This window comes from Novosphingobium bradum (assembly GCF_042646485.1).
In the GTDB taxonomy this organism is placed as follows: Bacteria; Pseudomonadota; Alphaproteobacteria; order Sphingomonadales; family Sphingomonadaceae; genus Novosphingobium; species Novosphingobium bradum.
Window position 1 is genome coordinate 79,855 of sequence record NZ_JBHRTQ010000010.1, and the last position, 223,040, is coordinate 302,894.

General features: G+C 69.2%; 209 protein-coding genes and 3 tRNA genes (2 of these 212 only partly in view). 112 read left to right on the forward strand and 100 right to left on the reverse strand.

Annotated features, from left to right (window positions below; genetic code table 11):
- Both ACFOD9_RS11745 and ACFOD9_RS11750 read right to left on the reverse strand, forming a co-directional pair.
- On the reverse strand, window positions 1-266 hold the 5' portion of the coding sequence (locus tag ACFOD9_RS11745; protein ID WP_379510304.1) for a hypothetical protein. The gene continues 19 nt to the left of window position 1, outside the view; the window shows 266 of its 285 coding nt (coding positions 1-266); the start codon lies at window positions 264-266; the stop codon falls past the left edge of the window.
- 47 nt (window positions 267-313) lie between these two features.
- A tRNA-Thr gene (locus tag ACFOD9_RS11750) sits at window positions 314-388 on the reverse strand.
- 198 nt (window positions 389-586) lie between these two features.
- Between ACFOD9_RS11750 and ACFOD9_RS11755 the strand changes: the two genes are divergently transcribed.
- From ACFOD9_RS11755 to ACFOD9_RS11800, 10 genes are all read left to right on the forward strand, one after another.
- Window positions 587-778 (forward strand): hypothetical protein, encoded by a 192-nt coding sequence (locus ACFOD9_RS11755; RefSeq protein WP_379510305.1) that lies wholly within the window; start codon window positions 587-589, stop codon window positions 776-778.
- 77 nt (window positions 779-855) lie between these two features.
- Entirely contained in the window at window positions 856-1,542 is a 687-nt protein-coding gene (gene gpmA, locus ACFOD9_RS11760) for a 2,3-diphosphoglycerate-dependent phosphoglycerate mutase (protein ID WP_379510306.1), read from the forward strand.
- Window position 1,543: 1 nt separating this feature from the next.
- Window positions 1,544-2,038 carry a 5-(carboxyamino)imidazole ribonucleotide mutase gene (gene purE, locus ACFOD9_RS11765; RefSeq protein WP_379510307.1) on the forward strand — a complete coding sequence of 165 codons (495 nt, stop codon included), beginning with the start codon at window positions 1,544-1,546 and terminating at the stop codon, window positions 2,036-2,038.
- A 7-nt stretch (window positions 2,039-2,045) separates the two neighbouring features.
- The gene (locus ACFOD9_RS11770; RefSeq protein ID WP_379510308.1) at window positions 2,046-3,122 is read left to right on the forward strand and encodes a 5-(carboxyamino)imidazole ribonucleotide synthase; all 1,077 of its coding nucleotides are present in this window, start codon (window positions 2,046-2,048) and stop codon (window positions 3,120-3,122) included.
- Window positions 3,119-3,634 carry a dihydrofolate reductase gene (locus ACFOD9_RS11775; RefSeq protein ID WP_379510309.1) on the forward strand — a complete coding sequence of 172 codons (516 nt, stop codon included), beginning with the start codon at window positions 3,119-3,121 and terminating at the stop codon, window positions 3,632-3,634. Before ACFOD9_RS11770 ends, ACFOD9_RS11775 begins: the two co-directional genes overlap by 4 nt.
- A gap of 11 nt (window positions 3,635-3,645) precedes the next feature.
- The gene (locus tag ACFOD9_RS11780) at window positions 3,646-4,572 is read left to right on the forward strand and encodes a bifunctional riboflavin kinase/FAD synthetase (protein ID WP_379510310.1); all 927 of its coding nucleotides are present in this window, start codon (window positions 3,646-3,648) and stop codon (window positions 4,570-4,572) included.
- A gap of 132 nt (window positions 4,573-4,704) precedes the next feature.
- A complete protein-coding gene (gene ileS, locus ACFOD9_RS11785; RefSeq protein WP_379510311.1) occupies window positions 4,705-7,743 on the forward strand; it encodes an isoleucine--tRNA ligase in 3,039 nt (1,012 codons plus the stop codon).
- Window positions 7,740-8,276: a signal peptidase II gene (gene lspA, locus ACFOD9_RS11790; protein ID WP_379510312.1), complete on the forward strand. Its 537-nt coding sequence runs from the start codon at window positions 7,740-7,742 to the stop codon at window positions 8,274-8,276. Before ileS ends, lspA begins: the two co-directional genes overlap by 4 nt.
- 4 nt (window positions 8,277-8,280) lie before the next feature.
- Window positions 8,281-8,694: a DUF3035 domain-containing protein gene (locus tag ACFOD9_RS11795; RefSeq protein ID WP_379510313.1), complete on the forward strand. Its 414-nt coding sequence runs from the start codon at window positions 8,281-8,283 to the stop codon at window positions 8,692-8,694.
- Window positions 8,695-8,809: 115 nt separating this feature from the next.
- Window positions 8,810-10,039 (forward strand): NAD(P)/FAD-dependent oxidoreductase, encoded by a 1,230-nt coding sequence (locus tag ACFOD9_RS11800; RefSeq protein ID WP_379510314.1) that lies wholly within the window; start codon window positions 8,810-8,812, stop codon window positions 10,037-10,039.
- Here ACFOD9_RS11800 and queG read toward each other — a convergent pair.
- Window positions 10,017-11,072, reverse strand: coding sequence for a tRNA epoxyqueuosine(34) reductase QueG (queG, locus tag ACFOD9_RS11805; protein WP_379510562.1), 1,056 nt, complete (start codon window positions 11,070-11,072; stop codon window positions 10,017-10,019). The genes ACFOD9_RS11800 and queG overlap by 23 nt on opposite strands.
- Before the next feature lie 92 nt (window positions 11,073-11,164).
- Between queG and ACFOD9_RS11810 the strand changes: the two genes are divergently transcribed.
- From ACFOD9_RS11810 to msrB, 3 genes are all read left to right on the forward strand, one after another.
- Window positions 11,165-12,175, forward strand: a complete 1,011-nt coding sequence (locus ACFOD9_RS11810) for an ABC transporter ATP-binding protein (protein ID WP_379510315.1) — start codon at window positions 11,165-11,167, stop codon at window positions 12,173-12,175.
- The gene (locus ACFOD9_RS11815) at window positions 12,172-13,428 is read left to right on the forward strand and encodes an ABC transporter permease (RefSeq protein WP_379510316.1); all 1,257 of its coding nucleotides are present in this window, start codon (window positions 12,172-12,174) and stop codon (window positions 13,426-13,428) included. Before ACFOD9_RS11810 ends, ACFOD9_RS11815 begins: the two co-directional genes overlap by 4 nt.
- Window positions 13,429-13,491: 63 nt before the next feature.
- Complete coding sequence (msrB, locus tag ACFOD9_RS11820) at window positions 13,492-13,980, forward strand: peptide-methionine (R)-S-oxide reductase MsrB (RefSeq protein ID WP_379510317.1); 489 nt, start codon at window positions 13,492-13,494, stop codon at window positions 13,978-13,980.
- 19 nt (window positions 13,981-13,999) lie between these two features.
- Here msrB and ACFOD9_RS11825 read toward each other — a convergent pair whose 3' ends face one another.
- A complete protein-coding gene (locus tag ACFOD9_RS11825) occupies window positions 14,000-14,647 on the reverse strand; it encodes a PilZ domain-containing protein (protein WP_379510318.1) in 648 nt (215 codons plus the stop codon).
- Window positions 14,648-14,890: 243 nt separating this feature from the next.
- Between ACFOD9_RS11825 and ACFOD9_RS11830 the strand changes: the two genes are divergently transcribed.
- Window positions 14,891-16,177 carry an HD-GYP domain-containing protein gene (locus ACFOD9_RS11830; RefSeq protein ID WP_379510319.1) on the forward strand — a complete coding sequence of 429 codons (1,287 nt, stop codon included), beginning with the start codon at window positions 14,891-14,893 and terminating at the stop codon, window positions 16,175-16,177.
- A gap of 32 nt (window positions 16,178-16,209) precedes the next feature.
- Here ACFOD9_RS11830 and ACFOD9_RS11835 read toward each other — a convergent pair whose 3' ends face one another.
- Window positions 16,210-16,386, reverse strand: coding sequence for a Flp family type IVb pilin (locus tag ACFOD9_RS11835; protein WP_379510320.1), 177 nt, complete (start codon window positions 16,384-16,386; stop codon window positions 16,210-16,212).
- A gap of 194 nt (window positions 16,387-16,580) precedes the next feature.
- Complete coding sequence (gene rpmB, locus ACFOD9_RS11840; protein WP_379510321.1) at window positions 16,581-16,871, reverse strand: 50S ribosomal protein L28; 291 nt, start codon at window positions 16,869-16,871, stop codon at window positions 16,581-16,583.
- A 125-nt stretch (window positions 16,872-16,996) separates the two neighbouring features.
- Between rpmB and ACFOD9_RS11845 the strand changes: the two genes are divergently transcribed.
- On the forward strand, window positions 16,997-17,452 hold the full coding sequence (locus ACFOD9_RS11845; RefSeq protein WP_379510322.1) for a nucleoside deaminase: 456 nt from the start codon (window positions 16,997-16,999) through the stop codon (window positions 17,450-17,452).
- A gap of 12 nt (window positions 17,453-17,464) precedes the next feature.
- Here ACFOD9_RS11845 and ACFOD9_RS11850 read toward each other — a convergent pair whose 3' ends face one another.
- The 11 genes from ACFOD9_RS11850 to ACFOD9_RS11900 form a co-directional block, all read right to left on the reverse strand.
- Window positions 17,465-18,160, reverse strand: coding sequence for a ribonuclease T2 family protein (locus ACFOD9_RS11850; protein WP_379510323.1), 696 nt, complete (start codon window positions 18,158-18,160; stop codon window positions 17,465-17,467).
- The gene (nadC, locus tag ACFOD9_RS11855) at window positions 18,157-19,014 is read right to left on the reverse strand and encodes a carboxylating nicotinate-nucleotide diphosphorylase (protein ID WP_379510324.1); all 858 of its coding nucleotides are present in this window, start codon (window positions 19,012-19,014) and stop codon (window positions 18,157-18,159) included. Before nadC ends, ACFOD9_RS11850 begins: the two co-directional genes overlap by 4 nt.
- Before the next feature lie 205 nt (window positions 19,015-19,219).
- Window positions 19,220-20,029: a LytR/AlgR family response regulator transcription factor gene (locus ACFOD9_RS11860; protein ID WP_379510325.1), complete on the reverse strand. Its 810-nt coding sequence runs from the start codon at window positions 20,027-20,029 to the stop codon at window positions 19,220-19,222.
- 51 nt (window positions 20,030-20,080) lie between these two features.
- Window positions 20,081-21,253, reverse strand: a complete 1,173-nt coding sequence (locus ACFOD9_RS11865; protein WP_379510326.1) for a sensor histidine kinase — start codon at window positions 21,251-21,253, stop codon at window positions 20,081-20,083.
- Between the two features lie 65 nt (window positions 21,254-21,318).
- The gene (locus ACFOD9_RS11870) at window positions 21,319-22,083 is read right to left on the reverse strand and encodes a DsbA family protein (protein WP_379510327.1); all 765 of its coding nucleotides are present in this window, start codon (window positions 22,081-22,083) and stop codon (window positions 21,319-21,321) included.
- A gap of 10 nt (window positions 22,084-22,093) precedes the next feature.
- Complete coding sequence (locus tag ACFOD9_RS11875) at window positions 22,094-23,479, reverse strand: M48 family metalloprotease (RefSeq protein ID WP_379510328.1); 1,386 nt, start codon at window positions 23,477-23,479, stop codon at window positions 22,094-22,096.
- 105 nt (window positions 23,480-23,584) lie between these two features.
- The gene (locus ACFOD9_RS11880) at window positions 23,585-24,904 is read right to left on the reverse strand and encodes a hypothetical protein (RefSeq protein ID WP_379510329.1); all 1,320 of its coding nucleotides are present in this window, start codon (window positions 24,902-24,904) and stop codon (window positions 23,585-23,587) included.
- A 79-nt stretch (window positions 24,905-24,983) separates the two neighbouring features.
- The gene (locus tag ACFOD9_RS11885; RefSeq protein WP_379510330.1) at window positions 24,984-26,261 is read right to left on the reverse strand and encodes an MFS transporter; all 1,278 of its coding nucleotides are present in this window, start codon (window positions 26,259-26,261) and stop codon (window positions 24,984-24,986) included.
- A gap of 56 nt (window positions 26,262-26,317) precedes the next feature.
- Window positions 26,318-26,815, reverse strand: coding sequence for a DUF2141 domain-containing protein (locus ACFOD9_RS11890; RefSeq protein ID WP_379510331.1), 498 nt, complete (start codon window positions 26,813-26,815; stop codon window positions 26,318-26,320).
- Window positions 26,812-27,492 (reverse strand): sterol desaturase family protein, encoded by a 681-nt coding sequence (locus tag ACFOD9_RS11895; RefSeq protein WP_379510563.1) that lies wholly within the window; start codon window positions 27,490-27,492, stop codon window positions 26,812-26,814. The genes ACFOD9_RS11890 and ACFOD9_RS11895 overlap by 4 nt, the downstream gene beginning before the upstream one ends.
- A gap of 134 nt (window positions 27,493-27,626) precedes the next feature.
- Window positions 27,627-29,045 carry a DEAD/DEAH box helicase gene (locus ACFOD9_RS11900; RefSeq protein ID WP_379510332.1) on the reverse strand — a complete coding sequence of 473 codons (1,419 nt, stop codon included), beginning with the start codon at window positions 29,043-29,045 and terminating at the stop codon, window positions 27,627-27,629.
- A gap of 289 nt (window positions 29,046-29,334) precedes the next feature.
- Here ACFOD9_RS11900 and ACFOD9_RS11905 point away from each other — a divergent pair, with 289 nt between their 5' ends.
- Window positions 29,335-29,508: a DUF1289 domain-containing protein gene (locus ACFOD9_RS11905; RefSeq protein ID WP_379510333.1), complete on the forward strand. Its 174-nt coding sequence runs from the start codon at window positions 29,335-29,337 to the stop codon at window positions 29,506-29,508.
- Here ACFOD9_RS11905 and ACFOD9_RS11910 read toward each other — a convergent pair.
- The gene (locus ACFOD9_RS11910; protein WP_379510334.1) at window positions 29,505-30,017 is read right to left on the reverse strand and encodes an MmcB family DNA repair protein; all 513 of its coding nucleotides are present in this window, start codon (window positions 30,015-30,017) and stop codon (window positions 29,505-29,507) included. The genes ACFOD9_RS11905 and ACFOD9_RS11910 overlap by 4 nt on opposite strands.
- 56 nt (window positions 30,018-30,073) lie before the next feature.
- Window positions 30,074-30,451 carry a hypothetical protein gene (locus ACFOD9_RS11915; protein ID WP_379510335.1) on the reverse strand — a complete coding sequence of 126 codons (378 nt, stop codon included), beginning with the start codon at window positions 30,449-30,451 and terminating at the stop codon, window positions 30,074-30,076.
- Between the two features lie 170 nt (window positions 30,452-30,621).
- On the opposite strand from ACFOD9_RS11915, the gene ACFOD9_RS11920 reads away from it, so the two are divergent.
- A tRNA-Arg gene (locus ACFOD9_RS11920) sits at window positions 30,622-30,698 on the forward strand.
- Window positions 30,699-30,835: 137 nt separating this feature from the next.
- Entirely contained in the window at window positions 30,836-31,474 is a 639-nt protein-coding gene (locus tag ACFOD9_RS11925; protein WP_379510336.1) for a hypothetical protein, read from the forward strand.
- A gap of 25 nt (window positions 31,475-31,499) precedes the next feature.
- On the opposite strand, the gene ACFOD9_RS11930 is transcribed toward ACFOD9_RS11925, so the two are convergent.
- The 3 genes from ACFOD9_RS11930 to ACFOD9_RS11940 all read right to left on the reverse strand — a co-directional run bounded on the left by ACFOD9_RS11930 (window position 31,500) and on the right by ACFOD9_RS11940 (window position 35,034).
- Window positions 31,500-32,765, reverse strand: coding sequence for a hypothetical protein (locus ACFOD9_RS11930; RefSeq protein ID WP_379510337.1), 1,266 nt, complete (start codon window positions 32,763-32,765; stop codon window positions 31,500-31,502).
- 9 nt (window positions 32,766-32,774) lie between these two features.
- Entirely contained in the window at window positions 32,775-33,986 is a 1,212-nt protein-coding gene (locus ACFOD9_RS11935) for a sulfotransferase family protein (protein ID WP_379510338.1), read from the reverse strand.
- A gap of 133 nt (window positions 33,987-34,119) precedes the next feature.
- Complete coding sequence (locus ACFOD9_RS11940; protein WP_379510339.1) at window positions 34,120-35,034, reverse strand: ROK family protein; 915 nt, start codon at window positions 35,032-35,034, stop codon at window positions 34,120-34,122.
- A 142-nt stretch (window positions 35,035-35,176) separates the two neighbouring features.
- Between ACFOD9_RS11940 and ACFOD9_RS11945 the strand changes: the two genes are divergently transcribed.
- The 6 genes from ACFOD9_RS11945 (at window position 35,177) to ACFOD9_RS11970 (ending at window position 46,068) form a co-directional block, all read left to right on the forward strand.
- Entirely contained in the window at window positions 35,177-37,666 is a 2,490-nt protein-coding gene (locus ACFOD9_RS11945; RefSeq protein WP_379510340.1) for a TonB-dependent receptor, read from the forward strand.
- A 103-nt stretch (window positions 37,667-37,769) separates the two neighbouring features.
- Entirely contained in the window at window positions 37,770-38,714 is a 945-nt protein-coding gene (locus ACFOD9_RS11950; protein ID WP_379510341.1) for a TauD/TfdA dioxygenase family protein, read from the forward strand.
- Window positions 38,707-40,404 carry an N-acyl-D-amino-acid deacylase family protein gene (locus ACFOD9_RS11955; RefSeq protein ID WP_379510342.1) on the forward strand — a complete coding sequence of 566 codons (1,698 nt, stop codon included), beginning with the start codon at window positions 38,707-38,709 and terminating at the stop codon, window positions 40,402-40,404. Before ACFOD9_RS11950 ends, ACFOD9_RS11955 begins: the two co-directional genes overlap by 8 nt.
- Before the next feature lie 177 nt (window positions 40,405-40,581).
- Window positions 40,582-41,379: a hypothetical protein gene (locus ACFOD9_RS11960; protein ID WP_379510343.1), complete on the forward strand. Its 798-nt coding sequence runs from the start codon at window positions 40,582-40,584 to the stop codon at window positions 41,377-41,379.
- Window positions 41,345-42,868 carry a Y-family DNA polymerase gene (locus ACFOD9_RS11965; RefSeq protein WP_379510564.1) on the forward strand — a complete coding sequence of 508 codons (1,524 nt, stop codon included), beginning with the start codon at window positions 41,345-41,347 and terminating at the stop codon, window positions 42,866-42,868. The genes ACFOD9_RS11960 and ACFOD9_RS11965 overlap by 35 nt, the downstream gene beginning before the upstream one ends.
- Window positions 42,865-46,068 carry an error-prone DNA polymerase gene (locus ACFOD9_RS11970; RefSeq protein WP_379510344.1) on the forward strand — a complete coding sequence of 1,068 codons (3,204 nt, stop codon included), beginning with the start codon at window positions 42,865-42,867 and terminating at the stop codon, window positions 46,066-46,068. The genes ACFOD9_RS11965 and ACFOD9_RS11970 overlap by 4 nt, the downstream gene beginning before the upstream one ends.
- 49 nt (window positions 46,069-46,117) lie before the next feature.
- Here the strand turns inward: ACFOD9_RS11970 and ACFOD9_RS11975 are convergent, their stop codons facing one another.
- On the reverse strand, window positions 46,118-47,335 hold the full coding sequence (locus ACFOD9_RS11975; RefSeq protein WP_379510345.1) for a M20 metallopeptidase family protein: 1,218 nt from the start codon (window positions 47,333-47,335) through the stop codon (window positions 46,118-46,120).
- A gap of 245 nt (window positions 47,336-47,580) precedes the next feature.
- Complete coding sequence (locus ACFOD9_RS11980; protein ID WP_379510346.1) at window positions 47,581-48,456, reverse strand: CDP-alcohol phosphatidyltransferase family protein; 876 nt, start codon at window positions 48,454-48,456, stop codon at window positions 47,581-47,583.
- A 356-nt stretch (window positions 48,457-48,812) separates the two neighbouring features.
- Here ACFOD9_RS11980 and ACFOD9_RS11985 point away from each other — a divergent pair, with 356 nt between their 5' ends.
- Window positions 48,813-49,913: an inositol-3-phosphate synthase gene (locus ACFOD9_RS11985; RefSeq protein WP_379510347.1), complete on the forward strand. Its 1,101-nt coding sequence runs from the start codon at window positions 48,813-48,815 to the stop codon at window positions 49,911-49,913.
- Window positions 49,914-49,937: 24 nt separating this feature from the next.
- A complete protein-coding gene (locus ACFOD9_RS11990) occupies window positions 49,938-50,687 on the forward strand; it encodes a phosphocholine cytidylyltransferase family protein (RefSeq protein WP_379510348.1) in 750 nt (249 codons plus the stop codon).
- Between the two features lie 23 nt (window positions 50,688-50,710).
- On the opposite strand, the gene ACFOD9_RS11995 is transcribed toward ACFOD9_RS11990, so the two are convergent.
- The 7 genes from ACFOD9_RS11995 to ACFOD9_RS12025 all read right to left on the reverse strand — a co-directional run bounded on the left by ACFOD9_RS11995 (window position 50,711) and on the right by ACFOD9_RS12025 (window position 56,914).
- Window positions 50,711-51,211 carry a DUF2141 domain-containing protein gene (locus ACFOD9_RS11995; protein ID WP_379510349.1) on the reverse strand — a complete coding sequence of 167 codons (501 nt, stop codon included), beginning with the start codon at window positions 51,209-51,211 and terminating at the stop codon, window positions 50,711-50,713.
- 67 nt (window positions 51,212-51,278) lie between these two features.
- A complete protein-coding gene (locus tag ACFOD9_RS12000; protein ID WP_379510350.1) occupies window positions 51,279-53,090 on the reverse strand; it encodes an ATP-binding cassette domain-containing protein in 1,812 nt (603 codons plus the stop codon).
- A complete protein-coding gene (locus ACFOD9_RS12005; RefSeq protein WP_379510351.1) occupies window positions 53,071-55,062 on the reverse strand; it encodes an asparagine synthase-related protein in 1,992 nt (663 codons plus the stop codon). The genes ACFOD9_RS12000 and ACFOD9_RS12005 overlap by 20 nt, the downstream gene beginning before the upstream one ends.
- 56 nt (window positions 55,063-55,118) lie before the next feature.
- Window positions 55,119-55,241 (reverse strand): hypothetical protein, encoded by a 123-nt coding sequence (locus tag ACFOD9_RS12010; RefSeq protein ID WP_379510352.1) that lies wholly within the window; start codon window positions 55,239-55,241, stop codon window positions 55,119-55,121.
- Between the two features lie 92 nt (window positions 55,242-55,333).
- Entirely contained in the window at window positions 55,334-55,789 is a 456-nt protein-coding gene (locus tag ACFOD9_RS12015) for a lasso peptide biosynthesis B2 protein (protein WP_379510353.1), read from the reverse strand.
- Window positions 55,776-56,042 carry a PqqD family protein gene (locus tag ACFOD9_RS12020; protein WP_379510354.1) on the reverse strand — a complete coding sequence of 89 codons (267 nt, stop codon included), beginning with the start codon at window positions 56,040-56,042 and terminating at the stop codon, window positions 55,776-55,778. The genes ACFOD9_RS12015 and ACFOD9_RS12020 overlap by 14 nt, the downstream gene beginning before the upstream one ends.
- 5 nt (window positions 56,043-56,047) lie before the next feature.
- On the reverse strand, window positions 56,048-56,914 hold the full coding sequence (locus ACFOD9_RS12025; protein ID WP_379510355.1) for a hypothetical protein: 867 nt from the start codon (window positions 56,912-56,914) through the stop codon (window positions 56,048-56,050).
- A gap of 197 nt (window positions 56,915-57,111) precedes the next feature.
- On the opposite strand from ACFOD9_RS12025, the gene rpe reads away from it, so the two are divergent.
- The gene (gene rpe / locus ACFOD9_RS12030; RefSeq protein ID WP_379510356.1) at window positions 57,112-57,777 is read left to right on the forward strand and encodes a ribulose-phosphate 3-epimerase; all 666 of its coding nucleotides are present in this window, start codon (window positions 57,112-57,114) and stop codon (window positions 57,775-57,777) included.
- A 7-nt stretch (window positions 57,778-57,784) separates the two neighbouring features.
- Window positions 57,785-59,695, forward strand: coding sequence for a heparinase II/III family protein (locus ACFOD9_RS12035; protein WP_379510357.1), 1,911 nt, complete (start codon window positions 57,785-57,787; stop codon window positions 59,693-59,695).
- Window positions 59,696-59,747: 52 nt separating this feature from the next.
- Here the strand turns inward: ACFOD9_RS12035 and ACFOD9_RS12040 are convergent, their stop codons facing one another.
- The gene (locus ACFOD9_RS12040; RefSeq protein ID WP_379510358.1) at window positions 59,748-60,731 is read right to left on the reverse strand and encodes a hypothetical protein; all 984 of its coding nucleotides are present in this window, start codon (window positions 60,729-60,731) and stop codon (window positions 59,748-59,750) included.
- Between the two features lie 51 nt (window positions 60,732-60,782).
- The gene (locus tag ACFOD9_RS12045) at window positions 60,783-61,289 is read right to left on the reverse strand and encodes a hypothetical protein (RefSeq protein WP_379510359.1); all 507 of its coding nucleotides are present in this window, start codon (window positions 61,287-61,289) and stop codon (window positions 60,783-60,785) included.
- A 249-nt stretch (window positions 61,290-61,538) separates the two neighbouring features.
- On the opposite strand from ACFOD9_RS12045, the gene ACFOD9_RS12050 reads away from it, so the two are divergent.
- Window positions 61,539-62,534 (forward strand): adenosine kinase, encoded by a 996-nt coding sequence (locus tag ACFOD9_RS12050; protein ID WP_379510360.1) that lies wholly within the window; start codon window positions 61,539-61,541, stop codon window positions 62,532-62,534.
- 4 nt (window positions 62,535-62,538) lie between these two features.
- Here the strand turns inward: ACFOD9_RS12050 and ACFOD9_RS12055 are convergent, their stop codons facing one another.
- Both ACFOD9_RS12055 and purD read right to left on the reverse strand, forming a co-directional pair.
- The gene (locus ACFOD9_RS12055; RefSeq protein WP_379510361.1) at window positions 62,539-63,294 is read right to left on the reverse strand and encodes an SDR family NAD(P)-dependent oxidoreductase; all 756 of its coding nucleotides are present in this window, start codon (window positions 63,292-63,294) and stop codon (window positions 62,539-62,541) included.
- 25 nt (window positions 63,295-63,319) lie between these two features.
- Window positions 63,320-64,615: a phosphoribosylamine--glycine ligase gene (gene purD / locus ACFOD9_RS12060; RefSeq protein ID WP_379510362.1), complete on the reverse strand. Its 1,296-nt coding sequence runs from the start codon at window positions 64,613-64,615 to the stop codon at window positions 63,320-63,322.
- Between purD and xseA the strand changes: the two genes are divergently transcribed.
- The 6 genes from xseA (at window position 64,614) to ACFOD9_RS12090 (ending at window position 72,690) form a co-directional block, all read left to right on the forward strand.
- Window positions 64,614-66,080 (forward strand): exodeoxyribonuclease VII large subunit, encoded by a 1,467-nt coding sequence (gene xseA / locus ACFOD9_RS12065; protein WP_379510363.1) that lies wholly within the window; start codon window positions 64,614-64,616, stop codon window positions 66,078-66,080. The two genes, purD and xseA, sit on opposite strands and share 2 nt — an antisense overlap.
- A 27-nt stretch (window positions 66,081-66,107) precedes the next feature.
- On the forward strand, window positions 66,108-66,311 hold the full coding sequence (locus ACFOD9_RS12070) for a DUF2093 domain-containing protein (protein ID WP_379510364.1): 204 nt from the start codon (window positions 66,108-66,110) through the stop codon (window positions 66,309-66,311).
- Window positions 66,312-66,318: 7 nt separating this feature from the next.
- Window positions 66,319-67,173, forward strand: coding sequence for a M23 family metallopeptidase (locus ACFOD9_RS12075; protein WP_379510365.1), 855 nt, complete (start codon window positions 66,319-66,321; stop codon window positions 67,171-67,173).
- A gap of 109 nt (window positions 67,174-67,282) precedes the next feature.
- Complete coding sequence (locus tag ACFOD9_RS12080; protein WP_379510366.1) at window positions 67,283-67,618, forward strand: hypothetical protein; 336 nt, start codon at window positions 67,283-67,285, stop codon at window positions 67,616-67,618.
- 106 nt (window positions 67,619-67,724) lie between these two features.
- Window positions 67,725-68,969 carry an exonuclease SbcCD subunit D C-terminal domain-containing protein gene (locus ACFOD9_RS12085; protein WP_379510367.1) on the forward strand — a complete coding sequence of 415 codons (1,245 nt, stop codon included), beginning with the start codon at window positions 67,725-67,727 and terminating at the stop codon, window positions 68,967-68,969.
- Between the two features lies 1 nt (window position 68,970).
- Window positions 68,971-72,690: an AAA family ATPase gene (locus tag ACFOD9_RS12090; protein WP_379510368.1), complete on the forward strand. Its 3,720-nt coding sequence runs from the start codon at window positions 68,971-68,973 to the stop codon at window positions 72,688-72,690.
- Between the two features lie 10 nt (window positions 72,691-72,700).
- On the opposite strand, the gene ACFOD9_RS12095 is transcribed toward ACFOD9_RS12090, so the two are convergent.
- Window positions 72,701-74,179, reverse strand: coding sequence for a DUF2779 domain-containing protein (locus ACFOD9_RS12095; RefSeq protein ID WP_379510369.1), 1,479 nt, complete (start codon window positions 74,177-74,179; stop codon window positions 72,701-72,703).
- Between the two features lie 474 nt (window positions 74,180-74,653).
- On the opposite strand from ACFOD9_RS12095, the gene ACFOD9_RS12100 reads away from it, so the two are divergent.
- The 9 genes from ACFOD9_RS12100 (at window position 74,654) to ACFOD9_RS12140 (ending at window position 96,371) form a co-directional block, all read left to right on the forward strand.
- The gene (locus ACFOD9_RS12100) at window positions 74,654-75,631 is read left to right on the forward strand and encodes a helix-turn-helix transcriptional regulator (RefSeq protein WP_379510370.1); all 978 of its coding nucleotides are present in this window, start codon (window positions 74,654-74,656) and stop codon (window positions 75,629-75,631) included.
- 36 nt (window positions 75,632-75,667) lie between these two features.
- Complete coding sequence (locus ACFOD9_RS12105) at window positions 75,668-76,492, forward strand: EcsC family protein (protein ID WP_379510371.1); 825 nt, start codon at window positions 75,668-75,670, stop codon at window positions 76,490-76,492.
- A 1-nt stretch (window position 76,493) separates the two neighbouring features.
- Window positions 76,494-78,965, forward strand: a complete 2,472-nt coding sequence (locus tag ACFOD9_RS12110; RefSeq protein WP_379510372.1) for a 3'-5' exonuclease — start codon at window positions 76,494-76,496, stop codon at window positions 78,963-78,965.
- Between the two features lie 131 nt (window positions 78,966-79,096).
- Complete coding sequence (locus ACFOD9_RS12115; RefSeq protein ID WP_379510373.1) at window positions 79,097-82,393, forward strand: STY4851/ECs_5259 family protein; 3,297 nt, start codon at window positions 79,097-79,099, stop codon at window positions 82,391-82,393.
- A gap of 50 nt (window positions 82,394-82,443) precedes the next feature.
- Window positions 82,444-88,425, forward strand: a complete 5,982-nt coding sequence (locus ACFOD9_RS12120; protein ID WP_379510565.1) for a DEAD/DEAH box helicase — start codon at window positions 82,444-82,446, stop codon at window positions 88,423-88,425.
- 42 nt (window positions 88,426-88,467) lie between these two features.
- Window positions 88,468-90,666, forward strand: coding sequence for a hypothetical protein (locus ACFOD9_RS12125; RefSeq protein ID WP_379510374.1), 2,199 nt, complete (start codon window positions 88,468-88,470; stop codon window positions 90,664-90,666).
- A gap of 3 nt (window positions 90,667-90,669) precedes the next feature.
- Window positions 90,670-91,401, forward strand: a complete 732-nt coding sequence (locus ACFOD9_RS12130) for an OmpA/MotB family protein (RefSeq protein WP_379510375.1) — start codon at window positions 90,670-90,672, stop codon at window positions 91,399-91,401.
- A 180-nt stretch (window positions 91,402-91,581) separates the two neighbouring features.
- Window positions 91,582-92,793: an EH signature domain-containing protein gene (locus ACFOD9_RS12135; RefSeq protein WP_379510376.1), complete on the forward strand. Its 1,212-nt coding sequence runs from the start codon at window positions 91,582-91,584 to the stop codon at window positions 92,791-92,793.
- Window positions 92,793-96,371, forward strand: a complete 3,579-nt coding sequence (locus ACFOD9_RS12140) for a DEAD/DEAH box helicase (protein WP_379510377.1) — start codon at window positions 92,793-92,795, stop codon at window positions 96,369-96,371. The genes ACFOD9_RS12135 and ACFOD9_RS12140 overlap by 1 nt, the downstream gene beginning before the upstream one ends.
- Here the strand turns inward: ACFOD9_RS12140 and ACFOD9_RS12145 are convergent, their stop codons facing one another.
- The 4 genes from ACFOD9_RS12145 to ACFOD9_RS12160 all read right to left on the reverse strand — a co-directional run bounded on the left by ACFOD9_RS12145 (window position 96,372) and on the right by ACFOD9_RS12160 (window position 98,939).
- Window positions 96,372-96,755, reverse strand: a complete 384-nt coding sequence (locus ACFOD9_RS12145; protein ID WP_379510378.1) for a hypothetical protein — start codon at window positions 96,753-96,755, stop codon at window positions 96,372-96,374.
- A 41-nt stretch (window positions 96,756-96,796) separates the two neighbouring features.
- Window positions 96,797-97,867, reverse strand: coding sequence for a tyrosine-type recombinase/integrase (locus ACFOD9_RS12150; protein ID WP_379510379.1), 1,071 nt, complete (start codon window positions 97,865-97,867; stop codon window positions 96,797-96,799).
- A 165-nt stretch (window positions 97,868-98,032) separates the two neighbouring features.
- On the reverse strand, window positions 98,033-98,179 hold the full coding sequence (locus ACFOD9_RS12155; RefSeq protein ID WP_379510380.1) for a hypothetical protein: 147 nt from the start codon (window positions 98,177-98,179) through the stop codon (window positions 98,033-98,035).
- A gap of 367 nt (window positions 98,180-98,546) precedes the next feature.
- Window positions 98,547-98,939 carry a hypothetical protein gene (locus ACFOD9_RS12160; RefSeq protein WP_379510381.1) on the reverse strand — a complete coding sequence of 131 codons (393 nt, stop codon included), beginning with the start codon at window positions 98,937-98,939 and terminating at the stop codon, window positions 98,547-98,549.
- A 453-nt stretch (window positions 98,940-99,392) separates the two neighbouring features.
- On the opposite strand from ACFOD9_RS12160, the gene ACFOD9_RS12165 reads away from it, so the two are divergent.
- From ACFOD9_RS12165 to ACFOD9_RS12190, 6 genes are all read left to right on the forward strand, one after another.
- Window positions 99,393-102,782 (forward strand): TM0106 family RecB-like putative nuclease, encoded by a 3,390-nt coding sequence (locus ACFOD9_RS12165; protein ID WP_379510382.1) that lies wholly within the window; start codon window positions 99,393-99,395, stop codon window positions 102,780-102,782.
- On the forward strand, window positions 102,779-106,078 hold the full coding sequence (locus ACFOD9_RS12170) for an AAA family ATPase (protein WP_379510383.1): 3,300 nt from the start codon (window positions 102,779-102,781) through the stop codon (window positions 106,076-106,078). Before ACFOD9_RS12165 ends, ACFOD9_RS12170 begins: the two co-directional genes overlap by 4 nt.
- Entirely contained in the window at window positions 106,075-107,418 is a 1,344-nt protein-coding gene (locus ACFOD9_RS12175; RefSeq protein WP_379510384.1) for an McrC family protein, read from the forward strand. Before ACFOD9_RS12170 ends, ACFOD9_RS12175 begins: the two co-directional genes overlap by 4 nt.
- Window positions 107,419-107,506: 88 nt before the next feature.
- Window positions 107,507-108,607, forward strand: coding sequence for a bifunctional DNA primase/polymerase (locus ACFOD9_RS12180; protein WP_379510385.1), 1,101 nt, complete (start codon window positions 107,507-107,509; stop codon window positions 108,605-108,607).
- A 200-nt stretch (window positions 108,608-108,807) separates the two neighbouring features.
- On the forward strand, window positions 108,808-109,014 hold the full coding sequence (locus ACFOD9_RS12185) for a hypothetical protein (RefSeq protein ID WP_379510386.1): 207 nt from the start codon (window positions 108,808-108,810) through the stop codon (window positions 109,012-109,014).
- Between the two features lie 88 nt (window positions 109,015-109,102).
- Window positions 109,103-109,546 (forward strand): YbjN domain-containing protein, encoded by a 444-nt coding sequence (locus ACFOD9_RS12190; protein ID WP_379510387.1) that lies wholly within the window; start codon window positions 109,103-109,105, stop codon window positions 109,544-109,546.
- 261 nt (window positions 109,547-109,807) lie between these two features.
- Here ACFOD9_RS12190 and ACFOD9_RS12195 read toward each other — a convergent pair whose 3' ends face one another.
- Window positions 109,808-110,305: a hypothetical protein gene (locus ACFOD9_RS12195; RefSeq protein ID WP_379510388.1), complete on the reverse strand. Its 498-nt coding sequence runs from the start codon at window positions 110,303-110,305 to the stop codon at window positions 109,808-109,810.
- A gap of 72 nt (window positions 110,306-110,377) precedes the next feature.
- On the opposite strand from ACFOD9_RS12195, the gene ACFOD9_RS12200 reads away from it, so the two are divergent.
- Entirely contained in the window at window positions 110,378-110,689 is a 312-nt protein-coding gene (locus ACFOD9_RS12200; protein WP_379510389.1) for a hypothetical protein, read from the forward strand.
- A gap of 15 nt (window positions 110,690-110,704) precedes the next feature.
- Here ACFOD9_RS12200 and ACFOD9_RS12205 read toward each other — a convergent pair whose 3' ends face one another.
- Genes ACFOD9_RS12205 through ACFOD9_RS12215 form a run of 3 tightly spaced genes read right to left on the reverse strand, consistent with a single transcriptional unit; the run spans window position 110,705 to window position 112,268 of the window.
- The gene (locus ACFOD9_RS12205; protein ID WP_379510390.1) at window positions 110,705-111,133 is read right to left on the reverse strand and encodes a DUF3883 domain-containing protein; all 429 of its coding nucleotides are present in this window, start codon (window positions 111,131-111,133) and stop codon (window positions 110,705-110,707) included.
- Between the two features lie 10 nt (window positions 111,134-111,143).
- Window positions 111,144-111,575: a hypothetical protein gene (locus ACFOD9_RS12210; protein ID WP_379510391.1), complete on the reverse strand. Its 432-nt coding sequence runs from the start codon at window positions 111,573-111,575 to the stop codon at window positions 111,144-111,146.
- Window positions 111,576-111,578: 3 nt separating this feature from the next.
- Window positions 111,579-112,268, reverse strand: coding sequence for a hypothetical protein (locus ACFOD9_RS12215; RefSeq protein WP_379510392.1), 690 nt, complete (start codon window positions 112,266-112,268; stop codon window positions 111,579-111,581).
- A gap of 294 nt (window positions 112,269-112,562) precedes the next feature.
- Here ACFOD9_RS12215 and ACFOD9_RS12220 point away from each other — a divergent pair, with 294 nt between their 5' ends.
- Window positions 112,563-113,216, forward strand: coding sequence for an outer membrane protein (locus tag ACFOD9_RS12220; protein WP_379510393.1), 654 nt, complete (start codon window positions 112,563-112,565; stop codon window positions 113,214-113,216).
- Between the two features lie 74 nt (window positions 113,217-113,290).
- Here the strand turns inward: ACFOD9_RS12220 and ACFOD9_RS12225 are convergent, their stop codons facing one another.
- Window positions 113,291-115,483: an AAA family ATPase gene (locus ACFOD9_RS12225; protein WP_379510394.1), complete on the reverse strand. Its 2,193-nt coding sequence runs from the start codon at window positions 115,481-115,483 to the stop codon at window positions 113,291-113,293.
- A gap of 80 nt (window positions 115,484-115,563) precedes the next feature.
- Here ACFOD9_RS12225 and ACFOD9_RS12230 point away from each other — a divergent pair, with 80 nt between their 5' ends.
- Window positions 115,564-115,731 (forward strand): hypothetical protein, encoded by a 168-nt coding sequence (locus ACFOD9_RS12230; protein WP_379510395.1) that lies wholly within the window; start codon window positions 115,564-115,566, stop codon window positions 115,729-115,731.
- A gap of 21 nt (window positions 115,732-115,752) precedes the next feature.
- Here ACFOD9_RS12230 and ACFOD9_RS12235 read toward each other — a convergent pair whose 3' ends face one another.
- Window positions 115,753-117,234, reverse strand: a complete 1,482-nt coding sequence (locus tag ACFOD9_RS12235) for an ADP-ribosylglycohydrolase family protein (RefSeq protein WP_379510396.1) — start codon at window positions 117,232-117,234, stop codon at window positions 115,753-115,755.
- A gap of 128 nt (window positions 117,235-117,362) precedes the next feature.
- Between ACFOD9_RS12235 and ACFOD9_RS12240 the strand changes: the two genes are divergently transcribed.
- From ACFOD9_RS12240 to ACFOD9_RS12260, 5 genes are all read left to right on the forward strand, one after another.
- Window positions 117,363-117,995: a recombinase family protein gene (locus ACFOD9_RS12240; protein ID WP_379510397.1), complete on the forward strand. Its 633-nt coding sequence runs from the start codon at window positions 117,363-117,365 to the stop codon at window positions 117,993-117,995.
- A 573-nt stretch (window positions 117,996-118,568) separates the two neighbouring features.
- Window positions 118,569-118,853 (forward strand): hypothetical protein, encoded by a 285-nt coding sequence (locus tag ACFOD9_RS12245; RefSeq protein ID WP_379510398.1) that lies wholly within the window; start codon window positions 118,569-118,571, stop codon window positions 118,851-118,853.
- An 11-nt stretch (window positions 118,854-118,864) separates the two neighbouring features.
- A complete protein-coding gene (locus ACFOD9_RS12250; RefSeq protein WP_379510399.1) occupies window positions 118,865-119,044 on the forward strand; it encodes a hypothetical protein in 180 nt (59 codons plus the stop codon).
- Between the two features lie 38 nt (window positions 119,045-119,082).
- Window positions 119,083-119,505: a hypothetical protein gene (locus ACFOD9_RS12255; protein WP_379510400.1), complete on the forward strand. Its 423-nt coding sequence runs from the start codon at window positions 119,083-119,085 to the stop codon at window positions 119,503-119,505.
- Window positions 119,498-120,451, forward strand: a complete 954-nt coding sequence (locus ACFOD9_RS12260) for a tellurite resistance TerB family protein (protein ID WP_379510401.1) — start codon at window positions 119,498-119,500, stop codon at window positions 120,449-120,451. Before ACFOD9_RS12255 ends, ACFOD9_RS12260 begins: the two co-directional genes overlap by 8 nt.
- Window positions 120,452-120,458: 7 nt before the next feature.
- On the opposite strand, the gene ACFOD9_RS12265 is transcribed toward ACFOD9_RS12260, so the two are convergent.
- On the reverse strand, window positions 120,459-122,099 hold the full coding sequence (locus tag ACFOD9_RS12265; RefSeq protein WP_379510402.1) for a hypothetical protein: 1,641 nt from the start codon (window positions 122,097-122,099) through the stop codon (window positions 120,459-120,461).
- A gap of 161 nt (window positions 122,100-122,260) precedes the next feature.
- On the opposite strand from ACFOD9_RS12265, the gene ACFOD9_RS12270 reads away from it, so the two are divergent.
- The 3 genes from ACFOD9_RS12270 to ACFOD9_RS12280 are packed head-to-tail and all read left to right on the forward strand — an operon-like array spanning window position 122,261 to window position 127,749.
- On the forward strand, window positions 122,261-123,520 hold the full coding sequence (locus ACFOD9_RS12270; protein ID WP_379510403.1) for an exonuclease SbcCD subunit D C-terminal domain-containing protein: 1,260 nt from the start codon (window positions 122,261-122,263) through the stop codon (window positions 123,518-123,520).
- A 3-nt stretch (window positions 123,521-123,523) separates the two neighbouring features.
- Entirely contained in the window at window positions 123,524-127,228 is a 3,705-nt protein-coding gene (locus ACFOD9_RS12275; RefSeq protein WP_379510404.1) for an AAA family ATPase, read from the forward strand.
- A complete protein-coding gene (locus ACFOD9_RS12280; protein WP_379510405.1) occupies window positions 127,225-127,749 on the forward strand; it encodes a 3'-5' exonuclease in 525 nt (174 codons plus the stop codon). The genes ACFOD9_RS12275 and ACFOD9_RS12280 overlap by 4 nt, the downstream gene beginning before the upstream one ends.
- Before the next feature lie 180 nt (window positions 127,750-127,929).
- On the opposite strand, the gene ACFOD9_RS12285 is transcribed toward ACFOD9_RS12280, so the two are convergent.
- From ACFOD9_RS12285 to ACFOD9_RS12310, 6 genes are all read right to left on the reverse strand, one after another.
- Window positions 127,930-128,301 carry a helix-turn-helix domain-containing protein gene (locus tag ACFOD9_RS12285; protein WP_379510406.1) on the reverse strand — a complete coding sequence of 124 codons (372 nt, stop codon included), beginning with the start codon at window positions 128,299-128,301 and terminating at the stop codon, window positions 127,930-127,932.
- 11 nt (window positions 128,302-128,312) lie between these two features.
- The gene (locus ACFOD9_RS12290; protein ID WP_379510407.1) at window positions 128,313-128,615 is read right to left on the reverse strand and encodes a type II toxin-antitoxin system HigB family toxin; all 303 of its coding nucleotides are present in this window, start codon (window positions 128,613-128,615) and stop codon (window positions 128,313-128,315) included.
- 61 nt (window positions 128,616-128,676) lie between these two features.
- On the reverse strand, window positions 128,677-129,156 hold the full coding sequence (locus ACFOD9_RS12295) for a DUF1643 domain-containing protein (RefSeq protein ID WP_379510408.1): 480 nt from the start codon (window positions 129,154-129,156) through the stop codon (window positions 128,677-128,679).
- A 261-nt stretch (window positions 129,157-129,417) separates the two neighbouring features.
- Window positions 129,418-130,905, reverse strand: coding sequence for a DUF2779 domain-containing protein (locus ACFOD9_RS12300; RefSeq protein WP_379510409.1), 1,488 nt, complete (start codon window positions 130,903-130,905; stop codon window positions 129,418-129,420).
- A gap of 110 nt (window positions 130,906-131,015) precedes the next feature.
- Window positions 131,016-132,140, reverse strand: a complete 1,125-nt coding sequence (locus tag ACFOD9_RS12305) for a hypothetical protein (RefSeq protein ID WP_379510410.1) — start codon at window positions 132,138-132,140, stop codon at window positions 131,016-131,018.
- A gap of 186 nt (window positions 132,141-132,326) precedes the next feature.
- A complete protein-coding gene (locus ACFOD9_RS12310; RefSeq protein WP_379510411.1) occupies window positions 132,327-132,554 on the reverse strand; it encodes a DNA-binding protein in 228 nt (75 codons plus the stop codon).
- Between the two features lie 106 nt (window positions 132,555-132,660).
- On the opposite strand from ACFOD9_RS12310, the gene ACFOD9_RS12315 reads away from it, so the two are divergent.
- Window positions 132,661-133,440, forward strand: coding sequence for a hypothetical protein (locus tag ACFOD9_RS12315; RefSeq protein WP_379510412.1), 780 nt, complete (start codon window positions 132,661-132,663; stop codon window positions 133,438-133,440).
- Window positions 133,440-134,642, forward strand: a complete 1,203-nt coding sequence (locus ACFOD9_RS12320; protein ID WP_379510413.1) for a tyrosine-type recombinase/integrase — start codon at window positions 133,440-133,442, stop codon at window positions 134,640-134,642. The genes ACFOD9_RS12315 and ACFOD9_RS12320 overlap by 1 nt, the downstream gene beginning before the upstream one ends.
- Window positions 134,643-134,669: 27 nt before the next feature.
- On the opposite strand, the gene ACFOD9_RS12325 is transcribed toward ACFOD9_RS12320, so the two are convergent.
- Window positions 134,670-134,754, reverse strand: a tRNA-Leu gene (locus tag ACFOD9_RS12325).
- Window positions 134,755-134,858: 104 nt separating this feature from the next.
- Window positions 134,859-135,140 (reverse strand): integration host factor subunit beta, encoded by a 282-nt coding sequence (locus tag ACFOD9_RS12330; protein WP_379510414.1) that lies wholly within the window; start codon window positions 135,138-135,140, stop codon window positions 134,859-134,861.
- Between the two features lie 326 nt (window positions 135,141-135,466).
- Here ACFOD9_RS12330 and ACFOD9_RS12335 point away from each other — a divergent pair, with 326 nt between their 5' ends.
- Window positions 135,467-137,065 (forward strand): peptide MFS transporter, encoded by a 1,599-nt coding sequence (locus ACFOD9_RS12335; RefSeq protein ID WP_379510415.1) that lies wholly within the window; start codon window positions 135,467-135,469, stop codon window positions 137,063-137,065.
- Window positions 137,066-137,069: 4 nt separating this feature from the next.
- Here the strand turns inward: ACFOD9_RS12335 and dxs are convergent, their stop codons facing one another.
- From dxs to sufC, 10 genes are all read right to left on the reverse strand, one after another.
- A complete protein-coding gene (gene dxs / locus ACFOD9_RS12340; protein ID WP_379510416.1) occupies window positions 137,070-139,016 on the reverse strand; it encodes a 1-deoxy-D-xylulose-5-phosphate synthase in 1,947 nt (648 codons plus the stop codon).
- Between the two features lie 60 nt (window positions 139,017-139,076).
- Window positions 139,077-139,553, reverse strand: coding sequence for a Fur family transcriptional regulator (locus ACFOD9_RS12345; RefSeq protein ID WP_379510417.1), 477 nt, complete (start codon window positions 139,551-139,553; stop codon window positions 139,077-139,079).
- Window positions 139,554-139,573: 20 nt separating this feature from the next.
- Complete coding sequence (msrA, locus tag ACFOD9_RS12350) at window positions 139,574-140,242, reverse strand: peptide-methionine (S)-S-oxide reductase MsrA (protein WP_379510418.1); 669 nt, start codon at window positions 140,240-140,242, stop codon at window positions 139,574-139,576.
- Window positions 140,243-140,246: 4 nt separating this feature from the next.
- Complete coding sequence (locus tag ACFOD9_RS12355) at window positions 140,247-140,393, reverse strand: hypothetical protein (protein WP_379510419.1); 147 nt, start codon at window positions 140,391-140,393, stop codon at window positions 140,247-140,249.
- Window positions 140,394-140,542: 149 nt separating this feature from the next.
- Window positions 140,543-142,144, reverse strand: coding sequence for a bifunctional phosphoribosylaminoimidazolecarboxamide formyltransferase/IMP cyclohydrolase (purH, locus tag ACFOD9_RS12360; protein WP_379510420.1), 1,602 nt, complete (start codon window positions 142,142-142,144; stop codon window positions 140,543-140,545).
- A gap of 101 nt (window positions 142,145-142,245) precedes the next feature.
- A complete protein-coding gene (locus ACFOD9_RS12365; protein ID WP_379510421.1) occupies window positions 142,246-142,617 on the reverse strand; it encodes a HesB/IscA family protein in 372 nt (123 codons plus the stop codon).
- Window positions 142,618-142,642: 25 nt separating this feature from the next.
- Window positions 142,643-143,140, reverse strand: coding sequence for an SUF system Fe-S cluster assembly protein (locus tag ACFOD9_RS12370; protein ID WP_379510422.1), 498 nt, complete (start codon window positions 143,138-143,140; stop codon window positions 142,643-142,645).
- On the reverse strand, window positions 143,137-144,357 hold the full coding sequence (locus ACFOD9_RS12375; RefSeq protein ID WP_379510566.1) for an aminotransferase class V-fold PLP-dependent enzyme: 1,221 nt from the start codon (window positions 144,355-144,357) through the stop codon (window positions 143,137-143,139). Before ACFOD9_RS12375 ends, ACFOD9_RS12370 begins: the two co-directional genes overlap by 4 nt.
- A 5-nt stretch (window positions 144,358-144,362) precedes the next feature.
- Window positions 144,363-145,100 (reverse strand): SufD family Fe-S cluster assembly protein, encoded by a 738-nt coding sequence (locus ACFOD9_RS12380; protein WP_379510423.1) that lies wholly within the window; start codon window positions 145,098-145,100, stop codon window positions 144,363-144,365.
- Entirely contained in the window at window positions 145,097-145,837 is a 741-nt protein-coding gene (sufC, locus tag ACFOD9_RS12385; RefSeq protein ID WP_379510424.1) for a Fe-S cluster assembly ATPase SufC, read from the reverse strand. The genes ACFOD9_RS12380 and sufC overlap by 4 nt, the downstream gene beginning before the upstream one ends.
- A 190-nt stretch (window positions 145,838-146,027) precedes the next feature.
- Between sufC and ACFOD9_RS12390 the strand changes: the two genes are divergently transcribed.
- Complete coding sequence (locus ACFOD9_RS12390) at window positions 146,028-146,711, forward strand: sulfotransferase family 2 domain-containing protein (RefSeq protein ID WP_379510425.1); 684 nt, start codon at window positions 146,028-146,030, stop codon at window positions 146,709-146,711.
- Window positions 146,712-146,758: 47 nt separating this feature from the next.
- On the opposite strand, the gene ACFOD9_RS12395 is transcribed toward ACFOD9_RS12390, so the two are convergent.
- The 3 genes from ACFOD9_RS12395 to ACFOD9_RS12405 are packed head-to-tail and all read right to left on the reverse strand — an operon-like array spanning window position 146,759 to window position 149,147.
- A complete protein-coding gene (locus ACFOD9_RS12395) occupies window positions 146,759-147,238 on the reverse strand; it encodes a DUF559 domain-containing protein (protein ID WP_379510426.1) in 480 nt (159 codons plus the stop codon).
- Complete coding sequence (sufB, locus tag ACFOD9_RS12400; protein WP_379510427.1) at window positions 147,235-148,725, reverse strand: Fe-S cluster assembly protein SufB; 1,491 nt, start codon at window positions 148,723-148,725, stop codon at window positions 147,235-147,237. Before sufB ends, ACFOD9_RS12395 begins: the two co-directional genes overlap by 4 nt.
- Entirely contained in the window at window positions 148,722-149,147 is a 426-nt protein-coding gene (locus ACFOD9_RS12405) for an SUF system Fe-S cluster assembly regulator (protein WP_379510428.1), read from the reverse strand. Before ACFOD9_RS12405 ends, sufB begins: the two co-directional genes overlap by 4 nt.
- A gap of 370 nt (window positions 149,148-149,517) precedes the next feature.
- On the opposite strand from ACFOD9_RS12405, the gene ACFOD9_RS12410 reads away from it, so the two are divergent.
- The 3 genes from ACFOD9_RS12410 to ACFOD9_RS12420 all read left to right on the forward strand — a co-directional run bounded on the left by ACFOD9_RS12410 (window position 149,518) and on the right by ACFOD9_RS12420 (window position 154,292).
- Window positions 149,518-150,591 (forward strand): quinone-dependent dihydroorotate dehydrogenase, encoded by a 1,074-nt coding sequence (locus ACFOD9_RS12410; protein ID WP_379510429.1) that lies wholly within the window; start codon window positions 149,518-149,520, stop codon window positions 150,589-150,591.
- A gap of 11 nt (window positions 150,592-150,602) precedes the next feature.
- Window positions 150,603-152,351 carry a gamma-glutamyltransferase gene (gene ggt, locus ACFOD9_RS12415; RefSeq protein WP_379510430.1) on the forward strand — a complete coding sequence of 583 codons (1,749 nt, stop codon included), beginning with the start codon at window positions 150,603-150,605 and terminating at the stop codon, window positions 152,349-152,351.
- A gap of 123 nt (window positions 152,352-152,474) precedes the next feature.
- Complete coding sequence (locus ACFOD9_RS12420; RefSeq protein ID WP_379510431.1) at window positions 152,475-154,292, forward strand: AMP-dependent synthetase/ligase; 1,818 nt, start codon at window positions 152,475-152,477, stop codon at window positions 154,290-154,292.
- Window positions 154,293-154,304: 12 nt separating this feature from the next.
- Here the strand turns inward: ACFOD9_RS12420 and ACFOD9_RS12425 are convergent, their stop codons facing one another.
- The 3 genes from ACFOD9_RS12425 to ACFOD9_RS12435 all read right to left on the reverse strand — a co-directional run bounded on the left by ACFOD9_RS12425 (window position 154,305) and on the right by ACFOD9_RS12435 (window position 156,359).
- On the reverse strand, window positions 154,305-154,832 hold the full coding sequence (locus tag ACFOD9_RS12425; RefSeq protein WP_379510432.1) for a hypothetical protein: 528 nt from the start codon (window positions 154,830-154,832) through the stop codon (window positions 154,305-154,307).
- 123 nt (window positions 154,833-154,955) lie between these two features.
- On the reverse strand, window positions 154,956-155,969 hold the full coding sequence (gene thiS / locus ACFOD9_RS12430) for a sulfur carrier protein ThiS (RefSeq protein WP_379510433.1): 1,014 nt from the start codon (window positions 155,967-155,969) through the stop codon (window positions 154,956-154,958).
- An 18-nt stretch (window positions 155,970-155,987) separates the two neighbouring features.
- Window positions 155,988-156,359 (reverse strand): MerC domain-containing protein, encoded by a 372-nt coding sequence (locus tag ACFOD9_RS12435; protein WP_379510434.1) that lies wholly within the window; start codon window positions 156,357-156,359, stop codon window positions 155,988-155,990.
- Between the two features lie 144 nt (window positions 156,360-156,503).
- Between ACFOD9_RS12435 and ACFOD9_RS12440 the strand changes: the two genes are divergently transcribed.
- The 5 genes from ACFOD9_RS12440 (at window position 156,504) to ACFOD9_RS12460 (ending at window position 160,466) form a co-directional block, all read left to right on the forward strand.
- Complete coding sequence (locus ACFOD9_RS12440; RefSeq protein ID WP_379510435.1) at window positions 156,504-157,574, forward strand: COX15/CtaA family protein; 1,071 nt, start codon at window positions 156,504-156,506, stop codon at window positions 157,572-157,574.
- A gap of 217 nt (window positions 157,575-157,791) precedes the next feature.
- Window positions 157,792-158,553, forward strand: coding sequence for a hypothetical protein (locus ACFOD9_RS12445; RefSeq protein ID WP_379510436.1), 762 nt, complete (start codon window positions 157,792-157,794; stop codon window positions 158,551-158,553).
- 145 nt (window positions 158,554-158,698) lie between these two features.
- The gene (gene rplM / locus ACFOD9_RS12450; RefSeq protein WP_379510437.1) at window positions 158,699-159,178 is read left to right on the forward strand and encodes a 50S ribosomal protein L13; all 480 of its coding nucleotides are present in this window, start codon (window positions 158,699-158,701) and stop codon (window positions 159,176-159,178) included.
- The gene (gene rpsI / locus ACFOD9_RS12455; protein ID WP_379510438.1) at window positions 159,178-159,714 is read left to right on the forward strand and encodes a 30S ribosomal protein S9; all 537 of its coding nucleotides are present in this window, start codon (window positions 159,178-159,180) and stop codon (window positions 159,712-159,714) included. The genes rplM and rpsI overlap by 1 nt, the downstream gene beginning before the upstream one ends.
- A gap of 86 nt (window positions 159,715-159,800) precedes the next feature.
- Entirely contained in the window at window positions 159,801-160,466 is a 666-nt protein-coding gene (locus tag ACFOD9_RS12460; RefSeq protein ID WP_379510439.1) for an HPP family protein, read from the forward strand.
- Between the two features lie 3 nt (window positions 160,467-160,469).
- Here ACFOD9_RS12460 and ACFOD9_RS12465 read toward each other — a convergent pair whose 3' ends face one another.
- From ACFOD9_RS12465 to ACFOD9_RS12475, 3 genes are all read right to left on the reverse strand, one after another.
- Window positions 160,470-161,327 carry a metallophosphoesterase family protein gene (locus ACFOD9_RS12465; RefSeq protein ID WP_379510440.1) on the reverse strand — a complete coding sequence of 286 codons (858 nt, stop codon included), beginning with the start codon at window positions 161,325-161,327 and terminating at the stop codon, window positions 160,470-160,472.
- 64 nt (window positions 161,328-161,391) lie between these two features.
- On the reverse strand, window positions 161,392-161,658 hold the full coding sequence (locus tag ACFOD9_RS12470; RefSeq protein WP_379510441.1) for a hypothetical protein: 267 nt from the start codon (window positions 161,656-161,658) through the stop codon (window positions 161,392-161,394).
- 196 nt (window positions 161,659-161,854) lie between these two features.
- On the reverse strand, window positions 161,855-163,375 hold the full coding sequence (locus ACFOD9_RS12475; RefSeq protein ID WP_379510442.1) for a fumarate hydratase: 1,521 nt from the start codon (window positions 163,373-163,375) through the stop codon (window positions 161,855-161,857).
- 336 nt (window positions 163,376-163,711) lie between these two features.
- Here ACFOD9_RS12475 and ACFOD9_RS12480 point away from each other — a divergent pair, with 336 nt between their 5' ends.
- The 4 genes from ACFOD9_RS12480 to ACFOD9_RS12495 all read left to right on the forward strand — a co-directional run bounded on the left by ACFOD9_RS12480 (window position 163,712) and on the right by ACFOD9_RS12495 (window position 166,845).
- Window positions 163,712-164,311 carry a protein-L-isoaspartate O-methyltransferase family protein gene (locus ACFOD9_RS12480; RefSeq protein ID WP_379510443.1) on the forward strand — a complete coding sequence of 200 codons (600 nt, stop codon included), beginning with the start codon at window positions 163,712-163,714 and terminating at the stop codon, window positions 164,309-164,311.
- A 29-nt stretch (window positions 164,312-164,340) separates the two neighbouring features.
- Complete coding sequence (locus tag ACFOD9_RS12485) at window positions 164,341-165,873, forward strand: TolC family outer membrane protein (RefSeq protein ID WP_379510444.1); 1,533 nt, start codon at window positions 164,341-164,343, stop codon at window positions 165,871-165,873.
- A gap of 2 nt (window positions 165,874-165,875) precedes the next feature.
- Window positions 165,876-166,358, forward strand: coding sequence for a DUF2497 domain-containing protein (locus tag ACFOD9_RS12490; protein ID WP_379510445.1), 483 nt, complete (start codon window positions 165,876-165,878; stop codon window positions 166,356-166,358).
- Between the two features lie 127 nt (window positions 166,359-166,485).
- Entirely contained in the window at window positions 166,486-166,845 is a 360-nt protein-coding gene (locus ACFOD9_RS12495) for a (2Fe-2S) ferredoxin domain-containing protein (RefSeq protein ID WP_379510567.1), read from the forward strand.
- On the opposite strand, the gene ACFOD9_RS12500 is transcribed toward ACFOD9_RS12495, so the two are convergent.
- Entirely contained in the window at window positions 166,811-167,110 is a 300-nt protein-coding gene (locus ACFOD9_RS12500) for a hypothetical protein (protein WP_379510446.1), read from the reverse strand. The two genes, ACFOD9_RS12495 and ACFOD9_RS12500, sit on opposite strands and share 35 nt — an antisense overlap.
- 170 nt (window positions 167,111-167,280) lie before the next feature.
- On the opposite strand from ACFOD9_RS12500, the gene ACFOD9_RS12505 reads away from it, so the two are divergent.
- The 3 genes from ACFOD9_RS12505 to xth all read left to right on the forward strand — a co-directional run bounded on the left by ACFOD9_RS12505 (window position 167,281) and on the right by xth (window position 168,988).
- Window positions 167,281-167,712 carry a CBS domain-containing protein gene (locus ACFOD9_RS12505; RefSeq protein WP_379510447.1) on the forward strand — a complete coding sequence of 144 codons (432 nt, stop codon included), beginning with the start codon at window positions 167,281-167,283 and terminating at the stop codon, window positions 167,710-167,712.
- A 146-nt stretch (window positions 167,713-167,858) separates the two neighbouring features.
- On the forward strand, window positions 167,859-168,191 hold the full coding sequence (gene erpA, locus ACFOD9_RS12510; RefSeq protein ID WP_379510448.1) for an iron-sulfur cluster insertion protein ErpA: 333 nt from the start codon (window positions 167,859-167,861) through the stop codon (window positions 168,189-168,191).
- Window positions 168,191-168,988, forward strand: coding sequence for an exodeoxyribonuclease III (gene xth, locus ACFOD9_RS12515; RefSeq protein WP_379510449.1), 798 nt, complete (start codon window positions 168,191-168,193; stop codon window positions 168,986-168,988). Before erpA ends, xth begins: the two co-directional genes overlap by 1 nt.
- Here the strand turns inward: xth and ACFOD9_RS12520 are convergent, their stop codons facing one another.
- A complete protein-coding gene (locus tag ACFOD9_RS12520; protein WP_379510450.1) occupies window positions 168,989-170,320 on the reverse strand; it encodes a DUF4118 domain-containing protein in 1,332 nt (443 codons plus the stop codon).
- A gap of 127 nt (window positions 170,321-170,447) precedes the next feature.
- Between ACFOD9_RS12520 and ACFOD9_RS12525 the strand changes: the two genes are divergently transcribed.
- A complete protein-coding gene (locus ACFOD9_RS12525; protein ID WP_449290024.1) occupies window positions 170,448-172,409 on the forward strand; it encodes a potassium transporter Kup in 1,962 nt (653 codons plus the stop codon).
- Between the two features lie 81 nt (window positions 172,410-172,490).
- Here the strand turns inward: ACFOD9_RS12525 and ACFOD9_RS12530 are convergent, their stop codons facing one another.
- From ACFOD9_RS12530 to ACFOD9_RS12575, 10 genes are all read right to left on the reverse strand, one after another.
- On the reverse strand, window positions 172,491-173,210 hold the full coding sequence (locus tag ACFOD9_RS12530; RefSeq protein WP_379510451.1) for a cell wall hydrolase: 720 nt from the start codon (window positions 173,208-173,210) through the stop codon (window positions 172,491-172,493).
- Between the two features lie 215 nt (window positions 173,211-173,425).
- Complete coding sequence (locus ACFOD9_RS12535) at window positions 173,426-173,758, reverse strand: DUF1491 family protein (protein ID WP_379510452.1); 333 nt, start codon at window positions 173,756-173,758, stop codon at window positions 173,426-173,428.
- Between the two features lie 18 nt (window positions 173,759-173,776).
- Window positions 173,777-174,289 carry a PaaI family thioesterase gene (locus tag ACFOD9_RS12540; protein WP_379510453.1) on the reverse strand — a complete coding sequence of 171 codons (513 nt, stop codon included), beginning with the start codon at window positions 174,287-174,289 and terminating at the stop codon, window positions 173,777-173,779.
- Window positions 174,264-174,725: a PTS sugar transporter subunit IIA gene (locus ACFOD9_RS12545; RefSeq protein WP_379510454.1), complete on the reverse strand. Its 462-nt coding sequence runs from the start codon at window positions 174,723-174,725 to the stop codon at window positions 174,264-174,266. The genes ACFOD9_RS12540 and ACFOD9_RS12545 overlap by 26 nt, the downstream gene beginning before the upstream one ends.
- Before the next feature lie 126 nt (window positions 174,726-174,851).
- Complete coding sequence (gene hpf, locus ACFOD9_RS12550) at window positions 174,852-175,418, reverse strand: ribosome hibernation-promoting factor, HPF/YfiA family (protein ID WP_379510455.1); 567 nt, start codon at window positions 175,416-175,418, stop codon at window positions 174,852-174,854.
- A gap of 15 nt (window positions 175,419-175,433) precedes the next feature.
- Window positions 175,434-176,129, reverse strand: coding sequence for a DNA polymerase III subunit epsilon (gene dnaQ, locus ACFOD9_RS12555; RefSeq protein ID WP_379510456.1), 696 nt, complete (start codon window positions 176,127-176,129; stop codon window positions 175,434-175,436).
- A 49-nt stretch (window positions 176,130-176,178) separates the two neighbouring features.
- Window positions 176,179-176,784 (reverse strand): dephospho-CoA kinase, encoded by a 606-nt coding sequence (coaE, locus tag ACFOD9_RS12560; RefSeq protein WP_379510457.1) that lies wholly within the window; start codon window positions 176,782-176,784, stop codon window positions 176,179-176,181.
- Window positions 176,777-177,640: a shikimate dehydrogenase family protein gene (locus ACFOD9_RS12565; protein WP_379510458.1), complete on the reverse strand. Its 864-nt coding sequence runs from the start codon at window positions 177,638-177,640 to the stop codon at window positions 176,777-176,779. The genes coaE and ACFOD9_RS12565 overlap by 8 nt, the downstream gene beginning before the upstream one ends.
- Window positions 177,637-178,221 carry a Maf family protein gene (locus ACFOD9_RS12570; RefSeq protein ID WP_379510459.1) on the reverse strand — a complete coding sequence of 195 codons (585 nt, stop codon included), beginning with the start codon at window positions 178,219-178,221 and terminating at the stop codon, window positions 177,637-177,639. The genes ACFOD9_RS12565 and ACFOD9_RS12570 overlap by 4 nt, the downstream gene beginning before the upstream one ends.
- A 41-nt stretch (window positions 178,222-178,262) precedes the next feature.
- Window positions 178,263-179,108, reverse strand: coding sequence for a pyruvate, water dikinase regulatory protein (locus ACFOD9_RS12575; RefSeq protein ID WP_379510460.1), 846 nt, complete (start codon window positions 179,106-179,108; stop codon window positions 178,263-178,265).
- Between the two features lie 321 nt (window positions 179,109-179,429).
- Between ACFOD9_RS12575 and hemE the strand changes: the two genes are divergently transcribed.
- The 6 genes from hemE to rho all read left to right on the forward strand — a co-directional run bounded on the left by hemE (window position 179,430) and on the right by rho (window position 184,942).
- Entirely contained in the window at window positions 179,430-180,455 is a 1,026-nt protein-coding gene (gene hemE / locus ACFOD9_RS12580; RefSeq protein WP_379510461.1) for a uroporphyrinogen decarboxylase, read from the forward strand.
- Between the two features lie 37 nt (window positions 180,456-180,492).
- A complete protein-coding gene (locus tag ACFOD9_RS12585; RefSeq protein WP_379510462.1) occupies window positions 180,493-180,660 on the forward strand; it encodes a hypothetical protein in 168 nt (55 codons plus the stop codon).
- A 152-nt stretch (window positions 180,661-180,812) separates the two neighbouring features.
- Complete coding sequence (locus tag ACFOD9_RS12590; RefSeq protein ID WP_379510463.1) at window positions 180,813-181,256, forward strand: CopD family protein; 444 nt, start codon at window positions 180,813-180,815, stop codon at window positions 181,254-181,256.
- Between the two features lie 46 nt (window positions 181,257-181,302).
- Window positions 181,303-181,926: a glutathione S-transferase family protein gene (locus tag ACFOD9_RS12595; RefSeq protein WP_379510464.1), complete on the forward strand. Its 624-nt coding sequence runs from the start codon at window positions 181,303-181,305 to the stop codon at window positions 181,924-181,926.
- 203 nt (window positions 181,927-182,129) lie between these two features.
- Entirely contained in the window at window positions 182,130-183,380 is a 1,251-nt protein-coding gene (locus ACFOD9_RS12600) for an amidohydrolase family protein (RefSeq protein ID WP_379510465.1), read from the forward strand.
- Between the two features lie 305 nt (window positions 183,381-183,685).
- A complete protein-coding gene (rho, locus tag ACFOD9_RS12605) occupies window positions 183,686-184,942 on the forward strand; it encodes a transcription termination factor Rho (protein ID WP_379510569.1) in 1,257 nt (418 codons plus the stop codon).
- Between the two features lie 69 nt (window positions 184,943-185,011).
- Here the strand turns inward: rho and ACFOD9_RS12610 are convergent, their stop codons facing one another.
- Entirely contained in the window at window positions 185,012-185,710 is a 699-nt protein-coding gene (locus ACFOD9_RS12610; protein ID WP_379510466.1) for a dienelactone hydrolase family protein, read from the reverse strand.
- A gap of 122 nt (window positions 185,711-185,832) precedes the next feature.
- Here ACFOD9_RS12610 and ACFOD9_RS12615 point away from each other — a divergent pair, with 122 nt between their 5' ends.
- From ACFOD9_RS12615 to ACFOD9_RS12640, 6 genes are all read left to right on the forward strand, one after another.
- Entirely contained in the window at window positions 185,833-186,075 is a 243-nt protein-coding gene (locus ACFOD9_RS12615) for a DUF6489 family protein (RefSeq protein WP_379510467.1), read from the forward strand.
- 34 nt (window positions 186,076-186,109) lie between these two features.
- Entirely contained in the window at window positions 186,110-187,387 is a 1,278-nt protein-coding gene (gene mnmE, locus ACFOD9_RS12620) for a tRNA uridine-5-carboxymethylaminomethyl(34) synthesis GTPase MnmE (protein ID WP_379510468.1), read from the forward strand.
- Window positions 187,388-187,470: 83 nt separating this feature from the next.
- Complete coding sequence (gene mnmG / locus ACFOD9_RS12625; RefSeq protein WP_379510469.1) at window positions 187,471-189,318, forward strand: tRNA uridine-5-carboxymethylaminomethyl(34) synthesis enzyme MnmG; 1,848 nt, start codon at window positions 187,471-187,473, stop codon at window positions 189,316-189,318.
- Window positions 189,315-189,980, forward strand: coding sequence for a 16S rRNA (guanine(527)-N(7))-methyltransferase RsmG (gene rsmG, locus ACFOD9_RS12630; RefSeq protein ID WP_379510470.1), 666 nt, complete (start codon window positions 189,315-189,317; stop codon window positions 189,978-189,980). Before mnmG ends, rsmG begins: the two co-directional genes overlap by 4 nt.
- Window positions 189,977-190,753 (forward strand): ParA family protein, encoded by a 777-nt coding sequence (locus tag ACFOD9_RS12635; protein WP_379510471.1) that lies wholly within the window; start codon window positions 189,977-189,979, stop codon window positions 190,751-190,753. The genes rsmG and ACFOD9_RS12635 overlap by 4 nt, the downstream gene beginning before the upstream one ends.
- Complete coding sequence (locus tag ACFOD9_RS12640) at window positions 190,750-191,727, forward strand: ParB/RepB/Spo0J family partition protein (RefSeq protein WP_379510472.1); 978 nt, start codon at window positions 190,750-190,752, stop codon at window positions 191,725-191,727. Before ACFOD9_RS12635 ends, ACFOD9_RS12640 begins: the two co-directional genes overlap by 4 nt.
- Before the next feature lie 12 nt (window positions 191,728-191,739).
- Here the strand turns inward: ACFOD9_RS12640 and ACFOD9_RS12645 are convergent, their stop codons facing one another.
- Window positions 191,740-192,408 (reverse strand): glycine zipper 2TM domain-containing protein, encoded by a 669-nt coding sequence (locus ACFOD9_RS12645; protein WP_379510473.1) that lies wholly within the window; start codon window positions 192,406-192,408, stop codon window positions 191,740-191,742.
- A 203-nt stretch (window positions 192,409-192,611) separates the two neighbouring features.
- Between ACFOD9_RS12645 and ACFOD9_RS12650 the strand changes: the two genes are divergently transcribed.
- Window positions 192,612-194,057 carry a PQQ-dependent sugar dehydrogenase gene (locus tag ACFOD9_RS12650; protein WP_379510474.1) on the forward strand — a complete coding sequence of 482 codons (1,446 nt, stop codon included), beginning with the start codon at window positions 192,612-192,614 and terminating at the stop codon, window positions 194,055-194,057.
- A 27-nt stretch (window positions 194,058-194,084) separates the two neighbouring features.
- On the opposite strand, the gene ACFOD9_RS12655 is transcribed toward ACFOD9_RS12650, so the two are convergent.
- Together ACFOD9_RS12655 and ACFOD9_RS12660 are read right to left on the reverse strand one after the other, a co-directional pair.
- Window positions 194,085-194,918, reverse strand: coding sequence for a DUF815 domain-containing protein (locus tag ACFOD9_RS12655; protein ID WP_379510475.1), 834 nt, complete (start codon window positions 194,916-194,918; stop codon window positions 194,085-194,087).
- Window positions 194,915-196,657, reverse strand: a complete 1,743-nt coding sequence (locus ACFOD9_RS12660) for an acyl-CoA dehydrogenase (protein ID WP_379510476.1) — start codon at window positions 196,655-196,657, stop codon at window positions 194,915-194,917. The genes ACFOD9_RS12655 and ACFOD9_RS12660 overlap by 4 nt, the downstream gene beginning before the upstream one ends.
- Window positions 196,658-196,742: 85 nt before the next feature.
- Here ACFOD9_RS12660 and ACFOD9_RS12665 point away from each other — a divergent pair, with 85 nt between their 5' ends.
- The gene (locus ACFOD9_RS12665) at window positions 196,743-197,687 is read left to right on the forward strand and encodes an L-threonylcarbamoyladenylate synthase (protein ID WP_379510477.1); all 945 of its coding nucleotides are present in this window, start codon (window positions 196,743-196,745) and stop codon (window positions 197,685-197,687) included.
- A gap of 78 nt (window positions 197,688-197,765) precedes the next feature.
- Here the strand turns inward: ACFOD9_RS12665 and ACFOD9_RS12670 are convergent, their stop codons facing one another.
- From ACFOD9_RS12670 to ACFOD9_RS12685, 4 genes are all read right to left on the reverse strand, one after another.
- Entirely contained in the window at window positions 197,766-198,299 is a 534-nt protein-coding gene (locus ACFOD9_RS12670; protein ID WP_379510478.1) for a CarD family transcriptional regulator, read from the reverse strand.
- 356 nt (window positions 198,300-198,655) lie between these two features.
- Window positions 198,656-198,994, reverse strand: coding sequence for a ferredoxin FdxA (gene fdxA / locus ACFOD9_RS12675; protein WP_379510479.1), 339 nt, complete (start codon window positions 198,992-198,994; stop codon window positions 198,656-198,658).
- Window positions 198,991-199,335: an RNA-binding S4 domain-containing protein gene (locus ACFOD9_RS12680; RefSeq protein ID WP_379510480.1), complete on the reverse strand. Its 345-nt coding sequence runs from the start codon at window positions 199,333-199,335 to the stop codon at window positions 198,991-198,993. Before ACFOD9_RS12680 ends, fdxA begins: the two co-directional genes overlap by 4 nt.
- Window positions 199,336-199,344: 9 nt before the next feature.
- Window positions 199,345-201,915 carry a helicase-related protein gene (locus tag ACFOD9_RS12685; protein WP_379510481.1) on the reverse strand — a complete coding sequence of 857 codons (2,571 nt, stop codon included), beginning with the start codon at window positions 201,913-201,915 and terminating at the stop codon, window positions 199,345-199,347.
- A gap of 155 nt (window positions 201,916-202,070) precedes the next feature.
- On the opposite strand from ACFOD9_RS12685, the gene ACFOD9_RS12690 reads away from it, so the two are divergent.
- The 4 genes from ACFOD9_RS12690 to ACFOD9_RS12705 are packed head-to-tail and all read left to right on the forward strand — an operon-like array spanning window position 202,071 to window position 205,577.
- On the forward strand, window positions 202,071-203,666 hold the full coding sequence (locus ACFOD9_RS12690; RefSeq protein ID WP_379510482.1) for a M23 family metallopeptidase: 1,596 nt from the start codon (window positions 202,071-202,073) through the stop codon (window positions 203,664-203,666).
- Between the two features lie 52 nt (window positions 203,667-203,718).
- Complete coding sequence (gene hemB / locus ACFOD9_RS12695) at window positions 203,719-204,717, forward strand: porphobilinogen synthase (RefSeq protein WP_379510483.1); 999 nt, start codon at window positions 203,719-203,721, stop codon at window positions 204,715-204,717.
- A gap of 19 nt (window positions 204,718-204,736) precedes the next feature.
- A complete protein-coding gene (locus ACFOD9_RS12700) occupies window positions 204,737-205,318 on the forward strand; it encodes a gamma carbonic anhydrase family protein (protein ID WP_379510484.1) in 582 nt (193 codons plus the stop codon).
- Window positions 205,299-205,577: a DUF167 domain-containing protein gene (locus ACFOD9_RS12705; protein WP_379510485.1), complete on the forward strand. Its 279-nt coding sequence runs from the start codon at window positions 205,299-205,301 to the stop codon at window positions 205,575-205,577. Before ACFOD9_RS12700 ends, ACFOD9_RS12705 begins: the two co-directional genes overlap by 20 nt.
- Here the strand turns inward: ACFOD9_RS12705 and ACFOD9_RS12710 are convergent.
- The 4 genes from ACFOD9_RS12710 to ACFOD9_RS12725 all read right to left on the reverse strand — a co-directional run bounded on the left by ACFOD9_RS12710 (window position 205,574) and on the right by ACFOD9_RS12725 (window position 209,565).
- On the reverse strand, window positions 205,574-206,215 hold the full coding sequence (locus ACFOD9_RS12710; RefSeq protein WP_379510486.1) for a YoaK family protein: 642 nt from the start codon (window positions 206,213-206,215) through the stop codon (window positions 205,574-205,576). The genes ACFOD9_RS12705 and ACFOD9_RS12710 overlap by 4 nt on opposite strands.
- Before the next feature lie 27 nt (window positions 206,216-206,242).
- Window positions 206,243-206,656: a group II truncated hemoglobin gene (locus ACFOD9_RS12715; protein ID WP_379510487.1), complete on the reverse strand. Its 414-nt coding sequence runs from the start codon at window positions 206,654-206,656 to the stop codon at window positions 206,243-206,245.
- A 154-nt stretch (window positions 206,657-206,810) separates the two neighbouring features.
- On the reverse strand, window positions 206,811-209,180 hold the full coding sequence (gene clpA / locus ACFOD9_RS12720) for an ATP-dependent Clp protease ATP-binding subunit ClpA (RefSeq protein WP_379510488.1): 2,370 nt from the start codon (window positions 209,178-209,180) through the stop codon (window positions 206,811-206,813).
- Window positions 209,181-209,355: 175 nt separating this feature from the next.
- Window positions 209,356-209,565, reverse strand: coding sequence for a DUF1192 family protein (locus tag ACFOD9_RS12725; protein ID WP_379510489.1), 210 nt, complete (start codon window positions 209,563-209,565; stop codon window positions 209,356-209,358).
- Window positions 209,566-209,655: 90 nt separating this feature from the next.
- Between ACFOD9_RS12725 and ACFOD9_RS12730 the strand changes: the two genes are divergently transcribed.
- The 3 genes from ACFOD9_RS12730 (at window position 209,656) to ACFOD9_RS12740 (ending at window position 213,259) form a co-directional block, all read left to right on the forward strand.
- Window positions 209,656-210,666 (forward strand): NAD(P)H-quinone oxidoreductase, encoded by a 1,011-nt coding sequence (locus ACFOD9_RS12730; RefSeq protein ID WP_379510490.1) that lies wholly within the window; start codon window positions 209,656-209,658, stop codon window positions 210,664-210,666.
- A gap of 120 nt (window positions 210,667-210,786) precedes the next feature.
- Window positions 210,787-211,485 carry a DUF1013 domain-containing protein gene (locus ACFOD9_RS12735; RefSeq protein ID WP_379510491.1) on the forward strand — a complete coding sequence of 233 codons (699 nt, stop codon included), beginning with the start codon at window positions 210,787-210,789 and terminating at the stop codon, window positions 211,483-211,485.
- Window positions 211,486-211,552: 67 nt separating this feature from the next.
- Window positions 211,553-213,259 carry an AMP-binding protein gene (locus tag ACFOD9_RS12740; RefSeq protein ID WP_379510492.1) on the forward strand — a complete coding sequence of 569 codons (1,707 nt, stop codon included), beginning with the start codon at window positions 211,553-211,555 and terminating at the stop codon, window positions 213,257-213,259.
- Window positions 213,260-213,334: 75 nt separating this feature from the next.
- On the opposite strand, the gene ACFOD9_RS12745 is transcribed toward ACFOD9_RS12740, so the two are convergent.
- Both ACFOD9_RS12745 and ACFOD9_RS12750 read right to left on the reverse strand, forming a co-directional pair.
- A complete protein-coding gene (locus ACFOD9_RS12745) occupies window positions 213,335-213,745 on the reverse strand; it encodes a bactofilin family protein (protein ID WP_379510493.1) in 411 nt (136 codons plus the stop codon).
- Window positions 213,702-214,832 carry a M23 family metallopeptidase gene (locus ACFOD9_RS12750; protein ID WP_379510494.1) on the reverse strand — a complete coding sequence of 377 codons (1,131 nt, stop codon included), beginning with the start codon at window positions 214,830-214,832 and terminating at the stop codon, window positions 213,702-213,704. The genes ACFOD9_RS12745 and ACFOD9_RS12750 overlap by 44 nt, the downstream gene beginning before the upstream one ends.
- Before the next feature lie 268 nt (window positions 214,833-215,100).
- Here ACFOD9_RS12750 and ACFOD9_RS12755 point away from each other — a divergent pair, with 268 nt between their 5' ends.
- The 10 genes from ACFOD9_RS12755 to wecB form a co-directional block, all read left to right on the forward strand.
- Window positions 215,101-216,387: a glutamate-5-semialdehyde dehydrogenase gene (locus tag ACFOD9_RS12755; protein ID WP_379510495.1), complete on the forward strand. Its 1,287-nt coding sequence runs from the start codon at window positions 215,101-215,103 to the stop codon at window positions 216,385-216,387.
- Window positions 216,388-216,407: 20 nt separating this feature from the next.
- Entirely contained in the window at window positions 216,408-217,094 is a 687-nt protein-coding gene (locus tag ACFOD9_RS12760; protein ID WP_379510570.1) for a nicotinate-nucleotide adenylyltransferase, read from the forward strand.
- A gap of 67 nt (window positions 217,095-217,161) precedes the next feature.
- The gene (rsfS, locus tag ACFOD9_RS12765) at window positions 217,162-217,578 is read left to right on the forward strand and encodes a ribosome silencing factor (protein WP_379510496.1); all 417 of its coding nucleotides are present in this window, start codon (window positions 217,162-217,164) and stop codon (window positions 217,576-217,578) included.
- Window positions 217,579-217,771: 193 nt separating this feature from the next.
- Window positions 217,772-218,194 carry a 23S rRNA (pseudouridine(1915)-N(3))-methyltransferase RlmH gene (locus tag ACFOD9_RS12770; protein ID WP_379510497.1) on the forward strand — a complete coding sequence of 141 codons (423 nt, stop codon included), beginning with the start codon at window positions 217,772-217,774 and terminating at the stop codon, window positions 218,192-218,194.
- Between the two features lie 8 nt (window positions 218,195-218,202).
- Window positions 218,203-219,453 carry a murein hydrolase activator EnvC family protein gene (locus ACFOD9_RS12775; RefSeq protein ID WP_379510498.1) on the forward strand — a complete coding sequence of 417 codons (1,251 nt, stop codon included), beginning with the start codon at window positions 218,203-218,205 and terminating at the stop codon, window positions 219,451-219,453.
- Between the two features lie 97 nt (window positions 219,454-219,550).
- Complete coding sequence (locus tag ACFOD9_RS12780) at window positions 219,551-220,891, forward strand: S41 family peptidase (protein WP_379510499.1); 1,341 nt, start codon at window positions 219,551-219,553, stop codon at window positions 220,889-220,891.
- A 16-nt stretch (window positions 220,892-220,907) separates the two neighbouring features.
- Window positions 220,908-221,390: a disulfide bond formation protein B gene (locus ACFOD9_RS12785; protein WP_379510500.1), complete on the forward strand. Its 483-nt coding sequence runs from the start codon at window positions 220,908-220,910 to the stop codon at window positions 221,388-221,390.
- Window positions 221,391-221,393: 3 nt separating this feature from the next.
- Window positions 221,394-221,918 carry a demethoxyubiquinone hydroxylase family protein gene (locus tag ACFOD9_RS12790; RefSeq protein WP_379510501.1) on the forward strand — a complete coding sequence of 175 codons (525 nt, stop codon included), beginning with the start codon at window positions 221,394-221,396 and terminating at the stop codon, window positions 221,916-221,918.
- 130 nt (window positions 221,919-222,048) lie between these two features.
- Window positions 222,049-222,630 carry a hypothetical protein gene (locus ACFOD9_RS12795; RefSeq protein ID WP_379510502.1) on the forward strand — a complete coding sequence of 194 codons (582 nt, stop codon included), beginning with the start codon at window positions 222,049-222,051 and terminating at the stop codon, window positions 222,628-222,630.
- A 35-nt stretch (window positions 222,631-222,665) separates the two neighbouring features.
- Window positions 222,666-223,040, forward strand: the 5' portion of a protein-coding gene (wecB, locus tag ACFOD9_RS12800) for a non-hydrolyzing UDP-N-acetylglucosamine 2-epimerase (RefSeq protein WP_379510503.1). The gene runs 780 nt beyond the window's last position; 375 of the gene's 1,155 nt are visible here — the first part of the coding sequence; the start codon lies at window positions 222,666-222,668; its stop codon lies off the right edge, out of view.

Below are 223,040 nucleotides of genomic sequence, written 5' to 3' on the forward strand. Positions count from 1 at the left end.
CGGCGGTTGGCGGCGACCTTGCCGCGATAGAAAGCGAGGCTGGCACTGGCCACGGCATGGGGGCTGGTGCCGAGCGCGCCGGTGAGCGCGCGCCAGTGCAGGTCGGCCGCGCTCTCGACCTTTTCCTCCACCATCAGCCGGGCCTCGGCGAGGGCCGCCCCGTCGAGCCGCGCCAGGCGGGCCAGGCGCAGGCCGATCACCGCCGCGCCATCACAGGCGAGCAAGGCACTTTCGGCAGCCAGGGAAATCCAGCGCGAGCCGCACATCGATGACACATCCACTGGCAGGGAGGGAACGGGGGAGATGGCGGAAATGGTGCTGCTGGGGAGGATTGAACTCCCGACCTCAGCCTTACCAAGGATGCGCTCTACCACTGAGCTACAGCAGCACACCATTTCCGCGAGCCGGGGGCCAGAAGCCTGCCGGGCAGGGCGGCGCTATTGGCTGGGGAGGTTCCCCTTGTCAACCGCTGTTTGCCCGCAACCGCTGATTGCCATGCGCGCCGAACCGGCGGACTTTCCCCCGCCGGCGCCCGGCCGGACCGCACCTCTTGCCGCGGCGCCGATCCGGCGGCACAGCACCGGCCATGGCAGGACGTGACGAAATGACCCGCGAGGAGCGGCTGGCCGCGAAGCTGCGCGAGAACCTGCGCCGCCGCAAGGCCCAGGCCCGCGCGCTGGGCGGTAGCGATGGGGGCAATGGGAGCGATGGGGACAACGGGGGCGATGGGGGAGCCGAATCGGGCGAAAGCCTTCCCAAACCGCAACCCAGCCGCTAGGGGCTGCCGCGTGATCTGTCTGTCCGCCTGATGGCGGCGGCGGCGCCGCTGGTGCCGCAAACCTTCGGAGCCAGAACGTGCCGCGCCTGATCCTCGTCCGCCACGGGCAGAGCCAGTGGAACCTCGAGAACCGTTTCACCGGCTGGTGGGATGTCGACCTCACCGCCCAGGGCGAGGCCGAGGCCCGCGCCGCCGGCACCCTGCTGCGCGACAAGGGGATGCTTCCCTCGGTTGCCTTCACCTCGGTCCAGACCCGCGCGATCCGCACGCTCCACCTGGCGCTCGAAGCCGCCGGCCGGGTGTGGATCCCCGAAACCAAGGACTGGCGCCTGAACGAACGCCACTATGGCGGCCTCACCGGGCTCGACAAGGCCGAAACGGCGGCCAGGCACGGCGCGGACCAGGTCAAGATCTGGCGCCGCTCCTTCGACACCCCGCCGCCCGTGCTCGAAGCCGGCGGGCCGTTCGATCTCGCCAGCGATCCGCGCTACGCCGGGATCGCCATCCCCTCGACCGAGAGCCTCAAGGACACCATCGCCCGCGTGCTGCCCTATTACGAGGCCGCAATCGCCCCGGCGCTGAAGGCCGGCGAAACGGTGCTGGTCGCCGCCCACGGCAATTCGCTGCGGGCGCTGGTCAAGCACCTGTCGGGCATTTCCGATGCCGAGATCACCGGCCTCGAAATCCCGACCGGGCAGCCCATCGTCTACGAGCTGGACGCCAACCTCGCCGCGACCGAGCGGTACTATCTTTCGGAGCGCTGAGATGAGCCCTGCCACGGTCCTGCCGAAAATCGCCATCGTCATGGGCAGCCAGTCCGACTGGGCGACGATGAAGGGCGCGGCCGAGGTGCTCGAAACCCTCGGCGTCGCCGCCGACGTCCGCATCGTCTCGGCCCACCGCACGCCAGAGCGGCTCTATCACTTCGCCACCACGGCCGCCGAACACGGGTTCAAGGTGATCATCGCCGGAGCCGGCGGCGCGGCCCACCTGCCGGGCATGGTCGCCGCGCTCACCCACCTGCCGGTGCTGGGCGTGCCGGTCCAGTCCAAGGCACTGTCGGGCCAGGACAGCCTGCTCTCGATCGTCCAGATGCCCGCCGGCATCCCGGTCGGCACCCTGGCCATCGGCGAGGCCGGGGCGGTCAACGCCGGCCTGCTCGCCGCCGCGATCCTCGCCACCACCGACGAAGGCCTGTCCGAACGCCTCCAGGCCTACCGCGCGGCGCAGACCGCCAACGTGGCGGAACGGCCGAGCTGAGCGGATCATGATCCCTCCGGGTGAGACCATCGGCATTCTGGGCGGCGGCCAGCTTGGCCGGATGCTGGCCATGGCCGCGGCCCAGCTTGGCTATCGCTGCCATGTCTTCGCGCCCGAGGCCGATTCGATCGCGGCCGATGTCTGCGCCGCCTTCACCCGCGCCGAATGGAGCGATGCCGAAGCCCTCGCCCGCTTCGCCGCCGACTGCGCGGTGATCACCTACGAATTCGAGAACGTCCCCGTCGCCCCGCTCGGCGCGCTCGGCGATGCCCTCCTGCTGCCCGGCGCCAATGCGCTGGAAGTGGCGCAGGACCGGCTGAGCGAGAAGGCCTTCGTCAGCGAGCTCGGCGGCCGGCCCGCGCCGTTCGCCCCGGTCGATTCGCGCGCCGACCTGCTGGCCGCCATGGCCCGGATCGGCACCCCCGGCGTGCTCAAGACCCGGCGCGACGGCTATGACGGCAAGGGCCAGTGGCGGATCATGACCCCCGCCGATGCCGAAGCGCTAGGTGACCAGGTGTTTGCCCGCCCGCTGGTCTATGAAGGCTTCGTCCATTTCGACGCCGAATTCTCGGTGATCCTGTGCCGCGCGGCCAATGGCGACGTGCGCTTCTGGGACAGCCCGGAGAACCGGCACGACGGCGGCATCCTTGCCCGCTCCACCGTGCCCGCCGGGCGCAAGGTGGCCGGCCAGGTCGGCCAGGCCCGCCAGCTCGCGCGGGCCGTGGCCGACCGGCTCGGCTATGTCGGCGTGCTCACCTGCGAATTCTTCGCCACCTCGGCCAGCGACGGTGGCGGCCCGGTGTTCAACGAGATGGCGCCGCGCGTCCACAATTCGGGGCACTGGACCATCGAGGGCGCGATCACCAGCCAGTTCGAGAACCACGTGCGCGCGATCTGCGGCTTGCCGCTGGGCGAAACCCGCCTTGCCGCCAAGGGCGTGGTGATGGACAACCTGATCGGCGATGCCGCCCACGATTGGGCGGCGATCCTCTCGGACCCGACCAACCACCTCCACCTCTATGGCAAGGCGGCGGCGCGGCCCGGGCGCAAGATGGGCCACGTGACCCGGCTGATCCTCGAGTGAACAGTCCGGCCCCGCCGCTTCCTTCTCCGTTCCTGGTCGTTGCCGCCGCGCGCAACGGCACGATCGGGCTGGACGGCAAGCTGCCCTGGCATCTGCCGGCCGACCTCAGGCACTTCAAGGCGATGACCATGGGGCCGGACAACCGGGGCCGGCCGATGATCATGGGCCGCAAGACCTTCGAATCGCTGCCCGGCCTGCTTCCCGGCCGTCGCCACATCGTCCTCACCCGCGATCCGGCCTGGGCCGCGCCGGGCGCGGAAGTGGCCCGCGATCTCGATTCGGCCCTGGCCCTTGCCGGCGAGGAAGCCGCTGTGATCGGCGGGGGCGAGATCTACGCCTTGGCCCTGCCCCGCGCCAACCGGATCGAGCTGACCGAGGTCCACGCCGACGTGCCGGGTGATACCTTCCTGCCGCCGCTGGGCCTTGGCTGGCGCGAAATCGCGCGCGAAACCCATGATCCTTCGGGCGAACGCCCCGGCTTCGCTTTCGTCACCCTCGCCCGGGCACTATAGGCGCCTGCGCGATGACCCGTCTCGACAGCCGCCAGCCCGTTCCCGAAGCCTTCCGCGGCGCGATCGTCGCGCTCGGCAATTTCGACGGCTTCCACCTGGGCCACCAGGCCGTGGTCGGCGAGGCGGTGCGCTGGGCACGCGACGAAGGGCGGCCGGTGCTGGTCGCCACTTTCGATCCCCATCCCCGGCGCTTCTTCGTCCCCGGTTCGCCCTGGTTCCGCCTGACCACGCTCGACCAGCGCGAGGAGCTGTTCGGCGCGGCCGGGGCCGATGCCATGCTGGTGATCCATTTCGACGCGAGCCTTGCCGCGATGACCGGGCCGGAATGGGTCGAGACCATGCTTCACCGCCAGTTCGGCGCCGCCGGGGTGGTAACGGGCGCCAATTTCACCTTCGGCAAGGGCCGCAGCGAACCGGCCTCGGCGCTGGCCCGGCTGGGCGAACCCTTCGGCATCCGCGCGCGCACCGCGCCGGCGGTGCTCGATTCGGGCGAACAGGTGTCCTCCACCCGCATCCGCGCCGCGCTTCAGGCGGGCGATTGCGAAACCGCCACCCGCCTGCTCTCGCGCCCCTTCACCATCCGCGGCCCGGTGCTCCATGGCGACAAGCTGGGCCGCACCATCGGCTTTCCCACGGCCAACCTCGCGCTCGATCATTACCTGCGCCCGCGCTTCGGGATCTACGCGGTCAGGGGCCGGCTGCCCGATGGCCAGCTTCATGCCGGCGCGGCAAACCTGGGCGTGCGGCCCACCTTCGATCCGCCCAAGGAACTGCTGGAGCCTTATTTCTTCGGCTGGTCGGGCGATCTCTATGGGCACGAGATTGACGTCGAACTCCACCATTTCCTGCGCCCCGAGGCGAAGTTCGACAGCCTCGAAGCCCTCACCGCCCAGATCGCCGCCGATTGCGACGAGGCGAAGCGGGTGCTCGGCGCGTAGCGCCCGTCAACGGTTTCACGCGGAGGCGCGGAGAGGCGGAGAATGGGTCGGCGTTACCGCAGACGTTCTCCGCGCCTCCGCGCGAACCAGAAATTTGCGCTTGCCTTTCCCCAAGGCTAAGGCCCGCCGATCATGACCGAGCAGCGCGACTTCCGTAACACCGTCTTCCTCCCGAAGACCGATTTCCCCATGAAGGCCGGCCTTCCCCAGAAGGAACCGGGCATCCTGTCGCGCTGGCTGGGCGAAGGGCTGTACCAGCAGCTTCGCCAGGCCCGGACGGGGCGCGAGAAGTTCATCCTCCACGACGGCCCGCCCTATGCCAACGGCGATATCCACGTGGGCCACGCGCTCAACCACATCCTCAAGGACATGGTGGTCCGCACGCAGAGCCTGATGGGCAAGGACGCGCCCTACGTGCCCGGCTGGGACTGCCACGGCCTGCCGATCGAGTGGAAGGTCGAGGAACAGTACCGCAAGAAGAAGCGCAACAAGGACGAGGTGCCGGCGAAGGAATTCCGCGCCGAATGCCGCGCCTATGCCCAGAACTGGGTCAACACCCAGCGCGAGCAGCTGAAGCGGCTGGGCATCAATGCCGACTGGGACAATCCCTACCTCACGATGGATTTCCAGGCCGAGGCCACCATCGTGCGCGAACTCCTGCGCTTTGCGGAAAGCGGCCAGCTCTATCGCGGCGCCAAGCCGGTGATGTGGTCGCCCGTGGAGAAGACCGCGCTGGCCGAGGCCGAGGTCGAATACGAGGACATCGTTTCCACGCAGGTCGATATTGCCTTCGAGATCACCGAGAGCCCGATTGCCGAGCTGGTCGGCGCTTACGCGGTGATCTGGACGACCACGCCGTGGACCATCCCGACCAACCAGGCGCTCGCCTATGGGCCGGAGGTTGAGTATCACCATTACCGCGCCCATGACGGGCGCCGCTTCCTGATCGCCGTCGAGCTGCTGGAACAGTTCTTCGCCCGCACCGGCCTTGGCCCGGTGGCCGAGGACATCGAGGGCGATGTCGTCCTCTCCGAATATGCGCTCGGCACCTACAAGGGCGCTCAGCTCGCCGGCACCGTGGCCCGCCACCCGATGGCCAAACACCTCCGTCGCCCCGTGCCTGACACGGGGCTGGGCTCTTCTTCCAGCGCCGCGCCGGAAGGGGAAAGCCAAGGCCCGGATCAGGTCCGGGCCGACGATTGGGAGAGGATGGTCGCGTTTTTCGAACGCCCCCGCCCGTTCCTGCCCGGTGATTTCGTCACCACCGAAAGCGGCACCGGCCTCGTCCACATGGCCCCCGATCACGGCGAGGACGACTTCCTCCTGTGCAAGGCCCACGGCATCGAGCCGGTCTTCGCGGTGGAAGGCGACGGCAGGTATCGCGCCGACTGGGCCTGGCTCGGCGGGCAAGGCTCGGTCATCAACCCCAAGTTCAACGCGCCCGATGGCCCGATCTGCACGAGCTTGCGCGAAGCGGGCGGCCTGCTCGCGGCCAGCGCCGACTACAGGCACTCCTACCCCCATTCCTGGCGCTCCAAGGCCAAGGTGATCTTCCGCTGCACCCCGCAGTGGTTCGTGCCGATGGACAAGGACCTTACGGACATCCCGCTGTGCGACCATGAAGTGCAGGCGCGGGCGGAGGTGCAGGCCCTTCGACAGGCTCAGGGCGAGCGGGGTGGGGAAAATCCTCTGAATTCCGCTCAGGCTGAGCTTGTCGAAGCCCCCTCGGGCCAGACCCTGCGCCAGAAGGCGATTCAGGCCATCGCCGATACGAAATTCTATCCCGACAAGGGCCGCAACCGCATCGGCTCGATGGTCGAAGGCCGGCCGGACTGGGTGCTCTCGCGCCAGCGCGCCTGGGGCGTGCCGATCACCCTGTTCGTCGATCGCAAGTCTGGCCAGTACCTCGTCGATCCGGAAGTGAACGCCCGCATCGTCGCCGCCGTCCGCGCCGAGGGCGTCGACGCCTGGTCCGACGAAAGCGCGCAAGCCCTGCTGGGCAGCAAGTACCGCGCCGAGGACTACGAGCGCGTGGCCGACATTCTCGATGTCTGGTTCGATTCCGGCTCCACCCACGCCTTCGTGCTGGAAAGCGGGCGCTGGCCTGACCTCCAGTGGCCCGCCGACCTCTACCTCGAAGGTTCCGACCAGCATCGCGGCTGGTTCCAGTCGAGCCTGCTGGAAAGCTGCGCCACCCGCGGCCGCGCGCCCTACCAGGCCGTGCTGACCCACGGCTTCACCATGGATTCCAAGGGCATGAAGATGTCCAAGTCCTTGGGCAACACGGTCGATCCGCTCAAGGTCATGGAAACCTACGGGGCCGATATCGTCCGCCTCTGGGCGCTCTCGGTGGATTACACCGAAGACCACCGCATCGGTGACGAGATCCTCAAGGGCGTGGCCGACCAGTATCGCAAGCTCCGCAACACCTTCCGCTACCTGCTCGGCGCGCTCGATGGCTATGACGGCGCGGCGGAAAGCCTGGCCCCGGCCGAAATGCCCGAGCTGGAACGCTATGTCCTGGCCCTGCTCGCCCGGCTCGATGCCACCCTGCGCGAAGCCGCGCTGGCCTATGATTTCAACACCTATGTCCGCGCCCTGTCGGATTTCTGCAACGAAGACCTCTCGGCCTTCTTCTTCGATATCCGCAAGGACTGCCTTTACTGCGACGCAGCCACCGATCCCAAGCGCCGCGCCTATCGCACCGTGCTTGATGTGCTGTTCCAGGCGCTCGTGCGCTATGCCGCCCCGGTGCTGGTCTTCACGGCGGAAGAAGTCTGGGCCGCGCGCCATCCCGATGGCGGCAGCGTCCACCTGCTCGAATGGCCGGCGATCCCGGCCACGACCGGCGTGGACATGGCCCGCTGGGAGGACCTGCGCGCCCTTCGCGCCACGGTCAACGAAGCGATCGAGCCGCTGCGGCGCGAGAAGGTGATCGGCTCCAGCCTTGCCGCCGAAGTCATCGTGCCGGCCGGCGCCCCCGATGCGGACCTCGCCGAACTGTTCATCACCGCGACAGTCGCGCGCGGGCAGGGCGAGACGGTGACCGTCGCCCCCACCCAGACCCACAAGTGCGGCCGCTGCTGGCGCCACCTGCCCGACGTGGCCGAGGATGGCGCCTTGTGTGGCCGTTGCAGCAGCGTTGTGGCCGCGATGGACGCCCCCGCATGACCCTTGCCGCCCGCCGCAGGCTCGCCGGCCTCGCCATCGCTGCCCTGGTGCTGGTGGCCGACAAGCTGGTGAAATGGCTGATGATCGGCCCGCTGCGACTGGCCGAGGTCCAGGTGATCGACCTCACCAGCTTCTTCGGCCTGCGCTGGGCGCAGAACTATGGCGTGTCGTTCTCGCTGCTCTCGGCCTCCACCAGCGAGAGCCGCTGGCTGCTGGTCGGCCTCACCGCCGTGATCGCGCTGGGCGTGCTGGTCTGGCTGCTGCGCGAGAAGGCCTGTGCCGAAGTGGCCGCGCTCGGCATGGTGCTGGGCGGCGCGCTGGGCAACATCCATGACCGGGCGACGCTCGGCTACGTGGTGGACTATGCCGACCTTCATTTCGGCCAGTTCCGCCCCTTCCAGATCTTCAACCTGGCCGATGCGGCGATCTCCATCGGCGTGGTGATTATCCTTGCCCGCTCGTTCCTTTCGCGCGAAAAGCGCGGCCCAGACGATGCGGACGCCCAACCGGCGCGCGCGCCTTTCGAGAGTTGAACCCATGCGTAAGACCCTGGCTATCGTGACCCTGCTCGGCACCAGTGCCCTGCTCGCCGGCTGCGGCTCGGGCGGCGGTCTGCTCGGCCGCGCCCGGCCCGATGAAATGGCCGTGCAGCGCCAGGCGCCGCTGGTGGTTCCGCCCGATTTCGCGCTGACCCCGCCCCAGCCCGGCGCCCCGCGCCCCAACGATACCAGCGCCCAGCAGCAGGCGCTCGATGCCCTGTTCGGCGGCCCGGCCCCGCGCAGCCCGGTGGAACAGGCCACGATCGGCCATGCCGGCGCCGCCGCGCCCGGGATCCGCTCGGCCGTGGGCGACCCGCGCACCAACACCGTCGCCAAGGGCGCGATCACCCGCGATATCGTCGCCGCGCCCCAGGGCGATGGCCGCGAAGCCCAGGCGGTGATCCCGGGCTGAGCGTTCCGGTCCGGTCCTTGCGCCGGATCAATGTGCCCCTCCGGGGTATGTTCCAACAGGTTGGCCGGTCTGCGCCCGCGCCAGGGCGCATGACGGAATGGAGGTTGCAGGGCAGATGAGCGGAGCGGATGTCGTTATCGTCGGAGCCGGTCACGCCGGTGCCCAGGCGGGAATCGCCCTCAGGCAGAACGGCTTTGCCGGCACGATCGCGATGATCGGGCGGGAAAGCGAACCGCCCTATGAACGCCCGCCGCTGTCCAAGGAATATTTCGCCCGCGAGAAGACCTTCGAGCGGCTCTATATCCGCCCGCCGCACTTCTGGGGCGAGAAGGACATCGACCTCAAGCTCGGCGTCGAAGTCACCAGGGTCGATCCGGCGGCCAAGGTGCTCACCCTGTCCGATGGCTCCACCTTCACCTATGGCAAGCTGATCTGGGCCACCGGCGGCGATCCGCGCCGGCTCTCCTGCAAGGGCGCCGACCTTGCCGGCGTCCACGCCGTCCGCACCCGCGCCGATTGCGACCAGCTGATGGGCGAGATCGATGGCGGGGTGCGCGATATCGTCGTCATCGGCGGCGGCTATATCGGGCTGGAAGCGGCCGCGGTGCTCACCAAGCTGGGCTGCAAGGTCACCCTGCTCGAAGCCCTGCCGCGCGTGCTGGCGCGTGTCGCCGGGCCGGAACTCTCCGCCTTCTACGAAAAGGAACACCGCGACCACGGGGTGGACCTGCGGACCGATGTCGCGGTCGATTCGATCGAGGGCGAAGGCCGCGTTACCGGCGTGATCCTGGCCGATGGCACGGTGATCCCGGCCGAGGCGGTGATCGTGGGCATCGGCATCGTGCCGGCCATCGGCCCGCTGATCGCGGCCGGCGCCGCCGGGGCCAATGGCATCGACATCGACGAATACTGCCGCACCTCGCTGCCCGATATCTACGCGGTGGGCGATTGCGCGGCCTTTGCCTGCGATTTTGCCGGCGGCACGGTGATGCGGGTCGAATCGGTCCAGAACGCCAACGACCAGGCCACCTGCGTGGCCAAGGCGATCTGCGGCGAGGAAAAGCCCTATCACGCCTTCCCGTGGTTCTGGTCGAACCAGTATGACCTGCGCCTGCAGACCGCCGGCCTCTCGGTCGGCTATGACCAGACCATTACCCGCGGCGATCCGGCCACCCGCTCGTTCTCGGTGATCTACCTCAAGGCCGGCAAGATCATCGCGCTCGATTGCGTGAATGCGACCAAGGACTATGTCCAGGGCCGCAAGCTGGTCGAAGCCGGCCTCTCGCCCGATCCGGCGAAGCTGGCCGATGCCGCGGTGCCGCTCAAGGAACTGCTGCCGGCCTGAGCCGTTCGCCGGCCCAGCGGGCGGCCTCCGCCACCACCGGATCGGGATCGGCCATCAGCGCGCGTATCTGGGCCAGCAGCCCGGCCTCGCCGCTGTTGCCGGCCGCATAAAGGCAATTGCGGACGAAGCGGTTGCGGCCGATCCGCTTGATCGGGCTGCCCGAGAACAGCCGCCGAAAGCCCGCATCGTCCAGCGCCAGCAGTTCGGCCAGGCGCGGCGCGGCCAGTTCGGCGCGCGGCAGGAAGGCGCGGTTGGCGGCGGCGACGACGGCGAACTTGTTCCATGGGCAGACCGCCAGGCAATCGTCGCAGCCATAGATCCGGTTGCCCAGCGCAGCGCGGAATTCCTCCGGCACCGGCCCCGCGTGCTCGATCGTGAGATAGGAAATGCAGCGCCGCGCATCGAGCCGGTAGGGTGCGGGGAAGGCGCCAGTCGGGCAGGCGCGCTGGCAGGCCTGGCACGAGCCGCAGCGATCGGGCGCGGGGCCGTCGGGCGCAAAGGCCAGCGTGGTGTAGATCGCGCCTAGAAACAGCCACGAGCCATGGTCCCGGCTGACAAGGTTGGTGTGCTTGCCCTGCCAGCCCAGCCCGGCGGCCTGGCCCAGCGGCTTTTCCATCACCGGCGCGGTATCGACGAAGACCTTCACGCCAATTCCGTCTGGCGCCTCGCCCAGCCCGGCCCGCGCCGCCTCGGCCACCAGCCAGCGGGCCAGCGCCTTGAGCGCCTTCTTCACCGTGTCGTGATAGTCCTGGCCCTGCGCGTAGACCGAGATCCGCGCGCGGTCGGGCCTGTCGGCCAGGGCCAGCGGATCGGCGGTGGGCGCATAGCTCATCCCCAGCGCGATCACGCTACGCGCCTCAGGCCACAGCCCTTGCGGCGAGCGGCGGTGATGGGCGCGGGCCGCCATCCATTCCATCTGGCCATGCGCGCCCTCGCCCAGCCATTCCTCCAGCCGGCGGGCGGCCAGCGGGTCTTCGGCGGCGGGCGCGATCCCGCAGGCGCCAAAGCCCAGCCGCGCCGCCTCGGCCTTCATGTCCGCCAGGAGCCGATCGATGGCCAGCTCGTTAACCAAGCTCGCGTATCCTCCTCTTCACGAAGCAGGGATTACCGATCACACTCATGAAGATGGAACTAGGCACTTGGGATGCGGCGGGCAATGCCTCGCCGCCACAATCGGGCGAACGCCCGCTCGCCATCGAGGCGCGCGGCCTCGTCAAGCGGTTCGACGGCTTCACCGCGGTCGACGGGGTGGACCTCTCGGTTCCCGAAGGCGCGATCTACGGGGTGCTCGGCCCCAATGGCGCGGGCAAGACGACCACCCTGCGGATGCTGCTGGGGATCATCGATCCCGATGAAGGCTACCGCCGCGTGCTGGGCAGCGAACGCCCCCACGACATGGCCCATGCCATCGGCTACCTGCCCGAGGAGCGCGGCCTCTACCCGGCGATGAAGGCGGTGGAGGCGATCGCCTTCCTCGGCGCCCTGCGCGGCCTGCCGCTGGCCGAGGGCCGCCGCCGGGGCCGGAAGCTGCTGGAAGACCATGGCCTGGGCCATGCCGCCGATCGTCAGATCCGCCAGCTCTCCAAGGGCATGGCCCAGCAGGTCCAGATTCTCGGCTGCCTGGTCCACGATCCGCGCCTGGTCATCTTCGACGAGCCCTTCTCCGGGCTGGACGCGATCAATCAGGGCAAGCTGGAGAAGATGATGCGCGGCCTTGCCGAAAAGGGCACGACCGTGATCTTCTCCACCCACGTCATCGCCCATGCCGAACGCCTGTGCGACGGGATCGCGATCATCGCGGGCGGCAAGGTGCCCTTCGCCGGCCCGGTCGACGTCGCGCGCGATCGCATCCGCGCCCAGGTCCGCCTCGAAACCCGCCTGGCCGATGGCCCGTGGCGCGCCGCCCTGCCGGCCGATGCCCGCCACGACCGCAAGCTCGACGGCTCCTCGTTCTTCTACTTCCCCCTGCCCGCCACGGGCATCGAACCCCTGCTGCGCGCCCTGATCGAGGGCGAGGCCGGCATCCTGTCGCTCTCGATCGAGCGCGCCGGGCTGCACGATGCCTTCGTCGCCATCGCCGGCGAGGCGGCGGCCCGCGCCCTGGAAGAAAACCCCGAAGAGGAGCAGCGCCGATGAGCGCCCCCGATTCCATCCCCTTTTCAACGGGCCGCCCCGCCACGGGCCGCCTCTCCACCCTGGCCGCCGCTCTGGTCGTCGCCCGGCGCGATTTCGCCGCCGTGCTGCTGTCGCGCTCGTTCCTGTTCTTCCTGATCGGCCCGCTGTTCCCGCTCGTGGTCGGCGCCCTGGCCAGCGGGGTGGGTAACAGCGTGGAACGCACCGCCACCCGGCCCGTGCTGGCCGTGGCGCTGAGCGCGAGCGAAACCGCGGCCCTGGGCGCAGCGGCCCACCGGCTCGACTCGCAGCTCGAAGATACGGTCCCCGCCCTCCTCCCGCTCGCCCCCACGGCGAAGGCCACCCCCGAACAGCTCCTGCACGACAATGCCGCCCGGGCCAGCGCCGTGCTGAGCGGAACCCTTGCCCAGCCGGTGCTGACCGGCCCCGCGGGCCTGATCGACGAATGGCGCGGCCCGGTCACCCTGCTCGCCGCCGAGGCGCAGAAGGCCTCGCCCCGCCCCTGGCCCGAGGTCCGCCTCGCCGCGACGGCCCTGCCCAGCGCGCCCACCGACCGGCTTGGCCGGATGCGGACCGCCCAGGCCGGGCAGACCCTGCTGTTCCTGCTCACCATGTTGCTGGCGGGCATGGTCCTGTCCAACCTGGTCGAGGAAAAGGCCAACAAGATCATCGAGGTGCTTGCCGCCGCGATCCCGATGGACGCCCTGTTCCTGGGCAAGCTCTTCGCCATGCTGGCGATCAGCTTCGTCGGCATCGCGGTCTGGGGCGCGGTCGGCACCACGGTCATGGTGGCCGGCGGACGCAGCTTGGCCGAATTGACCACGCCGGCGGTCGGCTGGCCACTGTTCCTGGCCCTGGGCACGATCTATTTCGCCATGGCCTACCTGCTGCTCGGCTCGGTGTTCCTGGCGATCGGCTCGATGGCCTCCACCGTGCGCGAGGTGCAGACCCTGTCGATGCCGGTCACCATGCTGCAATTGCTGGTGTTCTTCTTCGCCTCCTATGCGGTGGCCAGCCCGGGTTCGCTGCTCGAACAGGCCGCCGTGCTGGTGCCGTTTTCCTCGCCCTTCGCCATGCTGGCGCGGGCCGCGCAGGATCCGGGCCTCGGCCAGCACCTGCTGGCGCTCGCCTGGCAGGCTGGCTGGGTGGCGCTGTTCATCCGCCTCGGCGCGCGCCTGTTCCGCACCAGGGTGATGAAATCGGGACCGGCCGTCACCCGGCGGCGCTGGCGCAAGGCCGCGCGCGCCGCGGCCTGAACGGGCACTCCCGCCGGCGCGCCGGCTGGGCTATGCTGGCGGGGACAAATGGAGTCGCCGCCCATGCCCCAGCTTTCGCGCCGCAACGCCCTGCGCCTCCTCGCCGCCGGCGCGGCCGTGCCGGTGCTCGCCGCCTGCGGCCCGGGCCGGGCCAGCGCGGCCGCCTGGCCGGTCCACTTCACCGAGGCCGAATGGCGCCGGCGGCTCACCCCTGAACAGTTCCGCGTGCTGCGCCAGAAGGGCACCGAATATCCCGGCACCTCGCCGCTGCTGGGCGAACACCGCAAGGGCACCTTCGCTTGCGCGGCCGATGGCAATCCGCTGTTCTCGTCGGCCACCAAGTATGAAAGCGGCACCGGCTGGCCCAGCTTCTGGCAGCCGCTGCCCCGGGCGGTTGGCTATGCGACCGACTGGGATCTTGGCGGCCCGCGCACCGAAGTCCACTGCGCTCGCTGCGGCGGCCACCTGGGCCACGTGTTCGACGATGGGCCAAAGCCCACCGGCAAGCGCTATTGCATGAACGGCGCGGCGCTGAAATTCGTGCCCGCGTGAAGCCCCGCGCGTGGGCCGGCTAGGCCCGGCGCGCGAACGGGCTGTCGTCCAGTTCGCCGGGCGGCGCGGGCAGGGGCTGGAGCCTGAAGGCCAGCCGGGCGAAATCCTCCAGCCGGAACGTATCCTCGAACACCAGGCCGGCGGCGGGCGGCCGGCGCCAGCGCACCTTGGCGATGATTGGCGCCAAGCCCGCGATCTCCAGCCGGAACTGCCGGTTGATCGCCAGCTGCTCGGCGCACTCGATCCGCGCGCCCTGCTGCGACAGGTCGTGGACCGTGGCATGGAGCGCATCGCGGCCCGCCACCAGCAGGGCCGGCAGGACCAGCCGCAGACGCACCGGACGGCGCGGGTAAGGCCCGCTCTCCTTGATCAGGTATTCGACCGGAACGGCGCCGCGAAAGCGCAGGCCGGCATGATCGCCCTGCTCCCACACCCGCTCCACCTCGAAGCGATCGCCATTGCCGAGTTCCAGCACCATGGCCTGGGCCGGCAGGGGATGGAAACAGCGCACCTTCACGCCCGAGGCCGAGGCATCGCGCAATACGCACAGGTATTCGCCGCAAGGCGCCACCAGCTTGGCCGGCCGGATCAGCAGGTTGACGCGCGGCGCGGCGCGCTGGTCGGAGCCTTCGCTCCCGTGCTGCCCCGGATGGACCGGATCGTGCATACGCCTTGCCCCCTGGTGCCGGCCCCGCGCCCCATGCACAGTGCCAAACCAGCCGCAGGATAGTTCGCGTCAGGTTGCCCTCCTGTTCCACAACAAGCCTAACCGACCGTTAAGCATGGGCAAAAGTCATCCTTGCCGGCAGCTTGCCCACCAGCTCGGTAATCGCGCGGAGCCGCGGCTTTGCCCACGGGAAAGAGCCTCGGCCCTAGACCGGCGCCCTTAACCAAAGGGAGGCGCGCGCCGATGCTCAAGCGGATCGAAACCGACGACGTCGAACTGGGGATGTTCATCCACCGGCTCGAGGGCAACTGGTTCCGCCATCCGTTCTGGAAGGCGCGGTTCCTGCTGGAGGATGAAACCCTGCTCCAGCGCCTGCGCCACAGCGCGGTGCCGGGTGTGATCATCGATACCGCGCGCAGCGCAGCGCCGGCCGGCGCTCGCCCGTCCGGATCGACCCGCGGCGCGCCCGCCGAATCGCCCATCCTGCGGCGCGGAGCGCGACGCGCCGCCGCCGGGCGCGGCGCCAGCCCCGATGCGGCCGAACGCGAGGCGGAACTGCGAAGCCTTGCCCCGCGCACCATGGCCCGCGAGTTCGGCCTCGCCAATCGCGTCGCCGAAAGGTCGCGCCGGGCGATCAACCGCACCTTCCTGGAAGCGCGGCTGGGCAAGGCCGTGGCGCCAAGCGCGGTCGAACCGGTGGTCGATGATGTCTTCGCCTCGATCCAGCGCAATGCCCATGCCTTCAACGGCCTGATGCGGTGCAAGCGCGATACCGAATTCGTCTATCGCCACGCCCTGTCGGTCTGCGCGCTGATGATCTCGCTGGGGCGGGCGATGAAGCTGGAGCCGCGCGAGATCCGCATGGCGGGCATGGCCGGCCTGCTGCTCGACGTGGGCGTGGGCCACCTGCCGCAGCAGGGCGAACTCTCCGCCGATTTCCGCGATATCGATCCCGAACTGTTCCGGGTCCACGTGAAGCTGGGCCACGACCTGCTCTATACCGGCGGGATGCCCGAGGCGGTCACCACCGCCTGCCTCCAGCACCACGAACGGCTGGATGGCAGCGGCTATCCGCTGGGCCTGGCCGGCGAGGTGATCGGCCGATACGGCCGGATGGCGGCGATCTGCGACACCTATGACTGGCTGGTCGACGATAGCGGTGGCCATCCCGCGCTCGATCCGGCGGCGGCGATCGAACACCTCGCCCGGCCCGGTTCGGGCTTCGATCCCGAACTGGTCATGCGCTTCACCGAGGCGGTCGGCATTCACCCGATCGGGGCCGTGGTCGAACTCGAATCGGGGCGCCTGGCCATGGTCGTCGCCCAGGACGACAGCGATCCCACCCGCCCACGCGTCCGCACCTTCTGGTCCAGGAACGAACAAAGGGCGCTGCCGCCCAGCGACATCGCCCTTGCCCAGTGCTTCGGTGAAGACCGCATCGTCGGCCGAGCCGACCTGGCATCCATGATGCCCGGCGACTTCGCCCCGCTGCGCGAGCGGCTGTTCGCCGGGTCCTGCGCCGGCGGCTGACCCCGTCGCCGGGGCCGCCGCCGGCCGCCAGGTCAGGCGTTCGCGCTCTGCAGCTGCGACGAGGTCTTGCCGAAAGTGGTGTCGAGCTGCGAGCCGAGGCCGGCAACCGTGGTCATCACCGCCACGGCGATCAGCGCGGCGATCAGGCCATATTCGATGGCGGTGGCGCCGTCCTCGTTGCGGACCAGGCTCTTGAGTGTCTTCGTCATGGCAATCATCCTCCGGGTTCGCCCCTTGAACCGCGGCCTTTATCCCGGACGATAGTAAACAATTGGCAAACACTTACGGGGATTCACGCAGACAGGATTCCGCAAACCTTTTAATCTCGCGGGAAAATGCTCCCCAAACGCAAAAACGCGCCGGTTTCCCGGCGCGTTTTTCGTGATCCGCAAGGATGCGGCGATCAGGCTGCGACGGCCGCCTTCTTGGCCAGCTCGCGCTTCACCTTGAGGGCGCGCGGGCTGAGCTTGACGTCGGCGGTCTTGAGCAGCCAGTTGTCGAGGCCGCCGTTGTGCTCCACCGAGCGCAGGCCGTGAGTGGACACGCGGAACTTGAAGCTCCGGTCAAGGCCTTCCGAGAGCAGCGTGACGTTCTGCAGGTTGGGCAGGAACACGCGCTTGGTCTTGTTGTTGGCGTGGCTGACGTTGTGGCCGATTTGACGGCCCTTGCCGGTCAGTTCGCAAATACGGGACATGGCTAAGCTCTCTACAGAATCTGGTGCCCGAAACCGGGGCCGGAGCCGGGGCGAAGCGCGCCCTTACCGATTCACCCCGGCAAGGTCAAGTTGTGCACAGGGCTTTGGCGGGCTAACCGGGCGCCATGACGCGTTGGCCGCTCCCCGATCCGATGAAACAGGCGCTGGACCAGGCGCGCGCCGGCGCCGATCGCGGGGAAGTGCCGATCGGCGCGGTGATCATCCGCGATGGCGCGGTCATCGCCGCCGCGCACAACCAGCCCCGCGCCCTCCACGATCCCACCGCCCATGCCGAGATTCTGGCGATTCGCGCCGCCGCCGCCGCGCTCGGCCAGGAACGGCTGGAGGGCTGCGAACTGTGGGTCACCCTGGAACCCTGCGCCATGTGCGCCGGCGCCATCGCCCATGCCCGCATCGCCCGCCTCTACTATGCCGCGCCCGATCCCAAGGGCGGCGCGGTCGACCATGGGGCGCGGGTTTTCGAACAGCCCCAGTGCCTCCACCGCCCCGATGTCTATTCCGGCATGGGCGAGGCCGAATCGGCGAACCTGCTGCGGGGATTCTTCATGGCGAAGCGGTGATGGGTTGAACCCTCAAATCCCCCGCCAGATCTTCAGCCCCGCGCCATCGGCCGGGCCAAAGGCGCTCCGCCGGCAAGCCTCCGGCCGATACTGCCGGTTGTGGCAGATCCGCAGTTCGCGCAGCCAGCCCGATTCGCTCGTCACCACGCCGATCGCCTCGCGCGGCAGGCCCGGGTTGGCGAGCGCCACCGCCTCGCGCAAGGCGCCAACCGTCAGCCCCGGGCGCAGCGACAGCCGGTCGGCATCGGGCCAGCGAAACCGCGCCCAGAGGTGGCGGGCGATCCCCCAGTAGGCTTCGGGCGATTGCGCCATGCACGATCCGTGCTTGGCCCATTCGTGCTCGATCAGCCAGGGCACCGGCGTGGCGCACAGCCCCTGGCGCACGGTTTCGGGGGCGGGGCGCGGGGTCAGCGCGCACCACTGCGGCACCGGCCCGCCGGCCCCTTCCGGCCACAGCCCGTGGAGCACGAAGCCGAACCGGCCATTGCGGCCCGAACACTGGATCGAGGCCGGATCGCGGTCCCGCCGGCAGAATTCCGGCGACCACGAGACCGCCAGCGTATAGCCGGTAATCGGTGCCCTGCGGGTCGGCCCGTCCGGTACGACCGGGCGCAGCGGCGCAAGGCGCTGGGGCAGGCTGCACTGGTAGGCCTGGGCCAGCGCGGGCGCCGGCAGGAGCGCCAGCAGGCCGGCGGCAAGCGCCCTCACAGGGCGGTGAAGTCCAGCCCGATATCGGCGGCCGGCGCCGACTGGGTCAGGCGGCCCACCGACACATAGGTGACGCCCGATGCGGCGATCGCGGCGATGGTATCAAGGCGGACCCCGCCCGAGGCCTCGGTCGGCACCCGTCCGGCCACGATGCCGACCGCTTGCATCAGCGTTGCAGGGTCCATGTTGTCGAGCAGCAGGTGCGTTGCCCCGGCGGCGAGCGCGGGCTCGATCTGGTCGAGCCGATCCACCTCGCAGATGATGTCTTTGACCCCTGCCGCGCGGGCGCAGCCGATCGCCTGTCCGACGCTGCCAGCCACGGCCACGTGGTTGTCCTTGATCATCGCCGCGTCCCACAGCCCCAGCCGGTGGTTCTTCGCCCCGCCGGTGCGGGTGGCATACTTCTCGAGATGGCGCAGGCCCGGAATGGTCTTGCGGGTATCGAGCAGCGTGCCATGCCCCTGCATGGCCTCGACATAGTCCCGCGTCATGGTTGCGATCCCGGAGAGATGCTGCACCGTGTTGAGCGCCGACCGTTCGGCCGTCAACATGGCCCGCGCCTTGCCCGACAGCCGCATCAGCTCGGTCCCGGCGGGCACCTTGGCGCCTTCCTCGTGCAGGATTTCGATCTCGACCGCGGGATCGAGCGCGCGGAAAAAGGCGGCGGCGATCGGCAGGCCGCAGACCACGATCGCATCGCGGCTGTCCATCACCCCGGCAAACCGCGCCTCGGCCGGAATCACGCTCTCGCTGGTGACATCGCGCCCGCCGCCGGGCCAACCCTCGCCCAGATCCTCGGCAAGGGTAGCGGAAACGAAGGCGGCAAGGTCGAAACCGGGGATGGCAAAGGTCATGGCCCAAGCGTTTCGCGCACAGGGGGGCGCTGTGCAAGAGGTGGTTCACGCGGAGACGCGGAGACGCGGAGACGCGGAGAATGTCGTGCTTGCAGCAAAGCCGCCCTCAGGATCGCCCTTGGGCCGGGCCACACATATCCTTCACCGGCGCTACGCGGGATTTCAGCGCAGGCTCTCCGCGTCTCCGCGCCTCCGCGCGAACCCTTTAATGAACGAAGCGCGCCACCACGTCGCGGTAGGAGCGAGAAACCTTCACCTGCGCGCCCGATTCCAGCACGAGGAAGCATTCCCCGTTGGTATGGGGCTTCACCTGGCGGACCTGGTTGAGGTTGACGATGGTCGAGCGGTGGACCCGCTGGAACACGCGCGGATCGAGCCGGCGTTCGAGATCCTTCATCGTCTCGCGCAGGATCAGGCTGTTGTCGGCGGTGCGGATGCACATATAGTCGCCCGCGGCCTCGATATGCTCGATGGAGTCCACGTCCACCCGGAAGATCTGCCCGCGATCCTTGATGTTGATGAGCTTCTCGTAGCGCCCGGCGCCGAGCGCGGCGCCGTCGGCGTCGTCCTCGGGCATCTGGTCCATCGCATCGGGAGCTACTTCGGCCAGGACGGTCTTGAGCTTCTCGGCCTCCTCCACGCCGCGTTTTTCCGCCAGGCGCGTGCGGACGCGCTCCAGGGTATCGGCCAGCTTGTCCTCGTCCACCGGCTTCATCAGGTAATTTACCGCATTGGCCTCGAAGGCCCGGACCGCGTGCTCCTGGTAGGCGGTGACGAAGACGAACAGCGGCGGCTCGATCTCCATCACGCCCTTGACCACGGAAAATCCGTCGAACCCCGGCATCTGGATGTCGAGGAAGACGAGGTCCGGCTTCTCGGTCTTGATCTTGCGGATGGCCTCGCGGCCGTTCGAGCAGGTGTCGATGATTTCCACGTCGGGGAACTTCTCCAGCCGCAGCTGGAGACCCTGGATCGCGAGCTTCTCATCGTCGACGAGGATCGTGCGAATGGTCATGCCCTACCCTTGTGTTGCGTGCCTCCCATACGGGCGGCGCGCGGATTGGTTTCAACCCGCCGCAAGCGCGGGGCGGGCCGCCGAGGCGGCTGGCGCCGATGCGAGTGCGGCTGCGGGTTCGCGGCGTTCGAACGGTATTTCGATCAGGACGGCAAAGCCCCCCTCCGGCGGGTCGACGATCTCGAAGCGGTGCTGGTCGCCATAGGCCTGGGCCAGCCGGTCGCGGATGTTCGCGAGGCCGACGCCAGTGGAAACGGGTTCGCCGCCATCGAAGGTCACGCCCGAGAGCCTGTTGTCCGCGGCCGAGTTTTGCAATCCCGGCCCGGTGTCGGAGACGGTGATGCGAAGCATCGAGCCGACGAGTTGCGTGACGATGGTGATTTCCGCGCCGCTCTCCTGCGTGCCGACCGCATATTTGATCGCGTTCTCGACCAGCGGCTGGAGCAGCAGCGAGGGCAGCAGGCCGGCGCGCGAGGCCTCGTCGATGTGGAACGTGGTCCGCAGCCGTTCCTCGAACCGCATCCGCTCGATGTCGAGATAGAGCTTCAGGGTCTCCACCTCCTGGGCGACGGTGACGCGCCCGGTCGGCTCGTTGACCAGGGTATAGCGCAGGAAGGCCGAGAGCCGGCTCAGCATGGCATTGGCCGGCTCGGTCTGCTTGAGCAGGACCAGGGTGGAGATCGAGTTCAGGGTGTTGAACAGGAAGTGCGGGTTGAGCTGGTAGCGCAACATGGCGAGCTGGGCCTGGGTGGCCTGGTTCTCCAGCCGGAGCAGCTGGTCGTTCTGCTCCTCGATCTGGAGATAGAAATTGATCGCATAGTAGAGCGCCGACCAGGCCGCCAGCAGGGTCATGTCGAGGTAGAACACGCCGATCAGCAACTGGGCGAAGCTGGCGCCGCCCGGGCGGTAGAGCCCGATCACCCAGGCATCGATGAACGCGTAGAGCGTGACCGCCACCGGCAGGACCATCGCCGTGACCCCCCAGGTGATCAGCGCCCGCTGCGAGATCAGCAGCCGGAAGATCACCGACAGGATCAGCGAGAGCGAAAAGCCCGTTACCGTGGCGATCAGCACCATGACCAGGAACGAGGCCGGCTGGCCATTGGCGATGGACGACATGGCGCGCAGCACCAGGGCGCCGCCCCAGCCGGCGGCCTGGAGCCGCCAGAAGGCCTGGTTCTTGTTGGCGAAGAACGGGGTGGGACGGAACGGCAGGACGGCCATGCAGGGCTTCTAGCGCATCTTTGCGAAATGCGGAAAGCCCCTGCGGGCTTTCCTTGGGGCACCGATCAGCGGCGCGCCTCGGCAATGGCCTTGGCCAGCTGGTCCACACCCACGGCGCCGCTCAGCAGCGAATCGCCAATGGCCCAGCTCGGCGTGCCGGTGAAGCCCAGGTTCTTGGCCAGCGCGAGGTTGCGCGCCAGTTCCGCCTCGGTTTCGGGCCGGGCGATGGTGGCCCTGGCGCGGGCCAGGTCGAGCCCGGCGGCGGCGGCGGCGGCGGCGATGGTTTCGGCGCTGGGCCGGCCGCCGGCGAACATGGCCTTGTGGAAGGCGGCATATTTGCCCTGCTCGGCCGCGGCGAGCGCCATCCTGGCGGCATCGGTGCTTTCCGGGGTGAGGATCGGCAGTTCGCGGACCACCACCTTGAGATCGGGATTGGCCGCGATCAGCGCATCGACATCGGCCACGCTCTTGCGGCAATAGCCGCAGGCATAGTCGGTGAATTCGACCAGGACGACCTTGCCCTGAGGATTGCCCAGCACGGCGCCGGGCACGGCCCGTTCCACCTCGCCGCGCACGCTGGCCAGCTGGTGCGAATTCTCGCGGCGTTCCAGTTCGGCCATGGCCTTGGGCAGCACTTCGGGGTGGGCCATCAGGTAATCATGGACCACCTGCTCGATCGCGGCGCGATCCGCCTGGCCAAGCCGGGCGGCCGGATCGCCGCCGATCCGGTGCGATCCCCAGAGCCAGCCGCCCCCGGCGCCGGCCGCGAGGATGACAACCGCCAGGACGGCATTGCGGACGAGCGAGCGCTGCGGGGAAGGTTCGGCCATGGCGGCGGACTTACTTGCGCTTCTTCTTGCGTTCAATCGCCGCGCGAGCCTGCATCGCGATATCCTGTGCACGCAGGGCATCGGCCGAGCCCGCCGGAAGCCCGCCAAGCGCGGCCTCGGCACTGCCCAGCGCCATGGCCCACTGCTCCTGCATCACCTGCTGTTCGGCGCTGGCAAGGCGCGCGCGCGGCGCATCGCCGGTGGCATTGTAGACCACGCCGAGCTGATACCAGGCATCGGGGTTTTCGCGGTCGCGCGCCACGGCCGCCTTCAGCACGCGCTGGGCCTCGGCCAGGTTCTTCGGATCCTCGGTGGCGACCAGGGCATGGCCGAAGGTGGTGGCGATCAGCGGCTGGTTGGCGGTCAGCTCGGTGGCCCGGCGCAAGGGCGCCAACGCCTCGGCGGGCTTGCCGGCCTCGAGCAGGATCTGGCCCTTGAGTTCCAGGAAATAGGGATCGGCGGGGGCATCCTTGAGCAAGGCGTCAACCTCGCCCATCGCCCGGTCGAGCAGCGCCTGCTTGTGCCAGGCATAGGCCCGGGCATAGCGCGCCGGAACCGACAGATCGGCCAGCGGATAGGCGATCAGCGTCTGCTCAGGCTCGGCCAGATAGCCATAGAGCTTGGCCTTGGCGCGGCGGAAACGGGCCTCGAGCGCCGGATCGCTCGGCCGGGTCCAGGCCGGATCCTTCCTGTAGGTTTCCTCCAGCAGGGCGATGCGATCGCTCTCCAGCGGGTGGGTGGACATGAACGGGTCCTGGTCGGCCTGGCTGTAGCCGCGCCGGTAGCCTTCGGCCTCCAGCTTCTTGAAGAATTCGATCGACCCGCGCCCGCTGATCCCGGACCTGGCCAGGAACGCGGCGCCCGCCGCATCGGCCTGGGCCTCCTGGACGCGGCTGAAGGCCAGGTACTTGCCCATGGCCGCGCTCTGCCCGGCCATCATCGCCGCCATGGCCGCATCGCCGCCGCCCGCCGCCGCCGCGGCCACGCCGATCAGCAGCGAGAGCAGGCTGATGGTCCCGGCCGACCTGGCGCCCTGTTCACCGCTGATTGCATGGCCGCCGGTAACGTGGCCCAGTTCGTGCGCGATCACGCCTTGCACCTGGTTGGCCGAATCGGCGGCATTGATCAGGCCGGCATTGAGATAGACCGTCTGCCCGTTGACCACGAAGGCGTTGATCGTGTTGTCCCCCACCAGGGCGACATCGACGTTGCGCGGATCGAGCCCGGCCGCCTTGACCAGGGGGGTGGCCATGTCGTGCAGCAGGGCTTCGGTTTCGGCATCGCGCAGGATCGACTGCGCGGCGACCGGCTGGCAGGCCAGAACGGCAACCGCCAGGAACGCGGCAAGCTGCCGCGGCAGGCGGGACAGCGAAAGACGGGGAGCAAGCGGGGCCATTGCCGCCGCACCATCACCCCCACGCCTGAACCTCATGTGAAAAGCGGCCATGGGCCGGGGCATAGCCGGTTTGGCGGCGCTGCGCGCGCCTTATCGCCGGGGCCGTCAGTCGAGCAGGCGGCGCGCCGCGCGTTCGAGGAGGCCGGGATCGGTCACCTCGCCCAGCAGGACGACCTCGCCCGCCGGGGTGCGCCGCGCGAGAACCAGGGCGAATTCCTCGCCCTGGGGCGCCAGCGGCCGGGCCGGCAGCAGGCGCAGGCGGGCGGCCAGGCGATCGGGCGCTGGCACGTCGGTCTGGCCGGCCTCGGCGCGGCGCAGGCCCCGTTCGAGCTGGACCACCCCCTTGAGGCCGCCGGCCTGGCCGGCCAGGAACCGAGCCAGTTCGCCCGCCGGCAGGGCAATGCGCCGGGCATGGGCGATGACCGTGGCATATTCGGTCAGGCGGGTCTTGTCGTAGTCGGCCCCGAACACGAGCTTGACCACCGGGATCAGCGGCGCGCGCTCCTGCATGACCAGGCCGGCATCGGCGACCAGCTCCCTGAGGCCATCGGGATCGCTGTCGGCGGCGAGGGCGAATTCGTGGGCGCGCCCGATCGCCTCGTAGAGCGCCTGGCGGCTGCGGTCGTCGGCGGACCGGGCGCTGTGCGCCAGTTCGCGGGCGCTGGCGAGGATATCGGCGAGGCTCGCCGCGCGCCCGATGTTCCAGTCGGCGTCCGGCGCGAACGAGAACACCCCGAGATCGAGCGGCTCGTCGGCCGGGGCCGACAGATCGGCCGGACCATCGGCCCATTCGGTCAGCGGCTCGGCCTCGCGGCGCGGGGGCGTGCGCTTCATCAGGACCCGGTCGATCGCGTCCATCAGCGCATCGGTGGTCTGCTGGTCGGCCAGCTCCTTCCAGTTGATCACGCCGTAGATGCAGTCGATCCCCTCGCTCCCGGCATCGCGCGCGAAGGGCAGGAGAATGCCGCGATAGAGGATCGTGCGGCCGCGCTGGTTGACGAATTCGGCCTCGAAGCCGACCGGCGCCTGGTTGCCGAAGATCTGGAGATAGTGATCGGTGATCCGCGAAAGCAGGGTGCGGGCGGGCACGTCGGCCAGGTGGCGCAGCGGCTCGCCGGCGCAGCCCGATTCGTCGGCCAGCGCCTGGCCGACATATTTGACCACCGGATGGTCCACCCCTTCGGCGAAATCGAGCAGGACCGCATAGGGATCGAAGTCGGGCAGGTGGCCGATCGCCAGATCGTCGATCAGCGGGCAGGGGCGATCGCCCAGCAGGCTGGCCCAGTGGTTGTAGGCACGAACCTGCAGACGGCGCTCGTCCTGGCCGACGGCGGGCGGCGGTGCCTCGTGGCCGATCTCGTCCTCGGACGGATCATAGCCCTCGGTGTCGGAATAGTCCGAGAAATCGCCGCGCAACCTGTCCATCTGCCAACATCCTGTCGAATTTGCCCGACAGGATTTGGCGCAACATGGTTGATTAACCGTTAAGTTGCGCCACGCAGGGTCAGCCGCGATCGAGCACGACCCCCTCGCCCCGCGCGGGCAGGGGCGACAGCGCCCGCAGGACCAGCGTTCCCGCCACCAGCGTGACGGTTGCGACGAAGACCGCGGCGGTGGCGCTGGTGGCATCGGCGAGCAGCCCCCAGGTCCAGGCCCCGACCGCCAGCGAACCGATGGTGACCGCCTGATAGATCGCCATGCACCGTCCGAGGATCTCGGCCGGCACGCGCAACTGCATGGCGACGTTGAACGTGGTGAGGCATCCGGTCCATCCGATCCCGCCGGCAAACTGGCAGGCGAGCAGCATCGGAACCGAAGGTGCAAGGGCAAGACCCAGAAGCCCGATGGTCGAACCGGCGGCGCCCAGCATCATCGCCCATTCCGAACCGAACCGGCGCCGCACCGGCGGCGACAGAACCGCGCCCAGCACCGAACCCACGCCGAACGCGCCAAGCAGGACGCCGAACTGCGTTTCGTTGCCGCCCAGCCGGCCGCGCAGGATCACCGGCAGCAAGCCCTGGATGGCCGTCGCGCTGAAACTGAAGGCAGCGCCGCGGATCAGTACGCGGCGCACCGGCACCGAAGTCCGGCAGAAGGCCAGGCCGGCCCGGATCGACCGCAGCAACGGTTCGCGCCGGGGCGCCGGAAGGTTGGGCCGCCACCGGCTCAGGGCAAGGATCAGGGCGACGTAGCTCAGCGCGTTGAGCGCGAATGCGGTGGCGACTCCCCCGGCCGCCAGCACCAGCCCGCCCAGCGCCGGGCCGACGCTGCGCCCCAGGTTGAACGACACGCTGTTGAGCGCGATCGCCTGGGGCATGACCGGCGGCTCGGCCAGTGCGCGCACCGAGGCCGTCCACGAAGGCAGGCTGAAGGCCATGCCGCACCCCACCATCATGGTAAAGGCCAGCAGCCCGAAAGCACCGATCTTGCCGGCCCAGGTCAGCACGGCGAGAATGGCCGAAACCACCAGCATGGCCGATTGGGCCGCGAGCATGATCTTGCGCCGGTCGAAATTGTCGGCGACCGCGCCGGCCGGGACTGAAAGCAGCAGCACGGCGAAAGCCCCGGACGCGGGCACCGCGGCGACCATGGCGTGCGACGTGGTCAGTTCGGTCATCAGCCAGGCCGCGCCGATGGATTGCATCTGCGATCCCAGCTGCGACGCCGTATTGCCCAGCCAGACCTCGCGGAAGGCGCGATAGCGGAACGGCGCCAGGGCGCCGCGCCGCACCGAGGGGGCGGCTGCCGCGTTTCCGTCTGGTAATTCGCTGCCATCGGCCATCCGCCCGGGATGGGCAGCAATCGCCGCGCGGTCAACCGCTTGCGAGCGATACCGTGTCAGCGTTGCCGCGCGGGCGATCCCATGAGGTAGCGCATCCGGATCGCCAGATGCAGCGGCGCCGCACTCATCGCGAAGGCCGCCGCATCGAATCGCGGCGGGCCGAAATGCACCCGCGCATCGCGCGAAAACCCGAAGCCTTCGCGCGGGATCATCAGCATGGTGTCGAGCTTGCCGTTCGCGTTCTCGTCATGGAATAGCGACACGGCATAGCGGCCGGGCGCAAGCGGCCCGAAATCGAACGAAACGGTGCCGCCCGGGCCAACCGGAATGGCCAGGCGCCGCGCGCCCGGATCCTTGCCGCATTCGGGAAAGTGCGCCGGCGCGGAGGCGATGCAGGCCAGGACCTGGCCGCGCGCGCTGTGCAGGCCGCTCACGGTCACGCTCAGGTGTTCGCCGGGCAGGCGCCCGTCGGCGGGGCCGGCGCCGGCTGGCCCGGAGGCTACCAGGCCGGCAATCGCAACCACGGCCCAGCCAAAGGCGCGAGCCGCGTTCACGGCGCGAGCAGCCCGCGATCGGTGCCGCACAGGCGATCCCACAGGCGGAAATAGAGGCCATAGTTGCATCGGTAATGCTCGTGGTGAAGGTGATGGTGGGAGGCGGTTATCAGCCAGGCGCCGGCCCGGGAATGAACCACGGCGCGCGGGAACATTTCCCAGCCCATGTGATTGGTCACCCCCATCACGGTCATGATCGCCAGGACCAGCCCCAGCACGGCCACGTGGACCGGCAGAACGAACACCAGCGCCGGGATCACCACCGCGCCGCTGATCGCCTCAATCGGATGGAAGCTCATCGCCGCCCAGGCGGTGGGCGGACGGCTGGCATGGTGGACCGCATGGGCGAGGCGAAACCAGCGGGGCCGGTGCATCAGGCGGTGGGCCCAGTAGAACCAGGTATCGTGCGCCAGCAGATAGAGCAGCAGCGACGCCGGCAGATACCACAGCGGATAGGCGCCGGCCTCGGTGTAGATCCGCGTCCAGCCGCGCGCCTGCCAGCCCCAGGCGACCAGCCCGGCAGGCAGGCCATAGATCGCGGCGGACAACAGCGACCAGCCGATCTCGGCGCGGATCTGCCGCTCCCGCCCGCGATAAAGGCCGGGCCGCACCGCCCGCGTCGCCAGGGCGAAACCGCCGCTGACAAGCAGGTAGCGCACCGCGACGATCGCGGTCATCGCCAGGCCCGAGGCCAGGGCGGCAAGGATCACGGGTCCGTCCACGCGCCGGTCATGCCGCAATTGCGCGCGGTTGGACAGGCCCGCGAAGACCGGCGCGCCCGGCGCCGGCCTTTCGCGGGGTCCTGGTCCGGTCAGCCGACCCGGCGGACCTTGCCGGCGTGCTGGCCAAGGCCGGCGGGACCGCGCGGGCGGAACCGGCGCTTGGGCCGCGCCTCGCCCTCGGGCCGGTCACCGTCGGTCCGCGCGCCCTGCTGGCGCTGGCCATCGCGGCCGCCCTGGCCGCGGCCGCCTTGCTGGCCGCGACCGCCATGCTGGCCCCCGCGATGATCGCCGCGCGGCTGGCGGTCGGCGCCGGCTTCGTCGGCCGAGACCTTCTTGGGCGCGGGCAGGCTGGCGGCGAGCTTGAGGAAATCCTCGGGCAGCGGCCGGGCTTCGAGCTTGACCTTGGTCAGGCGTTCGATGTCGCGCAGGAAGGTGCGCTCATCGGGCGCGACATAGCTCAGCGCCACGCCATCGGCCCCGGCGCGCGCGGTGCGGCCGATACGGTGGACATACTGCTCGGGCACGTTGGGAATCTCGAAGTTGAACACGTGGCTCACCCCGGTCACGTCGATGCCGCGCGCGGCGATGTCGGTCGCCACCAGGATCGGCACCGTGCCCTGGCGGAAGCCTTCAAGGGCGCGGGTGCGCTGGGCCTGGCTCTTGTTGCCGTGGATCGCCGCGGCACTGACGCCCGCGCCGGCGAGATGGCGCACCACGCGGTCAGCCCCGTGCTTGGTCCGGGTGAAGACCAGGGCGCGGTCGATCGACTTGTCGGCCAGGCCGGCTCGCAGCGAAATGGTCAGCAACGCCTGCTTTTCCGCCTGATTGACGAAGGTCGCATACTGCTCGACCCGTTCGGCCGTGGTGGCCTGGGGGGCCACCTCGACCCGCACCGGATCGTTGATGAAGCGCCGGCCGAGATCGGCGATCGCCTGGGGCATGGTGGCCGAGAAGAACAGGCTCTGGCGGTCGCTCGGCAGCAGGGCGGCAACGCGGGTCAGCGGCTTGATGAAACCGAGGTCCATCATCTGGTCGGCCTCGTCGAGCACGAAGATCTCGACGTTACGCAGGGTGAGCGCGCGCTGGTCGATCAGGTCGAGCAGGCGACCCGGGGTGGCAACAAGCACGTCGACGCCGGTCGACAGCCGGCGCGCCTGCTTGCCCACGGGCACCCCGCCGAACACGCATTCGATCTGGATCTTCAGGAACTTGGCATAGCCCTTCATGTTCTCGGCGATTTGCGCGGCCAGCTCGCGCGTGGGCGAGAGCACCAGCATCCGGCACGAGGCCGGCTTGACCGGCTTGGGATCGGCGGCCAGCCGGTGAAGCGAGGGAAGCGAGAACGCGGCGGTCTTGCCGGTGCCGGTCTGGGCGATGCCCAGCAGGTCGCGCCCTTCCAGCAGGGCCGGGATCGACTGGCGCTGGATCGGCGTCGGATCGGCATAGCCCTTGGCGCCAAGCGCACGCAGGATCGGTTCGGCAAGGCCGAGTTCGGTAAAATAGGACATGGAATTCAAAACTTTCGTTGCGCGCGAACGAGCTGGTCGCGCGGAGGCATGGGTTCGCGTTTCGCGACCCGTGCGTGAAAGGGAAGCTCGTGTGGCGTGGGCCGTGCATCGCCGCGGATCCGGCGCCGGTTCCCGCAAGAGGACTGGCGCATATCTCACGCTGGCGGTCGATTGCGCGGGGTCTGCCCGCGTCGGCCACGCCGGCCCCCTAGTCAGGATTGCGCGAAAACGCAAGGAAATTGCGCGCGGCGCCATTGCCCCGCCCGGCGCACCGTGGTTGAAGCGCACGATGCGCGAACCGCCCAGCCCCTGCAACCGCGTCTGCCGGATCGATGAACGCACCGGCTGGTGCCTGGGCTGCCGCCGCACCCTCGGCGAAATCGCCGACTGGCCGATGCTGCGCGCCGAGGAAAAACACGCCCTCCTGGCCCAACTGCAATCGCGCGATCAGGCGCCGGCCTAGCCGCCCCAGCCCGCGCAATGCGGATCGGCGCTGACCACCTGCCGGCGCAGCGAGGCCCGCGCCAGCCGCTCCACCTCGGCCTTGCGCCGGGCGGCGGCCAGCGGGAGCAGGGGGGCGGGACGCAGGATTTCCGCATCATAGCCATCGCCCACGATCAGCCCGCAGGCCTCGGGCCGGAACGCTTCGGTTTCCATGCAGGTGCGATCGAGCGCGGGATGCAGCCCCCAGAAGAACCGGTCGCAATGATCGAGATAGTCAGGCCACTTGGCATCGCCCAGCAGATCGGCCCGGCTGACCTTGATCTCGACGATGATCACATGGCCCTTGGCATCGATCCCCATGAGATCGGCCCGCCGCCCGCCGCGCAGCGGCATTTCCGGCAAGCACCAGATCCCGTTGCGCGCGAACAGCCGGCCGATGCCCCGGGCCACGGCGGCCGCATGGCGCAGATCGGCCAGATCCCGGTCGGCGGCGGTTGCGGAATCAGAGGCGGGGAATGGGCTGACCATGCGGCCAGTCTAGAACATATGGGGAACTTCGCAAGCCCCCAAACCCGCAGCCAGGTTCAGCCCAGCAGGCGCCGCTCGGGCGGGGAAAGGGCCAGCAGCGCATCGCGCGCGCTGCGGAATTCCGCCCACAACGCCTCTGCGGCCGCCTGCGGACTGGCCTTGCCGGCATGGACCGCCAGCAGCGCGCGGATGCCGGTTTCGAGGATCAGCGAGAGATCGTCCATGCCCTGGCGGGCCACGGCCAGGCGTTGGCCGCCAGCCTGCATGATCGCCACGGGAAAGGCGCGGACGGCAGGCTCGGCCGGCTCGGCCGCCCGGCCGGCCAGCGCCGCCACCACGGCCGCGGCCTCGTGGATCGCGGCCCAACGGCCGGTCAGCCCCCCATCCTCGCTCCGAGTTGCCGGAGCATCCGGGCGAACCGCGCGGGCAGGCACGGACGGAACTGATTCGGGAGGCATGGCCGTCATGCCAACCGAGTTAGCCCGGCTGCCTTGAAAAATGCCTAAGAGCGCAAACTGCCCCGCGCCGCCGCCATTCCCCAGCCGCAAGATCACGCATTTGGCTCTGGCAAGCCCGCCAAGCCTCTGCTAGGCGCCCTCGGCACGCACCCGTAGCTCAGCTGGATAGAGCGCTGCCCTCCGAAGGCAGAGGCCACAGGTTCGAATCCTGTCGGGTGCACCAGCTTTTCAGCCATCCCGCGCAAGCACGGCCGGTCCGCGAAACCCGCGGGTCGGCACCGATCGCCATTTCGGCTCGCCTTGATCCGCCGACCTGCCATAGTCCCCAAGGCAGTTCGCATCCGGACCGGGAGAGGGCGCTTGTTCAAGTTCACCTATCTGATGAAGCGCAAGCCCGGCTTCACGCCCGACCAATTCAACAGTCGCTGGCGCCAGCATGGCGCGCTCGGGATGTCCACGCCGTTCGCGGATGCGACGCTGGTCTATGTCCAGGCCGAACCCTTGCGGCCGGCCCCCATCGCCGGCGCCTCGCTCGACTATGATGCCGTGGCCTGGCTGGTGGTGGCGGACGAGGCTTTCGCACCCGATCCTTCGCCGCAGGTGCGCGAAGGCCAGGCGCGGATGGCCGAGGACGAGACCCACACCTTCGACGGCGCCTGTTCCAGCGGCCTGTTCTTCGTCCACCCCAAGGTGCTGGTCGCGGGAGACCCGGGCGGCTTCACCGCCTTTCTGTATTATGCCGACGCCGGCAAGGCCGAAGCCGCGGCCGAGGCCTTTGTCGGCCAGCCGGGGCTCTCCAGGCTGGTGGTCAACCTGCGCCGCGACGACATGGCGCTGCCCCAGCCCTGCACCCTGCCCTATCGCGCGGTTGTCGAGGTTGCGGCCAGTTCGGTCAGGGGGCTGAAGCAGGTGATCGAGGGCACGCCGCTGCCGGCGCAACCCGATCTCCTCGTGGCCACCCGCGAGGTCGTGTTCTGGGACAAGCTCTCGCGGGCGTAATCATGCGGCAGGCCCGGGGCGCGTCTCAGGTGCCCACGCGCTTCCAGAACGTTTCAACCCGGTGCGCGATCTGCGCCTGGCGCATCGCGGCGTCGGTCCAGACGGTTCCCGCAGGGAGCAGGTCCTTCAGTTCCGCGATCCGGGCAAGGCGGGTCTGGCGCACGGCCTGGCCGATGGGCGGGGCCGGATCGCCACCCCCCTGCCAGCGGATCGAATAACCCCCTTCGCCGAGGCCAACCGTATCGATCCAGTTCCACACCCCCGGATCGCGCGCCGCGATCACGAAGGTATAGGCGCCGTCGGCATCGGGCCGCGCCTGGCTGCGATTGAGGCCGGCGGTGTGGTGGATATAGTCGGGCGGGGTCATCCAGTCGTCGCTGACCTGGAAGCCGATATAGTCCGCCCGCAGGGTATCGATGGTGACGACGAGCGCTTCGTCCGGGCCAAGGGCAAAGCGGCCCCCGGCCAGATAGCCCCAGCCGCCGGCCCGGGCCTGGGGCGGACGCGTTTCGTTGACCGTGCCGGCGGCGCGATGGGTAAGGAAGGTCAGCCAGTAGGCGATCTGGGTGGCCAGCAGCGCGGCCGCCCGCTCGGCAACGACATCGGCCGAGCGCGGTTCGCCGGCCGGCGGCCCGGCCAGTCGGCGAACCCGCAACTGGTCGGGCAGCTCGACCGCCCAGTCTTCCAGCGAATTGCGGATCTTGAGCACCTTGGCCCCGGGCCGCGTCTGCAAGTGGTTGGTGCCCGGCGCGCCTGCCCCGGGGCCGACGGTGATGCGAAAATCGCCATCGCCGTCGATCATCAGGTCGGCGCCCAGAAGGCTGGCGATGATATTCGCCCCCTCGGTTGATTGGGCGGTGGTGCCGATGAAGGAATCGTAGACCAGGAAGGTCGCCTGGGCCGGCCCCGGCCCGGTGCGGCGGCCGCTGATCTCGTAGGTCGAGACATCGTCGATCATGATGTCGCGCGAGAAATTGTCGGGATTGTGCCCGCCCCACATCGATCCGGGCCAGGCCTGCCCGTGCCACTGGTGCGGCTGGGTGATGATCCACATGATCCGCGGGCGGGCCGGATCATCGAGGATCGTGTTCTCGATCGCGGCCAGGGCATAGCCGCGCACCGCATCATCCAGCCGCGCCGCGCCGTCGGGCGTTTGCGCCTGCCAGCTTTCGCGCATCCGGGCGGCGGCGGCGGCCATGGCCGCCTGCATCGCGGGCGCGGCGAGCACGCGCAGGGCTTCGCGTTCCAGCTGCAACTGCTCGAACAGGTCGACGATGGGTGCCGCTGTCATCGCGCTGCCTCAACCGCGCTCGCGGACAATGCCGTAGCGATCGAGATAGTCACCGAAAACGGCCTCGATATCGACCTCCGACAGGCCGAACTCCTCCAGCGAATAGCTGTGCTTGGGGCCATGGGCATGGCGCGAGGTCTTGACGAAATCGGCCATCCGCTGGCGGGCCGCCGGGCCAAGGTGCAGGCCGAATTCGGCATAGACCCGCTCCGCCTCGCCGATCGGGTCGGCGGTCATCCGCTTGTAGTGGACGTCGACCACCTTGAATTGCGGATGGGCATCGCGCCAGGCGGTAACCTTCTTCATGCTGTCCATCCGCTCGACCATGCCGCGCGCCAAGGCCTTGGGATCGATCGCGCGGGTGGTGTTCTGCCGGTGGAAGGCGGCGAACAGGCTGAGGATCGAGGGAATGGTCCTGGCCGGATCGCGGTGGTTGATGAACACCCGCGCGCCGGGGAAGGCGGTGAGCGTCTGCTCCCAGGTGCCAAGGTGCTGCGGGGTCTTGAGCAGCCAGCGTCGGTCGGACGGGCCGTCCTGCAAGGCCTGCATCACCGCGATCTGCCAGCGCAGCAGGTCCGGCATATCCTGGCTGGCCCGGGCCATGAACGTGGGAATGGCCCAATGCGCCTGGTATTCGGTGCCGATGGCACTGGCCTGGAGAGCAAGGCATTCGGCGGCGTTTTCCGGTGCGAAAGGGTGAACCGCCTCGATCTCGGGCCGGCGCAGGCCGTGGAAGTCCATGATCTGCCCCACCAGCGTGAAGCGGGCGGCATCGAAGGCGGCATCGCCGGGGGGCGGGGCCGGGATCATGCATTCGGCCATCGGCGCCACCCGGTTGTCGGGATCCTGCGCCAGCAACTGGTGGAAGAAGCTGGTGCCGGCCCGCGCCAGCCCGGTCCCGACCAAAGGGGCTGCGATCGGCGCGGGCGCGCGATGGCGCCGATGCCAATCGACCACGCCCAGCCGTCCGCACAGGTTGAGATAGAGCCGCGAATGCGCGCGCGAGCGCCCGAGCGGGCTGAGCGCCGATTCCGTTTCCAGCGAATCGCACAGCAGGTGGAGGCGCTGGCGGAACCCGGCTTCGCCATGCTCCTCCCCGCCCCAGTCAGCCAAGCCCATCCCCGCTTCGGCCTCGGCCATCAGGCTCGCCGGATCGAGGCGACCCTCGAAGCCGATCAGGGCCGGGGCGTAGCGATCCCGCAATTCATCCGCTGTCAGCATGGCATTCTCCCCCGCCCCGTGTGGCAGGCTGCCCGCCGCGCCGACAACAGGAAACTCGGACCACCCGGCCCGCGCGGGGCGGCGCCCGTCCAGAATCCGCACCGGCGATCCCCCGCGCGCCCGCCGCGCCGCCTCATCCCGGCCCGCCGGCCTCCCGCGCGGCCCGGCAGCCCAGTTCGATGGCGCCGGTGATCCCGGCCAGGTCGCCCAGCCCCGGCCCCACGATATAGCGTTCGAGGCCCGGATCGAGGCGGGGGTGGACCAGGTAGCCGCCCAGCCGGCGTTCGGTTTCGCGGCGCAGGGTGGCGATCAGGCCGGGCGCCTTCATCACCCCGCCGCCGAAGATCAGCCGGTCGGGCATATGCAGCAGCACCAGGTTCACGGCCAGGTCCGCCAGATAGCCGCCGACCAGCGCGATCGCCTCGGCCGGATCGGCCAGCCGATCAAGGCCGGTGCCATGGCGGGCCATGATCGCCGCGCCGCTCGCCAGCCCTTCCAGGCAATCGCCATGATAGGGGCAGACCCCGCCGAACGGATCGCGCAGCCGATCGTGCGCCACGCGGATGTGCCCGGCCTCGTAGTGGCCAAACCCGCCGAGCGGCCGGCCCCGGTGGATCACCCCGGTGCCGATGCCGGTGCCCACGGTGGTATAGGCCAGGGTATCCACGCCCTGCCCGGCGCCGGCCAGCCATTCGCCCAGGGCCGCGGCGTTGACATCGGTATCGACCGCCACCGGCAGGCCAAGCGGGGCCAGCCAGTCGCGGTAGTTCGTGCCGGCCCAGCCGGGCTTGGGCGTGTGCAGGATCGTGCCATAGCCGGCCGCGCCCGGATCGGTGCCGATCGGGCCGAAGCTGCCCACGCCGATCCCGCCCAGTGGGCCATGGCGGGCGGCGGCCGCGCGAAAGAAGGCCACCACTTGCGGCATGGTCTGGCCCGGCGCCTCGGTGGGCAGGCGCACACGTTCAAGGATCGCGCCGCCCGGCTGCGCCACCGCCACGACGAATTTCGTGCCGCCCGCCTCGATGGCGCCGACGAGCGCCAAGGTCATCTGCGCCTCAAGTCGTTTGGCCGCGCCAAGTCGCTGAATACCACGAATGTCTCCATCATCACGAATACAATCGAATGCAGTTCATTTTCGTCCCATGGATTGCCTTGATTGTGGCAGGCAAATCCCGTCAGGGCGAGGCATCATGTCCCAGCTCCACCAGAAGAACCGCCCCGTAATGCTCGCCTTGCCGGCAATCCTGCTGGCCTTTCCGGCCATGGCACGCGAAGCGCCCCCGCCCGCCGGCGCGCTCGATGCCATCGTGGTCACCGCATCGGCCGGCGATCGGTCGCGGCTCGACAGCGCGGCCTCGGTCGGCGCCATCGCCGCGGCCGACATTACCCGGTTCAACGCCACCAGCACGGCCGAGCTCTACCGCCTGATCCCCGGCATCCAGGTTTCCGGCACCCAGGGCGATGGCGGCAATTCCAACATCGGCGTGCGCGGCCTGCGAACCCCCACCGGCGGCTCGCCCTTCGTCCAGGTCCAGGAAGACGGCCTGCCGACCGTGCTGTTCGGCGATATCCAGTTCGGCAACAACGATTACTGGACCCGCCCCGATCCGCTGACCGAACGGATCGAGGCAATCCGCGGCGGCACGGCCTCCACCCTGGCCAGCCAGGCGATCGGGGCCGTGATCAATCACATCAGCGCCACCGGCCGCACCCACGGCGGCTTCGTCGCCCTGGAAAAGGGCGTCGATCACGACTGGACCCGGATCAACGCCCGCCTTGGCGGCAGCCTGGGCGAAACGAGCTGGTTCAACCTGGGCGGCTATGCCGATACCGGGCGCGGCGTGCTCGATGCGGCCTACCCGGTCCACGATTCGTGGCTGATCCGGGGCAATGTCACCAGGGAATTCGCCGGCGGCGCCGGCTTCGTCCGCCTGCTGGTCAAGCTGTCGGACACGCGCGAACCCAGCTACAACGGCTGCCTGTCGCAAGGCTCCGTGACCGCGACCGCCGTGACCGCGATCGGCCCCTCCGCCCAGTGCGACGGGCGCCGCCAGACCCCGGGCTATTCGCCCTTCCACCAGACCGGGCTATTCGTGAACCAGGGCGCACAGGAGGACGCGCGGTTCGACGGGATCAGCACCCGCCAGCGCATGGCCCAGCTCCAGGCGCACTACGATTTCGGCGGTGTGATCCTTGACGACAACCTGCGCCTCGCGCGGATGAGCGGCACGTTCAACGTCCAGTTCTACAATGCCAGCCCGGTGGCTGGCGTGCCCGGCGCCGGCCAGTCGCTGATCTACGCCAATGGCCCGAATGCCGGCCAGGTCTTCACCGGCGCCTTCGTCAACACCGCGCCCGCGATCCACACCACGATGGATCACATGGACCACTTCGCCAACGACCTGTCGCTGAGCACCCGGCGCGGGCTTGGCAGGGCTGGAGGCGGGGCGCAGATCGACGTCAAGCTCGGCTGGTTCCACCATGCCCAGCGCATCGCCGAAAACTGGCACGCGAACGATGCGATCCTCGATGCGCGCGGCGGCAATCCGGCCGAGCTCGCGCTGGTCAGCGGGCCGAACGGCACCGGCGATCTCCTCTCGGCCGGCGGCATCACCCGCTACAATGCCGGCTGGAACCAGCACTTCGACACCACCTTCACCCTCGATGCGCCCTATGCCAACCTCGCGCTCGATCTCGGCGCGGTGACCCTCGATGGCAGCCTGCGCCAGGAACTGTTCCGGGGGCGGGGCTGGGCGCAGGGCAGCACCGGGGCCACGCTGGGCACCATCGCGGTGCGGCAGGTCGATCCGCGCACCGGCCAAACGGTCGTCACCAGCCTGCCGGTCCTTGGCTACGATGGGCCGATGGAGCACATCGCCTTTTCCGAAAGCGCCACCAACTGGTCGGCCGGCGCGCTCTACAAGGCCACGCCCGATCTCTCGCTGTTCGCCCGCGCCTCGCACGGCACCCGCTTCAACGCCGACCGGCTGACCCGCAACACGCCCAGCTACTTCGCGCCCGATGGCAGCCTCAGCGCCGCCGGCCTGCCCGCCGCGCGCTACCCGGTCACCCAGTACGAACTGGGCCTGAAGAACCGCGGCCACCTGCTCGGCGGGCGCTACACGGTGGAGCTGACCGGGTTCCGATCGCGCTATGCGATCTCCTCGCAGGAAATCTCGCGGACCAACTGCCGCAATGTGCTGGGCATCGATGCGCCAACCTGCACGATCTCCGGCTCCTACCGCGATTGGGGCGCCGAACTGTTCGCCACCTGGCAGGGCGGCGGGCTGAACCTCGTGCTCAGCGCCACGTATGACCGCTCGCAGGTCTCCGCCGCCCAGGGCCAGCCGTTCCGCCGGTCGCCCAACATTCCCGGCCTGACCTGGTCGGCCCTTGCCAGCCATGCCCTGGCCGACAAGGCCGAGATCGGCGCCAGCCTCACCGGCCAGACCAGCACCCTGGGCGCCGACCAGCGCACCTGGCCGGCCTCGGCCGTGCTGGGCGCCTTCGTCACCGTGCGGCCAACCGCCAACCTGCAACTCGGCCTCCAGGCCTACAACCTGCTCAACAGCTTCGCGCTCCAGGGCACGGCCGGGGTCATCGCCGGCGGCCCGTTCCTTGATGCCAACCCCGCCCAGGGCCGCGCGATCAAGGCCACCCTCCGCTTCGATTTCCGCTGAACGGCGGCGACCATCACGGCAAAAGCGCCCGAAAAACAGGCCTTCCCCGGGCTTCACTCCCGGCTATGATGGCGGCAAAACACAACCGGAGAAAGATGCCGCCATGCCTGGATACCGGATCACTCCCCTGGCCGATGGCCTCGGCTTCGGCGCGACAGTCAGCGGACTCACCCTGGCGCAGTTGCAGGACGAGGGCGTGCGCCGCGCGATCCATGATCTGTGGATCGACAAGGGCGTGGTCCTGTTTCGCGATGGCGAGGATTCGCCCGCGATGCAAAGCGCGGTCAGCGCCTGTTTCGGCCAGAACCAGCAGCACCTGTTCCCGGAAGTGCGGGTGGAAGGCAATCCCGACCTTGTCACCGTGAAGTACTGGCGCGGCAATGGCACCATCGTGGAGATCGACGGCAAGGCCATCGGCGGCTGGCTGCCGTGGCATTCCGATCTTGCCTATTCCGCCAGGATCAACCGGGGCGGCGTGCTGCGGCCGATCGAACTGCCCGCCAGGGGCGGCGGCAAGACCGGGTTCATCGACCAGATCGCCGCCTGGGATCGGCTGCCCGCCGCATTGCAGGCGCGGATCGACGGGCTCCATGCGGTCTACGTGATGGACCTCAATCCCGAACATATGCGCTTCGGCCGGCCCGCTCAGGTGCGGCTGATCGAGGAAGCACCCTCGTTCCACGGCATCCAGCAGCGCGAATGGGAATTCCCCCGCATCCTGCATCCGATGGTCTACGAACAGCGCGAAACCGGGCGCAAGGTGCTCAACGTCTCGCCATGGTTCTGCGCCGGCATCTACGAGCTGGGCGGGCGCGAGGGCGAGGCACTGATGCACGAGGTGGTCGCCCACTGCACCGATCCGGCGCTGGCCTATTATCACGACTGGCAACCGGGCGACATGGTCGCCTGGGACAACTGGCGCACCCTGCACAGCGCCACCGGGGTCGATCCCGACGATCGCCGCCTGATGCACCGCACCACCATTTTCGGCGACTACGCGCTGGGCCGCGTGCTGGAGCATCACCAGTCGGCCACCTTCGATGTCTGATCCGGCCTTCGATCTGGTCATCAGGGGCGGGACCGTGATCGACGGCACCGGCGCCCCGGCGCGCGAGGCCGACGTGGCGATCGCCGGGGGGCGGATCGCCGCCATCGGCCCGGTTGCCGGCGCGGGCCGCGAGGAGATCGACGCGCGCGGGCGGATCGTCACGCCCGGCTTCGTCGATATCCATTCCCACTATGATGGCCACGTTACCTGGGCCGATCACCTCGACCCGTCCTCGCCCCACGGCGTGACCACGGTCGTCACCGGCAATTGCGGCGTGGGCTTCGCGCCCTGCCGGCCCGAAGACCGCGAGCGGCTGATCACCCTGATGGAAGGGGTGGAAGACATTCCCGAGCCGGTGCTGGCCGCCGGCCTGCCGTGGTGCTGGGAAAGCTTCCCGCAATACATGGACTTCATCGCCAGCCGCCGGTTCGACATGGACGTGGCGGTGCAGGTGCCCCACGCCCCCTTGCGGGTCCACGCCATGGGCGAACGCGCCGCCCGGCGCGAGGCGGCGACCGACCACGACATCGCCGCGATGCGCGCCCTGGCCGCCGAGGCGCTGGCGGCTGGCGCGATCGGCTTTTCCACCTCGCGCAGCCTCAACCATCGCGGCAGCGACGGCGAACTGACCCCCAGCTACGATGCCGGCGCGCGCGAACTGGTGGCCATCGCCGGAGCGCTGAAGGATGCCGGGCGCGGGGTCTGGCAGATGATCTGCGATCTCGAGGACGAGGAGGGCGATTTCGCCCTGATCCGCCAGGTGGCCGCAGCCTCGGGCCGGCCGCTGTCGCTCTCGCTCATGCAATATCCCCATGATCCGCAGCGCTGGCGCCGGGTGCTCGACCGGATCGAGCAGGCCAATGCCGATGGCCTGGCCATCCGCGCCCAGGTCTGCGGGCGCCCGGTCGGGCAGTTCTACGGGCTGGACTTCAGCCGCCATCCCTTCGCCTTCTGCGATGCCTACCGCGAAGTGGCCGCCCTGCCGCTGCCCCAGCGGCTGGCGGCCCTGCGCGATCCCGCGCGGCGCGCGCGCATCCTTGGCGAATTTCCCGGCACCCAGCCCCCGCCGGGACGTCAGCACCACACCAATTTCGCCAATATCTTCGAATGCGCCGATCTGCCGGATTACGAGCCGGCGCCCGATGAATCGCTGGGCGCCCGCGCGGCGCTGATGGGCGTGGCGCCGCAGGTGCTGGCCTATGACCTGATCACCCGCGGCCACGGCGAAACCGTGTTCTACAACCCGGTGGTCAACTTCGCCGGCAATTCCATCGCGGCCGTGCGCGCCATGCTGGCCAGTCCCCATGCGGTGCTGGGCCTGGGCGATGGCGGCGCGCATTGCGGCTTCATCTGCGATGCCAGCCTGCCCACCCATATGCTGACCCGCTGGGCGCGCAGCGGCGAATTCCCGCTGGAACGGATCGTCCAGCGGCTGACCTCGCAAACCGCGCAGGCGGTGGGCCTGACGGATCGCGGTGTGCTGCGCGTGGGCGCGCGGGCCGATGCGAACGTGATCGACTATGCCAACCTGAAGCTCCCGCGCCCCTTCATGGTCCCCGACCTGCCGCTGGGCGGCGCGCGCATCGCCCAGGACCCGGCGGGCTATGATGCCACGCTGGTGGCCGGCGTGATCACCCGGCGCGAAGGCCGGGCCACCGGCCAATTGCCCGGCCGCCTGATCCGCCACTGACCGCCCGCCCGGCGCCCCGGCCCCGGCAGTCCCCCACTCCCAGCTCGCAGCCGGGTGCCGGGTGCCGGGTGCCGGGTGAACCAGCGCCCCACGAAACAGTCCAGCACAATCCCCCGCCACCCGGTGGACATCCCCGCCAGATGGAACATAATGGGAACATATTCGGGTGATTCGCAGATGCACGGTCCTTCCTTCGCGGCTCCAGCCACTCGCCTCCTGCCGGAGATCGGCGGGATTCCGGGGCTGGAGCCGGGCCGCCTCCATGAAGTCCACGCCGAAAGCGCCCACCGCGCCGCGGCGCTGGCCTTTGCCCTCGCGCAGGTTGGCGGGCCGCCCGCAAGCGGCCCGCTGTTCCTCATCCATTCCCGGGGCAGGACGCGGTGGGCGCGGGCCATGCTCCACGGCGATGGGCTGGCCCGGCTCGGGCTCGATCCGGCGCGGCTGACCATCGTCGCGGCGGCCGATGGGGGCGGCAAGGGAACCGCCGGGGGAACGGCCAGGGGGAACGGGCTGCTGCGCGCCGGGCTGGATGCCGCGCGCTGCCCCGCGCTGGCCGGGGTGGTGATCGAAAGCGCGGGGCGCCTGCCCGCCTACGATCTCACCGCCAGCCGCCGCCTTGCCCTGGCGGCGGAGCGTTCGGGCGGGCGGGTCGTGGTCCTGCGGATCGATGCCGAACCACGGCCGAGCGCGGCCTTCACCCGCTGGACGATTGCCTCGGCCCCTTCCCTCGCCCTGGCCGGCGAAGCGCCGGGGGAGCCGGCGCTCGTCGCCCGGCTTGACCGCCGCCGCGGCGCCGCCGCCGGACAGGAATGGCGCCTCGAATGGGACAGCGATCATGGTTTCTTCCGCCCCCTTCCCGCAACGCCCGCCGGTCCGGCCAGCCCGGCCCCAGCCGCGCTTCCTGGCGCTGTGGTTCCCCTGGCTGGCCTGCGAACGGGCACTGCAAGCGGGATGCAAGGCCGGTGCGCGGCCTGAGCAAGCCCCCTGCGCCAGCCCCTTTGCCCTTGTTGCCCGCAGCGGCAGCGCCCTGCGCCTGGCGGCGGTCGATCCGGCGGCGCAAAAGGCGGGACTGGCCGCCGGAATGGCCCTGGCCGATGCCCGCGCCCGCTGCCCCGACCTGGTCACCCGGCCCGCCGATCCCGCGGCCGATGCCGCCGCGCTGGAGCGGCTGCTCGGCGCGCTTGGCCGGTTCACCCCGGTGGTCGCCGCCGATCCGCCCGACGGCGCCGTGCTTGACGTGACCGGCTGCGCCCATCTGCTGGGCGGGGAGGCGGGCCTGCTTGGCGCGGTGCTGGAGGAGGCGCGCCGCGCCGGCCATGCCGCGCGCCCCGCCTTTGCCGCCAATCCCGCCGCCGCCCGCGCCCTGGCCCGGCATGGCGCAAGCGATGTCCGCGCGCTACCCGTTGCCGCGCTGGAATTGCCCGACGAAAGCCTGATGGCCCTGCGCCGCGCGGGGCTGGCCACCCTGGGCGATCTTGCCGCCCGCCCGTCCTCGGCGCTGGCCGCCCGCTTCGGCGAGGGGCTGGTGCTGCGCCTGCGCCAGGTGCTGGGCGAGGCGGCCAGCCCGCTGGTCCCGCGCCGCCACGCCGATCCCCTGCGCGCCGAGGAACGCTTCGCCGAGCCGGTCGCGCGGACCGAGGACGTGCTCGACGTGGCCGAAGACCTGCTGCGCCGGCTGGGCGCAGAGATGGAGCGGCGGCGGCTGGGCGGGCGGCGCTTCGTCTTCACCCTGTGCCGCAGCGACGGCGCGCGCCGCCGCCTCGCGGTGGAAACCGGGCTGGCCTCGCGCGATCCGGCCCCGGTCATGCGGCTGCTGCGCGAACGGATCGAGGGGCTGGCCGATCCGCTCGACCCGGGCTTCGGGTTCGACAGCGTGGTGCTGGCCATCCCCCGCAGCGAACCCCTGGCCGCCCGCCAGGCCGGACTGGGGCAGATCGGCGCGCAACCGGGCGGGGACGCGGTGGAGGACAGTGTCGCCGCGCTGGTTGACCGGCTGGTGGTGCGGCTGGGGCCGGAGGCGGTCTATCGCCTTGTGCCCGCCGACCGCCACTTGCCCGAAGTTGCCCAGGAGGTCCGACCCTGGGGGCAAGGCCTGCCCCGCCGGCAGGCCACCTTCGCCGCCCGGCTGGACGACAGCCCGCCGCGCCCGCTGGTCCTGTTCGATCCGCCCCAGCCGATCGAGGTGATCGCCGGGGTTCCCGATGGCCCGCCGCTGCGCTTCCGCTGGCGCGGCGCCCTGTTCGCGGTGCGCCTGGCCGAAGGGCCGGAGCGGATCGCGGCGGAATGGTGGCGCCACGAAGGCGCCCATTCCGGCCAGGCCGCCACCAATGCGGCAACCGGCGCGCTGACCCGCGACTATTACCGGGTGGAGGATGCACAAGGGCGCCGCTGGTGGCTGTTTCGCCACGGGCTTCATGCCGAAAAGCCCCATCCCGCCTGGTATCTCCACGGCCAGTTCCCATGACCGGGCCGCCGATCTTCGCCGAAGCCGTTGCCGCCAGCAATTTCAGCTTCCTGGCCGGGGCCAGCCACCCGCAGGACATGGTCAGCCGCGCCCATGCCCTGGGCATGGCCGGGATCGGCCTGGCCGATCGCAACACCCTGGCCGGCGTGGTCCGCGCCCACCGGGCCTGGCGGGGGCTGGGTGGGGCGCAATCCGGTTTCCGGCTGATCGTGGGCGCGCGGCTGGGCTTTGCCGACGGCACGCCCGACGTGATCGCCTATCCCCGCACCCGCCACGGCTGGGGCCGACTGACCCGCCTGCTGACCCTGGGCAACCGCCGGGTGGAGAAAGGCGCCTGCGACCTCGCCCTGCCCGACCTGCTCGATCACGCGCAGGACCTGGCGCTGATCGCCATGGGCGGCGACGCCGCCCTGCTTGCCGCGCTGAAGGCCACCGGCCAGCCGCTGTGGCGCGCCGCGACCATGCCGCGCGCGGGGCGCGATGCGCGCCGGCTCGTCCAGGCCCGGGCGCTGGCGCAGGCGGCGGGCGTCCCGCTCATCGCCACCAACGACGCGCTCTATGCCATGCCCGAGGACCGGGTGCTCCACGATGTGCTGACCGCCATCCGCCTTGGCCAGACGGTGCCGGAGGCCGGCCGGGCGCTGGCCGCCAATGGCGAGCGCCATCTCAAGCCCCCGGCCGAGATGGCCCGCCTGTTCGCCGCCTGCCCCGAGGCGCTGGCGGCCACGCAGGACCTGCTGGGTGCTATCACCTTCACCTTGCCCGAACTGGCCTACGAATATCCGCACGAGCCGGTTCCCCCTGGCTGGAGCCCGCAGGCCTGGCTGGAGCACCTGGTGCGCGAGGGCGGGCGCGCGTGGTTCCCGCAAGGCCTGCCGCCAGCCTACGAGCGCACCCTGGCCGAGGAATTCACCCTCATCGCCAAGTGCAACTATGCGTTCTACTTCCTCACCGTGCACGACATCGTGCGCCATGCCCGCAGCCTCGATCCGCCGATCCTGTGCCAGGGGCGCGGTTCGGCCGCCAATTCGCTGGTCTGCTACTTCCTTGGCATCACCCCGATCGATCCGGTGAAGGAGAAGCTGCTGTTCTCGCGGTTCCTCTCCGAACAGCGGAACGAGCCGCCCGACATCGACGTGGATTTCGAGCACGAGCGGCGCGAGGAGGTGATCCAGTATATCTACGGCCGCTATGGCCGCGAGCGCGCCGGGATCGCCGCCACGGTGATCCACTACCGCCCGCGCTCGGCGATCCGCGAGGTGGGCAAGGCGCTGGGCCTCACCGAGGACGTGACCGCGCGGATTTCCGGGACGATCTGGGGCCACTGGGGCGGCAGCCGGATGCCGCCGGAACGGCTGGACGAGGCCGGGTTCGATCCCGCCAGCCCCGAGATGGCGCGGCTGGGCGATCTGGTGGGGCGGATTCTCGAATTTCCCCGCCACCTCTCGCAGCACGTGGGCGGCTTCATCCTCACCCAGGGCCGGCTCGACGAGATCGTGCCGATCCACAACGGGGGGATGGAGGATCGCACCTTCATCGAATGGGACAAGGACGATATCGAGGAACTGGGGCTGATGAAGGTCGACGTCCTGGCGCTGGGGATGCTGACCGCGATCCGCAAGGCCTTCGACCTGCTGCGCCGGCATGGCCTGGCCGATCTTGCCCTGGCCACCGTGCCCCGCGAGGACAAGGCCACCTATGCCATGCTCCAGGCCGGCGATTCCATCGGCACCTTCCAGGTGGAGAGCCGCGCCCAGATCGCCATGCTGCCGCGGATGAAGCCCAGGGAGCTTTATGATCTGGTCATCCAGGTGGCGATCGTGCGGCCGGGGCCGATCCAGGGCGGCATGGTCCACCCTTATCTGCGCCGCCGCAACGGCGAGGAGCCGGTGGAATTCCCCGGCCCGCCCGACCATCCCGACGAACTGCGCGAGGTGCTGGGCAAGACCCTGGGCGTGCCGCTGTTCCAGGAACAGGCGATGAAGCTGGCCATCGTTGCTGCCGGCTTCACGCCATCGGATGCCGATGGCCTGCGCCGGGCCATGGCCACTTTCCGCAACATGGGCACGGTGGGCCATTACCAGGACAAGCTGGTGGGCGGCATGGTGCGCCGGGGCTACCCCGAGGACTTCGCCCAGCGCTGCTTCGAGCAGATCAGGGGCTTTGGCGAATACGGCTTTCCCGAAAGCCACGCCCAGGCCTTCGGCTGGCTGGCCTATGTTTCGTCATGGCTGAAATGCCACTGGCCGGCGGCCTTCACCTGCGCCCTCCTGAACAGCCAGCCGATGGGCTTCTATGCCCCGGCCCAGCTGGTGCGCGATGCGCGCGAGCACGGCGTGGCCGTGCGGCCCATCGACGTGAACGCCAGCCAGTGGGATTCGACGCTGGAGGGGCCGCGCGTGCTGCGCCTGGGCCTGCGCCAGATCGATCATTTCCGGGAAAGCTGGGCGCAGGGACTGACTGCGGCGCGCAGCGATGCCCCCTTCGCCAGCCTGGAGGACCTGGCCCGCCGCGCCGCCCTGCCGCCGCGCGCCCTGGCCCTGCTGGCCGATGGCGATGCCCTGGGTTCGCTGGCCCTTTCCCGCCGCCAGGCCGGCTGGGACGTGCGCCGCCTGCCGGCGCGCCAGCTTTCGCTGTTCGATGCGATGCAGGCACCCGAACTGGCCCCCGAACCCGATCCTGCGCTGCCCGCCATGCCGCCGGCCGAGGAAGTGGTGGCCGATTACCAGACCCAGCGGCTTTCGCTGAAGGGCCATCCGATGCAATTCCTGCGCGGGCGGCTGGCGCGGCGGGGCGTGGTCTCCTGCGCCGAGGCCAATGCGGCGAAGGACGGGGCCAGGGTGCGCGCCGCCGGGGTGGTGCTGATCCGCCAGCGGCCGGGCAAGGGCAACGCGCTGTTCATCACGCTGGAAGACGAGACCGGCATCCTCAACGCGCTGATGTGGGCGCGCGATTTCGAGGCCCAGCGCCGCGCGGTGATGGCCGCCCGGCTGATGGTGATCACAGGCGAGATCCAGCGCGGCAAGGAGGGCGTGGTCCACTTGATGGTCGCCCGTGTCCACGATGCCACCCACCTGATGGGCGAGCTGGCGGCGGACGAGGGGCAGGCCGAGGCAACCGGGCATCCGCGGCCGAGCCCGAACCCGGCGCGGCACCCGCGCAAGGTGCGGATCCTGCCCCGCTCACGCGATTTTCATTGAACCCCGGCCCGTTCCCCGAGGGGCTTCGAACTTCACCGAATGGTCCTTGTCAGGCTGCCGGGAACCCGCGCGCCAGGAACCGTTCCCCCAGCGCCGCCAGCAGGGCCGCGCCGCCGGGCAGGACGCCTTCATCCACCATCATCCGGGTGGAGTGGATGCCGCAGCAATGCTGCCAGTCATCGCCTTCGTGGGCCACGCCGAGGAAGAACATCGCGCCGGGCACCTTGTTGAGCACATAGGCGAAATCTTCCGCGCCCATGATCGGATCGGGCAGGCGGTGGAACGCCGCCGGACCCCACAGTTCGCGGGCCACCTGCTCGCCGAACAGGACCGCGCGGCCATCGCAGATGGTGACGGGAAAGCCCTCGCGGATGGTCACCTCGGCGCGCAGGCCATGAGCGGCGGCGATCCCTTCGGCCAGCCGGTTGACCGCGATCTGCAACTCGCCGCGATGATCGGGGCTGAGGGTCCGCATGGTCCCGGTCAGCACGGCGCGATCGGGGATGACATTGTGGGCGCTGCCCGCCTCGATCTTCGAGATGGTCACGATCACCGGATCGTGGGCATTGAACCGGCGGGTGACCATGGCCTGGAGCGCCATGACGATTTCGGCGGCCACCGGCACCGGATCGAGCGTATCGTGCGGCATCGAGGCGTGGCCGCCGCGCCCCTCGATGGCGATCTCGATCTGGTCGGCCGCGGCCAGCAGCGCGCCCTCGCGCCCGGCGACGAGGCCGTGCGGGGCATTGGGCATGACGTGGAGCGCGAAGGCGGCGTGGGGCAGCGGATCGATCAGGCCATCATCCAGCATGAACCGCGCGCCGTGGTGGCCTTCCTCGCCCGGCTGGAACATGAATTGCACGTCGCCGCCAAGGCTCTCGCGCCGGGCGCAGAGCAGGCGGGCGGCACCGGCCAGCATGGCGGTGTGGGCATCGTGGCCGCAGGCGTGCATGGCGCCGGGCACGGTGGAGGCGAAGGCGAGGCCGGTTTCCTCGGGCATCGGCAGGGCGTCCATGTCGCCGCGCAGGAGGACCTGGCGGCGTTCCGAGCCGGATGCGCCGGCCCCGCCCTTCAGCGTGGCGACAAGGCCCGTGGTGGACGGCCCCTCGCGCCAATCGAGCGGAAGATCGGCCAGCGCGGCGCGCACCTTGTCGCGCGTCCTGGGGGTGATCAGGCCCAGTTCGGGCTCGGCATGGATCGCCCGGCGCAGGGCAACGATGCCCGGGGCAATGCCGCGCGCTTGGGTGAGCAGGTCTTCCTTGGCCATGGCGTGATGATAGGCCGCGCGGCGGGCCTGTCGAGAGGGGCCGGGCAAGAAGGCCGGACGCGAGGCTCTCAGTGTCTGATCCGAAACTCTCGTTTAGCTACGCTGGACTGCGTCTCGGATCGTGCGGCGCCAGCCCACTCCCCCACCCGACCACCCAAGACATTGTATTCTCATGGGTGGTCGGGTGGGGGAGTGGGCTGGCGCCGTCTCGAAATTCGCTCTTCTGCGGATTTCGAATCAGGCTCTCAGGCGATCCGCGCCGCGATCCTTTTGGCCGCCCGGTTGTGGGCGATCACCGAGACCACCAGCAGGGCGTTGAGCACCAGCGACTGGTAGAGGAAATACCACAAGGGGCTGCCTGCCAGCATGGCCAGCCCCAGCACGATCGCCCGGGGGTTCGGCCCCAGCACCTTGCACAGCGCCAGCAGCGGCGGCGCCTCGGCGCGCACGGCGGCGCGAATCGCCTCGCGGCGGGCGGGATCGCCTTGCGCGCCGGCCACGGCCTCGTCGATCACGCGGGCGTGGGGGGTGAGGCCGGTGGCGAGGCCGAGATAGAGCCCGACCAGCGCGCCCGTAAGCCCGCCGCGCGTGGCGGCGTTCTGGTCGCGGCTGTTACGCAGCCAGGTCGTCCCGTAGACCCACCACTGGTACTGCCGGCGCTGCACCTCGACATGGTTGGACTGGACGATATGGCTCAGCCCCGCCGCCCACATCCACAGCCAGGGGTGGGCGGTCGGCCAGGCCGAGGGCGCCATGCCGCCCGCCAGCAGCCAGCCGAGCACGAGGTAGAGCACCACGTGGCTGCAATAGTCGCACAGCCCGTCGACCATCTCGCCGATCGGGCTGGAGCGCCCGGTCATCCGCGCCAGATCGCCGTCGGCCCCGTCGACCACGTGCCAGGTCATGTGCAGGACCATGCCCAGCAGCGCCGGCCCCGGCCAGCCGGGCAGGGCATAGGCGCCGGCGGCCGCGATGACGAAGCAGCCGCCGATCACCGAGACCATGTTCGGGGTCAGCGGGGTCTTCGCCAGGAGCCGGGCGAGCTGCCAGGCGAGCGGGTGGTAAAGATGGTGGTTGAGCCCATCCTGCAACTCGCGCGGGCGCTGCGGCCGGCGCGGCACGCCTGCCTCCTGGCCCTGCCCGGCCCCCCGTGCCCCTTCGCCCACCCTGCCATCCTCCTGCAATGCCGCGGCGAACCGCCGTAACCTGTTCGTCATAATCGCTTGCGGCGGCGGCGCGCCAACTATAGTTACGGCGCCCGAGCAGAACTTTTCCAGCCGCCTTTGGCCGCTCGCGTGGCCGGTCACAACAATCGGGAAACGCCGGGCCGAAGGAAATCGTTGTTTTCCGCAATTTTGCCAGTGCCCCATGTGGTCGTCGGCATCACCGGATGCGATAGGTTGCTCAACCGAAGCCAATTATCGGGGGCCCGGCCGGAACGGCGGAAAGCTGCCCTCGCCTGAAGGGATCCGTTTTGATGAAGCCAATCAAGGTTGCGATCATCGGCGTGGGCAATTGCGCCAGCTCGCTGGTGCAGGGGGTTGCCTACTACCGCCAGAACAACTCCGCCCAGGGCCTGATCCACGAGGTGATCGGCGGCTATGGCGCGGGCGATGTCGATTTCGTGCTCGGCATCGATGTCGATGCGCGCAAGGTCGGCAAGGACGTGGCCGAGGCGATCTTCGCCGGCCCGAACTGCACCGCCGTGTTCCAGAGCGACGTTCCCGCCACCGGCGGCAAGGTCATCATGGGCAAGATCCTTGATGGCGTGGCCGAGCACATGACCGGCATGGGCGATCGCGGCTTCATCGTCGCCGATGCGCCCGAAGCGACCCGGGAAACGATCGTCGCCGCGCTCAAGGCGTCGGACGCCGAAATCCTGGTGAACTTCCTGCCCGTCGGCTCGGAAGAAGCCACCGAATTCTACATGGAATGCGCGCTCGAAGCGGGCGTGGCCGTGGTCAACTGTATGCCGGTGTTCATCGCCAGCCGGCCCGAGTGGGAACGCCGCTTCGCCGAGAAGCGCATCCCCATCGTGGGGGACGACATCAAGGCCCAGGTTGGCGCCACGATCGTCCACCGCGTGCTCGCCAGCCTGTTCGGCGCGCGCGGCGTCCAGATCGAGCGGACCTACCAGCTCAACACCGGCGGCAACACCGACTTCATGAATATGCTGGATCGCCAGCGGCTCGGCTCCAAGAAGGAATCGAAGACCGAGGCCGTCCAGGCCATGCTGGCCGAGCGCCTCGAGGACGAGAACATCCACGTCGGCCCGTCGGACTACGTGCCGTGGCAGAAGGACAACAAGCTGTGCTTCCTGCGGCTTGAGGGCAACCAGTGGGGCAATGTCCCGATGAACCTGGAACTGCGCCTCTCGGTGGAAGACAGCCCGAACTCGGCGGCCTGCGTGATGGACGCGATCCGCTGCTGCAAGGTTGCGCTGGAGCGCGGCGAGGGCGGGGCGCTCGCCGGCCCCTCGGCCTATTTCTGCAAGCATCCGCCGGTGCAGTTCAACGACGATGTCGCCGCCCAGATGGTCGAGGAATATATCGCGCCTGCCGCCATCGCCGCGGAATAACGAACCGCCAGCCGGGAAAGCTGCGTGGACGCGGTCATCATCGCCGCCGGGTTCGGCAGCCGCATCAGCGCGCTGTCGGATTCCAAGCCGCTGACCCCCGTTTGCGGCATCCCCCTGATCGAACTCGGCGTGCGGCAGCTGGCCGCCGCCGGGGTCGACCGGGTGACCGTGGTGACCGGCCACGAGGGCGCGCGGGTCGAGGCGTTCCTCGCCGGCCTGTCCGCCCGCATGGGCCTCGCCATCCATGCCGAGCGGGTGGATGACTGGTCGCGGCCCAACGGCTTCTCGGTCATCGCCGGGGCCGACCGGGTGGCGGCGCTGGGCGGGCGGGATTTCCTGTTGGTCATGGCCGATCATATGTTCGCGGCCGAGATCCTCCAGCGGCTGGCCCGCGAAGGCGCGCCGGATCGCGGCGTGACCCTGGCGATCGACCGCCGGATCGACAATCCGCTGGTCGATCCCGACGATGCGACCTGGGTGCGGACCCAAGCCGATGGCCGGATCGCCGCCATCGGCAAGACCATTCCCGCCTATGATGCGGTGGATTGCGGCGCCTTCCTGGTCACCCCCGAACTGCCCGAGGCGATTGCCAGCGCAATTGCCGCGGGCAAGGGCGGCAGCCTGTCGGACGGGATGCAGGTGCTGGCCGACCGGGGCCGCGCGGCGACGATGGAGATCGCCGGCGCCTGGTGGCTGGATGTCGACGATCCCCGCGCCCATGCGATCGCCGAGGAGCAGGCCCCGGCCCAACTCAACCTGATGGGCTCAACCTGATGGCCGGCTGATCGCCGCCAGGCTCAGGGATACTTGATCCGCACCCGGGTCAGCAGGCCCGCGCGCGGGATCGCCAGCCGCACCGACTGGAAGCTGGGCAGCCCGGCCAGCGTGCTGGGATTGTTGGCGAAGCCATAGCCTTCTGCGGGCAGGCCAAGCGCGGTGCGGTTGAAGATCTGGTCGCCGTTCTCGTCGTGGTAGATCGCCAGGGCATAGACCCCGGGGTCGGGCACGAAGATGCAGCCGGTGGTGGTTCCTTCGTGGGCCGGCACCCGGCCGACATAGAGCGAACCGTTGCGAACCAGGAACTTGCGCGGATTATCGGCGTAGAGCGTGATTGCCACCAGCCCGGAATCGCTGCGAAGCCCTTCCACCGCGACATTGATCCAGGTGTCGCTGGGCCTGCCGGTGCAGCCGGCCGGAGCGGGCCGGGCGGGAGCAGGATCGGCGTGGGCCGGTACGGCCTGCGCCAACAGCAGCAACGCGGGCATAAGCACGAAATACAGAAATGGGCGTATTGTCATCAGGGCATCCGGGAAATGGACCCTCCCCGGTCCCCGCACGTCTTCATGGGCAACCCGTCGCGCGCAATCAACCCTTCGTCGCAAGCATATCGTCAGCAATGAGCGATGCCTGGCTCCCGTCACCGCCGCCGCCATCGACCAGCCGCCCCCGGTCAAGGGTCAGCCGGCGGTCGGCCAGCGCAGCGAGAGCGCCGCCATGACCGATCACCACGATCGTCATCCGCCCCTTGAGCGCGGCGATGGCCGCGGCCACCATCGCCTCGTTCGCCGCGTCGAGCGCGCTGGTCGCTTCATCGAGGATCAGCAGCTCGGGCGCGCGCAGCAATCCGCGCGCCAGGGCGATCCGCTGGCGCTCCCCGCCCGACAGGCGCGTTCCGCGATCGCCCACCACCGTATCGAGGCCGGCGGGCAGGTCGAAGACGAAGCGGGCCGAAGCCGCCGCCAGGCACTCGCGCAGCCGCGCCTCGTCCGCCCCGCCATCGGCCCACAGCAGGTTGTCACGAACCGAGGCGTGGAACAGGACCGGCTCCTGCTGGACATAGGCCACGCGTTCGCGCCAGGCCCGGCGCAGCGCGCCAGTGACCGGCTGGCCATCGATGGTGAAGCGGCCCGCATCGGGGGTGAGCAGCCCGGCCAGGACATCGGCCAGGGTGGACTTGCCCGCGCCCGAAGGGCCGGCCAGCAGGGTGAGCGACCCCGGCGGCAGATCGAGCGTGATGGCATCGAGCGATGGCGCCTCGCGGGCCGGGGGGATCACGCTGACCCCGGCAAGGGCGATCGCCGGTAGCCTGGCCGCGAACCCGTCGGCGCCGCGCGTGGCGGCCGACAGGCGTGGCGCGGCGGCATCCGGCCCGCCATCCTCGGCGGCCGCTTCCAGCCAGGCGATCGCCCGATCGGCCTCGACCAGGGCGGTCGCATCGTGAGACCAGTTCTGCCAGCTGTCCTGAACCGTGCCGAGCAGCGGCAGGGCGCGGGCGAACAGGGCGACCGTGGGCAGGATCGCGGCGGCGCCCAGATGCCACTGGCGGATCGCCAGCCACACCAGCGCCGCCAGCAGCGCAGCCCCGACCGCCTGGAACGAGGCCCGCGCCAGCCCGCTGTCGCGCAGGTAGCGCACCTGAGTTTCGCGCAGCCCGGCAAAGGCCGCGGCGGTGGCCCGGGCGCTCGCCTCCTCGCGGCCGAAGCTCTTGATCTGGCGCAGGGCGCCCAGCCCTTCGGCAAGGGTGGCGTGGATGGCGCGGTAGGCGGCGTTGAGCTGCTCGCCAAGAGCGCCCGCCCGGCGGCGCATCCCCCGGTAGGCGAACAGGATCGCGCCGCCGCCGGCGACCATGGCCAGGGCCACCAGCGGGGCGATGGCCAGCGCGGCGAGGCCGATCGAGGCCAGGGTCGCCGCCGCGATGCCCAGAACGATCACCTGGTTCAGCCCTGCGCCGATGCGATCGACATTGGTGATGAGCAGGCTGGCCGAATCGCTGGCCCGCAGGGTGGAGAGCACTTTCCAGTCGCACCCCGCCAGGGCGCGCCAGGCCCGCAGGCGCAGACGATCGACCACCCGCGCCTCGAGCCTGAGCGCGGCCACGTCGCGCACCGCGCCGACGAGGCCGCGCACCGCGACCAGGGCGACGAACAGCGCCAGCAAGGCCTCCAGTCCGGGCGCGAAGCCGATCCGGCGCAACCACGCCGCCAGGCCGCCAGCGCCTTCTGGCGCGCTGGCGCCGAGCATGGCGACCATCGGCACCAGCAGGACCAGGCCAAGCCCCTCGGTCAGCGCGCTGACCGCCGAGAGCAGGCCGAGACCCAGCGCCGCGCCGACCGAGCCGGTCGACCGGAGCAGCCCGCCAAGGGCCGCGAAAGGCCGCTCAGAGCCGATTGCCGCCACTCATGAACTGGACGTAGCGCGCAAGGGCAATGGTGCGCGGCAGGCGCATCGAGCCGGCGGTCATCATGCTTTCGTCCCAGGTGTGGCCATCGGGCCAGTTGTCGAGATCGGCTTCCAGAACGGCGCTGTCGATCAGGCCATCGAGCAGGGGATCGCGGCGGATTTCGGCCACGGCGCGGCGCAGGTCGGCGATCCGCGGGTTCATCCGCACCCACCAGTCGGTGCCGTGCTGGCCATGGCCCTTCATCAGCCGCTGTTCCTCCGGCATCCGCCCCTTGCCCAGTTCGCGCGCCAGCCAGCGCATGGTGCCATCGCGCAGGAACATATCGGTTGGCAGGCCGGCGCAGAACTCCACCAGCGGACGATAGGCGGTGGCATCGCGCATGGCCACTTCGTAGAGCTGTTCGAAGCCCTGGATCATGTCGGACCCCTCGACATCGCCGCGGCCGAAACTGTCGACGATCTGCTGGCGGCGGCTGGCATACCAGTTGCGCTCGTAGAGGGTGCCATGGGCGCGCGCGCGTTCGACCAGCCCGTATTGCGCGACAACCTCGGGGCGCAGCGCGCCGATGCGGACATTGTCCGGGGTCGGGTCGGTCCCGCGAAGGCGCATGGCCAGGCGCCACAGCCCGTCGGGCAGCATCGGCACCACGGCACGCGAGCAGAACCGCCAGAACAGCGAGCCGGGATGGCGGTCATAGCCCTTGAGAGCGCGCCACAACTGGCGCAGCCGGCCATGGCGCAGGTATTCCGCGAAGCCCCAGTCGCCCTCGGCGCTGAAGGTGGCATTGCCGTGATCGCAGGAGAGCAGCATATCGCAGCCCTGCTCGCGCGCCGCCGCGTAGAGCCCGTGGTAGCGAAAGAAGATCGCGGCATTCACCGTGCCGGTCCCCATGGCGAGAAACATCTCGTCGAGCCGGTGGTCGAAGGTGATCCCGGCATTGTCGACCAGATGGGGGGCGAGTGCCGGATAGCCCCGGGCAAAGGCGAGCACTGCCGGGCCTTCGTCGATCAGGCACCCGGGCAGGTCGCTGGCGCCGTGATCGGGCTGGGGCACATAGGTGAAGGTGTGAAGACGCTGGCCGGGCGGCAATTGCGGCACCAGCCGCGCGGTGGCGTTCGAACTGTCGAGCCCGCCGGTCAGCAGCATCCCGGGCTGGCGGCCGCTCGCATGGGTGCGGCCCACCGCCTCGGTAAGCAGGCGATCGGCCTCGCGCAGGTAGTCCTCGGGGCTGGCCGGGGGCTGGTCGGGAATGGCCAGGGCATCGTGGAACCGCACGACCTCGCGCCGCCCCGGGGCGATGCGGGCGATGCAGCCGTGGTGGAGGCGAAAGCCGCCTTCGAGGTAGCCCTCGTCCGCGCCGTGGAGGAAGAACAGGCTCTCGGCGAGGCGGCGACGGTCAAGCCGGCGCTCCAGGCCCAGGGCTTCGAGCACGCGCAGGGTCGAGGCCACGCCGATGCTTTCGGGGGCGACGAAATAGTGCAGCGGCGGGCCATAGTAGGGGCTGCGCGCGAGGCGGGTGACGCCGGAGACGGGATCGTCATGGACCGAGCAGTAGTGGCCGACCATCCGGCCATCGGCCTCGTCGCCCCAGCGCGCGACCGCCGCCGCATAGACCCGCGCCTGGTAGGCCGGGTCGCGGGCGGCCCGCGCATGGGGATCCTCGCCGACGCCGGCCGGGCCAGGCAGGCCCAGCTCGCGCGCGAGTTCGACCGCGTTGTCGAGATAGCCGTGGAGGAGCACCGCCCCGCCGGCGGCGTTGGTTACCGGCCGCCAGGCGCGCAGGCTGGCCGAACGCGCCCGCAGGTGACGGGCGGGATAGGCACTGACTGGGGGAAGTTGCCAGGCCTGCCGGCCAGGACCGGCGGCCGCGGTGGGCGCAGGGGCGCCAAAAAAGAGGCCGAGCGACCGGGCCGCCCGGTCAGCGAGGTCGGGCCTCTCCGCCTCAGCCCCCCTGAAAAATGCCAGCATCGACGAACGGCTTGATCAGCGAGAGCGCGGCCGAACCTGGCCGCAAGCGGCTTGCCTCAGGACTTGTTATTACCGCTGGAACCATTGAAACGGACAGACTTGTTACCGGCCACATCACCGATAGCACCAAGCTTGTGCAGAGCGGGCGCGGTCCAGATGGTCTTCTCAGTCTTGTTCATCGCGAAATCTCCATTTCCCTTGCGGGAATCCAGTAACCTATGCCCTAAAGACAATCATCGGTAAAGTCGGGATTTTGCGGGCGCGAAGCCGGTCAGTCGTTAACCATGCCGTGCAGCACGAGAACTGGCGAATGATCAGGCTTTCCTTCTCCCGCAATGGTTTGGCCCCCACAGGTTACCCAGGCGTGCAGATCATCGGGCGTACCGCGTCGTCCCGAATCGAGCACGCCGAAGATCACGCTTGCCGGCAGGTTCCGGCGTCGCAGCATCCAGGCGGCGGCCATTGCCCGGGGCAGGCACTTGCTTGCCCCCGGCAGGTGCCGCGCGCCCTGGTCGACCGCGCGGCCCACCCGGCGGGCGCGCAATCCGACCGCTTCGTCCACCGCAGGATCGGCGCCCGCGCCCGGCGGCGCCGCACGGCCCAGCCAGCCGCGCCAGCGGCGAAACGGCACCCGGGCGACCAGCACCCGCGCCGCCGCCAGCAGGACCATCGCCTCGACGACCCGCGCGCGGTGCCGCCACAGCCGGTCCGCGTCAGGGGCTGACAAGCCCCGCTCCGGCAAGATCGGCCAGGAACCGGTCGACATCGGCGACCAGCGTGGCGAGGGGCGCCTCGAACCGTTCGGCCAGCAGGGCCACGATCCCGTCGCGGTCACGCGTGCCGTCGATCGCCTGCCAGATCGCCCGGCCCGTCCCGTCGAGCGAGAAGAAATCGCCGTCGGACAGGCGCATCAGCACCGTTTCCTCGTCGATTTCGGTCTCGACATAGTTGTCTTCGATCCGGGTGATCGGCCTGGTCATCGCGTTCATCCGCGCATCATGGCGCAAAGCGCCTCGGCAAGGAAGCCGGTCGATCGGGCGAAGGCGCCGCGATCGAGGCTCCGCACGAACCGCGCCATCGGCACGGCCCGGGCGATCCGCGCCTGCAAGGCGAACAGCGCCGGGCCATCCAGCGCGTTGGCCTGGCAGAACATGGCGCGGGTATAGTGATCGTCGCTCAGCCGGGCGATCTTCCCGCCGCCGTGCAACGGCAGCAGCGCCGGCTCGGCGCCGGTTTCGAGGAACACCAGCGCGCCCAGCGGCAGCGGCCCGTCCACGGCGCTGCCCGCGGTGCTCACGTAGAACTTGGCATAGTCGGCGCTGACCTGCTCCAGCGGGGTGCTCCCGGTCAGCTCCACCGCATCGGGCCACAGCTTCATCCGCTTGTGCCCGGGCAGGCACAGCAGGCTCCCATCGGGTTCGACCCGCGCGACCAGGGTATCGTCACAGAACAGCGGCAGGCCCAGCGCCGCCAGCCCGGCAGCCAGGGTCGACTTGCCGCCGCCCGCCGGCGCGGTGAAGGCCACGACCCGGCCTTCGACCACCACGGCCGAGGCATGGATCGGGAGCAGCCCGTTGAGACTGGCCACCGCCGCGCAGACCGAGCCGTTGAGGTAAAGCTCCTCAAGCTGCGGGGTCCAGCCCGGGCCACGCGCCACGACCACCCCTTCGCTGCGGCGGTAGAGGAAGGCCACCTCCGGCTCGCGCAGGAGGAAGGCATCGCGGCTCATCCGGTTGTGGCCGGGCGCCACCGGCAGGCCGTCCAGCTCAACCGGGACCAACCCCTGGCGCACCGCCATCTCGCGGCGCATCAGCGCGACGGGCGACAGGGTGGAGGAAAGCACGGCAGGCATGGCGCGGAGGGGTAGAGCGCCCGGGGCGGGCCGGTCAATCTCTGCGGGCAACGCGGAACCATCGCCCCCACCCGGTAGTTGGCGACCGGTTATTGGTTCATTTCGGAGGGACTGTGTGGAAAACGGCCCATTCGGCGGTTGTGGCCACAAGATGTGGTGTCTAACGCCATTGGACCATCCTCTTTTTCGTGCAGGCCATGAACGCGCCCCTCATCTCGCCCTCGATCCTCTCGGCCGATTTTTCCCGCCTCGGCGAAGAAGTACGCGCCATCGATGCCGCCGGGGCTGACTGGATCCATGTCGACGTGATGGACGGCCATTTCGTCCCCAACATCACCATCGGCCCGATGGTGGTAAAGGCCCTGCGCCCGCACACCGCCAAGCCGTTTGACGTCCACCTGATGATCAGCCCGGTGGATTCCTACATCGAAGCCTTCGCCGAGGCCGGGGCCGACATCATCACGGTCCACCCCGAAGCCGGCGCCCACGTCCACCGCACGGTCCAGCTGATCAAGTCGCTGGGCAAGCAGGCGGGCATCTCGCTCAATCCGGGCACCCCGGCCAAGATGCTCGATTACCTGATCGACGAGATCGATCTCGTGCTGGTGATGAGCGTGAACCCCGGCTTCGGCGGGCAGAGCTTCATCGCCAGCCAGCTTCGCAAGATCGAGGCTGTCCGCAAGATGATCGACAAGTCGGGCCGCGACATCCGGCTGGAAGTCGATGGCGGGGTCGATGCGGTCACAGCGCCGCAATGCGTGGCCGCCGGGGCCGACGTGCTGGTGGCCGGCACGGCCACCTTCCGCGGCGGTCCGCAAGCCTATGGCGCCAACATCGCCCGGCTGAAGGGCCGGGGAGCCTGATCTGGCGATGGTCGATGCCGCCCCGTCCCGCACCCGCATCGAGGTTGACGACGACGACGCAACGGCCACCATTTCAGCCATGCCCCTTCCCGACAGCCCGGAGCCGCAGGTGACCCAGACCCCGCGCATCCCGGACGAGGAACCGGCCGAACCGGGCCGAATGCTCGCGCTCACCAGCTTTGCCCCGCCGGCCCTCTCGGCGGGCGAACGGCTGGTCCGCTTCGCCTATGGCCTGGGCCTCACCGGCAGCCTGGCCGGCGCCTTCCGCAAGCCGGCCAGGAAGCGCCTGCTCGCCACGGTCGAAAGCCCGCTGGAGGGTGACAAGGTGGCCGGCACCGCGATCCGCGCCGGGCATTTCCTGCTCCATGGGGCCAAGCTGCCCGTGGACCAGGCCGATCTTGGCGGCGTCGCCCGGATGAGCGCGCCGATGGAGCGCTATGTCCATTCCTTCGCCTGGGCGGCCGACCTTGCCGCCGCCGCCAGCCGCGAACAGGGCACGCCGGTGGCCGAACGCATCCTTGCCACCTGGCTGGATGCCAATCCCAAGGCTCCGGCCCGGCCCGCCAAGGCCGGCGCCTGGACCGTGGGGCTGGCCGGCACCCGCCTGCTGTGCTGGCTGGTCGATGCGCCCTATTTCCTCTCCGGCGCCCAGCGCACCCGCGCGCTTGGCGCCATGGCCGACCATGCCCGCTGGCTGGATCGCCACGTCGGCCGCGCCGAGGATCTGACCGCCGCGCTCGCCGGCTGGTGCGCGATCGTCGCCGCCGGCCTGCTCCTGCCCGATGGCAAGGCCCGCCGCCTCTATGGCGAGGCCGGGCTGATCCGCACCCTGGGCGAACTGGTGGGCGATGATGGCGGCACCCTCACCCGCAGCCCGCTCGCCCAGATGGAGGCGATCGCGCTCGTGGTCCGGGTGATCGCCTGCTACCGCGCGATCCGTGCCGAACCGCCCGAAGCCCTGTCGGGCATCCTCGGCCTGCTGGTGCCGCCGCTGCTTGCGCTGACCCACGGCGATGGCTCGCTTGGCTCGTGGCAGGGTGGCTGGGGAATCGCGGCCGATGAGGTGGCCCGGCTGGTCGCGGCCACCGGGGTACGCGCCCGTCCGCTGCGCGATGTCCGCCAGTGGGGCTACCAGCGCGTGGTCGCCGGCAAGGCCGTCCTCCAGTTCGATGCCGCGCCGCCGCCGCTGCCGCGCCATGCGCGCACCGGCTGCGCCTCGACCCTGGCCTTCGAGCTCAGCCATGCCGGCCACCGGATGATCGTCAATTGCGGGGGCGCCGCCGCGGCCGGCGGCCTGATGCCCGCCCGGCTGGAACAGGGGCTGCGCGCCACGGCCGCCCATTCCACCCTGGTGCTCGACGATGCCAATTCCACCGCGGTGCTGATCAATGGCCGGATTGGTTCGGGCGTGGGCGAAGTGGAAGTCGATCGCCGGATGCTCCAGCCGGAAGAGGGCGAGGCCGGCAAGCCATCGCCCGCCCCGGGCCGGCCCGCGCGGCGCGGCCCCGGCGCCACCCGGCTGGAAGCCAGCCACGATGGCTATGTCCAGCGCTATGGCCTGGTCCACCGCCGCATCCTGATCCTGCGCGAGGATGGCAGCGAACTGCGCGGCGAAGACCTGCTGGTGCCCTCGCGCGGCAAGGGCGCGCGGCGCGGCAAGGTGGCCTTTGCCCTGCGCTTCCACCTTGGCCCGGGGGTTGAGGTGGGGCGCTCGGGCGATGGCCAGGGGGTGGGCATCGTCCTGCCCGATGGCTCCTACTGGCAGTTCCGCTCGGGCGGCGAGGCCGAGGTTTCGGTGGAGGATTCGCTCTGGGCCGATGGCCAGGGCCGCCCCGTCGCCACCCGCCAGATCGTCATTGCCGGGCTGGTCAGCCGCGGCGGCGGCAATTTTGCCTGGCTGCTGAAGAAGATGGGCTGAACCGGCGGGGCCGGGCCGCTTCGCCGAAGCGCCGCGGCCCGATCAGCCCCGATCAGCCCCGTTCGGCCTCGGCGATGAAGCGCAGCAGCGCCTTGTCGAGCACGTCCAGCTCGTGGTTGGCATCGACCTGGCCTTGCAGCCAGGCATCCTCGGTTTCGGTGATGCGCTGGTCGGCGGCCACTTCGCCGGCAAGATCGCGGCCACTGCCATCCGGCGCGCCCTTGCGGCCGAAGCCCAGGACGCCGCGCGCCGCTTCGCGGAAATTACCGCCAAGGTCGCTCTTGCCCATGCGCCCGAAGAAGGCGCCCAGCCGCGGCGTGGCATCGTTCATGAAGCTGTCGAGCGCGCGGGCGCGATCGGCAGAGAGCTGCTGGAAGCGGTTGTGGGCCATGAGGTGGTTGGCCACCGCCTTCACGAACAGGTCGGCCCATTCGGGGGCATTGTCGGCCCCCAGGGTCGCGTCCTTCAGGCGAAACAGCATTTCCGCCTCGGCCCGGCTCACCCCGCCCGGAGAATCGCTGGTGAACGAATAAATGTAGCGCTTGAGCAGGCGGCACTCGGCCGGGGTGATGCAGGCGCCGCCCTGGGCGCTGCTGCCCAGCGCGCCGCCGTCGCGGGTCGGCCCCGTCCCGGTCAGCACGGCCTGTTCGATCTGCGCGAGGGCATAGGCCTTGAGCCGTTCGGGCACGGACTCCGCCTTGTCAAACAGGGTGGCGAGCAATTCCAGCTCGGCCAGCGAATCGACACGGCCATCGCAGTCCAGCCGGGCGATCAGCCACTCAGCCTGGTCTTCGCCGATGAAGCCGCGCGGGCTGCCGCCGGCCACCAGGTACTGGGTGATCGCCTCGACGAAGAAATCGGCCCATTCGCCGGTGCGTTCGGCCAGATGGTCGTTGAGCACGAAGATCGCCTCGGCCTCGGCCGGCTCGATCCGGCCATCGGCCCAGCCGTCGCGGCGAAGGCCGAGAATTTCCTCGGCGGTGATCCGGCCATCGGCCTGGGCCTGCGCGGCCAGCGCGCGGAACTGATAGGTCATCGGCGTTTCGCCCCCCGTTGCAATCGGGAGCCGGCTATGCGCCCGATGCGGTTAAGGCCGGGTTACCCGCCCGTGCGGCGGCCGGGCCGGCACGGCTGGCGCAGGAGCAGCGGCCTGCGGCGGCGGGGGCACGCGCCGCATCGAGCGGACGCAGGCCACGCGGTCGACGTCCTGGCCGTCGCTGGCGCGGCGCGCATCGACGTAGCTGGCCTGCGGCTCGCGTCCGGGCGCGGCGGGATAGAGATAGATGTCGAGCACGCAGGCCGAACCGCCGAACTGGAGCTTGCGCGCATCGCCCTCCAGCACGTCGAGCCGGGGATTGCCGAACTGGCGGACGAGATCGGCCCCGCTCGCCCCAGTCACCCCTTCCAGCCCCGGCAGCGCCTGAACCGGCGGCGGGGCGATCGGCCGGCGCACCGGCGCGCGCGGCTGGGTGCGCGGGGCGGGCGGGCGAACCACCGGGGCGCCGGCGCTGCGGACCGGCCCGGTATCGGCGCCGCCACAGCCGGCAAGCGCCGGGACGAGCAGCAACAAGGCAAGGAAGGCGGCGCGATGCATGGCCCGCCAATCGCCCGGCCGCGCGGCGCCGTCAACCGGATCGGACTTGCCGGTGCCCCGCCCCGCCGCTAGACTTTGTTTCAGTCAAACTGAAACAGATGCGGCACCGGCCCGCTCCCCCGCCCGACCACCCAACGATAGTACCCTATGGGTGGTCGGGCGGGGGAGCGGGCCGGTGCCGATTCCACGCAAGTGGAAATGACTATACCCGCCCCCGAACGCCCCACCTGCCATAAGGTTTCCCCGCTCATGACCACTCCAGTCCACGACGTGATCGCCATCGGCAATGCCATCGTCGACGTGATGGCCCCGTGCAGCGATGCCGATATCGATCGGCTGGGCCTGGCCAAGGGCGGGATGACCCTGGTCGATACCGCCCGCGCCCATGACCTGTACGAAGCGATGGGGCCGGCGCGGGAGATTTCCGGCGGCTCGGCAGCCAATACCCTGGCCGGCCTGGCCGCGCTGGGCGCAAGCTGCGCCTTCATCGGCCAGGTCGCCGACGACCAGCTGGGCGAGGTGTTCGCCCACGACATCCGCGCCGGCGGCATCGCCTTCGCCACCCCCGCCCGGGCCGACGATCCGCCGACCGCGCGCTGCCTGATCTTCGTGACCCCCGATGGCCAGCGCACCATGAACACCTATCTCGGCGCCTCGCAGTTCCTGCCCGCCGCCCAGGTGGACGAAGCGGCCATCGCCGGGGCCGCCGTGCTCTATCTCGAAGGCTACCTGTGGGACCCGGAAGAACCGCGCGCGGCCATGCGCCGGGCGATCGCCGCGGCCCGCAATGCCGGGCGCAAGGTGGCCTTCACTCTGTCGGATTCGTTCGTCATCGCCCGCCATGGCGATGATTTCCGCGCCCTGATCGAGGCCGGCGAGATCGACATCCTCTTCGCCAACGAACACGAACTGGCCGCGCTCACCGGGATCGAGGATTTCCACGAAGGTATCACCCATCTGGGCGGCAAGGTGCCCACCGTGGTCGTCACCCGCAGCGAGAAGGGCGCCTATGCCATTTCCGGCGGGGAGCACGCGCAAGTTGCGGCCGAGCCGGTGGCCCAGGTGGTGGATACGACCGGAGCGGGCGATCTGTTCGCCGCCGGCTTCCTGTTCGGCCTCGCCCGCGCCATGCCGCTGGCCCGGTGCCTGAAGCTGGGCGCGATCTGCGCGGCGGAGATCATCAGCCACTACGGCGCCCGGCCCGAGGCGGATCTCAAGGCGCTGGTGGCCGAAGCGGTCGCCTGACCCGTCAGGTCAGGACCGCGCCGCCATCGGCCACCAGCGTGTGGCCGACCACCATCGAGGCCTCGTCGGTGCACAGCCACACCGCCGCATTGGCCACTTCCTCGGGCTGGGCGAAGCGCCCCAGCGGCGACTTGCTCATCAGGAAGGCATGGCGCTTGGGATCGGCGAAGGCGGCTTCCATCAGCGGGGTGGCCATCACCCCGGGGCCGACCGCGTTGATCCGCACGCCCTTGCGGGCATATTCCAGCGCGGCGCTCTTGGTCATGCCCTGAAGTCCGGTCTTGGCCGAATAATAGTGCGACAGGCCATAGGCTCCGGCGTGTTCGTTGCCCGAGCCGATGTTGACGATCGCGCCCCCGCCACCGGCCAGCATCGCCTTGATCTCGTATTTCATGCAAAGGAACACCCCGGTCAGGTTGACCGCGAGCATCGCCTCCCACAGCTCTTCCGGAATATCGGCCAGCGGAAGGTTCTGGCCGGGGCGCATGGCATTGTTGATCGCGCAGTGCAGGCCGCCGAACCGCTTGACCGCGGTATCGATCATCGCCCGCACATCCTCCACCCGCGAAACGTCGGCCTGCACGAACACAGCCTCGCCGCCCTCGTCGCGGATCAGTTGCACGGTTTCCTCGCCGCCCTCGGCGTCGAGATCGGCCACCACCACCCGCGCGCCCTTGCGGGCAAATGCGCGGGCGCATTCCCGGCCCAGCCCGCGCGCCGCGCCCGTCACCAGGGCCGCCTTGCCTTCCAGTTGTCGCATCGTTCCTGCTCCTCTGGCGGCAGGCTTAGGACGGCTTGGCCTCCCGCGCCACTTCACGCCAGCCGATATCGCGGCGGCAGAACAGGTCGGGCGCCTGGATCGCATCGACCGCGGCATAGGCGCGGGCTTGCGCCTCGCTCACCGTGGCCCCGCGCGCGGTCACGTTGAGCACGCGCCCGCCATTGGCGGTGAGCACGCCATCGATGCCCAGCTTCGTTCCGGCATGGAAGACCTTGGCCCCGCCCGCTTCCGCCGCCGGAATCCCGTTTATCCGCCCGCCCTTCTTCGGCTCGCCCGGATAGCCCGCGCCGGCCATGACCACGGTCAGCGCGACATCGTCGGAAAAGCGCGGCGGCTCCACCGAGGCAAGGCGGTTTTCCGCACAGGCCAGCAGCAGTTCGCCCAGGTCCGATTCCAGCCGCATCAGCATGACCTGGCATTCCGGATCGCCGAACCGGCAATTGTATTCGATCAGCTTGGGGCCATCGGCGGTCAGCATCAGGCCCAGGAACAGCACGCCCGAATAGGCCATGCCCTCGTCCGCCAGGGTCTTGACCGTGGGCGCGATGATCCGGGTCATCGCCTCGGCGGCCAGCGCCGGGGTGAGCACGCGGGCCGGGCTGTAGGCGCCCATGCCGCCGGTGTTGGGGCCGGTATCGCCCTCGCCCACGCGCTTGTGGTCCTGGGCCGAGGCGAAGGGCAGGATGGTGGAGCCATCGGTGAGGGCGAAGAAGCTCGCCTCCTCGCCATCGAGGAATTCCTCGACCACGGCTTCGGCCCCCGCCGCGCCGAACCGGCCGGCGAAGATCTCGCGGATCGCGTCTTCCGCCGTTGCCATGTCCATGGCCACGGTCACGCCCTTGCCGGCAGCGAGGCCATCGGCCTTGATCACCACCGGCGCGCCGAACCGGCGCACGGCGGCCAGGCCATCGGCTTCGTTGCTAACCCGCTCATAGCCCCCGGTGGGGATCTTGGCGCGGGCGCACAGGTCCTTGGTGAAGCCCTTGGAGCCTTCCAGCTGGGCGGGCAGGCGATTGGGACCGAACACGGCGAAGCCCGCGCCGCGCAGGCTGTCGCCCAGCCCGTCGACCAGCGGCGCTTCCGGGCCGATCACCACCAGTCCCACGTGATGGGCTTCGCAAAAGGCGATCGTCGCGCCATGGTCAGTCGCATCGAGCGCGACCAGTTCGGCATGGTCGGCGATGCCCGGATTGCCGGGGGCGGCATAAAGCTTGCCCCCATTTTCCAGCAAACGCGATTGCGCCAGCTTCCACGCCAGCCCATGTTCGCGGCCGCCCGAGCCCAGAAGCAGGATGTTCATGCCCGATACGCCGCCTTTTTCCGATGATCTCTCCGCCGGGCTGGTAGCGAAGCGGAGCGCTGGCGACAACGCCGAGCCGCTGACCATCAGCGAAATTTCCGCCGCGCTCAAGCGCACGGTGGAGGATCGCTTCGGCTTCGTGCGGGTGCGCGGCGAGCTTTCGGGGGTCAAGCGCGCAGCTTCCGGCCACCTCTACCTGTCGCTCAAGGATGAAGGCGCGCGGCTCGATGGGGTGATGTGGAAGGGCAATGCCGGGCGCCTTGCCTTTCGCGCGGAAGACGGGGTGGAAGTCATCGCCACAGGCAAGCTGACGACCTATCCCGGCCGCTCCAACTACCAGATCGTGATCGACCGGATGGAGATCGCGGGCGAAGGCGCGCTGCTCGCCCTGCTGGCGAAAACCAGGGCGCGGCTCGAAGCCGAAGGCCTGTTCGACCGCGCCCGCAAGCGCGCCCTGCCGTTCCTGCCGCGGGTGATCGGCGTGGTCACCTCGCCCACCGGGGCGGTGATCCGCGACATCCTCCACCGCCTGGCCGATCGCTTCCCCAGCCGGGTGCTGGTCTGGCCGGTGCTGGTCCAGGGCAATGGCGCGGCCGAGCAGGTGGCCGCTGCCGTGCGCGGGTTTGGCGAGATCCCGCCCGGCGGGCCGGTGCCGCGCCCCGATCTCGTCATCGTCGCGCGCGGCGGCGGCTCGATCGAGGATCTGTGGGCCTTCAACGAGGAAGTGGTGGTCCGCGCCATCGCCGGGTGCCCGATCCCGGTCATCTCTGCCGTGGGCCACGAGACCGATACCACGCTGGCTGATTTCGCCGCCGACCTGCGCGCGCCCACGCCCACCGCCGCCGCCGAGATCGCCGTGCCGGTGCGCGAGGACCTGGCCGCGCAGATCGCCGAACTGGCCTTCCGCCAGCGCCGCTGCGCCCTGCGCCCGGTCCAGCTCGGGCGCGAACGGCTGGAAGCCCGCGCCCAGCGCCTGCCCCGGCCCGAAACCATGGTCGCCCAGCGCGCCCAGCGGCTGGACGATCTGGGCGAGCGCCTGCGGCGCGGCCTGGCCGACCGGATCGCCCAGGCCCGCACTGCGCTCCACCATCCCGCCGGCCGGCTCTCCGCGCCGCTGCTCGCCTACCAGCTGCGCCACGCCCGCCAGCGGCTGGAAGCCGAACGGCTGCGCCCCGAAGACCTGCTGCGCCGGATCGACACGGCCCGCGCCCATGTCGATTCGCTCGATCGCCTGCGCCGCCAGCTCGATCCGCGCGCGCCGCTGCGGCGGGGCTATGCCCTGGTCACCGGGCCGGATGGCCACGTGGTCGGCGGCAAGGCGATCGCGGCGGGGCTGGCGGAAATGACCCTGGAATTCCACGATGGCGCGCTGCTGGTCAGCCCCGCCGGCGCGCCCCGCAAGCCCGCGCGGCCAGCCCGGCCCGGCGCCCCCGCAGCGGGCGGGCCGCAAGGCGATTTGTTCTGAAGCGCAAACGCTGGTAACCTCGTGCCCATGCTGATGAACGCGTCCGAACGTCCTGCCGCCCTGCAATTCGGCCCCAATGGCTTCCAGGTCCTGCGCCCCGGTGCCTTCGTGCTCTGCGCGGTCAGCGGGGAGAAAGTCCCGCTCGATTCGTTGCGCTATTGGAGCGCGGTGCGCCAGGAAGCCTATGCCAGCTGCGAACTGGCCACCCGGCGGCTGCTCGGCCAGGGCTGACAAGGCCATGCGGCCAGACCGCCGCCGCGCCCTCGGCCTGATTGGCGGCGGCCTTGCGGCCGGCGCGCTGGCGCGGGGCGCATGGGCCACCTCGCTCGCCCTGCCCGCGCTGGAACTCACCGCCAGCCGGCTGACCCAGGGCGGCTGGGCACGCGGTCTGGCCCGCCACGGCGTGAGCGTCGATCTCGATGGCGCGCCCGTGCCGACCGACCCTTCCGGCGCTTTCCTCATCGCCTTCGATCGCGATGCCCCGCCCGAGGCGCGGCTCCATGCCCGCGCCGCCAACGGCTGGGAAACCACGCTCCCGCTCGCCATCGCCCCGCGCGCCTGGCAGATCGAACGGATCGACGCGCCGCGCCGCCCGCCATCCCTGCCCAGCGCGGACTATCTCCGCATCCGCAAGGCCGAACTGGCGCAGATCGGCGCGGCCCGCGCGAAAGTGACCGGCGCGACAGGCTGGAACCAGCCAATGATCCGCCCGGCCCCGGGCCGCGTTTCGGGCCGGTTCGGCGCCCAGCGGATCTACCGGGGCGAACCCGGCGCCTATCATTCCGGGCTGGACCTGGCCGCTGCCGCCGGCACCCCGATCCACTGCCCGGCAGATGGCGTGGTGATCCTCGCCGCCGCCGCGCCCTTCACCCTGGAAGGCAAGCTGCTGATGATCGATCACGGCATGGGCCTGACCAGCGCCTTCCTCCACTGCTCGGCCCACCGGGTGGCGCTGGGCGATACGGTGCGGCAGGGCCAGGTGGTGGCCGAGGTCGGCATGACCGGCCGCGCCACCGGCCCGCACCTGCACTGGGGCCTGCGGTGGCACGAGGCCCGCCTCGATCCGCTGCTGTTCCTGCCACAGGAGGCCTAGCTTCGCCGCTGGCCGTTCCGGCGGGGCGAACGTCTTGATCAACCAGCGTCCGCTTCTGTCGCATCGCGCCGATAGGCCGGTGCCCATGCCGCCGGTCAGGAGATTCGCCATGGACACCGCCCCGCCCTTTCCCGCGCCCCATCCCACGCCGTCGCCCTGCGCCGCCGCCGACGACGACAGCGCCGCCGATGCCGGGCAACTGATGCTTGCCGCCACGTTCAACGGCCTGTGCCACGTCATCGCCGGCATGGCGCGGCGGCAGGGCTTTTCCGCCGACGAACTGCGCGCGATGCACGAGGCCATGCTCACCCCGCTCGACGATCCCGAGCATGGCGACGATCCGGTGCTGGCCTCGGCCCGCGACACGGTCGACCGGGTGCTCGGCGCGGCTCTCGCCCGCCGCCTCGATGCGGCCGGCCGGCGGCGCCCGAGTGAGCGCCGGTAAACCGGCCCGGCGCCGGCGCCTTTCCGCATCCATCCGCCCGCAAGATCGCACCTGCGACCGCTTCTGTCGCTTGCCTGCGCCAGTCTCCCCGGCGATGACCAAACCGATGACCCTCACCCTGATCCACACCTCCGACTGGCACCTCGGCCACGAACTCGCCGGCCACCCGCGCGAGGCCGAGCACGAGGCCTTCCTTGCCTGGCTGCTCGGCCAACTCGATGAGCAGGAGGCCGATGTCCTGCTGGTCACCGGCGACATCTACGACGTGGCCAATCCCCCGGTCTCGGCCATGCGGCGGCTCTATGCCTTCCTCGCCGCCGCATCCGCGCGCCGGCCCGGCCTGCTCACCGTGATTCTGGGCGGCAATCATGACAGCGCAGCGCGGATCAACCTGCCCGCCCCCCTGCTTGACGAAGCGCGCGTCCGTTTCGTCGGCAACCTGCCGCGCAAGGTGCGGCCCGATGGCGAGGGCACCATGCCCGATCACGCGGCCATGCTGATCCCGCTGCCCGGCAAGACCGGCGAGATTGCCGCCTGGCTCGCCGCCGTGCCCTTCTGCCGCCCGGGCGATCTGGGTGCAGAGCCCTTGCAGAGCCTTTACGCCGGCGTTGCAGCGGCCGGGGCCGAGCGCGCGGGCAGCCTGCCGCTGATCCTCTCGGGCCACCTCCACGTGGCCGGCGGCGCGGTGTCCGAACTGTCGGAACGGCGGATTGTCGTCGGCGGCGAGGAGGCCCAGGCCGCCAGCCTGTTCGATCCGCGCGCCGCCTATGTCGCGCTCGGCCACCTCCACCGCGCGCAGGACGTGGCCGGGCCTTGCCCGATCCGCTATGCCGGCTCGCCCTTCCCGCTTTCGGCGACCGAGCGGGATTATGCCCATTCGATCAGTGTCTTGCGCGTTTCCCCGGGGAAATTCGCGCTCGGCGAGGTGCCGATCCCGCGCCCGGTTCCCTTCCTCGCCGTGCCCGCGCGCGGGGCAGCGCCGCTCGATGCGGTGGTGGCCGAACTGGAAGCCCTGCCGGCGGACGAAGGCCTCCCCCGCGAAAGGCATCCCTTCCTCGAAGTGACAGTCGCGGTCGACGGGCCGGAGCCGCACCTCCAGGCCCGCGTGCTCGCCGCGCTGGACGGCAAGGCCGTCCGCCTCACCCGGATCCTGCGCCAGGTGGCCACCGCGCCGGACGCGAACGAGGGGCCGCTCGCCGGGGCAGACCTTGGCGACCTTGCGCCCGAGGCGGTCTTCGCCGCGCTCCACGGGGCGAAATATGGCGGCAATCCCCCGCCCGACGATCTCGCCCGCGCCTTTGCCGAGCTGCTGATCGAAGTGAACACCCTGCCCGCCGGGGAGCCTGCCTGAAATGCGTATCCTTGCCATTCGCGGCCAGAACCTTGCCAGTCTGGCGGGCGCCTTCGCCATCGACTTCACCGAGGAACCGCTCGCCGGATCGGGCATCTTCGCCATCACCGGGCCGACCGGGGCGGGCAAGTCGACCCTGCTCGATGCGGTGTGCCTGGCGCTGTTCAACGACATTCCCCGGCTCAAGGCCGCGCCGTCGGGCGGCAAGATCGGCGAGGCGGAGGACACAGGCCTGTCGCTGCGCGATACCCGCGCAATCCTGCGCCACGGCACGGGCGAAGGCTTTGCCGAGGTGGACTTCGCCATGCCCGGCGGCGCGACCTACCGCGCGCGCTGGTCGGTCAAGCGCGCACGCGGCAAGGCCGATGGCAAGCTGCAGAACCACGACCACTCCTTCGAGCGGCTCGACACCGGCGAACGGATCGGCGGCACCCGCACCGAAACCCTGGCGGCGATCCGCGCGGTCATCGGCCTTTCGGCCGAGCAGTTCGGCCGGGCGGTGCTGCTTGCCCAGGGCGATTTCGAAGCCTTCATCCGCGCCGATGCCAACGAACGGGCGATCCTGCTCGAACGGCTGACCGGCTCGGAAATCTACACCGCGCTGGGCCAGCGCGCCTTCGAGAAGGCCCGCACGCTTGAAGCCGGGCTGGACTTGCTCCGCGCCCGGATCGCCGACCAGCACGGCCTCGACGATGACCAGCGCGCCGAGGCCGAACAGGCCCTGGCCCAGGCCCAGGCCGCCGAAGCCCAGGCCCGCGCCGATCACGAAGCGCTCAAGCAGGCCCGCGCCCACGAACTGGCCGGCGCGCAGCTCGCGCAGCAGGTCGCCAGTGCCCGCCAGGCGCTGGCCGCCAGCGAAGCCGCGGCAAGCGAGGCCGCCCCCCGCCGGGCCGCCCTGGCGCTGGATCGCCGCGCCCTCGCCCTGGCCCCGGCCTGGACCGCGCTGGCCGAAGCCGAGGCAAAGCGCGCAGCCACCGCGCGCGATGCCGCCGAGGCCGCCGCCGCCCTGGCCCGGGCCGAGGCCGAGGAAGCGCAGGCCCAGGCCGCGCAAACCGCCGCCACCGCCCGGCGCGAGGCCGCCGAAGCTGAGGCCCGCGCCCTCGCCCCGGCGCTGGACCAAGCCCGCGCGCTCGACGTGCGCCTGGCCGAAGCCGCCCGCGCGGTGGCCCAGGCCCGGGCCGAAGCCGCGACCGGGCAGCAGCGGCTGGCCACCGCCGAAGCCGCCCAGGCCAAAACCCGGGCCGCCCATGCCGAGGCCGAAGCGGCCGAGGCGGCGGAGCGGGACTGGCTGGCGGGCCACGCCGCCCTTGCCCCGCTTGCCCAGCGCGAGGACGAACTGGCGAGCCAACTGGCCGACCATGCCGCCCGCGCCGCCGCCGTGGCCCACGGCGAGGGGCTGCGCGGCGAACAGGAGCAGGCCCAGCGCCAGGCCCTGGCCCGCTGGACCACGGCGGAAGCCACCCTGCGCGAGGCGGGCGAGGCCCATGAGGCGGCGCAACAGGCCCTGGCCGAGGCCGAACAGGCGCTGCCCCCGCCAGACGCCCTCGCCAACCTCGCCGACGCGCGCGACCGGCTGACCCGGATCGACGGCCTGCTAGCTGCCCAGGCCCAGACCGAAGCCGCGCTGCTCGGTGCCGAGCAAACCCTGTCGCGCACCCGTGAGCGGCTGGACGGCGACCAGGCGCGCCGCACCGCGCTAAGCTCGCGCCAGGCCACCCTGGCCGCCACTCTGCCGGCGCTGGCGGCCAGGGTGGCCGAGGCCCGCCGCGACCTGGCCCTGCTGCGCGCCGCCGCGACCGATGCGGCCGAAGCCCTGCGCGCCGAACTGGCGCCGGGCCAGCCCTGCCCGGTCTGCGGCTCCGCCGAACACCAGCTTGATCGTTTCGAGGGCAAGCTGGGCGAACACCTGCGCCGGCGGGAAGAAGCCGCCCAGGCGCTGGAAGCTGATCACGCCGCGCAGGACCGCGAGGCGATTGCCGCGGAGGCCGAGGTCAAGGCGCTCGACGAGGCCGCCGTCCATCTGGGCCGCGAGCGCGCCGAACAGGGCCGGCAGCTGGACCTGGCTGCACAGCGGCGCGAAGCCGCCCGCGCCGACCTGTTCGCCGCTGCCCGCGCCCTTGCCCTGCCCGACAGCGCCGCAGCCCTGCCCGACGCCCTGCCCGAAGCCGTATCGGCCCGCCGCGCGGAGGTGGAGGAAAGCCTGGCGGCGCTCACCACCGCGCGGGCCACGGCCGATGCCCGGCGCCAGGCCGAACACCAGGCCCGCGCCGCGCTCGACACCGCGCGCGAAGCCCATGCCGCCGCGCGCGAGGCTCTCGACAGCCGCACCCGCGCGCTGACCGAACTGGACAACGACCTGAAGGCGGATCGCGCCGAGGCCGGGCGCCTGGCCGCCGCGCTCGACCGCTGGCTGGCCCCGGCCGGCGCCTGGCGCGCCCAGGCGGATCCCTCCGCCTGGCTGGCTGCCCTCGGCGGCGAATGGCGCGCCCGCGACCGCGAGTGCCAGCGCCTGACCGCCGCCCTGCCCGCCCTGCGCGATGCCTGGACCCGGGCCGAAACCGAGCTTGGCGCCTGCCGCACCCGCGCCGAGGAACTGGCCGCAGCCCTGTGCCGCGCGGGCCAGGCCCATGCCGCCCTGGCGCAGGACCGCGCCGCCCTGCTGGAGGGCGAGGCGGTCGCGGCGGTCGAACAGCGCCTGGCCGCCGCCCGCAACGAGGCGGAAGCGGCGCACCGGGCGGCGGCGGCGGCGCGCGAAGCCGCCTCCCACGCCCGGGTGGGCAGCGCCGCCCGCCACGACAGCGCCAGCGCGGCCACGGCTGCGGCACAGGCCGACCACGCCGGCCGCGCCCACGCCTTCGCCGCCGCCCTCGCCGAGGCCGGGCTTGACGCCGATGCGGTCGCCCGCGTTGCCCGGGCCGGGGCCGAAGCCCTGGAGGCCGAGGGCGAAGCTCTCGCCGCGCTGGATCGGGCACTGGCCACGGGCCGCGCCGTCCTGCGCGAACGCGAAGCCGATCTCGCCCGGCATGGCGCGGGCGAAGCCCCGGCGCTGGCCGGCCCCGCGCTCGCCGCCGCTCTGGCCGAGGCCGAGCAGGCCAGCGCCGCCGCCGCCGATCGCCGCGCCGAGGCCGAGATTGTCCTGCGCCAGGACGATGCCTCGCGCGGACGCACCGCCCTGCTGCGCGCCGAGCTGGACAGCGCGACCGCGAAGGCCGCGATCTGGCTGCGCCTTGGCGACCTGATCGGCGACCGAACCGGCGCCACCTTCCGCCGCTTCGCGCAAGGCCTGACCCTCGACCGCCTGCTCGAACACGCCAACGCCCGCCTGTGCGAGCTGAAGCCCCGCTTCACCCTCGAACGCGCGCCCGGCGGCGATATGCTGATCCAGGTGCTCGACAACGACATGGGCGGCGAAGTGCGCGGCCTGCACAACCTTTCGGGCGGCGAGCGCTTCCTTGTCAGCCTGGCCCTGGCGCTGGGGCTGGCGGAAATGTCCACTGCCAGCGGGGTGAAGATCGAAAGCCTGTTCATCGACGAAGGCTTCGGCGCGCTCGACCCGGCCAGCCTCGGCCAGGCCGTGGCCCTGCTCGAACACCTCCACGCCACCGGCCGCCGCGTGGGCGTGATCAGCCACGTGGAAGAGCTGAAGGAACGCATCCCGGTGAAGATCGAGGTGACCCCCACCGGCAAGGGCACCAGCCGGGTGGAGGTGGTGGGCGGCTGAGCCGGCCGGCCTACCCCTCCCCCGCCAGCCCGCGCATCACCGCGACCATGGCGAGGGTATCGAGCGCGCAATAGGCCTTGAGCTGTTCGGCCAGCGCCCAGCGCCGGTCGGCAGCGCAGGCCGGGTCGGCGGCTTCGAGCCAGGCCTCCTGGGCACTGCCGCCGTCCTTGACCTCCAACCCCTCGTAACCCAGCGCCGAAAGCGTTGGGAGGACCGCCTTGATCGACCAGGAGCCGCGCTGGTCGCGGTGATACCAGTGCTCGCGCGCCACCGGCAGCAGATCGACCGTGCGGGCCTCCATGGCCAGCAGCGGCCGGGCAAGATCGGGCAGGTCTCGGGCAAGCTCGCGCAGCACGCGCTTCTCGAAGGCGGCATTGTAGGCGACGATCGTGGCCTCGGGCGGGATCGCGGCGATCAGCGCCTCGGCGCAAGGCCGGCGCGGATCGCTGCCATCGACGCTAAGGAATTCGTGGTGGGCCATGGCCCCGCCGGCGCCTTCCAGGTGGAGCGAGAACTGGAACGGCACCTGTTGGTATGGCCGGGTGCCCAGCCAGCGCGGCACGGCCGGGTTGATCGTCTCGAAATCGAGGAAGGCGAGCGGACGCGCCCAACCGGCCATCGCGGCGCGCGCACCCATGGCATCGTGAAACGGCCGGTCATCGCGCGTGGCGGCCAGCACCCGGGCGTGTTTGGGCGAAAGCTGCGCCTCATCAAGCGCGAGCAGGTCGGCCACGCCTTGCGCCGCCCATTTCTTCCCGCCTCCGTTTGGCAGGATCGTCACCGGCCAGTCCGGCCCGACCGGCGCCGCGCGGCTGCACCAGGCGGCAAATTCGCAGGCAAACGGGCTGGCGCAATGGTCGCCCATCTCGCGCACCGGCTCTTCGCCCGCCAGCACCGCACGCGCCGCCGCGACGACCTTGGGCCGGTTCTGCGCCAGGACGCTGGCCTCGTCCAGCAGGTCGGCATCGGCGAACAGTCCCGCATAGTCGCCTTCGCGCGCCAGCACGAAGCCGGTATCGATATGGCGAATGGCGGCGGAAGTCAGGCTGACCCCGGCCTCGCGCAGTACCCAGACCTGAGTGGCAAGGTCGCCCAGGTGATAGTCCTTCGGCCCGGTCGAACTCTTCACTTCGGCGAGCCGCCAGCCATTGCGCCCCTCCCGCTCGAGGATGTCGGCGCGCACCAGCACCCCATCGTGCTGGAAAGTCGCCTCGAACAGCGGGCCGGGGTGGCGTTCGGCGATCAGCCAGGCGGTTTCGGCGAGGGCTGCATCCAGCCCGCCCTCCGGCTCGATCATCACCCCGCCGGGGTGGAGCGCACAGGCCAGGGCGCCAACATCGTGCCCGGTGGCGAACCGCGCCTCGGCGCCGGAATCCTGCCGGGCCAGGTCAGGCCGGTGCACCATCAACCAGAGCCGGCGGGGGCATTGCTCGAAGGCGGTGATGCGGGACTTGGACAGGCCCGGGCGGCTGGGGGAAGGCTTGGTCATGCGGCCTTGTCCGCCACGCCTGCGACAATTCCGGTCATCGCGCCCCGCCTACCGCAACCGCCCGCCGCCGCCGTTCCGCGAACAGCGCGCATACCCGCTGGTACGGACGGCGGGACTCGAACCCGCACGGGCTATGCCCAAGGGATTTTGAGGCCATGCTCGCGGGGCTGCCTCCCTGCCAGATCGCGCTGACGCACCGGGCGATCCGTCCTGCTTGCGGCAGCTTCGTTCCGGTCTCGGCCAGGTCCAATTATCCCATTGATAAACTGAAAACTAATCTTCCGCCGGCATTGGGTGCCTTGACGGCGAAGCAGAAATGTTGCCCGAACCAGATGAGCACAAAAACCGGTGTCGCAAAATATATGTCCGTTTCTGTCGCAGGTCGGCAGGATCATGCGCCAGGCGATTCTCGGGGGGTGTTGAAGTGCGGAAGTTCAAGGGGCGGGCGACCGGCGCAATCGCAGGGGCGCGGTTGTGAGCGAGCGCATGGGGAAGCTGGACCGGGCCATTGCCCTGATCCACCTGCTGTCCGAAACGGCCGAAGGGCTTACCCTGGAGGAAATGGCCTCTGCCCTCGGCGTGAACCGGCGCACGGTCGAGCGGCTGCGAAACGTCATTGCACTGCACTTCGACCTTGATGAGCTGCCGGACGGCCGGTCCAAGCGCTTCCGGATCAACGAAAGCCTGCGGCGGGTCTATTCCCGGCCGACCGCCGAGGAGATCGCCGCCCTCCAGGCCGAGGTCGAAGCCCGGCAGCGGGAAAGCGCCCCGCAGGCCCAGACGCTGGCCGCACTGATGCACAAGGTGCGCGGCTCGCTCGACCACCGCGAACGCACCCGGCTAGATCCTGATCTCGCGGCCCTGGCCCGGCTTCAGCGTGCGCGGGTGATCGCCGGGCCGGAAGTGGTGGCCGATCCGGAAGTGCTGGCGGCGGTTCAGACCGCGATCATCGTGGGATTGGGTATCGAGTTCGACTACCTGGCAGAGGGCGCCTCCGAGGCCAAATGGCGCCGCGTGGTGCCCTATGGCCTTGTCCATGGCCCCATCACCTACCTCGTCGGCAAGATGCCCAAGTCCGACAGGGACCCGGTCTTCTACCGCCTTGACCGAATGACCAATGCCCGCCCTACCAACGAGCCTTACGAGGTGCCCGACGATTGGGACCTCGACGCCTGGCTGGCCCAGAGTTTCGGCATCTGGCGCGAGGATGACCATGACATCGTCCTGCGTGTCCTGCCCAGCGCCGTGCAGAAAGCGAAAGCCTGGCGTTTCCACCCGGCGCAGCAGGTCGAGGAAGACGGCCAGGACCTCATCGTCCGCTTCCGCTCCGGCGGCCTGCGCGAAATCGCCGAACACCTGTTCACCTGGGGCGGCGACGTGCGGATCGAGGGGCCGGAGGAACTGCGCAAGGTGATGCAGGAACGGGTCGCGCTGGCCTGGGCATCGGTGTGACCATGCCTCTGGCGAATTGACTTCGAAAGGATACGAATGACGGATTACGGCAACGCCTGCAGCGGCTTCGACGATGTACAGATGGCGGAACTGATTGGAATCGCCACGACCTACCGCGAAGCCGGCGGTCTGGTGGTGAAGATCTCGAACCTGCTGGGCAACAAGGTTGAGGATGTTCTCGCGAAGGTGCCCGAGGGCATGCGGCACGTTATCGACGATGCCTCTGACCTGGCCTTGCGCGGAGCCTACCTGGCTGCATCCGCGACGCAGGCGGACGAAGCTTCCGACACCTATCTGAACCGCGCCCTGAATTATTTCCGTGGCGAGCGCTGGCACAAAGTGGCGAGCGGCGTCTCGGGCGCAATTGGCGGCGCCGGCGGTCTGGCCACCACGGCCGCAGACCTTGCCGCGACCACGACCCTGATCATGCGCTCGATCCAGCAGATCGCGGCCGGCTACGGTGAGGACATCGCGACCGAGGAGGTGCGCCTGCAATGCCTCGCCGTGTTCGGCTTTGGCGGTCCGCTGACCGAAGATGACGACGTCGAGACCGGGCTCTACGGCGTGCGCATTGCCCTCGCTACTGGACGGACCCTGGAAGCGGCGCTCAAACTGATCGTTCCGCGCTTCGGGATGATGGTCAGTGAAAAGGTGCTGGCCCAGGCCGCGCCCATCCTTGGCGCGGTGGCGGGCGCGACGATCAACCCGATCTTCACGGCCTACTACCAGGACATGGCGCATGTGCATTTCCGCCTGCGCCGGCTCGAAGGTCAGCATGATCCCGAGCAGGTGCGCGCCTGCTTCGAACGCATCGTCCGTTCGCAGCGGGAAGCCAACGCCAAGCGCAAGCGGGGGCGCTAGCATGACCCACCTCACAGACCGCTTCGAACAGGCCCTCGCCTGGGCCAACGCGCTCCACCGCGACCAGCGGCGCAAGGGCACCGCGATCCCCTATGTCGCCCACCTGCTCGGTGTCGCCGCCATCGCCCTCGAGATCGGGGCCGACGAAGACCAGGCCATCGCTGCCCTCCTGCACGATGCGGTCGAGGACCAGGGCGGACTTCCGACACTCGAGGAAACGGCATCCGGACCTTCTGCCGTTCATCGATCTGACCGAGTTTTCCGATCCGCAAGCCCCGGAGCAAATGAGAGCCTTGACCCTGCGGCGCATACCGGGAGCGGGGCCGGAATTGCTCTCGGGAGACCTGATGTTTCCCTTGCCGCCGATTGCGGCATGAACCTCCTCTGGGCCTCCACCTTCACCGATGCCCTGACCAAGCTCACCCAGGCCGAGGCCGGGGCAGCGACGCAGGCGGCCTTGCGGCTGGCGGGCGATCCGAAGGGCAACGGGCTTTCGCTCCACCGGGTGGAAAGCGCGCCGGGGTTCTGGACCGCGCGGGTCAGCCGCGATGTGCGGCTGGTGCTCCACAAGGCGGGTGAGCGCACGCTGTTCGCCTATGTCGGCCACCACGACGAGGCCTATCGCTGGGCCGAGCGGCGGCGGCTGATCCAGCATGAGCGGACCGGGTCGATGCAGTTCGTCGAGGTGGATGATTTCGGCGGTCTCGACGACGAATTCGGGCTGGTGCGGCCGACTTGCCGGGGGATGGAGCAACCTCCGCCGGGGGAAACTCCGCTGCTGGGGGCGGACCTGCCGGACGAGCCCTTTGCCGAGCTTTCGGACGACCGGTTGCTTGATGTCGGCGTGCCGCGCGACTGGCTGGAGCGGGTGCGCGCCGCGGCCTCGACCGAGGTGGATGAACTGTTCGGCCATCTGCCTGCCGAGGCAGCCGAGGCCCTGCTCGATTTCGCCACCGGGGGCCGGTTGGAGGACCATGTGGCGCCGCGGGCCGAGCCGGGGGCCGATCCCTTCGCCCACCCGGATTCGCAGCGCCGCTTCCGGGTGCTGGACAACCTGGAGGAACTGCGCGCGGCGCTGGCCCAGCCGTTCGAGAAGTGGGCCGTGTTCCTGCATCCCGCCCAGCGCGTGCTGGCCGAGCGGGCGTGGACCGGGCCGGCGCGGGTGACCGGTTCGGCCGGAACCGGCAAGACCATCGTGGCGCTGCACCGCGCGGTCCACATCGCGCGCGCAGATCCGTCGGCGCGGGTGTTGCTGACGACCTTTTCCAAGCCGCTCGCCACGGCGCTGGTCGCCAAGCGCGATGTGTTGACCGAGGCCGAGCCGGCCTTGCGCGAACGGATCGTGGTGCGCCCGCTCGACCAGGCGGCGGGGGAGCTGTTTGCCGCCGTGTTCGGTCAGCCGAACCGGGCGACCGAATCGCAGGTGCGCGCCGCCATCGCCGATGCGCGCGAGGCAGGGCTGGGGGGCGCTCTGGCCCCAGGGTTCCTGTTCGAGGAATGGGACGAGGTGGTCGACGCCTGGAACGTGGCCGATGGCGAGGCCTATGCCGCCGTGCCGCGGATCGGGCGCAAGACCAGGCTCGGCCCGGCCCAGCGCGAGGCCGCGTGGAGCGTGTTCGCCTTCGTGCGCGAAAGGCTGAAGGCGCGCGGGCTGGTCACCTGGGCGCAGCTTTACGCGCGGTTGGCGGAATGGCTGGCCGGGGGCGCGGCGCTGCCGTTCAGCCACGTAGTGGTGGACGAGGCGCAGGACCTTTCGGTGGCGCAGGTGCGCTTCCTGGCCGCAGTGGGCAGGGGGCGGGCCGACGCGTTGTTCCTGGCCGGCGACATCGGCCAGCGCATCTTCCACCTGCCGTTCAGCTGGGCGCGCCTGGGCTTCGACATCCGCGGGCGCAGCCATGGCCTGAAGGTGAACTACCGCACCTCGCACCAGATCCGCGCCGCCGCCGACCGGCTGCTGCCGCCGGCCCTGACGGACCTCGACGGGATCGAGGAAGGCCGGCGGGGCACAATCTCGATATTTGACGGACCCGATCCGCGGGTCCTGCTCGCGCAGGATGAGGCCGAAGAGGCCGAGCGCGTGGCCGCCTTCTTGCGCGAATGCCTGGCGCAAGGCGTGGCCCCGCGCGAAATCGCCGTGCTGGTGCGCGGCGAGGGGCAGCTCGCCCGCGCCCGCGCGGCGGTAAAGGCCGCCGGCCTCGATCCGCGGGCCGAGGATGGCGTGACGATAGCCGGGATGCACGGCGCCAAGGGCCTGGAATTCCGCGCCGTGGCCGTGATGGCCTGCGACGAGGAGGTCCTGCCCGATCCGGAACGCCTCGCTGCCGTTGGCGATGTGGCCGACCTGGAAGCGGCCTACGAAACGGAGCGGCACCTGCTTTACGTGGCCTGCACCAGGGCGCGGGACCGGCTGCTGGTGAGCGGGGTGGGGCCGGGGAGCGAGTTTCTGGAGGACCTGGCAATCGCCTCATACTGAATGCGACCACTTCTGTCGTACTTCTGCTGCCATACCAGTTGGTTACGGCAAGTAAATATCTGTATAAATCGTCGCGTTTACGGTTAATTGAGTCTTCGTGCCGACAACTGGTCACCGGCATTGGGGGGCGTGTGGACGAGGAGAAACGGGCATGGTTCCTGCGCGTCGACGAGGCGCGCAGCCTGGCGGAACTCGACCGGATCGAGGCCGAGGTGCGCCTGCCGAAGCAGCCATGGGGCGGTGCGGTCTGCATCAAGATTGCCCATCGCCGGAGCGAGCTGCGGCCGAAGGCTCAACCGCCGGCAGGGGCGCCTTTCGCCGCCCGCTTCGGCTTGCCGGCTCCGGACGGGCGCTGGCTCCATCGCTACCGGCTGGCCGATGAAGCCTTCGAGCGGCTTGGGCAGGATCTGAAGGGCCAAGGTTATGCCGGGTTGGGGCGCGGGCATGGGCCTGGCCTGTTCGTCCTGTGGGCATCGGAATGGCACCGCCGCCAATATCGCGGCGGCGGCCTGACCTGGGCGGCGCTTGTGGCGCCGCTGGGGCTGTTGGTAGACTACGACCGACTGCACGATCTGACTAGCAAGGGCCTCAAGCAGTGGCAGCGCAAGGTGATTGCCCTGTCCAGCCAGCAGTATCTGGCGACGCTGGCCCGCGAGGGCGGGTTTCCCGCCGCGGCGGTCGAGGATGGCAGCAGGGGTTGGGCGGGCCTGGTCCTGGCCGGGATCGTTGGCCCGCTGATGGGCAATCCCGCGGCCAGCGAGGACGAGGCGCTGGCCCTGGCCCATGCGGCCGAGGCGAAATTGCCAAAGACCTTTCGCGATCCTGATTTCCTCCAGCTCTGCGCGGACCTGGCGCTCGCCATCGTGGTCCTGCGGCGCGAGACTGAACCGCTGGCGCTGGCCGCTGGCCTGCCGCTGGTGGTGTGGCTGGGGCTCAATCGGCCGAACTGGCGCGAGGTGCTGCCGCTGACGACCGGCGACCGGGTGGCCGATGCGCTGGTGGACAGCCTGTTGGCCGTCACCGCGATCACCGGCACGGCCATTGGCGTCGAGCGCTTGCTGTGGCGCGACGGCGGGGGCTGGCGCGAGGCCGTGCGCCTGGTGCTGGACGGCACGGTTGATGGGGCGACCATGGGGGGTGTTGAACCGTCCGAAGGCCGCCTGCGCGCCTATGCCACAGGCCCGGCCGCCCGGTATCTGGTTGGCGAACTCGGCATGTTCGAGCCGCCGGTCGAGAACGAGCCCCACTGGACGGCCCGTTCGACCCGGGCAGCAAGGCAAATCCGTCCCTTGCCTTTTGCAGTGGCCGTCGAGATTGATCTGCGCGCCGGCGAGCGGACGGTGCGCCGCGCTGTGCTGGCGGGCGGCAAGCCGCGGCGGGGCCGGTTGCTTGTGGCCTTGGCGGACGATAATTCCGACGAATCGCCATCGGTGCTGCGGATCGCCGGCTCCGGCTCGGGGGATTACAAGGCGCAGGCCGTGTTCGTGCACCTGCCGGACGACTGGTCGGTGCAGGCGACCGGCGCGGAAGATGTGGCCTTGCTGGGCGCGGGCGTCGGTGCCTGCCGGATTTGGCGGGTGCAAGGCGGGGCGACTATCATCGACCCCACCGGCGATCTCTACCGAATACGCTGCGGCCAAGCGTCTGACCAGACCAACCGGCTCGACCTGATCGGCAACATCGCGCCCTGGGCGGAAGCATCCGGCAATGTCGATCTCTACTGCGGGGCGCCGCAGGTTGCGCCGGTGCGTTCTGGCGAACTGGTGCGCCGCCGGATCGGCGAGCGGACCTGGCACCCGGCGCGGATGCCGCTGCCACCGGGTCACTACGAACTGGGCTGGCGTGACGGCAAGGTGATGCTTGACCGGCGCCGGATCGCGGTCCTGCCGGCCGAAGCGGAGGTGAGCCAATCGGGCATGGGCGATGCCGTCCGCTTCGAGTTGTCGGGGCTGGGTCCGGTCACGCTTACGCCCGCGCCGCAGGCGCCCGTCAGCGTGGCGGAGCGCGGCGGGGAATGGCGTGCCCGGCCGGTTGCCGCCCAGGTCCACCGTTTCGAGGCCACCCTGGCCTGGCCGCAGGATCCGCCGCTCGAGGTGTCCATCGCCTTTCCCGCGCCTGCCGCCATCGCCCGGTGGGACGGCACGGTATTGCCCGGCAACAGCCGGTTCACGCTGAACGATCTGCGCGATCTGGTCGCGGTTGATCGCGGCCGGATGGAGCTGGTGGCGGAACTGCGCGACGGCGGTAATGGCCGCGCCGAGATGGCGTGGCAGTTTGATCGCGAACTGCCGCTGGGCGCTATCGCCAACGACATTTCCAGCCTGCTGATGACCGCCACGATTGACGCGAGCGTGCGCCTGGGCATGCACGACGGGATCGAGACCTATTGGCATGTTACCCCCTTCGCGGTCAGCCTCCAGCGCGAAGGCGGCGGCCTTGTCGCCAGCCAGGCGATCGTGGCCGAGGGCGTGGAGCTGTGCGGGCGGTGCTTCAGCGACCCGGCGGCCGAACTCGTGGTCGGTCCCTATTCGCTGCTGACCGAGCGCAACCACCGCCCGGCGGAACTGCCCGGCAATTTGCGCGGGACCTGGATATTTTACCTGCGCGAGGGCGAGACCGTGCTGTCGCGGCCATTGTTCGTGCCAGGGGAGAACAATGGTGAGCAGAATGGTTCGGCGCTGGCGCGGGCCATGGCGCTCCCGCCTGGCAAGGTGCTGGACGCGGCGCTGCACGAGGTGCTTGGCGCCGCCTGCGGGCCGGGCGAGGATGCAGACGGGACCATCGCCGAACTGATCGCGCTGGTTGTCTCGCTGCGCGGCCTGCCGCCGGCGACCTTCGCGGTGCTCAAACTCTTGCCCGAACATCCCGGCGTGCTGGCGCGCATGGCCTTCCGCGCGCTTCCGGCGGAGCGCGAGGCGGTCATGGCTCTGCCCGACATGCTGCCCTTAGCCTGGTGCACGATCCCGCAGGACTGCTGGGCCGAGGCTGGCGATGCGACCGGCCTGCGGATGATGGCGATCATGGCGCACCTCGACGATGCGCCGCGCCTGGCGCTGACGACGGTCGAGACCACGCTGCGCGCCCTGGTCGAGCGCCAGCCCCTGCTGGAAGCGGTGCTGCTGCCCGGCGAAGCACCGGACCTGGTCGCAGCGGTGCAGCGCTTCCTGAACCGGGGGGCGCTGGACCGGGTGCAGGGACCATCAGATGGTCGCTATCGCCGGGCCTTGCCCGGACTGCTGCCGGACTATTTCGAGCGCTTCAACCAGTCGGTCCTCGACACGCTGGACGCGCCCTGCGCCGCCGCCCTGGCCGCTGCCGGAAAATGGCGCCCCGGCCCGGCCGAAATCCGCCACATCAAGACCGTGGCGCGCACCTTTCCCACCTGGTTTGCCGAGGCCTTCGCGGCCTGGCTCAAGGAGCATCGCTGAATATGGCCGAAGCCGATCCCATGCGCCCCGTCACCGGCCCGCTGCGGACCATGGAGCTTGTGCGTGAGCGGGCGGTCGAGGCGGTGCTCGGCCAGTCCGGCCTCAACCATCCGGGCCTGACCGCGGAAATCCGCCGCCGCTTCGGCTCCGTCGACGTGGGCGAGGGGGCGCTGGTCCGTGAGCCGGTGATTGAAGGCGCGGCGCCATTCGTCAGCAGCGGGCGGACCTTTGCCGACTGCGCCGGACATCCGCTGCACCCGGACGTGATCCGCGCGATCTCGGACGACCGGGCGGGGGACTACCGCTTTCCGCCAGACGCCCAGCCCTATCGCCACCAACTTGAGGCATGGGAACATTTGACCGCGCCCGACCGGCGTTCGGTGCTGGTGTCGAGCGGCACTGGTTCGGGCAAGACCGAATGTTTCCTGATGCCGCTGCTCCACGACCTGGCCACCGAAGCGCAGGCCGCCGGCCGGCTGAGCGGGGTGCGGGCGCTGGCGCTCTATCCGCTGAACGCGCTGATCGCGAGCCAGGAGGAGCGCCTGCGAGCCTGGACTGCGCCGTTCGGGGGCAAGGTGCGGTTCGGCCTCTACAACGGCCTGACGCCCGATCTGCTCCAGGCGCAGAACCGCCCGGGACCCGAGCAGGTCGGCGACCGCGCGACCTTGCGCCGCGATCCGCCGCCGATCCTCGTCACGAACGTGACCATGCTCGAATACATGCTGGTCCGGCGAATCGACCGACCGTTGATCGAGAACAGCCGAGGCCAGCTGCGGTGGATCATCCTCGACGAGGCCCACGGCTACATCGGCTCCGCCGCCGCCGAGATCGCGCTGCTGCTGCGGCGCGTGCTGCTGACCTTCGGTGTCACGCCCGAGGATGTCCGCTTCGTGGCGACTTCGGCCACGATTGGTGGCGAGGGCGCCGATGTCACCGACGAACTGCGCGCCTTCCTGCGCGACATTTCCGGGACCTCGCCAGAGCGGGTGCGAGTCGTGATCGGCGAGCGGGAGAAAGTGCTGTTGCCGTCCCCGGCCGCGGGACCGGCGCTTGCCGCCGCCGATTTGGTCGTGCGAGATGCGGTTGCCGCCAGCCCGGCGGTGCAGGCTTTCGTGCGCGAGGCCGAAGCTGGCCCGGTGCCGCTGGCGCGGGCCGCCGCGCTGCTGCAGCCGACCGGTCAACCGCTGGAGGACGTGGTGGAGGCGGTGGCCGACAACCGCGACCGGCAACGCGGTCCGCTGCTGCCCCTGCGTATCCACGGCTTCCTGCGTGCGATCCCGGGGCTGTGGAGCTGCATCAATCCCGATTGCTCGCAGGCGCCGCCAGATTGGCCGTTCGGCGCGGTGGCGGTCGAACGGGTTGAGACTTGCCCCCATTGCGCCAGCCCGGTGCTGGAGATCAAGGCCTGCCGTGAGTGCGGCGAGCCCTACCTTGAGGCGGAAGAACGCGGTGGCCGGTTGCAGCCCAAATACACCGCCCCGACCATTGATGAATTTGCGGTCCTGCGTGAGCGCGAGCTTGCCGACGAGGAGGACAAGGGCGACGAACCCGAGACTGACAACGCCGCCACTGCCGACGATTACGAGGCCATCCCGCTGATCGTGGCAACCCGCGCGCTCGCGGGCCATCGCATCGCCCACGTCGAGCCGCTGACCGGCGCCAGGCATGACCAGGCCAGAGAGGGCACCCTGCCCTACTGGGTGCACAGCCCCGATGATTGCGGGGGCTGCCGCGCCGTCACCGGCACCGCCGGTCAGGTCTTGCGCCCATTTCGCTACGGAGCGCCATTCCTGATCGGCAATGCGGCGCCGGTGCTGCTGGAGGGCGTGCCCCGCCGCGACCTTGATGGGACCACGGCGCTACGTCCTCCGGCCGAAGGCAGGCAGTTGCTGTCCTTCACCGACAGTCGGCAAGGAACTGCGCGATTCGCCGCCAATCTACAGACGGCGTCCGAGCGGGGCTTCGTCCGAGGCTATGTCTACCACGCAGTGCAAGGCAGCATGGCCGCGATGGACGAGGACGATCCCGAGACGGCCAGCAAGCGCAAGACGATCGCTGACCTCGAGCCGATTCCGGCTGCCGCCGAGACGGTGGCGCGGCTAAAAGTCGAACTGGCCGCGCAGCTGGAGTCATTGCTCGCAGGCACGCCCTGGCCCCTATTGCGCGATGAGCTGGCCAGAACCGACGAAGTGCGCAAGTGGATGCGTGAGGTCTGGCAATATCGTGACGACCGTTATCGCGCCGATGCGGGCCAGTTCGCGGAGTTTCTTCTGCTGCGCGAATTTGCGCGCCGGCCACGCCGCGCCAACACGGCCGAAACGATGGGTCTCGCCCGGCTCCGGTTTGATGCCATTGACCGCGCCACCGATGTCCCGCAGCCCTTGCGGGATAGAGGGAGATTGGTGGCCGACTGGCAAGGGCTGCTCTATTCGATGGTCGACATGGTCCTGCGAGCCAACCTCGTGGTGCGGGCCAACGACAACGATCTGCACTGGATCACCCGGCGCGGTTGGCGCAAGGAAGTCGTGCCATTCGGTGAAAAGGCGATTGTCGGCAAGGAAATCGCCTTCCCGATGGCGGGCGGCGCGGCGGCATCCAACACGGTCCTTGTCATCGAGCGCGCGCTCGGCCTCGACCGGACCGAGGGCCGCGACCGCTTCGAAATCAACGAAGTGCTCGAAAGGGCCTGGGTGGCCCTGCAACCGGTGATCTACACACCGGGGCAGCCCGGCTATGCGCTGGATTTCGCCAAGGCCCGGATAGCGCCGGTGACCGAGGCCTGGCTCTGCCCGGTCACGCGTCGGGTGCTCCCCGCGACCGCGCTCGGATTGACGCAATATGGTCATCGCGAGCGGCTGGCCACGGCGGAACGGGCACCAAGCCCGCTGCAATTCCCGCAACTGCCTGTTGCGTTTGCTCGGGGAAACCAGGTCGAGCAGGTCCGCGCCTGGCTTGCCAATGACCCGCAGGTGCGCGACCTGCGCGAACGCGGCGTGTGGTCTGACCTGCATGATCGCGCTGCCCTCGGCTCCCCCTACCTGCGCGCGGCCGAACATTCCGCCCAGCAGCCGCCAGCCCGGCTGCGTCGCTTCGAGACGGCGTTCAAGGCAGGCGAGATCAACATCCTCAACTGTTCCACCACGATGGAGATGGGCGTCGATATCGGCTCGGTCTCGGCGGTGATGATGACCAACGTACCGCCTTCGCTGGCCAATTACCGCCAGAGGGTCGGCCGTGCGGGCCGGCGGCGGCAGGGCTTCGCCTCGTCGCTGACCTATACCCGCGACGTACCGCTCGACCGCGAGACCTTCGCCGATCCGGCCGGCTATCTCGCGCGCCAGACCCGTGCTCCGCGCGTCCGGCTCGACAGCCGCCGCATTGTCCAGCGCCATGTCAACGCCCTGCTGCTGGCGCGGTGGTTTGCCATGGCGGGCGGCGAGGCGCTGAAGTCCACGGCGGGCGGGTTTTTCGGCTGCGGCGAAGGCGTCGGCGCGGCGCGGCCCACGCCCGTGCCGGCCGAGGCTTGCCTCGCCTGGCTGGCCGCTCCCAGCACTGAAACCGACCTGGGGGGCGAAGTCGCGCGCCTGGTCGCGGGCACCGTGCTCGCTGGTGACCGCCGCCTGTTTGACGAAGCCCGCAATGCATTGGACGAGGCCGGGCGCGCGCTGGTCAACGAATGGGAGGCGATGCAGGCCCAGGCGGCAGGGGCATCTCCGGAAGGGCGCAAGAGCATCGAATACCAGTTGCAGCGCATGGTCCGCGAGAACCTGCTCAAGGAACTGGCGGTGCGCGGCGTCCTGCCCAATCACGGACTTCCGACAGGCGTTGTCCCCTTCGTCCACCGGTCCAGCACCGCACCGGGCGATGATCCGGATCGCGACGATGCCAGCGCCCGCCGCCGCAGCCACCCTTCGCGCACGCTCGATATCGCCATCCGTGACTATGCGCCCGGCGCCGAGGTCGTGGTCGATGGGCTGGTCTATCGCTCGGCGGGCGTGCCCCTCAACTGGCAGCGCCCGGCCGAGGATGGGGAGGCGCGCGAAATTCAGAACATGAAGCTGTTCTGGACCTGTCCGGCCTGCGGCGCCGCCGACTGCGCCCATGTTGCGCCCGAGCGCTGCCCGGCCTGCCATGCCGAGGTTCCGTTCGAGGCCCAGCGGCGGTTCCTCGAACCGGCCGGCTTCACCGTCGACATGGGCGAGAAACCCCATGCGGACACCGACGAGGTGACCTATGTGGAGCCCGAATCCGAACAGATCGTTGCGCGCGGCGCAGCGTGGCAGCCGCTGGCGGACCCGGCGCAGGGGCGGATGCGGGCGAGCAGCGAAGGGCTGGTCTTCTACTCGTCGCGCGGTCCAGGCCACGCCGGCTACCATGTCTGCCTCGAATGCGGCCGGGCCGAATCGGCCGGATCGCGCGGTCCGGGCGAGCGACCACTGAGGGATCACCTGCCTTTGCGCGGAACCCGCCGCAATGCTGCCGGCCTGTGCCCTGGCAACGACAAGACCTTCAAGGTCACCAATCCCATCGCGCTCGGCCACGAGGCGATGACCGACGTCGCCGAGCTCCAGCCCGTGGGTCTGGAGAGCGAAGGGGCGGCTTGGGCGGCCATCGCCGCGCTGCGCGAGGCGCTGTCGCGGCGGCTCGGCATCGAGCCGGGCGAACTCGGCATGGCGGTGCGGCCGGCCCGGACCGCGCTTGGCCAGCGTACCCATTCGCTGTTCCTGTTCGACCGCGCCTCCGGCGGCGCCGGCTTCGCTCCGCAGGCGCTTGCGGCCTTCGGCGATATCCTCAAGGAAGCGCGGCGCATTCTCGATTGCCGGCAGCCGGGCTGCATCCACGGCTGCTCCGCCTGCGTGCTGACCGCCGATCTGCAGCGGCAGCAGGATAAGGTGGACCGCATAGCGGCGCTGTCCTGGGCCAATGCTGCCTTGGAGGCATTGGGCGAAGTCTCCGAGGCCGACCGCGCAGCGCCGGGCTGCGTGTTCAGCCGCTCGGTCGCCGACGAACTGGTGGCCGCGGCCGGGCAAGGCGTGAAGGAAGCCGTAGTCTGGGCAGGCCCGGCAAGCGACGTCGCGGCCCTGGCCGCTGGCGTCCTGGCCCGCTTGGGCCGGGCCCTGGCCGACCGCGGCGCGCGGTTGCGGCTCGTGGTCGATCCAGCCTGGCTTGACGGGCTCGACCCGGCAGCAAGGCTGGCCCTGCGCGATGCCGCCCGGACCCTGCCCTGCGACCTGCGCAAAGGCGCGGCGCCGGTGTTCGGCAACGGCGCGGTCGCCATCGCGGCGGCAGGCGGAAACGAGACCCAGTTCTGGGCCTCGCGCGATCCGGCCGCCACCGCGCCGGGCGAAACCTGGGGGCAGGGAGGCGCCGCGCCGGCCGTGCGCTTCGCGGGCGGGAAAATGCCGCTCACCACCGGGATCGATCCGGACAGCCTGCTGCCGGCCTCGGGCACGCGCCATATCGAACTGTCCGACCAGCTCGACGGCCCGCTGGCCAGCTTCGGCGAACGCTTCGCGGCCCTGCTGGCATCCGCGATCCGCGCGGCGGGCGGCATGGGGCCCTTGGTCCGTGCAAGCTACAACGACCGCTACCTGCAGTCGCCGCTGGTGGTTCGCCTGATGGCCGATGCACTAGGCGGCCTGCGCAAGGCGCTGGGGGCCGAAACCGAGCCGCTACCGGTCACCGTGGTCACCAACCGGCTGAAGCCCAACGAGCGCCAACCCTATCGGCCCGACCACGACTGGCAATGGGAAGAGGACCGCGACGCAGTACTGCTTGCGCTGCTGGAGCAGCGCGGCTGCGCACCGGAACTGCGCGACACCGGCGCCAATCACGGCCGCACCCTGACGCTCCACTTCGCTGGAGGCAGCGCGGCTCGGGTGATCCTCGACCAGGGCTTCGGCCCCTGGCGAACCCCCGACTTCGCCAGGTTCGCGTTCGGGGTGGAAGCGTCTGCTCAGGCGCGGGCCTTGGATATGTTCAACGCGATGATTGTCATACGCGGTCAAAGCTATGTCGTGGTCACGAAATAATTCTTCTTCTATGCGGGTTCTTGGTGCTTTGGGACAATTTTGATGATTAGCGAGAATGTGATCTGGCCGAATCGGGCTGTAGCCTTCCTGTTTGGCTGGGAATGGACGGGCATCGTCCTCTTTCTTGCCATCCTGGTCTGGGCAGGGGCCATCATCTGGCGGATCAACCGCAAGCACCGCCAACCATTCCAGCGGGCCCTATTGGTCCGTCTTGAGGCTACGCAGATCATTGCAGACCAACAGAACGAGGGGGACGCCCAGCAAACATTTGCCGACCGTTTCCATGACATCAACGCGGCAATGATGACCGATGGCCAGGAGAGCGCCGAATTGCGCCACGCCTGGACGCAGTTCCAGGAGACCATCATCGACCCGAGCCGGACGCCCCTGGAGGCGACTGCGCGGCCCGACGGCTATTTCCTGCACCTGGGTGACGACAGCCGCGTCCTGGCCTGGTGGGCCAACATCTTCGTCGCGGTTGGCCTGACGGCGACTTTCCTTGGCATCATCGCGGCGCTCGCCACCGCGGTCGGTGCGGTTGGCGGCGGAACGACCGAGCAGATGCAGAAGGGCCTGATGGGCCTGCTGACCATGACCGCGACCAAGTTCTGGACCTCCATCGGCGGCGTTGGCGCATCAATCCTGCTGCGCTGGGTCGACCGCAACTGGCATTCGGAAACCGAACAGCAGCTCGAACGGCTGTGCGAGCGGCTCGAATACGGCACGCTGTTTTCGCCGCCCCAACGGCTCGCCGCCCGCCAGCTACGCGAGTTGGAGCAGCAGAGCATCGCGCTGACCGAATTTAGTCACCAGCTTGCCGCTTCCATCGGCGATGCGCTGGGCCAGCACATGCAGCCCGTGGTCGCGGGCCTTTCGGGCATTCAGTCCTCGCTCAACGAGTTCAAGGACGGCAGCTTCGACCAGATCGGCAAGGGTCTTGGCGACGCGATCAGCAAGAGCACTGGGATCGAAATGCAGGCGCTGGCTAGCGCCCTGACCGACATGACTGCAAGGCTTCAGGGCGTTAACGAGAATCTGGAGGGCACCAGCGGGAAGGCCAGCGAACAGATTGCCACCGCCGCGCGGGAGTTTTCGGCGGCCTCGGAGGCCATGACCGAGGCATTCTCGACACTGAACGGCAATATCGGCACGATGGCCGACCGCCTTGGCCAGCAAGCCGCGGAGGCCGACGAACGAGCCACGAACCGGGTGCGCGAGGAGCAGGATTCCTACAAGGCGATTGCCGAAGAACAGCGCAGCGCTGGCCAGGCTGCGGGAGCGGCTCTTCGCCAGGCATCCGAAACCGCAACGGGCGCAATGCTGGCCGCCGTCAGGGATGCCATCGGCAGCGCCATGGGGGACAGCACGGAAGCGATCCGTACCGCTCTGGAAGGTTTCGCCGGGGCAACCTCCGGCATCCAGTCGGCGTTCGACCAGATGCAGGCACAAGTGGCCGAACTGGGCAAGCAATTGAGTGGAAGCGCGTCGGACGCCGCCAATCGCAATGCCGAGGTCCTCGAAGCGGCGGGCCGCGCGCTGGAAGCCGCGACCACGCGGGCCCAGGCGGGCATGGGCAAGGCGCTCGACGAGTCCATCGCACGCTCCGGCGAGGAAGCGAGCAGGGCTATCTCGGCGGCTTTCGCGGCATTTGGCCAACGCTTTACCGAGGCTAGTGACGGCCTGGTGCAGACGCTCGTCACCACCGCCGGACGGATGGAAGGCGTGGCCCAGGCGATCGAGCGTTCGACCACTTCGGCCGATGCCCACGCAGGCAAGCTGGCGACCGCCGGGAAGGAGGCGGAGGCCGTCGGCCTCATGCTGGGCCGCGCGGCAAACGACGTTTCTGGCGCGGCCGGGCCGATCCGCGAGGCAGTCGCCGCGATCCGCGAGTCTGTCGGCCAATCGGGCGAACTCCTGCGCCGGGCGGAGGAGAGCGGCCTGCGCCAGAACGAAGCCCTAGCCTCCGCCGCCGGAACGCTGGAAACAATGGGCGTCGCCGCGACCGCAGCCTGGGAGAACTACCGTACCCGTTTCGCCGAAGTGGACAAGGCGCTGGCCGAGGCGCTCGACAAGATCCGGGGGGCATCGGCCGAACATGCCACCGCGCTCAACACCGAGGTTGGCCGCATCGACAAGGCCTTGGCCGAAGCAGTGGAACGCCTGGCCCCCGCGCTCGACGTGCTCAAGGACCTGGCGGACGCGATGGAAGACCAACGCCGCAAGTTCGAGCCGGCGGAGTAAGCCATGCCAGCGACCAGGCGCGGCCGACACGCTGCGGAAGAGGAAAGCTATTTCATCTCGATGGCCGACATGATGGTCGGCCTCGTCTTCGTGTTCATCATCCTGCTCATCTACTTCGCGCTGCAATACCAGCAGAAGAGCAAGGCCCTATCTGACGCCGGCGAAACCCGGGCGCAGATGCTCATGGACATCAGGGACGAGATCAAACGACGAAACCCGCGCCTGCAGGTGACCATAGACACCCAGACCGGAGTCCTGCGGCTTCCGGCCGAAATCCTGTTCGCAAAATCGGATTTCGAACTTTCCCCGCTCGGCAAGGGTTCGGTGGTCACGGTGGCGCAGGCGCTGGCGAGCGTCCTGCCCTGCTATACCTATCCCCCACGACACGCCCACTGCCGACCAACGTCACACGGCCTCGACGCCATCTTCATCGAAGGGCACACGGACAGCGACCCGCTACAGGGAAATGGCATCATTCGAGGCAATCTAGAATTGTCTGCATTGCGTGCCACGAATACCTACCGGGCGATGAGCGAGAACGTCGATGGTTTGGCCGGCTTGCGAAACCGTGAAGGTCGCCCGGTCCTGTCGGTGAGCGGTTACGGGGAATACAGGCCTATCGACACTGGACAGGACGAGATCGCGAAAAGCCGCAATCGCCGGATCGACCTGCGCTTCCTGATGGAAACCCCGAAGGACGACAGTCTGGCCAACATGCTGGTGAAACAGCCATGAGCGAACTGCGGTCAAGCGCCGAGCGTATCGCGCAGATGGGCCGGTTTCCAATTAGGGCTCCTGAGCGCCTACTCGCCTGCGAGAAAGTCGCAAAGGCCCTGGCAGACCGGCCAACAGGGAGCATCGGGGACAAGGAGCCCTGGGACGACTTTCTCAAGCGGATTGAGGTGATCTGATTTGATGGCCTTCGATCTGCGCACTTTGTCGCGGCGCGACCTGCGCCGCCTCGCCGGGGAACTGTGGGCCGATCCCCGATGCGACGGGATTGCCCCGGCCGTGGTGGAGGCTGCGGTCGCAGCCGGGGCTTCAAGCCTCGACCGGACATTGGTCACCGCCTACCTGCGGCACTTTCCACGAGGACACTGTGCCTTCGACTTCCTCAGGGGGGCGGCGGCGCATGTGGCGGAACGGCGTGACTGGCCGTGGCGCCAACGCGGCCAGGACTGGTGTCTCTGGGACCCGGAGGCAGGCCCGGACAGCGTTGCTCGCGCCCTATTGACCGGGCCTGACAGCGCGCCAGTTCTGCGCGATGCGGGCCTCGAAGCGGATCTTGCGCAAGGGGCGTTTACAGCGGCTGCGCTCGACATGGCCTGCCTGCGAGCAGGCGAGGCGCAGGACAAGTCAGCCCGCCAAATGGGGGAAAAGCTGATCGATCTGGTCAACACGGCACCGGTCAGTCCGCGGGCAGGCATGTTGGTCCACGGACTGCTGCAACCCTGGCTTCAGCAGAGCCCCCCGGATGACTACAAGGATCGCCTGTCGGCCTTCCTGCTCACGCGCTATGGCCATCCCAAGCTCCAGTCAGGGCAATGGCAGGCGATTGAGGCGGAAATGCCCGGGCAGGGGGCGACCCGCTTAGTGGGATTGCTTACGGGTTGGCTGATCCGGCGCGCCGTCCGGCAGTTCTTTGCAGTCGTCGGTGCGACAACCAACGACCCCCAGCAGTGGGCGGCCCGCGAGGCATTCTGGAAATCTTACCTGGACGACGACGCAATTGACGATGCGTGGTTTGCATTCGGCCGGCAGGCCGAACTTGCTGCTCGCGGCATGGTCGAAAACGGCAGCTATGGCCAGATCACCGGCAGCGGCGCTGATCCCAGCCACAGCGCCCTCATCCTGTCCATCGGCGATGTCCGGATTGCCGAATGGAGCCACAACGGTTCTTGCCGCTTCTGGAACCGTGAAGACCGGCAGGCACCCGATCCCTACAACAAGCAATACTTCGGCCTGCCGCTCCGCGCCATGAACGGCGGGCGCGGCTACGAAGATGGATTTGCCGCGATCCCGCACCAGTCGGGATGGGAACGCAAATTCGCCAGCTTCATTCACCGCCATTCCGGCCGGCGGCATCCTCTCTATGGCGAAGGGCTCTGGACCCGGAGTTGGTACTGATGGCCGAGCCCCGCACCGTCTTTCGTGCCGTTGGCAACCGTGTGCAACTTCACCGCGAGACGCCCGCGCGCCTTCCCTTCGGCAAGGCGGCGCAAGAGGTCGTTCCGGTCGAGGATTGGATCACGGCAAGGGCGGAGGGCTCCGGCGCCGCCCTGGCGCGAATGTGGGAGGCGCTTGGCGACGGTAGTACCGCCCGCGATGGCGCGCCGCTGGTGCAGGCTGCCGCCGACGCTGTCGAACTGCACCCCGACTTCGTCGCACGGTTGACCGACAGCGAAGCGCAAAGCCTCGGTCTGCCTCTCGCGACCCAGCTTGCGCTCAACCTCCGGTCGCAGGGCCTGATCCATCGCGACGGGTTCCGCATCGATACGCATTGGACCCGGACCGGCGGTGTCGTCGTGCGCGCCGATGCGCGCAACGGGCGACTCCACCACAACGGCAAGGAATGGCGCATACCGGAGGCCATCCACTCTGCGCTCTCCTGCGTCGATGCCGTGAATGCCGCCAGCAATGAAGCGGCCCGGCAAGCAGCACTCGCCGCGCTCAAGGCCACCATTGGCGATGAGGCTGGCTCCCACATCCGACCCGACGGGGTGATCGAACGGCTTCGACTTGCCTACGCCTCTGGCCTTTCGTTGTCGCTGCGGGCCTCGGCGGAGGGGTTCGACTTCGATCCGGTGCTGTTCTCGCGCGAACGACTGTGCGCGTCGGACGACGGCTCGATTCTGGACGAGGAGGCCGACAGCCTCCTGCCACCCGCGCTGGCCGAGGGTTTCGTCCGCCGTTTCCGCGCGGGCGATGGCACCCGGCGGGCCTACCTGCTTGGCGACGGCTCGCTGTTGTTCATCGACCCCCAGCTCTCGCGCGTCCTTGGCACGGTCCGCCGCGCGCAAGCCGGAACACCCGAGCAGCGTCGCGCCTTCGCCGCCGCGCCCGAGCGCCATATTGCCGAGGCCTTGCGCGAGGCGGGCGAGGACCCGGCCGATTGCAGCCAGTTGTTCGTCGAGACGCAACAGTTCTCCGAACGGGTCGCGGGCATCGATGTCTGGCGCAAGCCGGTCCTGCCCTGGATCAAGCCGAAACCGAACTCATGGCTGCCCGAAGCCTTCGGCATCCGCATCGGCGAACCGCCCGAAGCGCGGACGTTGGAAATTCCGCCCGAACGTCTTGCCGAGGCGACGGATTCCGCGCGTTTGGCCGTGCGCGAAGAACGCGCGACCTTTCGTTTCGACGGCGAGGACTTTCCCGCGACCCAGTCTGCCATCACCGCGCTGGAGCAACTGGGCGAATTGGTCGAACATGCCCGCCTGGCACCAGCGGAGCCCGGGAATGTCGCGCCGGAAGGCATCCGGGAACGCTATTTCCTGCAAGTCCGCGACAACCTGGAGGACGTGGCCTTCGCACCGCTCGGACCTGCGGCCCCCGCTGGTGACGAGCCGCCGCCCGAATTGCCGGCGACCTTGCGAAGCCCGCCCAAGCCGCACCAGGTCGATGGTTTCCACTGGCTTGTCTCGTGTTGGCGCGCTGGCCTCCCCGGCGCCCTACTGGCCGACGACATGGGCCTTGGGAAAACATACCAGGCACTTGCCCTTCTAGCGTGGCTGCGCGCGCAGGAACCGCATCCGCGCCCGGTTCTGATCGTTGCGCCCTCGGGCTTGCTGGCCAACTGGCGGGCCGAGATTGCGCGGCACCTCGAACCGGATGCGCTCGGCCGGGTGGTCAGCGCCTATGGCACCGAACTGTCACGTCTGCGCCAAGGCTCAGGCCGCTACATCGACAGCGGTGCATCGGCCATCGATCCCGCCGCGTGGAGCCAGGCTGGCCTGGTGCTGACCACCTACGAGACGATGCGTGACTATCACCTGAGCTTCGCCCGTCAGCCATTTGCGGCGATTCTCTATGATGAGGCGCAGAAGCTCAAGAACCCGGCCAGCCAACTGACGCGCGCCGCCAAGACCCTGAACGCCCGCTTCCAGCTCGCCATGACGGGCACCCCGGTGGAGAACCGGCTGCAGGACTTGTGGTCGATCTACGATGTCGTCCACCCGGGGCTGCTGGGATCAAGCAAGGCATTCGAACAGAACTGGCCTGCACAGACTGAAAAGCTGAAAAGCCTGCACGACTTCCTGACCCGGCCAGGCGAAGGGCGCCCGCCGGTGCTCTTGCGGCGCCTCAAGGACGAATGCCTCGACAGCCTGCCGGCCAAGCGCATCGTCGCGATGCCAGTGCCGATGCCGGCCGCGCAGGCGCGGGCCTATGAGAACGTCATCGCCCGGGCGCTGGCAGTCAAGGGAACCGGCGAGCGCGGCCGGATGCTCGAGGTGCTGCACCTCCTGCGCGGTGTCTCGCTGCATCCGCGTCGACCCGACGATGACGGCGGCGATGACGGCTACTTTCGCGATTCTGCCCGCCTCGCGGCCCTGTTCGACATCCTGCGCCGCGTCGCCGATGCCGGCGAAAAGGCATTGGTATTCTGCGAAAGCCTCGCCATGCAGGCGCTGCTCGCAGCTGAACTGCGCCGCCATTTCGCTCTCGGCCACCCGGTCCTGCGGATCCATGGCGGTATCACCGGCGATGCCCGCCAGGCTGCGGTCGAGACATTCCAGTCGCGCCCGGCCGGTTTCGACGTCATGATCCTCTCGCCCAAGGCCGGCGGCGTCGGCCTGACACTGACAGCCGCGAACCACGTTATCCACCTGTCGCGCTGGTGGAATCCGGCGGTGGAAGACCAGGCGACCGACCGCGCCTATCGTATCGGCCAAACCCGTGATGTCACGGTTTACCTGCCGCAGTCCGTCCATCCCGACCCTGCCATCGGCCCGACCAGCTTCGACATCAAACTGCATGAGCTCATGGAGCGCAAGCGCGCGCTCGGTCGCGGCTTGTTGGCACCGGGCGACGACGAAGGGGATACCGACACCCTGTTTGACCTTGTCGTCAGCGAGGTACCCGAACGCGATCCGCCAGCTCCGGCACCCGCTCCGACACCGCCTGTCGCACCGACCGAAACGCCCGTGCCCAGCTTGCGCGGCCGGCTGACCCTGCGCCGTCGCGAGACACCACGCCCCGCTGCAACGCCCATCGACAGCCCGCCTGTGCCGTCACCCTGGCCGCGCCGCCTTGTCTATGAGGAAGGTGGCCTGAGGGATCGCGCGATCTTCACCGGTCCGATCGCCACAGACCCGATCCGCGAGTTGGTGTTGGTCGATCCCTATGCGGGCGCCGGCGAACGAGCCCGGCGGCACACTGCGGACTTCGCGCGGATGCTGCTGGGCGATGGTACTGGCGTCGAGCCGGTGACGCTCGTCACTTTCGACGCCGACAGTGTCGACGTCCGCGATCCGGAATCAAGCGAACATCAGCACGCCCACATGCACGAATGCTGGAAGCGCGCTTTCGGCAATGGTGTTGGCCTCCAATACATACAGCTATCCAGGCGGGGAAATCGCGCGCTCCACGATCGCGAAGTGCGTGCGACGACCCGATCCGGCCGGCGCCTGATCTGGGATCTCGGTCACGGGATCGAGGGAGTGATGACTGCCCGCTTTCGCTGCGTGGTCGTGCTGACCGAAGAGTGATCAGGCGTTGAGCACCGCGTCGAGGAATTCCTCCTCTTCGCGGGTCAGAGTCACAACCTTGTTGAGCGAGTGACGGTACAGCTTGGCAGCAAAGGTGCTTTCCGGCCCCGGCCCATCAGTATGGCGGAACGGGGCAAGGTCCGCCTTACCGAAGCCGGAAAAATCAGTGACCACCGGTTCTATCGTGGACGTCCAATCCCTTCGAACTCGATGGGCAGAAACGCAGTAGCCATATCCACCAAGTCCCGTTCCCTTCTGGGTCTCGGACCACCATAAAAATACTTTCTCGCCCGGTTGCGGGCTCACGCTGCCGTAGGCCGGCGCAGTCAAGGCCAGCCAGTCGCCAGTGAAACTCTTCGGCGCCACTTTGTACAGGATCGTCATGCGCACTCCCATGTATGACAGACATCGACCGTGAGTAATTTCTACAACTTCCCCACCACCTTCGCCGCTGCGTTCGCCTCAACGCTCAGCGCTTGCGCATACCTTGCGGGCTGGGCCGGGCTTTTCCAGCGCAGTGCCTGCATGATGCCGGCAAGGTCCTGGCCGGCGGCGAACAGGTCCTGGGTGAGGCCGACGCGGGTAGAGTGGGCGGTGAGGCTCTGGCGCCAGTGGTCGTAATCGGCCTCGGCGATTTCGCCGAGGAGGCCGGCGTCACGGGCGGTGTCGAGCAGGCTTCTATATATAAGGGTTACCGACTGCGGCGTGAGGGCGGCTCCGGGGGTCCATACGTCCGGCCCGTCCTTGGCGCGGGCGCGGTGAAGGCGGCGGAACACCGGGCCCTCCGGCGCGGCGGCTGAAGCCTCGCGCCAGGCGACGACGGCCGCCATGGTACGAGGCGAAAGGTAGGCGTAGGCGCCGGCGCCTTCCTGGTCGGACTTGGAGCGGGGAACGAACAGGCGGCCGGCTCCGGCATTGCCTTTTTCCACGTGGGCCCAGCGGGTGGCGACCACTTCGGAGCGCCTGAGGCCAGTGTCGAAGGCGAGGCTGAGCAAGGCCTTATCGCGCAGGCCTTGCAAAGTGGCGGGCGCGGCGGCGAGCATGGCTTCGACGCAGACGCCCATCGGCCCGGCGGCGGCAAGGGCCTGCGCGGCGAGCGGATCGGCCACGTCGCCGCGAAAGCGCAGGCCGCGAGCCTGGCGCTGGCGCACGCCGAGGGCGCGGCGCTGGGCTTTCAGTTCGAGGCGAACGAGTTCGGTGCGGGTCGGATCCGGTTGATCGGCGAGCGAATGGGCCCGCGCGATTGAGCTGGTATAGCGCGCCAGCGTGGCCGCCTTCTTGCCACTTTGCGCCTGCTCGCGCAGGAACCGGGCGACGGTTGGCGGCGCGGCGGGCAGCGTAGTGAGGCCTGCGACGGCCGCCCAGCGCGAGAATACCCCAAGATCGGCCTTGAGCGCGCGCCAGGTGTTCTCGCTCATCGCCCGGCGGGCGGCGTCGAGCAGCTCGGCCCGGATGGCCGGGGTTGCGGACGGGCAGAGATCGATCAGGCCGTTCATGGCCCCGGGTTGTTGCTCTGCAAGGACCCGACGTCAAGCGCACTAGCGATAGCGGGCATTATCGATAGTACGTTTAAGGCCGTGGGGGCCAACTGGCCAGTTCGATAGCACTGCCCAATGTCGCGCTGCCATAGGGCAGCAGGACATTGGGTGTGCCAGTTTCTGCTAGCAGTGCGGGCCGCGCTCCGCGTTGAGGCGGGCGAGTTCGGCCGCGAGATATTCGATCTTCGCGGTCGCGGCGGCGAGCTGCACCGCCGTTTCCCGATGACGGTCCTTTTCAGCGGAGAGCTGCGTGGCAAACTCGTGCGCCAAGGCGAGGGGGGAACCCGACGCCGGATGGATGGATGGATGGATGGGAGTCCGGCAGCTGCAGGGGCGCCGCACGCTTGTTACGGGCGCGAGACGCGCGTGCCATCGCGGCGGCCTCCGCAGCGGGCACATCGATGTGCACGACGTCCTGAGGGTGGCTCCCCCGCACGATCTTCCACCGTCCGGCGGCCGCTTCACGCTTGGCCCTCATCCGGGCAGCATCAGGGGTAACGCCAAGTAGCTCGCCGAGTTCGCGATAGGTAAAGCGCTGGAAGTCACTGGTCATTGGCCACTCCTTGGCATGTCCGCGAATACCCCCTCCCAACGGGGCAGGGGGCTGCGGTATAGGGGAAACAGAAATTCGGCGAGCCTACTGAGCCGAATGCGGCGTCGTGACGACGTAGGCGGTCACGGGCCAGCCAGCCCGCGTGGGCCAGAACTGCTTGGGCGCCTTGTCGATCAATCCGAGACGCCGCAGGCCGGTGAGGCGGCTATGCACCGACCCGACACTGATCTCGAGCGCCTGGGCGAGGCCGTAAGCGGATACACCCTGCTCGCCCGCGGCCCGCAACAGATCGTAGACTTCGCGTTCGCCGTCGAAGAGGCGGAGCGGGGCGCACTGGCCGCGTCCACAACCGTAGTTCGCGTCGGCCTCGCCACGCGGGTCCTCGACCGGAGGAAGGGCCGCAGAGGCCAGAATCCGCTTCGCGAGCACATGCCCACCGACCACGAGCGCGCCGACCAACACCATCCGTTTGAGCATCAGGAAAACCCTCTTCTAGAAAAAGACTGAGAAACAGCGGTCTCGGCAGGAGAATGTCACGACCCAGCCGCGGCAAGAGCGGGCGGGTTTGGTCCCTTCGAGATGGGCGCGAATGGCGGAGGTCATGGGCAAGCTCCCGTGGATGGAGAGCCCTGACTAACGGGGTGGACGCGGGAAAATTTACGCTGCGGGATTTTCCGGATTCTATCGCATCGGGCCGGGGGTCAGCTCCTGCGGGTTGCTACGTCAACTTTGCACGCCTGAGATGGCAGCTGCAGGCTGAAACCCAGAAAATCCCGCCACATCCGCGGACCCGTGAGGATTTTCGTAATCCCGAGCTGGGATGGATGCTCGCCCCCGGTGTCGTGTCGTCCAGGCAATTTCCGATACTGCGACCAGATTAGTCGCAGCAAACGACTATCGCTTCGCTGATTTCGAAAGGATTCGTCCCCCTTGCGCCACTACCACGACCGCCTGCTCCATTCCCCCACCGACCTCGTCCGCTTCCTCGGTTGCGCCCATGCGGTGGCGCTCGATCTGCGCAAGCTGGCCGATCCCGCCTCGCTGCCCGACAAGGTCGAGAACGACGCCATGGGCGAGCTGGTCAGCCAGGCGGGTCTGCGGCACGAGGACGATTATAGGGCGCGCCTGGCGGGTGAGGGCGGGCTGGTGGAGATTCCGGCCACCGGGCTGTCGGTCCGCCAGCGGGCCGAGCGCACGGCGGGCGCGATGAGCGAAGGCGCGGCGGCGATCTTCCAGGCGACCTTCCTTGATGAACCCTGGCACGGCTTTGCCGATTTCCTGCGGCGGGTGGAGGAACCTTCGGCGCTCGGCGCCTGGTCCTACGAGCCGGTCGACACCAAGCTCGCCCGGTCAGTGAAGCCGGCCTACCTCGTCCAGCTCGGGCTCTATGCCCAGATGATCGGCAAGGTGCAGGGCGTGGTCCCGCGCCGGGTCCATGTCGCGCTCGGCAGCGGGGTGGAGGAGACCTTCCGCCTGGTCGATTTCACCCGCACCCTCGCGGCGGCGCAGCGGCGCTACCTGGGGTTCATCGACGCCGGCGCACCCGCCTCGCGCCCCGAGCCCTGCGCCGCCTGCGACCTGTGCGGATGGCGCGACCATTGCGCGGACCAATGGGAGGCGGAGGACCACCTGAGCCGCGTCGCCGGGCTTTCGCGCCCGCAAGTGCAGAAGCTGGAGGCGGCAGGGATCGCCACGCTGGCGGCGTTGGCCGAGGCGCCGGAAGACACCCGCGTGCCGCGCCTCGCCCCCGCGACCTTCGCCAGGCTGCGCGCGCAGGCCCGGCTCCAGCAGGCGCGCATGGCGGGCGGCGATCCGGTCGTGCAGGTCCTCCCGGCCGAGCCCGGGCGCGGCTTCGCCCTGCTGCCGCCACCCGATCCGGCGGACCTGTTCTTCGACCTCGAAGGCGATCCGCTGACCGAGGGCGGGCTGGATTACCTGTGGGGCGTCCACCTGCGCGATGGCAGCGGCAAGCCCCGCTTCGTCCACCGTTGGGGCCACGACAGCGCCGCCGAACGCGCGGCCTTCGAGGCCACGGTGGACTGGATGGGCGAGCATCTCGCCGCCCACCCGGCCGCGCACATCTATCACTACGCGCCCTACGAGGTGACCGCGCTGCGCCGCCTCTCCACGCTCCACGCAAGCCGCGAGGAAGCGGTCGACCGGCTGCTGCGCGAGCGTCGCCTGGTCGACCTCTACGCCGTGCTGCGCCAAGCGATCCGCACCTCCGAGCCGAACCTCTCGCTCAAGACCATGGAGGTATTCTTCGCGAAGAAGCGCGAGGGCGCGGTGACCAATGCCGGCGATTCCATCGTCGAATACAAGTCGTGGCAGGACAGCGGCGAGCAGAAGATCCTCGACGACATCCTCGCATACAACCGGATCGACTGCGAGAACACCGAGGCCCTGCGCGACTGGCTGGTCTCGCTGCGCGAGGACGGCATGGCCTGGCGCGAGGTTGGCCCCGGGCGCGATCAGCCGGCGGAACTCACCGACGAGCGCCTCGCCGCCGAAGCCGACGAAAATGCCCTGATCGCGGCGGTGAACGGCGGCAGCGTTCCCGCGAGCCCCCGGGCGCGCGAGCTGGCCGGTCACCTCGTCCGCTTTCACGCCCGCGCCGGCAAGCCCGCGCGCTGGGCGGTGTTCGACCGCTGCGAGCGCGAGGCCGACGAGCTGGCCGGGGACGGCGAGTGCATCGGCGACATCAAACCCGACCGCGATGCCGAGGGCGAGTGGCAGGAGCCGGTCAAGCGCAGCGTCGCCGCGCGCTACCGTTTCGAGCCGCAGGACACCAAGCTGCGCCTGGGCTCGCAGGTGCTCCACGCCCCCTCGCTGATGCGGATGGGCGAGATCATCGCGCTCGACGAGGATCGCGGCACGGTCACGGTCAAGCGCATGCTCAAGGGCGACGAGGCCTTCCCAGAAATCGGCTCGCTGATCCCCAGCTGGCCGATCGACGACAAGGTGCTGGTCGGCGCGGTGCGGCGGGTGGTGCGCGCCTGGGCGGCGAGCCCGGCGGGCGCGGAGCCGCCCTATCGCGCGCTGGCAGATTTCCTCGAACGCGCCGCGCCCCGCCTCGCCGTGTGGTCCAGCGGACCGCTGGTCGGCGCGGGCGAGAGCCTGGTGGCGGCGGCCACCGCGCGCTGCCTCGCGCTCGCCCACTCCTCGCTGTTCCTGCAAGGCCCGCCTGGCACCGGCAAGACCCACACCAGCGCCCACGTCATCGTCGCCCTGCTTGCGGCGGGCAAGCGCGTGGGCGTCTCCAGCAACAGCCACAAGGCGATCAACAACCTGCTGCGCAAGGTGGAGCAAGTGGCCGGGGCCGAGGGCGTGGGCCTGCGCGGGGTCAAGAAGGCCAGCGCGGGCGATCCCGACAGCTTCCTGAACGGCGACACGATCCGCGACGTCACCGCTCCCGACGATGCCACCGCGCCCCACCTCAACCTGATCGGCGGCACGGCCTGGCTCTTCGCCCGCGACGATCTCGACCAGGCGCTCGACTACCTGTTCATCGACGAGGCCGGCCAGGTCTCGCTCGGCAACCTGCTGGCGATGGGGTCGGCGGCCAAGAACCTCGTGCTGGTCGGCGACCAGATGCAGCTCGGCCAGCCCATCCAGGGCGCCCACCCCGGCGAAAGCGGCCTTTCCGCGCTCGACTATCTGCTGGAAGGCGAGGCCACCGTCGCCCCGGATCGCGGCGTGCTGCTCGACACGAGCTGGCGGATGCACCCGGCGATCTGCCACTTCATTTCCGAAGCGGTCTACGACGGCCGGCTGAAAGCCCATCCCGACTGCGCCCGCCAGCGCCTCCACCTCGCCCCCGGCCACGACCCGGCGCTCGCCAGCCACGGTCTGCGCTTCGTCGCCATGGACCACGCCGGCTGCGCCCAGCGCTCCGAAGCCGAAGTGGCGCGGGTGCGCCAGCTGGCCCACGGCCTGATCGCCACCCCCTTCACCGACCGCGCCGGCAAGCCGGGCAAGATCGCCTGGGACAACGTGCTCATCGTCGCCCCGTTCAACATGCAGGTCAACGCGCTGAAAGCCGCCCTCCCCGCCGCCGCCCGCGTCGGCACGGTCGACAAGTTCCAGGGCCAGGAAGCCGAAGTGGTGATCGTCTCGATGACCACCTCCACCCCCGACGACCTGCCGCGGCATGTCGACTTCTTCTATTCGAAGAACCGCCTCAACGTGGCGATCAGCCGGGCACGGACCCTGGCGCTGGTGCTGGCGAACCCGAAGCTGTTGGAACTGGACGCGAAGTCTGTAGATCACTTGAGGCTGGTCAATACCCTCGCATGGGTGGCCGAGGAGGGGATGAAGTGAGGGAAGCGGAATTCAAGGAATGGCTGGAGGCGAACGGGGCCAACACCGACACAGGGCGGAATACCCGTACTCATGCCGTGCGGACGATAGAGAAACAAATGGGGCAGCTCGGTTCCGCGCATGCCGACCTCGAAGCCGCATGGGCCGATGATCAGTTTCGCCAATTGCGAGATCGCATCAAGAGCATACGCCAGGACGCGCAGGCCGGCGGCCAGGATTTCCGCATCCTCATGCCGAGCTCCGAAAATCCGCTCAACCGGCTGTCGAGTTGGAACAGCTGGCTGGGGCAGTATGGGCGGTTTCTAGCCGGCAAGGATCCGGGAACCAAAGACGCCGACCGCATCCGCCAGTACGTCTTGGAAACCTACATTGAGCCGGCGCGGCAAGAAGAGCGGCCGACCACGGAGGTACTCGTTAGCGACGTCAATCGGGCACTTGGCCTCAACCAGGCGTGGCCGAACATCTGTCAGTCGCTGAAGGGCGAACAGTTCCTCGAAATGGCCGATGTCCCCCCTCCCGAGCAGATCGGGGCCGACGCCAGCTCGGCGACGCGGTTTCGGTTTGACCTGGTGAATGCCATCTCCCTCCCTGCGCTCGAGAAGCTGCGCCAACGGTTCCTGACCGCCTGTCCCGACTTCGTCTCGTTCACGCAGCCCGGCGGGTTTTCCGCCGAGGAAGACACCTACAAGCGGGCGCTCATCGCCCGCACCGCCGAGCTGGTCGCCACGGCGGACAGGGCCGCGCCGGAACAGCTGGGCCAAGCCCTGCTCGATCTGCTCTCCGGCGAGGGCGGTCTGGGGAGCAATCTGCTGGGCTGGCGCATGGCCGATGGCCTGCGCGCGGTGCGCCAGCGGCACCCCGGCGCTATGGAGCAGATCGCTGGCCAGCTGGCCTTGGCACCCGACCCGGTTGGCGATGTCGATGCCTTCGTGCGCGATGCGTGGCCACTGCTCTCCGAAGGGCAGAAGTCCATGCCCTATGGCGACAGCCGCACGATCCCTTCGATGCTGGCCGCGCTCGTCGCGCCCGAGCGGACGATGGGCATCCGCACCGAGCCCACGGTTACCGTGGCCGCGGAACTGGTCGGCCGGCGGCTTCTCGCGAATGCCCCGCTCACCGCCGCCGAGCTGCGGGCAGTCAATGCGCTTGCCCGCGAAATTTTCGCCGTGATGCGCGACCAATGGGGATGGAACCCGCGCGACCTCTGGGACGTGCAGGGCTTCATCTGGGTGATCGGGCACAACAACGAGGCGATCCTGGCTCGGTTCGACAAGCACCCCCCCTTCGCCGAAGCCCGCAAGGCGTGGACATCGCAGGAAACCCTGACCTTTTGCGCCGTCGCCCGGGCGGTCAACGAGGCCGGGCTGGATTGGTGGCATGTCGGCAACAAACCGTGGCATCTTAGCTTCGGCCGCAAGTCGCCCGACAGCGGCAAGGCGGAGGGCACGCTTGGCTGGCTCAAAAACACCCCCGCCCGGATCGCTTTCAACCGCAGGCCCAAGGCGCTTGACCTTGCCATCGATGACGGCCTGCCTCTGGCCAAGTCCACGGGCCAGCGTATTGGCGAGGTCATGCAGGACCGCCACGCGGACATCGCACAGTGGCTGCCCCCCTCGCCCGCCCGACCGGGCCTCTGGCCCGACCAGTTCGACATTGATCCTGACCAGGCACCACCCGACAAGGACGACCCCGTGACGAATCCTGCGCCTGCCTACCCCACCAACCTGATCCTCTACGGCCCCCCCGGAACCGGCAAGACCTATGCCACCGCGCTCGAGGCCGTGGCGCTGTGCGACGGGCTGACGCGCGATCAGGCGCGCGAGAAGTATCCCGACCAATCCGATGCCGGTCGCGAAGCGCTGATGGAGCGGTACCGGGAATTGCAGGATCCCCGCGACCACCGAATCGAATTCGTCACCTTCCACCAGTCCTATTCGTACGAGGACTTCGTGGAGGGCTTGCGCCCGACCACCAAGGGTACGGACGAAGAAGGATTGGCCGAGTCTGCGCCGGGGCTGCGCCTGACCGTTCACGACGGGGTGTTCAAGGTCCACTCCGACCGCGCCCGTAGAGCCGGCACGCAAAGCGCGGGCGAGCAGCGCCTCGACAGGTCGCGCGCCGTGTTCAAAATCGCCCTGGGACGGCGCGGCGAGGAGGAAGACCGCATCGCAGCCGGCCTTCGCGACGGCATCATACATCTGGGATGGGGCGGGGACATCGATTGGGCGGATGAGCGTTTCGACAGCTTCCAGGCAATCTACGAGGAGTGGCGTCGGCTGAAGGATCCGCAGGCGAGCGGCAAGGACGCCAACATCGAAATGATCTACACCTTCCGCGCATCGATGCAGCCTGGAGACTATGTTGTCCTCTCAGACGGGCGGGACCGCTTCCGTGCCATCGGCAAGATCGTGAGCGGCTATTTCTATGATCATTCGGCCCCCTACCATCCCCATCGCCGGAGGGTCGACTGGGTGTGGGTTGATCCCGCGGGGCAAGAGCGCGACATCTTCTATCCCAACTTCTTCCGCCGTCATTCCACTTACCGTCTGGACCAAAGCCTTGTTGATTGGGACGCTCTCGACGGTCTGATCTACGGCGCCCAGACCGAGGCGAGAGGTCCTGGCCGCCCACACGTCCTTGTCATCGACGAGATCAACCGCGCCAACATCTCCAAGGTGTTCGGCGAACTGATCACCCTGATCGAGCCGGACAAGCGCCTCGGGCAGACCAACGCGCTCACCGTCACCCTGCCCTATTCGCAGAAAAAGTTCGGCGTCCCCGCCAACCTCCACATTGTCGGCACGATGAACACCGCCGACCGCTCGATTGCCTTGCTCGACACTGCGCTTCGCCGCCGATTCGACTTCCGCGAGATCGCACCTGATCCGGAGCTCCTCAAGACCGACGTCGATGGCGTGAACCTGCGCCAGGTGCTGGCCACGATCAACCGGCGCGTCGAATACCTGGTCGACCGTGAGCACCGCATCGGCCACGCCTTCTTCATCTCGTGCGACACGCGCGCGAAGATCGATGCGGCCATGCGCAACAAGGTGATCCCGCTGCTGCAGGAATACTTTTTCGAGGACTGGAGCCGGGTCCACGCGGTGCTCGGCGACGGGTTCATCGGCCAGACGGTGCTGCAACCCCCGCCGGGGATCACCGGCAGTCCGGTGCCGAGCTGGTTCGTGCGCAAGGACTTCGCCGAGAACGCCTATGCCGCACTCTGTGGCGGTGCGGCCGATCCGCTCGTGGTGTCCGAGCTGGACCAGCCCATGCCCGAGAGCGATCCGGCTTGACCCACCTCGCCGTCAGCGAATGGGGCCGGGTGCCCATCGGCACTGCGGCGGATGCCTTCACTCCCGCCCAGGCCGCGGCGCTGATCGCCGCCGCCCAGGCCCATCCGCTCGGCGGGGAGGAGGGGATCGGGATCGTCTCGCACCGTCTCACCCACCTGCGCGCCGCGCAGATGGTCGGCGTGCTGGCGGCCGAGGGGAGCAGCCTCGAAATTCTGCCCAAGGTCGATCCCGATGCGCCCGAACCGGCCACGGAGCCCGAACGCAAGGAAGCGGCGCGCACGGTGCGCAACCGCCTCGTCCACATGATCGCGCTGGCCATCGGTCTCGACCTCGGCGCGGGCGAGACGGCGACCATGGCCCGGCAGGACGCCAGCCTGCTCGACATCCTGATCCGCCTCTTTGCCGACCGGCTGCTCGCCGAGACCCGCCGCGGCCTGCCCCGCGCCTACCTCGCCCACGAGGAAGACCTCCCCGCCCTGCGCGGCCGCCTCGACGTCGTGCGCCAGTTCACCGTCCACGCCGTCCGGCCCGACCGGCTCGCCTGCCGCTACGATGCGCTCTCCAGCGACATCCCGCTGCTCCAGGCGATGAAGGCCTGCGTCGTGTTCCTGGGGAGCCATGCGCGGGTGCCCGAAACCCGCCGCCGGCTCGACGAACTGCGCTTCGTCCTCGCCGACATCGCCGACGTGGCCCCGCGCGACATCCCCTGGCAGCGCATCGAGATCGACCGCACCCGCCGCCGCTGGGAGGCGCTGCTGGAGCTGGCCAAGCTGTTCCTTGGCCGCCAATGGCAGGCCACCCACCACGACGACGCGCGGGGCGCCGGCCTGAGCCTGCTGTTCCCGATGAACGACCTGTTCGAGCGCTACGTCGCCGCCCTTCTCCCGCGCGCCCTGGCCGGGACCGGCTGCACAACGGATGCGCAGGGCGGCCACAAGTTCTGCCTAACCGATGAGGGCCCACCGGCCCGCCAACTGTTCCAGACTCGCCCCGACCTGATCGTGCGCGATGCCGCGGGCGATGCGGCCATGGTGATCGACACCAAATGGAAGCGCCTCCATCCGACGGTCGACGACGCCAAGCAGGGCGTCTCGCAGGGCGACGTCTACCAGCTGATGGCCTACGGCCGACTTTACGAATGCCCCGATCTGGTCCTGCTCTACCCGCACCACGCCGGCCTCGGCGCCGACCGGTTCGAGCGCGCCTTCCTGATCCGCCCTTGTCACAGCCAGCGACTGCGGTTTGCGTCGGTGGATGTGAGTTTGAATGAGCAGGACGTGGTGCAACAATTGCACCACCTCATCATGTCCTCTCTGCCGCACAGAGCCCGCGCCGGCTGACCTGACCCGGAAAATCCCGAGCCATGCCCACCGCCCGGGAGCCTGAAGATACCCCGTTCTCGTCACCCAACCCGACGAGGACGGAACCATGCAGAATTCCTTCGCCCACTGGCAGCCTCTCTATGCCGAGGCCGGCATCGCCCTGCTCCCGGCTATCGAAAAGCGGCCGGTCGTAAAGAATGCGGGCAACTTCACTCCTAAGGCGTCCTCCAAGTTGATCGCACGGCACGGAAATTCCGAGCGGATGGGGTTCTGGTGTGGGCGCGGATCATCGATCACGGTGATCGACATCGACAGCACGGAGCCGGAGTTGCTCGAAATGGTGCTTAGTCGCTTTGGAGTGTCTCCGATCATCGCAAGGTCCCCGAGCGGCGGGCACCACGTGTGGTACCGTCACAGGGGCGAAAAGCGGCAGACCCGCTTTGAGGGGCTGCCTCTTGACGTTCTTGGGAACGGCTTTGTGGTGGCGCCGCCGTCCCGGACCGAACGCGGTGTCTACACTTTTCTCGAGGGGGACCTTTCTGCCGTAAACGATCTGCCGGTGATCGCCGAAAAGGCATGGAGGAACTCCTCGGCCGGCGATACCTTGCGCCCGCGGCGGGCGGGCGCAGCACTGCTGGTGCCGCCCGCCGCCAGCCTCGAGCGGGTAGCTGAAGGTAACCGCAACGTAGCCCTGCTCTCCTTCTGCCTGTCCGAGGCGCCTACGTGCAGGGACCTGAGCGAACTTGGCGCCCGAGCTGCTGCCTACAACCGCAGTACCCTGCTGCCGCCGCTGTCCGATGCAGAGGTTTCCAAGACCGTCGCCAGCGCGTGGCGGTACCAGTCGGAGGGGCGCAACTGGGTAGGCAAGGGACAATTTGCTCCGATTCCGCACTCGGCCATTGACGGACTGCTGCATGACTCGCCTGACGCGCTTCTGTTGCTGATCCGCTTGGTTCGCGAGCATTACGGTTTGCGGAATACCTTCTTCGTCGCGAACGCGATGGCTGCCACGATGTCGGACCGGCCGTGGAGCGTGAAGCGCCTCGCCCGCGCACGCAACGCGTTGCTCGCGACCGGCCGGTTGATTCGTGACGGATGGCGCGGTCGTGTGCCGACCTATCGGTTCGGGCCGGCTACCCCCCACACCCCGGCAACCCCAAGTGTTATTAGTATTGGTGGTCACAGCGACCACCCGACGCCCTTCTGAAGCCGGGCACGCTCTCGCCGGCTGCGCCCGTTTCTGTCGCATCACCGCTGCATCATCTGCCGGCCACATAGCAGGAGATTCGCTATGCCATCCATGCCCCTTATCCACCCTTCGCTTGTGCCGCCGTCCGAGGACGAGGAAGTCACCGCCGACGTGGTGCAGCTGATGGTCGCGGCCACGTTAACGGGCTGTGCCACGTCATGGCCGGGGTGGCGCGGCGCCATGCCTTCTCCGCCGGTGAGATCGAGGCGCTCTACGAGGCCATGATCGCCCCGCTCGACGATCCCGATCACGGCGACGACCCGGTGCTGGTCTCGGCGCGCGACACGGTCGACCGGGTGCTCGGCGAGGCGCTCGCCCGGCGGCGCGGCGGCCTGCCCTCGCGCGGTCGGAGCGCGCGGCGATGATGCCCCATGTCTGGTCCGCACTGAACATCCCGGCAACCGGCGCCGCGCCTATCGCCTCCCACATTTCGACCCCATCAGGAGAATGCCCATGATTCCCCAGGAAGGCGTGACCATCGAAGCCCTGTCCGGTCTGCTCGACGACGCCGTGATCGACTGGACTCTGACCGGCGGCGAGAACCTCTACGTCACCGGCCTCGACGTGCCGCTGTGGGTGGAGCACGAGCCTGACCCCGGCCGCATCACCCTGCGGACATGCTGGCCCGTTCGACCCGAGGCCGACGACGTCGAGGTCCTGCACCTCGCCAACCTGTGCAATTCCAGCCTCGTCATGGTCCAGTTCTGGTTCGACCCCGACCTGCGCCGGTTCTTCGGCCAGTACGCCCTCCCGTGCCGCGACGGGCTCGACCGCCGCCAGTTCATCCGCGTCTTGCGCAGCTTCGCGGAGATCTTCCGGATCGCCCTGCGCGAAAAGGACGAGGACGACGTGCTGTGCGAACGCCTGGGCGACGGCAGTGGGGCGGCGGTGGCTTAGCCTACCCAGCACTTCGCTTCAAGAACAAGGCCTTGCACCACAAGCGCCACACGACCTATCAGGAGGAACAATGAAGTATATCTGCAGTATCTGCGGTCACCGGTCCTCGTCAGCCTCGTCCGGGTCCTGTTCCCGCTCACCCTCCCGCTCGCACGTCTACATCGCGGAAGGGCCTGCCGGATACCTGTGCAAGTTCTGCGGCCACACGTCCGGCAGTGCATCAAGCGGCGGCTGCAGCGCAAGCCCGTTCAAGGCCCACCACTACATCGCCAAGCACGGCGGCCGGTACGCCTGCATGCACTGCGGACACACCTCGTCGAGCGCCTCGTCGGGCTCGTGCAGCCGCAGCCCGCATGGGCGGCATGAATATGTCTGAGGAATCCGAATGAGCCAGCTTTCCCCCGCGGCCGAAGCCTTCCGCGCCGCGTCCAGGACCCGGCCCGGTTCCTCGAAACCTGCGACGGCGGCGATCCCGGCACGCCGGAGCGACCCTCGGTCTGGCTTCTGGGGATCGAACCGGGCTGGAGCCTGGCCGACCAGGCTGCCGACGACCGCGACACCCCGCCGGACCCGCGCCTCGCCCGCTACCAGATCGGTCTCCAGCTCGGGTGGCCCTACAACCGCAACGCCTTCAAGCTGCTCGCCGCGCTCGAAGGACACGACCCGGCCGAGTACCGCGCCTTCGCCGAGCAGGCCCGCCCGTTCGAGCAGGGCTCGACAGGCTACTTCAAGGGCAATCTGTTTCCCGAACCCTTCCACGATGTCGGCGCGTGGGATGCAGGCGCAGTCGAGGCGACAGGCTTCGCCACCAAGGCCGAATACCAGGAGTGGATGCGCGGCGCCCGCTTCGCCGTGATGCGCCAGTGGATCGACCGCTGCCGCCCCCGCCTCGTCATCGGCACCGGCCTCGCCCATCTCGCCGATTTCCTCGCCGTCACCGGCACGGACGAAATGCCGGCGCCCCACCGCTTCGAGGTCAACGGGCGGCCCAAGCGGATGCACGTTGCTACCTCCGGAGTTGTGCCGCTCGCGGTGGTGCCGCACCTCAGCGGCGGGCCGCACGGGCTGAACAGCAATGAAGCGGTGCGGATGGCGGCCGAATTCGTTCGGCCCGCGATCACGGGAGAGGCCGTCGCCGCGTAACCTTGCGCTGGCGAACTAGCGCAGCGCCGCCAGGAAGCTCGTCGGCGTGAGTTCGGCATGGGCTTGCAGGGGCGGGCGAAGCGCGAAGGCCTTGGGCGCTCGAGCAAAGTCCCACACCCGCACCAGTTGCCAGTGTTCCCGGCGTTCTTCGGCAACGGCCAGTTCGTTGCGGCTGATATGAAAAGGCGTCCGATCCCATCCATTGGTGGTCTTGACCTCGATCAGGCGGTCGTGGCCATCCGAGGTGAAGCTAAGGATATCAAAACCATAGCTATCGCCGTCCTGAACTGACGTCCAGCGCACCTTGTCGGCCAGATCGTCTCGCCCGGCGCTACGCAACGTCGAGATTTCGTGCTGCAGCACCAGTTGCTCGCCCGCCTTGCCCAAGGCCCGGTTGCGGGCATCGCGTTCAGCCACGTCGTATTTGCGGCCAATCGCCGTCATGAACGCAGGATCAATGGGGGGGCGGTTCGTTGCGCTGGGTGGGCGGCGGCCCGATCCACAATGAAGGGGCATCCGGGCCCAACCGGTCATGGCCGAGGGTTGCGCCCTGCTCGCCGACCGACAGGCCGCGCCGCCGAGCCATTGGCTGCCACCAGTCCGCGCGAGCTTCGAGCCAGCGCAGCACACCGTCAACCAGCGCGTTCTGGAAGTTCGCCGCCGGCTTGTATCCCGTGATCCATGGTTGGCCGAGGCCGAGCATCACCGCGCTGATGTTCTGGTGCTTGAACTCGACCGAGCCCTTGCTGCGCCCGGTCAGCTCCTGCAGCGCGCGGTTGTGTTCCGCCTTGTTGAAGGGCACGTCGGCGAGTTCGTCGGTAAGCATGGCGAAATAATCCGCCACGATGAGATCGATCTCCCGGTCGCTCCAGGCATCCGCCAGCACGGACTACTCCACCACCGGATAGTTCGGCATCGGCCACGCGAACGCCGGGTTGTCCATCATCAGGTCCACAAACAGCGGCAGCAGGCACCCGAGCAGCGCCGTTCCGTCCCGCACTTGGTTGCGGTTGGCACTGGAGTTCCAGGTGGCGCCGCCGTGGACGAGCTGGTTGCGCAGGACATAGAGCCGGCCGAACAGGATCGAGAGGATCGTCGCCGTGTCGTGCCGGGCGAGCGCGGAGTTGATCGCCAGGCGGTCGCGCTCGAGCCGGTCGCGCCAGTCGGCGAAGCCGGCCACGCCATTGTGGTGGTGCCAGAACGGCGCAAAGACGTAGCGGTTGTCTAGCAGGACGCGGATTTCCTGGGGAAAGCGCTGCCAGACCATGTCGTAGATTCGGTGCTTGCCATCGAAGGCGACCAGCGTGGTGAAGAAGCGCATGAACAGGTCGCGCTCGCGCTGGATTTCCGCGCCCAGCGCCAGGCCCACGTCGCCGGCATAGGTCGCGTTGAAGCCGATCCACAGCAGGATGAAGCGCACGTCGCCGTCATTCGCCTCGTCCTCGGCCCGGCGTAACCAGGAGAGCGCGCGGTGCACCCGCAAGGTCAGCGGCGTCGGGAAGCCGTCGCGCAGCGCGCGCTGCTTTTCTTTGAGGCTGTCGGGGTGGAGCGGGTGGCCGGCGGGGTGACGGTGGGGCATGGCCGGCAGGCTAGCGGGTGAGGGCGTTGGACGAAAGCACCAAACAGTCATGCGACAGAACTGGACGTCAATTCAGAATCAGGTTTCAATCGATACTTCAAAGTATCAGGTTGTCGTCAGCGCGAGTGCATAACTAAATCCATTGCATTATAAATTGATGCGACATTACTGGTCGTGCCACGAATAATATCGATTGTACAATCGGTGTTATTTCTTCCCATCTTCGCGCTCTCTTTATAGAGGGCCGCTTTCCGCCGACCAAAACTCCTCGGCGGTCAACAATTGAGGGAAACCATGAAGAAGTATTTCGCGATTCTCGCCGCCACTCCGGTCGCCTTCGGTGCGCAGGCCGCGCTCGCCGCTCCGCTCGCGGGCCCCTACATCGGCGTCCAGGGCAACCACGATGCTTATGAGGTCAAGGCCCAGGGCCTGAACATCAGCGGCACCAGCGTCTCGGCCGACGGCATCAGCGGCAACGGCAAGGGCGCCAGCATCTACGCCGGCTATGACCTGCCGCTTGCCCCCTCGGCCTTCGTCGGCCTCGAAGCCGGCTTCGACTACAGCGGCGCCGGAATTTCGCTGTCGGCCGCCAATGGCGGCAACACAGTGGGCACCAGCATCAAGGCCCGCGAGACCTACTCGATCGCCGCCCGCCTCGGCGTCGTCGTCGGCGGCAGCACCGGTCTCTATGCCAAGGCCGGCTATGCCAACACCCGCTTCAAGGCAAGCGCCCAGCAGAACGGCGTCACGCAGTTCGCCGACAGTCGCCACCACGGCGCTTTCGTTTATGGCGGCGGCATCGAAACCGGTCTGGTCCAGAACGTCTCCGTCCGCGCCGAATTCACCGTTTCGGACTACGGCAGCGCCGGCCTTGACCAGGACTTCGGCGTGACCGGTATCAAGGTCAGCAACAGCAAGACTTCGGTGGGCATCTCCTACCGCTTCTGATCCCGCTCCTGAGGGGCAACTTGAAGGGCGCCGCGGCCACCGCGGCGCTCTTTTTCCTGCTTCCAGTCCTGGCTTCAGAACCCTAGCTTGGCCCGTCTGCCGTCGCGCGCGGCCACGGTCTCGGCCAGCCAGCGGACCAGCAGCGTCGGGTCGTCCACGCCCAATACTTCGGCGCGCTGGCGGGCCTGGGCGAAATCCCCGGGGGTCAAGCCGCCGATCCGGTCGAGCGCGGACGGGGCGGGCCGGCCGAAGGTGGCGGCATGGAGCGCCCGTGCCCTTTCTGCATCGAGCGGGGCGAAGTCGACCCGCAGGGTGAAGCGCCGGGCGGCGGCATGATCGAGTGCGGGGGCGCGGTTGGTTGTGGCGACGAAGCGGATGCGGCCGCGCTCCATCTGGCGCAGCATCTCGTTGACCATGGACACCTCCCAGCTGCGCAGCGCCATGTCGCGCGCGAACAGGAAGCTGTCGGCCTCGTCGACCAGCAGCAGCGCCCCGCGCCGCTCGGCCCGGGCGAACAGGTGGGCAATCTGCTCCTCGGTCTCGCCGACATAGGGCCGCAGCAGGTCCGATCCGGAAACGGCGATCACGTCGATCCCGGCGCGTTCCGCCAAGTGCCGCGCGAAGGCCGACTTGCCGGTGCCCGGTGGGCCGGAGAGCAGCAGCGACCAGGGCCGGGGGCTGGCGGTCAGTCGTGCAGCCAGGTCCGCCAGGTCGCAATCGGCTGCGGACAGGGCTGGATCGAACGCGGCCCCAACCACCTCCCGACCACCCTGCGCGAGGCGACCCGAAGCAAGTGCCAGATCGCGCGCCAAGGTAACCACGCCCCCGGCCGTTTCCCCCAGCATCTCTCCGCTGCGCAGGGCGGCCGAGATGATCGCCGGGCTCGCCCCGAGGCCGGCAAGATCGTCGGCGAGCCGGCCCGCATCCTCGTCGGCCAGCGCCAGCGCGTCCCCGGCCCGTTCGACCATGCGCCGGGCGATGTCGCGCCGCGCGGCGGTATGCGGCAACTCGAAACCGATCGCCATGTCCATCCGCCGTACGACCGGCTCGCCGAGCATCGCCGGATCGTTCACGATCCACACGTGCGGCCCGCTACCCTCCTCGACGAAGCGGTTAAGCCACAGCTTGGAGCCGCGCTTCTCGATGCCGAAAGTGAACAGGTCGTCTGCCTCGTCGATCAGCAGAACGGTGGCCGCGGGCCGCGCCAGCAGGCGGCGGCACAGTCGCAGGTGGGCGATGCGCTCGGCGCGTGTCGGTTCGGAACCCACATCGTCAGCCTCGCCAACCGACACCGTGGTCGCACCAAGGCTGTTCGTGACCAGGCGGGCGAACTCGGTCTTGCCGGTGCCGGGCGGCCCATAGAGGAACAGGTTGACCCGTGCCCCGGTCGTCAGGGCCTTTCCCACCAGCCTGCGCGCCCGGTCCAGGTCATCGCGCATATGGGCGAAGTCCTCGTCCCGCAGCGGCGTGGCCGGGGCCACCGGCAGGAGCCGGGCCAACATGTCGGCCTCGGTCACGGCATCGCTGCGCAGGAATTCCACGATGAAGTCATGCAGGTGCAGGCTGATGCCGTTGTTGTTGCCATCCTCCTCCGCCAGGCCCCGGAGGATGAGGTTGCCGTTGGACGAATGGGCCCGATAGGCATCCGCCTCGGAAATCCCTAGCATCAACGACACGGCGGGCACGTTGCACATCCCCTCAGCCTTGGCGATCTGCTCGGCCAGCTTCTGCCAGATATGGTAGATTGAACGCCGCGCCATCAGGCCCAGTATCGCCCCATCGGGCACCTCCAGGGCCATGGTGCGCATGAGGAAATCGACGCGGCGGTCCAGCGGACTGGCGGGGCCGTCTTGCGCCGCAGGCAAGGCCTCGGCCATCGCCGCCAGCACGGCCCGCCGCTCCGCCCGTGGCAGCTCGTCGAAGTCCTCGACTTCGGCGGCCTGCGCCGGCAGGTCCAGCGCCAGGCTCCGGGCATTGTTGCGCAGGAAATGGAACAGCGCCTTGGCCATTCCGAAACTGCCCTCCTGGCGGCACTGCGCGATCAGCCGCCGCAGCGCCACCAGGAGCACCTCGCGCTCCGCCCACCCTTCCGAACCCTGGCCCAGTTCGCCGAAGGAAAGCGCGACCCCTCTCTCCGCCCAAAAGAACTGCCGCCGCTTCCGTTCATCCGCCATGCCTGCCACTCCGTTTCGTCTGAAGAGATCGGCAGGTAGCCCGCAACTGCGACTGATTCGGTCGTAGGGGGGCACGGCAATGCAGGGGACCATTGCGCCCCGCCCGCGCCGGGGCAACAGTGCCGGCGCGGGCCCGCCGGGAAAGCGGCCTCGCCGGACAGGACCATCACCCCATGATCAGCCGCCAGAAACTGCTCTTCGAAATTGCCCAGTTGCGGCACGCCTATGCCCAGCTCGTGCGGGGCGAGGTCAAGGATCAGCGGGAGTTTGCCGAGGGATTGATCGCCCCGGCAATCCGGTTCCTCGAAGGCCTCGCGGTCCTGCCCGAAGCCGATCAATAGCCCGGTACGGACCATCCCGATTCAGGTGTCGCGCTGGTCGAACAGCCGCCCGGCCACGGCTTCGATCCGCGCTCCCAGCGCAACCTGCTCGCGCCACTCGGCCGGGATGCCGTCCACCCCGTAGAGGGCGCCCGCCAACTGGCCGGTGATTGCCGCCGTGGTGTCGGCATCTTCGCCCAGGTTGGCGGCGAGCAGGACCGCCTCGGCGAAAGTGCCGGTGCGAGCGACGCACCACAGTGCGGCTTCGAGCGAGTGGGCGACATAGCCGCTTGCGCGGATCTCCGCGCGGCGCTTGCCGCGCCACGAGCCAGCCATGATCGGTGCGATCCGTCCCGACCATCCACCGGAGCGCGGTGCCAGCACCTCATCGCGCGGCAGGCCATTGATCGCGTCAGCAAGGCATTCGGCGAAGGCAATGCAGGCGTCTATCGCCTCGGGCGCGCCGTGAGTGGTGCGGCTTTGGCGCTCGGCCCAGTCGCGCATCCGCTCGCGGTCGCGGAAGGAGGCGACGGCAACGGGCGCGAGGCGCATCAGGCTGCCGTTCCCCGCGCTCTGCTGATCGGTCGAGCCCGCCAGCGGATCGCCGTTGCGCTGGAAGCGGCTGAGCGCGGCGCTGGTGGTCACCCCGATATCAAAGCAGATGCCGGTGCAGGAATAGGCGCCCTCGTCGCGCCACTTCACGAATCGGCGCATCAGGTCGGCCTCGTTGAGGCCGTCGCAGGTCTCCAGGCTGTCGCCCAGCGCGAGCGCCATGGCGGTGTCGTCGGTCCATTCGCCGGGCCTGAGGCGGAAGGGACCGCCGCCGTCCATGCCGGTCAGCCGGGGCTGGGCGTCGCGCCGGGTAAACTCCAGCGTGGTGCCCACCGCATCGCCCACGGCGAGGCCGAGGAAGGCCCCCTGCGCGCGGCGGCGCATGGCGTCCAGCGAGGTGTCGGGAAGCGCCTCGGCGACAGGCCCCTGCGCGCGCACGTGCCGCTCCTGCGCCGTCGTCTCGATCGCGCCCGGGCGCACCCGGCGCACGGCGGCGATGGCCGCGGCGGGCTCCCACCCGAGCTCCACCAGCAACCGCGCCGAAATGGTCCCGGCGCGGCCGAGCCCTCCCTTGCAATGGACCAGCACGTCGAAGCCCGCCTGCAGCAGACCGCGCAAGACAGGGCCATGGCGCCGCCATTTGGCCTCGAAGGTGGCGTTAGGCCCGGTCACGTCCGGGATCGGCAGGTGATACCAGGCCATGTGCCGGTCGGCCACGGCCTCTCCCATCCGCTCGACGTTGAGCGCAGCCAACTCGTGATCCTCCACCAGCGTCACCACGGCGGCCGCGCCCCATGCGGCCACCGCGTCGAGATCCAGGCCAAGGTCGCGCGCCCAGGCCCCGCTGAAGGCGCTGGCCTGATGCTTGCCGGGGCAGAAGGTCAGGCCCACGCGGCCCCAGTTGCTCGCAGTCGCCCCGGTGCCCGCGGAAATGGTCGCGATTTCAATCGGGTGGGTCAGGCTGGTGCGCATAAACAGATCTCCTTCAACCTTGCTTCTTCACCGCGATCTACGGCAATGACGTCGCGATAACCGGGATCGGTGGCCCCTTGGGGGCTGCTCGGGATTTTCCGGATCGAGGCGGCGGGGGAGGGAGACGCATGAAACGCAAGGCCATCGGCTTCTACTGGACCTTGCCCGCGCCCTGGGCCGGTTTCACCGACATCGGCAAGGGCGACGTCGATGAGGCCGCCCGCCGCAGCCGCACCATCCGCTACCAGCGCGAAGCCTGCCGCCGCCATGCCCGCGAGCACGGCCTGGACCTCATCCACGAGGTGGCCTTCCTCGAAACCGAGCCCGACCGCGGCACCGAGTTCATCCGCGGCCCCCTCGAACAGATCGCCCCCCTGTGCCGCGACCAGCACGCCAGGGTGCTCTACGTCGATTTCAAGGTGCTCGAAGGCTGGCGCCGCAACGACGCGCTCCACGCCGAAGCCACCCGCCTCGGCCTCCGGCTCGACCCGGTCTGGCCCCGCGACCTCCCGCTGGACGACGGCCCCTACGACCCGGCCGAACACTTCAGCGCCTGGCGCCACGACCACCAGCGCTGGATGGCCGACAAGCCCGCCCGCGCCGCCACCGCCCGCACCCGCGCGCTGGATCTCGCCGCCACCGGGGCGAAGAACCCCGCCATTGCCGCGACCCTCAACGCCGAGGGCCTGCCAACCCCGACGGGCAAGGAATGGACCGCCGACGCCTTGCGCAAGTTCCTCGCCCTCCCGACAAACTCCTGACAAGCCGCCGACAGGCTTGCGACAACTCGCAGCCTGTCTCGACAACCTCCTGACAACAAGAAAGCGCCGGGAATCCGCGTCCTGGCGAGCTGACAGGTTGTCGCTCTTTTTTGTCCGCCGCCCGACAAGCCGCCCGCGCATGAATCCAGGAAATGGGGCCGTTCAGGGCTGGAGATCGCGCCGGTATTCATAGGCCACGCCATGCTCGTCAGCGCAGTCGCGCACGGCGTAGTGCGTGACGATCCGCGCCTTGAGCAGGCCGGCCAAGGCCTCGGGCGTCGGCTGTTAGGCCAGGCCGAGCAGGCTGGCCAGCTGCGCCTGCCCTCGGCGCCGAACCGCACCTGCACGGCGAACTCGTAGTCCACGTCTTCGCCGAAGTGATAGTATTCGGCCACGACCACCCCGTCCTCCACCGTGAAGCTCTGCCCCCGGGTGGGATCGAACTTGCCTGTCATCGTGTGGCTCCCTTCTGCTGACGCCCTGCTATCGGCCACTTGCGACAGGACCGGTCGCAGGTTTTGGCGGACCTCTTTACTTCACCCGGCCTGACGCCAAGCTCTGCCTCGTCGCCAGATGGATGGAACCGTCATGCTCATCGCCTTCGTGATTACCGCCTTCATCATCGCCGTCCTGATCGTCGGCCCCGGGCAGGTCGTGCTGCGCCTCGCGCAATGGGCCGGCGCGCTGGTCGTCATGGCCGGGGCAAGCCTGCTGATGATGTACGTCGTGCCTATCGTCATGATGATCGTCCTCGGCCTCGCCGCCTTCGCCGGTCTGGTCGCCCTGTTCGTGTACCTGTTCGGCCTGCCGGGAAGCAGCGGCGGCTCCGCCGGGGTCCCCCGGATCGGGCGCGACTGAGAAAACTCGTCGTGACGGTGTTCGGCTACGGGGTGTTCGCGGCGCTCGGCCTGCTGCTGCTGTGGTCGGCGCCTCTGCGCCGCCTGGCCCTCGGCCTGGTCGTGCTGGCGCTCGGTGCGGCACTGGTCATCCTGCTGACGCCGATGGTCTTGCTAAATGCCATCGGCAACTTGTTGACCTCGTCCTTTTGATCGATACGCATGACTTGAAATAATTGAGGGGGCCAATCGTGAACGACGTATCCGCCGTCGAAATCATCTGGGACAAGACCCCCACCCGGCGCGAACTCGCCGGCCAGCTGGACCGCATCGCCATGCCGGCCGATGCCAAGGTGCTGATGGGCAAGCTGCTGGAAACCACCACCGAAGTTGCGGGCAAGATCATCGAGATCGGCCGCAAGATCCTCGCCTTCGTGCTCGATCTGCTGAAGCGCTATCCGGCCACGGGACTGGGCGCACTGGTCGGTTTGACTGTGACTTTCCTGCTCGGCTCCGTGCCCTTGCTCGGGCTCGTCCTGGCCCCGCTGCTGGGTCCGCTTTTGACGGCCTTCATGATCAGCCAAGGCGCCTTGGTCGACATGCAGAACAGCGCGATCGAAAAGCAGATTGCCTTGTTCGGAGCCAAGCTCGATGCGGCCCTCGCCAATGGCTGAGGCCCCCTCCCCCTCCCCCGCCCCCGCCGAAGCCCTGACCTTCGACGCCACAGGCCTCGAGCAGGTCGTCGCCGATCCGCTCCGCTTCAAGCAGCAACTGCGCATCGGCGAGGATGTCTACGCCCTGCTGCGCCTGAAGAAGAACCTCTTCACCATCTCCGAAACCGCCGGCGCGGCGGGCACCGGCGCAGCCATCGCCGGCTCCTCGGCTGTCGCCAGTACCTTCTTCGCGCCCACGGGTCTTGCCGCCATGCTCGGCCTCGCCACGGCGGCAACGCCGGTCGGGTGGGTCGTCGCGGCGGCCGTCGTCGCCGGTGGTGGCTATTACGGGGCGAGCAAGTGGTTCTCCGGCAAGACCGGCGAATTCGTCGACACCGTGCCGAAATACATCAACACGCCCATCGACGTCCTCGGCGCGGCGCTGATCGACCTGCTCGGCAGCCTCGCCCTGCGTGTCGCCGCCATCGACGGGCGGATCGACGGCAGCGAACTCGCCTGCATCGCCGATCACTTCGTCCACGACTGGGGCTTCGACCCGGCCTACGTCACCCGCGCCCTCGAAGCCCTCACGCCCCGCGCCGACGACACCCGGATCAAGACCCTCGCCCGCAACCTCGCCGAATTCCAGGCCGCCAACCCCGATTGCAACGCCCCGGCCATGCAGGCCGAACTGATGAAGTTCCTGCGCGACCTGACCATGGCCGACGGCCGGCTGGACGAACGCGAGGAACTCGCCCTCGAAGCCATCGAACGCCTGTTCGAAGAGGAAAACCGCCTCAGCTGGGCCAAGGCCGGCGAAGGCCTGGTCGACACGGCCAAGGCGGCGGGGACCGTTGCGGGGGAAGCCGCCTCGACCTTGGGCAGCGCGGCCAAGAGCGTGGGCGAGACACTCGCGAGCAGGCTGGCGGAGGCGGCCCAGGCAGTGCGAGCCAAGGTCAAAGACTGAACCCCCGCTACATCCCGAAAGCCTTGAGGGCAGCGTCGAAGGCTCCCTCAAGTCCGTGCCGCACCGGTCCACCGCGACGGAGGGCCATTGGCGCTTCCTCGAGGACCAGCACCCCCGCGCCAGAGTCGACCCGGTCGCGCAGCAGCGAGACCTGGCCGCGCAGGTAGGGCACGAAGGTTTCGTTGCGGATCACCGAATAGGCCAGGTCCGCGCTGAAGCCCACCAGTTGATCCTGCGCGAACAGCCGGCCCGGGCCCGCCTGTTCCACCCGGACCCCGCGCCAGCCCTGGATCACGAGCCGGGCCGGGCCGTGGAACACCAGGAAGCGCAATTGCAGGGTCAGCCAGGCGTTGAGCGACAGCAGCCGCCAATGGCTGGTGATCCTGAGGGGGCGACCCACTGGCTTCACCACCGCCACCAGGGCGCGCGGGTGCAGCGCCAGCGCGGCCCCCTCGGGCAGGGTCAGTTCGGTCACCTCGGCGAAGGGATCGGCGCGGGCCGAAATGGTCGCGCTCTGCCCGTCCCCGCGCAGGCGGGTCAGCCCGGCCAGCCCGGTGATCCACGAGGCCAGGGGGTGGTGCCAGTCAAGCAGCGCCCGCCAGCGCTTTTCCCCACCCAGCGAGGCGGACTGGAGAAAGCCCTCGCGCACCAGGAGTTCCTCGCCCGGCGAGATCACCACCGCCACCGACACCGCCGAAGGCGGCGCGGGGGAGATTGGAGCGCCGCCGCTGCCGGGGACGCGCAAGCGGATCGTTCGCCGACGCTCGGCCCAAGGCGCCAGCACGAAGTAGAACAGGGTACGGATGAAGTAGGGCGTGGCTATGATCAGCGCCAGCGCACCCACCGCGCGCCACAGCACACTGGTCATGTGCTGGTCGGCCCAGACCCGCCCGAGCTGCGCCCTGAGGCTGCGCTCGGCCTCGGCGCGGCCGGCCCCGCCGAACCAGGCCACCGCCTGCGCCGCCCCGTCCTCCGCTTGCCGGCGCAGTGCCCGAGCCTTGGCCAGGGCATCCCGGGCGCTATTGTACCAGCCCATTTTGGCGCGCGCGTCGGCACATGAGCGTTTGTAGGCAGCGTACAGGTTGCTCCGATCTAGCTTGTTCTTCCCGGTCAACAACTCGGCAACCGCCCCGCGGAAGGATTGATCACGGTGATCCCTGTCGAACGCCTTGACCTTCTCGCGTGCGTTGTTGCAGGCGCGCGCAGCCGCGTTTGCCGCCGCTCGGGTTGGTTCCAGCGACGGGAACGCATCAGCCTCCTGTCGAGCAGCCTGCAGCGCTACGCCCAGCACCTCGGCCCGCTCCCTCCCCGCTTTGAGCCGCAGCGCAATCCATCCCCGCTGCGGATCAAGGCGCGCCAGCGGGTTGAGCCGGGCGAGCAGGCCACGATGCGCGGCATCGTAGGCCGACAGTTCCGTCTCGGCCTGCCTCACGTCGGCCAAGGCTTTGCCGTGCATCGCCTGCAGCTGCTGGACCGAACCCGCTCGGACCGCCCCGGGTAGCGCTTTCATGTCCGCCATGATCCCGGTCACCGTCTCGGCATGGCCGTGTGGATCCGCCACCCGGCGCCCCATCGCGACCAGGTCGGCCCGGTTGTTCCACACCAGCAGGGCCGCGACCAACAGCACGAACACCGCCAGCCTTCCCATAACGAACCGCAATCCCGCCTTCACGCCAGCCCCCTACCAAGTCATCCCGCGGAGCTCTGGCAAAGCCGTTCGGCCGAAACAAGCGCCGCAAACCGTCCGCGCTCACCTGCGACCGCTTCTGACGCTTGTCCTCGCCACTATGCCCGGCAATGACCACGCCCATGCCCACCTCCGCCCCGCCCACCCTGGTCCACACCTCCGACTGGCACCTCGGCCACGAGCTGGCCGACCACCCGCGCGAGGCGGAGCACCGGCTGTTCCTCGCCTGGCTGCTCGACCAGCTCGACGAGCAGTCGGCCGATGTCCTGCTCGTCACCGGCGACGTCTACGATGTGGCCAATCCGCCGGTCTCGGCCATGCGCCAGCTCTACGGTTTCCTCCACGAAGCCTGCCGCCGCCGGCCCGCCCTGCAGGTCGTGATCCTCGGCGGCAACCATGACAGCGCCGGCAAGATTGAACTGCCCGGTCACCTCCTCGGCGAGGGGCAAGTGCGGCTCGTCGGCTCGCTCCCCCGGCGTGATGGACAGGCAGATGCCGAGACGCTGCTGGTCCCCCTCGCCGGCGCGGACGGCGAAACCGCCGCCTGGCTCGCCGCCGTGCCGTTCTGCCGGCCGGGCGATCTCGGTGCAGAGACGTTGCAGCAGCTTTACACCCGCGTTGCAGACACCGCCTTTGCCCGGGCGGAGGGGCTGCCGGTGATCCTCTCGGGCCATCTCCACGTCTCCGGCGGAGCCGTGTCCGAGCTGTCGGAACGGCGGATCGTGGTCGGCGGGCAGGAGGCGGAAGCGGCCAGCCTGTTCGACCCGCGCGCCGCCTATGTCGCGCTCGGCCACCTCCACCGGCCCCAGCAGATCGCCGCGGAATGCCTCGTCCGCTATGCCGGCTCCCCCTTCCCCCTCTCCGCCACCGAGCGCCCCTACCGACACTCGATCACGGTGCTGGAGGTTTCCCCAGAGAAACGGAGCGAAGGCGAGGCGCAGGTACGCGAGGTGCTGATCCCCCGCCCGGTCCCCTTCCTCGCCGTGCCCGAAACCGGCGCAAAGCCGCTGGACGAGGTGGTCGGCCTGATCGAGGCGCTGGAACTCGACGATAGCCTCGCGCCCGAGCTCACGCCCTTCCTGGAGGTCAACGTCCTGGTCACCGGCCCCGAGCCGCACCTCCAGGCGCGCATCCACGCCGCCTTGGCTGACAAGCCGCTGCGCCTCACCCGGATTGTCCGCCAGGTCGCCGGCAGCGCGGAGGGCGCGCCCGCGTCCCTGTCCGCCACCGACCTTGCCGACCTGATGCCGGAAGCCGTCTTCGCCTCGCTCCATGCCCAGCGCTTCGGCGGCGAACCGCCAGCGGAAGACCTCGCCCGGGCCTTCGCGGAGCTGCTGGTCGAGGCCCAGCACATGGACAACATCGCCGAGGGGGAAGCCTGAGTCATGCACATCCTCGCCATCCGCGGCCGTAATCTCGCCAGCCTCGCCGACGATTTCGACATCGACTTTGCCGCCGAACCGCTCGCCTCGTCGGGCATCTTCGCCATCACCGGGCCGACCGGCGCGGGCAAGTCCACCCTGCTCGATGCGGTGTGCCTCGCGCTCTATGGCGAGATCCCGCGCCTGCGCGCGGCCCCATCGAGCGGCCGGATCGGCGCGGAGGAAACCGGGCTCGGCACCCGCGATCCCCGCGCGATCCTGCGCCACGGGACGGGTGACTGCTTCGCCGAGGTGGAGTTCGCCGTGTCGGGCGGGGCCACCTACCGCGCTCGCTGGTCGGCCAAGCGTGCCCGCGGCAAGGCCGATGGGCGCTTCCAGAGCAATGAGCACGCCTTCGAGCGGATCGATACAGCGGAACGGCTCGGCGGCACCCGCACCGAAACCCTCGCCGCGATCCAGCAGGTGATCGGCCTAACGGCAGAACAGTTCGGCCGCGCGGTCCTCCTCGCCCAGGGCGATTTCGAGGCCTTCGTCCGCGCCGACGCCAACGAGCGCGCGCTGCTGCTGGAACGGCTCACGGGATCGGAAATCTACGCCCGTCTCGGCCAGCGCGCCTTCGAGAAGGCCAGGGCGCTCGAAACCGGGCTCGACGACTTGCGCCGCCAGATCGCCGCCCAGAACGGCCTTGATGACGAGCAGCGGGCCGAAGCGGAATCGGCCTGCGACGATGCCCGAGCCGCCGAGCAGGCGGCCCTGGCCGCGCTGGAAGCACTGCAGGAGTTCCGCCGCTGGGAGCATGCGGAGGCCAGCCTCGCGCATGCAGTCGCTATCGCGCAGGCAGAGGCCGCAGCAGCCGAGCAGGCTGTCACCGAGGCCGATCCGCGCCGCGCCGCCCTTGCTCGCGCCCGCCAGGCCCTGAAGCTGACGCCCGCCTGGGAAGCCGCCGCCGAGGCCGGGCACAAGCACTCCGCCGCCGAAGCGCGCATCGTTGAGGAACAGCAGGCGCTGGCCCTGGCCGAAGATGCGAGGAAAATCGCCGAACAGGCCGAAGCGGAGGCCCGCACAACACTCGCCGCCTGCGCCGCGCGCGCGACTGACCTCGAGCCCGAATTCGCCCAGGCCCGCGTGCTCGACCTGCGCCTCGCCGAAGCGACCGAGCGCCGCGAAAAGGCCGCCCAGGATGCCGAGCGGCAGCGCCATGCCGCTGCAGCAGCGGATGCCGAGCAGCGAACTGCCGCCGAAACGTTCGCAACCGCCACACGCCACCACGCTGCGGCGCAGGACTGGCTCGGCGCCCATGCGGACCTCGGCCAGGTCGCCCTGCGTCGAGAGGAACTTGCAGGCCAGCTGGCCGACCACGCCCGCGCCAGCGGCGTCGCCGCGCGACACGAAGCCGACCACGCCGGGCACGAAGCGGCGCAACTACAGGCCCTTGGCCGGTGGAGCAACGCCGAGGAGGTGCTCAGGACCGCGCTGGAGAGCCACGAGGCCGCCGCCCGGGCGCTGGCCGCCGCCGAGGTAGCCCTGCCTCCGGAGACCCGCCTGGACGAACTGGCCGGGCGCCGCGAACGTCTGCTTGCGTTGCAGACCCGGCTTGGCGTCGCCGCGGAAGCAAGGCAGCGCAGTGCCGAGGCCGATCAGGCGCTCACTCTCACCCGCACCCAGCTTCGGGCGGCTGGCGACCAGCGCACAGAGGCCGAGGCGCGCCAAGCCGATCTCGCCACCCGCTTGCCGGACCTCGGTGAGCGGCTCGGCAAGGCCCGACGCCAGCTGTCGTTCCTGGCCGCCGCCGCGGGCGATGCCGCCGCTACGCTGCGCTCCAGCCTGCAGGACGACGAGCCCTGTCCGGTCTGCGGCTCGGCATATCACCAGCTGGCCCGGTTCGACGACAGTCTCGAAGCCCAGTTGCGCCCGCTGCGAGAGGAGGTGGCCCGCCTCGAAGCCAACCAGGACGCGCTGTCGGGCCAGCACGCGAAGGCGAGGCTGGAGATCGCCACCCTCTCCGAGCGGCTCGACCTGCTGGAGCGCCAGCAAGCCGACCAGCTCGGGCTGCTTGCCCGTGCCGGCGCTGCTCTCGATGAGGCCGAGGCGGCGCTGGGGGAGGCCGCAACGGCGGAAGGGTTCGTCCCGGATGCCGATGAACTGCCGACCGCGGTCGGCACCGCGCTTGACGATGCCGCAGCCGAGATGGCCCGGCTTCAGACCCTTCGCGGCACAGTCGTCACCGCCCGCGCCGCCGAACGGCAGGCACGCACCCGCCGCGATGCTGCGAGCGAGGACCATGTTGCCGCCTGCGACAGGCTCGCCCACGCTACTCGCGCACGGGACGACAGAGCCCGGGAAGCGACTGCGGCGCGCGAACAGGCCGACCGGCTCGCCCTGGCGCTCGACCGCTGGCTCGCCCTGCTGACGGATTGGCGTGCCCTCGCCGATGCGCGGGCATGGCTGGCGGACGAATGCGTGGCCTGGGATACCCGGCGTACCGCGCGCGACCGCCTCGCCGCCGACCTCCCCACCCAACGCGATAACGCCACACGCACCGAGGCCGCCGCCGTCAGCGCTCGGCAGCAGGCCGAAGCCACCGACCAGGCTTTCGCCGCGGCCGATCAGGTTCGGGCCAGGCTGACCGCCGAACGCGCCGCGCTGCTGGATGGCGCGGAAGTCGCCACGGTCGAACAGCAGCTCCAAGCGGACAGCCGCCAGGCCGAGAATAGGCTCGCTGCGGCATCGGGCGCCCGCGAGCAGGCCGCCGGCAAGGCTCTGGCCGCCGGCACCCGCCTTGCCGAATACCGCAGGCAGCTGGCCGAGGCGGCCACCGAACAGGCTGCCCGGCGCGAGCATTTCGACGGGGCCCTTGCCGAGGCAGAGTTGGCGGAAGCGGAGGTGGTGGCGGTGGCCGTCCAGGGCGAAGCAGCCCTTTCCGCCGAGAGCGAAGCCCTGACCGCGTTGGACCGTGCCCGCGAAACCGCCCGCGCCTTGGCTCGCCAGCGCGAAGGGGACCTTATCGTTCACCGGCAAGCCAAGGCCCCAGAGTTGCGCGGCGCAGATCTCGCCGCTGCGCTCGACTCCGCACAAGCCAATCTCGACGCCGCCGCCAAGGCGCATCGCGAAGCCGATCTCCTGCTGCGCCAGGACGACGGCGTCCGCGACCGCACCGCCTCGCTCCGCGCCGAGCTGGACCACAAGGCCGCCAAAGCCGACGTCTGGCTGCGCCTGAACGACCTCGTCGGCGACCGCACCGGCGCGATCTTCCGCCGCTTCGCCCAGGGGCTCACCCTCGAACGCTTGCTCGCCCACGCCAACGCCCGCCTCGCCGAACTGAAGCCCCGCTTCACCCTCGAACGCGGCACCGGGGGCGAGATGCTGATCCAGGTGGTGGACAACGACATGGGCGGCGAGGTGCGCGGCCTGCACAACCTTTCGGGCGGCGAACGCTTCCTCGTCAGCCTCGCCCTCGCGCTGGGGCTCGCCGAAATGTCGACCAGCGGCGGGGTGCGGATCGAGAGCCTGTTCATCGACGAAGGCTTCGGCGCACTCGACCCCGCCAGCCTTGGCCATGCCGTCGCCCTGCTGGAGCAGCTCCACGCCACCGGCCGCCGGGTCGGCGTGATCAGTCACGTCGAGGAGCTGAAGGAGCGCATCCCGGTCAAGATCGAGGTGACGCCGACCGGGCGAGGCACGAGCCGGGTGGAGGTCGTCAGCGGATGAGCGAGGACCTGCGCTTCCGGTTCCCGCTCGCGGTCATCGACTTCGAGGCCACGGCGCTGTCGCTGGAGAGCTGGCCCATCGAGGTGGGCATCGCCGTCGCGCCGTCACCGGACGGGCCGGTCGAGATCTGGTCGAGCCTGATCCTGCCGGACCCGGCCTGGGACATCGCTGCACAGTGGGACCCCGATGCGCAGCGGGTCCACGGCATCAACCGCCGCGACCTGCGCGACGGGCGCGCTCCGGCCGGGGTGCTCGCAGAACTGAACGCGCGGCTCGAACCGCCATGGCAGGTCTGGTGCGACGGCGGGCCCTATGACCGGCACTGGCTCGACTGCCTTGTGAACGCAGCAGGCATTCCGCCCCGGTTCGAGCTGGTCGACCTCGCCGTCGCCACCCGCCAGGACAACGCGCTGCGCGGCCGCTATCGCGATGCCCTGACCGGCTCCCCACCCCACCGGGCCGGACCGGACGCAGAGCGGATCTGCCGGGCGCTGCTGCAGGCACTGAGACAGGCTGGTTAGCGCCCTGGCGGTTGTGGCGGGAACGGCACCCTGCTTGCGGCGTCTCGAACCCGAGGGGCCAATCCTGCGAGGAGCATGGTTCGGCCCCTGCCTATGTTGTCGCGGCTCAGCATCAGAAGCCTGAGCAGGACGGGCGTATCACCTAAGGGTTGGCCCTGTTCCATTGGGCCAGACCCCATTTCAGCCCTTGCTCGCCAGCTGGTATTCGCCGACGAGCCGGTCGGCCGGGATATGCCAGGCCTGGTGCAGCTTGCGAATCATGCCGAGGGTCAGCGGCCGCTGGCGCTTGAGCACCTCCGTGGCGCGGCTCTTGCCGATGACGGCGGTCAGGTCGCCCAGCGAGCGCCCGTTGAGCGCCATGTCGGCCTTGATGGTATCCACCGGGTCCAGCTCGGCCACCGGCCAGCGCCGGGCCTCCCAGGCATCGACCAGGGTGGCGAGCACGTCGAGCCGGTCGAATGCCTCAGTCCCTTCCCGCGCGTCCCACAGCCGCTCGATCTCGGCCACGGCGGTGCGATGATCGGCCTCGGTTCGGATGGGGGTGATTTCCATGGCCTGTTTCCTCAGAATTGGCTGACCGTCAGCGCATCAACCGCATCGTACTGCTTGTGCGTGCCGACGAATTTAACGAAGGCGATCTGCAAGTCGAAGCGGAGGGCTACGATCAGCCGGTAATTCCCGCCCGCAACCTCGAAGCGCACCCGCTCCGCGTTCAGCACCTTCGCCTTCGCGAACGCCGCCTTGACTTCCCCGGTGTTCCGCCAGCCCGCTTTCGTCACGACGGCGATCCAGTGTTCGAGCGACGGCCGGGTTTCCGGATGCCGCTCCCAGAACGCCACGAGGGTCGATCGGGCGATCAGTCTCATGGACACGCATTACCAGTTCCCAGAACGGGAATCAAGCGAAAGTTCCCAAAACGGGAACTGGTCACAAGGCCGAGGCCGCTGCGGCGAAGGCTGTGGTCTTGAGGTCCGCCGGCAGGTAGAGCGGATGGGACGGCTCTCCCGCGCCGGTCAGGCGGAGATAGTGCGGCTTCACCAGCATCGACAGGACTGCCTTGCTGCGCCCCAGGTGGCTGCCGTTGTTCCCCCATGCGGCGACGGTCAGGTCTGCCGATCCCGACAGACGGCCGAGCCATTCGTCGTTTTCCGGGCCGACCGGTTCGGGGGCGGTGAACAGGACGGCGGGGCTCGGGGTGCGGAAGGCGAACAGGTTGCCGACGGCGAGCGAGCCATAGCCCCAGCTCTTCGCGAAAGAGATGCAGCGGCCGATGGTCGGATCGTCCTCCAGATGGTCGGCGGTCGAGGGGTTCAGCATCACGAACAGAACGCGCGGGCCGCTGCCCCATTCGCGCGTCAGCGAATAGCGATACTGTCCGCAAGCCGAAATCGTCGCAGTCTTTTCCAACAGATTTTCCTCATAACTCGCATCAGCAAGTAAGGTTTGCCATTGCCATCGTGGCCATTCAACCCGCCGCCGGCGAAATCCTGGTATTGCGAGCGGCCCAGCGCCGCCCGCACCGGCGCCAGGTCAGCCCGCTCACCGCGAAATATCGCCCCGGGCAGACCGGCCGGTCACAGGCGATCACGCCGCAGAAGCGGCATACCTTGAAGAAGGAAACACACTTGCCGCCGCGCCGGCGGACCGGACACGGCCGCGCGGCGCGCATCACGCGCCGGGACCCTCCCCCGCCAGCCCCCGCAGGACCGCCACCATCGCGAGCGTATCCAGCGCGCAATAGGCCTTGAGCTGCTCCTCCAGCGCCCAGCGCCGGTCGGGCGCGCAGGCGGGGTCGACGGCCTCCAGCCAGGCATCCTGCGCTCCGCCCCCGTCCTTCACTTCGAGGCCCTCGTAGCCCAGCGCCGAGAGGGTGGGGAGCACGGCCTTGATCGACCACGAACCGCGTTGGTCGCGGTGGTACCAGTGTTCGCGGGCGACGGGCAGCAGGTCGACCGTGCGCGCCTCCATCGCCAGTAGCGGCGCGGCGAGATCGGGCACATCGCGGGCGAGTTCGCGCAGGACGCGCTTCTCGAAGGCGGCGTTATAGGCGATGACCGTGGCCTCGGGCGGGATCGCTGCGACCAGGGCCTCGGCGCAGCGCCCGCGCGGATCGCTGCCATCGGCGCAAAGGAATTCGTGGTGGGTCATCGCCCCGTCCGCGCTCTCGAGGTGGAGCGAGAACTGGAAGGGCACCTGCTGGTAGGGCCGGGTGCCGATCCAGCGCGGGATCGCCGGGTTGATCGTCTCGAAATCAAGGAAGGCGCGGGGGTGGCCCCAGTCGGTCATGGCGGCGCGGGCGCCTGGCCCATCGTGGAACGGCCGGTCGTCGCGGGTGGCGGCGAGCATCCGCGCGTGTTTGCCCGAAAGCGCCGCCTCGTCGAGCGCCAGCAGATCGTCGATACCCTGCGCCAGCCACTTCTTGCCGCCGCCATAGGGCAGGATCGTCACCGGCCAGTCGGGCCCCTGCGGCTGCCCCTTGGCGCACCAGGCGGCGAATTCGCAGGCGAAGGGGGAGGTGCAATGATCGCCCATGTCGCGCACCGGCTCGTCCGCGGCGAGCATCGCCCGCGCCTCGGCCACCACCTCCGGGCGGTGCCGTGCGATCCCGCGTGCCTCGCCCAGCAGTTCGGCATCGGCGAAAAGCCCGGCATAGTCCCCTTCGCGCTCCAGCACGAAGCCGGTTTCGATGTGGCGGATCGCCGCTCCGGCCAGCGTCAGCCCGGCTTCCTCCATCACCCACACCTGGGTGGCGAGATCGCCGAGGTGATAGTCCTTCGGGCCGGTCGAACTCTTGACCTCGGCCATGCGCCAGCCCTTGCGGCCTTCCGGGATGAGAATGTCGGCGCGCACCAGCACCCCGTCATGCTGGAAGGTCGCTTCGAACAGCGGCTCGGGGCCACGCGCGGCGACAAGCGCCGCCGTGCGGGTGAGCGCGGCGCCGAGATCCGGCTCAGCCTCGATCATTACCCCGCCGGGCAGGAGCGCACAGGCGAGGTCGCCCACGCTGTGTCCGGTGGCGAACCGCGCCTCGGCCCCGGCATCCTGTTCGGCGGCGGCCGGGTTGTGGATCATCAGCCACAGCCGGCGCGGGCATTGTTCAAACGCGGTGATGCGGGACTTGGAGAGGCCGAAGCGGCGGACTGGTCGAATCGTCATGACCGCCAAGCTACCGCCGCCCCTTGCGCGCGGATAGCCAGCGAAAATTAGGTGCGACCGTACTTGTCGCAGTGCGGATGAAGTTCCTCTGATGCGCGTAAGCTGCCCATTCAAACAGCCCCTGCCGCCATGCTGTCGCGAGCCTTGGCGGCGAGGTCGGCCAGAAAGTCGCGCAGACCCTCTGCCACGCCGGGTTCGTTCAACTGCAGCACGGAGAACGAGGGAAACCCGTTGAGTTTGGCAGTCGAGAGCGGTCCGACGATTCCGGTGAGGCGGTCGTAAAGTTGCTGGCGGACGGCCTCGTCGGCGAAGGCAGGCCGGCTCTTCAGATAGGCGAGGTTGAATTGAACCACGCCCTTGCCGGAACGCGAGAGGGCAAGCGGATAGAGTGTCGTGCGCGGCAGGTCGAACACGGCGATGATGGAACCTTGCGCGGTCGTGACCTCGGCATGGCCGCCTGCCGCATCAACAAGATCGACGTAGGCGGCTGTCGCGCGCAGTGTATCTGGTCCGTATTGCGCGAGGTGGCGGGTGATCCATTCGTCACGGCCAATCGCAGGCAAGGCCGTCGATCCGCCTGCCTTGGCAGCCTGGGCGCGTTCGGTCTCACCGATCACGCGGGGGGTAAAGGCCTTGATGCCCCGCCCCTCGAACCAGTTCAGCTCGACCGCGCGGACATCGGCCTTCATCTGCTCGTTGAGAAATTCGACGATCCGGGCCAGCTCGCGCGGGATCTGGTCGGCAACGAACACCAGCTTGATCCGTCCAGCGGCAAAGTTGGCGTCGACCTGCTGCCAGAAGGCATCGGGATCGGCTCCTTCCGGCAGAAATTCAGCCAGTAGTTGATCCGCGTCGCGCCCACCTTCGGTCGCCGTGGCGGCAAAGCCTGCGGCGATCGTCCCAGCCTTCCAGTAGGCCGTGCTGTTGGCGGCATAGTCGAGCATCTGGCCGACCACCTCGCGACGCAGGCGCGTGTCGCTGGCGCGCTTCAATTCGACCAGAACTGGCACGCCTTCGCGTGTCACGAACAGGTGATCGAGGGACCAGCGTCCGTCGCTTTCTCCATCGCCAATCGACTGTTCGCGCCGGATCAGCAGCAGGGTGCCATCCCGGTCGGCGATGATTTCGGGATATTCGGCGACCAGGCGCTGCATCGTATCCTCGTTCTCGGGCGCGGATGGACGCATCGCAGTGAGCTGGCCGTCGGCGACGGTGTAGATGATCGAACGGGTCATGGATTTTGAATTCTCTCGGAGTGGGCGGGCGTGGTGAACAGGTCTGCGGGATCACGCAAGTTGCACACGATGCCCGTACACAGTTGGAGAGCCTCGGTGCGACTTCAGCCGCACGCTCCAACTCAGGAGAGTAAAGCGCACCTCTGGCACCCGCCTGCATCGTGAGGCGGTCGGCCAGATGCCCGATTATGCCGCCAAAGGCGCGATAGGCTTTTCTCCTCGGGCCATCTCGAGGCATTCGGTGAGGTCATGAAAAATGCGGCCGCCCACGATGATCGGCCGAGGCCCCCACCCTTTCATCTTCCATTCGGCCAACGTCTTTGCGGAACGACCGAAGATTTTGGCGGCTTCTCGCCGGGATACCCTGCCGTCCGGCAGCACTCGCACCTTCACGTGTTCGGCGTCATTCAGCATGGCCCCCCCTTCCAGATGCTGCTGATTTTTCCTTTTTATATCTGGGAAATCCGATTATCAAGATTATGCGATATCAATGCAGATATCTGTTTATTGGATGCTGTATATGGCCCGCCCCGCACTGCTACCTGAGCAAAAACGCAAGCAGATTGCCGTCAGGCTCGGCCCTGAGGATCGCGTGCGAGTGCAGGCGACCGCTGACCGGAACGGACATGGGCTGGGGACTGAGATCGAGGAGCTTGCGTTGGAGCAGCTTGCCTATCTGGAGACGAATGACGAGCCCACGCGCGCGTTCCTCCACGCCATCACGGCAGAAATTGCAGAAATCGAATCCGTGACAAAGCGTCATTGGTATAAGGATCGGGCAACATGGGCCGCCGTTGCCGAGATGTTGAGAATTGGGCCTATTCGTCATCACGAAGCGGATCGCCCGAGGGACGACGAAGCTGCCAGCGCGGCATGGCAGGCGCTGCTTGAAGTCCAGTTTGAGAAGGAACGGATTGCCGATCAGCTGCGCGCCCTGCGCATATCCGTGACTCCGGAGCATCCGGTCAAAACGGCCGTCAATGACGCAGGTTTATTTGGCGAGCTGACCGTTACTGCAGAATTTGCGTACGCGATCCGAGAGACCGAGCGTGCTGCGATGATGGCCTTGCCGGACGGCGCAGCCAAGGAACAGGCGGGTGATTTGTTTCGAAGATTGGTGGAACTCGATCACGAAGAACAAGAGCTCGAAGAGCAGTGCGCCGAACTGAAGCGACCATACGCGGAAGCCGACAGGTATGGTCGCGACACTTATCATCGAATCTTGAAAGAACGGGCACAGCGGCTTCGCGCCGCAGGCGAGAAATTCGAGATCAGCCATTTCATGGGAATTTTTTACTGATGGCCCGGAAATTCACGCGCCTTACCCGGCCTGCCCTGCGTATCCTCAAACCCGGGCAATCCGTCACTGAACATGGGATCGTGGTCCAACGGCTGGCGAGCGGTGACTTGCGCTACTCGATCAACGTTATGGTCGACGGTCAGCGGATTCACCGCATTGTCGGACGGGAAAGCGAGGGCGTGACACGTGAGCAAGCTGAACGTGCCATCGAATCGTTGCGGACCAAGGCGCTCGAGGGTCGTCTCGATCTGCCGACTGGCCGTAAGGTGCAGCGGTCCATCGCCGCAGCGGCGGAGGAGTATCTCACTCAAATCGAGCACCACCCAAAATTCGGCCGCAACATCGGGCCCAAGCGGCGCCATCTCCGTCAGCGACTGGTGCCATTCTTTGGGGCCTGTCGAATCGACAAGCTCACCGACTTCAACCTCGCTGAATATGTGAAGCATCGTCGCGGCGAGGGCGCTGCAATGGCGACCGTCAACCGGGAGCTTTCGACCCTGAACCATTTCCTGAATCGCGCCGTCGATTGGAAGTGGATGCGCGCCGACAACAAGCCGAGGGTGGTGAAGGGCGAGGAGCCTCAAAAGCAAATTATCGTCCTAACCGACGCTGAAAAACGCGCACTCATGCAAGCCGCGATTGCCGATCAGGATCCTTTGACCTGGCTGTTCACGGCCATCGCCATGGGCACAGGCATGCGCCATGGCGAGATCTTGCGGATCAAATGGGAGGACATTGATATCGGCAATCGCCGCATTTTTATCGGCAAGGCCAAAGGGGGCCGGCGCGAGCAGCCGATCCCGCCCAGCCTGGCGGCAATATTGGAGCACGAGCACAAGCAGATCAGTTCATCGGACATCTGGTTGTTTCCAACCACCCGCAAGAACGCAAAGCATGCCAATCGGCAGCAAATGAGCGAACAATTTCGCCGGGCGGTCAACCAAGCGAAACTGGACCCTGCCAGGGTGACCCCGCATGTCATGCGACACACAGCCATCACCGCGCTGATTAAGGAGCGCGTGGACATCCCGACCGTTCAAAGAATCAGCGGACATAAGACCATCGCTATGGCCCTGCGCTATACCCACCTCACGGACGACCACATCGACCAGTCGGTAGCCAAGCTCGACGCCGGCTTGCCGTTCGCAATTACACCAAAATTACACACGGCCCCGAATCAGGGAGGCGGCGAGACCGTCTAGGTCGGCCGCAAACCCCCAGAAAACCTATGGTACGGACGGCGGGACTCGAACCCGCACGAGCTGAGCTCAAGGGATTTTAAGTCCCCTGCGTCTACCATTCCGCCACGTCCGCCCGTTGAGGCGCGATGGGCAGGCGGATGGCAGATCGCGGGGCTGGAGGGAAGGAGACTTTCTCGGGTGCGCCCTGGTCCGTGCGTGGCGGGCTGCCCGAACCGATCACTCCGCGTTCAGGCGCTGGCGCATTTCCTTGCCGGGCTTGAAATAGGGCACGCGCTTGCCAGGCACCTCGACGGATTCGCCGGTGCGCGGATTGCGGCCCTTGCGGGGTTCGCGTTCGCGCGTGGAAAAGGCGCCGAAGCCGCGCAGTTCGACGCGGCCGCCGGCGGCGAGGCGCTGGGCGATCTCGTCGAAGAACACGTCCACCACGCGCTCTACCTCTTCGGCGCGCAGGCCCGGATTTTCCTTCGCAAGGGCTGCCAGCAGTTCGGAACGGATCATCTGTTGTCTCCCGTCGGGCGACTGGGCGCCACCCTGGCGATTGCGGACCGGACGACCCCCATCGCCCCTTTTACCGCCCGCGCCAGATGTCCTTCCGGGCACGGTCGGTGTCGACAATCATGCCTCGTTTGCCAGAATAGAAAAGAGCGCGCAATCCACTGTTATCATCGATTGCAAAACCCACTTTCGCATTCTGGCACAGATATTTGGCCATTTCGTTGCGGTTGCGCCGGCAAGGACGGTTCGGCCGGAGGGCGCTTTTCGCTTTCCCCCCGCGCCGGGCACGATAGGCTGGGGCCAGGAACGGGCGAAAGGGCTGGACGACGATGAAGGCAATGGCGCTGTGGAGCGAGGGAGACTGGTTCGCCGCGCTGGGAGCCGTGGCGCTGTTCGCCTTCCTTGGCGCGGGCCTGCTGATCGCCACCCGGCGCGCCCGCGAGGTGCTGGGCCATCCCCGCGGGCTGTTCGTCCTGTTCTATGCCGAGATGTGGGAGCGCTTCTCCTATTACGGGATGCGCGCCCTCCTGGTGCTCTATCTCACCAAGTTCTGGCTCTTCGCCGATGGCAAGGCCAACCTGATCTACGGCGCCTACGGCAGCCTGGTCTATATCACCCCGGTGCTGGGCGGCTATGTGGCCGACCGCTGGCTGGGCCAGCGCAAGGCGGTGGTGTTCGGCGGGGTACTGCTGGCGCTCGGCCACCTGTTCATGGCGGTGGAAGGCCTGCGCGGCGTGGCCGATCCGCTGGTCAAGCAGGCCGACCCGGCGATCAACGTGTTCTGGCTGGCCCTGGCGCTGATCATCGTCGGCTCGGGATTCCTGAAGGCCAATATCTCGGTCATCGTCGGCCAGCTCTACGGGCTGACCGACACCCGGCGGGATTCGGCCTATACGATCTTCTACATGGGGGTGAACGCGGGCGCGGCCTTCGGCACGATCCTGGTGGGCTATCTTGGCGAGACGATCGGCTGGGCGTGGGGCTTTGGCCTGGCCGGCGTGGGCATGGTGCTGGGCCTCGCCATCTTCCTCACCGGCAAGGCCGCGCTGGAGGGCCATGGCGAACCGCCCGCCCGTCTGGCGCGGGGCACGGAATGGCGGATCTACGCGGTGGGCCTCGCCGCCGTGGCCATGGCCTGGGGGCTGATCCAGGTCCAGTCGGTGATCGGCAACCTGCTGGCGGTCAGCGGCGTCGCCATGCTGGGCTTCACGCTCTACCAGGCCTTCAAGCTGCCGAAGGAGCCGCGCGAGCGGATCTTCGCGATCCTGTTCCTGGTGGCGGTGAACCCGATCTTCTGGGGTCTGTTCGAGCAGGCGGGCGGCAGCCTCAACCTCTATACCGACCGCTTCGTGGACCGGCAGGGGGTGCCCACCAGCCTGTTCCAGTCGATCAACCCGATCTACATCATCCTCTTCGCACCGGCCTTCGCGGCGCTGTGGCAATGGCTCGCCCGGCGCGGGCTGGAGCCTTCGGCGCCGACCAAGTTCGCGCTGGCACTGGTGCAGGGCGCGCTTTCGTTCCTCGTCTTTGCATGGGGCGCGCGCAGCGTGGGGGCCGAAGCGATGACCCCGGTGCTGTTCGTGTTCCTGATCTACCTGTTCCAGACCACCGGGGAGCTGTGCCTCTCGCCGGTCGGGCTTTCGGCGATGACCCGGCTCGCCCCGGCGCACCTGGGCAGCTTCATCATGGGCGCCTGGTTCTATACCACCGCGCTCGGCCAGTTCGTCGCTGGACGGATCGGCGAGGCGACCGGCGGGGAAAGCGGCGAAATGAGCAAGGCGCTGACCCTGGCGATCTACGAAAAGATCGGCTGGGTGACGCTGGGGGTGGCCGTGGTGGTCTTCGTGGCCGCGCGGCTGGTCACGCGCTGGATGCACCTTGATACGCTGGACGCCGCCCCGGCCAACGATAGGCCGGCAGCGGCCTGAGCGATCACGCCCGCGCTTCTTCCACCCCGGCGCTATTGTGGCGCAGCGCCTTCAGCACGATTTCCACGATCTGCGGGGCGTTGAGGCCGGCAGCATCATACTGCCTGTCCGGGCTGTCATGGTCCTGGAAGACATCAGGCAGGCGCATGGTGCGGATTTTCAGGCCCGCATCGGTCAGCCCCTCGTCGCTGGCCATGGTCAGGACATGGGCGCCCAGCCCGCCGATCGCGCCTTCCTCGACCGTGACGAGCACCTCGTGGGTGGTCGCCAGGCGGCGGATCAGCGCCTCGTCGAGCGGCTTGGCGAAGCGCAGGTCGGCCACCGTGGTGGACAGGCCGCGCGATTCGAGCTGGTCGGCCGCCTTGAGCGTTTCGGCCAGGCGCGTGCCGAGCGAGAGCAGGGCGATCTTGGTGCCCTCCTTCACCACCCGGCCCTTGCCGATCTCCAGCCGTTCCGGAACCTCGGGCAGGGCCACGCCGGTGCCGGCGCCGCGCGGATAGCGAAAGGCGATGGGGCCGCTGTCATGGCAGGCGGCGGTATGGGTCATGTGGACCAGCTCGGCCTCGTCGGCCGGGGCCATGACCACCATGTTGGGCAGGCTCGCCAGATAGGTGATATCGAAGGAACCGGCGTGGGTTGCCCCGTCCGCCCCCACCAGCCCGGCGCGGTCGATCGCGAAGCGCACGGGCAGGTTCTGGATCGCCACGTCGTGGACCACCTGGTCGTAGGCGCGCTGAAGGAAAGTGGAATAGATCGCGCAGAACGGGCGCATCCCTTGGGCGGCAAGGCCGGCGGCGAAGGTCACCGCGTGCTGTTCGGCGATGCCGACATCAAAGGTGCGCTCGGGATGGGCCTTGGCGAAGCGATCAACCCCGGTGCCCGAGGGCATGGCGGCGGTGATCGCGCAGATCTTCGGATCGTGATCGGCCAGCCGCGCGAGGGCATCGCCGAAGACGTTCTGGTAATTGGGCGGGCCGGCGCTGGCCTTGACCTGCTGCCCGGTGATCACGTCGAACTTCTGGACGCCGTGATACTTGTCTTCCGCCGCCTCGGCCGGGGCATAGCCCTTGCCCTTTTGCGTCACGACATGGACCAGGATCGGGCCTTCCGCCGCATCGCGCACGTTTTCGAGCACCGGGATCAGGTGATCGAGATTGTGGCCATCGACCGGGCCGACATAGTAGAAGCCCAGTTCCTCGAACAGGGTGCCGCCCATGGCCATGCCGCGGGCGAATTCGTCGGTCTTGCGCGCGGCCTTGTGCAATGGCTCGGGCAGGTGGCGCGAGATCCGGCGGGCAAGGCCGCGCAGGCCGAGGAACTGGCGCGAGGAGACCAGCCGCGCCAGATAGGCCGAGAGCCCGCCCACCGGCGGCGCGATCGACATATCGTTGTCGTTGAGGATGACCACCAGCCGGTTGCCCGCCGCCTTGGCGTTGTTCATCGCCTCGTAGGCCATGCCCGCGCTCATCGCGCCATCGCCGATCACCGCGATGCCCTTGCCCGGCTGGCCGGCCAGCTTGTTGGCCACGGCAAAGCCCAATGCGGCCGAGATCGAGGTGGAGGAGTGCGCCGTGCCAAACGGATCGTATTCGCTTTCGGAGCGCTTGGTGAAGCCCGAAAGCCCGCCGCCCTGGCGGATCGTGCGGATGCGATCCCGCCGGCCGGTGAGGATCTTGTGCGGATAGGCCTGGTGGCCCACGTCCCAGATCAGCCGATCGTCGGGCGTGTTGAACACGTAGTGGATCGCCACGGTCAGCTCGACCACGCCCAGCCCCGATCCCAGGTGCCCGCCGGTCTGCCCCACGGCCGAGATCATCTCGGCGCGCAGTTCATCGGACAATTGGCGCAGCTGCGCGGGCGCGAGGCGGCGCAGGTCGGCCGGCCAGGTGACGGTATCGAGCAGCGGGGTGGCAGGGGGATGGGACCCGGGAACGATCGGCGCGGCGGTCATCCGGCGGGCCTTACACGCGCCATGGGGCCAAGTCGATTGTATCGATGGGCCATGCCGCGCTCAGCCATCGTGCTCGCCCGAACAGCGCGCGCAGGTGCCGCGCAGCTCGATCACCGGGCGCACGTCGGCGAAGCCGGCCCGGCGGGCGGCGCCGACCAGCGCCTCGGTCAGCGCGTCGTCGTCGCTGTGGACCGCCGAGCCGCACGAATCGCAGATCAGGAAGATGCAGTCGTGCCGGCAGCCGGGATGGGGATTGGCGACATAGGCATTGGCGCTCTCCACCCGCCGCGCGAGGTTGGTCCGCACGAACAGATCAAGGATGCGGTAGACGGTGTTGGCGGCAACCCGGCGGCCAAGGCTGACCGAAAGCCCTTCGGCGACATCATAGGCCGAGGCCGGGCGCGGCTGGGCGGCCAGGGCGGCGAAGACATCGGCGCGCATCTCGGTCCACTGTTCGCCGGCCTGTTCCAGCGCGCGCTGCGCGGCGGCGACCAGGCCGGCGCCCGAATGCTCATGATGATGATGGACCGCGATCATCCGCCCCATATAGGGCGCAATCAGCGCCGGGTGAAGGCGGGCTGGTAGAGGGCGGGGAACAGGCGGCGCAGCGCCTCCACCTTGGGCGCGTCCCAGCGGCGGATATAGCCGTGATCGGGGTTAACCGCGGCGAAATCCTGATGGTAGGCCTCGGCCGGGTAGAAGGCCTTGTATGGCTCGATCCGGGTGGCGATCGGCGCCTGCCACAGCCCGCTGGCGCCCAGTTGCGCCAGATAGGCGGCGGCGACCCGGCGCTGCTCCGCGGTCAGCGGCACCAGGGCCGAGCGGTATTGCGTGCCGGCGTCCGGCCCCTGGCGGTTGACCAGGGTGGGATCGGCACCCACCGCGAAGAACACCTGGAGCAACTGGTCATAGCGGACCCGCGCGGGATCGTAGGTCACGCGGACGGCTTCGGCATGGCCGGTGTTGCCTTGTGAAACCAGGTCATAATGGGCCGTGGCCGCAGCGCCGCCGTGGAACCCGGAAACCGCGCTCGTCACCCCGCGCACATGGCTGAATATGGCCTCGATCCCCCAGAAGCAGCCGCCGGCGAAGATCGCGGTCTTGAGGCCGGGAGCTTCGTGCGCCGCGATGCGCGCGGCGGGGGCGGGAACGGCGGGTTCGGCCGAGGCCGGCTGCTGGCAGGCGGCAAGCAGGGCGAGCGGAGCGAGAAGCAGCCGCCCGCGCACCGGCTCAGTTCCGTTCGGCCGGGGCGGCGATGGCCGGCGGGGCGACCGTGTCGGTGAAACCGCCCGTGCCCATCACCGCGGCAAGCCCGAGCGCGCCAAGCACGAAGCCGGCGGCCAGGGAGCGGAAGAAATCGGCACGGAAGAGACCCATCGAACCTGGTCCTGTTTGCGCTGCAGCGCGGGAAAGCTATGCGCCCTCTGCGCTTTTTGCGCTTGCGAACAAGTGAACGGGCGCCCCGAACGCGCCGGGGCGCCGCTCAGGCGCGACGAATGGTTAACCGCAGCGGGATCGCCGGGCGATCAGTGGCGGAAGTGGCGCATCCCGGTGAAGACCATGGCGAGGCCGGCCTCGTCCGCCGCAGCGATCACTTCGTCGTCGCGGATCGAGCCGCCCGGCTGGATCACCGCGGTCGCCCCGGCCTCGGCGGCGGCCAGCAGGCCATCGGCAAAGGGGAAGAAGGCATCGGACGCCACGGCCGAGCCGACCGTGCGAGCCTGCGCCCAGCCATAGGTCTCGGCCGCCTCGGCCGCCTTGGTTGCGGCGATCCGCGAGCTGTCGCGGCGGTTCATCTGGCCCGCGCCGATCCCGGCGGTCACCCCATCCTTGGCATAGACGATGGCGTTCGACTTGACGTGGCGGGCGACCGTCCAGGCAAACAGGCAGTCCTTCAGCTCCTGCTGCGTGGGCGCGCGCCTGGTGACGACCTTGAGATCGGCCTCGGTGATCGCGCCATTGTCGCGGGTCTGGACCAGCAGGCCACCGGTGATCGGCTTGACCATCAGGCCGGAGCGGCGCGGATCGGGCAGGTCGCCGGTGATGATCAGGCGCAGGTTCTTCTTCTTCGCAAATGCGGCCAGCGCCTCGTCGGTGGCCGAGGGCGCGACGACGACCTCGGTGAAGATCTCGCAGATCGCCGCCGCGGTGGCGCCATCCAGCTCGGTGTTGACCGCGACGATCCCGCCGAAAGCCGAAACCGAATCGCACTGCAAGGCGCCGTTCCACGCTTCCAGCAAGGTGGCGCCCTGGGCCACGCCGCAAGGGTTGGCGTGCTTGACGATGATCACCGCCGGCGCCTGGCCCTTGAACTCGGCGCACAGCTCCAGCGCGGCATCGGCATCGTTGTAATTGTTGTAGGACAGCTCCTTGCCCTGGAGCTGGCGGCCTTGCGCGATGCCGCTGATGCGCGGGCCATTGGGCACATAGAGCGCGGCCGACTGGTGCGGGTTTTCGCCATAGCGCAGGGTGGTGGCGAGCTTGCCGGTGAGGGCCAGCGTCTCGGGGAAGGTCTGGCCCTGGTCCACCGTGAGGAACCACTGCGAGATCATGGCGTCATAGGCGGCCGTGGCCGAATAGGCCTTGGCGGCCATGCGGCGGCGGAAATCGTAGGTGGTGGCGCCCTGGTTGGCTTCCAGTTCGCCCAGAAGCTCGGCATAGTCGGCCGCGTCGGTCATGATCGTGACATAGGCGTGGTTCTTGGCCGCCGAGCGGACCATCGACGGACCGCCGATATCGATGTTCTCGATGATCTCGTCGCGGTCCGCGCCCTTGGCCACGGTCGCCTCGAAGGGGTAGAGGTTGACCACGACCAGGTCGATCGCGCCGATCTGGTGATCGGCCATGGCCCTGGCGTGTTCGGCATTGTCGCGCACGGCCAGCAGGCCGCCGTGGACCTTGGGGTGCAGGGTCTTGACCCGGCCATCCATCATCTCGGGAAAGCCGGTCAGCTCGGAGATGTCCTTCACCGCCAGCCCGGCATCGCGCAGCGCCTTGGCCGTGCCGCCGGTGGAGACCAGTTCCACGCCGCGTGCGCTCAGAGCCTGGCCCAGTTCGACGAGGCCCGACTTGTCGGACACGGAAAGAAGGGCGCGGCGAACGGGGACGTTGACGGGTGCGGAGGTCATCGGGCGGTTCCTGGGCAAGTGTTTCCCGGCGCCTTAGGGAACTTGGGCGCAGAGTCCAAGTGCCGGGCAGGGCAATGCCAACAGCCCGCGCCGAGCCGCGCTCAGACGGTGAAGCTTTCCCCGCAGCCGCAAGAACCCTTGGCATTGGGATTCTGGAACACGAAGCCGGCGGTGAAATCGTCCTCGACCCAGTCCATCGTGCTGCCGATGAGGTAAAGCACCGAGGCGGCATCGATGAAGAACAGGCCGCCCGGAGTCTCGATCCGCTCGTCCAGCGGATCGGCCGCGGTCACGTAGTCGACCGAATAGGCCAGGCCCGAACAACCCCGGCGCGGGGTGGACAGCTTGACCCCGATCGCGCCGTCGGGCGCCTCGCCCATCAGTTTTGCCACGCGGGCCTCGGCGGCGGGCGTGAGGATCACCGCGGCGGGGCGCGGGCGGCGGGCTGGCGCGGTGGTCGTCGTCTCGGTCATGGCTGCAACCTATATGGGGGGCGCATCACAGCATTCCCAGTTCGAGCTTGGCGTCGTCGCTCATCTTCTGCGGATCCCACGGCGGATCCCAGACCAGGTTGACCTCGGCCTCGCGCACGCCGGGCACCGCGCTCACCCGCAATTCCACCTCGGCCGGCATCGATTCGGCCACCGGGCAATGCGGCGTGGTCAGCGTCATGGTCACGGCCACCGCGCCATCGGCGGTGATGTCGACCCCGTAGATCAGGCCGAGATCGTAGATGTTCACCGGGATTTCCGGATCGAAGATGTCGCGCAGGGCGGCGATCACCCCTTCATACAGCGCGCCGCCCGGTTCGTGGCCGGCCAGGCCTGTGGGCTGCTGCGCGAGGAATCCTTCCAGGTAATCGCGCTTGCGCCCGAGCTTGTCGCCCAGGGTTTCGTCCGGCCCGCTTTCGTTCGGCCCATCCTCCACCCGCGCGCGCGGCGGCGGGCTGACGGAGTCCACCTGTTCGACGGTGAATTTCGGCTCTTCGCCGCTCATCCGAAAATCCTCCTGGTGCGTGCGATCCCCTTGAGCAGGGCCGCAATGTCGCTCTCGTCGTTGTAGAGCCCGAAGCTGGCCCGGGCCGTGGCGGGGACGCCGAGGTGATCCATCAGCGGCTGGGCACAGTGGTGCCCGGCGCGGATCGCCACGTTTTCCTCATCGAGGATCGTGCCGAGATCGTGGGGGTGGACGCCGTCCAGCGCGAAGCTGACGATGCCCGCGCTGTCCTCCGGCCCGAACAGGGTGATCGCATTCATCGCCCTGAGTTCGTCGCGCAGCAGGGCCACCAGCCGCGCCTCGTGGGCGTGGATCGCCGGGATGCCGATGGCCTCCACATAGGCGATCGCGGCCGCCAGCCCGATCGCCTCGACGATCGCCGGGGTTCCGGCCTCGAACCGCATGGGGGCGGGGGCATAGGTGGTGGCCGCGAAGGTCACCCGGTCGATCATCGAGCCGCCACCCTGCCAGGGCGGCATCGCATCGAGCAGCTCGGCCCGGCCCCACAGCACGCCGATCCCGGTCGGCCCATAGAGCTTGTGGCTCGACCAGGCGTAGAAATCGCAGCCCAGCGCGGCGACATCGACGGGAAGGCGCGGCACGGCCTGGCATCCGTCGATCAGCACTTTCGCGCCCACCGCGCGGGCGAGCGCCACGGCCCGCGGCACGTCGAGCACCGAGCCGAGCACGTTGGACACGTGGGCGAGCGCCACCAGCCTGTGCGCCGGCGTCAGCATGGCCTCGGCGGCATCGAGATCGATCCGGCCATCGGGGGTGAGCGGGCAGACGTCGATGACGATCCCCACCTGGTCGCGCAGCAATTGCCAGGGCACGATGTTGGAATGGTGTTCCAGCACCGAAAGCAGCACGCGGTCCCCGGCCTTGAGGTTGGCCCGGCCCCAGGTCTGGGCCACGAGGTTGATCGCCTCGGTGGCACCGCGGGTGAAGACGATCTCGCCCTCCTGCCCGCCCATGAAGCTCGCCACCCGGCGGCGCGCGGCCTCGAAGGCCAGGGTCATCTCGGCCGAGCGCGAATAGACCCCGCGATGGACGGTCGCATAGTCCTCGCCCATGGCGCGGGCGCAGGCCGCGATCACGGCGCGCGGCTTCTGGGCCGAGGCGCCACTGTCGAGATAGTGCCAGGGCGCGCCGTCGCGCGTGAAAAGGCCAGGGAAATCGGCCCGCAGCGCGGCGCTGTCGAGGGTGGGCACGGCCAGGTCGCTCACAGCAAGGCCTCCAGCGCCGCCAGGGCCGCCGCGTTGAGATCGTCCTCCCTCGCTGCGCCGACAAAGGCCTCGGCAAGGAACGCCTGGAGCATCAGGCCCTTGGCCGCCGAGGGCGGCAGCCCGCGCGATTGCAGGTAGAACAGGCCCTGTTCGTCCAGCTCGCCCACCGCGCAGCCATGGGCGCACTTGACGTCGTCGGCGTAGATTTCCAGCTCGGGCCGGGCATTGGCGGTTGCCGTGCGGGTCAGCAGCATGGCCCGCACCGACTGTTCGCCATCGGTGCCATCGGCCCCGCGCGCGACCAGCACCTTGCCCAGATAGGTGCCCGTCGCCTGGCCGCCCAGCACCGAGCGGACCACCTGCCGGCTCACCGCATCCGGCCCGGCATGGACCACGTTGGTCACCAGTTCGAGCATCTGCGCCCCGCCGCCGACCTGCGCCGCGCCAAGGGTGAAGCGCGCGCCCCGTTCCAGCCGCACATCCAGCGCGATCCGCCCATAGGCATGGCCGGCATTGAGCACGCGCAGGTCGAATTGCGCGCCCGGCGCCAGGGTGATCGCCAGGTGGCGGACCACCTGCCCGCCTTCGGGCACCAGCACCAGGTCGCGCGCCTCGCCGGCATCGAGCGCGATGGCCTCCACCGCGACCGGCCACGCGCGCTCCAGCGCGGCCAGGTCGGCATAGCGGAAGTCCTCGTCCTTACGGGTGGGAAGCGGGGCGCCTGCAATGGTCATGCAACGGCCTCGTAACCCTCGCGCTCGAGCTGGAGCGCCAGGTCCGGCCCACCCGACTTCACGATCCGCCCGCCCGCCAGCACGTGGACGAAATCAGGCTTCACGTAGTCGAGCAGGCGCTGGTAATGGGTGATCAGCAGCACGGCCTTGTCGGGCCGCCGCATGATCGCATTGATCCCCTCGCCGCAGATCCGCAGCGCATCGATGTCGAGGCCCGAGTCCGTCTCGTCGAGAATGGCGAGCCTGGGATCGAGAATGCCCATCTGCACCATCTCGGCCCGCTTCTTCTCGCCGCCAGAGAAGCCCACGTTCACCGGCCGCTTGAGCATCTCCATGTCCATCTTCAGGAGACCGGCCTTCTCGCGCGCCAGCTTGAGGAATTCGCCGCCCGAAAGCGGCTCCTCCCCCCGAGCCTTGCGCTGGGCGTTGAGCGCCTCGCGCAGGAACTGGACATTGGACACGCCGGGAATTTCCACCGGATACTGGAAGCCGAGAAACAGGCCGGCGGCCGCGCGCTCATGAGGGGCGAGCGCGAGCAGGTCCTGCCCGTCGAAGCGAACCGAGCCGCCGGTGACGGTGTAGCCGGGCCGGCCGCCCAGGACATAGCCGGTGGTCGACTTGCCGGCGCCGTTCGGCCCCATGATGGCGTGGATCTCGCCCGCGTTGACCTTGAGCGAAAGACCCTTGAGGATCGGCTTTCCGGCAACTTCGGCGTGGAGGTCGGTAATCTCAAGCATGGGTCGTCCGCAGAATCGGGGGAGGGCAGGGGGTGGGGCCGGGCCGGCGACCGCCCGGCCCGCCGGGGCTGGAGCGGTGCGCCGCACAAAGGCTGCCGGCGGGCTTGCGCGAAGGAGCGCCATGACGCATCAGCGGGCCTTGCCCTAACTTTCGGAAGCCGGGGCGCACATCCTTCGGTACAGGTCGATCTTGATCCAGTTTATGTCCGGCCTGCGCTCCACGGCGGCCTCCACGATCCCCGAAACCGTGCGCCAGCGGGTGCGCGCCCGGTTGCGCGCCGGCGCATTCCGTGATGCGGGCGTGGCCTTCATCCACGTGCCACGCACCGCGGGCACGAGCATCTCCAGCGCGGTCTACGGGCGCTTTATCGGCCATTTCGGCCTGGCCGACCTGAAGGCCGTCGGCCCGCGCGACGTCCTGACCCTGCCGCGCTTCTCCGTGGTTCGCAATCCCTGGGATCGGCTGGTCTCGGCCTGGTCCTTTGCCCGGGCCGGCGGCGGCGACAGCGAGGTCGGCACGATCCGCATCCATCGCCCCGCCCAATATGCGGTTCCGCAATTCGCCACCTTCGCGCGTTTCGTCGAGGAGTGGCTGGACCAACGGGAACCCGGCCGGATCGATGGCGTGTTCCGCCCCCAGCACGGCTACCTGCTCGATGCCGGCGGCGCCATGGATTTCACCCATGTCGGCCGGCTGGAGAACATCGGCCAGACCGAGGCCTGGCTGAGCGCCACCCTGGGCCGCCCGATCGCCTTCCAGCCCCAGAACGAAGCGCCCCGGACGGACTATCGCGCCTATTACACCCCGCGGCTGCGCGACATCGTCGCCCGGATCTATGCCCGGGACATAGAGCTGCTCGGCTACGATTTCTGAGCCGAGCGGAGCAGGGCCAACCGGAACAGGGGTGATGCGGCGCACGATCACCCCGCCCGGCCGCGCGGCGCGGCGCCATCGGGTTTCGCGCGGGTGCGCCGTTCCTGCCAGCGCTCGCGCATCACGTTGACCACCTGGGCGGCGGCCGCATCCGGATCGGCCAGCACGGCATCGGCGGCGATCCGCTCCACCCGGTAGCCCACTTCGGCCAGGCTGCGATCGCGGGTGGCGGCAAAGGCGGCGTCTTCATCGCCGGACAGTTCGATCACCAGCATCAGCGGCTTGCAGGCGAAGTCGACGATGGCCGAGCCGATCACCGTCTTGCGCTTGAAGCTGTAGCCGCCGGTATCAGTCGCCGCGAGCGCGGCGGCCAGGGCCTCCTGCGCCGGGGTGGGATTGCGCTTCATCTCGCGCGCCCGCTCATGCAGGGCATCGAGCCGCTTCTCCGAGATTTCCCAGCCGCGCCCCTTCTTCTTGATCGCGGGCGCCGCCGCATCGGGCTCGCGCAGGGTGAGCGTCTTCTTCATCCAACCGAACCTTCCAGCGAAATGCCGAGCAGCTTCTGCGCCTCGACCGCGAATTCCATGGGCAATTGCTGCAGGACTTCCTTGGCGAAGCCGTTGACGATCAGGGCAACGGCCGATTCCTGGTCCAGCCCGCGCTGCATCGCGTAGAACAGTTGATCGTCGGAGATCTTGCTGGTGGTCGCCTCGTGCTCGATCGTGGCCGAGGGGTTCCTGACCTCGATGTAGGGCACGGTGTGCGCTCCGCAGTCCTTGCCCAGCAGCAGCGAATCGCACTGGGTGAAATTGCGGACGTCGTCGGCCCCGGCGGCCACGCGCACCAGGCCGCGATAAGTGTTGTTGCTGCGGCCCGCGCTGATCCCCTTCGACACGATGGTCGACCGGCTGCCCTTGCCGTTGTGGATCATCTTGGTGCCGGTATCGGCCTGCTGGAAATTGTTGGTCACCGCGACCGAGTAGAACTCGCCCACCGAATCCTGGCCGTTCAGTACGCAGCTGGGATATTTCCAGGTGATGGCGCTGCCGGTTTCCACCTGGGTCCAGCTCACCTTGCTGCGCGCGCCCTGGCACAGCGCCCGCTTGGTGACGAAATTGTAGATCCCGCCCTTGCCGGTGGCATCGCCGGGATACCAGTTCTGCACGGTCGAATACTTGATCTCGGCATCGTCGAGCGCGACCAGTTCGACCACGGCGGCATGAAGCTGGTTCTCGTCGCGCTGGGGCGCGGTGCAGCCTTCGAGGTAGGACACGTAGGCACCCTTGTCGGCGACGATCAGGGTCCGCTCGAACTGGCCGGTGTTCTCGGCATTGATGCGGAAATAGGTGGACAGCTCCATCGGGCAGCGCACGCCCTCGGGGATGTAGACGAAGGTCCCGTCGGAAAAGACCGCGCAGTTGAGCGCGGAAAAGTAGTTGTCGTGCATCGGCACGACCTTGCCCAGCCAGCGGCGGACCAGATCGGGATATTCGCGGATCGCCTCGGAGATCGAGCGGAAGATCACGCCCGCCGCTTCCAGCTCCTTGCGGAAGGTGGTGGCCACCGAAACGCTGTCGAATACCGCGTCGACCGCCACCCGGCGCGCGCCTTCAACCCCGGCGAGCACCTTCTGCTCCTCCAGCGGGATGCCCAGCTTCTCGTAGACCCGGAGAATTTCCGGATCGACCTCGTCGAGGCTCGCCAGTTCCTTCTTCGCCTTGGGCGCGGCCCAGTAATAGGCGGCCTGGTAGTCGATCGGCGGGACCTTGAGCTTGGCCCAGTCGGGCATCGGCATGGTCAGCCAGTGGCGATAGGCCTTGAGCCGCCACTCCAGCATCCATTCCGGTTCGGCCTTCTTGGCCGAGATGAAGCGCACGGTATCTTCCGACAGGCCCTTGGGGCCATATTCCTGCTCGATGTCGGAAACCCAGCCATGCTCGTATTCGGCCACGCGCAGCGCGGCCTCGCGGGCGGCCTGGTCCTTAATGGCCACGGGTTCGGCCCCTTCGCTCATGCCGCCACTCCCGCGCGCACCGGTCCCGACAGTTCGGCCAGGGCGATGCCCGCCAGGGCGCCGCGCAGGGCCGCGTTCACCTGCGGCCAGTGCGGGCGCAGCGAACAGCCGGGTTCCAGCGTGCAATCGTGCTTGCCGGTATCGACGCAGGCGGTGAGCGCGATCGGCCCTTCGACCGCCTCGACGATATCAGCCACGGTGATCGCCGCGGCCGGGCGGGCCAGCTTGAACCCGCCATGGGCGCCGCGCACCGACTTGAGCAGGCCAGCGGCCGAGAGCCGGCTGACCAGCTTGGCCACGGTTGGCCCGGGCAGGCCGGTTTCCTCCGCCAGTTGCGCCGCGTTGAGCCGCGCGCCGCCGCAATGCCGGGCAGCGGCGCTCATCATCAGGACGGCATAGTCGGCCATGCTCGAGAGGCGCATGGGGTGATCTCCGGCGGCGGGGGACGAAATCAGACTGATTCGTTCCGGTTACTCGGAGGGGTACTTAGGCGCGCCCCGGCCCGAATACAACCGCCGGAAAAGGGCACGAAAAAAGGGCGGCGCCCGCAACCCGAAGAGGATCGCCTGAACGCCGCCCTGAAGTTGAGAGCTCTATTGCAGGCAAACCTGCGCGTGGAGCCCTTCGGGTCGCAGGAACCCGATAGGCCAGGCGAGACGGGCGTGAATTGTATGAATCCGACATCGCCACCCCGCGAATTCCATTCCAATCGATTTAGTTGAGCTTTCGCATCAGAATCCTTCGCCGCCGGGCCGTGTCGACAGGCCGCGCGACGCCTGCCATAGCCCCGCCATGCTCTATTCGCTGCTGCGCCCCGCCCTGTTCCGAATCGATGCCGAGCGCGCCCATGGCATCGCCGTGCGGGCGCTGGCGCTGCGCGGCGGCACGGCCCGCGCGCCCATTTCGCCCAGCCTCGCCACCGAGGTCGCCGGGCTGCGGTTTCCCAATCCGCTGGGCATGGCCGCCGGGTTCGACAAGGATGGCGAAGTGCCCGATGCCCTGCTTGGCCTGGGCTTCGGCTTCGTCGAGGTTGGCTCGATCACGCCGCTGGCCCAGCCCGGCAATCCGCGCCCCCGCCTGTTCCGACTGACCGAGGACCGGGCGGTGATCAACCGCATGGGCTTCAACAACGGCGGCGCCGAGGCCGCGGTGCAGCGCCTGGCCGCGCGCGCCCATCGCCCCGGCATCGTCGGGATCAACATCGGCGCCAACAAGGATTCGACCGACCGCGTGGCCGACTATGCCACCATGGCCCGGCTGATGGCCCCGCTCGCCAGCTACCTCGCGGTCAACGTCTCCAGCCCGAACACCCCCGGCCTGCGCGCCCTGCAGGATGAAGGAGCCCTGTCCGACCTGCTCGATGCCGTGCTGGCCGCGCGTGGCGCCGGCGGGCCGCCCAGATCGGATACTGGGGAAGGCCCCCGGCCTTCCCGTCCTCCGATCTTCCTCAAGGTCGCCCCCGATCTGGAGCCGGCCGATATCGATGCGATTTCGCGCATCGCCATCGACAAGAAGCTCGGCGCGCTGATCGTCGCCAACACCACGATCAGCCGCCCCCCGCTCGCCTCGCGCCATGCCGGCGAAACCGGCGGCCTGTCGGGCGCGCCCTTGCGCGAGCTGGCGCTCCAGCGGCTGCGCGATTTCCGCAAGGCCACCGGCGGGGCCGTTCCGCTTGTCGGCGTGGGCGGGATCGCCAGCGCCGAGGATGCCTTCGCCCGGATTCGCGCCGGGGCCAGCCTGGTCCAGCTGTACAGCGCGCTGGTCTATGAAGGGCCGGGCCTGGCCCGCCGCATCGTCAGGGGACTGGACGCCCTGCGCGCGCAATTTGGGTTTGCGACAATTGCCGAGGCGGTCGGGAGCGAATAGCCTCCCCCGCCATGCCACTGCCCGCGCCGTCCCTGCCCAAAGGCCTTGCCACCGCCCTGCTGCTGGGCGCAGCCGCGCTGGCGCCGCCGCCGGCTGCCGCCCGCCAACCGGCGACGCAGGCTGCCACTCGCACCGCAGCCCAGGGCGAGGGCATGGTCTCCGCCGCCGATCCGCGCGCCGTCGCCGCCGGAACCGAGATCCTGCGCGCCGGGGGCAGCGCGACCGACGCGGCCCTGGCGGTCATGCTCGCGCTCAACGTGGTCGAACCGCAAAGCTCGGGCATCGCGGGTGGCGGCTTCTTCCTGAATAGCGACGCGCAGGGCCGGGTCGAGACGATCGACGGCCGCGAGATCGCGCCCGCCGCGGCCGATGCCGACTGGTTCATGGCAGGGGGCCAGCCGCTGGCCTTCGCCGCCCTGGTGCCCGGCGGCCGGGGCGTGGGCGTGCCGGGCACCATCGCGCTTGCCGCCAAGGCCCATGCCCGCCATGGCCGGCTGGCCTGGGCGCGCCTGTTCCAGCCGGCGATCCGCCTTGCGCGCGACGGATTCCTGGTCAGCCCGCGGCTTCATGCCACGCTGGCCCTGAGCCAGACCAGCGGCGCCTTTTCCCCCGAAGCCCGCAAGCTCTTCTACACCCCCACGGGCGAGCCGGTGGCGGTGGGCACGCGGATCCGCATTCCGGCGCTGGCGCAAACCTTCAGCCGAATCGCGCGGCACGGCCCCGCCGCCTTCTACCGGGGGGCCGAAGCCGCGGCGATCGTGCGCGCGGTGACCACCGCACCCAAGGCTCCCGCGCCGATGACCACGGCCGACCTTGCCGCCTACCAGGCCCAGCTGCGCCCTCCGCTTTGCGGCACCTACCGGCAATGGCGGATCTGCGGGATGGGTCCGCCCTCGTCGGGGGCGACCACGGTCTTCGCCATTCTCAAGCAACTGGAGCGCTTCGACCTGACCGCGCTCGGCCCGGAATCGCCGGTGGCCTGGCACCTCATCGCCGAATCGATGCGCCTCGCCTATGCCGACCGCGATCGCTACCTGGCCGATCCCGATTTCGTCACCGTGCCCGCCGCCGGCCTGATGGACCCGGCCTACCTGGCCCAGCGATCGGCGCTGATCGACCCGGCCCATACCCTCTCGGTGGTGACCGCCGGGACCCCGCCCGGCGCCCAGCGCCTGTCGCGCGCATCGGCGCCCCCGGCCGAGGAGCACGGGACCACCCATTTCGTCGCAGTTGACCGCTGGGGCAGCGCGGTCAGCTATACCAACACGATCGAGGCCGCCTTCGGCTCGGGCCTGTTCGTGAACGGCTATTTCCTCAATAACGAGCTGACCGACTTCGCCCTTGCCCCCACCGTCGACGGGCGAGCGGTGGCCAATGCCGTGGCGCCGCGCAAGCGTCCGCGCAGTTCGATGGCGCCCACCCTGGTCCACGATGCCAAAGGCCATTTCCGCCTCGCGGTCGGCGCGGGCGGCGGGGCGACCATCCCGGCGCAAGTGGCCAAGGCGATCATCGGCGTGCTCGACTGGCACCTGTCGGCCCAGCGGGCCATCGCCCTGCCGGTCCTGTTCGCCCCGGGGCCGACCGTGGTGATCGAACAGGGCACCGCGCTTGAGCAGATGGTCCCCGCGCTCGGCGCGCTTGGCCATGCCGACATCCAGCTGCGCGAGGGCCGCTACAAGGCCAATGCGGTCGAGGCGGTGGGCGGCCGGCTGGTCGGCGCCGCCGATCCGCGCAGCGAAGGCGCCGCGGCCACGCCCTGACCCTGACGGTCCCGCCCCTCACAACCGTTTCGCGCAGGGCCGTTGCCCTCGCGCTGGCCGGTGCTAGACTCCGCCGCGAGGGGAATGGCGCGTGCCCGCGCGCCACGGGGGACGAGGACCACTGTGCAGCTAGCCGATTTCGATGCCGCTCCCAATCTCGTCGCGCTGTTCCTGGCGCGCGCCGACGAACTGGGCGACCGTCCGTTCCTCCATGCCAGGCGCGATGGCCAGTGGCAGGCGCTGACCTGGCGCGAGGTGGCCGACCAGGTCTGCCTGCTGGCCGAAGCCCTGCGCGCGATGGGCCTGGTCGCCGGCGACCGGGTCATGCTGGTGGCCGACAATCGCCCCGAATGGTGCATTGCCGATCTTGCCATCATGGCCGCCGGGCTGGTCACGGTCCCTGCCTACACCACCAATACCGAGCGCGATCACGCCCACGTGCTGGAAAACTCCGGCGCCCGCGCGGTGATCGTCGCCGATGCCAGGCTGGCCAGGCCGCTCCTGCCGGCGGTGCTGCGGGCCAATGGCGTGACCCACGTGATCGCCATCGAAAGCTTCCGCCTGCCCCAGCTGGGCGACGCCACGGGGCACGACTGGGCCGCGCTCGTCACGGGCGATGCCGCTTGCGCCCGCAAGGCCGTCGCCGCGCGGATCGCCGGGATCGGGCGCGAGGACCTGGCCTGCCTGATCTACACCAGCGGCACCGGCGGCGCACCGCGCGGGGTGATGCAGCACCACGGGATGCTGCTGCGAAACGTGGCCGGCGCCGCCGAGGTGCTGGCGCAGGATTTCGGCTGGGACCCCACCGGCCGCAAGCCCGAGGCCTTCCTCTCGTTCCTCCCGCTGTCCCATGCCTATGAGCATACCGGCGGCCAGTTGCTGCCGATCGGGATGGGCGCGCAGATCTGGTATGCCGAAGGGCTGGACAAGCTCGCCGCCAACATCGAGGAGGTGCGCCCCACGATCATGGTGGTGGTCCCGCGCCTGTTCGAGGTCCTGCGGACGCGGATCATGAAGCAGATCGAGAAGCAGGGCCGGATCGCCAACTTCCTGATGGACCGCGCACTCCGGATCGAAGGCCGCGCCGTCGAAGGGGCCAAGCGCCTGGTCGACCGCCCGCTCGACCTCCTGATCGCCCGCCTGCTGCGCCCGAAAGTGCGCGCGAAATTCGGCGGACGGATAAAGGCGATGGTATCGGGCGGCGCCCCGCTCAACCCCGAGATCGGCACCTTCTTCAGCGCCATGGGCCTCACCCTGCTCCAGGGCTACGGGCAGACCGAAAGCGGCCCGGTGGTCAGCTGCAACCGCCCTGCAACGGGCCTGAAGATGGATACGGTGGGCCGGCCGCTGTCGGGCGTCGAGGTTCGCATCGCCGAGGACGGGGAAATCCTCGTACGCGGCGAGCTGGTGATGAAGGGCTACTGGCGCAATCCCGAAGAGACCGCGAAGGCATTGCACGATGGCTGGCTCCACACCGGCGACGTAGGCCATCTCGATGCCAAGGGCCGGATCGTCATCACCGACCGCAAGAAGGACATGATCGTCAACGACAAGGGCGACAATGTCTCGCCCCAGCGGGTGGAGGGGATGCTCACGCTCCAGCCGGAGATCGCCCAGGCCATGGTGATGGGCGACCGGCGGCCCTGGCTGGTCGGCCTGGTGGTGCCCGATGCCGAATGGGCGCTGGGCTGGGCGCGGGCCAATGACGAGAAGTTCGACATGGCCGGTCTGCAAGGCCTCCCCGCCTTCCGCAGCGCGGTGCGCGCCGCGATCGACCGGGTGAACCAGGAGCTCTCGGTGGTCGAGAAAGTCCGCCAGTTCGCCTTCGCGGACGAGCCGTTCACCATCGACAACGAGGAAATGACGCCGAGCCTGAAGATCCGCCGGCACAAGCTGAAGGAACGCTACGGCGCCCGGCTGGATGCGCTGTACAAGGGCTGAGGCGGCCCGGGTTCAGGCCGCTTCCTGCTCCACCCATTCGGGATAGAAGCTGGGCGCAGCGGGTGACCAGCCCGGGGCGGTGGCGGCGGCTTCGCTGATGGATTGCAGCAGCACCTTGCGAAGGTCCGGGCGGATCTGGGGCAGGGCGGCGGCACCGCAGAAGGCCGAAGGCAGCCAGGGGCGGGCCATCGGGCCGATCAGGCGCTCGTAAAGGAAGCGATAGGCCGAGAAGCAGCCGAGGCGCCCCTGGGCGAGATCGAAGGCGGAGACCCGCACCAGCTTGCCGACATAGGCATCGACCCCATCAAGCGAGGTTTCCACCGGCGGATCGCCGCGCAGGGTCTTGAGTTCCTGGTAGGCGACATACTGGCTGCGGATCGAGGCCATTTCCGCCGCATCGCGCGCCCACAGCTTGAAGGCATCCTGGCGGCCCAGCCCGACATCGAGGCTGCGCTTGATGTAGCGCTGCTCGCACGGCGAGAAGGCGGCGAATTCGCGGAATTCCGCGATGGCGAGCGAGGCGGTGGCGGCATTACGCATGGCCCAGTGATCCCGAACATGATCCCGAAGCGGGGCGATTCCCGCGAAGGTCATGCTCGCACGGACATGGTTAGGGCGGGGTTAACGAGGAAATCCTCCCCGCTCGCGGGAAGGATCGGGTCGTCAGATCAGACCGGCGAGCGGGCTGCTGGGATCGGCGTAGCGGCGGGTGGCCATGCGCCCGGCGCGGTAGGCGGCGCGGCCGCTTTCCACTGCCAGCTTCATCGCATGGGCCATCAGCACCGGGTCCTTCGCCTCGGCGATGGCGGTGTTCATCAGCACGCCTTCGCAGCCCAGTTCCATCGCCACGGCAGCGTCCGAAGCGGTACCGACGCCGGCATCGACCAGCACCGGCACCCTGGCCCCTTCGACGATCAGGCGGATCATCACCTTGTTCTGGATGCCCAGCCCCGAGCCGATCGGCGCGCCCAGCGGCATGATCGCCACGGCGCCCACCTCTTCCAGCTGGCGCGCGGCGATCGGATCGTCGGCACAGTAGACCATCGGCAGGAAGCCTTCCCTGGCCAGCACCTCGGTCGCCTTCAGGGTTTCGCGCATATCGGGATAGAGCGTGCGGGCCTCGCCCAGCACTTCCAGCTTGACCAGATCCCAGCCGCCGGCCTCGCGCGCCAGGCGCAGGGTGCGGATCGCCTCCTCGGCGGTGAAGCAGCCGGCGGTGTTGGGCAGGTAGGTGATCTTCGCGGGATCGATGAAATCGGTCAGCATCGGCGCGGACGGATCGGACAGGTTGACCCGGCGCACCGCCACGGTGACGATCTCCGCGCCGGACGCGGCCACGGCGGCGGCGTTCTGGGCGAAGTCCCGATACTTGCCGGTGCCCACGATCAGGCGCGAGCGGAAGGTGCGGCCGGCAACCGTCCAGGTATCTTCCGGCCGATTGTCGTCAACGGCATCGTTCATCGCTTCGCCTCCCCCCACGAAATGGACCATTTCCAGTACGTCGCCCTCGGCCAGCAGGACATCGCCCAGCGTGGCGCGCGGGACGATATCGCCGTTGCGTTCCACCGCCACCCGGGCCGGGTTGAACCCGAGCAGGGCGACGAACTGGGCGATCGAGCTGCCGGCGGGCGCGCGGCGCGGCTCGCCGTTGAGGGTGAGGGCGATTTCAGCGGTCATCGCCCAGGCAGATAGCGCTCAGTGCGCGTCGCGCAAGTTGCGGATATGGGCGAAGGCCACCAGGGCAACGCCGGGAATGGTCAGCAGCGCCTCGGCCGGGCCATGGCTGACCACCAGCCCGGCGGCCATCAGCGAGAGGCCGCCCGCGCCGATCAGCGCCGGCCCCATGCGGCCGTGGCGCATGGCTGACAGGCCCAGGGTGACAATGCCGATGGCCACGGCCAGCGCCAGGCCGATCCGGTGCACGCCGGGCGAGAGCAGGACGCCGCCGCCAAGGCCGAGAAAGGTCACCAGCACCAGCCCCACGACGCAATGGACCGCGCAGAGCCCCGAAAGGAGCACGCCGTAACCGTCGAGCCGGTCCCGAATCGCAAGGAGCGCATCACGCATGGGCCGCGATTTATGTTATGTTGTAACATCGTTCAAGGGTGGCGCGGGATCGCGGCGCGAAACAGGCTCTGGTGCCCTGCCCAAATGTCGGTCCACCTTACAACACCCTTGCGATTTTTCGCCGTGCGGCGCATCGGCAAGGCCATGCAGGGTTCGACGCAGGCGATTGAGGGCCATCGGGAAACCGCCACGCGGGCAAGGCCGCTGGCACTGGCGCGCTGGCTGCTGATCGTCGCGGCCATGGTCGCGGCCATCGTCGCGGTGGGCGGGATCACCCGGCTGACCGAATCCGGAGTCTCGATCACCGAATGGAAGCCGGTCAGCGGCGCGATCCCCCCGCTCACCCAGGCGCAGTGGCAGGCCGAGTTCGATGCCTATCGGCAGACCCCGCAATATATCGAAATCAACGGCCCGGCCGGGATGACTCTGGCCACCTACAAGACCATCTTCTTCTGGGAATGGGTCCACCGCCTGCTGGCGCGCGGGATCGGCATGGTGCTGGTGCTGGTGACCGCCTGGTTCGGCCTGCGCCGCGAAATTCCGCGCGGCTACCTGCCCCGGCTGGGCGCCCTGATCGCGCTGGTCGGCCTGCAGGGCGCGATCGGCTGGTGGATGGTGCAATCGGGCATCGTCAACGACGTGAAGGTCAGCCATTTCCGCCTTGCCGCCCACCTTTTGACCGCCTTGTTCACGCTGGGCGGCCTGGTCTGGACCGCGCTGGACCTCATCGCCCACGCCCGCGGCGAGGCGCGGCACCGGCTGACCGGCCTCGGCCTGGCGGCCCTTGGCGTGCTTGGCCTGCAACTGTTCCTCGGCGCTCTGGTTGCCGGCCTGCGCGCCGGCCACGTGGCGAGCGACTGGCCGCTGATGCAGGGCCAGCTGTTTCCCGAGGGGGTGGACTGGTCGCAGGGCGCCGCCCATGCCCTGCTCGGCGATCCCTTCCTCACCCATTTCGTCCATCGCTGGTGGGCCTGGGTGGTGGTTGCCGTGCTGGTGATCATGGCCCGCCGGCTGCGCCGGGCCGGCGCCCGGTCGGTGGGCGTGGCGATCCATTCGGCTTTCGGCACCCAGGTCCTGCTCGGCATCGCCACGGTGATGAGCGGAATCGCGCTGGGGCTGGCGGTGGCCCACCAGCTGGTTGGCGCGCTGCTGGTTGCCGCCACGGTCTGGGGCGCCCACGCGCTGGGACGCCGCCCGGAAGGGCCGCGCGGATGAGCGGGAGCGCCGGCAGCCTGATCCCGACCCAGGCCGCCACGGCCCTGGCCGCGCCGATTGAAAAGCTTGTCGAAAGGATTGCCGCGCTACAATCCCGGCAAGTCCGGGCGATTTCCGGCCGGGCCTGCGATTCGGCCGGGTCGGCAACCGTCCGCTGGCTTGGGGATCCAGTCGCCGGCCCGGGCCTGTCCGGGGCCGGCACCACGGGGGAACAACAATGAGCGGGAGACTGTCTCCCGGAGCGGCGGGCAACCGGCGCCGGCTGGACCGGGCGCTCGGGATGGCGCTGGCCGCGCTGGCGGTGCCCGCTGGCCTTGCCGCGGCGCCCGCGGCCCAGGCCCAGGCGGCGCCGTTCCGCGCTCCGGCCGGGCCGCTGGTGCTGACCCGCGAATTGCGCCGCACCCTGGCTGATGGCCAGCAGCTGGTGGTTCGCCGCCGGTACCACATCCAGATCAGCGCCAGCGCCGCCGGCTTCACGGTTACCGGCGATCTCGCCGGGGTCGAGGTGGAGGCGCCGGCCGCCATGGCCGACCTCGCCGAGGTGGAGCGCCAGCGCCCCGATACCGGCCTGTTCCCGCTTGAACTGGATCGTTCGGGCCTGATCGTGGCCCGCCCGGCGCCGACGGAAACCGTCGAACTCGGCGGCGCGCGCAAGGCCATGACCGCCTATCTCGCCCGAACCGACCTTACCCCGGCCGAGCGCACTGCCGCCCTGGGCATGGCAGCCAGACTCCAGGCCCAGGGCCAGGCCCAGGGCAATGCCTGGCCGGCCGACCTGTTCCGCCCCATGCCGGGAGAGCGGCGCGAGCAGCGCGAGATGACCCTGCCCGATGGCCGTTCGGGCCAGGTCACGGTCACCGTCGCGGCAAGCGACGGCCCGGGCGGCGTGCTGGAACACATGGAGCGCCGGGTGATCACCGAACTCGACGGGACCGAGCGGCTGAGCCTTGAACGCTGGAGCCTGGCCGCGGCGCCCTGAGGGCCGAACGGATTGGAGGTATCATTTTACCTCCTCGCAAAGCCGCGGAAACCTTGACTCGATGGGCCTGTTCGGCCATTGGCCCGCCTTCCCCAGCGCCGGGCATCCCGGTCCTGGTCCGATAAGACAAGGGAATTTGAAGCCCATGAAGGCGCTCAGCACGAGCACCCGGTCGATCAAGCCGGCCGAGGTGGTAAAGAAGTGGCATCTGATCGATGCCGATGGCCTGGTGGTCGGTCGCCTTGCGGTGATCATCGCCAATCTCCTGCGCGGCAAGCACAAGCCGAGCTTCACCCCCCACGTGGATTGCGGCGATCACGTCGTCGTGATCAACGCCGGCAAGGTGCGGCTGACGGGCAACAAGCTGAAGCAGAAGATCTACTACAAGCACACCGGCTACGCCGGCGGCATCAAGGAAGTGACCGCCGCCAAGGTGCTGGACGGCCGCTTCCCCGAGCGCGTGCTCGAGAAGGCGGTTGAGCGCATGATCCCGCGCGGTCCGCTGGGCCGGGCGCAGATGCGCGCCCTGCATCTCTATGCCGGTACCGAACACCCGCACGGCGGCACGCAGCCCGAGCTGCTCGATGTCGCCAGCCGCAACCGCAAGAACAAGGTGGGTGCCTGATGTCCGATAACACCGTCACCGATCTCGCCGATCTCGGCGCCCTGGCAGGCGGCGCGGCCGCTCCTGTCGCCGCCGCCGAAGCCGGCGCTCCGGAAGCCCCGGTCCGCACCGGTCCGGCAGCGCCCCTGCGCGAGAAGGAGATCGACGCCCAGGGTCGTTCCTACGCCACCGGTCGCCGCAAGGACGCCGTGGCCCGCGTGTGGATCAAGCCCGGCTCGGGCAAGATCACCGTCAACGGCCGCGATCAGGAAGTCTACTTCGCCCGTCCGACCCTGCGTCTCGTGATCAACCAGCCGTTCTCGGTGGCCGATCGCGATGGCCAGTACGACGTGGTCTGCACCGTCAAGGGCGGTGGCCTTTCGGGCCAGGCCGGCGCGGTCAAGCACGGCATCGCCCAGGCGCTCTCGAAGTTCGAGCCGGCCCTGCGGAGCGCGGTCAAGGCCGCGGGCTTCCTGACCCGCGACCCGCGCGTCGTCGAACGCAAGAAGTACGGCCGCGCCAAGGCCCGCCGTTCCTTCCAGTTCTCGAAGCGCTAAGCCCTCCGGCTTTTCGCCTCGGTATCGATTTCGCCCGGCCGCAAGGTCGGGCGTTTTCGTATCCGCCTTCCGGAAGGTCAGGTCCGATGCCCTACCGCCTGCTCGCCAAGGCCGCGACCCGAGCGACCGGTCGCCTCGGCTGGGCGCGCGGCGCGATCGGGGCGCTGCTTGGCCTGGCCCTGGCCGGAACCCTTGGCCTGGCGATCAATGGCGCGCTGTTCCCCGCCGGCCAGGCCGGTGTCATGCCGTTCATGATCGCGCCGATGGGCGCCGCGGCCGTGCTGATCTTCGCCGTTCCCGCCAGCCCGCTGGCCCAGCCGTGGTCGGTGGTGGGCGGCAACCTGCTCTCCACCCTGGTTGGCCTCGCCATCCACGCCCTGCTGCCCGTCCAGCCCTGGTCGGGCGCGCTTGCCGTGGCCCTGGCCATCGCGGTGATGAGCCTGGCCCGCTGCCTCCACCCGCCGGGCGGGGCTTGCGCGCTGCTGGCCTGCCTGGCGCCCGGCCCGGCCGGCCCGCTGCTGGGCGCGCTGCTGGCCAATGTGGGCGGGCTCGTGGCTGGCGGCTGGCTGTGGAACAACCTGACCGGCCATGCCTGGCCGCACCATGTCCGCGCCGTGGCCGGCCCGCCGGCCTATACCATGGACGATCTCGATGCCGTTCTGGAAGAATGGGACGAGGTGCTCGATGTCAGCCGCGAGGATCTTGATGCCCTGTTCCGCGCGGTGGAAGCGCGGGTGAGCACCCGCCGCTGAACGTCAGTGCACCGGCGGATCGACCGGCGGCACGGCTCCGACCGGCGCCACCGGCAGGCCCGCCTCGCGCGGCGGGAGCGCATCGGCGGGGACCGCACCCACCTGCATCGCGGCGGTTGGCACGGCGGCAATGTTGCGGACCTTCACCCGCAGCGTCCGGCCCGCGATGGTCAGCTCGTTGAAGCTGGGCGGGGTCGAGCGGGTGCGGCGCGAGAGCGTGCCGGCGCCGATCATCCGCAGCGGGCCTTGCGGGGTCTGCGCGGTAAGATCGAACGGATCGTGGACATGGCCGGTCAGCACCGCCAGCACCCCGCGCCGCGCCAGTTCGGCCATGGCCCGCGCGCCGTTGATCGTCAGCCGCCGGCCATCCGGGCCGCGTTCGGGCAGGGGATGGTGCGCGGTGACCAGCACCCGGGCGCCCGGCGGCAGGGCGTCGATCCGCGCCAGGCACCGCGCCAGCGCGGCCCGGCGCACCCAGCCATCGACCCAGGGGAACCGCCACTGGGCGCGGGTGACGGTTTGCAAGGGGACCACGTGCAGGTCGCCCAGGTCCAGCGGTTTTTCCAGCAGCCCCTGGATCGCCCGGAACCGGCGGAAAGGCGCGGTAAATCGTTCGGCCAGGTTGAAATAGGGCATATCGTGGTTGCCCGGCTCCACCGTTACCGGCGCGGCCAGGCCGCCGATCCAGCGGGACGCGGCGCGAAATTCGCGCAGGCGCGCGCGCATGGTGAGATCGCCGGTCACCGCCACGGCGGCCGGCTGCTCGCGCACGATCGCCGCCTCGACCCAGGCCAGGGCGCCGGCATCCTCCAGCCCGAAATGGAGATCGCTGATGTGGAACAGGGTGAGCGGCGCGGTCATGCCCGGGTGACAAACAGCTCGCCCGCCGGTTCCGCAAGCGAAAACCGCCGCCGGCCTGGGCGCATCACAGCTTGCCGGAGAGAATCAGCCAGGCGGAAAGGGCATTCATCGCGGTATAGAGGCCATAGCCCCAGGCCCACCATTCCCCGCCGCTGGCGATCAGCAGCATGGTGCCCACCAGCAGGGCGAATTCGACCGCCAGGCTGAACCGGCCGCCGAGCGAGCGATAGAGCCAGCCGATCTGGCCGAGGATCGGGTGCCCGCTATCGAGCACGGCGCGATGCATTGCGAAATTCGCAACGCCCATGAGGAAGACCATCGCCAGCGCCATTGCCGCCAGTCTACCCGCTGGCCCGCGCCGCGCCAGCACGGTTTGGCGGACGCTGGCGCCGGCTCGTCGCGTCCGCCCTGTCCCGTGGAGCGGGGCCATGAAGAGGGGGGCGTCGCCATGTCGTGCCCGGCCGAACACCCCCTCCGTCAGCCGCTGCACGGCTGCCACCTCCCCGCGACCGGGGAGGAGCAGGGGTTCAACCCAGCAGGTGTTCCTCGGCGATCTTCTTGCGCCAGACCAGCGGGGCCAGCTTGTGGACGTTCTGCCCGGCCGAATCGACCGCGACCGTCACCGGCATATCCACCACGTCGAACTCGTAGATTGCTTCCATCCCGAGATCCGCAAAGCCGACGACCTTGGCGCCCTTGATCGCGCGGGCGACCAGATAGGCCGCGCCGCCCACGGCCATCAGGTAGGCGCTCTCGTGCTTGGCGATCGATTCGGTTGCCGCCGGGCCGCGTTCAGCCTTGCCGACGCAGGCCAGCAGACCCTGATCCAGCATCATGTCCATGAAGCTGTCCATGCGGGTGGCGGTGGTCGGTCCGGCCGGCCCCACCACCTCGTCGCGCACCGGATCGACCGGGCCGACATAGTAGATCACCCGGCCCTTGAACGAGACCGGCAGTTCCTCGCCCCTGGCCAGCATATCCTGGATGCGCTTGTGCGCGGCATCGCGGCCGGTCAGCATCTTGCCGTTGAGCAGGATGCGATCGCCCTGCTTCCAGCTCTTCACCTCCTCGGCGGTCAGCGTGTCGAGGTTGACCCGCTTCGCGGCGGAATCGGGCGCCCACTGGACCTTGGGCCATTCATCGAGCTTGGGCGCTTCGAGGAACTTCGGCCCCGAACCGTCGAGCGTGAAATGGGCGTGGCGGGTGGCCGCGCAGTTGGGGATCATCGCCACCGGCTTGGAGGCGGCATGGCACGGCGCGTCGAGAATCTTCACGTCGAGGATGGTCGCCAGCCCGCCCAGCCCCTGGGCGCCGATGCCCAGCGCGTTGACCTTGTCGAAGATTGCGATCCGCATCGCCTCGATATCGTTGGCCGGGCCGCGCTGCTTGAGCTGGGCCATGTCGATCGGCTCCATCAGCGCCTGCTTGGCCAGCAACATACAATGCTCGGCCGTGCCGCCGATGCCGATGCCGAGCATCCCCGGCGGGCACCAGCCGGCCCCCATCTGCGGGAGCATCTCGATCACCCAGTCCACGATGTTCTCGCTGGGGTTCATCATCTTGAACTTGGTCTTGTTTTCCGACCCGCCGCCCTTGGCCGCGACATCGACCGAAACCTTGTTGCCCTTGACCATGGTCACGTGGAGCACGCAGGGCGTGTTGTCCTTCGTGTTGCGGCGGGTGAAGGCGGGATCGGCCAGGACCGAGGCGCGCAGCTTGTTCTCGGCATTGAGATAGGCGCGGCGCACGCCCTCATCGACCACGTCCTGAAGCGAGCGGTCGCTCTCCAGCCGGCAATCCTGGCCCCATTCGACGAAGACGTTGACGATGCCGGTGTCCTGGCAGATCGGGCGGTGGCCTTCGGCGCACATCCGACTGTTGGTGAGAATCTGGGCGATCGCATCCTTCGCCGCCGGGCCTTGTTCCGCCTCATAGGCATCGCCCAGCGCGCGGATGTAATCCATCGGGTGGAAGTAACTGATATATTGCAGCGCGTCGGCGACGCTCTCGATCAGGTCGTCTTCACGAATAGTGACCATATCGGACATGGTGGGCCGCACTCCATTGCGCTGATGGGATAATCGGGGCTGGGATATGGGCGCTGCCCATAGGCCCAACCGGGGCGCGAGGTAAAGCGGCCAGATGCGCGCCCGCCGCGCCAGCGCCATGTGGCGGCGCGGCATGGCGCCCCCTTTGCCCGGCGCGGCACTGCCCGTTTGCGCGCGCCGCAGCGCGGATCTTGGCTGCCGCGCCCGCGAAAGCGCTTGGCGCGGTGGGGGGCTTGGCCTAGAAGGCGCGGGCATTTGCAGACGTATTGCGCGCAATACTTTCCTGCACAGGACAGGCTTATTCGCCGCCGCAAGGCGCGCGCAGGACCAGATACGATGACCGTTCTCGAGGATTCTCCCGTCACCAACGCCGCCGCCGCCCGTCGCGCGATGATCGACAGCCAGCTTCGCGTCAGCGGGGTCAACGATCCCGCCGTGCTCGCGGCGATGGACGCGGTGCCCCGGGAAGATTTCGTGCCCGCCGCCGCCAAGGCCAATGCCTATATCGACCGCGCCCTGCCGCTGGGCGAGGGGCAAGCCCTGCCGGCGCCGCTGGTCCATGGCCGGATGCTGGTCGAAGCCGCCATCGCGGCGGGCGAACAGGTGCTGGTGGTTTCGCCTTCCGGCTATCTCGCCGCGCTGGCCAGCCGCCTCGGCGCCGAGGTCGCCAGCCTTGCCCCGGCCGATGCGGCCACCGGCAAGAAGGGTGGGCTGGTTGCGCTGATCCTGGTCGATGGCGCGATCGAGCAGCTTCCCGCCGGCCTTGCCGCACGGCTGGCCGAAGGCGGCCGGATCGTCACCGGTCTGGTCGAACACGGGGTCACCCGGCTCGCCGTGGGCCGCAAGGTGGCGGGCGAGGTTGCCCTGCTGCCGCTGGCCGACATGGGCATTCCGGTTCTTGCCGAATTCGCCGCGCCCCGGCGCTGGAGCTTCTGAAACCCATGCTCGGGGGGGCATGACTGCACATGGACAATCGAATTCAGCTCAGCCGCCGGCGCCTTGCGCTGCGCGCCGCCCTGGTCCTGGGGGGCGCACTTGCCACCCCGCCGGCCCTGGCCGATGACCTGCGCGACGCCCTGGCCGCCGCCTACCGCGGCAATCCCACGCTCGAAGCCGCCCGCGCCCAGCAGCGCGCGGTGGATGAAAGCGTGCCGATCGCGCGCGCCCAGGGCCTACCTTCGCTGAGCGGCAATGCCAGCTACACCGAGATCCTCAAGGCCAGCGCGAACAACTTCGGCATCGGCCCCGACCGGGTGCTCGATGTTGCCGCCACGGCCTCCTACCCGGTCTATTCGGGCGGCGCGGTCCGCAATGCGATCAATGCCGCGCAAACCCGCGTGCGCGCCGGCCAGTCGGACCTGCGCGGGGTCGAGACCGGGCTCTTCGCGCAAACCACCGCGGCCTACATGGACGTGATCCAGAACGAGGCGATCGTGGGCCTCAACCGCAACAACGTCCAGGTGCTGGAAGTCAACCTTTCGGCCACGCGCGACCGCTTCGAGATCGGCGACCTGACCCGGACCGACGTGGCCCAGTCGCAGGCGCGCCTGGCCCAGGCCCGCAGCGACCTGCGCTCGGCCGAGGCCAACCTCGCCGCCTCGCGCGAGACCTACATCCGCTTCGTCGGCAAGCCGGCCAGCAATCTCCAGCCGCCGCCGCCGCTGCCCGGGATGCCCGGCTCGCCCGACGAGGCGGTGACCATGGCGCTCGACAACAACCCGGACCTGCGCGCCGAGCGCGAACGCAGCAAGGCCTCGCGGTTTGACAGCAAGGCGGCCGGCGCTGGCCGCCTGCCCAAGATCTCGGTCTTCGTCACCGGTGACCGGACGGACTATCTCGGTTCCTACAACCAGAGCCCGTTCAACCCGCTGGCGACCACCCGGCCGCTTTCCGCCCAGGCCGGCGTGCGCGCCACCATCCCGCTGTTCCAGGGCGGCCTGCCCGCGGCGCAGCAGCGCCAGGCCCAGGCCCGCGAAAGCGCCCAGCTCGAAACCGAGATCGCCACCGAGCGCGAGGTGATCGCCGTGGTGCGAACCTATTACCAGCAGTGGAAGGCCTCGCAGGAGATCATCGTCTCCAGCCAGGCCGCGGTCGATGCCGCCGCGCTCGGCCTGGAAGGCGTTCGAGCTGAAAACAGCGTGGGCAACCGCACCATCCTCGACATCCTCAACGCCGAGCAGGAACTGCTCAACGCGCAGACCGTGCTGGTCCGTGCGCGGCGCAACGAATATGTCGCCGGGTTCAACCTGATCGCCGCGATGGGCCGCGCCACGGCCGCCGATCTCGCGCTCGACGCCGGGCCGTTCTACGATCCCGACGCCAATTACCGGCGCGTGCGCGGCATGATCTTCGACTGGGAGAAGGACCCCAGGCCGATCGCCCGCGCCACCCGCACGGTTGACACGCCGGCGCAGACCGGCGCAATTTCCGATGCCGCCGCCGCCGCCCTGCGGCCGGCCGGAATGCAGACCAGCCCCACGGGCACCGGAGGAAAGTGATCATGCGCCAGCCGGGCGAACCGTCGGTCGAGGAAATCCTCGCGTCGATCAAGCAGGTCATCGCGCGTGACAATCGCGCCATCGACGAACGCCGCCGCCCGGCGGAATCACGTGGTTTCGATGCCCACCTGGCCGAGCCGCGCACCTTCGATCCCGCCGCCGAGGCCGCCGAAGCCGCCGCCCGGTCCGCTGACCGGGACGAGGATGAAGTGCTGGACCTGGGCGATCTTGCCGGGGTCGAGCCGGCCCCGCTGATCGCCGAGGAAGCGGTCAGCTCGATGCGCGAATCGCTGGCGGCGCTGGCCACCATGGCCGCGCCGGGCGCCGCCCCGCAGATCGTGCGCGCGGGCGAAACCTCGCTGGAGGGCATGGTCCGCGACCTGCTGCGCCCGATGCTGGCCGATTGGCTCGACAAGAACCTGCCCCCGCTGGTGGAACGCCTGGTCACGGCCGAAATCGCGCGGATCGTCGGCAAGCGCGGCTGATCCGCTCGCCTGCCCGCCCGCGCGAGGCTATCACCGCGCCATGAGCAAGTCCGAACCGCCACTGCCCAATCCGGCACAGCCGCTACCCAGCCCGGCCGATCAGCGCCTGGCCGCGGCTCGCGCGGCCATGGCCGAAACTGGCGTCGGCACGGCCGGGCGCCACATCTTCCTCTGCGCCGAACCCCAGAAGGCCAAGTGCTGTCCGCCCAAGGTCGGTCATGCCGCGTGGAAATACCTCAAGCAGCGCCTAGCCGAGCTTGGCCTGACCGGCCCCGACGCGCCGGGCGGCGGCGTTGCGCGCACCAAGGCCGATTGCCTGCGGATCTGCGCGGCCGGCCCGATCGCCGTGGTCTGGCCCGATGGCGTCTATTACCACTCGTGCACCCAGCCGGTGCTTGAGCGGATCATCCAGGAACACCTGATCGGCGGCGTTCCGGTGGAGGACTATCGCCTCACCCCGGCGGAAGATCATCGTCCAGCGGATTGACCACCGCGGCATCGTGCCCGGTTCCGCTGGAGAGGAACACCAGTCCCATCAGCGCCGCGGTCAGCAGCATCATGCCGCCGATGCCCAGCGCGGCGGCGATGTAGAGATTGATCGAAACGAACCCGTTCTGCCAGAACAGAAGGGCCAGGACCGCCCCGACCACGGCCAGGGTAAACCAGGCCATCCCCGCCATGATCCGCTTGTAGCGCGCCCAGGCATGGGCGGCATTGGCGGGATCGTCGAGCGGGGAGGACGGGATGGCCATCCCTGCCACATGGCCCCGCGCCTGCCCCCATGCAATGGCCCGGATGGCCCGGTGCCCTGTTCCACCGCGCGACCGGTTCGCTTTGGCGCCCGGGCTGGCGCGGCGGCCAGGTTCGTGGCATTCTCGGCGCCCGACGGGAAACCATTTTCCACCTGAGGGGAGAGGTGAATATGTCCATTGCCCGCATCCTTGCCGGCCGGTCCGCCGCCGCCGTCGTCACCGCCGCCGCCAGCCAGCCGGTCCGCGAGGCGATCGCCCTCCTTGCCGAGCACCGGATCGGCGCGCTCCCGGTGATGGACGGGCCGCGCTGCATCGGCGTCTTTTCCGAGCGCGACGTGATCTATTGCCTCGCCCGCGAAGGTGCCGCCGCGCTGGATCGCCCGGTGAGCGAGTTGATGACCGAAGCCCCGATCACCGTCACGCCCGACACCGACGTGCTGGAAGCGCTGTCGCTGGTCACCCGCCGCCGCGTGCGCCACCTGCCGGTGCTGGACGGGGACGATTTCGCCGGATTCATCTCGATCGGCGACCTTGTGAAGTTCCGGATCGACGCGGTCGAGAAGGAAGCCCAGGCCATGCTCAGCTATATCCAGTCGGCCTGACGCCGGATCGGCTTCGTCCCACGCCCGATCCGCGCTCGATCGCCGGTTGACCGCCGGCCGGGCGCAGGTTGGGCAGCCGGCGCAGGATCACCGCGATCGGCAAGGCCCGCTTGCCGCGCGGCCCCCCACCCCCTACATTCGCTGTCATGGACGCCCCCACCATCAGCCTCAGCCCTGCCGCCGCCCGCCGCGTGGCCGCCATTGCCGAAAAGCAGGGCAAGCCCGCCATCCTGAGGCTCAGCGTGGAAGGCGGGGGCTGTTCGGGGTTCCAGTACAAGTTCGGCCTGGCCGACGGCCCGGATGACGGGGATTCGGTTAGCCAGACCGATGGCGTATCGCTGGTGGTCGATGCGATGAGCCTCGATCTGGTTGCCGGCTGCGTGGTCGACTATGTCGAATCGCTGGGCGGCGCGGCGTTCCGCGTGGAAAACCCCAATGCCGCCGCATCCTGCGGCTGCGGCTCCAGCTTCGCCGTCTGATGCCCGTCGTTCCCGGGGCGAACCTGCGGCTCGCCAGCTTCAACATCAACGGCATCAAGGCACGCCTGCCGCGCCTGCTGGAATGGCTGGAGGAAACCCGGCCCGCGGTTGCCTGCCTCCAGGAAATCAAGACCCAGGACGAAGGCTTCCCCGCCGCCGAGTTCGAGAAGATCGGCTATGGCGCGATCTGGCACGGGCAGAAGGGCTTCAACGGCGTGGCCATCCTGGCCGATGGCGTCCAGCCGGCGGAGATCCAGCGCGGGCTGGCCGGCGATCCCGAGGATCTCCATTCCCGCTATCTCGAAGCCGATGTCTTCGGGCTGCGCGTGGCCGGCATCTACCTGCCCAACGGCAACCCGGTTCCCGGCCCCAAGTTCGACTACAAGCTCAGGTGGATGGAGCGCCTGCGCGCGCGCATGGGCCAGATCGCAGCCGAAGAAGTGCCCGCCGCCGTGCTGGGCGATTTCAACGTCATCCCCGAGGACAAGGATGTCTGGTCCCCGCCCGCCATGGCCGACGATGCGCTGATGCAGCCCGAATCGCGCGATGCCTATGCCCGCCTGCTGGCCGATGGCTGGACCGACGCGCTCGACACGCTCAACCCGCGCGGCGGGGTCTGGACCTTCTGGGACTACCAGGCCGGCGCCTGGCAGCGCGACCACGGCTTCCGCATCGACCATGCCCTGCTCAGCCCCGAACTGGCCGACCGCCTGGTTGCCGCCGGGGTCGACAAGGACCATCGCGGCCGGGAAAAGGCCAGCGACCATGCCCCGGTCTGGATCGAAGTCAGCGCCTGATCATCCGGGCAGCACCAGCCGGTAGCCCACCGCCGGTTCGTTGACGATGAGCCGGGGCCGGGCCGGGTTCTCCTCCAGCTTCTGGCGCAGGGCGCGGATCGCCACCCGCAGGTAATCGACATGGTCCTCCTGCGCCGGCCCCCAGACGCTTCGCAGCAACTGGGCATGGCTCAGCACCCGGCCCGCGTGCTTGGCCAGTTCCGCCAACAGGGCGAATTCCTTGGGCGTGAGGTGGACGGGCACGCCGTCGCGGGTCACGCCGCGGTGGAACAGGTCGATCACCACCGAGCCGAGGGCGATCGGCGGTTCGTCGCTCAAGGGGCCGAGGTCGAGCAGGTTGGCGATGTAGCGATCGAGCCGGGCGGCCTGGGCGGCCACGGTCGCGGCCAGCGGCCGGTCGGCCGTATTGCTGCGCCGCAGGGCGCCGGCCGCGGCCAGGATCGCATCGAGCCGGGGGCGGATATCGCGGCCGATCGAGGTCAGCAGGGCGGCGCGGATCACGTCGCGTTGCCGGGTGGCGGCAAAATCGCGGGCCTCCTCTTCCAGCCTGGCCCGCTCCAGCGCCAGGGCCACCTGATCGAGCAGATTGCCCAGCAGGGGCAGCTGATCCTCGCCCACCGGCGGCCGGCCATCGTCACGCGCCAGCCCGATCGCCGCCACGACCGCGCCATTGACCGCGATCGCATGGAATTGCCAATCGGCCAGGGTCAAGCAGCGCAGGCCGCGGCCGGCCGGATCGCCGCTCTCCAGGGTGAGCGCCGCGGCGGCCCGGTCGCCAGGCGAGAGCGCCATCCCCTCGGGCCAGCTGGCCAGCACGGCCGGCTCCTCGCGCCCGCTCACCACCACCACGTTGCAGCCCAGCAGGCCGGCCAGTTCCCCCGCCGCCACCCGGGCAATCCCGGCCTCGTCGGCGCAGGACAGCAACCGCCGCGCGAGGCCGGCGATGGTGGCGTTGCGCCGGGCATGGGCATCGGCCAGCAAGGCCTTCTCGCGCATCGATCCGGCGAGCTGGCTGGTCACCAGGGCAACCAGGAACAGCACGGCCACGGTCACCACGTCGGCCGGGCTGTGGATCAGCAAGGTGCGATAGGGCGCGATGAACCAGTAATTGTAGGCCAGCGCCGAGCAGAGCGCCGCGACCAGCGCCGGCCACCGGCCGCAGGCCACCGCCGCGCCCAGCACCGCCGGCAGGTAGAGCAGCACCACGGCGCCATCGCCCAGCCGGGCCGCGATCAGCAGGCCGACCACGGTCGATGCCGCCACCATCAGGAGGGCTTCGGCATGGCCGCGCAGGGCAAGCGCCGAGGGGGCGAAAGGGCGGCTGGTCCTCACTCGCTCCAGATGCGCCGCAACGGGGCGCGCGTCGAGGGGAATCCCGCAGGGCCGATCGCCGCCGCGCGGCGCCCCGGCGCCCAATCCACATGGAAACTTTATGCGGCAAAGGCCCATCTCGCGGAGCATGACCAGCCACGCCCTCCCGCTCCAGCCCGCCCCCGCTCCCACCGCCGACCGGGCCACCGCGCCCACCCCGGCCGACAAGCCCGCCGCGCCGCTCCATGGCCCGCAGGAACGCCTGCCGGTGCTCATGCTCGGCGCCATCGGCATCGTCTTCGGCGACATCGGCACCTCGCCGCTCTATGCGCTGAAGGAGAGCTTCCTCGGCCCCCACCCGATGGGGGTGGACCGGCTGCACGTGCTGGGCGTGCTCAGCCTGATCTTCTGGTCGCTGATGCTGATCGTCACCCTGAAATACGTGATCGTCGCCATGCGGGCCGACAATCGCGGCGAGGGCGGCTCCTTTGCCCTGCTCGCGCTGATCGCGCCCCATGCCCGGGGCAGGCGCCTGTCGGTCATTCTCGCCACCCTGGGGGTGCTGGCCGCATCGCTGTTCTATGGCGATGCGATGCTGACCCCGGCCATCTCGGTGCTCTCGGCGGTGGAAGGGCTGACCATCGTCGATCCTGGCCTGTCCACCCTGATCCTGCCGATCGCCGGGGTGATCCTGGCCGGCCTGTTCCTGCTCCAGTCGCACGGCACGGCGCGGGTGGGCGCCCTGTTCGGCCCGATCGTCCTCGTTTACTTCGCCACCCTTGCCGCGCTGGGCATCGCCCATATCGCGGCCCGGCCGGAAGTGCTGGGGATCGTCAGCCCTACCTGGGCCTTCGCCTTCTTCCACCACGAGCCGCGCCTTGCCTTCCTGGCCATGGGCTCGGTGTTCCTGGCCGTCACCGGGGCCGAAACGCTCTATGCCGACATGGGCCACTTCGGCCGCAAGGCAATCGGCCTGAGCTGGATCGGCCTGGTCTATCCCTGCCTCATGCTGAACTACATGGGCCAGGGCGCGCTGATCCTGGGCAGCCCGGGCGCGGTGGAAAACCCGTTCTTCCTCATGGCGCCCGACTGGGCGCGCCTGCCGCTGGTGCTGCTGGCGACAGCCGCCACGATCATCGCCAGCCAGGCGGTCATCACCGGGGCGTTCTCGTCCACCCACCAGGCGATCCAGCTTGGCTTCCTGCCGCGCCTGCGGACCTTCCACACCAGCGTCAAGGCGGCCGGGCAGATCTACATCCCGGTGGTCAACTGGGGTCTGCTGGCGATGGTTCTGGTGCTGGTTCTGGGCTTTCGCGAATCCTCGCGGCTGGCCTCGGCCTATGGCATCTCGGTGGTGGGCACCATGCTGATCACGACCGCGATGCTCGCCTTCCTGATCTTCCGGGTGTGGCGCTGGCGGCGCTGGCTGGGGGGGCTGGTGATCGGCCTGTTCCTGGCGGTGGACCTGGCCTATTTCCTCTCCAACCTCGCCAAGATCCCCGATGGCGGCTGGTTCCCGCTGCTGGTGGCAGCCATGCTGTTCACCCTGCTCACCACCTGGGCGACCGGGCAGCGGGCGATGCGCGGGCGGCTGGCCGACACGGGCATGGCGCTGCCGCTGTTCATCCAGTCGGCCGCCGGATCGGCCCGGCGGGTGCGCGGCACGGCGGTGTTCCTCTGCGCCTCGCCCGACGGTATTCCTTCAGCCCTGCTCCACAACCTCAAGCACAACCAGGTCTTGCACGAACGCATCCTGATCCTGACCGTGGCGGTGGGCGAGGTGCCCCATGCCGATCCCGCGCGGCGGCTGGAGGCCCACCCGCTGGACCACGGCTTCACCCGGGTGATCCTGCACTACGGCTTCATGGACGAGGTTGACGTGCCGCGCGACCTGGCCGGGCTGGACCTTCCTGGCGGCAAGCTGGCCCTGATGGACACGAGCTTCTTCCTGGGGCGGGAAAAGCCGGTGCCGGCCCTGCGCGGGCGGGGCATGGCGCCCTGGCGGGTCCGCCTGTTCGCGGCCATGCTGAAGGCCGCGGAAAGCGCGATGGCCTATTTCCGCATCCCGACCAACCGCGTGATCGAGCTGGGCAGCCAGGTGGAGATGTAACCGCCAATGCAAACGCCCGCCTTCCGGGGGTTCGGAAGACGGGCGAAGCGTTGCCCCCAAGGGTGGGAAGGCGGGATCAGGTCAGCGGTAGAACACGTGGTTGTCGACCCGCGCGACCCGGGTCAGGCGCCAGTTTGGCGAAACGCTGGTGGCGTGGAAGAACAGCGCGCCTTCGGCCGGGCTGGGATAGGCATTGGCATCGGCGATCTTGGCGATGGCCACGGCCTGCTGCCAGGTGCGCGAGACGCGGTTGATCGCCGGCATCTGGCCGCCACGGATGAACGAGAACTGCGAGCGCTGGAACACCACGCCGCAATAGGACGCCGGGAAGCGGCCCGACCTGGCGCGGTTGATGACCACGCGGCCCACGGCCAGCTGGCCTTCGAGGCTTTCGCTCTTGGCCTCGAAGTAGATCGCGCCGGCCAGGCATTCCAGCTCGCGCGGGAGGTCGGCGGAAACGGGGGTCACGGCCCGGGTCAGGCTGGGCACGGTGATCGGGGCGGCAGGCGCCTCGCCGGCCACGGCATCGCCGTTGGCGTCGGTCCGGATCGGCGGGGGCAGCTTTTCCTCGCGGCTCGGGCGCAGGTCGGCATCGGCCGGATTCGGGGCCGGATTGGCGAGCGGGGCGGGATAGCTGGCGGGAAGGAGATTGTCGGGACCGGATGCGGAGGCGGAAGCCTGCGACGCAATCTGCGGAGTCCGATTCTGGGCAGCGGCGCCGGAACCATCGGCGACTGCGATCGTAAGAACAAAGGCCAGCGACGCGATCACGGCACTGGAAAACTTGGTGCGAAAACTCATTTAACCGGCTTTATCGGCGGTTGGCACACCTGCACGAGGGGATGGCTGGCTCGTGGCTCCACGGATGCGGACCCCCTGCTGACCACCGGAAACTCGCCGGCTGCCACCCGTCTGCGTGCCAGCCGCAGGGCTTCAGTGCCCGGTCGACCGCCTGCGCGTAAGTGGAGCGCGGCCTTTGATTGTGCAGCGCAACAGAGTCAACCCGCGCATCCTGTCTATGGGATGAACCGTTCACCTTGCGGGATGTCCAGTTCGATGATCCACAGGTCGGGATCCTGCGCGCGGCGCCGGTCCAGCCATTCGGCAAAGGCCTGCGGATCGCCTGCCGAACCCGTGCGCGACAGGGTCCAGGCGCGCGTTCCATCAAGCTGCGGCATCCGTTCGAAGGCCCGGGGCGGGGCGCCGCGATCGGCCAGGACCACCAGGATCGTGCCGGCATCCGCCTCGCCGCGCGCCAGAACCGTGGCGAATCCGCCCTCCTGCTGGACCCGGCGGAGCAGGGCGCCGGCTTCCACGTGGCTTGGCAGGCGGGCTTCGGGTTCAGCCATGCCGGCCAGCCATCACGGTCAGTCGCGCCGGGGGGTGTAGCCGGGCAGGCCGGACAGCGGGATGCGGCTCCGCATGAAGGTGCCGGTGCCGCGGCCGATCTCCTCGCCCTCGGCATCGACCAGCCGCGCTTCGGCCACCAGCACGCGGCGGCGCCCGCTGACCCAGCGGCCCTCGGCCACCACGCGCCCGGCCTTGATCGGGCGGACGAAGTGCAGGTTCATCGAGGTGGTGAGCAGGAAGCGATCGGTCACCAGCGTATTGGCGGCATAGAAAGCGGCATCGTCGATCATCTTGAAATAGATCGTGCCGTGGGCCGCGCCCGCCGCGTGGTGCACCCGCCCGTCCACGGTGAAGGCGATGCTGGCCCGGCCTTCGCCGGTGACGGTCAGCTCGGAATCGAACAGGCGGTTGATCGGCGCGGCGGCATAGAGGCTTTCGAGCGCACGCCAGTGCAGGCCCGCGCCCGACGCAGCGCCATCGTCCGCGCCGCTCACCGGGGCCGGATCAGGCGGCGTTGCGATCGATGACATTGCACAGCAGGCCATAGAGCGCCTCGGCGCCCGGAGCCTCGCTCAACGCCTGGTGCATCCGTTCGTCGCGCATCATCCGCGAGATCGCGGCCAGGGCATGGAGATGCGCCGCGCCGGCCTGTTCGGGCGAGAGCAGGCCGAACACCAGATCGACCGGCATCCCATCGGCCGCATCGAAGGCCACGGGCGCTTCGAGCCGCAGGAACACCGCGACCGGGCGGCCAAGGCCATCGATCCGGGCATGGGGAATGGCCACGCCGCGCCCGAATCCGGTGCTGCCGAGGCGCTCGCGCTCCTCGATCCGTTCGAGCACGTGGCTGGCTTCGAGGCCATAGACCTCGGCGAAACGCCCGGCGAGCAGGCGCAGGATGGCGGACTTGTCGTCGGCGCGGATGGTGCCGACGGCTTCGGGGTCGAGGGTGAAGAGAGCGGTCATCGTGGTTCGTATCGCCTGTCGGGCCACCCGGCGGCCGCCAGGGCGGCTCGTCGGATGGCGTCGGTTTCCCGGAAAACCGGGTCTCTCCTCCTCAAACGCCGGAAATGGCGCGCGGATTCTCGCGCGTCAGGACGGTTCGACCCAGCCGATCGACCCATCGCCGCGGCGGTAGACCATATTATGCCGTCCCGTGCCAGCGTTTTTGAACAGCAACGCATTGGTGTTGCGAAGGTCAAGCATCATCACTGCATCGGACACGGTCGCCTCGGGCACGTCGACCCGGGTCTCGGCGATGACCAGGGGCGCATCGACGACGATTTCCTCGGCTTCCGGCTCAGGCTCGGCGAAGACGACATAGGCCGCATCCTCGGCCCGGGCGGCATGGCTGGCCTGCTCGTGATGGTCCTTGAGGCGGCGCTTGTAGCGGCGCAGCTGCTTGTCGATCTTCTCCGCCGCCTGGTCGAGCGCGACGTGGGCATCGGGGGCGAAGGCGGCGCCCTTGAGGATCAGCCCCTGCATCACGTGGGTGACGATATCGCAGCGGAACGAGCCGGCCGGACCGCGATTGAAGGTCACCTGGCTGGAAAGCCCGCGGCTGAAGTACTTTTCGACAATCGCGGTCAGGCGATCGGCGGCGTGAGTCTGGAGGGCTTCGCCGGTTTCCACCTGGTGACCTGCTACGCGAACGTCCATGATAGCCTACTCCTCCTAATTTGCCGCCCCCTCGTTCCAGAGCGGCGCTTTCACGCCTTCCAGAAACGCGGCATGGGCGGCCAGTTCCGCTTCGCTCGGGCCATGTGGCCTGGGCTCGCGATAGACTCGCTGGCGGGTAACCAGCGCGACCTGCGCCACGACGTTAGCGGCCGGCGCCCCGGCCAGTTCCAGGCCGATCTGCCGTCCGCCATTGAGCTCGACATAGACCTGCGCCAGCAGTTCCGCATCGAGCAGCGCGCCGTGCTGCGTGCGGTGGCTGCGATCGATCCCGTAGCGGGTGCACAGGGCATCGAGCGACAGCTTGGCCCCCGGATGGCGCACCCGCGCGAGCTTGATCGTATCCACCATGCGGCTGTGGCACACCGGCTCCAGCCCGCATTGCGAAAGCTCAAAGTTGAGGAAGGCGAAATCGAACCCGGCATTGTGCGCGACCAGCGGCGCCTCGCCGAGGAATTCGAGCAGTTCCGCGCAGCGTTCGGCGAACAGCGGCTTGTCGGCCAGGAAGGCGGCGGACAGGCCGTGGACCGCCTCGGCCTCGGCCGGCATATCGCGTTCAGGGTTGAAATAGGCGTGGAAGACCTGGCCCGTGGGCACCCGGTTGACCAGCTCGATGCAGCCGATTTCCACCATGCGATCGCCCTTGAGCGGATCGAGACCGGTGGTTTCGGTGTCGAAAATGATTTCGCGCATCGTTTGAATATATTCACCCGTCCGCGCTCTCGCGCAAGCGGGGAATTGGCTAATCGCGCCCCGTGAGATGGTGCACAAGCCGCTGCACCGCATGGCGCGTTTCGGCCAGCGAGGTGCCGGTATCGATCACATGATCGGCGCGGGCGCGTTTATCCGCGTCGGGCACCTGGAGCTTGAGGATCGCGGTGAATTTTTCCTCGGTCATCCCCGGCCGCGCCAGCACCCGCTGGCGCTGCACCTCGGCCGGCGCCGAGACCACGACCACGGCATCGACCGTCTGCCACCCGCCCTTCTCGTAGAGCAGGGGCACGTCGAACACGATCAGCGGCTTGTCGGCGTTTTCGGCGAGGAACCGGTCGCGCATCGCGCCGACCACGGGGTGGATGATCGCCTCCAGCCGCGCCAGTTCGGCGGGCTGGCCGAACACCAGCGGCCCGAGCTTCTGCCGATCGACCCCGCCCGGCCCGGTGGTCCCCGGAAAGGCCGATTCGATCGGGCCGACCAGGGCACCGCCCGGCCCCTGCAATGCGTGGACCGCGGCATCGGCGTCGAACACCGGCACGCCCAGCCCCGCGAACATCGCCGCCACAGCCGACTTGCCCATGCCGATCGACCCGGTGAGGCCGAGGATGAAGGGGCGGCCATCCTCAGGCACCAGCGATTCTCCGGCGCAGTTCGGCATCGCGCCCGCGCGGGGGGCGCTGGCCGAAGAAGTGGGCGAAGGCATAGTCGGCCTGGCCGATCAGCATGGCGAGGCCATCGATCGTGCGAAAGCCGGCGGCCCGCGCATCCTGGAGGAAGCGCGTGTCGAGCGGTGACGTCACGACGTCATAGGCCAGGCTGCCCGGCGGAGCGTGGCTCCAGTCGAACACCAGCGGCGGTTGGCCGGTCATCCCCAGCAGGCTGGCGTTGACCACCAGGTCGCAGCAGCCTTCACGGTCATCGAAGGCGAAATCGGTGGGCTGGGCGAAGTGCGCCAGATCGATCGCATGATGCTCGCCGCCCGGGTCCAGCTCATCCAGCAGGGCGCGCGCCTTGGCCGGATCGCGCCCGGCCAGGACCAGCACGAAGCCGTGGCCGGCAAGGCCGGCGATGATCGCCCGCGCCGCGCCGCCGGTGCCGATGACCCGCGCCATGCGAAACAGGTGCTGCTGGGCCAGCAGCGGCTCCAGCGGTTCGAGAAAGCCCGGAACGTCGGTGTTGTGGCCGGTGAGCCGGCCATCGGCCCCGCGCACCACGGTGTTGACCGCGCCCACGCGCGCGGCCAGCGGATCGATGGCATCGAGCAGCGGCATAATCGCCTGCTTGTGCGGCATGGTCACGTTGCAGCCGCGCCAGGCGGCATCCTTGCGCCGGCTGGCCAGGTAGTCGGCCAGGCCTTCGCGCGTGACGTGGCACGCCCGGTATTCCGCTTCGATGCCCAGTTCGGCCAGCCAGAACCCGTGGATCGCCGGTGACTTCGACTGGACGATGGGATCGCCGATCACCTCGGCATAGGGAATGTGGCTCATGGCGCGATCACCGCGCAGTGTCGCAGGGCCGCCATGACCTTGAACAAGGGCATTCCCAGGATGGTGAAGTGATCGCCACTCACGCTTTCGAACAGCTGCACGCCCCGCCCCTCGATCCGGAACACGCCGACGCAACCGGCCACCTGCGGCCATTCGGCATCGAGATAATCAGCGACGAAGCGCTCCGACAGGGTCCGGACCACCAGTTCGGCCTTGTCCGCACAGTCCGCCTTCACTTCGCCATCCCGGGCGAGAGCGGCGGCGCTGTGGAGGTCCATGGTCTTGCCGGAAAAGAAGCGCAGGTGTTCCGCTGCTGCTGCCCGGCTGGCGGGCTTGTCGAACCGCCGCCCGGCGCAGACCACCAGGCTGTCGGAACCCAGGACCCAGCGGCCCGGATGGATTGCCGAGACGGCCTGGGCCTTGGCCCGGGCAAGCGCGCGGGCCACGTCTTCGGGCGGCGCGCCGGCAAGGCCGGCTTCGAGCCCCCGCTCGTCCACCTGCGCGGGAACCGCCATGAAGGGCACGCCGGCCGCTTCCAGCATGGCCCGGCGCGAGGCGCTTTGCGAAGCCAATATCAGCATGAGGGGATCACCATCGGAACATCGGCATGGCAAGCGGGCCTTCAGATCGGTTTCGCCCCGGCGGCGGTGCTTTCGCCACGCGCGCGGTGATCCTGGTACAACCGGATAACGGCGGCGGCGGTTTCCTCGATCGAGCGCCGGGTCACGTCGATCACCGGCCAGCCATTATCGGCAAACAGCCGCCGGGCAAACTGCACTTCGCGCGCCACCTGCTCCTGGTCGACATAATGGGTCGAGGGCGCCTGGTTGAGCGACAGCAGGCGGTTGCGGCGCACCTGCACCAGCCGTTCGGGCGCCGTGGTCAGGCCCACCACCAGTGGGCGGCCGAGCTGGAACAGCGCCGCGGGCGGCGGGCTTTCCAGCACGATCGGGATATTGGCCACCTTGTGCCCGCGATTGGCGAGATAGATGGAGGTCGGCGTCTTGGAGCTGCGCGAAACCCCGGCCAGCAGGATGTCGGCCTCTTCCCAGTCTTCCCACAGCAAGCCATCATCGTGGGCAATGGTGAACTGGATCGCATCGACCCGGGCGAAATAGGCATCATCGAGGATGTGCTGCCGGCCGGGCCGGGCCTTGGCCTGCTGGCCAAGCATTTCCTCAAGCGCCATGCTCACCGCATCGAGCGCGGGCACGGCGGGCAGGCCCAGTGCCCGGCAGCGATCTTCCAGCCGCACACGGGTTTCGGCATTGACCAGGGTGAACAGCACCAGCCCGGGATTGGCGGCGATTTCCGACAGGATCCGATCGAGATGCTGCTGCGAGCGGACCATCGGCCAGAAATGGCGGGTGATCCCGGCATTGTCGAACTGGGCGAGCGCGGCCTTGGCGATCATCTCCAGCGTCTCGCCGGTGGAATCCGACAGGAGATGGAGGTGCAGCTGGGTCATTCGGGGTACCGCGATCGGCCTGTGGACAGAACCCGGCATAAACCACGGGACGAAGGGGCTGACAATTCCGGCAGGCGATTCCATCATCCCTTCCGGCCCTGCGATGGGCAACTTGTGGACAGCCGCGCGCCTTTGCCCACAGGCTGGGGACAAGCGGGATAAGTCCTGCTTGACCCCGCAGCTTCGGGATTCGCACACCGCCGCCCCCTGTTCATCGCGGGACAAATCGGGCAAGGGCGCCCAATCCCCGGTTTCCACAGGGCCAGAATCTCTCAGAATCCCTCTTTAAAGACTCTTATTTATTGGATTGGACCCGATCGGATGCCTGGTCTCCTCCTTGATACCCTGCGCGGAACGAACGGTTCCCGGCGCCCCGTGTGGCTGATGCGCCAGGCCGGGCGCTACCTGCCCGAGTACCGAGAACTGCGCGGCCGCAAGGGTGGCTTCCTGCCGCTGGTCTATGACAGCGCCGCCGCCGCCGAGATCACCCTCCAGCCGCTGCGCCGCTTCGGCTTCGATGGGGCGATCCTGTTTTCCGACATCCTGATCGTGCCCTATGCCATGGGCCAGAATCTCGAATTCCTGGCCGGCGAAGGCCCGCGGATGTCGCCCCGCCTCGTGGATGTGGCGCTCAGTGCCCTTGAAGGGGTGCCAGAGCGCCTCTCGCCGATCTACGAGACCGTGCGCCTGGTTCGCGCCGCGCTGAGCCCTGAGCAGACCATGCTGGGCTTTGCGGGCAGTCCCTGGACCATCGCCACCTACATGGTGGCCGGCGAAGGCAGCCGCGACCAGCACGAGACCCGGGCCTATGCCTATCGTGATCGCGGCGCCTTCCAGGCGATCATCGATGCGATTGTCGCCACCACGGTCGATTATCTCGAAGGCCAGGTTCGCGCCGGGGCCGAAGCGGTCCAATTGTTCGATTCCTGGGCGGGGAGCCTCGCCCCGGCCGAGTTCGAGCGCTGGGTGATCGCGCCCAATGCCGAGATCGTGCGCCAGTTGCGGGCGCGCTGCCCGGGAACGCCGATCATCGGCTTCCCCAAGGGTTCGGGGGAAAAGCTGGTGGCCTATGCCCGGGAAACCGGCGTGGATGCGCTGGGCATCGATGAAACCATCGATCCGCTGTGGGCCGCGCGCGAACTGCCCGCAGGCCTGCCGGTCCAGGGCAATCTCGATCCGTTGCTGCTGCTGGCCGGCGGCGACGAGCTCGACGCCCAGGCCCGCCGCGTGCTCGATGCCTTCGCCGATCGCCCCCACGTGTTCAACCTGGGCCACGGCATCGGCCAGTTCACCCCGATCGAACACGTCGAGCGCCTGCTCGGCGTGGTGCGCGGCTGGAGCCGTTGAGGCGGGTTGACGCAAGGGGCTTCGTGCCCGCCGGGCGATGAAGCGCACCCGCCTTGGCATCTGCCGGCGCAAGTTGCGCCACGCAACTTTTGCCGAGGCCCGGGCTGCCGCCAGTGCCGCCGCCTTAGCCAGCGGCCTGGTCTTGCGCGCCTACCGTTGCGACAAGTGCCGCCACTACCACCTCACCAGCCGCCGCAAGCCCTGATCCGGCCCTGATCCGGCCCTGATCCGGACTGCGGTGGCGGCGGGGTGCGGGATTTGCCCGGCCATCCCCCGAGCTATCACCGGCGCCGAAGGCCCGGCCCTTGCCAAGCCGATCCACTTCCGCCAGCCCCCTGCCCGTCCTATGACCCCATCATGCAGCAGGCTCTTGCAATGACCTACCTCTGGCTCAAGGCTGGCCACGTGATCTTCGTGATCTTCTGGATGGCCGGGCTGTTCATGTTACCGCGCTATTTCGTCTATCACCAGGAAGCGCCGGCCGGCTCGCCGGAACGGGCGATCTGGGTGGAGCGGGAAGGCAAGCTCCTGAAGATCATCCTGTGGCCGGCGCTGGCGGTCACGTGGGCTTTCGGGCTGGCGCTGGCGCTCCAGATCGGTGCGCTCCAGCAAGGCTGGTTCCATGCCAAGCTGGCCTTCGTCCTCGCGCTTACCGCCTATCATCTCTACCTCGCCAGCTATGCCGCGGCACTGGCGCGCGGCGAGGAGCGGCTCACCGGCAAGCGCCTGCGCCTGCTCAACGAGGTGCCCGGGATCGCCGCCGCCTTCATCGTGGTGCTGGTCATCGTGAAGCCGTTCTGACGCCGCTTGCGGCGCCCTGCCCACCACCCGAACAGGACGAGAGACCATGATCCGGCTGCACCATCTCGATCACTCCCAGTCGATGCGGGTCCTCTGGCTGCTGGAGGAACTGGGGCTTCCCTATGAAATCGTGGCCTATGCCCGCGGCAAGGACAACCGGGCGCCCGAAGCGCTCAAGGCGATCCATCCGCTCGGCAAGTCGCCGGTGATCGAGGACGGGGGCCGGATCATCGCCGAGACCGGCGCCATCGCCGACTATCTGGTCGAGCGGGCCGGTGGCCGGCTGGGCGCGCCGGCGGACGAGGATTCGCGCCTGCGCCTCCGCTATTTCTGCCACTATGCCCAGGCTTCGGTTCTGCCGGCAGTGTTCACCGGCATGGCTTTCGGCAAGGTGCCGCTGGTCGGCAAGGCGCTGCGCCAGGGCTACCGGCCCTATCTCGACACCCACCTCGATTTTCTCGAAGCCGAACTGGCCACGCGGACCTGGCTGGTGGGCGACGAATTCACCCTCGCCGATATCATGATGGGCTTCCCCATCGAGCTGGCCCAGGCGACCTTTGGCGATCTTGGCACCCGTCCCCGGCTCGAAGCCTGGCTCGCCCGCGCGCAGGATCGCCCGGCCTATCGCGTTGCGCGGGCCAAGGGCGGGGACTACAATCTCGCCTTCTGAGAATCGCCGGCCACGCGAATGGCATGACCCGGTCGGCCGCGCTGCCATCCCCGTTGCAGTTTAATCATGGATGTGATGTCAGCGGCGGGGCAATTGGGATAATCGGGCCGCGTGGATTGGTGGCCCGCTCCGACAAGCGAAGATCGGAACGCCGCCAGATGTCACCGGCAGATTCCGGCAGGAATGAAGAAGAGGACGACCCGATGAACAGCATGGTCAACGAGATACCGACGCTGACGGCCGAAGAGACCCAGACCCTCAAGGACATGAAGGTCGTCGACGCGGACACCCATTACACCGAACCCCACGACCTGTGGACCTCGATGGTTCCGGCCTCGATGAAGGACAAGGTTCCGCACGTCATCCGCAAGGACAACGGCCGCGACGTGTGGCTGGTCGACGGTGAACAGGTCCTGCTCGAGAGCGCCGTCACCGCCTGCTCCATCATGAAGGACGGCTCGAAGTTCAGCTTCTGGGACGTGTCGATCTCGGAAGGCCCGCAGATCGAGGAAGTCAGCGAGGCGTCCTGGGACATCAAGAGCCGCGTCGCCGCGATGGACGACATGAACATCTGGGCGCAGATCGTCTATCCCAACGTGGTCGGCTTCGGCTCGCAGCGCCTGATCCACCTCAAGGACCGCCAGCTTTCGCTGGATATCGCCTCGATCTATAACGAGGCCATGGCCCAGAAGCAGGAACTGTCGGGCAACCGCTTCCTGCCGCAGGCGGTCATTCCGTTCTGGGACCTCAAGGCGGCCGTCAAGGAAGTCGAGAAGGCCAAGAACATGGGCCTGACCGGCATTGCCGTGAGCCCGCAGCCCGACCATGGCACCGACCTCCCCGACATCGGCCACACCTACTGGGATCCGCTCTGGGAGGTTTGCCAGGACCTCGATATGCCGATCAACTTCCACATCGGCGCCGACCCGGCCGGGATGGCCGGCCGCAATCCGTGGGACGACGTGTGGGGCTCGATGGATCGCCACCGCAAGTACGTGATCGGCTGCGCGCTGCTGGAAAGCGGCCAGGCCTCGATCCTGGCCAACCTGGTCTGCTCCGATCTGCTTGACCGTTTCCCCAAGACCAAGTGGGTCAACGTGGAAAGCGGCATCGGCTGGATTCCGTACATCCTGGAACGCCTGGAATACCAGTTCTACGAAAGCGACCCCCAGGATCCGACCCTGGTCAACTACGACCGGCCGTCGCCGTGGGAACTGTTCCATCGCCAGATCTACGCCTGCTGGTGGTTCGAACATTCGTCGCCGACCCGTATGCTCGACATCATCGGGTTCGACAACGTGCTGTTCGAAACCGATTTCCCGCATCCGACCTGCCTCTATCCGTCGCCGGCCGAGCGCGCCTTCAAGACCCTCGAACACTGGGGTCCGGAAGCGCGGAACAAGGTCATGAGCGGCAACGCGGCCCGGGTCTACAACATCCCCGGCCTGGTCTGAGACCGGCCGGAACCGCGAAAACGCCAGATCGCCCTGCGGCGGCGCCGATCCTTCCCCATGGGGGGAACCGGCGCCGCCGCAGACGCGACGCGGACAGATCAGGCCGGGGCGCCCCCCCGGCCTTTATTGCGCCTTGAGGCCAGGGGCGGCCTTGGTGCGCCTTGCGTGATTGACCTTGCCGCCCGACCGGCCTATTCCCGCCCCGTCTCCGGCGCGAGCGCGGCCCCATCGGCCAGCCTTGCAGGTCCGCTTTCCCCAAGCCCCATGACCCGAGCCGGCCACACCCTGCATCCGGAAGAATGAAAATGCACCTCAAGGAACTCAAGAAGAAGACCCCGGCCGAGCTGGTCGAGATGGCCGAGGAATTCGGCGTCGAGGGCGCCAGCACCATGCGCCGCCAGGACCTGATGTTCGCCATCCTCAAGGAAGTGGCCGAAGACGGCGAGGAGATCCTCGGCATCGGCACGATCGAGGTCCTGACCGACGGTTTCGGCTTCCTCCGCAGCCCCGAGGCGAACTACCTTGCCGGGCCGGACGATATCTATGTCTCGCCCAACCAGGTCCGCAAATGGGGCCTTCGCACCGGCGATACGGTGGAAGGCGAGATCCGCGCCCCCAAGGATGGCGAGCGCTATTTCGCGATCAACAAGCTGATCAGCGTCAACTTCGACGATCCCGATGCGGTCCGCCACCGGGTCAACTTCGACAACCTCACCCCGCTCTATCCCAACCAGCGCCTCGTGCTCGATACGATCGATCCCACGGTGAAGGACAAGTCGGCCCGGGTCATCGATCTCATCAGCCCGCAGGGCAAGGGCCAGCGCGCCCTGATCGTCGCCCCGCCGCGCACCGGCAAGACCGTGCTGCTCCAGAACATGGCCAAGGCGATCACCGACAACCATCCGGAAGTCTTCCTGATCGTGCTCCTGATCGACGAGCGTCCGGAAGAAGTGACCGATATGCAGCGCTCGGTGCGCGGCGAGGTCATTTCCTCCACCTTCGACGAACCGGCCACCCGCCACGTGCAGGTTGCCGAAATGGTGATCGAAAAGGCCAAGCGCCTGGTGGAACACAAGAAGGACGTGGTGATCCTGCTCGATTCGATCACCCGCCTCGGCCGCGCCTACAACACGGTTGTCCCCAGCTCCGGCAAGGTGCTGACCGGCGGTGTCGATGCCAACGCCCTCCAGCGCCCCAAGCGCTTCTTCGGCGCGGCGCGCAACATCGAGGAAGGCGGCTCGCTCTCGATCATCGCCACGGCCCTGATCGATACCGGCAGCCGCATGGACGAAGTGATCTTCGAAGAGTTCAAGGGCACCGGCAACAGCGAAATCGTGCTCGACCGCAAGGTGGCCGACAAGCGCATCTTCCCGGCGCTCGATGTCGGCAAGTCCGGCACCCGCAAGGAAGAACTGCTGGTCGAGAAGGCAAACCTCGCCAAGATGTGGGTGCTGCGCCGCATCCTCATGCAGATGGGCACGGTCGATGCGATGGAATTCCTGCTCGACAAGATCAAGGACACGAAGACCAACGAGGATTTCTTCGCGACCATGAACCAGTAGGCCGAAGGGGCGCGGTGCAAGCCGCGCCCTTGGCTTATCCGCCTTGGCGGGGCCGACCGGCCCCGGGGCTTACCGCAGGTGTTCAGCGAAGAAGGCCTCGGTCCGTCCATCCGCCAGCCGCGCGCCGTCTTCATTGCGGCGCTTGCCCATCTGGGCGGCAAACCCGTGATCGAGCCCCGGATAGTCGTGGATGGTCACGTGCGGGTTGGGATCGAGGCCATCATGCATGGCCTGCTGCTGGTCGGCCGGCACGAATCCATCGGCCATCGGCACGTGCAGCATCAGCGGCCGGGCAATCGCATGGCTCTCGCCCAGCATTCCGGCGATGCCCACGCCATAGTATCCGACCGAGGCATCGACATCGGTCCGCGTCGCTGCCTGATAGGCGATCTTGCCGCCCATGCAGTAACCGACCAGGCCCACCCTGGGCACGCCGGCCTCGCGCCGGATCCAGCGGATCGTGGCTTCGACGTCGCGAATGCCGGCCTCGAAATCGTGGCCCTGCATGAACACCAGCGATTGCTGGAACTGTTCGGGCACGTCGGGATCAAGCTCGATCCCAACCTGTTGGCGCCAGAACACGTCAGGCGCGACGGCCAGGTAGCCAAGACTGGCGAAGTGATCGGCTTTCTGGCGAATGCCCGGGTTTACTCCGAAAATCTCCTGGATGACGATGACTGCGCCCTGCGCCGATCCCGCGGGCCGGGCCATGTAGGCAGGAAAATCCGCATCCCCTTCGTAAGTTGCGATCCGCACATATTCGCCCATGATTCGCACTCCGCTCGATTCCCGTTCCAGACCGGCAGAATTGCCGCTTCGATGGACTTTGCCAAGAGCGTGTGCAAGCGTGGCCGGGAGGGGTATTGGCCCGCCGCAGATGGAGCAAGACAATGAAGGTCAACGTGGAAGTGGATTGCACGCCGGAAGAGGCGCGGCGGTTCCTTGGCCTGCCCGATGTCAGCAAGGCCAACGAAGCCTATGTCGATGCGGTGATGAAGGCCATGCAGGGCGTGGGCAGCGTCGAACAGCTTCATTCGATGAGCAAGCAGCTGGCGCCGATGGGCGAGATCGGGATGAACCTGTTCAAGCAGTTCATGGACATGGGCACGGCCACGGCCCGCAAGAAGGACTGAGTCCGGTTTCGCCGCGGCCGTGTTCGCCTGACCGATGACTGATACGATCTTCGCGCTGTCGAGCGGCGCGGCCCCGGCTGCGATCGGCGTGATCCGGGTCAGCGGCCCGCAGGCCAACGCGGCCATGCGCGCCCTGGCCGGAAGGCTTGCCCCGCCCCGGCGCGCGGTCACGGCTGTCTTGCGCGATGGTTCCGGCGCTCCGCTTGATCGCGCACTGGTGCTTTGGCTTCCCGGCCCGCACACCGCCACCGGTGAGGATTGCGCCGAATTCCATCTCCACGGCGGCCGCGCGGTGATTGCCGCGGTCGAGGCCGCGCTGGCCGCCCTGCCGGGGCTGCGCCGCGCCCAGGCGGGCGAATTCACCCGCCGCGCCTTCATCAACGGCAAGATCGACCTGGCCGAGGCCGAAGGTCTGGCCGACCTGCTGGCGGCGGAAACCGAACTTCAGCGCCAGTCCGCCCTGGCGCTGGCCGGGGGCACATTTTCCCGCCTGGTCGAGGATTGGCGCGCGCGCCTGTTGCATCTGTCCGCCGAGATCGAGGCCGTGCTCGATTTTGCCGAGGACGATGACATCGCCGCGGTGGATGAGCGTTTCACGTGGAACATCCGTGCCCTGGCCGATGAGCTGGCCGAATGGCTGGCCCGGCCCCGCGCGGAACGGCTGCGTGAAGGATTCCGGGTGGTCCTCGCCGGTCCGCCCAATGCGGGCAAGTCCACCCTGTTCAACGCGCTGGTCGAAGCCGAGGCGGCGATCACCTCGCCCATTCCCGGCACCACCCGCGACGTGGTGGCCCGGCCGGTGGCCCTGGCCGGTGTCCCGTTCCTGTTCCTCGACACCGCCGGCCTGCGCGACGAAACCGCCGATCCGATCGAGCGGACCGGGATCGATCGCGCGCAGGGCGAACTGGCCCGGGCCGACCTGGTCCTGTGGCTCGGCCCCGATGGGCAATGTCCGCCCCTGGCCTGGAACATCGAGGCGCAGTGCGATCGCCCCGGGCATGAGGCCAAGGCCCACCCGCGCCATCGGGTCTCGGCGCTGACCGGGCAAGGCCTTGGCCACTTGCGCGAGGATCTGGTGGCCACGGCCCGCGCCGCCCTCCCTCGCCCCGGCGAAGCGGCGCTCAACCAGCGCCAGCACCGCCTGCTCGACGAAGCTCACGCCGCCCTTTCGGCCATCCCCGGCCTGGATGATCCGCTGCTGATAGCCGAAGGTCTGCGCCTGGCCCGCGTCGCCTTCGATGCCCTGCTCGGCCGGACCACGACCGAGGATATGCTCGACGCGCTGTTCGGCCGGTTCTGCATCGGCAAATAGCGGTGCGACCTGAATGTTCCACGTGAAACAACGCGCGGTACGCCAACTGGACCCCTGCCGGCAAATCCTGTAAGCGCCCCGCCATGCATCCGTTCGACATCATCGTCGTTGGCGGCGGACACGCCGGCTGCGAAGCGGCCGCCGTCGCCGCCCGGATGGGCGCGCGCACCGCCCTGCTGACCTTCGACCCCGCCCAGCTTGGCGCGATGAGCTGCAATCCTGCCATCGGCGGCCTGGGCAAGGGCCACCTCGTCCGCGAGGTCGATGCGCTTGATGGGCTGATGGGCCGCGCCGCAGATGCGGCCGCGATCCATTACCGGATGCTCAACAAGAGCAAGGGCAGCGCCGTGCAAGGCCCGCGCATCCAGGCGGACCGCAAGCTGTTCAGGCGTGCGGTCCAGGCCATGCTGGAGCGGCAGGACCGGCTCACCGTGGTGGCCGGTGAGGCGGCAGCCTTGCGCCTGGCCGGCGGCCGGGTGGTCGGCGTGACCCTGGCTGACGGCACAGAACTGACCGCCGCCGCGGTGGTGCTGTGCACCGGCACCTTCCTGGGCGGCACCCTGTTCCGCGGCGAGGAGCGCATGGTTGGCGGGCGCATCGGCGAGGATTCGGCCCAGCGCCTCGCGGCCCAGTTGCGTGAGGCCGAGCTGCCGATGGCCCGGCTCAAGACCGGCACCCCGCCGCGCCTCGATGGCCGCACCATCGACTGGGCGGTGCTGGAGGAGCAGGCCTCGGATCTCGACGCGTGGACGATGTCGCCGCTCACCACCGCGCGGGTGAACCCCCAGGTGTTCTGCGCGATCACGCGCACCAATTCCCGCAGCCACGACATCATCCGTGGCGGCCTTCACCGCTCGCCCCTGTTCACCGGGGCGATCGGCGCTTCCGGGCCGCGCTATTGCCCGTCGATCGAGGACAAGATTCACCGCTTCGCCGACCGCGATGGCCACCAGGTCTTCCTCGAACCCGAAGGGCTCGACAGCGCGCTGGTCTATCCCAACGGCATCAGCACGTCGCTCCCTGCCGATGTCCAGCTGGCCCTGGTCCGCTCCATGCGGGGGCTGGAGCAGGTGGAGATCGTCACCGCCGGCTATGCCGTCGAATACGATCACGTTGATCCCCGCGCCCTGCGGCCCAGCCTTGAACTGCGCGCCTTGCCGGGACTCTATTGCGCGGGGCAGATCAACGGCACCACCGGCTACGAGGAGGCTGCCGCGCAAGGACTGGTCGCCGGCATGAACGCTGCGGCCGCCGTGCTTGGCCGGGAGCCGGCGGCGCTGGACCGGGCCAATTCCTACCTCGCGGTGATGATCGACGATCTCACGCTGCACGGCGTGACCGAGCCTTACCGGATGCTCACCGCCCGCGCCGAATACCGCCTGCGCCTGCGCGCCAACAATGCCGGTTCCCGGCTCACCCCGCTGGGCCTGGCCTGCGGCGCGGTGGGGCCGGAGCGCGCGGCATGGTTCGCGCGGCGCGAGGCTGGCCGGGCGCAGTTCGATCAGGCTTTGTCGACCGAGGCCAGCGCGGCCGAGCTGGCCCGCGCCGGCCTGCCGGTCCGCACCGACACCGGCCGCCTGCCCTTGCGCGAATGGCTGCGCTTCTCCGGGGTGACGCTTGACGGCCTTGCTCCCTGGCTTCCCGCCGATCTGCCCGCCGATGCGGAGCTGGCCGCCGAAGTGGTCGAGGATGCGATCTATGCGCCCTACCTTGTCCGCCAGGAGGGCGAACTGCGCGCCCTTCGCGCGGGCGAGGCTCTGCCGCTGGGCGATACCTTTGCCTATGGCGCGGTGCCCGGTCTGTCGCGCGAGATGGTCGAACGTCTCCAATCGGCGCGGCCCGCCACGCTGGCCGATGCCGGCCGGGTTCCGGGGATCACCCCGGCGGCACTGGCGGCCCTTCTGGTGCAGGCCCGGCGGCAGGCGGCATGACCGGCTCGGAAGCCGAAGCCCGGGCGCTGGTGGCCGATCTTGCCGATGCAGCGGCCCTCGCCCGGTGCGAGCGACTGCTGGACCTGCTGGCCGAGGAAAACACCCGGCAGAACCTGGTGTCCAGCGCCAGCCTGGGCGCGGCGTGGCAGCGGCACATTGCCGATTCGGCGCAGCTCCTGCGCCATGTTCCACGTGAAACACCGTCGCCCTGGCTTGACCTTGGCACCGGTGCCGGCTTCCCCGGGCTGGTGATTGCCGCGCTGCGGCCCGAGCTTGATGTGACCATGGTCGAATCGCGCACCAGGCGAGTCGAGTGGCTGCAACGGGTCTGCAGCGATCTCGGCCTGGCGCGGGCGCGGGTGCTGGGTTCGCGGCTGGAGCTGGTTGAATCGTTCCCGGCCGGGGTCATTTCGGCACGGGCCTTTGCCCCGCTCGATCGATTGCTCGACATTTCCGCACGATTTTCCACAGCCGACACGATATGGCTGTTGCCGAAGGGCCGTTCGGCTTGGGATGAAGTGAATCAGCTTTCGGGGTGGCGGCACCTGTTCCACGTGGAACAATCGCTCACCGATCCGGATGCTGGTCTGGTGGTGGGAACGGTGTCCGGTCCGCTTGCTGCCGTGGCGAAACCGCGAGGGAAGAAGGCGCGCAGCTCATGATCCGCATCGCGATTGCCAACCAGAAGGGCGGTGTGGGCAAGACCACCACGGCCATCAATCTCGCCACGGCCCTCGCGGCGACCGGGTGGAAAACCCTGCTCGTCGATCTTGATCCGCAGGGCAATGCCTCGACCGGGATCGGCCTTCCCGCCGCCGAGCGCGGGGCCACATCCTATGACCTGCTGGTCGATCAGGTTCCCCTGGCCTCCTGCGCTGTCCCGACCCGCATTCCCGGCATGGACATCGTCCCGGCCACGGTCGACCTGTCTGGCGCGGAAGTGGAGCTGGTCGGGGTGGAGAACCGCACCGATCGCCTGCGGACCGCGCTGGGCGCCGATGCAGGCTATGACGTCTGCCTGATCGATTGCCCGCCTTCGCTTGGCCTGCTCACGCTCAACGCGCTGTGCGCCGCCGATACCCTGCTTGTGCCGCTCCAGTGCGAATTCTTCGCGCTTGAAGGCTTGAGCCAATTGCTCCAGACGGTCGAGCGGGTGCAGCAGCGGTTCAATGCATCGCTCGGCATCGTCGGCGTGGCGCTGACCATGTTCGATCGCCGCAACCGCCTGACCGACCAGGTATCGGACGACGTGCGTTCCTGCCTTGGCCAGCTGGTGTTCGAGACGGTTATCCCGCGCAACGTCCGCCTGTCCGAAGCGCCCAGCCATGGCCTGCCGGCGCTGGTCTATGATCACAACTGCTCGGGGAGCCGCGCCTACATGGCGCTTGCCCGCGAGCTCATTGGGCGCCTGCCTTCCCGGAGATTGGCCGCATGAGTGAAGATCCCGCAGTCCAGGCTGTCCCTGCTCCCGAACCCGCCGCACCCGAACCCGCAGCGCCCCATCGCCGCAAGCCGCCCGCGCTTGGCCGCGGCCTCGGCGCCCTGCTCGGCGAGGTGCGGCGCGAGGAATCGGTGTTCGGCACCGCGCCTTCGGCCGGCCCGGTCCAGTCGGGGCTGACCACCCTGGCGGTTTCCGCGATCGAGCCTCATCCCGAACAGCCCCGCCGCCGGTTCGACGAGGCCGCGCTGGAGGAACTGGCCGCCTCGATTGCCGCGCGGGGCGTGATCCAGCCAGTCATCGTCCGTCCGCTCGGCCAGGGGCGCTACCAGCTTGTCGCCGGCGAGCGGCGCTGGCGCGCGGCGCAGCGGGCGCGGCTCCATGAAATCCCGGCCCTGGTGCGCGATCTGACCGAGCGCGAGGTCATGGCCCTGGCGCTGATCGAGAATCTCCAGCGCCAGGATCTCAACCCGGTGGAAGAGGCGCGTGCCTATGAGCGCCTGGCCCAGGCCGAGAGCATGACCCAGGCCGAAATCGCCCGGATGGTCGACAAGTCACGCAGCCATGTCGCCAATCTCCAGCGCCTGCTGGCCCTGCCCGAGCCGGTGCTCGACATGGTGGAGGTGGGCGATCTTTCGATGGGCCATGCCCGCGCCCTGATCGGCGCCGAGGATGCGACCGACCTGGCGCGCGCCGCGGTCGACAAGCAGCTCTCCGTGCGTGAGGTCGAAAAGCTGATCCGCCGGCGCAATCGTCCGGTTCCGCCGGCCCCGCGCCGGGCGCGCGAGGCCCGGGGATCGGGGGAGAACGCCGATATCCTCGCGGTGCAGAATCACCTGGAGGAATTCCTTGGCCTCAGCATCCGCATCGCGGTCGATCCCGATCCGGTGTCCGGCACGGTATCGATCCGCTACACCACGCTGGATCAGCTCGATCTGATTTGCCAGCGGCTGACGGGCGGAAATATCTGATCTAAATAGAAACTATTGCGGAACCCGCTTGTCCGGCACCAGCCGCACGCGCTTGTCGGGCGCGGCGCGGCGGGGGATGAGCCGCGAATGGCGGGGAACGGTGGTGATGATCTCCTCGGTCACCACGGTTTCCTTGCACGGACCGCGCACGGCTGGCCCTCCTGCCGCCACCATGGTGACCGGCACCAGCATCACCGGCACGCCATAGCCATAACCATAGCCGTATCCAGCCGGGTAGGTACCAGCGCCCTGGCCCCAGCCGTCGAGCATGGCTTCGCAGCGATCGCGCACGCGCGGGGCATCTTCGGCGCGATCGATCGCGGCACCGGCCAGGGCGCCCACGGCGGCGCCGGCGACCGTGCCCAGAAATTTGTCGCGATGGCCGGCCAGCGCGTGGCCGGCCACGCCGCCCACCACTCCGCCGATGACCGCCCCGCCCAGCCCATTGTCGCCCAGGCGGTGGCGGCATTCGCGCAGCCATTCGCCGCGGTCGCGCGGGGCGGGGGCCGACGGCTGCGCGCTTTCGGTCTCGATCACCGTGGGGGTTTGCCAGCCGCCATACCAGGCGCCGAACGGCCCACCCCAATGCGGGAGCATCTGCGGCCGGCCGCCATGGGCCAGGGCCGGCGATGCGGCCAGCAGGCCCAGCGCGGCAAGGGTGATCGTGACGGTCTGGCGCATCGGTTCTATCCCCCGGCCGGAACGGAGGCGTTCCGGGCATTAACCCGGAATTTAGCATCGATTGCGGCGGCGGACCAAGGCTGCCGGCCGCCCTGTGCCAAATCGGCGCAGCTTGCCGCCGGCCCCGCCCCGCCCTGTTCCGGCGGGCAGGGCGGTTGTCGGCGGGGTGCGCCCGGCCTATCTGTGCCGGCATGAGCGAAACCATGCGTAAGATCCTTGCCGCCGCCGCGGTTGTTCTCCTGCTGATCGTGGGGGCGGGGGCCTGGGTGCTGCACGGCAACCCGACCGACCGCCTGCCCTCGTCCACGGTTGGCCGCACGCCGCAACTGGTCGATCCCGAGCCCGAGCGCATTCCCACCATCGGCGTGGTCAAGCCGATCGGGTGGAAGGCCGGCGAAGCGCCCGTGGCCGCCAACGGGCTGGCGGTGAACCGGTTCGCCGAAGGGCTTGATCATCCGCGCACCATGTTGCTGCTCCCCAATGGCGACGTGATCGTAGCCGAGACCAACCGTCCGGCCGGAGATGGCCCGGGCGGGATCACCGGCTTCGTCATGAAGCTGCTGTTCGCGCGGGCCGGGGCGGGCGATGCCTCGCCCAACCGGCTGGTCCTGCTGCGCGATGCCAATGGCGATGGCGTGGCCGAGCAGCGCTTTGTCCTGCGCGAGGGTCTCGATTCGCCCTCGGGCCTCGCCTGGGGCGTGAACACGCTGTTCGTGGCCAATCACAATGCCGTGCTGGCCTTCCCCTTCACCCCCGGTCAGACCGCGCTGTCCGGCGCGCCGCGCAAGCTGCGCGACCTGCCGCCCGGCGGCAACCACTGGATGCGGAACCTCCTGCTCAGCCCCGATGGCACCAAGCTCTACGTGGCCGTCGGTTCCTCCACCAACATCGGCGAGAACGGGATGACGGCGGAGGAAGGCCGGGCCGCGATCTGGGAGATCGACGTGGCCACCGCGCGGGGGCGGCAATATGCCGGCGGTATGCGTAATCCCAACGGGATGGACTGGAATCCGGCGACGGGCGAGCTGTGGGCCACGGTGAACGAGCGCGATATGCTGGGCGGCGATCTGGTGCCCGACTATCTCACCAACGTGCCGGTCGGCGCCCAATATGGCTGGCCGTGGTTCTACTGGAAGGACGTGGCCGACGACCGGGTCAAGGAGCCGATGCCCGAATACCTCAACGAATATGTCCGCAAGCCCGAATATGCGCTGGGCGCCCACACCGCCGCGCTGGGCCTGCGCTTTGCGGCGGCGGGCAACCGGCTGGGGGCCAACTATGCCAACGGCGCCTTCATCGCCCGCCACGGCTCGTGGAACCGCAAGCCGGCGGTGGGCTATGACGTGGTCTTCATCACCTTCGATGCCAACGGCAATCCGCGCGGCCTGCCGGTTCCGGTGTTGGGTGGGTTCCTGGCCGGCCCTGGCGAAACCCATGGACGCCCCACCTGGATTGCCTTCGACCGCACTGGCGCCCTGCTGGTGAGCGACGATACCGCCGGGATCGTCTGGCGCGTGGTCTCGCCGACGGCGGCGCCGACTGCCGGGGTCAAGCCGGTGGTCACCGGGCATATGCCGCCGCAGCGGCAGCTCAACAGCGAGGCGGCGGCAAGCTTCCGCCCGGGACCGAACGACGAACCCAGGCGCTGACGCCGACCTGAGGCCGGGCGTGGCGGATCAGAGCCGGCGCCCGGCCCGGCCGGCCAGTTCGGTGACATATTGCCAGGCGATCCGGCCCGAGCGGGCGCCGCGCCGCTTGGACCATTCCAGCGCATCGCCCGCCTCGAAGGCGAGGCCGAGGTCCGCCGCGTAGCCAGCGATGATCGCGAGATAATCGTCCTGGCTGCAGGCGTGGAAGCCTACCGAAAGCCCGAACCGGTCGGCCAGGGCAAGGCGATCGTCCACCGCATCGCGCGGATTGATCGGATCGTCCTGTTCCGACAGGTGGCGGCTGACGATCGCCCGGCGATTGGCGGTGACGGCCAGGCGCACGTTGCCCGGCCGGGCTTCCACCCCGCCCTCCAGCCACGAACGCAGCTGGCGCGGGCCGGTGCTGTCCCCGTCCTCGAAGCCGAGATCGTCGATATAGACGAGGAACGGGCGGTCCTGCGCGGCCAGGGCCGCGAACAGTCCGGTCAGGCTCGCCAGGGCATCGGGGGCGACCTGGACCAGTGCGATCGGCCCCACCTCGGCCTGGGCGGCCACCACGCCCGAGCGCAGCAGCGCCGACTTGCCCATGCCCCGCGAACCCCACAGCAGCATATCATGGGCGGCGTGGCCGGCGGCATGGCGGGCGATATTGGCGACGACCACCGCCTTCTGCGAGTCGATCCCGCGCAGGAGATCAAGCGGCGGGGCCGCCAGCACCGGCACGGCGCGCGGCCCCTTGGCGTCCCACACGTAGGCCGGGCTGGCCGACCAGTCGACCGGAACGGTCGCGGCGGGGGCCAGGCGGTCCAGCGCCGCCGCGATCCGGGCCAGCACCGCGCCGGCATCGATCCCATCATTCACGAGGCAAGGTCCTCCGCATCGAGTTGGTAAAGCAGGTTGGCGCCGGCCATGGCCGAGGCCTTGAGCCCGGCGGCCTCGGGGACGATGTGATCGAGGAAGAAGCGCGCGGTCACCCGTTTGGTCGCGGCCGCGCCGGCGGGCACCTCGCCCCGGTCCATCGCCTCTGCCTGGCGCAGCAATTGCCAGCCGGCCACGGCCACCGCGCACATCGTGGTGAAGGGAACCGAGCCGGCTAGCCGGTCGTCCAGCGAAGCCTCGGCGCTCATCCAGCGCGCCACCTCGGCGCAGTCCCGCGCCAGCGCGGCGAGCCTTGGTGCCTGCGCCGCGCCCGCGCCAGCATCGGCCAGCAGGGCCAGGAGGACCGCGCCCTGCTCCATTCCCAGCTTGCGGGTGACGAGGTCGGCTGCCTGGATGCCGTTGGTGCCTTCGTAGATCGGCGCGATCCGGGCATCGCGGAAGAATTGCGCCGCGCCGGTTTCCTCGATGTAGCCCATGCCGCCGTGGACCTGCAGGCCCAGGCTTGCCACCTCGCAGCCCATGTCGGTTCCCCAGGCCTTGATCAGCGGCACCAGCACGTCGGCCCGCGCCGACGCCGCGTCATCGCCCAGCGCGGCGCGATCGGCCTGGCCCCAGATGTAATAAAGCAGCGCCCGCCCGCCTTGCGTGAGCGCGCGCATCCGCAGCAGCATCCGGCGCACATCGGGGTGTTCGATGATGGCCACCGGCGCGCGGTCGGGCGAACCGGCGCGCGCGCCTTGCACGCGCTGGCGGGCATAGGCCATGGCCTGCTGCAGGGCGCCCTCGGCGATCTGCACGCCCTGGCTGCCGACATTGATCCGCGCCGCGTTCATCATCGTGAACATCGCCTTGAGCCCGGCGTTCTCGGCCCCGACCAGTTCGCCGATGCACTGGTCGTTATCGCCATAGCTCATCACGCAGGTCGGCGAGGCGTGGATGCCCAGCTTGTGCTCGATCGAAACCACCTTGAGGTCGTTGCGCGGTCCGAGCGAGCCATCGGCATTCACCAGCACCTTGGGCACTACGAACAGGCTGATCCCGCGCGATCCGGCGGGCGCGCCGGGGGTGCGGGCCAGGACCAGGTGGATGATGTTTTCGGCCAGTTGGTGTTCGCCCCAAGTGATGAAGATCTTGGTCCCCTTGATCCGGTACTTGCCGGCATGGGGGCCATCGGTGATCGGCATGGCGCTGGTGCGAAGCGCGCCCACGTCGGAGCCGGCCTGCGGCTCGGTCAGGTTCATGGTCCCGGGCCATTCGCCGCTGACCAGCCGGGGCAGGTAGAGCCGCTGCTGGGCCGCGCTGCCATGATGGGCCAGCGCCTCGATCGCGCCCACGGTCAGCATCGGCAGGAGGGTGAAGGCCATGTTGGCCGCGCCCAGTGTTTCCTGGATGCAGGCGGCCAGGCTCAGCGGCAGGCTCTGGCCGCCATGTTCGACCGGGCCGGAAACGGCATTCCACCCCTGCTCGACATAGGCCCGGTAGGCGCGGGCAAAGCCATCGGGATGGGTCACCACCCCGTTTCGAGCCACCGGCGGCGAGACATCGCCCAGTCGGTTGAGCGGAGCCCATTCGCCTGCGGCGAAGGCGCCGATCCCCTCGACGATTGCCGAAACGAGGTCGGGGGAGGCGGCGGCGAAGCGCTCGTGCGCCGCGAGGTCGGCGATCCCGGCGTTGACGGCAAGGGCCAGCAACTGGTCGGCGGAGGGCGGGGTGAAGGTCATGGTCCTGGTTCCGTCCCGGTGGCGTGGGGATGCAAGGCGCCGGCGGCGATCTTGGCATATGTCGCAGGACCGCTATAGCGCGGCGATGACCGGGAACAATCACCCGCAGGCGCTCGGGGCTGACGCAGCAGGCATCGCCGCCGCCGCCGCCGCCCTGGCGCGGGGCGAACCCGTCGCCCTGCCCACCGAAACGGTCTATGGCCTTGCCGCAAGGGCCGACAGCGCCGATGCGGTGGCCGCGATCTACCGTGCCAAGGGCCGGCCCGATTTCAATCCGCTGATCGTCCACGTGCCGGACGTGGCCCGGGCCGAACGGCTGGCGCGGTTCGATGCCCGCGCGCGGCGGCTGGCCGAGGCGTTCTGGCCCGGGCCGCTGACCCTCGTGCTCCCCTTGCGCGACGATGGGGGAATTGCGCCTGCGGTCACCGCCGGCCTTGCGACCATCGCGTTGCGCTGTCCGGCCCATCCGGTGATGCGCGCGGTGCTGGAGGCCTGCGGGCTGCCACTCGCGGCGCCCTCGGCCAATCGCAGCGGCGCGGTAAGCCCGACCACGGCGGCCCACGTGGCCCACAGCCTGGCCGGCCGGATCGGCCTGGTGCTGGATGGCGGGGCGACCGCCGCGGGCATTGAAAGCACCATTGTCGCCCTGCGCGAGGAGGGCTGGTCGCTGCTGCGCCCCGGACCGGTGACCGAAGGCGAAATCGCCGTACTGGTCGGCCCGCCCCTGCCGACCCCGGCCGCCGGACAGATCGAGGCGCCGGGGCAACTGGCCAGCCACTATGCGCCGGGCAAGCCGGTGCGGCTGGAGGCCACGGCGGCCCGGGCCGACGAGTTCCTGATCGGCTTCGGGCCGGTGGCGGGCGCGGTCAACCTCTCCCCTACCGGCGATCTCGCCGAGGCCGCGGCCCGGCTTTACGCCTGCCTGCACCAGGCCGCCGCCGCCCCGCAGCCCCGGGTGGCCGTGGCGCCGGTGCCGCACGCGGGCATCGGCGCGGCCATCAACGACCGCTTGGCGCGAGCGGCGGCCTGAGCCGCCAACGAATCCGGCGCACAAACGAAAAGGCCGCCCGCAAGCGGACGGCCTTTCGGGCAAGGGGCAAGCGGCGGCTCAGGCGGCCGGCGCAGCCTCGTAATACTTGGGCGCGTGTTCGTTGAGGATCGCGAGGATCTTCTTCAGCGCCGCCGGCTCGTCGGTCTTTTCCATGGCCGCCAGCTCGCGGGCCAGGCGCGACGACGCCGCCTCGAAGATCTGCCGTTCCGAATAGGACTGTTCCGGCTGGTCATCCGCCCGGAACAAATCGCGCGTGACTTCCGCGATCGAGACGAGATCGCCCGAATTGATCTTGGCTTCATATTCCTGGGCGCGGCGCGACCACATGGTGCGCTTGACCTTGGGCTTGCCCTTGAGCGTATCGAGCGCCTCGCGCAGGGTCTTGTCCGACGACAGCTTTCGCATACCGATCGCCTCGACCTTGTTTACCGGCACACGCAGGGTCATGCGCTCCTTTTCGAAGCGGAGCACGTAGAGCTCCAGCTTCATGCCGGCAATTTCCTGTTCCTGCAGTTCGATGACCCGGCCAACACCGTGCTTCGGGTAAACGACGTAATCTCCGACATCGAAGGCGTGAGCCTTGGCGGCCATGTATCGTCCTTTCGCCTGCAGGGTCGGGAGACCCGAATGGGCCTCGATGGCGCGGACTGGTGGTTCCGGCGAGATGCGTTCCGCCTTGCGGCGAAGCGGCGCCAGGCCACCCGTCTACCGTCTGTTGCGACCCTGCCTTTCGTGTGAGTCACTGGCCCGGCCCTCAGCGGCCGGGTCTGTCGGAACGGTCATAGCATTGTCGAAACGAAAATTCCAGCCCTGCCGGCATTGCATCTGCGAAGGGCGCCGGAAGGCTGCCCGCGAAACGTGACGTTTTGCGGACAGTGCAAAGCTTTTTCGGGCAGCGCCGCGCCGCAACACGGCGCGGGGTCGGGCCGCCGGGCGGCCCGATTCGGTCAGTCGCCCTCGCCCGGTTCGGCCGAGAAGAACTTCTCGAACTTGCCGTCGACGCCCTTGAACTCGTCGGCGTCGGGCGGGGTGTCCTTCTTGGTGGTGAGGTTGGGCCACTCGGCCGAATACTTGGCGTTCAGCTCGAGCCACTGCTCAAGCCCGCTCTCGGTATCGGGCAGGATCGCCTCGGCCGGGCATTCCGGCTCGCACACGCCGCAATCGATGCATTCGTTCGGGTTGATGACGAGCATATTCTCGCCCTCGTAGAAGCAATCGACCGGGCAGACCTCGACGCAATCCATGTACTTGCAACGGATGCAGGCGTCGGTGACGACATAGGTCATGGCAAATGATCCCCTTGGTGTTCTGGGCCATGCTCCGGGCAGCGGGTTGCTCCGGGCCGATTCGAACTCGCTGCTATGGAAATTTCTGGGCCGGCGTCAAGCGCACGGTAGCACGATTGCGCTTCGCTGGCCGGGCCGCGGCGCGGCGGGATGGCCAGGATCTCGATCACCCGTACCGCCGCGGGCAGCGGCAGGACCAGCACGTCGCCCACCTGGATCGCCTGGGCGCTGCGTTCCACCCGCCGGCCGTTGAGGCGGATATGGCCGGCCTCGGCCAGCTCCTGGGCCTGCGGGCGGGTCCTGGTGAAGCGCAGGAACCACAGGAGCTTGTCGAGCCGCACCCCGCGCGCCTAGCGCACCAGCCCGGCCAGTGCGGCGAAGGCCCCGCCCTGCGGCGGCGCGGGCTTGCGCGCCGGTTCGGCGACCGGAGCGGGCCGGCGCGGCGGGCGCCAGCGCCAGGTGGTCGGCGTGGGCGGTCCGAAGGCGCCTTCGGGCAGGGCGGCGGGCGAATGGGCGAGAAAACCGGCCAGCCGCAGCAGCTGGACATGGGCTTCGGGCGCCATACCCATCGAGCGGGCCAGCGCCGGGTCGATCGTGAACATGGCCTTGCCGGCCGCGGCGCGGCGGCCGTGGGCCTCGCGCAGGAGCTTTTCGGCCATGTCGATGCGGATCGCCTGGCTGGCGAAGCGGCGGTAGCCCAGCGGCGCGCGGCCCCGCACCAGCGGCACGATCGGCGGCATTTCGGCCAGGACTTCGCCGGTCTTCGTCCCGCCAAGCCCGGCCAGTTCGCGCCAGACGGCCAGCGGCGCGGGCTTGAGGGCGGCGGGCACGAACAGGTCGATCGCGCCGATCCGCACGCCGAGTTTCCGCAAGGCATCGCGCTGTGACGGCTGGAGCTGCTCCAGCCCCGCGCCCTCGCGCAGGATCACCCCGCCGCCATCGACCAGGCGGATCAGCATCGCGCGCAGTTCCGGCCCGCCTTCCGGCTCGCGACTGGCGGCATCGAGCGCGACCAGCGGGGCCGCGCCGGCCAGCCACCCGGCCAGCCAGCCATCGAGCACTTCGCGCAAGGTGCGCCGTTCATTCGCGGGAATGGCCTCCAGCGCGGGTTCGAGCTGGAGCTGCGGGGAAAACAGACCCTTGCCGCCCCGGATTCGCGCCAGCACTTCCTTGCCCAGCACGATCGCGCCGCGCGCCATGGCCAGCCCTGCCGTGCCGGCGGCAATCTCGCCAGCCAGTGCCGTTGCGCGTTCGGCCAGCAACTGGGGCAGGTGGCGCTCGGCCGCGGCGAACAGCAGCTTGTGGTCGCTATGGTGCGCTCCGGGATCGACCGTGAACCGGAATCCCTCCAGATTGCCCAGCTTTTCCCCGTCCACCACCAATTCATTCCCCTTCAGTTCGACCGGCAGCAAGGCCGCATCCGGTCCCGTTCGCCGCATCAGTACAGAGGTGCGCCGGTTGACGAAACGCTCCGTCAGCCGTGCGTGCAGGGCGTCCGACAGCCGCGCTTCGACCGAGCGCGCCCGCGCCGCCATTTCCTCGCGCGCCAGCACCCAGTCGGGGCGCTGGGCGATATAGGCCCACGACCGGATCGCGGCGATCCGGCCTTGCAAGGTATCGATGTCGCCGGACGGATTGTCGAGTTCGGCGATGCGCGCGGCGACATAGTCGCCGCCAAGATATCCCCCGCGAAGGTCTTCCCACAATCGCGCCACGAAGCGCGAATGGGTCTCGGCGCCCTGTTGGCGGAAATCGGGCAGCGAGCAGACCTCGCGGAACCTGGCCACGGCGCCGCGCCCGCGCACGCTGGCAGCGATCCCGTCCTGCTCGGCCAGCAGGCGCATCACGGCAAGGTCGATCGCCTCGGGCGCCGGGGCCAGTTCAGGTCGGTCGGGCGGGCGCGAGAGATCCTCGATCAGGTGGACCAGCCGGTCGGTTCGGGGATCGGCGTCGCGCCACAGCAGCCGGGTGAGCGGGGGGAAGCGGTGCTCCTCGATTCCCCAGACTTCCTCGTCGGTGAAGGCGGCGTCGTGGCCGCCGGTCCCGGCCAGGGTGCCGAAGGTGCCATCGCGCTGGTGGCGTCCGGCCCGACCGGCGATCTGCGCCATCTCGGCCGTGGTCAGCCGGCGCTGGCGCACGCCGTCGAATTTCGACAGGCCGGCGAAGGCAACGTGGGTGACATCCAGGTTCAGGCCCATGCCGATCGCGTCGGTCGCCACCAGGTAGTCCACCTCGCCCGACTGGAACAGCGCCACCTGCTTGTTGCGGGTTTCCGGGCTCATCGCGCCCATGACCACCGCCGCCCCGCCACGGAAGCGGCGCAGCATCTCGGCCACGGCGTAGACCTGCTCGGCCGAGAAGGCGACGATCGCGCTGCGCGGCGGCACGCGGGACAGCTTCTTCGCCCCGGCATGGGCGAGCGTGGAAAAGCGCGGACGGCTGACGATCTCGGCCTCCGGCACCAGGGCGCGGACCATCGGTTCGAGCACGCCCGAGCCCAGGATCATCGTTTCCTCGCGGCCCCGGGCGTGGAGCAGGCGGTCGGTGAATACGTGGCCGCGCTCGCGGTCGGCGCCGAGCTGGGCTTCGTCGAGCGCAATGAAGGCGAGATCGGGCTTTCGCGGCATGGCTTCCACCGTGCACAGCATCCAGCGCGCCTGCTTCGGCTCGATCCGCTCCTCGCCGGTGATCAGCGCCACCTGGTCGCGGCCCTTGATCGCCACCACGCGTTCATAGACCTCGCGCGCCAGCAGGCGCAGCGGGAAGCCGATCGCGCCCGAGGAATGGGCGCACAGGCGCTCGATCGCGAGGTGGGTCTTGCCGGTATTGGTCGGGCCAAGCACGGCGCGGACATTGCCGTCGCGGCCGGAACGGCCGGCCTCATGCGCGCGGGTGGCGGATCCAGGCAGAGAATAGGCCATCGGCTGCCTTGATGTGGCATCGCCCCGCAGCCACCGCAACCGCGCGCGGGCGCCGCACCGCCGTTTTCGACAGGTTGCCGGCTCGATTCGGCGCGGCTTAGCCTCGTGTTAACCCTGAGGGTGCACACCGGAGCCCGACTTCGCGTGGAGGGCCGGTGTTCAGACCGCACGATCAGGAGCTGCCGCTGGGCCGCGCTGTCGCGGCCACGGCGCCGTGCGCGGCTGCCGCGCCCCCGGCGGCGTCCCCGACCCTGGCCGCATTCTCGCCCGCCGTCCCGTCATGGCGCGCGAGGCTGGCCGCGCTGCGCCTCGATACGTCGGATTGGGTGGTCGATCTGGCCGAAGCCATCGGCAGCCCTTCGTGGTGGCGCGGCATGGCCACCATGGCCGGTCTCGCGCTCTCGGCCCTTGCCTTCTGGCCAGGGGCTTCGCGGCTGGAAGCGGCGCCGGGCACCCGCGCGCCGGATGCCGCCAGTGCCGAATGGCGCAGCCTCGGCGCGGTTCCGCTATCGTTCGACACCACGCGGCTGCAACGCGCCGTGCGCTCGCCGGCGGTGCGGCCGGTGGCCTTCGTGGCCGAACGGCCGCAGGTTTCCTTCACGTCCACCCTGGCCACTGGCGACGATCTGGCCGCCCTGCTCCAGCGCGCCGGCGCGGCGGGCGCAGATGCCACCCGGGCCAGCGCCCTGGTGGCCGAGGCAGTGCCGCTCGACCAGCTTGCCGCCGGCACCCGCGTGGCCCTGGTGCTTGGCCCGCGCCTCGGGCCGGGCCAGCCCCGCCGGCTGGATCGCATCGAACTGCGTGCGCGGCTGGACCTGGCCCTTGCGGTCGATCGCGCGGGCGGCGGTCTTGCGCTCGAACGCCGGCCGATCCCGGTCGATACCACCCCCTTGCGGATTCGCGGCCTGGTCGGGGCCAGCCTCTATCGCTCGGCCCGCGCCGCCGGGGCACCGCCCCAGGCGATCCAGGACTATCTCCAGGCGCTCGACGCCAATATCAGCCTCGACAGCGACGTTCTGCCCACCGATTCGTTCGATCTCGTCTTCGCCAACAAGCGCGCCGCCACCGGCGAGATCGAGCCGGGCGAACTGCTTTACGCCGGGCTGGATCGTGGCGCCCAGCCGGTCGCCCAGCTGCTGCGCTGGGGCCACGACGGCGCGTTCTATTCCGCCGATGCCCTCGCCCGTCCGCGCTATGTCACCTCTGGTCGTGAAGGTGGTTATGATGGTGGCGCCATGCTCACCCCGGTCAACGGGCGGATCACTTCGCTCTATGGCCAGCGGTTTCACCCGATCCTGGGCTATGCCCGGATGCACGCGGGCGTCGATTTCGGCGCGGCCTGGGGTTCGCCGATCGTCGCCACGGCGGCGGGGGTGGTGTCGTTCGCGGGCCATCACGGCGGCCATGGCAACTATGTCCGGCTGGAACACGGCGGCGGGCTGGGCACCGGCTATGGCCACATGAGCCGCATCGCGGTCAGCCCCGGTGAACGGGTCAGCGCCGGCGAGGTGATCGGCTATGTCGGCTCGACCGGGCTCTCCACCGGCCCTCACCTCCATTACGAGATGTACCGCGACGGGCGCACGGTGAACCCGCTGGGCCAGCGCTTCGCCGCGGTCACCGTGACCCGCCAGGTCGATAGCGGCCAGCTCGAGGCCTTCCGGGCCAAGCTGGCGCAATTGCGGGCGATCCGGCCCGGCCCGGCGCTTGCCGCACTGGGCCAGACCATCCACCGCCTCGCCTTGCGCTGAACCCCGAGAAAAGTTGAAGACGGGCTGCGTTTGCGGCAGGGAAGCGGGCACGATGAGCCATGCTTCCTACCCCGCGCTGCGCCTGCGCCGCACCCGCGCCACGCCGTGGAGCCGCGCGCTCCACCGCGAGATCGCCGTCTCCCCGGCCGACCTGATCTGGCCGCTGTTCGTGACCGAGGGGGAAAACGTGGAGGAACCGATCGCCTCGCTCCCCGGCGTTTCGCGCTGGTGCACCAAAGGCATCGCCGCGCGGGCCAGGGAAGCGGTCGCGCTGGGCATTCCGGCCATCGCCCTGTTCCCCAATACCCAGCCGGAACGGCGCGATCCCATGGGCCGTGAAGCGCTCAATCCCGACAACCTGATGTGCCGCGCGATCCGCGCGATCAAGGACGCGGTGGGCAACGACGTGGGCGTGCTCACCGATGTCGCGCTCGATCCCTATACCAGCCACGGGCAGGACGGCCTGATCGACGCGGCCGGCTATGTCCTCAACGACGAGACCGCCGAAGTGCTGGTCGCGCAAAGCCTCAACCAGGCCGCCGCCGGGGCCGACATCATCGCCCCGTCCGACATGATGGACGGCCGGGTTGGCCTGATCCGCGCGGCGCTGGAGCAGGCGGGCCACCGCAATGTCCAGATCATGAGCTATGCGGCCAAATATGCCTCGGCCTTCTATGGCCCGTTCCGTGATGCAGTGGGCAGCTCGGGCCTGCTCAAGGGCGACAAGAAGACCTACCAGATGGACCCGGCCAATGCCGAGGAAGCGCTGCGCGAGGTCGCGCTTGATCTGGCCGAGGGCGCCGACACGGTGATGGTCAAGCCGGGCCTGCCCTATCTCGACGTGGTGCTTCGGGTGAAGCAGACCTTCCAGGTGCCGGTCTTCGCCTACCAGGTCTCCGGCGAATACGCGATGATCGAGCACGCCGTGGCCGCCGGCGCGGCGGACCGCGATGCGATGGTGCTGGAAACGCTCACCGCCTTCAAGCGCGCGGGTTGTTCGGGCGTGCTGACCTACCACGCGGCCCACGCCGCCCGCCTGCTTGGCGCCTGACAGAACTGGTGAACCGCTGATGCCCCCTTCCCGCCCCGATGTCACGATCCTGCCCTGGCAGGGCAAGACCCCGCGCATTCACGACAGCGCCTTCATCGCCCCGGGCTGCCGGATCGTCGGCGATGTCGAGATCGGGCCGGATGCGAGCCTGTGGTATAACTGCGTGATCCGCGGCGACGTGAACCGGGTGGTGATCGGCGCGCGCAGCAATATCCAGGATGGCTCGGTGATCCACTGCGACAGCGCTACGCCCGGCGCGCCGCAGGGCTATGCCACGATCATCGGCGAGGACGTGCTGGTGGGCCACATGGCCCTGCTTCATGGCTGCACCCTGCACGACCGGGCCTTCGTTGGCTTGGGCACGATCGTGATGAACGGCTGCGTGATCGAATCGGATTCGATGCTGGCGGCCGGCGCCATGCTGACCCCGGGCAAGCGGGTGCTTTCGGGCCAGCTGTGGGGCGGTCGCCCGGCGGCGTTCATGCGCGACCTGCCGCGCGCGCCGGGGATCGCCGGGGCCGAGGCCTATGTCGAACTGGCGCGCGGGCACCTGGCCGAGCTGGCCGCAGCCGGTTCGGGCCATGGCCCGGCCCAAGGCTGACCTGCCCCCGGCCGAGGCGGTCCGCGCCCTGGTCGATGCTTCCGGCCAGCTTGCCGTGCGGGTCACGCCGGGCGCACGGGTGGAAGCGCTGGAGCTGAGCCAAGGCCGGCTTCTGGCCAAGGTCCGGGCCAAGCCGGAAGATGGCAAGGCCAATGCGGCCGTGCGCGATCTGCTGGCCGCGGCACTGGGCCTGGCGCCGTCGCGGGTGGACTTGTTGCGCGGCGCAACTTCGCGCGAAAAGCTGTTCCGGGTGGCCTAGGCCGCTTCGGGGGCAAGGCGCAGCGACAGGGCCAGCATCGCCAGCCCCCAGCCGGCGGCAAACCACAGCGCCCCGCCCGCCAGGTGCGACCAGGCCAGCGCGCCTAATACGGCGCCGATGGCAAGGCCGCTCCACAGCAGAAGAAAGGCGCCCCAGCCCGCGCGCCGCTGGCCCAGCAGCAGGGCGCCCAGCGCCTGCCCCAGCTTCACCAGGGCGCCGGTCATGTAGGTGAGGCCCACGGCGACATCGCCGCCGCGCTGGAAGGTGTTGTTGAGCGCGCCCATCGCCAGCACCAGCAGGGCCGGCGCCGCGCCCGGATGGCCGGCCGCATTGGCAAGGGCAGCGGCGGTCACCAGCGCGCAGACCAGCGCCAGCACCGCCGGCTTGCGCCGCGTCCCGGCCCGGGCGGCGACCACCGATCCCGCCGCCACGCCGCCGATGAAGCCGGCGATCAGCAGGGCCGGAACCAGCGCCGTGGCCGGATAGCCGGCAAGGTTGACCGCCAGCCGCGTGGTATTGCCCGACATGAACGAGACGAAATAGCCGCCGGCAAGGAGAAAGCCGACCGCATCGACATAGCCTGCCATGCCGGCAAGACCGATGGCCAGGACCTGCCGCCTGCGATCGAACCGGTTCATGCGCCTCCCGCCGCGGGCGCGCGCCGGCTAGCGCGCCATCCCGCTGGCCATCTGTTCAAGCACGTCGCCCATGGCCTTGGCAATCTGCGGATCGCTTTCGCCCACCACATCGCCGATCGCGCGGCGCATGGCCTCGACCCACTGGCGGGCGGTATCGGCGGTGATCGCCAGCGGCTTGTGGACCGACATCATGCAGCGACCGGGATTGGCCTCGAACCAGTCACGCGGGCCGCCGGACCAGCCGGTGAGGAAGCCGGCCAGGCTTTCGCGCATGGGTGCCAGATCCTCGGCGTGCATCGCGCGGAGCGGCGCATAGGCGGGATCGCTGGCCATCAGGTCATAGAAGCGGTCGGCGATGGCGGTGATGGTCGGGCGCCCGCCGAGGCGTTCATAAGGCGTGGTGGGCGCGGCGGCGGGCGGCGCTTGCGTTGCGGTGTCCAAGGCATTCTCCGGCGACGGAATTCTGTGCAGCCTCGGTTCTGCCCGCCGGCCTGGCCAGCCGCCTTGATCCCGATCAATCGCGCAAGAAACGAGGCCGGGCGTTCCACGTGGAACGCCCGGCCGGGATCAGGTCAAGGGGTGGCGGAGCGAAGCCCTATTCGGCACCGTCGTCGCTGGTTTCCGGGGCGGCGCTGGGCTTCTTCGCCTTGGCTGCGCGCTTGACCAGCTTGGGCGGGGCGGGGGTCAGCTCGAAGGCCAGTTCCTGGCCGCCGTCGCCGTCCCTGACCTTGACGTGGACCTCGCCGCCATGGGCCAGCTTGCCGAACAGCAGTTCTTCCGCCAGCGGCTGCTTGACCTTGTCCTGGATGAGCCGGGCCATCGGCCGGGCGCCATAGAGCTTGTCGTAGCCGCGCTCGCCCAGCCAGACCCGTGCATCGCTGTCGAACTGGATGTGGACGTTCTGTTCGGCCAGCTGGAGTTCGAGCTGGAGGATGAACTTGTCCACCACCCGGCTGATGACCGCGGTGGGCAGGTAGGCGAAGGGCACGACCGCATCGAGCCGGTTGCGGAATTCCGGGCTGAACATCTTCTTGACCGCCTCGTCCCCGGCATCGGCCTTGGAGACGTCGCCGAAGCCGATGCCCTGGCGGGCCATGTCGGAGGCGCCGGCATTGGTGGTCATGATCAGGACGACATTGCGGAAATCGACCGTCTTGCCGTGGTGATCGGTGAGCCGCCCGTTGTCCATCACCTGGAGCAGGATGTTGAACAGGTCGGGGTGGGCCTTCTCGATCTCGTCGAGCAGGAGCACGCAATGGGGCTGCTGGTCGATCGCATCGGTGAGCAGGCCGCCCTGGTCGAACCCGACATAGCCCGGAGGCGCGCCGATCAGGCGGCTGACCGAGTGGCGCTCCATGTATTCCGACATATCGAAGCGCACGAGCGGAATGCCCATGATGTTCGACAGCTGGCGGGCGACCTCGGTCTTGCCGACGCCGGTCGGGCCGGAGAACAGGAACGAGCCGATCGGCTTGTCGGGATCACGCAGGCCCGCGCGGGAGAGCTTCATCGCGGTGGAGAGCACCTCGATCGCCTTGTCCTGGCCGAAGACCACGCGCTTGAGGTCGCGCTCGAGATGTTCGAGCACCTTCTTGTCGTCGGACGAGACCGACTTGGGCGGGATGCGCGCCATGGTGGCGATGACCTGCTCGATCTCGCGGGCGGTGATGGTCTTCTTGCGGCGGCTGGGCGGCAGCAGCATCTGCATGGCGCCCACCTCGTCGATCACGTCGATCGCCTTGTCGGGCAGCTTGCGATCATTGATGTAGCGGGCCGAAAGCTCGACCGCGGTCTTGATCGCCTCGGGGGTGTACTTGACCTTGTGGTGTTCCTCGAAGGCGGTCCGCAGCCCCTTGAGGATCTTGATCGTGTCTTCCACCGTGGGCTCGTTCACGTCGATCTTCTGGAACCGGCGCAACAGGGCGCGGTCCTTCTCGAAGTGGTTGCGGAACTCCTTGTAGGTGGTGGAGCCGATGCAGCGGATCGTCCCGCCCGACAGCGCGGGCTTCAGGAGGTTGGAGGCGTCCATCGCCCCGCCGCTGGTGGCGCCGGCGCCGATCACGGTGTGGATCTCGTCGATGAACAGCACCGCTTCGGGCATCTTTTCGAGTTCGTTGACGACCTGCTTCAGGCGTTCCTCGAAATCGCCGCGATAGCGCGTGCCGGCCAGCAGCGCGCCCATGTCGAGAGAATAGATCACCGCATTGGCCAGCACCTCGGGCACTTCGCCTTCCACGATCTTGCGCGCCAGGCCTTCGGCGATCGCGGTCTTGCCGACGCCGGGATCGCCTACGTAGAGCGGGTTGTTCTTGGAGCGGCGGCAGAGGATCTGGATCGTGCGGTCCACTTCCGGGCCGCGCCCGATCAGCGGATCGACCTTGCCGGCCAACGCCTTCTCGTTGAGATTGACGCAGAACTGGTCGAGCGCGGAATCCTTCTTGGCCCCGGCCTTGGGATCGGACTTTTCTTCCGGAGCGGGCTGGCTGTCCTCAATCCCCTTGGGGCCGCGCTCTTCCATGCGCTTGCCGCCCTTGCCGATGCCGTGGCTGATGAAGCTCACCGCATCCAGCCGGCTCATATCCTGCTGCTGGAGGAAATAGACCGCGTAGGAATCGCGCTCGGAAAACAGCGCGACCAGCACGTTGGCGCCGGTGACAGTGTCCTTGCCCGAGGACTGGACGTGGAGGATCGCGCGCTGGATCACTCGCTGGAAGCCCGCGGTGGGGGCCGGATCGCCCTTTTCGGCGGTCTTGAGCGACTGGTATTCCTGGTCGAGATACTGCTTCACGACCTCGGCCAGGTCATGCAGGTCCACCCCGCAGGCGGTCATCACCTGGGCGGCGTCGGGATCGTCGATCAGCGCCAGGAGCAGATGCTCCAGCGTGGCATATTCGTGACTGCGTTCCGCGGCATTGTGGAGCGCCGCGTGCAGCGTCTTTTCAAGGCTCTGGGCGAAGCTGGGCATTCACGGGGCTTTCGTTGGGGACGCTGCCGAGGGCAAGTCGGACGGCCCGCAGGGGGAAACAGAGCTTAGGACGTCAGAATGGACAGGACTTGAATGCGCCCTTCCAGAACGAAAGGCGCGGCGATCGGTTGCAATATAGGGCGCCGCGCCGGGTTTGGGAGAGGCGCCCGAAAGGTCATGGCTGTCCGCCCGGCGAGGGCTTGAAGAAGGCTTCGGCCGCCAGCCGATGGGCGGCGGCCTTGGCCTGATGGGCTTTCACGCGGGCGATTTCCGCCTCAAGCTGGGCCACGCGCTGGTCCAGTTCGGCAAGCGAGTAGGAGTCAAGCGGTTCGGTCGCCAGCTTGCCGGCGTTATCGCCTTTCGGACGGGGAAGATCTTCGTCCATTGCGATGCAACATTGGACGCCTTGCGCTTCGTGTCAACGCCTTGCATGAACAGTTCGGGGTCGCACCCGGGATTAGCCACAGGTAGCATCATGTCCGCATACCCCAGCCCCCTGCCCGCGACGATGACCGCCATCGCCATTGCCGCGCCCGGCGGGCCGGAGGTGTTGCAGCCGGTGAACCTGCCCGTGCCCATGCCTGGTCCCGGCGAGGTGCTGGTGAAAGTGGCCTTCGCCGGGGTCAACGGGCCGGACGTGGCCCAGCGCAAGGGCGCCTATCCGCCGCCGCCGGGCGCCTCCCCGATCCCTGGCCTCGAGATTTCGGGGCAGGTGGCCAGGCTGGGCGAAGGGGTGACCACGCTGCTGCCGGGTCAGCCGGTCTGCGCGCTGGTCTCGGGCGGGGGCTATGCCGAATGGTGCCTGGCCAAGGCGGAGCACTGCCTGCCCGTGCCCCCGGGCCTGTCGCTGGCCGAGGCGGCGGCCCTGCCCGAAACGCTGTTCACCGTGTGGCACAACGTGTTCCAGCGCGCCTATGCCCGCGATGGCGAGGCGCTGCTGGTCCATGGCGGAACCAGCGGGATCGGTTCGATGGCGATAAGGCTGGGCAAGCTGTTCGGGCTGACGGTGATCGTCACCTGCGGTTCGCCCGCCAAGTGCGAAGCGGCGCTGGCGCTGGGGGCGGATCACGCGATCGACTACAAGGCGCAGGACTTCGTGGCCGAGGTGGCGCGGATCACCGACCGGCGCGGGGTGGAGATCGTGCTCGACATGGTCTCTGGCGACTATGTGCCGCGCAACCTCAGATGTCTGGCCGAGGACGGCCGCCACGTGACCATCGCGGTCCAGGGCGGAGCGAAGGCCGAGCTCAACATGGCGGTGATCATGAGCCGCCGCTACACCCTCACCGGATCGACCCTGCGCCCCCGCTCCGATGCCTTCAAGGGGTTGCTGGCCGACGAGATCGCCCGCGAGGTCTGGCCGCTGGTGGCCGGCGGAGAGCTGCGCCCGGTGATGGACCGGACCTTCCCGCTGCGGGATGCCGCCGCCGCCCATGCCCGGATGGATGCCGGCGCACACATTGGCAAGATCGTGCTGGCGGCGTGAATCGGCCTTCTGAGCCGTCCATGCCCGCGCGCTCTTGCCGAATCCGCAATTTGCGCCTAGATCGGCAGGGGTGAGGCCGCTCCGCTGGGGCGGCCCTTGTTGTTTCCGGAGTACACAGTCGTGACCCAGTCCACCCCGCTGATGCCGCACGCCACGGCGTCGTGGCTTGTCGACACCACCGCGCTCAGCTTCGAGCAGATCGCCGAATTCTGCGGTTTGCACATCCTCGAAGTCCAGGCCATGGCCGACGATCTCGCTTCCTCGAAGTACACCGGGCGCGATCCGGTGCGCGCGGGCGAGCTCACCATGGCCGAGATCGAGAAGGGCCAGGACGATCCGAACTATCGCCTGAAGATGCACAAGGCGCCGCTCACCGTCAGCCGCACCAAGGGGCCGCGCTACACGCCGGTGTCCAAGCGCCAGGACAAGCCCGACGGCATCGCCTGGATCCTGCGGAACCACCCGGAAATTTCCGATGCCCAGGTCGGCAAGTTGATCGGCACCACCCGCTCCACCATCGCGGCGATCCGCGACCGGTCGCACTGGAACATCTCCAACATCAACCCCAAGGACCCGGTGACCCTGGGCCTGTGTTCGCAGCGCGAGCTTGACGCGATCGTCGCCAAGTCGGCGAAGCGGGCGGGGATCGAGGACGATGGCCTCGACGCCGTGCGCCTGGGCGATGACCGCGAGGCCCTGATCGAGGAACTGCGCGCCGAGCGCGAGGCCCACACCCGCCTCGCCAGCGAAGCCGCGCAGGAAGCCGAAGCCGCCGCCTGGCTGGAAGCCAAGCGCGCCGCCGAAGCCGCGGGCGAGTAGGTTCCGCTTCGGGGGCGGTTCGCCGTCCCCCTTGCGCCAGGCCCGGCTATTCGCCACCTTCGCTCGCATGAGCGTCGGGCGGGCAGCCAATCCGTGGCAAAACGTTTATGCACATCCCTGCCCCTGGGATGGGCACTATCCGCCGCTGTCGTTGCCGGACCTGTTCGGCCGGGCGGCCGAAGCCTGGCCTGATCGCCTGCTGGTCGAATTCCTGGGCCGCTCCTATTCCTACGGCGCGCTCCATGCCGAGGCGCGGCGCTTCGCCGCCGGCCTCCAGGCCATGGGCATTCGCCCGGGGGACCGGGTCGGCCTGTTCCTGCCCAACGTGCCGGCCTATGTCGCGGCCTATTACGGGGCGCTGATCGCCGGGGCGACAGTGGTCAACTTCTCCCCGCTCTACACCGCCGCCGAGCTTGAAGCCCAGGTTGCCGATTCGGGCGCGCGCCTGCTGGTCACGGTCGATGTGCCCGCGCTCCTGCCCACGGCCCTGCGGGTGCTGCGCGAATCGGCTCTGGAAACACTGGTTGTCTCGCGGCTGGCCGACCAGTTGCCCCTGGCCAAGGGGCTGCTGGTTCGCCTGTTCGGCCTGGGCCAGGTCAGCCGTATCCCGCGCGCGGCTGGCGTGGTGCTATGGCGCGATGTCGCGGCGCGGTCGGCCGAGCCGGCACCCGTGGCCGTGGATCCCGAGCACACCATTGCCCTGCTGCAATATACCGGCGGCACCACCGGCACGCCCAAGGGGGCGATGCTCACCCACCAGAACCTCACCGCCAATGCCCGCCAGATCGTGGACATCGATCCGCACCGGTCCGAGCGCGACGTGATCCTGGGCGCCCTGCCGCTGTTCCATGTCTTCGCCAACACCTGCGTGCTCAACCGCACCGTGGCCGATGGCGGCTGCGTGGCGATGGTGCCGCGCTTCGACATCGGCCAGGTGCTGGGCGCGGTGCGGCGCACGAGGCCGACCAGCTTTCCCGGCGTGCCGACCATGTTCCAGGCGCTGCTGGCCGACGACCGGCTGGAGGGCACCGACATGGCCAGCCTCAATGTCTGCATTTCGGGCGGGGCGCCGCTGCCGGCGCCGGTGCGCGAGCGGTTCGAGAGCGTGACCGGGGTCTATGTCTGCGAGGGCTATGGCCTGACCGAATGTTCCGGCGTTGCCTCGACCAACCCGTTCATCGGGCCGGGACGCCCCGGCACCATCGGCCATCCCTTCCCCGCCACGCGCCTGGCCCTGCTTGACCAGGACGATCCCACCCGGTTTGCCGCGCCGGGCAGCGCGGGCGAACTGATCATCGCCGGGCCGCAGATCATGCAGGGCTACTGGCAGCGCCCCGATGCCGATGCGACCGCCTTCGTCAGCCTGCCGGACGAGCAGGGCCAGGTCCGCCGCTGGCTGCGGACCGGCGACATCGCCGTACTGGAGGTCGATGGCTACGTGCGGATCGTCGACCGGTCGAAGGACATGATCGCGGTCGGCGGGTTCAAGGTGTTTCCCAGCCAGGTCGAGCACGTGCTGGTCGATCATCCCGCCGTGGCTGAAGCGGCGGTGCTTGGCGTGCCCGACGCCTATCACGGCGAGATGCCGCGCGCCTTCGTGACCCTGAAGCCCGGGGCCAGCGCCGATGCGGCGGCCTTGCGCGAATGGCTCAATGCCCGGGTGGGCAAGCACGAGCGGGTGGACGCCGTGGTGATTCGCCCCGGCCTCCCCAAGACCGCGATCGGCAAGCTCGATCGCAAGGCGCTGAAGGCCGAGGTGCTGGTGGAGAGTTAGGCATCCCCCCGGCCCGGATCAGCTTCGGGCTTGCGAAACGGGAATCGGGAAGATCGCGGCGCGACTGCGCCGAAATCAGGCCTCGGTGCCGCCGGCGATCGCCAGCTTGGGCTCGGCGGCGCGCTTGGGGCTGAGCTTGCCCTCCACCTGAGCGCCCTGTTCGATGGTCAGGGTTTCGTAGGCGACATCGCCCTCGATCCGCGCGGTCCGCAGGATCACCAGGGTTCCGGCATCGACCGAGCCGGTGACCGTGCCGGCCAGCCGCGCGCTGTCGGCCACGATGGCGCCGTGGATCGTGCCGCTTTCGCCCTGGACCAGCGAGGCGCAGGAAATATCGCCCTCGACCTTGCCGTCGATGTGCAGGTCGGCGCGGGCGACGAGGTTGCCGGTGATCGCCAGGTCCGCGCCCAGGATCGAAAAGGTGGAGCCGCTCATGGCGGGGTTACCGGCCGGTGCCGAGAGAGCCTCGGGCTTCTTCGAGAACATGGGGTGCGGCCTCCAGGAAGGGCCGCGGGTTCACGGCCACGTCGTTGATGCGGACTTCGAAATGCAGGTGCGGCCCGGTTGAACGGCCCGTGCTGCCGATTTGCCCGATCTGCTGGCCGGCGGCAACCTGCGTTCCCACAGTCGTGCGGAAGGCGCTCATGTGGGCATAGCGGGTGACCAGGCCGTTGCCGTGATCCACTTCCACGCAATTGCCATAGCCCGAACGCTGGCCGACGAAGCTGACCCGTCCGCGCGCAGCGGCATAGATCGGCGCGCCAAAGGGGCCTTTGAAATCGAGCCCGGGATGGAATTCGCCGCCGCCGCCGCTGAATGGATTGGAGCGGAAGCCGAAGCCCGAGGAGATGAACTGGAAACTGGCGGGCAGGACCTGGGGAATGCCTTCAAGCCCGCGGCGCAGCGCGTCCATGCGCGCCAGGCTGAGGCCGAGCCGCGCGAAGCGCGGATCGATCGAGCCATCGGCCGAGGTGGTCAGCGCCAGGGCGGGACCGCCCTGGGCGCCGCGATCGTCGATCGAGGCGAGCATCCGGGCGGGATCGAGGCCGAGCTTGCGAATCGCGGCCTCGGCGGCGGCGCTGCGCCGGTCGGCCAGGCGGGTAAGGCCTTCGACGAAGGCGAGCTGGCGCGCCTCGATCCGGGCGAGCGGGGCGGCCTCGGGGATCGCGGCGCTGACCTTGGCGACGGTCTTGCCGGCTTCGCGGCTGGAATCCGAAACGCTTTCGCCCGCCTGCGGCGCGGCGGGCAGATCGCCCACGTGGGTCTTGACCAGGGTTTCGATGAAGGCCTGGCGGCGGGCGATATCGTCGGCCACCCGGCCCACATTGGCGCGATAGGCAGCGACCCGGCTTTCGGCCGTGGCTACCTTGGCCTCGCGCGTCAGCAGGTCATCGTGGCGCAGCGTGGCGACGAGCGAGGACAGGCCGGCCCAGGCCATGGTCACCACCCAGGCAAGCACCAGCGCGCCCACGACCGTGGCCGCGCGCATCTGCAATTGCGAGGAGATGCGGATGAAGCGGACATGGCCTTCGGAGCGCATGAAGAATTCGCGTTCCGGAAACCAGTTCCGCACGCGGTTGAGCGCCGCGCCCGGTTGGAACCTTGGCAAGTTGACCCCTGATGTTCTGTTTTCGACCCGTCCGGCCGCGCGGTTAGCAGGGCGTCTGGGGTGAATCGAATCGCCGGTGCGGGACTCGGGACGAGTCGGGCGAGTCGCACGGTGAAGCGTTCGCGGGGGCCGGCGCCGGCCGGGAACCCGGCTTGCCCGCGCGGGCAAGCCCCTGCGAATCGGGCTGACAACCACGCTGACAGGCGGGCCGACAAGTGGTAGGTGGCCGGCCATGTCTGCCACCGCAACCGCAACCTTGTCCGCGACCGCCAGCCCCGAGGCCGTGATCGAACGCCTGGCCCGCGCCGGCCGCGCCGCCCAGCGCGAACTGGCGCGCCTGCCGGACGCGACCAAGGCCGCCGCCCTGCGTGCCGCCGCCGCGGCGCTGCGCGCGGCCGAGCCGGAGATCCTCGCCGCCAATGCCCAGGATATCGCCGCCGGCGAGGCCAATGGCCTGACCGGGGCCATGCTCGACCGGCTGCGGCTCGATCCGGCGCGCCTCGCCGGAATCGCCGATGCGGTGGAGCAGGTTGCCGGCCTGCCCGATCCGGTCGGCCAGGTGATCGATGCCACCCACCGGCCCAACGGGCTTGACCTGCGCCGGGTGCGCGTGCCGGTCGGCCTGATCGGGATCGTCTACGAAAGCCGGCCCAACGTGACCGCCGATGCCGCCGCGCTGTGCCTGCGTTCGGGCAATGCGGTGCTGCTGCGCGGTGGGAGCGAGGCGGTCCATTCCAACCGCGCGATCCATGCCGCGCTGGCCAGGGGCATTGCCGCAGCCGGCGCGCCGGCCGAGGCGGTGCAACTGGTGCCGACCCAGGACCGCGCGGCGGTGGGCGCGATGCTGGCGGCGGCCGGGCTGATCGACATGATCGTGCCGCGCGGGGGCAAGAGCCTGGTGGCCCGCGTCCAGGCCGATGCGCGGGTGCCGGTGCTCGCCCACCTCGACGGCATCTGCCACACCTATCTCCACGCCGCCGCCGATCCGGCCATGGCGAAAAGCATCGCGCTCAACGCCAAGATGCGCCGCACGGGCATCTGCGGGGCGATGGAAACGCTGCTGATCGATGCTGCCTTCCCCGGCGCCGTCGAGGTGGTGAAGGCCTTGCTCGATTCGGGCTGCGAGCTGCGTGGCGATGCTCGCGCCCGCGCGCTCGATCCGCGCGTGGCGGCGGCCAGTGTGGACGACTGGGACACCGAATATCTCGATGCGATCCTTTCGGTCGCCATCGTCGACGGGCTGGACGAGGCGCTCGCCCACATCGCGGCCCATTCCTCGGCCCATACCGATGCCATCGTGACCGGCGATGCGGCGGCGGCCGAGCGGTTCCTCAATGAGGTCGATTCGGCGATCGTCATGGTCAATGCCTCCACCCAGTTCGCCGATGGCGGCGAATTCGGCCTTGGCGCCGAGATCGGCATCGCCACCGGGCGGCTCCACGCGCGCGGCCCGGTCGCGCTCGAAGGGCTTACCACCTACAAGTGGCAGGTGCGCGGCACGGGGCAGGTCCGGCCCTGAACCGGCCCGCTTCCCGGCGAATCGGTCCCCGGCCCGTCGGTCCCCAGCCCGCCGGATCACGCCGAATCGGGCCGGCCACTGGGCTGCTGGGCGGCAGTTTCAACCCGGCCCACGGCGCGCACCGCGGCATCAGCCTGTCCGCGCGGCGCGCGCTGGGGCTGGCCGAGGTGTGGTGGCTGGTTTCGCCGGGCAACCCGCTCAAGCCCGTGGCCGGCATGGCCCCGCTGGGCGCGCGTTTCGCCTCGGCCCTGGCTCAGGCCCGCCGCGCGCCGATTCGCGTAACCGCGATCGAGCGCCAGTTTGGCACCCGCTACACCGCGCAAACCCTGCGCGCGTTGTTGCGCCGCTACCCTCGCCGGCGGTTTGTCTGGCTGATGGGGGCCGACAACCTGGCCCAGTTCCATCACTGGAAAGACTGGCGCGCGATTGCCCGCATGGTGCCGATTGCCGTGGTCGCCCGTCCGGGCTATGATGGCCGCGCTGTCGCGAGCCCCGCGATGGCCTGGCTCGGACGCTACCGAAGATCCGCCGCCAGTCTGACCAATCGGGCAGCGTGGAGCGCACCAGCACTGGTGATCCTGAGATTCGATCCCGATCCGCGATCGGCCACGGCAATCCGCCAGGCCGATCCCGACTGGGCCAGCCGGCGTTCCGGCGGCGCCCTGAGAGATTGTCTCACCCTCCTCCCGATCGAGCCAAACGCATGAAACCTGCGCGATCCCGCGCCGTTTGGCTGCTGTCCCAAATGCGTGCGAAGGAGCACACCCCGGCCGCATGAATACTGAGCCCAGCCCCGGACCTTCCGGCCAGAATCCCGCGGCACCCGCCGTTCCCGCCCCGCTTCCGCCGTCCATTCCCGGCTCGCTTCACGCCCTGGTCCTCCAGTCGCTGGATGACGACCAGGCCCAGGACATCGTGTCCATCCCGCTCGAGGGCAAGTCGGCCATCGCCGATCACATGGTGATCGCTTCGGGCCGCTCCACCCGACAGGTCGCGGCCATGGCCCAGAAGCTGGCCGAACGGATCAAGCACGGCGGCTTCGGCAACAGCCGGATCGAAGGTCTGCCCGCGGCCGACTGGGTGCTGATCGACGCCGGCGACGTGGTGGTTCACCTGTTCCGCCCGGAAGTCCGCAGCTTCTACAACCTCGAACGGATGTGGGCCTTCGGCGAGGCGCCCGCCGCGGCTTGATCTGATTGGCGCGGAAAGCGCTTTCGCGCTTTCCTGTGCGGCACCGGCCCGCTCCCCCGCCCGGCCACCCACGGAAGTATACGTGATGGGTGGGTGGGCCGGTGCAGCAAGCCCTTGGCGGAAGCCAGGGGCGCACCTCCACAAAGGACTCTCCCCGATTCCCTCCGCGCCCCGAACCGCCTAAGCAGGCTTCATGCGCCTCCATCTCATCGTCCGCGGCAAGATCGGCCGTTCGCCGGAAAGCGAGCTGGTCGAGCGCTACATGAAGCGCATCGCCTGGCTGGTGAAGGTGACCGAGCTGCCCGATGTGGGCGGCATCATTCCCGCACCGCTGACGCCCAGCCGCGATGTCCTGCTCGATGAGCGCGGGCGCCAGTTGACCTCGGCCGAGTTCGCCGCCCTGCTTGGCCGCTGGCGCGACGATGGCGTGCGCGAGGCGCGGTTCCTGATCGGCGCGGCCGACGGGCACGGCGATGCCATGCGCGGCAGCGCCGACCTCCTGATCGCCTTCGGGGCGATGACCTGGCCGCATATGCTGGCGCGCGCCATGCTGGCCGAGCAATTGTGGCGGGCAACCAGCATCCTGGCCGGCCATCCCTACCACCGGCAGGGATAGGCGCGGCGATGGCCCCCTTCTCCCGCCCGGTCGGCTTCCGCCTGGCCCTGTCGGCCCTGGCCCTTGGCCTTGCCGGTCTGGCGGCGCTGGCCGTTTCGGCACAGCAGGCCGCGACCTTCGCCGATGCCGGAGAGGCGCGCCAGGCCCTGGCCGAGGCGCGCGCCCAGCAGGCTGCCGCCAGCGCCCGGGCCGAAGGGCTGGAGGCCCGCGCCCGCGCCGCCGGCGAGGCCGCCGAGCGTAGCGCCGCTGCCGCTGCCGCCGCCGCCGCGCGCATCCAGCAGGCCGAGGCGGGCGCCGCGGCGGGCCAGGTCGAAGTGGCCCTGATCGAGCGCCAGCGCGCCGCCCTGCGCGCGCGGCTCGCCGAGCGCCAGCAGCCGCTGGTGCGGCTCACCGCCGCGCTCCAGCGGCTGGCGCGGCGCCCCCTGCTGTTTGCCCTGTTCCGCCCGGGTTCGGTGCGCGATGCCATGCACCTGCGCGCGATCCTGGCCACCATGGTGCCGCAGGTCAGCCAGCGCACCGCCGGCCTCAGGGCCGAGTTGGACCGGGCACGGCGGCTGCGCGCCCAGGCCGAGGCCTCGGTGGCCTCGCTGCGGCGCGAACAGGCCGACCTTGCCGCCCGCCGCACCGCTCTGGCCGCGCTGGAGGCGCGCCAGCGGCTGGCCGCCAGGCAGACCGCCGGCGATGCCGACCGCGAGGCCGAACGCGCGCTCGCCCTGGCCGAACAGGCCCGCGATCTCGATTCGCTGGCCGGTGCCCTCGGCAAGGCCGGCGCCCTGCGTGAAGCCTTGGCGCAATTGCCCGGGCCGGTCCTGCGCCCGGCCCGCCCCGGCGCGGCTTCGCCCCTGACCGGCAGCCCGCCGATCCCTGCGCCTTCGCTCACCGCCACCCAGCCGGCATTGCGCTTCCTCTTGCCGGTACAGGGGCGGATCGTCGTCGGATTCGGCGCTCAGTTGCCCGGAGCGCCGCTGTCGCGCGGGATCGGCATTGCCGCGCGGGCCGGAGCCCAGGCCATCGCCCCCGGAGCGGGCCGCGTCGCCTTTGCCGGGCCATATGCCGGCTATGGCCAGATCGCCATTCTTGATCATGGCCGGGGCTGGACCAGCCTGGTCACGGGCCTTGCCCAACTGGGCGTCCGCACGGGCGACCAGGTGGTGGCCGGCTCGCCGCTGGGCGCGGCCGGGCCGGGGCGCCCGGTGGTGAGCGTGGAGCTGCGTCACGATGGCCAGCCGGTCAATCCGCTGGATTACGCGAAGTTCTGACCCTTGCGGCGCGGCCTCTGCCCCGCCATCTGGCGTTAAGCCGCGCCGCCCTATAGGGTGACGCCAGATCCCTGCCTCGAAAGGCGCATTCCGGCCGATGACATTCCGATCCCTCACCCGCGCCGCCCTGCTGGTGACCGCCGTCGCGATGATTCCCGCCACCACGGCGGGCCTCGCCGCGGTCGATGGCGCCGCCGGGCCGGAATTCGGCCGGCTGTTCACCGTCTACCAGATCATCAAGGCCAACTATGTCGAGCCGGTCGATGACGACAAGCTGATCAAGGGCGCGATCCAGGGGATGCTGACCAGCCTTGATCCGCATTCCGCCTATCTCGATGGAGCCAGCCTGACCCGGCTCGATACCCTGATCCAGGGCAATTATTCGGGCCTGGGCCTGTCGGTGGTGGGCGATGATGGCGCGGTCAAGGTGGTCTCGCCGATGCGCGGCAGCCCGGCCGACAAGGCCGGGGTCAAGGCGGGCGACTATATCACCCACCTCGATGGCAAGCTGATCTACGGTCTCGATCTTGATGATGCGGTGGCGCAGATGCGCGGCCCGGCCGGCACCGCCATCCGGCTGACCGTGTTCCGCCCCGGCCGCGACGAACCGTTCGACGTGACCGTGACCCGCGGCGTGATCAGCCTAGAGCCGGTCACCTCCAAGCTGACCGACAACGTGGGCGTGATCACGGTCAACGAATTTTCCGCCGATGTCGGCAACTACGTGAACCGCGAGATCGCGAAGCTCAAGCAGCAGTCGGGCGGCAAGCTGGCCGGGCTGGTGCTGGACCTGCGCCAGAACCCCGGCGGCGCGCTGGACGAGGCCGTGGCCCTCTCGGACCTGTTCCTGTCGGGCGGCGACATCGTGTCGCAGCGCGGGCGGGTTGCCGCCGAGAATGAGTATTACCGCGCAGAAACGGTGTTCAAGGGCGATGCCGCCAAGGGCTTGCCGCTGGTCGTGCTGATCAATTCCGGTTCCGCCTCGGCCTCGGAGATCGTGGCCGGCGCCCTGCAGGACCAGCATCGCGCCCTGATCATGGGCGAGCGCAGCTTCGGCAAGGGTTCGGTCCAGTCGATGATCCGGCTCGACAAGACCCACGCGGTCAAGCTGACCACGGCGCGCTATTTCACGCCCTCGGGCCGCTCGGTCCAGGAGGGCGGGATCGAGCCCGATATCCGCGTGCCGCAGATCTCCGATCCCGATGCCCGCAAGCGCGCGGCCATGGCCTATCGCGAGAGCGACCTGCGCGGTCACCTCGTCAACGAGGTCGATCTCGACGACAAGAAGCTCGAGGACGACAAGCAGGAAGACCCGCGCTTCAAGATGACGCCCGAGGAACTGAAGGCCAAGGGCATCGACGATTTCCAGCTGTGGTATGCGATCAGCACCGTCCGCCGCACTGTCGGCCCGGCGCTGGCCGCCGCCGCACACAAGTAGGGGGCGCAGGCGAGCCATGCTGCCACGGGGGGCTGCCGCCCGGCGTTACGCGCGGCTGATCGCGCTGGGCTTGCCGGCGGCACTGCTTGCGGGCGCCTATGTCTCGCAATATGGTTTCGGGCTCTATCCGTGCGAGATGTGCTGGTGGCAGCGCTATGCCCATTTCGCGGCCCTGCCCTTCGCGCTGCTGGCCTTCGCCGCGCCCCGCGCGCGGTGGCCGGTGGTCCTGGCCACGCTGGCCATTGCCGCCTCGGCGCTGATTGGCGCCTATCACGCCGGGGTTGAGTATCACTGGTGGCAGGGGCTGACCGCCTGCACCTCCACCGCCGACACCAGCCTGGGCAATGCGCTCGATGCGATCATGAACGCGCCGATGATCCGCTGCGACCAGGCGCAATGGACCCTGTTCGGGGTTTCGCTGGCGGGCTACAACTTCCTCTTGTCCGGGGCCGGCGCGCTGCTGGCCGCCGTTCTGCTGCTGCGTGGCCGGGAGGGCTGAACCATGACGAGTGCGCCTGCCAAGCTTGCCGATCGCATTCTCCGGGTCGACCAGGCCGGGGAATTCGGCGCGGTGCGGATCTATGCCGGCCAGCTTGCGGTCATGGGCGATCGGGCGCCGCACGCCCGCGAAGTGGCCTTCATGGCCGCGCAGGAGGAAGACCATCGCCGCCGGTTCGACGCCATGCTGGCGCAGCGCGGGGTGCGGCCCACGGCGCTGGCGCCGTTGTGGTCGGCCGCCGGCTATGCGCTGGGCGCGGCCACGGCGCTGATCGGACCGGAAGCGGCCATGGCCTGCACCGCCGCAATCGAGACCGAGATCGATCGGCACTATACCCAGCAACTGGACGAACTGGGCGACAGCGATCCCGAACTGGCCGCCACGATCACCGAATTCCGCGATCACGAGCGCGAACACAAGCAGGCCGCGCTCGATGCCGGGGCGGAACGCGCGCCGGCCTATCCCCTGCTGTCCGGTGCGATCCGGCTGGGCTGCCGCCTGGCCATCCGTCTTTCGGAGCGGATCTGACCTGCTGAAGCGGCGCAATTTGCGCCAGCGCAAGGCCGGGGCGACCGGGCCGCTTCATCTATCGTTCACGGGCAACGCGCCCTATATTCGCCAAAACCCCCTGCCCAAACCCCTGCCGGAGCCTGACACCATGCGCGCCACCGCCCTTCTCGCCGCCGCCCCGCTTGCCCTCCTGGCCGGCCTGGCGAACCCGGCCCAGGCGCAGGATCTTACCGCCCCGGGCGGGGAGCGGGTCAACACGATCATCATCTACGGCGATGATGCCTGCCCGGCGGGCAAGGGCGACGAGATCACCGTCTGCGCCCGCAAGCCCGAGGCCGAGCGCTATCGCATCCCTGCGCCTCTGCGCGAACCGCAGTCGACCCGCTCGGAAGCGTGGAACGAAAAGGTGCTTGCCTATGAAACCGTGGGCCGCACCGGCATCGCCTCGTGTTCGCCGGTGGGTCCGGGCGGTTCGCTGGGCTGCACGCAGAAGCTGATCGACCGCGCCTATGCCGAGCGCAAGCAGCAGAGCGACGTCGGCTTCGCCAGGATGATCCAGGACGAGCGCGCCCGCCGCGCCGGCACCTTCGATCCCGAGGCCGCCGCCACCCAGGCCCGGGTGGAGCAGGCCGAAAAGGACTACGAAGCCCGCGAACGCGCCCGCCAGGACGCCGCCACCCCGCCGCCCGCCGGCACCGGCGATCCCACGGTGCCCGCAACCAGGCCGTGAGGCGATCTTAACCCGGGCGTGTTAGGCGGCGGCTCATGACTGCCCAACTCGCCCGCAATCCGGCCGCCCGCATCCTCGTCGTCTTCGGCACGCGCCCCGAAGCCATCAAGCTGTTCCCGGTGATTGCCGCGCTCAGGGCCGATCCGCGTTTCGAGCCGGTGGTCTGCGTTTCGGCCCAGCACCGCGAGATGCTTGACCAGGTGCTGGAGATCGCCGGGATCGTGCCCGATCACGATCTCGACCTGATGCAACCCGGCCAGACGCTGGATGGCCTGACCGCCGCGCTCCTCACCGGCCTTGGCCAGGTGATGGACGCGGTGCGGCCGGCACGGGTCATGGTTCAGGGCGATACGGCCACCGCCATGGCCGGGGCGCTGGCCGCCTATTACCGCAAGCTCCCGGTCGACCAT

What these genes read in the sequence shown, in the direction of transcription:
- ACFOD9_RS11755 (WP_379510305.1), top strand. Translation starts at nt 587, where the DNA reads ATGGCAGGACGTGACGAAATGACCCGCGAGGAGCGGCTGGCCGCGAAG.
- purE (WP_379510307.1), top strand. Translation starts at nt 1,544, where the DNA reads ATGAGCCCTGCCACGGTCCTGCCGAAAATCGCCATCGTCATGGGCAGC.
- ACFOD9_RS11770 (WP_379510308.1), top strand. Translation starts at nt 2,046, where the DNA reads ATGATCCCTCCGGGTGAGACCATCGGCATTCTGGGCGGCGGCCAGCTT.
- ACFOD9_RS11780 (WP_379510310.1), top strand. Translation starts at nt 3,646, where the DNA reads ATGACCCGTCTCGACAGCCGCCAGCCCGTTCCCGAAGCCTTCCGCGGC.
- ileS (WP_379510311.1), top strand. Translation starts at nt 4,705, where the DNA reads ATGACCGAGCAGCGCGACTTCCGTAACACCGTCTTCCTCCCGAAGACC.
- lspA (WP_379510312.1), top strand. Translation starts at nt 7,740, where the DNA reads ATGACCCTTGCCGCCCGCCGCAGGCTCGCCGGCCTCGCCATCGCTGCC.
- ACFOD9_RS11795 (WP_379510313.1), top strand. Translation starts at nt 8,281, where the DNA reads ATGCGTAAGACCCTGGCTATCGTGACCCTGCTCGGCACCAGTGCCCTG.
- ACFOD9_RS11800 (WP_379510314.1), top strand. Translation starts at nt 8,810, where the DNA reads ATGAGCGGAGCGGATGTCGTTATCGTCGGAGCCGGTCACGCCGGTGCC.
- queG (WP_379510562.1), bottom strand. Translation starts at nt 11,072, where the DNA reads ATGAAGGCCGAGGCGGCGCGGCTGGGCTTTGGCGCCTGCGGGATCGCG.
- ACFOD9_RS11810 (WP_379510315.1), top strand. Translation starts at nt 11,165, where the DNA reads ATGGAACTAGGCACTTGGGATGCGGCGGGCAATGCCTCGCCGCCACAA.
- ACFOD9_RS11815 (WP_379510316.1), top strand. Translation starts at nt 12,172, where the DNA reads ATGAGCGCCCCCGATTCCATCCCCTTTTCAACGGGCCGCCCCGCCACG.
- msrB (WP_379510317.1), top strand. Translation starts at nt 13,492, where the DNA reads ATGCCCCAGCTTTCGCGCCGCAACGCCCTGCGCCTCCTCGCCGCCGGC.
- ACFOD9_RS11825 (WP_379510318.1), bottom strand. Translation starts at nt 14,647, where the DNA reads ATGCACGATCCGGTCCATCCGGGGCAGCACGGGAGCGAAGGCTCCGAC.
- ACFOD9_RS11830 (WP_379510319.1), top strand. Translation starts at nt 14,891, where the DNA reads ATGCTCAAGCGGATCGAAACCGACGACGTCGAACTGGGGATGTTCATC.
- ACFOD9_RS11835 (WP_379510320.1), bottom strand. Translation starts at nt 16,386, where the DNA reads ATGACGAAGACACTCAAGAGCCTGGTCCGCAACGAGGACGGCGCCACC.
- rpmB (WP_379510321.1), bottom strand. Translation starts at nt 16,871, where the DNA reads ATGTCCCGTATTTGCGAACTGACCGGCAAGGGCCGTCAAATCGGCCAC.
- ACFOD9_RS11845 (WP_379510322.1), top strand. Translation starts at nt 16,997, where the DNA reads ATGACGCGTTGGCCGCTCCCCGATCCGATGAAACAGGCGCTGGACCAG.
- nadC (WP_379510324.1), bottom strand. Translation starts at nt 19,014, where the DNA reads ATGACCTTTGCCATCCCCGGTTTCGACCTTGCCGCCTTCGTTTCCGCT.
- ACFOD9_RS11860 (WP_379510325.1), bottom strand. Translation starts at nt 20,029, where the DNA reads ATGACCATTCGCACGATCCTCGTCGACGATGAGAAGCTCGCGATCCAG.
- ACFOD9_RS11865 (WP_379510326.1), bottom strand. Translation starts at nt 21,253, where the DNA reads ATGGCCGTCCTGCCGTTCCGTCCCACCCCGTTCTTCGCCAACAAGAAC.
- ACFOD9_RS11870 (WP_379510327.1), bottom strand. Translation starts at nt 22,083, where the DNA reads ATGGCCGAACCTTCCCCGCAGCGCTCGCTCGTCCGCAATGCCGTCCTG.
- ACFOD9_RS11875 (WP_379510328.1), bottom strand. Translation starts at nt 23,479, where the DNA reads ATGGCCCCGCTTGCTCCCCGTCTTTCGCTGTCCCGCCTGCCGCGGCAG.
- ACFOD9_RS11880 (WP_379510329.1), bottom strand. Translation starts at nt 24,904, where the DNA reads ATGGACAGGTTGCGCGGCGATTTCTCGGACTATTCCGACACCGAGGGC.
- ACFOD9_RS11885 (WP_379510330.1), bottom strand. Translation starts at nt 26,261, where the DNA reads ATGGCCGATGGCAGCGAATTACCAGACGGAAACGCGGCAGCCGCCCCC.
- ACFOD9_RS11895 (WP_379510563.1), bottom strand. Translation starts at nt 27,492, where the DNA reads ATGACCGCGATCGTCGCGGTGCGCTACCTGCTTGTCAGCGGCGGTTTC.
- ACFOD9_RS11900 (WP_379510332.1), bottom strand. Translation starts at nt 29,045, where the DNA reads ATGTCCTATTTTACCGAACTCGGCCTTGCCGAACCGATCCTGCGTGCG.
- ACFOD9_RS11905 (WP_379510333.1), top strand. Translation starts at nt 29,335, where the DNA reads ATGCGCGAACCGCCCAGCCCCTGCAACCGCGTCTGCCGGATCGATGAA.
- ACFOD9_RS11910 (WP_379510334.1), bottom strand. Translation starts at nt 30,017, where the DNA reads ATGGTCAGCCCATTCCCCGCCTCTGATTCCGCAACCGCCGCCGACCGG.
- ACFOD9_RS11930 (WP_379510337.1), bottom strand. Translation starts at nt 32,765, where the DNA reads ATGACAGCGGCACCCATCGTCGACCTGTTCGAGCAGTTGCAGCTGGAA.
- ACFOD9_RS11935 (WP_379510338.1), bottom strand. Translation starts at nt 33,986, where the DNA reads ATGCTGACAGCGGATGAATTGCGGGATCGCTACGCCCCGGCCCTGATC.
- ACFOD9_RS11940 (WP_379510339.1), bottom strand. Translation starts at nt 35,034, where the DNA reads ATGACCTTGGCGCTCGTCGGCGCCATCGAGGCGGGCGGCACGAAATTC.
- ACFOD9_RS11945 (WP_379510340.1), top strand. Translation starts at nt 35,177, where the DNA reads ATGTCCCAGCTCCACCAGAAGAACCGCCCCGTAATGCTCGCCTTGCCG.
- ACFOD9_RS11950 (WP_379510341.1), top strand. Translation starts at nt 37,770, where the DNA reads ATGCCTGGATACCGGATCACTCCCCTGGCCGATGGCCTCGGCTTCGGC.
- ACFOD9_RS11955 (WP_379510342.1), top strand. Translation starts at nt 38,707, where the DNA reads ATGTCTGATCCGGCCTTCGATCTGGTCATCAGGGGCGGGACCGTGATC.
- ACFOD9_RS11960 (WP_379510343.1), top strand. Translation starts at nt 40,582, where the DNA reads ATGCACGGTCCTTCCTTCGCGGCTCCAGCCACTCGCCTCCTGCCGGAG.
- ACFOD9_RS11970 (WP_379510344.1), top strand. Translation starts at nt 42,865, where the DNA reads ATGACCGGGCCGCCGATCTTCGCCGAAGCCGTTGCCGCCAGCAATTTC.
- ACFOD9_RS11975 (WP_379510345.1), bottom strand. Translation starts at nt 47,335, where the DNA reads ATGGCCAAGGAAGACCTGCTCACCCAAGCGCGCGGCATTGCCCCGGGC.
- ACFOD9_RS11985 (WP_379510347.1), top strand. Translation starts at nt 48,813, where the DNA reads ATGAAGCCAATCAAGGTTGCGATCATCGGCGTGGGCAATTGCGCCAGC.
- ACFOD9_RS11995 (WP_379510349.1), bottom strand. Translation starts at nt 51,211, where the DNA reads ATGACAATACGCCCATTTCTGTATTTCGTGCTTATGCCCGCGTTGCTG.
- ACFOD9_RS12005 (WP_379510351.1), bottom strand. Translation starts at nt 55,062, where the DNA reads ATGCTGGCATTTTTCAGGGGGGCTGAGGCGGAGAGGCCCGACCTCGCT.
- ACFOD9_RS12010 (WP_379510352.1), bottom strand. Translation starts at nt 55,241, where the DNA reads ATGAACAAGACTGAGAAGACCATCTGGACCGCGCCCGCTCTGCACAAG.
- ACFOD9_RS12020 (WP_379510354.1), bottom strand. Translation starts at nt 56,042, where the DNA reads ATGACCAGGCCGATCACCCGGATCGAAGACAACTATGTCGAGACCGAA.
- ACFOD9_RS12025 (WP_379510355.1), bottom strand. Translation starts at nt 56,914, where the DNA reads ATGCCTGCCGTGCTTTCCTCCACCCTGTCGCCCGTCGCGCTGATGCGC.
- rpe (WP_379510356.1), top strand. Translation starts at nt 57,112, where the DNA reads ATGAACGCGCCCCTCATCTCGCCCTCGATCCTCTCGGCCGATTTTTCC.
- ACFOD9_RS12035 (WP_379510357.1), top strand. Translation starts at nt 57,785, where the DNA reads ATGGTCGATGCCGCCCCGTCCCGCACCCGCATCGAGGTTGACGACGAC.
- ACFOD9_RS12040 (WP_379510358.1), bottom strand. Translation starts at nt 60,731, where the DNA reads ATGACCTATCAGTTCCGCGCGCTGGCCGCGCAGGCCCAGGCCGATGGC.
- ACFOD9_RS12045 (WP_379510359.1), bottom strand. Translation starts at nt 61,289, where the DNA reads ATGCATCGCGCCGCCTTCCTTGCCTTGTTGCTGCTCGTCCCGGCGCTT.
- ACFOD9_RS12050 (WP_379510360.1), top strand. Translation starts at nt 61,539, where the DNA reads ATGACCACTCCAGTCCACGACGTGATCGCCATCGGCAATGCCATCGTC.
- ACFOD9_RS12055 (WP_379510361.1), bottom strand. Translation starts at nt 63,294, where the DNA reads ATGCGACAACTGGAAGGCAAGGCGGCCCTGGTGACGGGCGCGGCGCGC.
- xseA (WP_379510363.1), top strand. Translation starts at nt 64,614, where the DNA reads ATGCCCGATACGCCGCCTTTTTCCGATGATCTCTCCGCCGGGCTGGTA.
- purD (WP_379510362.1), bottom strand. Translation starts at nt 64,615, where the DNA reads ATGAACATCCTGCTTCTGGGCTCGGGCGGCCGCGAACATGGGCTGGCG.
- ACFOD9_RS12070 (WP_379510364.1), top strand. Translation starts at nt 66,108, where the DNA reads ATGCTGATGAACGCGTCCGAACGTCCTGCCGCCCTGCAATTCGGCCCC.
- ACFOD9_RS12075 (WP_379510365.1), top strand. Translation starts at nt 66,319, where the DNA reads ATGCGGCCAGACCGCCGCCGCGCCCTCGGCCTGATTGGCGGCGGCCTT.
- ACFOD9_RS12080 (WP_379510366.1), top strand. Translation starts at nt 67,283, where the DNA reads ATGGACACCGCCCCGCCCTTTCCCGCGCCCCATCCCACGCCGTCGCCC.
- ACFOD9_RS12085 (WP_379510367.1), top strand. Translation starts at nt 67,725, where the DNA reads ATGACCCTCACCCTGATCCACACCTCCGACTGGCACCTCGGCCACGAA.
- ACFOD9_RS12090 (WP_379510368.1), top strand. Translation starts at nt 68,971, where the DNA reads ATGCGTATCCTTGCCATTCGCGGCCAGAACCTTGCCAGTCTGGCGGGC.
- ACFOD9_RS12095 (WP_379510369.1), bottom strand. Translation starts at nt 74,179, where the DNA reads ATGACCAAGCCTTCCCCCAGCCGCCCGGGCCTGTCCAAGTCCCGCATC.
- ACFOD9_RS12105 (WP_379510371.1), top strand. Translation starts at nt 75,668, where the DNA reads ATGACGGATTACGGCAACGCCTGCAGCGGCTTCGACGATGTACAGATG.
- ACFOD9_RS12110 (WP_379510372.1), top strand. Translation starts at nt 76,494, where the DNA reads ATGACCCACCTCACAGACCGCTTCGAACAGGCCCTCGCCTGGGCCAAC.
- ACFOD9_RS12120 (WP_379510565.1), top strand. Translation starts at nt 82,444, where the DNA reads ATGGAGCTTGTGCGTGAGCGGGCGGTCGAGGCGGTGCTCGGCCAGTCC.
- ACFOD9_RS12125 (WP_379510374.1), top strand. Translation starts at nt 88,468, where the DNA reads ATGATTAGCGAGAATGTGATCTGGCCGAATCGGGCTGTAGCCTTCCTG.
- ACFOD9_RS12130 (WP_379510375.1), top strand. Translation starts at nt 90,670, where the DNA reads ATGCCAGCGACCAGGCGCGGCCGACACGCTGCGGAAGAGGAAAGCTAT.
- ACFOD9_RS12135 (WP_379510376.1), top strand. Translation starts at nt 91,582, where the DNA reads ATGGCCTTCGATCTGCGCACTTTGTCGCGGCGCGACCTGCGCCGCCTC.
- ACFOD9_RS12140 (WP_379510377.1), top strand. Translation starts at nt 92,793, where the DNA reads ATGGCCGAGCCCCGCACCGTCTTTCGTGCCGTTGGCAACCGTGTGCAA.
- ACFOD9_RS12145 (WP_379510378.1), bottom strand. Translation starts at nt 96,755, where the DNA reads ATGACGATCCTGTACAAAGTGGCGCCGAAGAGTTTCACTGGCGACTGG.
- ACFOD9_RS12150 (WP_379510379.1), bottom strand. Translation starts at nt 97,867, where the DNA reads ATGAACGGCCTGATCGATCTCTGCCCGTCCGCAACCCCGGCCATCCGG.
- ACFOD9_RS12160 (WP_379510381.1), bottom strand. Translation starts at nt 98,939, where the DNA reads ATGCTCAAACGGATGGTGTTGGTCGGCGCGCTCGTGGTCGGTGGGCAT.
- ACFOD9_RS12180 (WP_379510385.1), top strand. Translation starts at nt 107,507, where the DNA reads ATGCAGAATTCCTTCGCCCACTGGCAGCCTCTCTATGCCGAGGCCGGC.
- ACFOD9_RS12185 (WP_379510386.1), top strand. Translation starts at nt 108,808, where the DNA reads ATGGCCGGGGTGGCGCGGCGCCATGCCTTCTCCGCCGGTGAGATCGAG.
- ACFOD9_RS12190 (WP_379510387.1), top strand. Translation starts at nt 109,103, where the DNA reads ATGATTCCCCAGGAAGGCGTGACCATCGAAGCCCTGTCCGGTCTGCTC.
- ACFOD9_RS12200 (WP_379510389.1), top strand. Translation starts at nt 110,378, where the DNA reads ATGCGCGGCGCCCGCTTCGCCGTGATGCGCCAGTGGATCGACCGCTGC.
- ACFOD9_RS12205 (WP_379510390.1), bottom strand. Translation starts at nt 111,133, where the DNA reads ATGACGGCGATTGGCCGCAAATACGACGTGGCTGAACGCGATGCCCGC.
- ACFOD9_RS12215 (WP_379510392.1), bottom strand. Translation starts at nt 112,268, where the DNA reads ATGCCCCACCGTCACCCCGCCGGCCACCCGCTCCACCCCGACAGCCTC.
- ACFOD9_RS12220 (WP_379510393.1), top strand. Translation starts at nt 112,563, where the DNA reads ATGAAGAAGTATTTCGCGATTCTCGCCGCCACTCCGGTCGCCTTCGGT.
- ACFOD9_RS12225 (WP_379510394.1), bottom strand. Translation starts at nt 115,483, where the DNA reads ATGGTCCCCTGCATTGCCGTGCCCCCCTACGACCGAATCAGTCGCAGT.
- ACFOD9_RS12230 (WP_379510395.1), top strand. Translation starts at nt 115,564, where the DNA reads ATGATCAGCCGCCAGAAACTGCTCTTCGAAATTGCCCAGTTGCGGCAC.
- ACFOD9_RS12235 (WP_379510396.1), bottom strand. Translation starts at nt 117,234, where the DNA reads ATGCGCACCAGCCTGACCCACCCGATTGAAATCGCGACCATTTCCGCG.
- ACFOD9_RS12240 (WP_379510397.1), top strand. Translation starts at nt 117,363, where the DNA reads ATGAAACGCAAGGCCATCGGCTTCTACTGGACCTTGCCCGCGCCCTGG.
- ACFOD9_RS12245 (WP_379510398.1), top strand. Translation starts at nt 118,569, where the DNA reads ATGGATGGAACCGTCATGCTCATCGCCTTCGTGATTACCGCCTTCATC.
- ACFOD9_RS12260 (WP_379510401.1), top strand. Translation starts at nt 119,498, where the DNA reads ATGGCTGAGGCCCCCTCCCCCTCCCCCGCCCCCGCCGAAGCCCTGACC.
- ACFOD9_RS12265 (WP_379510402.1), bottom strand. Translation starts at nt 122,099, where the DNA reads ATGGGAAGGCTGGCGGTGTTCGTGCTGTTGGTCGCGGCCCTGCTGGTG.
- ACFOD9_RS12270 (WP_379510403.1), top strand. Translation starts at nt 122,261, where the DNA reads ATGCCCACCTCCGCCCCGCCCACCCTGGTCCACACCTCCGACTGGCAC.
- ACFOD9_RS12275 (WP_379510404.1), top strand. Translation starts at nt 123,524, where the DNA reads ATGCACATCCTCGCCATCCGCGGCCGTAATCTCGCCAGCCTCGCCGAC.
- ACFOD9_RS12280 (WP_379510405.1), top strand. Translation starts at nt 127,225, where the DNA reads ATGAGCGAGGACCTGCGCTTCCGGTTCCCGCTCGCGGTCATCGACTTC.
- ACFOD9_RS12285 (WP_379510406.1), bottom strand. Translation starts at nt 128,301, where the DNA reads ATGGAAATCACCCCCATCCGAACCGAGGCCGATCATCGCACCGCCGTG.
- ACFOD9_RS12290 (WP_379510407.1), bottom strand. Translation starts at nt 128,615, where the DNA reads ATGAGACTGATCGCCCGATCGACCCTCGTGGCGTTCTGGGAGCGGCAT.
- ACFOD9_RS12300 (WP_379510409.1), bottom strand. Translation starts at nt 130,905, where the DNA reads ATGACGATTCGACCAGTCCGCCGCTTCGGCCTCTCCAAGTCCCGCATC.
- ACFOD9_RS12305 (WP_379510410.1), bottom strand. Translation starts at nt 132,140, where the DNA reads ATGACCCGTTCGATCATCTACACCGTCGCCGACGGCCAGCTCACTGCG.
- ACFOD9_RS12310 (WP_379510411.1), bottom strand. Translation starts at nt 132,554, where the DNA reads ATGCTGAATGACGCCGAACACGTGAAGGTGCGAGTGCTGCCGGACGGC.
- ACFOD9_RS12315 (WP_379510412.1), top strand. Translation starts at nt 132,661, where the DNA reads ATGGCCCGCCCCGCACTGCTACCTGAGCAAAAACGCAAGCAGATTGCC.
- ACFOD9_RS12320 (WP_379510413.1), top strand. Translation starts at nt 133,440, where the DNA reads ATGGCCCGGAAATTCACGCGCCTTACCCGGCCTGCCCTGCGTATCCTC.
- ACFOD9_RS12330 (WP_379510414.1), bottom strand. Translation starts at nt 135,140, where the DNA reads ATGATCCGTTCCGAACTGCTGGCAGCCCTTGCGAAGGAAAATCCGGGC.
- ACFOD9_RS12335 (WP_379510415.1), top strand. Translation starts at nt 135,467, where the DNA reads ATGAAGGCAATGGCGCTGTGGAGCGAGGGAGACTGGTTCGCCGCGCTG.
- dxs (WP_379510416.1), bottom strand. Translation starts at nt 139,016, where the DNA reads ATGACCGCCGCGCCGATCGTTCCCGGGTCCCATCCCCCTGCCACCCCG.
- ACFOD9_RS12345 (WP_379510417.1), bottom strand. Translation starts at nt 139,553, where the DNA reads ATGATCGCGGTCCATCATCATCATGAGCATTCGGGCGCCGGCCTGGTC.
- ACFOD9_RS12355 (WP_379510419.1), bottom strand. Translation starts at nt 140,393, where the DNA reads ATGGGTCTCTTCCGTGCCGATTTCTTCCGCTCCCTGGCCGCCGGCTTC.
- purH (WP_379510420.1), bottom strand. Translation starts at nt 142,144, where the DNA reads ATGACCTCCGCACCCGTCAACGTCCCCGTTCGCCGCGCCCTTCTTTCC.
- ACFOD9_RS12365 (WP_379510421.1), bottom strand. Translation starts at nt 142,617, where the DNA reads ATGACCGAGACGACGACCACCGCGCCAGCCCGCCGCCCGCGCCCCGCC.
- ACFOD9_RS12370 (WP_379510422.1), bottom strand. Translation starts at nt 143,140, where the DNA reads ATGAGCGGCGAAGAGCCGAAATTCACCGTCGAACAGGTGGACTCCGTC.
- ACFOD9_RS12380 (WP_379510423.1), bottom strand. Translation starts at nt 145,100, where the DNA reads ATGACCATTGCAGGCGCCCCGCTTCCCACCCGTAAGGACGAGGACTTC.
- sufC (WP_379510424.1), bottom strand. Translation starts at nt 145,837, where the DNA reads ATGCTTGAGATTACCGACCTCCACGCCGAAGTTGCCGGAAAGCCGATC.
- ACFOD9_RS12395 (WP_379510426.1), bottom strand. Translation starts at nt 147,238, where the DNA reads ATGAAGAAGACGCTCACCCTGCGCGAGCCCGATGCGGCGGCGCCCGCG.
- sufB (WP_379510427.1), bottom strand. Translation starts at nt 148,725, where the DNA reads ATGAGCGAAGGGGCCGAACCCGTGGCCATTAAGGACCAGGCCGCCCGC.
- ACFOD9_RS12405 (WP_379510428.1), bottom strand. Translation starts at nt 149,147, where the DNA reads ATGCGCCTCTCGAGCATGGCCGACTATGCCGTCCTGATGATGAGCGCC.
- ACFOD9_RS12410 (WP_379510429.1), top strand. Translation starts at nt 149,518, where the DNA reads ATGCTCTATTCGCTGCTGCGCCCCGCCCTGTTCCGAATCGATGCCGAG.
- ggt (WP_379510430.1), top strand. Translation starts at nt 150,603, where the DNA reads ATGCCACTGCCCGCGCCGTCCCTGCCCAAAGGCCTTGCCACCGCCCTG.
- ACFOD9_RS12425 (WP_379510432.1), bottom strand. Translation starts at nt 154,832, where the DNA reads ATGCGTAATGCCGCCACCGCCTCGCTCGCCATCGCGGAATTCCGCGAA.
- thiS (WP_379510433.1), bottom strand. Translation starts at nt 155,969, where the DNA reads ATGACCGCTGAAATCGCCCTCACCCTCAACGGCGAGCCGCGCCGCGCG.
- ACFOD9_RS12435 (WP_379510434.1), bottom strand. Translation starts at nt 156,359, where the DNA reads ATGCGTGATGCGCTCCTTGCGATTCGGGACCGGCTCGACGGTTACGGC.
- ACFOD9_RS12440 (WP_379510435.1), top strand. Translation starts at nt 156,504, where the DNA reads ATGCAGGGTTCGACGCAGGCGATTGAGGGCCATCGGGAAACCGCCACG.
- ACFOD9_RS12445 (WP_379510436.1), top strand. Translation starts at nt 157,792, where the DNA reads ATGAGCGGGAGACTGTCTCCCGGAGCGGCGGGCAACCGGCGCCGGCTG.
- rplM (WP_379510437.1), top strand. Translation starts at nt 158,699, where the DNA reads ATGAAGGCGCTCAGCACGAGCACCCGGTCGATCAAGCCGGCCGAGGTG.
- rpsI (WP_379510438.1), top strand. Translation starts at nt 159,178, where the DNA reads ATGTCCGATAACACCGTCACCGATCTCGCCGATCTCGGCGCCCTGGCA.
- ACFOD9_RS12460 (WP_379510439.1), top strand. Translation starts at nt 159,801, where the DNA reads ATGCCCTACCGCCTGCTCGCCAAGGCCGCGACCCGAGCGACCGGTCGC.
- ACFOD9_RS12465 (WP_379510440.1), bottom strand. Translation starts at nt 161,327, where the DNA reads ATGACCGCGCCGCTCACCCTGTTCCACATCAGCGATCTCCATTTCGGG.
- ACFOD9_RS12470 (WP_379510441.1), bottom strand. Translation starts at nt 161,658, where the DNA reads ATGGCGCTGGCGATGGTCTTCCTCATGGGCGTTGCGAATTTCGCAATG.
- ACFOD9_RS12475 (WP_379510442.1), bottom strand. Translation starts at nt 163,375, where the DNA reads ATGTCCGATATGGTCACTATTCGTGAAGACGACCTGATCGAGAGCGTC.
- ACFOD9_RS12480 (WP_379510443.1), top strand. Translation starts at nt 163,712, where the DNA reads ATGACCGTTCTCGAGGATTCTCCCGTCACCAACGCCGCCGCCGCCCGT.
- ACFOD9_RS12485 (WP_379510444.1), top strand. Translation starts at nt 164,341, where the DNA reads ATGGACAATCGAATTCAGCTCAGCCGCCGGCGCCTTGCGCTGCGCGCC.
- ACFOD9_RS12490 (WP_379510445.1), top strand. Translation starts at nt 165,876, where the DNA reads ATGCGCCAGCCGGGCGAACCGTCGGTCGAGGAAATCCTCGCGTCGATC.
- ACFOD9_RS12495 (WP_379510567.1), top strand. Translation starts at nt 166,486, where the DNA reads ATGGCCGAAACTGGCGTCGGCACGGCCGGGCGCCACATCTTCCTCTGC.
- ACFOD9_RS12500 (WP_379510446.1), bottom strand. Translation starts at nt 167,110, where the DNA reads ATGGCCATCCCGTCCTCCCCGCTCGACGATCCCGCCAATGCCGCCCAT.
- ACFOD9_RS12505 (WP_379510447.1), top strand. Translation starts at nt 167,281, where the DNA reads ATGTCCATTGCCCGCATCCTTGCCGGCCGGTCCGCCGCCGCCGTCGTC.
- erpA (WP_379510448.1), top strand. Translation starts at nt 167,859, where the DNA reads ATGGACGCCCCCACCATCAGCCTCAGCCCTGCCGCCGCCCGCCGCGTG.
- xth (WP_379510449.1), top strand. Translation starts at nt 168,191, where the DNA reads ATGCCCGTCGTTCCCGGGGCGAACCTGCGGCTCGCCAGCTTCAACATC.
- ACFOD9_RS12525 (WP_449290024.1), top strand. Translation starts at nt 170,448, where the DNA reads ATGACCAGCCACGCCCTCCCGCTCCAGCCCGCCCCCGCTCCCACCGCC.
- ACFOD9_RS12530 (WP_379510451.1), bottom strand. Translation starts at nt 173,210, where the DNA reads ATGAGTTTTCGCACCAAGTTTTCCAGTGCCGTGATCGCGTCGCTGGCC.
- ACFOD9_RS12535 (WP_379510452.1), bottom strand. Translation starts at nt 173,758, where the DNA reads ATGGCTGAACCCGAAGCCCGCCTGCCAAGCCACGTGGAAGCCGGCGCC.
- ACFOD9_RS12540 (WP_379510453.1), bottom strand. Translation starts at nt 174,289, where the DNA reads ATGTCATCGATCGCAACGCCGCCTGATCCGGCCCCGGTGAGCGGCGCG.
- ACFOD9_RS12545 (WP_379510454.1), bottom strand. Translation starts at nt 174,725, where the DNA reads ATGACCGCTCTCTTCACCCTCGACCCCGAAGCCGTCGGCACCATCCGC.
- hpf (WP_379510455.1), bottom strand. Translation starts at nt 175,418, where the DNA reads ATGGACGTTCGCGTAGCAGGTCACCAGGTGGAAACCGGCGAAGCCCTC.
- dnaQ (WP_379510456.1), bottom strand. Translation starts at nt 176,129, where the DNA reads ATGCGCGAAATCATTTTCGACACCGAAACCACCGGTCTCGATCCGCTC.
- ACFOD9_RS12565 (WP_379510458.1), bottom strand. Translation starts at nt 177,640, where the DNA reads ATGAGCCACATTCCCTATGCCGAGGTGATCGGCGATCCCATCGTCCAG.
- ACFOD9_RS12570 (WP_379510459.1), bottom strand. Translation starts at nt 178,221, where the DNA reads ATGCTGATATTGGCTTCGCAAAGCGCCTCGCGCCGGGCCATGCTGGAA.
- ACFOD9_RS12575 (WP_379510460.1), bottom strand. Translation starts at nt 179,108, where the DNA reads ATGACCCAGCTGCACCTCCATCTCCTGTCGGATTCCACCGGCGAGACG.
- hemE (WP_379510461.1), top strand. Translation starts at nt 179,430, where the DNA reads ATGCCTGGTCTCCTCCTTGATACCCTGCGCGGAACGAACGGTTCCCGG.
- ACFOD9_RS12585 (WP_379510462.1), top strand. Translation starts at nt 180,493, where the DNA reads ATGAAGCGCACCCGCCTTGGCATCTGCCGGCGCAAGTTGCGCCACGCA.
- ACFOD9_RS12590 (WP_379510463.1), top strand. Translation starts at nt 180,813, where the DNA reads ATGCAGCAGGCTCTTGCAATGACCTACCTCTGGCTCAAGGCTGGCCAC.
- ACFOD9_RS12595 (WP_379510464.1), top strand. Translation starts at nt 181,303, where the DNA reads ATGATCCGGCTGCACCATCTCGATCACTCCCAGTCGATGCGGGTCCTC.
- ACFOD9_RS12600 (WP_379510465.1), top strand. Translation starts at nt 182,130, where the DNA reads ATGAACAGCATGGTCAACGAGATACCGACGCTGACGGCCGAAGAGACC.
- rho (WP_379510569.1), top strand. Translation starts at nt 183,686, where the DNA reads ATGCACCTCAAGGAACTCAAGAAGAAGACCCCGGCCGAGCTGGTCGAG.
- ACFOD9_RS12610 (WP_379510466.1), bottom strand. Translation starts at nt 185,710, where the DNA reads ATGGGCGAATATGTGCGGATCGCAACTTACGAAGGGGATGCGGATTTT.
- ACFOD9_RS12615 (WP_379510467.1), top strand. Translation starts at nt 185,833, where the DNA reads ATGAAGGTCAACGTGGAAGTGGATTGCACGCCGGAAGAGGCGCGGCGG.
- mnmE (WP_379510468.1), top strand. Translation starts at nt 186,110, where the DNA reads ATGACTGATACGATCTTCGCGCTGTCGAGCGGCGCGGCCCCGGCTGCG.
- mnmG (WP_379510469.1), top strand. Translation starts at nt 187,471, where the DNA reads ATGCATCCGTTCGACATCATCGTCGTTGGCGGCGGACACGCCGGCTGC.
- rsmG (WP_379510470.1), top strand. Translation starts at nt 189,315, where the DNA reads ATGACCGGCTCGGAAGCCGAAGCCCGGGCGCTGGTGGCCGATCTTGCC.
- ACFOD9_RS12635 (WP_379510471.1), top strand. Translation starts at nt 189,977, where the DNA reads ATGATCCGCATCGCGATTGCCAACCAGAAGGGCGGTGTGGGCAAGACC.
- ACFOD9_RS12640 (WP_379510472.1), top strand. Translation starts at nt 190,750, where the DNA reads ATGAGTGAAGATCCCGCAGTCCAGGCTGTCCCTGCTCCCGAACCCGCC.
- ACFOD9_RS12645 (WP_379510473.1), bottom strand. Translation starts at nt 192,408, where the DNA reads ATGCGCCAGACCGTCACGATCACCCTTGCCGCGCTGGGCCTGCTGGCC.
- ACFOD9_RS12650 (WP_379510474.1), top strand. Translation starts at nt 192,612, where the DNA reads ATGCGTAAGATCCTTGCCGCCGCCGCGGTTGTTCTCCTGCTGATCGTG.
- ACFOD9_RS12660 (WP_379510476.1), bottom strand. Translation starts at nt 196,657, where the DNA reads ATGACCTTCACCCCGCCCTCCGCCGACCAGTTGCTGGCCCTTGCCGTC.
- ACFOD9_RS12665 (WP_379510477.1), top strand. Translation starts at nt 196,743, where the DNA reads ATGACCGGGAACAATCACCCGCAGGCGCTCGGGGCTGACGCAGCAGGC.
- ACFOD9_RS12670 (WP_379510478.1), bottom strand. Translation starts at nt 198,299, where the DNA reads ATGGCCGCCAAGGCTCACGCCTTCGATGTCGGAGATTACGTCGTTTAC.
- fdxA (WP_379510479.1), bottom strand. Translation starts at nt 198,994, where the DNA reads ATGACCTATGTCGTCACCGACGCCTGCATCCGTTGCAAGTACATGGAT.
- ACFOD9_RS12685 (WP_379510481.1), bottom strand. Translation starts at nt 201,915, where the DNA reads ATGGCCTATTCTCTGCCTGGATCCGCCACCCGCGCGCATGAGGCCGGC.
- hemB (WP_379510483.1), top strand. Translation starts at nt 203,719, where the DNA reads ATGAGCCATGCTTCCTACCCCGCGCTGCGCCTGCGCCGCACCCGCGCC.
- ACFOD9_RS12700 (WP_379510484.1), top strand. Translation starts at nt 204,737, where the DNA reads ATGCCCCCTTCCCGCCCCGATGTCACGATCCTGCCCTGGCAGGGCAAG.
- ACFOD9_RS12705 (WP_379510485.1), top strand. Translation starts at nt 205,299, where the DNA reads ATGGCCCGGCCCAAGGCTGACCTGCCCCCGGCCGAGGCGGTCCGCGCC.
- ACFOD9_RS12710 (WP_379510486.1), bottom strand. Translation starts at nt 206,215, where the DNA reads ATGAACCGGTTCGATCGCAGGCGGCAGGTCCTGGCCATCGGTCTTGCC.
- clpA (WP_379510488.1), bottom strand. Translation starts at nt 209,180, where the DNA reads ATGCCCAGCTTCGCCCAGAGCCTTGAAAAGACGCTGCACGCGGCGCTC.
- ACFOD9_RS12725 (WP_379510489.1), bottom strand. Translation starts at nt 209,565, where the DNA reads ATGGACGAAGATCTTCCCCGTCCGAAAGGCGATAACGCCGGCAAGCTG.
- ACFOD9_RS12730 (WP_379510490.1), top strand. Translation starts at nt 209,656, where the DNA reads ATGTCCGCATACCCCAGCCCCCTGCCCGCGACGATGACCGCCATCGCC.
- ACFOD9_RS12740 (WP_379510492.1), top strand. Translation starts at nt 211,553, where the DNA reads ATGAGCGTCGGGCGGGCAGCCAATCCGTGGCAAAACGTTTATGCACAT.
- ACFOD9_RS12745 (WP_379510493.1), bottom strand. Translation starts at nt 213,745, where the DNA reads ATGTTCTCGAAGAAGCCCGAGGCTCTCTCGGCACCGGCCGGTAACCCC.
- ACFOD9_RS12755 (WP_379510495.1), top strand. Translation starts at nt 215,101, where the DNA reads ATGTCTGCCACCGCAACCGCAACCTTGTCCGCGACCGCCAGCCCCGAG.
- rsfS (WP_379510496.1), top strand. Translation starts at nt 217,162, where the DNA reads ATGAATACTGAGCCCAGCCCCGGACCTTCCGGCCAGAATCCCGCGGCA.
- ACFOD9_RS12770 (WP_379510497.1), top strand. Translation starts at nt 217,772, where the DNA reads ATGCGCCTCCATCTCATCGTCCGCGGCAAGATCGGCCGTTCGCCGGAA.
- ACFOD9_RS12775 (WP_379510498.1), top strand. Translation starts at nt 218,203, where the DNA reads ATGGCCCCCTTCTCCCGCCCGGTCGGCTTCCGCCTGGCCCTGTCGGCC.
- ACFOD9_RS12780 (WP_379510499.1), top strand. Translation starts at nt 219,551, where the DNA reads ATGACATTCCGATCCCTCACCCGCGCCGCCCTGCTGGTGACCGCCGTC.
- ACFOD9_RS12785 (WP_379510500.1), top strand. Translation starts at nt 220,908, where the DNA reads ATGCTGCCACGGGGGGCTGCCGCCCGGCGTTACGCGCGGCTGATCGCG.
- ACFOD9_RS12790 (WP_379510501.1), top strand. Translation starts at nt 221,394, where the DNA reads ATGACGAGTGCGCCTGCCAAGCTTGCCGATCGCATTCTCCGGGTCGAC.
- ACFOD9_RS12795 (WP_379510502.1), top strand. Translation starts at nt 222,049, where the DNA reads ATGCGCGCCACCGCCCTTCTCGCCGCCGCCCCGCTTGCCCTCCTGGCC.